Source organism: Novosphingobium sp. GW835-FHT14H07 (assembly GCF_058793515.1).
In genome coordinates, this window is record NZ_JBXAFX010000002.1 from 1 (window position 1) to 225,351 (window position 225,351).

216 protein-coding genes, 4 tRNA genes, 1 other RNA gene, 2 pseudogenes and 1 riboswitch (1 of these 224 only partly in view) are annotated in these 225,351 nt (G+C 63.3%); of the genes and pseudogenes, 143 read left to right on the plus strand and 80 right to left on the minus strand.

What is annotated here, in order from left to right; translation table 11 throughout:
* Positions 1 to 344 (plus strand): hypothetical protein (locus tag AC1Q5P_RS02015; RefSeq protein WP_492518003.1); only part of this gene is annotated, 344 nt, incomplete at its 5' end.
* Positions 345 to 1,153: 809 nt separating this feature from the next.
* On the plus strand, positions 1,154 to 2,632 hold the full coding sequence (locus AC1Q5P_RS02020; RefSeq protein ID WP_492518004.1) for a 5'-methylthioadenosine/S-adenosylhomocysteine nucleosidase family protein: 1,479 nt from the start codon (positions 1,154 to 1,156) through the stop codon (positions 2,630 to 2,632).
* Between the two features lie 234 nt (positions 2,633 to 2,866).
* On the opposite strand, the gene AC1Q5P_RS02025 is transcribed toward AC1Q5P_RS02020, so the two are convergent.
* The 5 genes and pseudogenes from AC1Q5P_RS02025 to AC1Q5P_RS02045 form a co-directional block, all read right to left on the minus strand.
* Complete coding sequence (locus tag AC1Q5P_RS02025) at positions 2,867 to 4,219, minus strand: CehA/McbA family metallohydrolase domain-containing protein (protein WP_492518005.1); 1,353 nt, start codon at positions 4,217 to 4,219, stop codon at positions 2,867 to 2,869.
* A 180-nt stretch (positions 4,220 to 4,399) separates the two neighbouring features.
* Positions 4,400 to 7,432 carry a TonB-dependent receptor gene (locus tag AC1Q5P_RS02030; protein ID WP_492518006.1) on the minus strand — a complete coding sequence of 1,011 codons (3,033 nt, stop codon included), beginning with the start codon at positions 7,430 to 7,432 and terminating at the stop codon, positions 4,400 to 4,402.
* A 90-nt stretch (positions 7,433 to 7,522) separates the two neighbouring features.
* Positions 7,523 to 8,233 (minus strand): FecR family protein, encoded by a 711-nt coding sequence (locus tag AC1Q5P_RS02035; protein ID WP_492518146.1) that lies wholly within the window; start codon positions 8,231 to 8,233, stop codon positions 7,523 to 7,525.
* Positions 8,234 to 8,326: 93 nt separating this feature from the next.
* Positions 8,327 to 8,539, minus strand: a pseudogene (locus tag AC1Q5P_RS02040) (FecR/PupR family sigma factor regulator); the annotation flags it as partial.
* A complete protein-coding gene (locus AC1Q5P_RS02045) occupies positions 8,448 to 8,975 on the minus strand; it encodes an RNA polymerase sigma factor (RefSeq protein ID WP_492518007.1) in 528 nt (175 codons plus the stop codon). The gene AC1Q5P_RS02045 and the pseudogene AC1Q5P_RS02040, both read right to left, overlap by 92 nt.
* 95 nt (positions 8,976 to 9,070) lie before the next feature.
* Between AC1Q5P_RS02045 and AC1Q5P_RS02050 the strand changes: the two are divergent.
* The 3 genes and pseudogenes from AC1Q5P_RS02050 to AC1Q5P_RS02060 all read left to right on the plus strand — a co-directional run.
* A pseudogene (locus tag AC1Q5P_RS02050) lies at positions 9,071 to 9,175 on the plus strand (integrase); the annotation flags it as partial.
* A gap of 420 nt (positions 9,176 to 9,595) precedes the next feature.
* A complete protein-coding gene (locus tag AC1Q5P_RS02055; protein ID WP_492518008.1) occupies positions 9,596 to 13,210 on the plus strand; it encodes an SIR2 family protein in 3,615 nt (1,204 codons plus the stop codon).
* Complete coding sequence (locus AC1Q5P_RS02060) at positions 13,203 to 14,150, plus strand: hypothetical protein (RefSeq protein WP_492518009.1); 948 nt, start codon at positions 13,203 to 13,205, stop codon at positions 14,148 to 14,150. The genes AC1Q5P_RS02055 and AC1Q5P_RS02060 overlap by 8 nt, the downstream gene beginning before the upstream one ends.
* 83 nt (positions 14,151 to 14,233) lie before the next feature.
* On the opposite strand, the gene AC1Q5P_RS02065 is transcribed toward AC1Q5P_RS02060, so the two are convergent.
* The 3 genes from AC1Q5P_RS02065 to AC1Q5P_RS02075 all read right to left on the minus strand — a co-directional run bounded on the left by AC1Q5P_RS02065 (position 14,234) and on the right by AC1Q5P_RS02075 (position 18,187).
* Positions 14,234 to 15,790 carry a hypothetical protein gene (locus tag AC1Q5P_RS02065; protein ID WP_492518010.1) on the minus strand — a complete coding sequence of 519 codons (1,557 nt, stop codon included), beginning with the start codon at positions 15,788 to 15,790 and terminating at the stop codon, positions 14,234 to 14,236.
* A gap of 422 nt (positions 15,791 to 16,212) precedes the next feature.
* On the minus strand, positions 16,213 to 17,022 hold the full coding sequence (locus tag AC1Q5P_RS02070) for a hypothetical protein (protein WP_492518011.1): 810 nt from the start codon (positions 17,020 to 17,022) through the stop codon (positions 16,213 to 16,215).
* A gap of 259 nt (positions 17,023 to 17,281) precedes the next feature.
* Entirely contained in the window at positions 17,282 to 18,187 is a 906-nt protein-coding gene (locus AC1Q5P_RS02075; protein WP_492518012.1) for a hypothetical protein, read from the minus strand.
* Positions 18,188 to 18,325: 138 nt separating this feature from the next.
* On the opposite strand from AC1Q5P_RS02075, the gene AC1Q5P_RS02080 reads away from it, so the two are divergent.
* Together AC1Q5P_RS02080 and AC1Q5P_RS02085 are read left to right on the plus strand one after the other, a co-directional pair.
* Positions 18,326 to 18,820, plus strand: a complete 495-nt coding sequence (locus AC1Q5P_RS02080; protein WP_492518013.1) for a YtxH domain-containing protein — start codon at positions 18,326 to 18,328, stop codon at positions 18,818 to 18,820.
* 84 nt (positions 18,821 to 18,904) lie between these two features.
* Entirely contained in the window at positions 18,905 to 19,384 is a 480-nt protein-coding gene (locus AC1Q5P_RS02085) for a Ros/MucR family transcriptional regulator (protein ID WP_492518014.1), read from the plus strand.
* A gap of 38 nt (positions 19,385 to 19,422) precedes the next feature.
* Here AC1Q5P_RS02085 and AC1Q5P_RS02090 read toward each other — a convergent pair whose 3' ends face one another.
* From AC1Q5P_RS02090 to AC1Q5P_RS02100, 3 genes are all read right to left on the minus strand, one after another.
* Entirely contained in the window at positions 19,423 to 20,856 is a 1,434-nt protein-coding gene (locus AC1Q5P_RS02090; protein ID WP_492518015.1) for a hypothetical protein, read from the minus strand.
* 397 nt (positions 20,857 to 21,253) lie between these two features.
* A complete protein-coding gene (locus tag AC1Q5P_RS02095) occupies positions 21,254 to 22,069 on the minus strand; it encodes a hypothetical protein (protein ID WP_492518016.1) in 816 nt (271 codons plus the stop codon).
* Positions 22,070 to 22,104: 35 nt separating this feature from the next.
* A complete protein-coding gene (locus tag AC1Q5P_RS02100; protein ID WP_492518017.1) occupies positions 22,105 to 22,458 on the minus strand; it encodes a hypothetical protein in 354 nt (117 codons plus the stop codon).
* Positions 22,459 to 22,690: 232 nt separating this feature from the next.
* Between AC1Q5P_RS02100 and AC1Q5P_RS02105 the strand changes: the two genes are divergently transcribed.
* Entirely contained in the window at positions 22,691 to 24,076 is a 1,386-nt protein-coding gene (locus AC1Q5P_RS02105; RefSeq protein WP_492518018.1) for a hypothetical protein, read from the plus strand.
* Positions 24,077 to 24,590: 514 nt separating this feature from the next.
* Here AC1Q5P_RS02105 and AC1Q5P_RS02110 read toward each other — a convergent pair.
* From AC1Q5P_RS02110 to AC1Q5P_RS02135, 6 genes are all read right to left on the minus strand, one after another.
* On the minus strand, positions 24,591 to 25,538 hold the full coding sequence (locus AC1Q5P_RS02110; RefSeq protein ID WP_492518147.1) for a HEPN domain-containing protein: 948 nt from the start codon (positions 25,536 to 25,538) through the stop codon (positions 24,591 to 24,593).
* A 401-nt stretch (positions 25,539 to 25,939) separates the two neighbouring features.
* Positions 25,940 to 26,719 carry a hypothetical protein gene (locus AC1Q5P_RS02115; protein WP_492518019.1) on the minus strand — a complete coding sequence of 260 codons (780 nt, stop codon included), beginning with the start codon at positions 26,717 to 26,719 and terminating at the stop codon, positions 25,940 to 25,942.
* Positions 26,720 to 27,030: 311 nt separating this feature from the next.
* Entirely contained in the window at positions 27,031 to 28,590 is a 1,560-nt protein-coding gene (locus AC1Q5P_RS02120; RefSeq protein ID WP_492518020.1) for a carboxylesterase/lipase family protein, read from the minus strand.
* A complete protein-coding gene (locus AC1Q5P_RS02125) occupies positions 28,587 to 29,585 on the minus strand; it encodes an alpha/beta fold hydrolase (protein ID WP_492518021.1) in 999 nt (332 codons plus the stop codon). The genes AC1Q5P_RS02120 and AC1Q5P_RS02125 overlap by 4 nt, the downstream gene beginning before the upstream one ends.
* A gap of 34 nt (positions 29,586 to 29,619) precedes the next feature.
* Positions 29,620 to 30,123 carry a DUF3237 domain-containing protein gene (locus AC1Q5P_RS02130; RefSeq protein ID WP_492518022.1) on the minus strand — a complete coding sequence of 168 codons (504 nt, stop codon included), beginning with the start codon at positions 30,121 to 30,123 and terminating at the stop codon, positions 29,620 to 29,622.
* Entirely contained in the window at positions 30,120 to 31,985 is a 1,866-nt protein-coding gene (locus AC1Q5P_RS02135; protein ID WP_492518023.1) for a bifunctional sugar phosphate isomerase/epimerase/4-hydroxyphenylpyruvate dioxygenase family protein, read from the minus strand. Before AC1Q5P_RS02135 ends, AC1Q5P_RS02130 begins: the two co-directional genes overlap by 4 nt.
* 99 nt (positions 31,986 to 32,084) lie before the next feature.
* Here AC1Q5P_RS02135 and AC1Q5P_RS02140 point away from each other — a divergent pair, with 99 nt between their 5' ends.
* From AC1Q5P_RS02140 to AC1Q5P_RS02155, 4 genes are all read left to right on the plus strand, one after another.
* The gene (locus AC1Q5P_RS02140; protein WP_230487681.1) at positions 32,085 to 32,915 is read left to right on the plus strand and encodes a TetR/AcrR family transcriptional regulator; all 831 of its coding nucleotides are present in this window, start codon (positions 32,085 to 32,087) and stop codon (positions 32,913 to 32,915) included.
* 73 nt (positions 32,916 to 32,988) lie between these two features.
* Positions 32,989 to 34,206: an MFS transporter gene (locus AC1Q5P_RS02145; RefSeq protein ID WP_492518024.1), complete on the plus strand. Its 1,218-nt coding sequence runs from the start codon at positions 32,989 to 32,991 to the stop codon at positions 34,204 to 34,206.
* A 140-nt stretch (positions 34,207 to 34,346) separates the two neighbouring features.
* Complete coding sequence (locus AC1Q5P_RS02150) at positions 34,347 to 37,262, plus strand: TonB-dependent receptor domain-containing protein (protein ID WP_492518025.1); 2,916 nt, start codon at positions 34,347 to 34,349, stop codon at positions 37,260 to 37,262.
* Between the two features lie 54 nt (positions 37,263 to 37,316).
* Positions 37,317 to 38,144 (plus strand): shikimate dehydrogenase, encoded by an 828-nt coding sequence (locus AC1Q5P_RS02155; protein WP_492518026.1) that lies wholly within the window; start codon positions 37,317 to 37,319, stop codon positions 38,142 to 38,144.
* Positions 38,145 to 38,176: 32 nt separating this feature from the next.
* On the opposite strand, the gene AC1Q5P_RS02160 is transcribed toward AC1Q5P_RS02155, so the two are convergent.
* The 4 genes from AC1Q5P_RS02160 to AC1Q5P_RS02175 are packed head-to-tail and all read right to left on the minus strand — an operon-like array spanning position 38,177 to position 42,102.
* Positions 38,177 to 40,009 carry an asparagine synthase-related protein gene (locus AC1Q5P_RS02160; RefSeq protein ID WP_492518027.1) on the minus strand — a complete coding sequence of 611 codons (1,833 nt, stop codon included), beginning with the start codon at positions 40,007 to 40,009 and terminating at the stop codon, positions 38,177 to 38,179.
* 58 nt (positions 40,010 to 40,067) lie between these two features.
* Positions 40,068 to 40,334, minus strand: a complete 267-nt coding sequence (locus tag AC1Q5P_RS02165) for a PqqD family peptide modification chaperone (RefSeq protein WP_492518028.1) — start codon at positions 40,332 to 40,334, stop codon at positions 40,068 to 40,070.
* Positions 40,335 to 40,381: 47 nt separating this feature from the next.
* On the minus strand, positions 40,382 to 41,212 hold the full coding sequence (locus AC1Q5P_RS02170; RefSeq protein ID WP_492518029.1) for a sulfotransferase domain-containing protein: 831 nt from the start codon (positions 41,210 to 41,212) through the stop codon (positions 40,382 to 40,384).
* Between the two features lie 5 nt (positions 41,213 to 41,217).
* Positions 41,218 to 42,102, minus strand: coding sequence for a hypothetical protein (locus tag AC1Q5P_RS02175; RefSeq protein ID WP_492518030.1), 885 nt, complete (start codon positions 42,100 to 42,102; stop codon positions 41,218 to 41,220).
* A gap of 192 nt (positions 42,103 to 42,294) precedes the next feature.
* Here AC1Q5P_RS02175 and AC1Q5P_RS02180 point away from each other — a divergent pair, with 192 nt between their 5' ends.
* Both AC1Q5P_RS02180 and AC1Q5P_RS02185 read left to right on the plus strand, forming a co-directional pair.
* A complete protein-coding gene (locus AC1Q5P_RS02180) occupies positions 42,295 to 42,459 on the plus strand; it encodes a hypothetical protein (protein ID WP_492518031.1) in 165 nt (54 codons plus the stop codon).
* Between the two features lie 393 nt (positions 42,460 to 42,852).
* A complete protein-coding gene (locus AC1Q5P_RS02185; RefSeq protein WP_492518032.1) occupies positions 42,853 to 44,205 on the plus strand; it encodes a lasso peptide biosynthesis B2 protein in 1,353 nt (450 codons plus the stop codon).
* 45 nt (positions 44,206 to 44,250) lie between these two features.
* Here the strand turns inward: AC1Q5P_RS02185 and rnhA are convergent, their stop codons facing one another.
* The 3 genes from rnhA to ispH are packed head-to-tail and all read right to left on the minus strand — an operon-like array spanning position 44,251 to position 46,631.
* On the minus strand, positions 44,251 to 44,682 hold the full coding sequence (rnhA, locus tag AC1Q5P_RS02190) for a ribonuclease HI (protein ID WP_039334207.1): 432 nt from the start codon (positions 44,680 to 44,682) through the stop codon (positions 44,251 to 44,253).
* Positions 44,679 to 45,650 (minus strand): homoserine kinase, encoded by a 972-nt coding sequence (gene thrB / locus AC1Q5P_RS02195; protein WP_492518033.1) that lies wholly within the window; start codon positions 45,648 to 45,650, stop codon positions 44,679 to 44,681. Before thrB ends, rnhA begins: the two co-directional genes overlap by 4 nt.
* Positions 45,651 to 45,662: 12 nt before the next feature.
* The gene (gene ispH, locus AC1Q5P_RS02200; RefSeq protein WP_039334202.1) at positions 45,663 to 46,631 is read right to left on the minus strand and encodes a 4-hydroxy-3-methylbut-2-enyl diphosphate reductase; all 969 of its coding nucleotides are present in this window, start codon (positions 46,629 to 46,631) and stop codon (positions 45,663 to 45,665) included.
* A 135-nt stretch (positions 46,632 to 46,766) separates the two neighbouring features.
* On the opposite strand from ispH, the gene AC1Q5P_RS02205 reads away from it, so the two are divergent.
* The 3 genes from AC1Q5P_RS02205 to AC1Q5P_RS02215 all read left to right on the plus strand — a co-directional run bounded on the left by AC1Q5P_RS02205 (position 46,767) and on the right by AC1Q5P_RS02215 (position 50,111).
* Positions 46,767 to 47,429, plus strand: coding sequence for a hypothetical protein (locus tag AC1Q5P_RS02205; RefSeq protein WP_039334200.1), 663 nt, complete (start codon positions 46,767 to 46,769; stop codon positions 47,427 to 47,429).
* 131 nt (positions 47,430 to 47,560) lie between these two features.
* Positions 47,561 to 49,309, plus strand: coding sequence for an arginine--tRNA ligase (argS, locus tag AC1Q5P_RS02210; RefSeq protein WP_492518034.1), 1,749 nt, complete (start codon positions 47,561 to 47,563; stop codon positions 49,307 to 49,309).
* A 37-nt stretch (positions 49,310 to 49,346) separates the two neighbouring features.
* Positions 49,347 to 50,111, plus strand: coding sequence for an SPOR domain-containing protein (locus AC1Q5P_RS02215; protein WP_062347805.1), 765 nt, complete (start codon positions 49,347 to 49,349; stop codon positions 50,109 to 50,111).
* A 13-nt stretch (positions 50,112 to 50,124) separates the two neighbouring features.
* On the opposite strand, the gene AC1Q5P_RS02220 is transcribed toward AC1Q5P_RS02215, so the two are convergent.
* Entirely contained in the window at positions 50,125 to 51,171 is a 1,047-nt protein-coding gene (locus tag AC1Q5P_RS02220) for a Rieske 2Fe-2S domain-containing protein (RefSeq protein WP_492518035.1), read from the minus strand.
* 108 nt (positions 51,172 to 51,279) lie between these two features.
* Between AC1Q5P_RS02220 and AC1Q5P_RS02225 the strand changes: the two genes are divergently transcribed.
* The 7 genes from AC1Q5P_RS02225 to tatC all read left to right on the plus strand — a co-directional run bounded on the left by AC1Q5P_RS02225 (position 51,280) and on the right by tatC (position 55,998).
* The gene (locus tag AC1Q5P_RS02225; RefSeq protein WP_492518036.1) at positions 51,280 to 51,930 is read left to right on the plus strand and encodes a TetR/AcrR family transcriptional regulator; all 651 of its coding nucleotides are present in this window, start codon (positions 51,280 to 51,282) and stop codon (positions 51,928 to 51,930) included.
* Positions 51,931 to 52,017: 87 nt separating this feature from the next.
* Positions 52,018 to 53,034 carry a beta-N-acetylhexosaminidase gene (nagZ, locus tag AC1Q5P_RS02230; protein ID WP_492518037.1) on the plus strand — a complete coding sequence of 339 codons (1,017 nt, stop codon included), beginning with the start codon at positions 52,018 to 52,020 and terminating at the stop codon, positions 53,032 to 53,034.
* Entirely contained in the window at positions 53,034 to 53,831 is a 798-nt protein-coding gene (locus AC1Q5P_RS02235) for a segregation and condensation protein A (RefSeq protein WP_492518038.1), read from the plus strand. Before nagZ ends, AC1Q5P_RS02235 begins: the two co-directional genes overlap by 1 nt.
* Positions 53,828 to 54,439: an SMC-Scp complex subunit ScpB gene (gene scpB / locus AC1Q5P_RS02240; protein WP_062347763.1), complete on the plus strand. Its 612-nt coding sequence runs from the start codon at positions 53,828 to 53,830 to the stop codon at positions 54,437 to 54,439. Before AC1Q5P_RS02235 ends, scpB begins: the two co-directional genes overlap by 4 nt.
* 66 nt (positions 54,440 to 54,505) lie before the next feature.
* The gene (locus AC1Q5P_RS02245; RefSeq protein ID WP_039334189.1) at positions 54,506 to 54,745 is read left to right on the plus strand and encodes a twin-arginine translocase TatA/TatE family subunit; all 240 of its coding nucleotides are present in this window, start codon (positions 54,506 to 54,508) and stop codon (positions 54,743 to 54,745) included.
* 27 nt (positions 54,746 to 54,772) lie between these two features.
* The gene (gene tatB, locus AC1Q5P_RS02250; RefSeq protein WP_039334187.1) at positions 54,773 to 55,183 is read left to right on the plus strand and encodes a Sec-independent protein translocase protein TatB; all 411 of its coding nucleotides are present in this window, start codon (positions 54,773 to 54,775) and stop codon (positions 55,181 to 55,183) included.
* A complete protein-coding gene (tatC, locus tag AC1Q5P_RS02255; protein ID WP_039334185.1) occupies positions 55,180 to 55,998 on the plus strand; it encodes a twin-arginine translocase subunit TatC in 819 nt (272 codons plus the stop codon). The genes tatB and tatC overlap by 4 nt, the downstream gene beginning before the upstream one ends.
* A 151-nt stretch (positions 55,999 to 56,149) precedes the next feature.
* Here tatC and AC1Q5P_RS02260 read toward each other — a convergent pair whose 3' ends face one another.
* Both AC1Q5P_RS02260 and AC1Q5P_RS02265 read right to left on the minus strand, forming a co-directional pair.
* Positions 56,150 to 57,838 carry an amidohydrolase gene (locus tag AC1Q5P_RS02260; RefSeq protein ID WP_492518039.1) on the minus strand — a complete coding sequence of 563 codons (1,689 nt, stop codon included), beginning with the start codon at positions 57,836 to 57,838 and terminating at the stop codon, positions 56,150 to 56,152.
* The gene (locus AC1Q5P_RS02265) at positions 57,835 to 58,767 is read right to left on the minus strand and encodes an NAD(P)-dependent oxidoreductase (protein ID WP_052242354.1); all 933 of its coding nucleotides are present in this window, start codon (positions 58,765 to 58,767) and stop codon (positions 57,835 to 57,837) included. The genes AC1Q5P_RS02260 and AC1Q5P_RS02265 overlap by 4 nt, the downstream gene beginning before the upstream one ends.
* 170 nt (positions 58,768 to 58,937) lie before the next feature.
* Here AC1Q5P_RS02265 and AC1Q5P_RS02270 point away from each other — a divergent pair, with 170 nt between their 5' ends.
* The 5 genes from AC1Q5P_RS02270 to AC1Q5P_RS02290 all read left to right on the plus strand — a co-directional run bounded on the left by AC1Q5P_RS02270 (position 58,938) and on the right by AC1Q5P_RS02290 (position 68,026).
* Entirely contained in the window at positions 58,938 to 59,249 is a 312-nt protein-coding gene (locus AC1Q5P_RS02270) for a VanZ family protein (protein WP_492518040.1), read from the plus strand.
* A gap of 37 nt (positions 59,250 to 59,286) precedes the next feature.
* The gene (locus AC1Q5P_RS02275) at positions 59,287 to 60,537 is read left to right on the plus strand and encodes a threonine ammonia-lyase (protein ID WP_039334181.1); all 1,251 of its coding nucleotides are present in this window, start codon (positions 59,287 to 59,289) and stop codon (positions 60,535 to 60,537) included.
* A 217-nt stretch (positions 60,538 to 60,754) separates the two neighbouring features.
* Positions 60,755 to 61,621, plus strand: coding sequence for an arginyltransferase (locus AC1Q5P_RS02280; RefSeq protein ID WP_039334179.1), 867 nt, complete (start codon positions 60,755 to 60,757; stop codon positions 61,619 to 61,621).
* Positions 61,590 to 63,821 (plus strand): autotransporter assembly complex protein TamA, encoded by a 2,232-nt coding sequence (locus tag AC1Q5P_RS02285; RefSeq protein WP_492518041.1) that lies wholly within the window; start codon positions 61,590 to 61,592, stop codon positions 63,819 to 63,821. The genes AC1Q5P_RS02280 and AC1Q5P_RS02285 overlap by 32 nt, the downstream gene beginning before the upstream one ends.
* Complete coding sequence (locus AC1Q5P_RS02290) at positions 63,821 to 68,026, plus strand: translocation/assembly module TamB domain-containing protein (protein ID WP_492518042.1); 4,206 nt, start codon at positions 63,821 to 63,823, stop codon at positions 68,024 to 68,026. Before AC1Q5P_RS02285 ends, AC1Q5P_RS02290 begins: the two co-directional genes overlap by 1 nt.
* A 66-nt stretch (positions 68,027 to 68,092) precedes the next feature.
* Here AC1Q5P_RS02290 and AC1Q5P_RS02295 read toward each other — a convergent pair whose 3' ends face one another.
* Both AC1Q5P_RS02295 and AC1Q5P_RS02300 read right to left on the minus strand, forming a co-directional pair.
* Complete coding sequence (locus AC1Q5P_RS02295; protein WP_427466927.1) at positions 68,093 to 69,517, minus strand: aldehyde dehydrogenase family protein; 1,425 nt, start codon at positions 69,515 to 69,517, stop codon at positions 68,093 to 68,095.
* Between the two features lie 122 nt (positions 69,518 to 69,639).
* A complete protein-coding gene (locus AC1Q5P_RS02300; protein WP_118073370.1) occupies positions 69,640 to 69,786 on the minus strand; it encodes a lmo0937 family membrane protein in 147 nt (48 codons plus the stop codon).
* A gap of 235 nt (positions 69,787 to 70,021) precedes the next feature.
* On the opposite strand from AC1Q5P_RS02300, the gene AC1Q5P_RS02305 reads away from it, so the two are divergent.
* Complete coding sequence (locus AC1Q5P_RS02305; protein ID WP_492518043.1) at positions 70,022 to 72,232, plus strand: bifunctional diguanylate cyclase/phosphodiesterase; 2,211 nt, start codon at positions 70,022 to 70,024, stop codon at positions 72,230 to 72,232.
* On the opposite strand, the gene AC1Q5P_RS02310 is transcribed toward AC1Q5P_RS02305, so the two are convergent.
* The 6 genes from AC1Q5P_RS02310 to AC1Q5P_RS02335 all read right to left on the minus strand — a co-directional run bounded on the left by AC1Q5P_RS02310 (position 72,233) and on the right by AC1Q5P_RS02335 (position 77,588).
* Complete coding sequence (locus AC1Q5P_RS02310; RefSeq protein WP_052242332.1) at positions 72,233 to 72,925, minus strand: tetratricopeptide repeat protein; 693 nt, start codon at positions 72,923 to 72,925, stop codon at positions 72,233 to 72,235.
* Positions 72,926 to 73,026: 101 nt separating this feature from the next.
* Positions 73,027 to 73,512, minus strand: coding sequence for a CHAP domain-containing protein (locus AC1Q5P_RS02315; RefSeq protein ID WP_039334400.1), 486 nt, complete (start codon positions 73,510 to 73,512; stop codon positions 73,027 to 73,029).
* 214 nt (positions 73,513 to 73,726) lie between these two features.
* A complete protein-coding gene (gene glnA / locus AC1Q5P_RS02320) occupies positions 73,727 to 75,136 on the minus strand; it encodes a type I glutamate--ammonia ligase (protein ID WP_039334175.1) in 1,410 nt (469 codons plus the stop codon).
* 155 nt (positions 75,137 to 75,291) lie between these two features.
* Positions 75,292 to 75,630 (minus strand): P-II family nitrogen regulator, encoded by a 339-nt coding sequence (locus tag AC1Q5P_RS02325; protein WP_039334174.1) that lies wholly within the window; start codon positions 75,628 to 75,630, stop codon positions 75,292 to 75,294.
* A gap of 272 nt (positions 75,631 to 75,902) precedes the next feature.
* A complete protein-coding gene (gene map / locus AC1Q5P_RS02330) occupies positions 75,903 to 76,733 on the minus strand; it encodes a type I methionyl aminopeptidase (protein ID WP_492518044.1) in 831 nt (276 codons plus the stop codon).
* Between the two features lie 54 nt (positions 76,734 to 76,787).
* Positions 76,788 to 77,588, minus strand: a complete 801-nt coding sequence (locus tag AC1Q5P_RS02335; RefSeq protein ID WP_492518045.1) for a DUF4163 domain-containing protein — start codon at positions 77,586 to 77,588, stop codon at positions 76,788 to 76,790.
* 53 nt (positions 77,589 to 77,641) lie between these two features.
* Between AC1Q5P_RS02335 and AC1Q5P_RS02340 the strand changes: the two genes are divergently transcribed.
* From AC1Q5P_RS02340 to argC, 3 genes are all read left to right on the plus strand, one after another.
* Complete coding sequence (locus AC1Q5P_RS02340) at positions 77,642 to 79,024, plus strand: leucyl aminopeptidase family protein (RefSeq protein ID WP_039334399.1); 1,383 nt, start codon at positions 77,642 to 77,644, stop codon at positions 79,022 to 79,024.
* Between the two features lie 84 nt (positions 79,025 to 79,108).
* The gene (locus AC1Q5P_RS02345) at positions 79,109 to 79,462 is read left to right on the plus strand and encodes an SH3 domain-containing protein (RefSeq protein WP_230487677.1); all 354 of its coding nucleotides are present in this window, start codon (positions 79,109 to 79,111) and stop codon (positions 79,460 to 79,462) included.
* Complete coding sequence (argC, locus tag AC1Q5P_RS02350; RefSeq protein ID WP_039334170.1) at positions 79,459 to 80,388, plus strand: N-acetyl-gamma-glutamyl-phosphate reductase; 930 nt, start codon at positions 79,459 to 79,461, stop codon at positions 80,386 to 80,388. The genes AC1Q5P_RS02345 and argC overlap by 4 nt, the downstream gene beginning before the upstream one ends.
* Positions 80,389 to 80,517: 129 nt before the next feature.
* On the opposite strand, the gene AC1Q5P_RS02355 is transcribed toward argC, so the two are convergent.
* Together AC1Q5P_RS02355 and AC1Q5P_RS02360 are read right to left on the minus strand one after the other, a co-directional pair.
* Complete coding sequence (locus AC1Q5P_RS02355; protein ID WP_492518046.1) at positions 80,518 to 83,556, minus strand: TonB-dependent receptor domain-containing protein; 3,039 nt, start codon at positions 83,554 to 83,556, stop codon at positions 80,518 to 80,520.
* Positions 83,557 to 84,094: 538 nt separating this feature from the next.
* Entirely contained in the window at positions 84,095 to 84,412 is a 318-nt protein-coding gene (locus AC1Q5P_RS02360) for a 2Fe-2S iron-sulfur cluster-binding protein (protein ID WP_039334168.1), read from the minus strand.
* A 137-nt stretch (positions 84,413 to 84,549) separates the two neighbouring features.
* Here AC1Q5P_RS02360 and AC1Q5P_RS02365 point away from each other — a divergent pair, with 137 nt between their 5' ends.
* The gene (locus AC1Q5P_RS02365) at positions 84,550 to 85,167 is read left to right on the plus strand and encodes a DNA-3-methyladenine glycosylase family protein (RefSeq protein ID WP_492518047.1); all 618 of its coding nucleotides are present in this window, start codon (positions 84,550 to 84,552) and stop codon (positions 85,165 to 85,167) included.
* Positions 85,168 to 85,202: 35 nt separating this feature from the next.
* A complete protein-coding gene (locus AC1Q5P_RS02370; RefSeq protein ID WP_492518048.1) occupies positions 85,203 to 86,006 on the plus strand; it encodes an SDR family oxidoreductase in 804 nt (267 codons plus the stop codon).
* 31 nt (positions 86,007 to 86,037) lie between these two features.
* Here the strand turns inward: AC1Q5P_RS02370 and AC1Q5P_RS02375 are convergent, their stop codons facing one another.
* Together AC1Q5P_RS02375 and AC1Q5P_RS02380 are read right to left on the minus strand one after the other, a co-directional pair.
* Positions 86,038 to 86,499, minus strand: coding sequence for a YbbC/YhhH family protein (locus AC1Q5P_RS02375; RefSeq protein WP_492518049.1), 462 nt, complete (start codon positions 86,497 to 86,499; stop codon positions 86,038 to 86,040).
* Complete coding sequence (locus AC1Q5P_RS02380) at positions 86,391 to 86,681, minus strand: 4a-hydroxytetrahydrobiopterin dehydratase (RefSeq protein ID WP_039334162.1); 291 nt, start codon at positions 86,679 to 86,681, stop codon at positions 86,391 to 86,393. The genes AC1Q5P_RS02375 and AC1Q5P_RS02380 overlap by 109 nt, the downstream gene beginning before the upstream one ends.
* Positions 86,682 to 86,767: 86 nt before the next feature.
* Here AC1Q5P_RS02380 and ccmA point away from each other — a divergent pair, with 86 nt between their 5' ends.
* The 32 genes from ccmA (at position 86,768) to AC1Q5P_RS02540 (ending at position 119,891) form a co-directional block, all read left to right on the plus strand.
* Positions 86,768 to 87,343, plus strand: coding sequence for a heme ABC exporter ATP-binding protein CcmA (gene ccmA / locus AC1Q5P_RS02385; RefSeq protein WP_062347733.1), 576 nt, complete (start codon positions 86,768 to 86,770; stop codon positions 87,341 to 87,343).
* Positions 87,340 to 88,002 (plus strand): heme exporter protein CcmB, encoded by a 663-nt coding sequence (gene ccmB, locus AC1Q5P_RS02390; protein WP_039334158.1) that lies wholly within the window; start codon positions 87,340 to 87,342, stop codon positions 88,000 to 88,002. Before ccmA ends, ccmB begins: the two co-directional genes overlap by 4 nt.
* A gap of 76 nt (positions 88,003 to 88,078) precedes the next feature.
* Positions 88,079 to 89,077: a cysteine synthase A gene (locus AC1Q5P_RS02395; RefSeq protein WP_492518050.1), complete on the plus strand. Its 999-nt coding sequence runs from the start codon at positions 88,079 to 88,081 to the stop codon at positions 89,075 to 89,077.
* A 14-nt stretch (positions 89,078 to 89,091) separates the two neighbouring features.
* Positions 89,092 to 89,508, plus strand: a complete 417-nt coding sequence (locus AC1Q5P_RS02400; RefSeq protein WP_062347729.1) for a hypothetical protein — start codon at positions 89,092 to 89,094, stop codon at positions 89,506 to 89,508.
* Entirely contained in the window at positions 89,509 to 90,225 is a 717-nt protein-coding gene (locus AC1Q5P_RS02405) for a Gldg family protein (RefSeq protein ID WP_492518051.1), read from the plus strand.
* 311 nt (positions 90,226 to 90,536) lie between these two features.
* A complete protein-coding gene (locus tag AC1Q5P_RS02410; RefSeq protein ID WP_039334154.1) occupies positions 90,537 to 91,034 on the plus strand; it encodes a division/cell wall cluster transcriptional repressor MraZ in 498 nt (165 codons plus the stop codon).
* On the plus strand, positions 91,031 to 92,017 hold the full coding sequence (rsmH, locus tag AC1Q5P_RS02415) for a 16S rRNA (cytosine(1402)-N(4))-methyltransferase RsmH (RefSeq protein ID WP_492476685.1): 987 nt from the start codon (positions 91,031 to 91,033) through the stop codon (positions 92,015 to 92,017). The genes AC1Q5P_RS02410 and rsmH overlap by 4 nt, the downstream gene beginning before the upstream one ends.
* On the plus strand, positions 92,014 to 92,847 hold the full coding sequence (locus AC1Q5P_RS02420; RefSeq protein ID WP_492518052.1) for a hypothetical protein: 834 nt from the start codon (positions 92,014 to 92,016) through the stop codon (positions 92,845 to 92,847). The genes rsmH and AC1Q5P_RS02420 overlap by 4 nt, the downstream gene beginning before the upstream one ends.
* Positions 92,844 to 94,589: a peptidoglycan D,D-transpeptidase FtsI family protein gene (locus AC1Q5P_RS02425; protein WP_039334151.1), complete on the plus strand. Its 1,746-nt coding sequence runs from the start codon at positions 92,844 to 92,846 to the stop codon at positions 94,587 to 94,589. Before AC1Q5P_RS02420 ends, AC1Q5P_RS02425 begins: the two co-directional genes overlap by 4 nt.
* On the plus strand, positions 94,586 to 96,034 hold the full coding sequence (locus AC1Q5P_RS02430) for a UDP-N-acetylmuramoyl-L-alanyl-D-glutamate--2,6-diaminopimelate ligase (RefSeq protein ID WP_492518053.1): 1,449 nt from the start codon (positions 94,586 to 94,588) through the stop codon (positions 96,032 to 96,034). Before AC1Q5P_RS02425 ends, AC1Q5P_RS02430 begins: the two co-directional genes overlap by 4 nt.
* Positions 96,031 to 97,500, plus strand: a complete 1,470-nt coding sequence (locus tag AC1Q5P_RS02435; RefSeq protein WP_039334148.1) for a UDP-N-acetylmuramoyl-tripeptide--D-alanyl-D-alanine ligase — start codon at positions 96,031 to 96,033, stop codon at positions 97,498 to 97,500. The genes AC1Q5P_RS02430 and AC1Q5P_RS02435 overlap by 4 nt, the downstream gene beginning before the upstream one ends.
* Entirely contained in the window at positions 97,501 to 98,565 is a 1,065-nt protein-coding gene (gene mraY / locus AC1Q5P_RS02440; RefSeq protein ID WP_039334147.1) for a phospho-N-acetylmuramoyl-pentapeptide-transferase, read from the plus strand. It begins immediately after the preceding gene.
* Positions 98,562 to 99,893 carry a UDP-N-acetylmuramoyl-L-alanine--D-glutamate ligase gene (gene murD, locus AC1Q5P_RS02445; protein WP_492518054.1) on the plus strand — a complete coding sequence of 444 codons (1,332 nt, stop codon included), beginning with the start codon at positions 98,562 to 98,564 and terminating at the stop codon, positions 99,891 to 99,893. The genes mraY and murD overlap by 4 nt, the downstream gene beginning before the upstream one ends.
* A 38-nt stretch (positions 99,894 to 99,931) precedes the next feature.
* Complete coding sequence (locus AC1Q5P_RS02450; RefSeq protein WP_492518148.1) at positions 99,932 to 101,125, plus strand: FtsW/RodA/SpoVE family cell cycle protein; 1,194 nt, start codon at positions 99,932 to 99,934, stop codon at positions 101,123 to 101,125.
* Positions 101,122 to 102,288: an undecaprenyldiphospho-muramoylpentapeptide beta-N-acetylglucosaminyltransferase gene (gene murG, locus AC1Q5P_RS02455; protein WP_492476682.1), complete on the plus strand. Its 1,167-nt coding sequence runs from the start codon at positions 101,122 to 101,124 to the stop codon at positions 102,286 to 102,288. The genes AC1Q5P_RS02450 and murG overlap by 4 nt, the downstream gene beginning before the upstream one ends.
* On the plus strand, positions 102,285 to 103,697 hold the full coding sequence (murC, locus tag AC1Q5P_RS02460; protein WP_492518055.1) for a UDP-N-acetylmuramate--L-alanine ligase: 1,413 nt from the start codon (positions 102,285 to 102,287) through the stop codon (positions 103,695 to 103,697). The genes murG and murC overlap by 4 nt, the downstream gene beginning before the upstream one ends.
* Positions 103,694 to 104,587, plus strand: coding sequence for a UDP-N-acetylmuramate dehydrogenase (gene murB, locus AC1Q5P_RS02465; RefSeq protein ID WP_492518056.1), 894 nt, complete (start codon positions 103,694 to 103,696; stop codon positions 104,585 to 104,587). Before murC ends, murB begins: the two co-directional genes overlap by 4 nt.
* Positions 104,584 to 105,537 carry a D-alanine--D-alanine ligase gene (locus AC1Q5P_RS02470; RefSeq protein WP_492518057.1) on the plus strand — a complete coding sequence of 318 codons (954 nt, stop codon included), beginning with the start codon at positions 104,584 to 104,586 and terminating at the stop codon, positions 105,535 to 105,537. The genes murB and AC1Q5P_RS02470 overlap by 4 nt, the downstream gene beginning before the upstream one ends.
* A gap of 3 nt (positions 105,538 to 105,540) precedes the next feature.
* Entirely contained in the window at positions 105,541 to 106,506 is a 966-nt protein-coding gene (locus tag AC1Q5P_RS02475; protein ID WP_492518058.1) for a cell division protein FtsQ/DivIB, read from the plus strand.
* 9 nt (positions 106,507 to 106,515) lie between these two features.
* A complete protein-coding gene (gene ftsA, locus AC1Q5P_RS02480; protein WP_062347718.1) occupies positions 106,516 to 107,799 on the plus strand; it encodes a cell division protein FtsA in 1,284 nt (427 codons plus the stop codon).
* A gap of 195 nt (positions 107,800 to 107,994) precedes the next feature.
* On the plus strand, positions 107,995 to 109,476 hold the full coding sequence (gene ftsZ / locus AC1Q5P_RS02485; RefSeq protein WP_492518059.1) for a cell division protein FtsZ: 1,482 nt from the start codon (positions 107,995 to 107,997) through the stop codon (positions 109,474 to 109,476).
* Positions 109,477 to 109,542: 66 nt separating this feature from the next.
* Positions 109,543 to 111,804 carry an SPOR domain-containing protein gene (locus AC1Q5P_RS02490; protein ID WP_492518060.1) on the plus strand — a complete coding sequence of 754 codons (2,262 nt, stop codon included), beginning with the start codon at positions 109,543 to 109,545 and terminating at the stop codon, positions 111,802 to 111,804.
* Positions 111,805 to 112,016: 212 nt separating this feature from the next.
* Positions 112,017 to 112,520, plus strand: coding sequence for a type III secretion system chaperone family protein (locus tag AC1Q5P_RS02495; RefSeq protein ID WP_039334116.1), 504 nt, complete (start codon positions 112,017 to 112,019; stop codon positions 112,518 to 112,520).
* A gap of 170 nt (positions 112,521 to 112,690) precedes the next feature.
* Positions 112,691 to 113,497, plus strand: a complete 807-nt coding sequence (gene proC, locus AC1Q5P_RS02500) for a pyrroline-5-carboxylate reductase (protein ID WP_492518061.1) — start codon at positions 112,691 to 112,693, stop codon at positions 113,495 to 113,497.
* Between the two features lie 123 nt (positions 113,498 to 113,620).
* Positions 113,621 to 114,364: a Bax inhibitor-1/YccA family protein gene (locus AC1Q5P_RS02505; RefSeq protein WP_039334114.1), complete on the plus strand. Its 744-nt coding sequence runs from the start codon at positions 113,621 to 113,623 to the stop codon at positions 114,362 to 114,364.
* A gap of 213 nt (positions 114,365 to 114,577) precedes the next feature.
* Positions 114,578 to 115,312, plus strand: a complete 735-nt coding sequence (locus AC1Q5P_RS02510) for a hypothetical protein (RefSeq protein WP_062780387.1) — start codon at positions 114,578 to 114,580, stop codon at positions 115,310 to 115,312.
* A 99-nt stretch (positions 115,313 to 115,411) separates the two neighbouring features.
* A tRNA-Ala gene (locus tag AC1Q5P_RS02515) sits at positions 115,412 to 115,487 on the plus strand.
* A gap of 136 nt (positions 115,488 to 115,623) precedes the next feature.
* A complete protein-coding gene (gene obgE, locus AC1Q5P_RS02520; RefSeq protein ID WP_039337324.1) occupies positions 115,624 to 116,682 on the plus strand; it encodes a GTPase ObgE in 1,059 nt (352 codons plus the stop codon).
* A gap of 70 nt (positions 116,683 to 116,752) precedes the next feature.
* Complete coding sequence (proB, locus tag AC1Q5P_RS02525) at positions 116,753 to 117,886, plus strand: glutamate 5-kinase (protein WP_039337326.1); 1,134 nt, start codon at positions 116,753 to 116,755, stop codon at positions 117,884 to 117,886.
* Positions 117,886 to 118,806 (plus strand): NAD-dependent epimerase/dehydratase family protein, encoded by a 921-nt coding sequence (locus tag AC1Q5P_RS02530; RefSeq protein ID WP_039337328.1) that lies wholly within the window; start codon positions 117,886 to 117,888, stop codon positions 118,804 to 118,806. Before proB ends, AC1Q5P_RS02530 begins: the two co-directional genes overlap by 1 nt.
* Before the next feature lie 199 nt (positions 118,807 to 119,005).
* Entirely contained in the window at positions 119,006 to 119,452 is a 447-nt protein-coding gene (locus AC1Q5P_RS02535; RefSeq protein WP_492518149.1) for a DUF805 domain-containing protein, read from the plus strand.
* Between the two features lie 22 nt (positions 119,453 to 119,474).
* Positions 119,475 to 119,891 carry a DUF805 domain-containing protein gene (locus AC1Q5P_RS02540; protein ID WP_492518062.1) on the plus strand — a complete coding sequence of 139 codons (417 nt, stop codon included), beginning with the start codon at positions 119,475 to 119,477 and terminating at the stop codon, positions 119,889 to 119,891.
* Here the strand turns inward: AC1Q5P_RS02540 and AC1Q5P_RS02545 are convergent.
* Together AC1Q5P_RS02545 and AC1Q5P_RS02550 are read right to left on the minus strand one after the other, a co-directional pair.
* On the minus strand, positions 119,888 to 122,425 hold the full coding sequence (locus AC1Q5P_RS02545; RefSeq protein ID WP_492518063.1) for an ABC transporter permease: 2,538 nt from the start codon (positions 122,423 to 122,425) through the stop codon (positions 119,888 to 119,890). The two genes, AC1Q5P_RS02540 and AC1Q5P_RS02545, sit on opposite strands and share 4 nt — an antisense overlap.
* The gene (locus tag AC1Q5P_RS02550; protein ID WP_039337334.1) at positions 122,422 to 123,129 is read right to left on the minus strand and encodes an ABC transporter ATP-binding protein; all 708 of its coding nucleotides are present in this window, start codon (positions 123,127 to 123,129) and stop codon (positions 122,422 to 122,424) included. The genes AC1Q5P_RS02545 and AC1Q5P_RS02550 overlap by 4 nt, the downstream gene beginning before the upstream one ends.
* A gap of 68 nt (positions 123,130 to 123,197) precedes the next feature.
* On the opposite strand from AC1Q5P_RS02550, the gene AC1Q5P_RS02555 reads away from it, so the two are divergent.
* Entirely contained in the window at positions 123,198 to 123,893 is a 696-nt protein-coding gene (locus tag AC1Q5P_RS02555; protein ID WP_492518064.1) for an arylesterase, read from the plus strand.
* A gap of 3 nt (positions 123,894 to 123,896) precedes the next feature.
* On the opposite strand, the gene recF is transcribed toward AC1Q5P_RS02555, so the two are convergent.
* Together recF and pspF are read right to left on the minus strand one after the other, a co-directional pair.
* Positions 123,897 to 124,970: a DNA replication/repair protein RecF gene (gene recF / locus AC1Q5P_RS02560; RefSeq protein WP_492518065.1), complete on the minus strand. Its 1,074-nt coding sequence runs from the start codon at positions 124,968 to 124,970 to the stop codon at positions 123,897 to 123,899.
* Positions 124,971 to 125,038: 68 nt separating this feature from the next.
* A complete protein-coding gene (gene pspF, locus AC1Q5P_RS02565) occupies positions 125,039 to 126,067 on the minus strand; it encodes a phage shock protein operon transcriptional activator (RefSeq protein ID WP_492518066.1) in 1,029 nt (342 codons plus the stop codon).
* A gap of 181 nt (positions 126,068 to 126,248) precedes the next feature.
* Here pspF and AC1Q5P_RS02570 point away from each other — a divergent pair, with 181 nt between their 5' ends.
* The 15 genes from AC1Q5P_RS02570 (at position 126,249) to AC1Q5P_RS02640 (ending at position 131,512) form a co-directional block, all read left to right on the plus strand.
* A complete protein-coding gene (locus AC1Q5P_RS02570) occupies positions 126,249 to 126,416 on the plus strand; it encodes a hypothetical protein (protein ID WP_492518067.1) in 168 nt (55 codons plus the stop codon).
* Positions 126,416 to 127,237: a phage shock protein PspA gene (gene pspA, locus AC1Q5P_RS02575; protein ID WP_370584311.1), complete on the plus strand. Its 822-nt coding sequence runs from the start codon at positions 126,416 to 126,418 to the stop codon at positions 127,235 to 127,237. The genes AC1Q5P_RS02570 and pspA overlap by 1 nt, the downstream gene beginning before the upstream one ends.
* A gap of 3 nt (positions 127,238 to 127,240) precedes the next feature.
* Complete coding sequence (pspB, locus tag AC1Q5P_RS02580) at positions 127,241 to 127,537, plus strand: envelope stress response membrane protein PspB (RefSeq protein ID WP_039337340.1); 297 nt, start codon at positions 127,241 to 127,243, stop codon at positions 127,535 to 127,537.
* Entirely contained in the window at positions 127,534 to 127,908 is a 375-nt protein-coding gene (gene pspC, locus AC1Q5P_RS02585; RefSeq protein WP_039337341.1) for an envelope stress response membrane protein PspC, read from the plus strand. The genes pspB and pspC overlap by 4 nt, the downstream gene beginning before the upstream one ends.
* A 30-nt stretch (positions 127,909 to 127,938) precedes the next feature.
* Positions 127,939 to 128,223, plus strand: a complete 285-nt coding sequence (locus AC1Q5P_RS02590; RefSeq protein WP_039337342.1) for a hypothetical protein — start codon at positions 127,939 to 127,941, stop codon at positions 128,221 to 128,223.
* The gene (locus AC1Q5P_RS02595) at positions 128,220 to 128,522 is read left to right on the plus strand and encodes a hypothetical protein (RefSeq protein ID WP_039337344.1); all 303 of its coding nucleotides are present in this window, start codon (positions 128,220 to 128,222) and stop codon (positions 128,520 to 128,522) included. Before AC1Q5P_RS02590 ends, AC1Q5P_RS02595 begins: the two co-directional genes overlap by 4 nt.
* Positions 128,519 to 128,791, plus strand: coding sequence for a hypothetical protein (locus AC1Q5P_RS02600; RefSeq protein WP_039337347.1), 273 nt, complete (start codon positions 128,519 to 128,521; stop codon positions 128,789 to 128,791). Before AC1Q5P_RS02595 ends, AC1Q5P_RS02600 begins: the two co-directional genes overlap by 4 nt.
* 11 nt (positions 128,792 to 128,802) lie before the next feature.
* Complete coding sequence (locus AC1Q5P_RS02605; protein ID WP_039337349.1) at positions 128,803 to 129,048, plus strand: hypothetical protein; 246 nt, start codon at positions 128,803 to 128,805, stop codon at positions 129,046 to 129,048.
* A gap of 33 nt (positions 129,049 to 129,081) precedes the next feature.
* Positions 129,082 to 129,294 carry a hypothetical protein gene (locus AC1Q5P_RS02610; protein WP_039337351.1) on the plus strand — a complete coding sequence of 71 codons (213 nt, stop codon included), beginning with the start codon at positions 129,082 to 129,084 and terminating at the stop codon, positions 129,292 to 129,294.
* Entirely contained in the window at positions 129,291 to 129,467 is a 177-nt protein-coding gene (locus AC1Q5P_RS02615) for a hypothetical protein (RefSeq protein WP_196276787.1), read from the plus strand. The genes AC1Q5P_RS02610 and AC1Q5P_RS02615 overlap by 4 nt, the downstream gene beginning before the upstream one ends.
* Before the next feature lie 39 nt (positions 129,468 to 129,506).
* Positions 129,507 to 129,632, plus strand: coding sequence for a hypothetical protein (locus AC1Q5P_RS02620; protein WP_255527728.1), 126 nt, complete (start codon positions 129,507 to 129,509; stop codon positions 129,630 to 129,632).
* Positions 129,633 to 129,641: 9 nt separating this feature from the next.
* A complete protein-coding gene (locus AC1Q5P_RS02625; protein ID WP_039337353.1) occupies positions 129,642 to 130,055 on the plus strand; it encodes a SufE family protein in 414 nt (137 codons plus the stop codon).
* Positions 130,056 to 130,071: 16 nt separating this feature from the next.
* A complete protein-coding gene (locus tag AC1Q5P_RS02630; protein WP_492518068.1) occupies positions 130,072 to 130,422 on the plus strand; it encodes a YbaN family protein in 351 nt (116 codons plus the stop codon).
* 74 nt (positions 130,423 to 130,496) lie between these two features.
* Positions 130,497 to 131,069: a hypothetical protein gene (locus AC1Q5P_RS02635; protein WP_492518069.1), complete on the plus strand. Its 573-nt coding sequence runs from the start codon at positions 130,497 to 130,499 to the stop codon at positions 131,067 to 131,069.
* A gap of 53 nt (positions 131,070 to 131,122) precedes the next feature.
* On the plus strand, positions 131,123 to 131,512 hold the full coding sequence (locus AC1Q5P_RS02640; RefSeq protein ID WP_039337357.1) for a hypothetical protein: 390 nt from the start codon (positions 131,123 to 131,125) through the stop codon (positions 131,510 to 131,512).
* Positions 131,513 to 131,516: 4 nt separating this feature from the next.
* Here the strand turns inward: AC1Q5P_RS02640 and AC1Q5P_RS02645 are convergent, their stop codons facing one another.
* Entirely contained in the window at positions 131,517 to 132,032 is a 516-nt protein-coding gene (locus AC1Q5P_RS02645) for a sterol desaturase family protein (RefSeq protein ID WP_492518070.1), read from the minus strand.
* Between the two features lie 136 nt (positions 132,033 to 132,168).
* Here AC1Q5P_RS02645 and AC1Q5P_RS02650 point away from each other — a divergent pair, with 136 nt between their 5' ends.
* The 8 genes from AC1Q5P_RS02650 (at position 132,169) to AC1Q5P_RS02685 (ending at position 138,426) form a co-directional block, all read left to right on the plus strand.
* Complete coding sequence (locus AC1Q5P_RS02650; protein WP_039337361.1) at positions 132,169 to 132,549, plus strand: hypothetical protein; 381 nt, start codon at positions 132,169 to 132,171, stop codon at positions 132,547 to 132,549.
* A gap of 109 nt (positions 132,550 to 132,658) precedes the next feature.
* Complete coding sequence (gene leuC, locus AC1Q5P_RS02655) at positions 132,659 to 134,098, plus strand: 3-isopropylmalate dehydratase large subunit (RefSeq protein WP_492518071.1); 1,440 nt, start codon at positions 132,659 to 132,661, stop codon at positions 134,096 to 134,098.
* A gap of 8 nt (positions 134,099 to 134,106) precedes the next feature.
* Positions 134,107 to 134,637, plus strand: coding sequence for a hypothetical protein (locus AC1Q5P_RS02660; RefSeq protein WP_062780389.1), 531 nt, complete (start codon positions 134,107 to 134,109; stop codon positions 134,635 to 134,637).
* Between the two features lie 200 nt (positions 134,638 to 134,837).
* Positions 134,838 to 135,920, plus strand: a complete 1,083-nt coding sequence (locus AC1Q5P_RS02665; RefSeq protein WP_492518072.1) for a zinc ribbon domain-containing protein — start codon at positions 134,838 to 134,840, stop codon at positions 135,918 to 135,920.
* Entirely contained in the window at positions 135,917 to 136,414 is a 498-nt protein-coding gene (locus AC1Q5P_RS02670) for a DNA-deoxyinosine glycosylase (RefSeq protein ID WP_492518073.1), read from the plus strand. The genes AC1Q5P_RS02665 and AC1Q5P_RS02670 overlap by 4 nt, the downstream gene beginning before the upstream one ends.
* A 60-nt stretch (positions 136,415 to 136,474) precedes the next feature.
* Positions 136,475 to 136,636 (plus strand): LPXTG cell wall anchor domain-containing protein, encoded by a 162-nt coding sequence (locus AC1Q5P_RS02675; protein ID WP_156135865.1) that lies wholly within the window; start codon positions 136,475 to 136,477, stop codon positions 136,634 to 136,636.
* A 90-nt stretch (positions 136,637 to 136,726) separates the two neighbouring features.
* Complete coding sequence (leuD, locus tag AC1Q5P_RS02680; RefSeq protein ID WP_039337370.1) at positions 136,727 to 137,335, plus strand: 3-isopropylmalate dehydratase small subunit; 609 nt, start codon at positions 136,727 to 136,729, stop codon at positions 137,333 to 137,335.
* An 89-nt stretch (positions 137,336 to 137,424) separates the two neighbouring features.
* Positions 137,425 to 138,426 carry an NADPH:quinone oxidoreductase family protein gene (locus tag AC1Q5P_RS02685; protein ID WP_193826950.1) on the plus strand — a complete coding sequence of 334 codons (1,002 nt, stop codon included), beginning with the start codon at positions 137,425 to 137,427 and terminating at the stop codon, positions 138,424 to 138,426.
* Between the two features lie 49 nt (positions 138,427 to 138,475).
* Here AC1Q5P_RS02685 and AC1Q5P_RS02690 read toward each other — a convergent pair whose 3' ends face one another.
* From AC1Q5P_RS02690 to AC1Q5P_RS02740, 11 genes are all read right to left on the minus strand, one after another.
* The gene (locus tag AC1Q5P_RS02690; RefSeq protein ID WP_492518074.1) at positions 138,476 to 139,135 is read right to left on the minus strand and encodes a trimeric intracellular cation channel family protein; all 660 of its coding nucleotides are present in this window, start codon (positions 139,133 to 139,135) and stop codon (positions 138,476 to 138,478) included.
* Positions 139,136 to 139,139: 4 nt separating this feature from the next.
* Positions 139,140 to 139,337, minus strand: a complete 198-nt coding sequence (locus AC1Q5P_RS02695) for a hypothetical protein (RefSeq protein WP_039337375.1) — start codon at positions 139,335 to 139,337, stop codon at positions 139,140 to 139,142.
* A 65-nt stretch (positions 139,338 to 139,402) separates the two neighbouring features.
* Positions 139,403 to 140,098 (minus strand): spermidine synthase, encoded by a 696-nt coding sequence (locus AC1Q5P_RS02700; protein ID WP_427466835.1) that lies wholly within the window; start codon positions 140,096 to 140,098, stop codon positions 139,403 to 139,405.
* Positions 140,099 to 140,152: 54 nt separating this feature from the next.
* On the minus strand, positions 140,153 to 140,488 hold the full coding sequence (locus AC1Q5P_RS02705) for a DUF6481 family protein (RefSeq protein WP_039337378.1): 336 nt from the start codon (positions 140,486 to 140,488) through the stop codon (positions 140,153 to 140,155).
* Between the two features lie 144 nt (positions 140,489 to 140,632).
* Positions 140,633 to 142,033, minus strand: coding sequence for a dihydrolipoyl dehydrogenase (lpdA, locus tag AC1Q5P_RS02710; RefSeq protein WP_062343959.1), 1,401 nt, complete (start codon positions 142,031 to 142,033; stop codon positions 140,633 to 140,635).
* A gap of 80 nt (positions 142,034 to 142,113) precedes the next feature.
* Positions 142,114 to 143,358, minus strand: coding sequence for a 2-oxoglutarate dehydrogenase complex dihydrolipoyllysine-residue succinyltransferase (gene odhB / locus AC1Q5P_RS02715; RefSeq protein ID WP_492518075.1), 1,245 nt, complete (start codon positions 143,356 to 143,358; stop codon positions 142,114 to 142,116).
* Positions 143,359 to 143,386: 28 nt separating this feature from the next.
* Positions 143,387 to 146,239, minus strand: coding sequence for a 2-oxoglutarate dehydrogenase E1 component (locus AC1Q5P_RS02720; protein ID WP_039337382.1), 2,853 nt, complete (start codon positions 146,237 to 146,239; stop codon positions 143,387 to 143,389).
* Between the two features lie 218 nt (positions 146,240 to 146,457).
* Complete coding sequence (gene sucD / locus AC1Q5P_RS02725) at positions 146,458 to 147,342, minus strand: succinate--CoA ligase subunit alpha (protein WP_062343955.1); 885 nt, start codon at positions 147,340 to 147,342, stop codon at positions 146,458 to 146,460.
* A gap of 117 nt (positions 147,343 to 147,459) precedes the next feature.
* A complete protein-coding gene (mdh, locus tag AC1Q5P_RS02730; RefSeq protein ID WP_039337385.1) occupies positions 147,460 to 148,422 on the minus strand; it encodes a malate dehydrogenase in 963 nt (320 codons plus the stop codon).
* A gap of 326 nt (positions 148,423 to 148,748) precedes the next feature.
* A complete protein-coding gene (locus tag AC1Q5P_RS02735; protein ID WP_039337386.1) occupies positions 148,749 to 149,048 on the minus strand; it encodes a hypothetical protein in 300 nt (99 codons plus the stop codon).
* A gap of 258 nt (positions 149,049 to 149,306) precedes the next feature.
* Positions 149,307 to 150,479 (minus strand): cell wall hydrolase, encoded by a 1,173-nt coding sequence (locus tag AC1Q5P_RS02740; protein ID WP_039337388.1) that lies wholly within the window; start codon positions 150,477 to 150,479, stop codon positions 149,307 to 149,309.
* A gap of 179 nt (positions 150,480 to 150,658) precedes the next feature.
* A riboswitch (cobalamin riboswitch) is annotated at positions 150,659 to 150,859 on the plus strand.
* A gap of 69 nt (positions 150,860 to 150,928) precedes the next feature.
* On the opposite strand from AC1Q5P_RS02740, the gene AC1Q5P_RS02745 reads away from it, so the two are divergent.
* From AC1Q5P_RS02745 to AC1Q5P_RS02760, 4 genes are all read left to right on the plus strand, one after another.
* Positions 150,929 to 152,857 (plus strand): TonB-dependent receptor plug domain-containing protein, encoded by a 1,929-nt coding sequence (locus AC1Q5P_RS02745; protein WP_492518076.1) that lies wholly within the window; start codon positions 150,929 to 150,931, stop codon positions 152,855 to 152,857.
* A gap of 128 nt (positions 152,858 to 152,985) precedes the next feature.
* The gene (locus tag AC1Q5P_RS02750; protein ID WP_492518077.1) at positions 152,986 to 153,846 is read left to right on the plus strand and encodes an ABC transporter substrate-binding protein; all 861 of its coding nucleotides are present in this window, start codon (positions 152,986 to 152,988) and stop codon (positions 153,844 to 153,846) included.
* Complete coding sequence (locus AC1Q5P_RS02755) at positions 153,843 to 154,805, plus strand: FecCD family ABC transporter permease (RefSeq protein WP_039337390.1); 963 nt, start codon at positions 153,843 to 153,845, stop codon at positions 154,803 to 154,805. Before AC1Q5P_RS02750 ends, AC1Q5P_RS02755 begins: the two co-directional genes overlap by 4 nt.
* A complete protein-coding gene (locus tag AC1Q5P_RS02760) occupies positions 154,805 to 155,536 on the plus strand; it encodes an ABC transporter ATP-binding protein (RefSeq protein ID WP_492518150.1) in 732 nt (243 codons plus the stop codon). Before AC1Q5P_RS02755 ends, AC1Q5P_RS02760 begins: the two co-directional genes overlap by 1 nt.
* 6 nt (positions 155,537 to 155,542) lie before the next feature.
* Here the strand turns inward: AC1Q5P_RS02760 and AC1Q5P_RS02765 are convergent, their stop codons facing one another.
* Entirely contained in the window at positions 155,543 to 155,758 is a 216-nt protein-coding gene (locus AC1Q5P_RS02765) for a hypothetical protein (RefSeq protein ID WP_039337394.1), read from the minus strand.
* Between the two features lie 263 nt (positions 155,759 to 156,021).
* Here AC1Q5P_RS02765 and AC1Q5P_RS02770 point away from each other — a divergent pair, with 263 nt between their 5' ends.
* Together AC1Q5P_RS02770 and AC1Q5P_RS02775 are read left to right on the plus strand one after the other, a co-directional pair.
* A complete protein-coding gene (locus AC1Q5P_RS02770) occupies positions 156,022 to 156,918 on the plus strand; it encodes a HupA family protein (RefSeq protein ID WP_492518078.1) in 897 nt (298 codons plus the stop codon).
* Positions 156,919 to 157,211: 293 nt separating this feature from the next.
* Positions 157,212 to 159,812, plus strand: a complete 2,601-nt coding sequence (locus AC1Q5P_RS02775; RefSeq protein WP_492518079.1) for a transferrin-binding protein-like solute binding protein — start codon at positions 157,212 to 157,214, stop codon at positions 159,810 to 159,812.
* Between the two features lie 13 nt (positions 159,813 to 159,825).
* Here AC1Q5P_RS02775 and AC1Q5P_RS02780 read toward each other — a convergent pair whose 3' ends face one another.
* Positions 159,826 to 160,197 (minus strand): hypothetical protein, encoded by a 372-nt coding sequence (locus tag AC1Q5P_RS02780; RefSeq protein WP_492518080.1) that lies wholly within the window; start codon positions 160,195 to 160,197, stop codon positions 159,826 to 159,828.
* A 240-nt stretch (positions 160,198 to 160,437) separates the two neighbouring features.
* Between AC1Q5P_RS02780 and uvrA the strand changes: the two genes are divergently transcribed.
* Positions 160,438 to 163,356 carry an excinuclease ABC subunit UvrA gene (gene uvrA, locus AC1Q5P_RS02785; RefSeq protein WP_492518081.1) on the plus strand — a complete coding sequence of 973 codons (2,919 nt, stop codon included), beginning with the start codon at positions 160,438 to 160,440 and terminating at the stop codon, positions 163,354 to 163,356.
* Between the two features lie 425 nt (positions 163,357 to 163,781).
* On the opposite strand, the gene AC1Q5P_RS02790 is transcribed toward uvrA, so the two are convergent.
* Positions 163,782 to 164,894 carry a DUF262 domain-containing protein gene (locus AC1Q5P_RS02790; RefSeq protein ID WP_492518082.1) on the minus strand — a complete coding sequence of 371 codons (1,113 nt, stop codon included), beginning with the start codon at positions 164,892 to 164,894 and terminating at the stop codon, positions 163,782 to 163,784.
* On the minus strand, positions 164,891 to 165,688 hold the full coding sequence (locus AC1Q5P_RS02795) for an FRG domain-containing protein (RefSeq protein WP_492518083.1): 798 nt from the start codon (positions 165,686 to 165,688) through the stop codon (positions 164,891 to 164,893). Before AC1Q5P_RS02795 ends, AC1Q5P_RS02790 begins: the two co-directional genes overlap by 4 nt.
* 639 nt (positions 165,689 to 166,327) lie before the next feature.
* Between AC1Q5P_RS02795 and AC1Q5P_RS02800 the strand changes: the two genes are divergently transcribed.
* Positions 166,328 to 167,233, plus strand: coding sequence for a hypothetical protein (locus AC1Q5P_RS02800; protein ID WP_492518084.1), 906 nt, complete (start codon positions 166,328 to 166,330; stop codon positions 167,231 to 167,233).
* On the opposite strand, the gene AC1Q5P_RS02805 is transcribed toward AC1Q5P_RS02800, so the two are convergent.
* The 6 genes from AC1Q5P_RS02805 to AC1Q5P_RS02830 all read right to left on the minus strand — a co-directional run bounded on the left by AC1Q5P_RS02805 (position 167,127) and on the right by AC1Q5P_RS02830 (position 173,735).
* On the minus strand, positions 167,127 to 169,010 hold the full coding sequence (locus AC1Q5P_RS02805; RefSeq protein ID WP_062343734.1) for an ABC-F family ATP-binding cassette domain-containing protein: 1,884 nt from the start codon (positions 169,008 to 169,010) through the stop codon (positions 167,127 to 167,129). The two genes, AC1Q5P_RS02800 and AC1Q5P_RS02805, sit on opposite strands and share 107 nt — an antisense overlap.
* Before the next feature lie 116 nt (positions 169,011 to 169,126).
* The gene (locus tag AC1Q5P_RS02810) at positions 169,127 to 169,951 is read right to left on the minus strand and encodes a hypothetical protein (RefSeq protein ID WP_492518085.1); all 825 of its coding nucleotides are present in this window, start codon (positions 169,949 to 169,951) and stop codon (positions 169,127 to 169,129) included.
* Positions 169,948 to 170,673 (minus strand): SIMPL domain-containing protein, encoded by a 726-nt coding sequence (locus AC1Q5P_RS02815; RefSeq protein WP_156135868.1) that lies wholly within the window; start codon positions 170,671 to 170,673, stop codon positions 169,948 to 169,950. The genes AC1Q5P_RS02810 and AC1Q5P_RS02815 overlap by 4 nt, the downstream gene beginning before the upstream one ends.
* A 193-nt stretch (positions 170,674 to 170,866) precedes the next feature.
* Positions 170,867 to 170,943: transfer RNA gene (locus tag AC1Q5P_RS02820), tRNA-Ile, on the minus strand.
* Between the two features lie 48 nt (positions 170,944 to 170,991).
* Complete coding sequence (locus AC1Q5P_RS02825) at positions 170,992 to 172,002, minus strand: polysaccharide deacetylase family protein (RefSeq protein ID WP_492518086.1); 1,011 nt, start codon at positions 172,000 to 172,002, stop codon at positions 170,992 to 170,994.
* Positions 171,999 to 173,735, minus strand: a complete 1,737-nt coding sequence (locus AC1Q5P_RS02830) for a histidine kinase dimerization/phospho-acceptor domain-containing protein (RefSeq protein ID WP_492518087.1) — start codon at positions 173,733 to 173,735, stop codon at positions 171,999 to 172,001. Before AC1Q5P_RS02830 ends, AC1Q5P_RS02825 begins: the two co-directional genes overlap by 4 nt.
* A 258-nt stretch (positions 173,736 to 173,993) precedes the next feature.
* Here AC1Q5P_RS02830 and AC1Q5P_RS02835 point away from each other — a divergent pair, with 258 nt between their 5' ends.
* A complete protein-coding gene (locus AC1Q5P_RS02835; RefSeq protein ID WP_039337420.1) occupies positions 173,994 to 174,470 on the plus strand; it encodes an Lrp/AsnC family transcriptional regulator in 477 nt (158 codons plus the stop codon).
* Between the two features lie 25 nt (positions 174,471 to 174,495).
* On the opposite strand, the gene AC1Q5P_RS02840 is transcribed toward AC1Q5P_RS02835, so the two are convergent.
* Entirely contained in the window at positions 174,496 to 174,786 is a 291-nt protein-coding gene (locus tag AC1Q5P_RS02840) for a chorismate mutase (protein ID WP_039337422.1), read from the minus strand.
* A gap of 100 nt (positions 174,787 to 174,886) precedes the next feature.
* On the opposite strand from AC1Q5P_RS02840, the gene AC1Q5P_RS02845 reads away from it, so the two are divergent.
* Together AC1Q5P_RS02845 and AC1Q5P_RS02850 are read left to right on the plus strand one after the other, a co-directional pair.
* The gene (locus AC1Q5P_RS02845; protein ID WP_492518088.1) at positions 174,887 to 175,900 is read left to right on the plus strand and encodes a polyprenyl synthetase family protein; all 1,014 of its coding nucleotides are present in this window, start codon (positions 174,887 to 174,889) and stop codon (positions 175,898 to 175,900) included.
* A gap of 31 nt (positions 175,901 to 175,931) precedes the next feature.
* Positions 175,932 to 176,948 (plus strand): aldo/keto reductase, encoded by a 1,017-nt coding sequence (locus tag AC1Q5P_RS02850; RefSeq protein ID WP_492518089.1) that lies wholly within the window; start codon positions 175,932 to 175,934, stop codon positions 176,946 to 176,948.
* A 2-nt stretch (positions 176,949 to 176,950) separates the two neighbouring features.
* On the opposite strand, the gene AC1Q5P_RS02855 is transcribed toward AC1Q5P_RS02850, so the two are convergent.
* The gene (locus AC1Q5P_RS02855; RefSeq protein WP_156135869.1) at positions 176,951 to 177,097 is read right to left on the minus strand and encodes a hypothetical protein; all 147 of its coding nucleotides are present in this window, start codon (positions 177,095 to 177,097) and stop codon (positions 176,951 to 176,953) included.
* A gap of 108 nt (positions 177,098 to 177,205) precedes the next feature.
* On the opposite strand from AC1Q5P_RS02855, the gene hrpB reads away from it, so the two are divergent.
* The 3 genes from hrpB to ffs all read left to right on the plus strand — a co-directional run bounded on the left by hrpB (position 177,206) and on the right by ffs (position 180,115).
* Positions 177,206 to 179,656 (plus strand): ATP-dependent helicase HrpB, encoded by a 2,451-nt coding sequence (gene hrpB, locus AC1Q5P_RS02860; RefSeq protein WP_492518090.1) that lies wholly within the window; start codon positions 177,206 to 177,208, stop codon positions 179,654 to 179,656.
* A gap of 33 nt (positions 179,657 to 179,689) precedes the next feature.
* Positions 179,690 to 179,968: an ETC complex I subunit gene (locus AC1Q5P_RS02865; protein ID WP_193826931.1), complete on the plus strand. Its 279-nt coding sequence runs from the start codon at positions 179,690 to 179,692 to the stop codon at positions 179,966 to 179,968.
* Positions 179,969 to 180,020: 52 nt separating this feature from the next.
* Positions 180,021 to 180,115: signal recognition particle sRNA small type (ffs, locus tag AC1Q5P_RS02870), an RNA gene on the plus strand.
* Here the strand turns inward: ffs and AC1Q5P_RS02875 are convergent.
* Positions 180,113 to 180,601, minus strand: a complete 489-nt coding sequence (locus AC1Q5P_RS02875; protein ID WP_492518091.1) for a DUF4188 domain-containing protein — start codon at positions 180,599 to 180,601, stop codon at positions 180,113 to 180,115. The two genes, ffs and AC1Q5P_RS02875, sit on opposite strands and share 3 nt — an antisense overlap.
* 98 nt (positions 180,602 to 180,699) lie before the next feature.
* Between AC1Q5P_RS02875 and AC1Q5P_RS02880 the strand changes: the two genes are divergently transcribed.
* The 3 genes from AC1Q5P_RS02880 to AC1Q5P_RS02890 all read left to right on the plus strand — a co-directional run bounded on the left by AC1Q5P_RS02880 (position 180,700) and on the right by AC1Q5P_RS02890 (position 184,025).
* A complete protein-coding gene (locus tag AC1Q5P_RS02880) occupies positions 180,700 to 182,541 on the plus strand; it encodes a DNA polymerase III subunit gamma/tau (protein WP_492518092.1) in 1,842 nt (613 codons plus the stop codon).
* Positions 182,538 to 182,873, plus strand: coding sequence for a YbaB/EbfC family nucleoid-associated protein (locus tag AC1Q5P_RS02885; protein ID WP_193826929.1), 336 nt, complete (start codon positions 182,538 to 182,540; stop codon positions 182,871 to 182,873). Before AC1Q5P_RS02880 ends, AC1Q5P_RS02885 begins: the two co-directional genes overlap by 4 nt.
* Before the next feature lie 129 nt (positions 182,874 to 183,002).
* Positions 183,003 to 184,025 (plus strand): MlaA family lipoprotein, encoded by a 1,023-nt coding sequence (locus tag AC1Q5P_RS02890; RefSeq protein WP_492518151.1) that lies wholly within the window; start codon positions 183,003 to 183,005, stop codon positions 184,023 to 184,025.
* Between the two features lie 85 nt (positions 184,026 to 184,110).
* Here the strand turns inward: AC1Q5P_RS02890 and AC1Q5P_RS02895 are convergent, their stop codons facing one another.
* Positions 184,111 to 185,145 carry a hypothetical protein gene (locus AC1Q5P_RS02895; RefSeq protein WP_492518093.1) on the minus strand — a complete coding sequence of 345 codons (1,035 nt, stop codon included), beginning with the start codon at positions 185,143 to 185,145 and terminating at the stop codon, positions 184,111 to 184,113.
* Between the two features lie 211 nt (positions 185,146 to 185,356).
* Here AC1Q5P_RS02895 and lon point away from each other — a divergent pair, with 211 nt between their 5' ends.
* Together lon and AC1Q5P_RS02905 are read left to right on the plus strand one after the other, a co-directional pair.
* The gene (gene lon, locus AC1Q5P_RS02900) at positions 185,357 to 187,762 is read left to right on the plus strand and encodes an endopeptidase La (protein ID WP_492476637.1); all 2,406 of its coding nucleotides are present in this window, start codon (positions 185,357 to 185,359) and stop codon (positions 187,760 to 187,762) included.
* A gap of 211 nt (positions 187,763 to 187,973) precedes the next feature.
* On the plus strand, positions 187,974 to 188,246 hold the full coding sequence (locus tag AC1Q5P_RS02905; protein WP_039337436.1) for an HU family DNA-binding protein: 273 nt from the start codon (positions 187,974 to 187,976) through the stop codon (positions 188,244 to 188,246).
* 73 nt (positions 188,247 to 188,319) lie between these two features.
* On the opposite strand, the gene AC1Q5P_RS02910 is transcribed toward AC1Q5P_RS02905, so the two are convergent.
* A complete protein-coding gene (locus AC1Q5P_RS02910) occupies positions 188,320 to 189,180 on the minus strand; it encodes a hypothetical protein (protein ID WP_492518094.1) in 861 nt (286 codons plus the stop codon).
* Positions 189,181 to 189,198: 18 nt separating this feature from the next.
* Positions 189,199 to 190,014 carry a 23S rRNA (guanosine(2251)-2'-O)-methyltransferase RlmB gene (rlmB, locus tag AC1Q5P_RS02915; protein WP_039337438.1) on the minus strand — a complete coding sequence of 272 codons (816 nt, stop codon included), beginning with the start codon at positions 190,012 to 190,014 and terminating at the stop codon, positions 189,199 to 189,201.
* 175 nt (positions 190,015 to 190,189) lie between these two features.
* Between rlmB and AC1Q5P_RS02920 the strand changes: the two genes are divergently transcribed.
* The 4 genes from AC1Q5P_RS02920 (at position 190,190) to AC1Q5P_RS02935 (ending at position 192,859) form a co-directional block, all read left to right on the plus strand.
* Positions 190,190 to 190,275: transfer RNA gene (locus AC1Q5P_RS02920), tRNA-Tyr, on the plus strand.
* A 92-nt stretch (positions 190,276 to 190,367) separates the two neighbouring features.
* Positions 190,368 to 191,231 carry an alpha/beta fold hydrolase gene (locus tag AC1Q5P_RS02925; RefSeq protein ID WP_492518095.1) on the plus strand — a complete coding sequence of 288 codons (864 nt, stop codon included), beginning with the start codon at positions 190,368 to 190,370 and terminating at the stop codon, positions 191,229 to 191,231.
* Between the two features lie 39 nt (positions 191,232 to 191,270).
* Positions 191,271 to 192,020: a phosphatidylserine decarboxylase gene (locus AC1Q5P_RS02930; RefSeq protein WP_039337508.1), complete on the plus strand. Its 750-nt coding sequence runs from the start codon at positions 191,271 to 191,273 to the stop codon at positions 192,018 to 192,020.
* Complete coding sequence (locus AC1Q5P_RS02935) at positions 192,017 to 192,859, plus strand: CDP-alcohol phosphatidyltransferase family protein (RefSeq protein WP_492518096.1); 843 nt, start codon at positions 192,017 to 192,019, stop codon at positions 192,857 to 192,859. The genes AC1Q5P_RS02930 and AC1Q5P_RS02935 overlap by 4 nt, the downstream gene beginning before the upstream one ends.
* On the opposite strand, the gene AC1Q5P_RS02940 is transcribed toward AC1Q5P_RS02935, so the two are convergent.
* Positions 192,807 to 193,085, minus strand: coding sequence for a hypothetical protein (locus AC1Q5P_RS02940; protein WP_492518097.1), 279 nt, complete (start codon positions 193,083 to 193,085; stop codon positions 192,807 to 192,809). The genes AC1Q5P_RS02935 and AC1Q5P_RS02940 overlap by 53 nt on opposite strands.
* 467 nt (positions 193,086 to 193,552) lie before the next feature.
* Here AC1Q5P_RS02940 and rpsB point away from each other — a divergent pair, with 467 nt between their 5' ends.
* The 13 genes from rpsB to AC1Q5P_RS03005 all read left to right on the plus strand — a co-directional run bounded on the left by rpsB (position 193,553) and on the right by AC1Q5P_RS03005 (position 205,420).
* Positions 193,553 to 194,311 carry a 30S ribosomal protein S2 gene (rpsB, locus tag AC1Q5P_RS02945; RefSeq protein ID WP_039337510.1) on the plus strand — a complete coding sequence of 253 codons (759 nt, stop codon included), beginning with the start codon at positions 193,553 to 193,555 and terminating at the stop codon, positions 194,309 to 194,311.
* A gap of 124 nt (positions 194,312 to 194,435) precedes the next feature.
* A complete protein-coding gene (gene tsf / locus AC1Q5P_RS02950; RefSeq protein WP_039337443.1) occupies positions 194,436 to 195,362 on the plus strand; it encodes a translation elongation factor Ts in 927 nt (308 codons plus the stop codon).
* A 142-nt stretch (positions 195,363 to 195,504) separates the two neighbouring features.
* Positions 195,505 to 196,227, plus strand: a complete 723-nt coding sequence (gene pyrH / locus AC1Q5P_RS02955; RefSeq protein WP_039337444.1) for a UMP kinase — start codon at positions 195,505 to 195,507, stop codon at positions 196,225 to 196,227.
* A 3-nt stretch (positions 196,228 to 196,230) separates the two neighbouring features.
* Positions 196,231 to 196,788 carry a ribosome recycling factor gene (gene frr, locus AC1Q5P_RS02960; protein WP_492518098.1) on the plus strand — a complete coding sequence of 186 codons (558 nt, stop codon included), beginning with the start codon at positions 196,231 to 196,233 and terminating at the stop codon, positions 196,786 to 196,788.
* Between the two features lie 62 nt (positions 196,789 to 196,850).
* A complete protein-coding gene (uppS, locus tag AC1Q5P_RS02965) occupies positions 196,851 to 197,495 on the plus strand; it encodes a polyprenyl diphosphate synthase (protein ID WP_492518152.1) in 645 nt (214 codons plus the stop codon).
* Complete coding sequence (locus tag AC1Q5P_RS02970; RefSeq protein ID WP_492518099.1) at positions 197,485 to 198,231, plus strand: phosphatidate cytidylyltransferase; 747 nt, start codon at positions 197,485 to 197,487, stop codon at positions 198,229 to 198,231. Before uppS ends, AC1Q5P_RS02970 begins: the two co-directional genes overlap by 11 nt.
* A 6-nt stretch (positions 198,232 to 198,237) precedes the next feature.
* Entirely contained in the window at positions 198,238 to 199,395 is a 1,158-nt protein-coding gene (locus tag AC1Q5P_RS02975; protein WP_039337454.1) for a 1-deoxy-D-xylulose-5-phosphate reductoisomerase, read from the plus strand.
* Complete coding sequence (gene rseP, locus AC1Q5P_RS02980; protein ID WP_082013475.1) at positions 199,395 to 200,516, plus strand: RIP metalloprotease RseP; 1,122 nt, start codon at positions 199,395 to 199,397, stop codon at positions 200,514 to 200,516. Before AC1Q5P_RS02975 ends, rseP begins: the two co-directional genes overlap by 1 nt.
* A 211-nt stretch (positions 200,517 to 200,727) precedes the next feature.
* Positions 200,728 to 203,361 carry an outer membrane protein assembly factor BamA gene (gene bamA / locus AC1Q5P_RS02985; protein WP_052242655.1) on the plus strand — a complete coding sequence of 878 codons (2,634 nt, stop codon included), beginning with the start codon at positions 200,728 to 200,730 and terminating at the stop codon, positions 203,359 to 203,361.
* The gene (locus AC1Q5P_RS02990; RefSeq protein ID WP_039337455.1) at positions 203,361 to 204,044 is read left to right on the plus strand and encodes an OmpH family outer membrane protein; all 684 of its coding nucleotides are present in this window, start codon (positions 203,361 to 203,363) and stop codon (positions 204,042 to 204,044) included. The genes bamA and AC1Q5P_RS02990 overlap by 1 nt, the downstream gene beginning before the upstream one ends.
* A gap of 24 nt (positions 204,045 to 204,068) precedes the next feature.
* Positions 204,069 to 204,542: a 3-hydroxyacyl-ACP dehydratase FabZ gene (fabZ, locus tag AC1Q5P_RS02995; protein ID WP_492518100.1), complete on the plus strand. Its 474-nt coding sequence runs from the start codon at positions 204,069 to 204,071 to the stop codon at positions 204,540 to 204,542.
* A gap of 99 nt (positions 204,543 to 204,641) precedes the next feature.
* Positions 204,642 to 204,866 carry a 50S ribosomal protein L31 gene (rpmE, locus tag AC1Q5P_RS03000; RefSeq protein ID WP_039337458.1) on the plus strand — a complete coding sequence of 75 codons (225 nt, stop codon included), beginning with the start codon at positions 204,642 to 204,644 and terminating at the stop codon, positions 204,864 to 204,866.
* A 113-nt stretch (positions 204,867 to 204,979) separates the two neighbouring features.
* Complete coding sequence (locus AC1Q5P_RS03005) at positions 204,980 to 205,420, plus strand: MarR family winged helix-turn-helix transcriptional regulator (protein WP_062343414.1); 441 nt, start codon at positions 204,980 to 204,982, stop codon at positions 205,418 to 205,420.
* Between the two features lie 3 nt (positions 205,421 to 205,423).
* Here AC1Q5P_RS03005 and AC1Q5P_RS03010 read toward each other — a convergent pair whose 3' ends face one another.
* A complete protein-coding gene (locus AC1Q5P_RS03010) occupies positions 205,424 to 206,056 on the minus strand; it encodes a prolyl hydroxylase family protein (protein ID WP_039337460.1) in 633 nt (210 codons plus the stop codon).
* An 85-nt stretch (positions 206,057 to 206,141) separates the two neighbouring features.
* Between AC1Q5P_RS03010 and AC1Q5P_RS03015 the strand changes: the two genes are divergently transcribed.
* From AC1Q5P_RS03015 to AC1Q5P_RS03085, 15 genes are all read left to right on the plus strand, one after another.
* Positions 206,142 to 206,612, plus strand: a complete 471-nt coding sequence (locus AC1Q5P_RS03015; RefSeq protein ID WP_193826916.1) for a GspH/FimT family pseudopilin — start codon at positions 206,142 to 206,144, stop codon at positions 206,610 to 206,612.
* The gene (gspI, locus tag AC1Q5P_RS03020) at positions 206,602 to 206,976 is read left to right on the plus strand and encodes a type II secretion system minor pseudopilin GspI (RefSeq protein WP_193826915.1); all 375 of its coding nucleotides are present in this window, start codon (positions 206,602 to 206,604) and stop codon (positions 206,974 to 206,976) included. The genes AC1Q5P_RS03015 and gspI overlap by 11 nt, the downstream gene beginning before the upstream one ends.
* On the plus strand, positions 206,973 to 207,569 hold the full coding sequence (gspJ, locus tag AC1Q5P_RS03025) for a type II secretion system minor pseudopilin GspJ (RefSeq protein ID WP_492518101.1): 597 nt from the start codon (positions 206,973 to 206,975) through the stop codon (positions 207,567 to 207,569). Before gspI ends, gspJ begins: the two co-directional genes overlap by 4 nt.
* Positions 207,566 to 208,549: a type II secretion system minor pseudopilin GspK gene (gene gspK, locus AC1Q5P_RS03030; protein WP_492518102.1), complete on the plus strand. Its 984-nt coding sequence runs from the start codon at positions 207,566 to 207,568 to the stop codon at positions 208,547 to 208,549. The genes gspJ and gspK overlap by 4 nt, the downstream gene beginning before the upstream one ends.
* 90 nt (positions 208,550 to 208,639) lie before the next feature.
* Positions 208,640 to 208,716 (plus strand) — tRNA-His (locus AC1Q5P_RS03035).
* Positions 208,717 to 208,869: 153 nt separating this feature from the next.
* On the plus strand, positions 208,870 to 209,598 hold the full coding sequence (gene ccmC, locus AC1Q5P_RS03040; protein WP_039337467.1) for a heme ABC transporter permease CcmC: 729 nt from the start codon (positions 208,870 to 208,872) through the stop codon (positions 209,596 to 209,598).
* Positions 209,599 to 209,605: 7 nt separating this feature from the next.
* The gene (locus tag AC1Q5P_RS03045; RefSeq protein ID WP_169745750.1) at positions 209,606 to 209,746 is read left to right on the plus strand and encodes a hypothetical protein; all 141 of its coding nucleotides are present in this window, start codon (positions 209,606 to 209,608) and stop codon (positions 209,744 to 209,746) included.
* Positions 209,743 to 210,222, plus strand: a complete 480-nt coding sequence (ccmE, locus tag AC1Q5P_RS03050; RefSeq protein ID WP_231735420.1) for a cytochrome c maturation protein CcmE — start codon at positions 209,743 to 209,745, stop codon at positions 210,220 to 210,222. The genes AC1Q5P_RS03045 and ccmE overlap by 4 nt, the downstream gene beginning before the upstream one ends.
* Positions 210,219 to 212,174 (plus strand): heme lyase CcmF/NrfE family subunit, encoded by a 1,956-nt coding sequence (locus AC1Q5P_RS03055; RefSeq protein WP_492518103.1) that lies wholly within the window; start codon positions 210,219 to 210,221, stop codon positions 212,172 to 212,174. The genes ccmE and AC1Q5P_RS03055 overlap by 4 nt, the downstream gene beginning before the upstream one ends.
* Positions 212,171 to 212,719: a DsbE family thiol:disulfide interchange protein gene (locus tag AC1Q5P_RS03060; protein ID WP_039337470.1), complete on the plus strand. Its 549-nt coding sequence runs from the start codon at positions 212,171 to 212,173 to the stop codon at positions 212,717 to 212,719. Before AC1Q5P_RS03055 ends, AC1Q5P_RS03060 begins: the two co-directional genes overlap by 4 nt.
* A 14-nt stretch (positions 212,720 to 212,733) precedes the next feature.
* A complete protein-coding gene (locus tag AC1Q5P_RS03065) occupies positions 212,734 to 213,141 on the plus strand; it encodes a cytochrome c-type biogenesis protein (protein WP_052242663.1) in 408 nt (135 codons plus the stop codon).
* Positions 213,138 to 213,836, plus strand: coding sequence for a tetratricopeptide repeat protein (locus AC1Q5P_RS03070; RefSeq protein ID WP_039337471.1), 699 nt, complete (start codon positions 213,138 to 213,140; stop codon positions 213,834 to 213,836). The genes AC1Q5P_RS03065 and AC1Q5P_RS03070 overlap by 4 nt, the downstream gene beginning before the upstream one ends.
* A gap of 166 nt (positions 213,837 to 214,002) precedes the next feature.
* A complete protein-coding gene (locus tag AC1Q5P_RS03075) occupies positions 214,003 to 215,937 on the plus strand; it encodes a potassium transporter Kup (RefSeq protein ID WP_039337473.1) in 1,935 nt (644 codons plus the stop codon).
* Between the two features lie 96 nt (positions 215,938 to 216,033).
* Positions 216,034 to 217,008 (plus strand): sensor histidine kinase, encoded by a 975-nt coding sequence (locus AC1Q5P_RS03080; RefSeq protein ID WP_492518104.1) that lies wholly within the window; start codon positions 216,034 to 216,036, stop codon positions 217,006 to 217,008.
* On the plus strand, positions 217,001 to 217,351 hold the full coding sequence (locus AC1Q5P_RS03085) for a response regulator (protein WP_427466531.1): 351 nt from the start codon (positions 217,001 to 217,003) through the stop codon (positions 217,349 to 217,351). Before AC1Q5P_RS03080 ends, AC1Q5P_RS03085 begins: the two co-directional genes overlap by 8 nt.
* A gap of 51 nt (positions 217,352 to 217,402) precedes the next feature.
* Here AC1Q5P_RS03085 and AC1Q5P_RS03090 read toward each other — a convergent pair whose 3' ends face one another.
* From AC1Q5P_RS03090 to AC1Q5P_RS03120, 7 genes are all read right to left on the minus strand, one after another.
* Complete coding sequence (locus AC1Q5P_RS03090; RefSeq protein WP_062343423.1) at positions 217,403 to 217,708, minus strand: hypothetical protein; 306 nt, start codon at positions 217,706 to 217,708, stop codon at positions 217,403 to 217,405.
* A gap of 146 nt (positions 217,709 to 217,854) precedes the next feature.
* Positions 217,855 to 218,427 carry a urate hydroxylase PuuD gene (locus AC1Q5P_RS03095; RefSeq protein WP_039337478.1) on the minus strand — a complete coding sequence of 191 codons (573 nt, stop codon included), beginning with the start codon at positions 218,425 to 218,427 and terminating at the stop codon, positions 217,855 to 217,857.
* A gap of 143 nt (positions 218,428 to 218,570) precedes the next feature.
* Positions 218,571 to 219,230 (minus strand): inner membrane-spanning protein YciB, encoded by a 660-nt coding sequence (locus tag AC1Q5P_RS03100; protein WP_492518105.1) that lies wholly within the window; start codon positions 219,228 to 219,230, stop codon positions 218,571 to 218,573.
* The gene (gene ftsY / locus AC1Q5P_RS03105) at positions 219,227 to 220,165 is read right to left on the minus strand and encodes a signal recognition particle-docking protein FtsY (protein ID WP_039337482.1); all 939 of its coding nucleotides are present in this window, start codon (positions 220,163 to 220,165) and stop codon (positions 219,227 to 219,229) included. The genes AC1Q5P_RS03100 and ftsY overlap by 4 nt, the downstream gene beginning before the upstream one ends.
* Positions 220,162 to 221,382 carry a MiaB/RimO family radical SAM methylthiotransferase gene (locus AC1Q5P_RS03110; RefSeq protein ID WP_062343425.1) on the minus strand — a complete coding sequence of 407 codons (1,221 nt, stop codon included), beginning with the start codon at positions 221,380 to 221,382 and terminating at the stop codon, positions 220,162 to 220,164. The genes ftsY and AC1Q5P_RS03110 overlap by 4 nt, the downstream gene beginning before the upstream one ends.
* Complete coding sequence (gene dapF, locus AC1Q5P_RS03115; RefSeq protein ID WP_492518106.1) at positions 221,379 to 222,188, minus strand: diaminopimelate epimerase; 810 nt, start codon at positions 222,186 to 222,188, stop codon at positions 221,379 to 221,381. Before dapF ends, AC1Q5P_RS03110 begins: the two co-directional genes overlap by 4 nt.
* A gap of 51 nt (positions 222,189 to 222,239) precedes the next feature.
* Positions 222,240 to 223,904, minus strand: coding sequence for a putative bifunctional diguanylate cyclase/phosphodiesterase (locus tag AC1Q5P_RS03120; protein WP_492518107.1), 1,665 nt, complete (start codon positions 223,902 to 223,904; stop codon positions 222,240 to 222,242).
* 334 nt (positions 223,905 to 224,238) lie between these two features.
* On the opposite strand from AC1Q5P_RS03120, the gene ffh reads away from it, so the two are divergent.
* Positions 224,239 to 225,351, plus strand: partial view of a signal recognition particle protein gene (gene ffh / locus AC1Q5P_RS03125; RefSeq protein ID WP_062780479.1) — the 5' portion only. The gene runs 375 nt beyond the window's last position; the window shows 1,113 of its 1,488 coding nt (coding positions 1-1,113); it begins with the start codon at positions 224,239 to 224,241; its stop codon lies off the right edge, out of view.

Consider the following 225,351-nt stretch of genomic DNA (forward strand, 5'->3'; position numbering starts at 1 on the left):
TACGCCCTCCGCCGATCCCGACACACCGTATTCTCATCTTGATTGTCGCGCTTTCTCACCCTGATCGTCGCGCGACAGGTCAGGAAGACGGCAAGGCACCCGACCTCCACATTCTGGATATCTCCTGTGGCAGCAACGGCAGGGGACATCGCTGCTCGTTTACGCTGTTGCGTGATGGCGGCGTGCGAATGGCCTTCAACGAAGCAGCCCCCGACCGGCTCATTTGCACTGCCCAGTTCGTTCGTCGGGAAGAATCTGGCGGGTGGATGGTGAAGCATCGACCGCCGCGCGGCTCCAGGCACAGCCGGACGGACATGCAATGCAAAGCTGTGTCTGCAAGCTGATCCTTGGGCATGCATGGGCGCAGATTGCGGACTTTACCCCCAAGCGGAACTCTGGAGCCGCTCTTCATCGCTCCACCGTCGACGCCGCTCCGGCCCCGAAAACACAGTGATCTGACCCATCCACCGCTCCTAAGCGCACTCACAAGCGCACGCTTAAGACCGCTCACACGCCCACCCGGCAAGGCGCGGCACGCCGGATGGATACAATCTCGTTTGCGGCGAGGATGGCAAAGCGTGGATAGACGCGCAGCTTGTCGTCTGAGGTGATAATGCTGGTCGCGGTACAGAACGCTTGCGATGCTGCTTTTTGTTGCGAGATATGTCCTGCGGGTCTTGGCATAGATCACCACATCGCTGTCGCGCCTTCCGCCTTGAATCCGGTCGTTCGCGCTCAATTTTGACGTGATCGATTCTTGCCGTTCGTTCAGCACGCTGTAGCAATGGCGGAAAGACTTGGGTTGGGACAAAGCCGACGTCCCCACGAGGCAACTTGAGCGTCCGCCGTTGCCAGAACTCGACATTCGAGTGCGGAATTTCACTGCGGCTCCGAACGCAATAGTTCGGCCGATGGCGCTTCGACGGCTCATGGGTGCTCAGACGAGGAACGCTGACATTTTTTGAGGTGGCCGTGACGAGCGAAGACCCGGTCGCGGATGATTAGCACGTATCCCCGATCATCTGGGTTCGGACATTCGTTTAAGCGGCCAAGGCGTCGGCGGATTGCGACGAAGTTTAGGTGGGTAGGGGTTGCCGTAGCGGCGGCTTTGTACGATCAGCACTGGATACACTTTTCCCAAAGATGAGACAGCATGCCCGATCGTGCCACTCTACGTTTCGACGCCCTCGTTTTTACAGCACTCGGTTTGGAAACGGCCGCAGTCATTGGACAATTAACGGAGAAGGCGCAGATCCAGCTTGGCAACTGCTGGAGCACAACGGGCATCTTCAACGGACTTAGGGTTGGAGTAATCGAGGTCGGGGCCGGCAACTCGACGGCAGCGGCTGCTGCAGCAATGGCGCTATCGAATTGCGCTCCGCCGATCGCGGCATTCGTCGGTGTCGCCGGAGGCGTGAAAGACGTCAGCCTAGGTGACGTCGTGGTCGCGACGAAAGTCTACGGCTACGAGTCTGGAAAAGAGAAAGCGAACACTTTCGCCCCGCGAGGCAGCGGCCAATCCGTCGATTGGGAACTGGAACAGCGAGCTCGTGTCATTCGTCAGGCGACTGCGTGGCAGGAAAGGATCAATCTCGAAGGTTGGGGTGAAAAGAAGCCGTCGATCTTCGTCGAGCCGATTGCAGCAGGAGAAAAGGTTGTCGCTAGCAATCGCGGTGCAACTGCTAAGTTCATCAAGGCGCAATACAGCGATACGGTTGCCGTCGAGATGGAGGGCCGAGGATTTCTGGATGGCGTCCGAGTCTCGGGCGCGAGCCGTGGTATTATCGTCAGGGGCATCTCCGATCTGCTTTCTGGCAAAGCCCGAGCTGATGCCGAAAGTTGGCAGCCTCGCGCCGCCGCTGCTGCTGCTGCCGTCCTGTTCGAGATACTCTCGCTCGTGAATGAAAAGGTCGAGCCCGAGTCCGCAAATTTCGGGAGCGATACAGATGGGGCAGACTACAGGCTTCTTAATGGGCGAACTGAGTTGTTGCGAACAATACAGGCCGCGGTCCGTGATGGTGCGCCTCGCTCCTACTCGAATTTCGTCACCAGCTTGGAAGAGGCGCGAGCGGCGTTGGCTAAGGCTGACGAGGCAACGCTTAAAGCAGCCTTAGCTGCTGAAGCTATCAAGTCGAAGAGACAAAGATCCCGCTCGGACAAATCGCCAAATCCGTTGATTTTGAAATCTGAAAATCTCGGACTGGCTTTGTGGAGTTCCGGTGATGAATACCTTGGAAGCATGTCCGATGGTGAAAATTGGGGCATAGGTGTATACAAAATCTATACAATATCTGAGAAGTCTTCCCCTGACCATATTGCGTTTTATCGCGGCGAAGTTCAAGGGAAACGTAGTCTTGGTTCCATTGGAATCTATGAATTTGCAAAGGGATCTCTGTTCGCAGGGACTTGGTCGGCGAGCCATCCGCGAAGAGGGTATATGAACTTTATCGGACGCGACGAGCCATTTGACTTCTACTTCGGGGAATTTCGAGAATACACCACTAAGTCGGGTAATCTCTGGAAGCCGGGTGGCCTCGGTGTCGGCATATCGCTAGAAACTCAAACAATCACTTGCGGCGCATTCGAGCAGGGCGTTGGCGACAGCAGTGCATTAACGATCCCGTATATGTAAGGTACACCCCAAGTAGCCGACCACTCTCGAAGGTCCGTTTCCGGCAGATGCGGACCGTTACTCGCGCTGCGCGGAAAGGCTCACTTTGGTCGGCTGCTGCCGGAAGCGGCACGCCGCATCGTGGTACTGTGCGCGGATCGAAACGGCTAAGGCGAGTGACGGCCTTTGCCCCGAAATGTGTCATTCGCGTTTCGTCTGCCTGACAGTTAAGCGGGTGGAACGTTGCGAGTAGCTTCAATGAGGGCTTTGTTTCCGGCTCTCAATGTAGATAGGGTTGGAATAGAACCATAAATCGGCCCATGGATCTTCTCCGGGAATGTCCGACGATGGCTCGTCTTGCCGGGTGCTCGCTCCGCGAAGCCGGATATATTTCGCATTCTTTGGTAGGGTGATGCGAACCTGCGCCGCCAGCGAACGGTAGGCAGCCTTTAGCTGCTTCCTATCCAGACGGGCAATTACCGCTGCATTACCAGTGGTTTGAGCGCCCTTGTCAACGTCGCTGGCAGAAACTGCCGTTCCACAGATGACATCGATGTGATCCAGTTCGGGAGTCAAGCCACTGGAATTGGCCGCTTTTGCTGTGCGGACACGAATGGAGACGACCACGCTGCCACCATTTGCGGTTCGCAGCGTATCTCCCATAGACGCGGTGCCTTTGGGATAATCCATTGTAGCAGCTAGGAAATCAAGGCCTTCGATCAGGTTTCCGGTTGCCACAAAGACGCGGCCACGGCGCAAACCATCGAGAATTGCTGCAGCGTTCGGTGCCGCATGAACCCAAGTCTTCGTGTACTCTCCGGGCCAGAAGTCAGCACCGCGCTCGCTCCAGTGACCATGCGAATCCGAAGAAGCGGTGATCGACCAGCGCAAGCCTGTGCCAAGCATACGGTCCCATGCACCGCCCCGCACTGCCACCATCTGATCGAAGCCCCCGAGCGTGGGGTAGCCGCCATAGAGCCCGCGCGAACCATGTGCCATGTCCTTGCCATTCTCGGGCCTTGCCGCCTGATGACCGGGCGCGCCTTCCATGCCGATTGCCACCGAGGGGGCCAGATCGTGCCATGCCATAAATTCGGACGGCGTGTGCAAACCCCATTGCTCACGCCCTGTTGCCGTGCGCGAAGGATGGTTCGCCAGCAGCACCGGCGGCACTGGCAAGGCTTGCATGAACTTGAGTGCGTCTGCCATGCGGGCCTTTGTGTTGCGCGCAGGATCTGCGGGAAAGGCTTCACGCTTGCCAAAGCGGGCTTCGATATCGCGCAGGTTGGCACGCTCGTTGGCATCCATTGGCATGATGAGGCTGGCATGCTCCCCACCCGGCACGTCAAACTCTGCACCATAAAGGAGGATAAGGCCTGGCACCGCACGCCGGGCCGCCACCACATCGGGCCAGGCGCGCTCGTAGTTGAGCGAGGAATGGCCAGGGCCTCCATGGTCTGTAGAAACCATCCAGTCGAGACCAAAGCGGCGAGCCATCTGCGCGTTCTGCAAGATGGTATGCGCCGAATCCCCTCCGATCACCGGCTCCGGGCGGCGGTGCGGTTGTGCGGGATCGGCGCGATAGGCTGCGCTGTAGATGCTGTGCACGTGATGATCGCCAGCCAGCCAGCGTGGACTACCAGAGGATGCCGCACACGCACTGCAGATGGTTGCGAGCAGTGCAAGGAGCAAGCTGGAAACCAGTCTGTGCATGGGAAGGTTTAACCTGTTCAATTGGCAGCAGGGGTTCGGCACGCCTGCGCGTTGCCGGACCCATGTTCCGCAAGGTCAGAATTTCGCGCGGATGCCAAAGTTGATCGAACGCCCGAACGTGTGGATTTCGGTGAACTCCTGTTTGCTCCCGGCATAGGAAACCTGCCGCTGGTTCAGGACGTTTACCGCCTGCACGAACGTTTCGATGTTCGGCCTGACCTGAAAGCTTGCACCGACATCAACAATGCCAAAGCCCTTCTGGAAATTGCTCACGACGTCTTCAGGTGTCGGCAGTGAAGTGACGAGCGCGCCTGCGTCGGTCACGTAATCGCTGCGATAGGTGTAGCTGACATTGAGTTCGAAGGGGCCGGATTCAAAGAACGGCGTGATCGAATAGCTCACATCCGAAACACCCTGCATCGCTGCTGCCTGTTGCCCCGATCCGGGTCTGTCGAGTTCAAGCTTGCTCGTTGCAAATGTGGCGGTGGCCGTAAGGCCGAGGCCGAAGGACAGCTTGTTGGTATAGCCGAACTCGATCCCGGTAATCGTGGCTTTGCCAACATTCACGGGTGTTGACACCAGAACGTCGACAGGAAGCGTCGAGCCGTCGTTCACGGCGAAGGCCAGTGTCCGTGTCTCGAAATCGGATGCGATGTAGTCCTTGATGTCCTTGTGGAACGCTGCGGCGGTAAAGCCACCGAACTTGTCGAAGTACCATTCGAACGACAGGTCGAAGTTCCATGACGTGTAGGGCCGCAGGTTCGGATTGCCCGCAGCGCCTGTCAGAATCAGCGTGGGATCGGCAAGGGCTGCTGCACCTTCGTTGAAGATGCGCGTCACTGTCACGCTATTGGTATTGATCGAATTGCGCAGTTCGGAAAGCGAAGGCCGGGTCATCGTGCGCGCTGCGGCAAGGCGGAACTGCACATTATCGGCAATCTTGAACGTGGCGTTGGCGCTTGGCAGCCATTCGGCATAGGTCGCCCGCGTGGTGACAGGCGTGACGGTCGTCGTGACCGCCCCGCTGCTGTTGCGGACAGCGGCCAGCGTGGTGCCATCGACCTCGGTCTGCGTCCGGATGTAGCGCAGGCCGAGATTGCCCGTCACCGGGAAGTCACCAACCATGCCTTCAAAATCCATGCGGCCATACCCAGCCAGAATCTCCTCACCGATGCGGTAAGAGTTCTGCAGATCGGCCGCCGTTGGCACCAAATCCCTGGCATTCGGGTTCACACCGTCGAATTCGGTTCCAAGCGTGTAGTTCGCATTGAACAGTGCCCAGTCCACGTTCCGCCACGGCTGCCCCTGGCCGATCGATTGATCGAAGGCATTTGCCGGAACAGGGAACTGCAGGAAAGCGTCGGTACGTGTCGCTCCTGGCCGGAGCACGGCGTTGTTGCGGTCGCGGCGCTGATAATCCCGGTAACGGTCGGAATACTGGCCGCCGAAGCGCACTTTGGTAAAGCGAAAGCCGTCGCCCCCAACATCAAGATCACGCCCGATGTTAAGCACGAAGGTCTTGTCGGCGTCCTTGGAATTGATTGGGCGAACGGCGAAGCTTTCAAACAGCATCCGCTCGCCAGTGGTTAGATCAAGATCGGTGAACAGCGCGTTGATCTTGCCATCGGCCACAACATCGTTGCTGAAATCGAAGGTGAGATTCCCGCCCTGGCCATTGGCGGTGCGATACTGCACCCGCTGGATCGGCGTATCGAGATCGCTCAACGCTTGTGCATAGCTGAACCGGGGCTCGATCTCCCAACCGCCCAGATCAAGCCGCATCGTGGCATTGAATTGCAGGTTCTCATGAACCTGATCCATGTTTTCCGCATAGTTGCGGATACGTGCGCCGCGGATCGTGCCCGCCACCAGACGGCCGTCTTCCACGACGGCGGTTGCCGGATCGAGCCGGGAAATCAGGCTGGGGATGTAATAGGTCAGACGGCGTTCGACCGTTTCGTTGTTGAACTTCGAATAGAGGCCATCAATATCGATCTCGAACGTCGATGAGGGCCGCCAGTGCACGCCGACAACGCCACTGATGCGCTCGCGGTTTTCCAGTTCGAGATAGGGCTGCACGTCACCAGGGATGCGCACGGTGCCAATCCCGGCAATCGTGGCATCCTGCCATCCGGTGCGAAGCCGGTCGAACTGAACTTCGCGCTTGGAGTATGAAGCCCCGGCGATCACGCCGAAAGTCTTGTCCTCATTGCGCCACCCAACTGTCAGCGCGCCGTTGGGATTAAGCGTATCGGTGCGTTCTTCATAGCCGCCAAACGCCGTCGCTGCGACGAATGACTCGCGTTCAAGCGGGTTGATCAGCCGGATGTCGACCGATGATCCAATCCCGCCTTCAACCAGATCGGCAGTGGGCGATTTGGTGACAACGATGGTGTCGATCAGGGCGGCGGGCAGCACCTGCAGGCGGAATTGACGGCCAGATTGGCCCGAATTGCGGATGTTTTCGTTATACGCCAGCGGCATGCCATCGAAGGTCACTGCCTGAAAGTTCGGCCCCAGGCCGCGCACGCTGATGAACTGTCCTTCGCCGGCTTCGCGCACGATCGTCACGCCCGGAACGCGTTGCAGAGCCTCTGCAATGTTGAAGGCCGGCAACTTGCCGATATCGGCGGCAACAACCGCATCTGCGATGGAATCCGACGACCGTTTCACGTCGAGCGAGCGATCCACACCTTGCGAGAACTTGGCCGTGACGATGATTTCATCGCCTGCTCCAGCATCAGCGGCGGGGAGGGTTTGCGCGTCGGCGGCCGCCGCCATGCGAGGGCTGATGATCAGTGCTCCGCGTGCGTCACGCACCACCTGCAGCGGCTTGCCTGCAATCAGGCGGCGTGCTGCCGTTTCGGCATCGAACTGGCCGGACAGGGCCGGTGCGGAAAAGGCAGCAACGGCTGCACGCGTAAACAGTATGTCGGTTCCGCTTTGCCGTGCCAGTTGCTCCAGCGCGCGGTCCATCGGTTGTGCCGCCAAGGAAAGCTGCATGCGGCGTGCCTGCGCCTGCGCCTGTGCAGGAAATGCAATCGCCATTGTCGACAATGCCAGGCCGAGCGCTGCCGACTGGCAGAGCCGCCACTTGAAGTTCGTCATTATTCAGATCCCCATCTTCAACGCCAGACCGGCGTTCAGGGGCATGACGAGACGGAGAGAATTTACCTCACCCGCTTCTGAAAATAAATTTCAGATTGCCGGAACGATCCGCACGGGGTCGCCCGTGCGCGTATCCACCCGCACCGGCAGCAACAGGCTGAGCGATTGAGCAAAACCTTCAGGATCACCGGCACGGTAAATGCCGCTGATTCGCATTGCAGCGATCCGGAGATCGTCCACGATCAACGGCCGTTCCGAGTAGCGGTTCATCTCGGCAACAGCATTGCCCAGTGGCTCGTCACGAAAGGCAAGTCTTCCGCTCTGCCATGCTGTCAGGTCTTCAAGCTCGGGACGATCAACCCGATCCTGCGCGCCTTCGGCCAAGGCGATGCGACTTCCGGGGGAGAGCGAAATCGCCCTCCCGGAGCCTGTCGCTATCCGAGCAGCCCCGCTGATTGCGGTTACCTGCGCGGCTTCTCCGATCCTGCGCACATCGATGCGTGCATCATTGGCGATGGCCTGACGAAAACCAAGATCGATCACGAAGGGCCGCGGATCGGAAGCAATCTCAAGATCCAGTTGGCCAGACATCAGAGCAAGCAGACGGATTTCACCCTTTTCCCGATACCTGATGCTGGTATCGGTATCCATCAACGCGCGTGTGCCATCGCTGAGCCTGACGCGGCGCTGTTCGCCCACGTCTGTGCGATAGACCCCGGCATGGGCGGTTTGCCAGCCCATGGTTACACCCGAAGCGGCAAGCACGGCCGCTCCTCCTGCCAGAACGGCACGTCGCGACATCGTTTTGCCTGATCGCACTTCAGGCTCAAGTTCGGCAAAAGCCCCGCGTTCGCCCTTAAGACCGCCAACCGCCGTCCAAATGGCCGATGCACGCTCGAACGATTCGCGGTGGGCAGGCTCTGAGCCGATCCACGCGCGAAAACGGTCCTCGTCTGCCGGAGTCCGATCATCTGCGTGCAATCGCGCAAGCCAGTCCGCAGTCTGCCGGTCCAAATCATCCGGCCTGCGGCGGAAGTTCACGTGCGTCTCTCTCCATCCAGTCGAGCAAATGCACCATGGCCTTGGCGATATGCTTTTCGACGGCACTCTGGCTGATACCAAGCTCGTGCGCGATTTCCCGATACTTACGCCCATCGAGCCGGTGCATCAAGAAAATCTCCCGCGTGCGCGGGCTCAACTGCGCCAGTCCCTGTCGCAAGCCATCGAGTTGCTGCCGTGCAATGAGCGCTTCATCCTGCAAGGGACGGCTGTCAGCAACACACTCAGCTGCGAGTTGATCGCCGATAAAGCCATTGATACGCCGCTCCCTGCGCCAGGCGTCAATTCCATGGTTGGTTGCTGTCCGAACCAGCAAGGCTTCTGGATTGCGAACATCAATGGAGCGGTGCTTTAGCCCCACCCAGGCATCGTGCAGCAGGTCCTCGGCATCATCACGCCTCGTCAACCTTGCAATCCGGTCGCGCAGCCGTGCCCAGCCCGTTCGGTCGGCAACAGCCTGATCAAGGAGGTAGGCGCCATCCATGGTGACGCCCTTAGGTACGTCTTATGACGCTTCAACGACGCGTTGAGTAATTTGTATTTGCTGGTCATGCTGAGATGGATGGTCACAGCCCTCACGCTGTCCATAAACTGCTGGGCCATAGCAAGATAGTGAGCACAGTCCGTTATCTAAGCAGCGATGTGGAAGATGCTCTTGCCTTGGCCGAAAACACCGAGATTTGAACAAATGCCACCTTGCAGCGCGGGGAGTCACTCTTGATGGTCTTTGGGAAAAAGCTGTCATTCATAACAGCGGTCGGGAAAGACAGCTTTTGGGTCGAGAGTAGACGCTCACGCCTTACGCGGATGCAATCGTCGATCCACCGAGGCGAGGTCGTCTGCGGTGAGGCAGCTTTGGACTTAAATGCGTGCAACCGGAAAGACCGGCGCGGTCAGCTCTGAGCATCGTGGATTAAGAATGGCAAACACTCGCGACGTAAATCGCTACCAGTGTTCTCCGCCACTAGACAGCGGGACGCTGTTCCCGGATGTTGGCTCTATGTTCAACGATCCCTCATCAGCGGCTTTTAAAGGGCGGCCGGTGGTCGCAGTAACAGCGCCACTCCGACTGCATCATCGTGCGCAAATGCCGGGCTGTTAGAGATGAGCCTTCGCTTTTCCGAGGCTGGACCGGAATTTCCCGAGCAGCTGGTCGAAGCTCTTTTGACCGGTGATGTCGTCTTCTTGTGCGGCGCGGGCGTAAGCGCGCCGCAATTGCCTGGTTTCGGCGCGCTCGTGACACGCTGCTTCGCGAGTCTCAACGTCGAAATGAGCGCGTCGGAGCGATTATCGTTCAAAGAGAACCGGTTCGAGGAAGCGCTAGGGTCGCTCAGCCGCCGGATCGTCAATCCAGCCGAAATGACTCGCGCGGTCGTGGCGGAGTTGCAGCCGCCCGCTGATGCCGATCTCTCGCATCATCGCACCATCCTGCGCCTGTCGCGCGATCTCGAAAATCGCCCGGCAATCGTGACCACCAATTTTGACACGCTGATCGAGCGCGCTCTGATGGAGACCGAGGATGCCGATCAGGTCCGTACCTTCAGCTTTGCCGGGCAGGATCTGCCGCCGCCAGGCAGCGCTGGGTTCGGCGGGATTATCCATATTCACGGTCGGATTGCTGACCCGGATGTCGGCCTAGATGAAACACCGCTAGTCGTGACGAGCGCAGACTATGGCGATGCTTATATGCGATCGGGCTGGGCGTCGCGGTTCCTGTTTGACCTCTGCCGCACCAAAACCGTCGTGCTGGTCGGCTACAGTGCCGGCGACGCGCCGGTACGATATTTTCTAAACGTCCTCGAAGCGGATCGGCAGCGCTTTCCCGATCTGCGCCCAGTCTATGCGATTGACGCGGTGGTGACGCGCGACCTGGCGGATGTCCGCTGGGCGGCGCTTGCGGTCGAGCCGATCGCCTATGAATACCAACTCAATGCGGCCGGCAATCCAACCAGCCATGCCGCCCTGTGGCCGGACTTGGAAAGACTGGCGGCCCTCGTCGAGCGACCGCGGGCGAAGCGGCGCGAGTGGGCGCAGGCGATCCTCGCCAAGCCCTTCGCCGACGCCGATGCCGCGGAACTCGATCACGCCGCTTGGCTGTTCAGCGGCCGTCGAGACCTATGGTCGCTCGCGATCCCGATCATTATCGACGGAGACTGGTTCGACTTCTTCGCCGACCGAAAATTATGGACCGAGCGCGACGCGTCCTGGATCATCGCCGCTTGGCTTGTCAGGGATCTTGCCTCGCCCGACCGGTTCCGGCGGGCGGTCGACTGGCTCGAGAAGCTCGGCAAGCCGTTCGCTGACGAACTGGCGCGACGGATCCGGCAAGTGAAGGATGCACCGGTTCTGTGGCTCCGCCTCTGGCGCCTTCTCGCGATCAGCCGACCCGATCGCGGCGACCACTGGGAAGACCGCGCCTATACGCTGATGGAGGTGCTCAAAGGCCCCGTTGTGCTGCACGCCGACATGGAACGGGCGGTGAGCTTGTTGACCCCCGCGCTCGAACTCCGGTCCGGCAGATCTTTCTTCGATGACGAACCCGCCGTCGATCCGCCGCGGCGTCTCTCCGATCTCGCCTGGCCGCGACTGACGCTTTCGGACCGCGGCGGCGCTTCGGATCTCGTTGCCGCATTGCTGGCGCTGCCGCAGCCGCTAGTACTGCTTGAGATCGCCAGCGCTAGGCTCCGCGCGACGGTCGGGCTTTCGCTCGATATCGGCACGATCGAGGGCGATTATGACGGCAATGACAGCGCTGTGCCATCGGTCGAACCGCACGGCCAGAACGAGCATCATGATGGGCCGGTTTTCTTGGTCGAGCTGCTCGCGCGGCTGCTCAAGCCGGCGGCCGCCAAAGATCGCGATGCGGTCCGCGCGCAGGCCTCAGCCTGGAAGGCCATGCCTGGCATCTTGGGGGCACGGCTTTGGCTGCACAGCTTGCGTCAGGCGGAGCTGTTCGACGCCGACGAAGCGTTCGCCGGGCTGGTGGGCCTCTCGCGTGACATCTTCTGGACGGTGCGCCGCGAGCTCGCGCTCGTGCTGCGCGACCGTGCCGGGGATGCGAATGCCGATCTGGTTGCCGCCGTCGAAAAGCGCATCCTGACTGAGGGGCCGGCCTATTATGACGGCTATGTGGTCGAGGCCGGTCAGGCGGACTGGAGGAGCCATGCTCTCGACGCGGCCATTTGGCTGCGACTCAACATGCTCGAGCAGGCAGGAAGACTGTCGGCCGAGGGTGCGGTGGAGCTTGCGGCCGTAAAGGCGCGGCGCGTCTATCTGGCACGCGGCGTCGAGGATCAGGACTTTTTCGGATCCTATTCGACGGGCGTCCATATGGTGGTAGGCGACGCGCAGCCAATCATTGATGCCGCTGAAGGCGAGCGGTTGCAGGTCGCACGCGAAGTGCTCGGCAGCCATGATATCGAGAAACAGCAAGGATGGAGCGTTTTTTGTCGCACCAACCCGAGGGGCGCGTTCGACACGCTCAAGGACGCGCCGCTCGATGACGCCAACGCGCCACTCTGGAGAGACCTCATGGGCGCGCTGTCTTTTCCGGAAGGCGAGAAGGATCCTGACCGCCGGCCTCTCGTCGTCGCGATCTTTGCCACGCTCGAGCTGGCCGAAGCACCATTTCTGGCGCTGGTTGTCGATCGCCTTGCCGATCTTTACTGGTCCTCGCCGCGCCAGACCGAACCCGCGATCGCCGCGTGGTGGCAAAGGTTGTTCGCGGCAGCCGTGGCGCGTGACACCGAGCCCCTTGACCCCACGCGTGATCTTTATGCCGACCTGATCAACACCCCGGGCGGGCGCCTAACCCAGGCCACGCTCATTGACATCGAGGCCCGGCGCAAGGCGGGTGAATCAATCGATCCGGAACTGCTGGTAGCGCTCGATGCGGCTGTTGCGGCACCGGGCCGTCAGGGCACCATGGCACGGGGCGCACTCGTGTTCGCGGCCGGATTTGTGCTGACGATCGAGGGGCAGACCGTAGCGCCGTTGCTTGAAGCCGCGCTGGCGGGTGACGGCGACGAGGCCATCGCGCTGCGCCGGGTTCTCGTCACCGATTCACGCCTGTCATCGGTCGCCTCGAGGACTTTTAGCGCGGCAGTCCTGCGCGGTGTCAGCGAGCTCACCGGTCGTGGCCACGATCTAACCAACGCCGCCGCCAAGATCATCGCGCCAGCGTTGTCGATCCTGCGCGGCGAACAGATCGAGGCGGACTGGGGCATGGGCGTCGCCGACGCCGCCAAAGCGCTCCGCACTGGACCATTGGCTTTGCGCACCGGTGTGGCCGAACTGGTGAAGCAGTGGATCCATCAGATCGATGAGGATCGCGCGGTCGCCTGGCGGACGGGCATAGGTCCGCTGCTGCTCGCAGTCTGGCCGCGAGAGCGCAGCTTTCGCGAACGAGAGTTCAGCCGACACTTTGCCGATCTGGCCGTGGAGAGCGGCGACGCCTTTCCCGAAGCGCTTGAGCAGCTCCTACCGCATATGTCGCTCCTAGAAGGGCATGGTGGCACCCACGTGATCGAGCGGTCCGGGGCACCCGAGAAATTTCCCCGTGAGACGCTCATCTTGCTGTGGAAGCTGTTTGGCCCCGGCACGACCAGCGACCTGTATGGCGTGCCGAAGATCCTCGATCGGCTGATTGCAGCGCTCCCAGCGATCGAACTGGACCGACGACTGCAATGGCTCGACCAGAAAGCCACGCGCTATGAGTGATCCGGAACCGACCCGGATCACCTTCGAGACCGTCGACCCGACTCTATCGCTCGATGAACAGAAGCGGCTAGTCGCTGATTCCGGCCGCCGACGGCATCTGAGCTGGGGGATGGATTTCGACAGCCGAGCGCTGTCACTCGACCCCGACATTCCCGATCATTGGGAAGATCAGGTGAAGGAGCTCCACCGGCGAAACCTACAATCGGCGCGCGCCGGCATGGTCGCGGAATTCGGTGAGCGCGGCATCGATGCCAAGATCGACAATTTCGTAGCGATGGGCGTCAAGCCGTTCTCGGTACTCGCGCATCACAACGCATTGTTTCATCAGGTGCGGCAGGCCTTTGTGATCGGCGCTTACTATCCGGCGTTGGTTGGCGCATGCGCGCTTGGCGAGCGCATCCTCAATCACTTAATGCTGGACATGCGCGGCCATTTCACCGCGACGCCGGAATACAAGAAGGTGTATAGAAAGGATTCCTTCGACGATTGGCGCTTGCCGATCGACACCCTAGAAGCGTGGGGCATCCTGTTACCTGATGCCGTCGTCGAGTACCGCGCCCTAATGGGTTTGCGCCACCGATCGATCCATTTCAACCCGGAGACAACGAACGCTCTGCGTGATGACGCACTTGCGGCGATCATCCATATGCGCACAATCATCGAGCAGCAGTTCGCGAGCCATGCCGTCCGCCCCTGGTTCATAGCCAATACGCTTGGCCATGCCTTTATCCGCAAGGACTATGAGGACCACCCCTATATCCGCGCGTACTTCCTCCCAAATTGTCCGTTCGTAGGGCCGCTGTTCGGCATGGCCCCCGGAAAGGGCGGATGGGAATTTTTCGACCTGCCCGATTACGGCGATGGTGACTGGACGGACGATGAATTTGCAGCGGCCTACAATGACCGTGATCCCACCCTGGTCGCCGGACCAACGGGGTAGTCCACAGGGGGAGACTTGATGAGGGCGCGGCCAAATGCAGAGCGAGGATGCGGGTTTCCGGCAAGCGATAACAGGTCGTCCCCTTAAGGCTCATCGTCACCTAGATCTTGTAGCCGGCCATACCATGGAAGCAGGTCGCCCAGCGCATCCTGGAACGGATAATCTTTGGGCTCGGTCTTCGCCGACTCCGCGTCTTGATGGAGGCTGGAAAAGATCCAGCCGACCCGGTCCCCCGACGCGATCTCGACCGTTTCCAGCAGCGACTCCGCAGTCGCGGTTCGCAGCACGTCCTCGAGCTCAGAGATAGTGCAGAATGCGACGGGGAGTCGATCCTCGCGAGAAATCGAATGGGCACTGGCATCCGCAAGAACATGGGCGCGCTCAAGGATCTGGGGAATGATGGTCGCCCGCCCCGCGAACCATTCATCAAGGGTAAGGATCAAAAGCTTGACGTCATCGGAAAGGCGCCTCGGCGCTATGCCGAGCCGGCTGTGTGCGTAGAATCGCCAAAGCTGCATCACGCCCTTGGCAATCTCCTCGTAGCCGCGATCTTCGCCAGGTGCTTCACCGAAGCGGGCGGCTACGCTCATCCGAGATGCTTTGCACTCAATCGCCAGTGAAACTGCGCCGTCCCGATCATGCATGAGAATGTCGGGGGTAGCGATAGGTCCCAAGGGCGTGCGATAGCTAGACTCCGGGTGAAACAGGACCGCTGGCAACATCTGCTTCAGCAGATCAAGCGCGTAGCTCTCAAACTTTCGGCCAACTTCATCGCGAACGGCCCCGCCCCCGCCGACCACATCGTAAAACAGTCCGTTGGTCACCCGGTCCATGATCAGGTCTGGCAAGGGGGCAATCATCGTTCGCGCGCGATGGCCGACAAGGAGACAGGGATGTCGCCGGAGGATGCTAGGCTTGTAGGCGGTTGCGATTTCCATCGCGCGAAGGTCCGCCGCTTGGGCCCGGGCGACGGCGATAGGGCAGGAGATACGCTCGAGCGTCTGCTGCAGGGTGTGTCGGGTGATTCCCCACTCGTGGATCAGGTCCATGTCCGTGGCCGGACGAATGCCGGGCTCGGGATAAAAGACCGAAAGCAGTGAGAACCCAACAAGTGTCATATCGGAGGGGGTGAGATTGGCGGCTTGCTGCAAATACGCGGCGCACTCGCCCTGACCATAGATAAAGGCGCTCCGATAGAGAGGGGGTAGCCCGACATAACCGCGCTGCCAAGAAAACTGCCGAGCACCGATCCTGCCGAGTTCGACCAAGATGCTTACGTCCTCGCGACGCGCCAGATACTCCGCGCCCTCCATCGAGCGCAGCAGATTAACCAGATCGCCAATCGCGTTCCAGTTTCGGCAATCGAAGGTTTGAAAAACGCTCTTGGGGGTCGTGAGGAGCTCGTTCGCTAGCGTCTCGAGTTCCCACGGATAAATTGCATGTGGGCCGAGAATGCCTTCCGTCGCAGCGTTAGGGGGGTAGCCGTTGAGGAAGCGCTCGGCCTCGGCAGCTCGACCCGTTTGCAGCGCGTTAAGCGTCCAAAGCATGCGCAAAAATGCTATATCATTGGCTGCCGATAGTTGCTTCGACAAGCTGGTCCGCAAACCCGGAAGTTGATCAATTCTCGCCGCGGTCGCCACCATAACGGTCCCTTAGCAGAATAATGCGGCAATCGGGCGAGTTAGGTGGCGGGTTACGGAATTAGCGGTCGTTCATTACCTCGCTTGGAATGGCGGAAAGTGGTCGGCTCCCGCCCCTTCGATCGGCAGCGACAGCGCGGCAATAGCCGCCGCATTGGCTGCCGTTCAGTGTCGTTTCTGGCGCCCCGAGAGCTGTCATTCGTTCAGACGCTTTGGGGGAACAGTTCGAAACCACCGAGCAGCTCGCAGATCAAGCGTTTCATCCCGCTGCCGAAATGGTTTAGTCAGCCGCTAAGAGAGCGGCGCGGGGAAAGAGGTGCGCTTTATCCGTCCCGGACTGACCACAGAACACATAGCTGCCATCGCGATTAGCCATCGGCGCGCCCCTTTCAACGCAACCACCCTGTCGGCCGGACGCAGAGTCACCCCCGCCACCGGACCTTGCCGGAGACGCCGCCGCTCAGTTGCAATGGTTCCGGCGCGACCTCACCCGGTGAGAAGCTGACCTCGGCGCCTACGGCCTCGGCACCATAATGGACCCAGCGGTCGTAGAGATAGTGAACGCTGTTCATGATCGCAGTGTCGGCGGTGCTTCGGACGATCGCGTGCCCCTTGAGGGGATGCTGCTTGGGTTTGATCATGTCCATCGACAAGCACAGTACAGCATCGAGTGTGCTGAACTGCCCCATCTTCCATTTGGCTTTGGTGTGGCGCTCGACGATCCGAAACAGGAGATCGATCGGGAGATTATAATCACCGGTATTGAGCAAGACCGCGATGCCAATCATGCGTTTGCTTCTCGGAGCAATGAGCGGCTGCGTCGCCTTGATTTGCCGTGCGGCCTTGTCGAGGGCTTTAGGGATGCGCGGCCGAAATTTCCGATAGAAGCGTGTCCAGTCGGATGAACTGAGCGAGGATGGATCAATCCACAGCCTTCCCGGCGCAGTGAAGTTCGGGGTGAGAATCCGGCCTCGTCGAAGCAGATCGCTGAAATAGTCATCGACCGAGTTCGCCGCGTCATATTTGCTGACCTGCTTGAGCTCGATAACCAGCTGGGCCTCGGTGGCTTCCAGGACATAATCGGCGTTTTCCGCCTTTGGCGGGATCGCCGCGACGTCGGTGACGCGATTTCCGCCGGCGAAAAGTACGAAGTCATCGAATGTGTCTTCATAATCCTGAACGCGCCGCATCACGGTGTCCGTTGTCAGAAGGCGGCTGAGCGCGTTGGTCATGACACCAAGCTAATGTTGAAGCAGCCTTTCCGCAATTGAGGGGCCGATAACCTGCGTGCCAATGACAACGGGATCCGCGAAGTTTTGCGTCCCCGGACCCACAGGTACTGGGTCACGCAGCTAGCGGAGATTGTAACGGAACTTCAATGTTTTGCCCGGCTCCGCCTCAATTTCGGACACTCCGGAATTCGCGGAGCATGATTGCCCGCGCAATTCCGGCGCTACGAAGTTAGCGCCCATCAACCAAGGGGATAAAGCGCTAAAGTCGCAAACCCTGCCTTTGCCGCGTGTTGATGGCTGACGTAATATAAGATGTGTCGGTCACGCCGATTATCGCGGCGAGGAAGCGGCAGGCTAGCGCCTTCATCTCCAATGTCAGATTGCCATTTGATCCGACACCGTGAATGGCGAAGCCGAGAGGTTCATTCATGAACAGCGCCTCATGCAACAGGGGATTGCGCAAGTCGGCCACCTCGGCAGAGCCGGTGGCGAGGTGGTCGGCCCAATCCGGGGTACTCATGCCGAGCTGCTGACACATCCAGCCGATCTTCTCGAAATGGCGGACGCTCTTTTTAGGCTTGGCCTGCGTTTCGCGAATTTTACAGGCGGCCTCAATCGCGGTGTAGAGGTAGATGAACCGCTCGAACTGGAGCGATTGCGGATTCTGGGCGAGAAACAGCGCATGGATCGCCGCAACCCACCGCTTTGCGTTGGCAGGTGTTGCGCGGTTGCCTGTCCAGAAGGCCTCTGCAACCGCGACGGCATTCTCAATCTTTCCGAGCAACACGAAATCGACGAGCTTCCCAGCCTTGATCGGCGTCGCATCCAGAAACCCGGCTTCCGTCGTCGTCAGCCTTATTCCCAGAAAGAACGAAAGCGCCCAGACGTGGAAGGCCAGATGGTCCAACCCGTCCGCCGAATTGTGGTCGATGCGATGCGTCATCGGCAAGCCGAACACCCGCGCCGAAAAAGGGCGCTCGCTGACTTTACCCCAATTGCTTACAAGTTGTGCGCCGGAATAAATCCAGTCGCTATCGACAGTTTCCGAGGCTTCAACATCTAAAACAGTCTGCGCCAGGTCGGGCAACGCGGCGACAGTCACCGGACCCGCCGTGAAATCCAACAGGCGCGGATAGTAACCAAACTCTGCGGACAACACGGTCATCAATCCCTCATGCGAATATAATCATCAGCACTATAGGTGAACATATTAACCCGGCTCGAACAAAATTCTGATAGATTTCAGAGAGCGGTTCCGCATGCCGAATTGGTGGCTGACGGAAAAGAAAGTGAAGGGGCAAGGATGGCATTCGAAATCGCAACTGCTGCCATCGGACTTGTGGGAGCCGTGATTGGTGGGGGTATATCAAGCCTGACTGCCATCTTGATTGCCCGAACGGAACGGGAGAAGTTTCGGCGCGAGCGATCATGGGATTTGCGGCGCGAGGCCTATACCGCGATCATCGGGGCGCTGGATCACGCCCGCGCCATCACCGAAACCATTGATGAGGGCTACGATGAAGATCCTCATGCCTGGGATGCAAGTGAGCATAACCGGAAAGCGCAACAGCAGATGATCGAGCATTTCCACGTCGCGCGGACCGCCGTGCACGCTAACAGGCTCATGCTGTCAAAATCGTTTGCCGCAAAATATGAGGAAATGAACCAAAGGCTGTGGGAGGCCGATAATCAAAATCTCATTCCGCCTGAAAGCGCGGAAATCGCCGCGAGAGTGATGCGTTCAATCGTCCCGGAACTGCAAGACTTGGCCATCCGGGAACTCGGCGTCACACCTTGAAGGTCGTTTTCGACATTCCATTAGGGTGGCACCGGGGCACGTGGCACGTTAAAGCAGCAGAAGAATGACAAGCAGGAGCCGACCTTGACCATCGAAACCGAAACTCTGATCACTTTGACCGCTGATATCGTCTCGGCCCATGTCGGCCATAACAGCGTTTCGACCGGCGATGTCGGCATCATGATCGGAAAGGTTTATGCCGCATTGCTGGGACTGGGCGCGCCCGCCCAGCCGGTCGAAGAAAAGCCCAAAGGGGCCGTTACAATCAGATCGTCAATTAAGCCCGATCACATCGTCAGCATGATCGACGGCAGGCCTTACAAGATGCTCAAACGCCATCTCACGCTGCAAGGCTACACGCCAGAGAGCTATCGCGAAGCATTCGGCCTGCCGAAGGATTATCCGATGGTCGCCGCCGACTATGCAGCGAAACGCCGCGACCTTGCCAAGAAGATTGGCTTGGGCCGTAAGCCCACGAAAGCTGCCGCTGTGCCAATCGCAGAACCAGCAAAGTCAGCAAGAAAGCCAAGAGCGAGAAAGGCAGTTGCTCCCCAAGGCAATTGAATGCGTCTGCCCAAGTTGCCGGGCTGAAAGTCCCCCGTTTACGTTTTGCTGCCCTGATCGCGGCGCATCGTCCACATCATATGCGTCTTGTCGCCGGCTTCCTTCAGTACCGCTTCCACATCGACTGGGGCCATTTGCTGAGTCCTCGAAGCAAACGGATGAAAATCCGGAGTGGTGCTCAATATCTGGCCGTCGGGCAATAAGTGATGATGTCCCGCGCCCGGAAACCATTCTTCGGGTAGGGGATAGAGTGCGTTGGGATTGTGAAATATGTTCGCACCCTCAATCCATTGCTCGTCGTATCCGGAGGAATTGACAATCGCTTTGAACAATTTTGGTTCTCTTGCATCGGGATCGTGATCGACTGCAGTACCTTCGCGGATCAATAGAACTCTTCCGCTGCCAAACCCACCGAGAACCCCCATCCGATTAAATTTGGATATCGTCCCACTGTTGTTGAAGAAGACGGCACTGACATTTTCAGCGCCCGGCTGATCAAAGAAGCCTGATGGAATGACTTTTTCTCCCCAGCGATGCTCGGTCACCTTTCGGGGAGTAATTATCAGCGTCCCGTTTTCGTCGTAGTGCCCGTCGTGTTCAATTCCGAAGAGGTAGAGTTCAAGTGCTGATCTACTATGCACCATAGACCCTGGGGATGAGAAATCGGCTATTCCGAGCAAAAAGGGCGCTCCTTCGACGCCAGGCTTTTCCCAATACTTCTTTTGCAATTTACTAAAGAGGGCGCTGCCGAATTTTATCGGCATGTACTCCTTTAAATAAGCGTGCAGTTGATCTTCGCTATCGATAGGCGGTGGTGGAATGATGGCGCCATTCTGGCGTGTAGGCCCGACTGTGACAGCTTCGAGGGTAAAACGGCCTGCCAAGCCTTGCGCACAAAAATCCGGGACAGCAATCGTTCGGTCGAGCTCATAGCCGAGTTCAATCAGCGTAGCAAAAAGATAGAGTTCCCAGATACGTTGGTCAAACCCCGCAGTTTGAAATTGCTCGACGAAGTTTCCGTCTGCATCTTCATACCATCGCATCATCGGCTCGATAATCTCACGCGCCGGCGAGAATATTTCATCGGTGCGAAGTTTGACGAAGCTTGGATTTAACGATGCTTCATCTCGGACCGGCTGAAAGAAATCGACGGGCGGACCTCTTTCATCCCCTTGAAAATGCTCCTCAGGAGCCGCCGCTGCCCCACTTTGCATCGCCTCGCTCAGCGCAGTCTCCGCATCTGCCACAGTCGGGAAAAAAGCAGTTTGCCCGGCAGCGCGATATCGGAAGCGCTGATCTGGAGCGAACACGACGCCAAGGAAATCTCCATCAAACCGATCTTTAAGAAGCATGCCGACGATTTTGCCGCCCTCGATCTCGAAATAGGCAATCTCTTCCCCGAATAGCCTTGCCATCGGTAGTCTGGCATAACCCGCAATGGCATTGAATCGGATTTCCGAAATCTGGTTCATCGGCGGGCTGTTCCTTCTCGTAACCATATCAACATGAGTCCGAATAATTAGGAAGACGGGGATCTGCCATTTTTGTTCGAACTTAATCCTGATAGGTATATTGATCTGAAAGTGTGGTGATAACGTTACGCGCAAGATGTGCGTGGTAGTACCACGATATCTTGGCAGGGAGACGCTGCGCTCTCCCGTGCACTCTCTGGCCAGTGGTGCTTCACCGGCATCGAGCCGGATCAGCCCCATCGAAACGTCTGGCCGTTTCAGCACCAGTCAGGGAGCGTGCCTGCCTCCCCAACACCCCAAGCCAAGGAGACTTCGCTCTCCCTTGACCCATCGACCATGGGCGTGCCTGCCTCTTGGAACCAAGCTGCCTCCAGCGCGGCGAGAGTAGCATCCATGGTCAGCTTGCGGGTCGGCGTTTGCGGCGAGTGGACAATAACGCCGCAAGCTGAAGCATGAACGCACGCGTTGCCGCAAAAATCTCTGTCGCTTCAGGCAAGCGATAAACACGACGCGGGTGCATCACCTCATTGCGCCAAGCAATGCGAACGACCTGCAAATGGGCGCTGGCGAGAGCAATGAGATTGCGCCGATTTCGTTCGGCAGGCGTTTTCCCTGGCAGCGTCTGGAGCTGCTTATCCACTTGCTGCATGATATTTGCCCAGTTCGATGAGGCAGGGTCGAGGCCGATTTTCATGTTTTTGCCCAGCGCCTGCACACCGATTTCTGTGGCCCGCATCATATGAAAGGCCGACGCGGTAGCCATGCCAACCGCCAGACAGGAGCCACCCTCGGCCATTTCATGCGCTGCGGCGGGCAGGCGTTCCTTCACAATCGGATCGAATGCAGCCCCGCTATTCTCATCAAGAAGTTTCGCCATGTCACCAGATGTGTGGATCAGGTGGATGTCTTCGGTATCAGCGACAATGCGCTCGTAAAGGTGATTAAGCGAGGTGCTGAGCAACCTCGCCATGATGCCTCGGTCTATCTGTGCAGCCAACCTCTCAGCTTCTTGTTTCGCGCCTTCAAGCCCGACTTCGCCGCAAAGGGTCACGGCCAAGCCAACCAAATTCAAGCTCGCCGATTTGAAAAATTCTCCGTACTCGCGCTCAACGACATCTTCCGGAAGGCGCGACAGCGCGTTGTCCATGCTAAAGCTCTGAACCTTTAAACCTGTGACGACGATCAGCCATTGATGCAGGCGGCTGACGATCATCGAAGCGGTGCACTGGAGACTGACATTGGAATGGGTTAGTACCAGTCTATCCCGAGAGCTCTAGCATAATCGTTGGGGCGAGCTTCCGTCAAAGCCGCTTGAAATGTTTCAATCGCTGTAATTGCCTCAGCTTGCGCCAGCTTCGCACGATCTGAGAAACGCAAAGCGATATGTCCGGTCGCATCGGCTGCGTGACCGAATTCAAGGACCGCCGCGATAGCTGCTTCAAACGCGGATGCGGATGCAGGCTCGGGTTCGATATAAGACCAAGCGCTTTTCAGGTGAACGTCGGCGTTTTTAACCATCTGCCGGGCATTGATGGCGTCGGCGCGCACTACGCCCGCTTTGGCTGCGTGGATGAAATCCGCTACGTCACCAGAAATCGCCATTCATCGCTTCCTTTGTGGCCGAGTGCTGGCCTGCATAACGCGAGTTCACAAAGGCATGCAACAATCGGCAAAAAGATTGCTATTTGCGCTAAACGATTGACGAAATACCGCGAATCTAGCCATCAGTTCTTGAGCGGCAACTCGCTTGGCTCGCCGGCTGCCGTAGTCTGGAGCCTTTCTGAGTGATGGTGCCTAAGCATAACCTACTCGAATTTGTACGGAAACGACCTCTGTGGCTGGAAGAATCGAACTGCACCGCCGATATATGTGCCGCGAAGAAGCGACTGAACGGAAGGTGCAAGGAACTTTCGAGATTACCGACCGCGACATGACGCTGTCCTTGCTTTCCTTCGACGAATTTTTCTTCATTGATGATCGCCCCTCCGTGCCCGTCCGGCTGGAAAACAATCACTATGTCACCATGTTCCGCAACATATATGGCGGACCGGGCCAGTCTTGGAGCAATGGCGAGCGAGCGCTTCATGCCTACACGCAAGACATTTCCGCCAACATTGTAGTTTCAGGCCCAGAGCCATGGCCTGATGACCGCCCGATCCGCAATGTTCATTTCCATGTGCCGCTTGCCGCCGGACTGCTTCGGCACCGAGAAAAATACGACGCTATGACCCGCGCCGATATTTGGGACATGCCGGAAAATCGACTTTTCGAATTCGAACTCGCCGATATGCGGGTGAGCATTGGCTACGTAGTGTCAGGAGCGCTGGGGGACCGCACTAAGACTAAAGTTTCTCCAAGCATCGAGATCGATTTCTTTGAAGGCCGAGACCTTGATAAATATTTATCCTCGGTCAACGCAATCGTGCAATTTCTGTCTGCGGCACTCTGCCTTCGACTTCGACCCCACGCGCCTAAAATTCATGCGCTTATTAATGAGGAGTTCGGGGCCGCAGTTGATGCGCAACAGTCAGCCTACACTTTTGAAGTCCACTATATCTGGTCGCGTGACGAAGATTCTGAGGATGAAAAGGCCGAATCGCATGCGTCATTCGTTTTGGCTCACGATGACGACCAGCGCGACAATCTGCAGGCTTGCCTGAAAGCATGGTTGGAGAGAGACAAGGCTTGGTGCAAGCCAGCCGAATTGATGATGGCATCTTTCAAGCTCAAAAATGAGATCTCGGCTGAGCGAATGCTTGCCGCATTCAAATGGCTAGAGGAAATCCCGATAGCGGTAGCGTTACGCCCCGTCGATCCAGTGCATGTGGACATGATAGCAAATGGCGCTGCCGAGATTGCAGGGGAGCTTGGATACCATGATTGGCTTGGTAGAATACGCGGTTGTCTACGCGTACTTCGGTTTGAAAGTCATCGGGGCCGCTTCGCCAGACTTGTAACCACTCTTCGCGAGCGATTTGGCAATAACATCGCGGATGATAAGATGGTCGATGAATTGGTTCGCGCCACTGCGTTTCGCGGTCGGATCGCGCACGGCCATTTTGAACCGCACGACGAGGAAGAATTTACCGCATTTGTGAAAGCACTCGCTGCACTGGAATGCTTCAGTTACCTGCTCATGCTCCGCGATCTTCCGTTGTCCGAGCAAGGCATCCAGCGTATTCGTGGAAACCGTATACTCGTCCAGTATCGCTATTCCTAAAAAATGAAGCTCTGTGGGGTCGGCCTGCTCCGGATAATCTTCTATTAGACGGTATTTGGGAACGTGATCTCTTGATCATGATAGGACGATTTATAGAATAAGGTGCTTGGCCGCACCCTTCGGGCCGGGCTCTCGTTAAGCGAGTCAGCCGTCTCGGCCATTCGGCATCGATCACTCGCGGGAAAGACTTGGGGCTTTGCCCCGAGCGCGCTTCGGAGAGCCTTCCGCCCAGCTTCCTACACTTCGTTTCCGTACAGCCGGTTCCCCGTGAAGACTCCCGCTCCGCTTGCACCCCCATTCTCGCCAAGGGGCAGAGGTTCAGATGCGTAGATTTGATAGGCGTAACCGCCCAGACACTCGACTGCCTGGCGAGTGACTTCCCCATTGATGTTCGAGCTCATTTCGAAGAGCTACTACATCACCATTGATGAGCACAAAGAGTGCGAAATTCGAAAAGGCAGGTATTCGCTGGTTGGCCCGAAAACCGGACTGTCGGCACTGTCCGCAATCCCGGTCATTTCTTCGTAGCGGCTACCCTCCGGACTTCTACCTGGTCTTCGAGAGCGGCAATGCGTTCGGCGCATACCGCGTGAACCACACGACCCAGTTCCTCAACTTGCTCACCGAGCCATTTTAATTCATCTAATTTTATCATGTAATGCTTCGAGTACCTCGCTTTAACGTATGCTTCCTTCAACTTTTCAAACATTGCCTTCTGCCTTTTTTGTTCAGATGGCCAAACATAAATAAGGCGTCTATCTAATTTTTCTGCTTGATTTCTAAGGAACGCAAGATTGTGGACGTGTGGTGTGTAAAAACTGACAACAAGAAGTACTGTGTGGTATAAACGTTCTGCAGATTGGTGGAGTTGGAACGCTGCATTATTGTTGCGGCCTAGCTCGAAGTTAAATCGAAAGTTATCGAAAAATTCTCCACCAGTGGGATACCACTCCTCGAAATAATCCTTCGCCATCGTCAGTGCCTGCTCCGGCGTCTTGGGCTTGGGCGTATGTAGTTCGGTATCATCTGCCTCGTAAAGCGCGATGCCGTCCTTGGCGACGTCCATGAAAAAGTAGCGCCCATGCGCCAGTCCATCGTTCACCTCGCCGAGCGTATGAACGATGAAGTTCACCGGGGTCTTGAGCGTTCCGGTGATCCCATACTCACGCATCAGGCGTTCATCGAGCCGAGACCAGTACTTGACCCGGTCGGTCAGGTCCTTGTGGTTCACGATAATCAGCAGGTCGAAATCCGACTTATATCCCTTGGCGGTATGGGGTTCATCAATCCAGCCTCCGCGCGCGTAGCTGCCGTAGAGAATGACCTTGAGAATCCGTCCCGCCTTTTTCCGGCTGGCGCTGGCACAGGCGGTAACGTCTTCGAATTCCTCGAAAACCAGCTGCACTACGCGCTCAAGCTCGCGCTGCTTGGCCGGAGGAAGATGATCGAGATCGCGCCGCATCAGACGAACACCCTGTCTTGCGTCCTGCACGAACGCAAGATTATATCTGGCTGCCGGGATCGTCCCGGACCTCGATGCGCACTTGTCGGGGCCGACCTTGGTCAGTGCCATAAGCTTGATCGCGATCGGAACAGGATGCAGCGTGTAAACTGGGCGGCCCGTGGTAGCGACTTATTCACAGTCTTTTTTAATGTGACCTTTTTTCCGGGGGCCTAATTGGGGGCCTGTCTCGCAAATCGTTCCTATAAAACTGTTTATTTTCATACACTTGATGTCATAGTGTGAGTACCGTAAGCGCACCACCTTCTTTAGGGTGTTTTCCCAAGGAAAATCATCGGCTTCCTACCAACGGGCGTTAGCACCATGTGCTGCGGTCGAGGCTGCTATGGGAAGGGCCGCCACTATTCATCTCGGGCCTCGGGACCTCCTGCGATTCCCAACCGTTCGCTTTGGAAGGATCCGAGCCACAGTTCACGCCCCACCAAGGCGGCTGCCGACAGGCCGTTAAATTGCTGGCGCGGGGTGCCATAGGCGAAAGTTGCGATGCGTCCCGTGCCCGTGTCGAGTTCGCCGACGATCCAGCCTCGCTTGCAGAGCATCGGGTCCGCTTCTCCCTTCACGACCTTGCGAAGGCCGCCGCAAGCCGGTTCGTCGAGCCGCATGCCGGCCAGCAGAAGGTGTCCGCCAGTCCAGTGGATATTATCCGGCATGAAGTCCGGCGCGCTGATCCGAGCTAGCGGGCGACGCGTGTCCTTTCGGTCGAAGACGACGACGGCGTGCCAGCCAAACGCCACCACATAGAAGCGGCGCTGGTCGGGATCGGCTTCGATGCCGTTGTTGCCGGGAAGTTCAGTGCCGGGCAAGAGCCGAAATTGGTGGTCTGCGGGACCGCGTTGCCAGACGGCACCTGTCTTCCGGCCCAGCATGAAATCGCCGATCGTGGTGCCCGGGCGGGTGAGCACCGTGACCAGCATGGTCCCATCCGCGAATTGCGCGACGCTGTTGCCGACTTGTCCTGCGGGCATGACGACGCAGCCGCGCCACAGGAGGTTCGGCTCCTTGCCTTGTTCGAGCGTTACATCGAACGCCTCGATCGATTCCCGCCCGCCATGGTTGACGACGAGCAGTCGGAAATGGCCGGCGGCGAGGGGGCGCAGCGACAGCCCGCGGGTGTTGAACAAGGCAGGGTCTGGCGGGCCTGGGCAATCAGGGAAGGCTTCCGCGTCGGGGGCAAGCTGGCTTTCCTCGCCAGTATACCATTGTCGGTAGGATCGTGTACGGGCGTCGACCAGTTTCAGGCCGGCGCCTTTCGCAAATCCGCTTACGACCAACCATGACGTGCCGGGCACGGCCAGCAAATCTTCCGGCTTCTGCAGGCCGCAGAGATAGGTAAGCTCTGCATCGGGACTGCATTCGGCGGGCTGACCACGTCCCGGCGCAGACGCGAGCAGTGCCACAAGTCCCGCGCAGAAAAACCTGTAGAATGGGCGCGTCAATCTCGTGGCCGTGAAGATGCGGGCCGGGTTGGGGCTTTGCCATCCCGCAGCAGGGCAAAGTCGCTAAGATGCGGCCAGGTTACCACCGACAATTTTTCCCCAAGCCAGACGAGTTGCGGCTTTTCCGGCCTGAACGCGGGCCATGAGCCGACCGTGGTGCTGGCAGGAACGCCGGTGCGGGCGAACGAGAGCAGCGCTCCTGCCATCTCGTTCTCGAGCGACTCATCGGTTGGCTCCCAGATGCGGGTCTGGCGGAACAGGTTGAGCGAATCTCGCGTGCGCAGCCAGTAGGGCACGTCGCCGGTGTGGTAGGCCCCGACCGTGGCCGGATCGTGATCGCTGAACCTGATACCCGGCGCATAGGGCTGGCGTCGGGTGAACAGATAGGCATAGGTGGGTGCTCTTCCATACTTGCGCTGCGCCAGTGCCCAGTCACCCATCTGCAGGCCCACCGAGCCATCGCGCGCGATGTCGGTAGCGGCGCGCGGGCCGCTTGAAGCATATGCCTTCAGGATCGCGTCGGCGCTCGCGGGATAGCGTTCGCGGACGGCGGCAGCGAGGCCGAGGCTGTTGTCCGCAGGTGCGAAGGGGCGAAAGCTCTCGTCGCGGGTGTAGCCGATCAGTATCGGAACGTCGGACTGTTGGCGCGCAGCGAAAACCTCTTCGTTGGAGCCGGTGACGACCTTGCCGTCGCGGACGATAGGACTTCTGGGCGTTGTTGCGGAAATGAAGCGGTCACCGGGGAGGCCGCGCATTTCGGTTAGCGAGGCTGCACCAAGTTCCTTTTGCAGGGCAAGGCCCTGCTCTTCCGCCGTGGCCAGCGAGATGGGGCCGAGCATGCCACCGAACGCGCTGCCGCTCATGGCAACGGCCTTTGCAAACAGGCCCTTGGCGAGCGGAGACGCCTGCAGCAGCGAGACTGACATTGCCCCTGCCGATTGGCCGACAATGGTGACATTGGCAGGATCTCCACCGAACCTGGCGATATTGCGCTGAACCCATTGGAGCGCGGCGATCTGGTCCATCAAGCCATAGTTGCCCGAAGTGCCCGCTTCGCCGGTAAGGTCTGGGTGGGCAAGAAAGCCCAGCGCACCGACGCGATAGGCGAGGTTGACCCGGACCACTCCATCGCGCGCCAGTGGTGCGCCCGAATAGTTTGCCATCGAGGCCGAGCCGATGTTGAAACCGCCGCCGTAGATCCACACCACGACGGGGGCCTTGGCGGCATTCTTCGGGGCCCAGATGTTGAGGTAGAGGCAGTCCTCGCTGGTCGCCTCGTTGCCGAAGTAATGGTTCTGGAGCGAACCGCGCAGGGGCTGGAGGCATTCGGGGGCGAAGCGGTCGGCGTGGCGAAGGCCCGACCAGGGCTCCACCGGCTGTGGTGACTTCCAGCGCAGTTCACGCAGGGGCGGCGCGGCAAAGGGCACGCCGAGCCATGCTTCGATTCCGGAGGGGAGGGTGACGCCTTCGATCTGACCGCCGTCGACTTCGATTGGCTCGGCCAGCGCCGACTGTGCGGCGGCGAGGGAAAGTGCCGCGATCAGCTTGCGGATCACTTGCGCGGCACCCCCAGCTTGTCGTGGAAGAAATCGAAGGTCGCGTTCATCGCCTTGAGCGAGGTGCGGCGGGTATCGTCGGGCGTCGCTCCCATGAAGCTGTGGTCGATGCCGGGGTAGTAGGTGGCGCTCACAGGAACGCCTGCGGCCTTCAGCGCGGCTTCGAGCTGTTGCGACTGGCCAACGGGCACGACCTTGTCGTCTACGCCGTGGAGCAGTAGCACCGGTGCGTCCTTGACATCGACATAGCTGATCGGGCTGGCGGCGCGGATCGCTTCGGTCGTGCAGGTGCTGTCCTTGCAGCCGAGCAGGCGCTGCTCGGCAGAATCCTTCTGCGTTATGCGCGGCATCGTGGCGAAATCGTGGATGCCATACCAAGCGGCGGTGGCTTGCACGCAGCCATCATTGGTCGAGGCGGGATCGAGCGTGGCGTCGATCTTGCCGTCGGTGCAGGCAAGGCCCGTAAGTGCAGCGAGGTGGCCCCCCGCCGAACCGCCGAACACGCCGACGCGCGACGGATCGATGTGATATTGCGCTGCGTTCTGGCGCAGGAAGCGCAGGGCGGCAAAGATGTCCTTGGCCTGTGCCGGGAAGGTCGCTTCGCCCGACAGGCGATATTCGACGCTGGCGACGGTGAAGCCCTCGGCGGCAAAGGCGGCGAGCATTTTCGGGAAGTTGTCGAAGGCACCTGACTGGCGGGTATGGCCTCCCATCCATCCGCCGCCGTGAATATAGAGCACAAGCGGATGCGGGCCTTTGCCGGCGGGCACATAGATGTCGACGATCTGCGGGCGGTAGCCGGGGTTGACCTGATAGGTCACGTCGCGCCACGCCTTGACCCCGCCGGGAAAGGCGACCGCCACCTGCGGGAACTTGTCGGCCATCGACGGTTCGGGATTGACCGGGACGGAGCGCTCGGCGGGTGTCTTGGCGCTGGTGGGCGCAGCGACCAGGGCAGCGCAGGCGAACGCTGCCAGTGGGGTGAAACGGGCCATCTTGTCCTCTCCTTTGTCTGTCATCGTTGCGCGTTCAGCTGACGCGGTAGAAGCGGATGCGCACCGCGCGCTTGCCACCGGGCAGGCTCACCGGATCGAGCGTGCCGATGAAGCAGCCTTGCGAGAGCCAGTCGTACTTGCCCTGCGGCGCTTCGAAGACGGGGTGGGTACGGACGACTGCCTTGGGGTCCTTGGCGCGGCAACTGACGCCGGTGTTGACGACGTTGATCACGGCACCGTCATCGGTGCGCAGCATGTAATCAGCCTTGATCTGCAGGCAGCCATCGGCGCGCCGCAATTGCCAGTCCCAGCCACCGCCCATTATCGTGCCGCGAATGCCGGGGCCTTCGAAGGTGCCGCCTGTAATGGGCACGATGTTGCGGGTGCCAAGCGAGGTCTGGCCGACAGTCACATCGGCATCGAGCGTGACCGTTTCCTCGAAGGCGAATTCGAGCGCGGGTTCAGCGGCGTGCGCGCTTGTGGCAGTTGCCAGCGCGGCGGTGGCTATCGTGGCGATCAGGCGCATGAGCTTCCTCAATCGAGATATTCGGGTTTGTGTCTGGCTTGCGCGGCAAGGCGGATCGGGGCATTGGCTGCACCGTATCCGGCGTATCCGCGTCGCTCGACCACTTCGAAGAAGACGCGTCGGGCGAAGGCGCGACTGTAGAACTGGAAGTATTCCGCCTCGCCGTCGCAGTCGTAGAGGATGCCGAGCCGAGCCATCCGCTCGATCAGTCCGGGATCCAGTCCCCAGCGCGCTTCGAGATCGTCATAGTAGTTGCGCGGAATTTCGAGGACCGGCAGGCCATCGGCGCGGGCAGCTTCGGCTACGGCGAAGACATCGGACGTGGCAAACGCGATATGCTGCACCCCCGCACCGAAATAGTTCTGCACGAATCGCGAAGTAAGCGACTGGCTGGCGAGCGAGCCGTTGAGCGTGAAACGTACCGAACGATCGGCGTTTTCAACCGCCTGACTCTGCACGAGGCCCATCGGGTCGGCGATCTCGAGCTGGGGCGTCTTTTCAACATCTAGCAGGGCGACGTAGAACAGAAGCCAGCTGAGGAATTCCTCGTACTGCATGGTCTGCGCAATGTGGTCGACGCCGTTCAGCAGTGGCGCGGCTACGGGTTCGAGCGCGTGAGGGAACTCATGAGCCCACATCGCCTCGCGGCTGGCTGCATCGACGAGGTAGATCAGGCTGCCTCCGACGCCGCGCACGCTCGGGATCGGCCATTCGTCGGGGCCGACTGCCTGCTCGAACCGCGGGACGCGCAGAAAGTCGGCGCGAGAAAGCGCTGCGGGAACGTCCGGCACGGTAAGTCCGAGTGCGCAGACGGCGGCGCCGTGGACCATGTCAAAGCTGTGGGCGAGGCCTTCGGGCTCGCAATTCACGACGATGCTCGCCGCGCCTTGCGTCCAGCGGGTAACGTCCTTGCTGCGATGGCGCGCGGTGGGTCGGAAGCCGAGCGGGCGGAGCATCGCGCCAAGTGCCTCGGCTTCTTCGTGGCTGGCGGCAAATTCGATGAACTCGACGCCCGTGGTGGTGGCCCGCGGCGGCAACGTGGGGGCAGCGGCAGAGGGCTTCGCAATTCCGCCCTCCAGAAGGCGCAGTGAGCGATAGCCATCGAGCGCCACGCCGCTGGCCGAACCTGCGCGGAAGCGGTCGTTGAAGATCTCGAGGCTCCAATACCCGTCGTAGCCGATCTTGCGGATCGCCTGCGCCCAATCATCGAGTGGAAAGTCGCCTTGGCCCGGCATCGAGCGGAAGTGGCGGCTCCACTGCAGAAGGTCCATGTCGAGCACCGGGGCGTCGGCTACTTGCACAATGAACAGCTTGTCGGCGCGGATATCGCCGATGCTGGAGGAGGGGATGCGGCGCGAGAGCGAGTGGAAGCTGTCGAGCACGAGACCGATGGCCGGGTGATCCACGTCGCGCACGATGCTCCAGGCATCGCGGTGATCGTTGACGTGGCGGCCCCAGGCAAGCGCTTCGTAGCCGATGCGCAGGCCGCGTGCGGCGGCGCGTTCCCCGGCTTCGTGAAGATCGGCGATGGTGTGGGCGCGATCGGCTGAAGCGATGGTTGAGCAGCTTGAGCAGAGCAGGAGCAGATCGGTGCCAAGTTCCTGCATGACGTCGAACTTGCGCTCGAGCCGGTCGAACGCGCGGGTGCGCTGCGGTTCGGGCAATCCGTCGAGATCGCGGAACGGCTGGAACATCGTGCAGGCAAGGCCGAGATCAGCCATCATGCTTGAGATGTCGCGTGCCGAGAGGTGCGTCGAAAGAAGGTCGTTCTCGAAGATCTCGGCCCCGTCGTATCCGGCAGCAGCGATGGCCTGCAGCTTGGCATCGAGCGTACCACTGATCGAAACGGTGGCGATGGACGTCTTGATGGGCACTGCAGGCTCTCCGTCGCCTCGGCTCTTGCGAGGTTGACATCTATAAATGTTAGGGACTAGTTCGTTACATAAATGGAGTGCGGGCGCAAGGGGAGGAATGTGAAGGGAATTTCTGATGCGGTGGCCGGAACGGCGCTTATGGGCGGGGAAAACCTGCGCGCGCGCTGTGTCACGGGCAGACCGCAGCCGAAAATCCCGCTAGCATCGCTGCCAACGGGGCAGGCGCTCGATGGCGAGCGAGAGGACCTCGTGCCAGTCGCGGAGACCACCATCTTGCCCGAGAGCGAAATAGCGAAGAAGCCGGAACGCCGGAGTCGCGCGGAAAGCCGCGAGCAGGCGATCAACCAGATCATCGACATCGCCACCAACGAATTTGTCGAGAAGGGCCTGGCCGGGGCGAGGATCGACGAGATCGCGGGCAAGGCGACCAAGCGCAAGATCTACTATTACTTCGAAGGCAAGGACGAGCTTTATCGTGCCGTCCTGCAACGCGCTTATGCTCGCGTCCGCGAGAGCGAGGCCGAAGTCGACATCGAGAGCGGCAGCGCTACCGACGCGCTGCGCCGTCTGATCGAGCATGACGTGCGCTATCACGCGCGCCATCCTGAACTGGTGCGACTGGTGATGAACGAGAACATCCACCGCGCCGAACATCTCAAGCAGATCGAGGGCCTGCCCCAAGGCAACCGCCGGGTCATCGGCATCCTCGAAAGCATCATCGCCCGGGGACAGGCGGAAGGTACTTTCCGCGATGGCATCGACCCGGTGGACCTGCATCTCAATCTGACCGCATTGAGTTTCTACAACGTCTCCAACCAGTTCACCTTCGCGCACAACTTCGGGGTGGACATGACCAGCCCCGAGGCGATCGAGCGACGGGCAGGGCAGGTGGCGGACATCATTCTGGCCTGGGTGACGAAGAAGGACTGACCGGCCGGGCAGCTATTGCTGCTCGTCCATGGATCGGCCGGACGTCTGCCCTTGCGCCAAAAGGAGAGGACGAATGGCACTTCCCGCACCCGATTCCATGGCCGACGGCCCCACGGAGTGGTCGCGCAAGGCCTTGGGCATCGTTGCTCTGTGCTTCGCGATCAACATGGCCGACGGCGTGGACGTGACGATCCTGTCGTTTATTGCTCCGCGACTGCAGGCGGAATGGGGCATTGGCGCAGCAACGATGGGCAACCTGTTCAGCGCTGGCCTTCTCGGCATGGCCATCGGCGGCATGTTCATTGCCCCGCTGGCTGATCGGCTTGGGCGGCGCGCGGTTATCCTTGCGGCGCTGTGCCTGATGTCGGTCGGCATGTTCGCCAGCAGTATCGCTCCGAACGTGCCATTCCTGTTCGCGATGCGGGTAATCGTGGGCTCGGGCATCGGAACGGTGCTCGCGGCGATGGCGGCGCTTGCCGCGGAGAGCGCGCCTCCCGCACAGCGCAATCTGGCGGTGGGCGTGGTACAGGCAGGGTATCCCTTTGCGGCGGTGTTCACCGGGCTGATCGTGGCGCATGCGCTTCCGATCCATGGCTGGCAGGCCATGCTGCTGGGCGCTGCGGTGCTGACGGTGGCGCTGTTGCCGGCAGCGTGGCTGGTCCTGCCTCATGTGAAACCTGAGGCGAGCCAGGGGCGCGCCTCGGCGGGCAAGGTAGGCCAGTTGTTTGCTCCGGCCCTGCGCGCACGGACCATCGCCCTGTGGTGTGCCGTGTTCTTCGGACTGATGGTGCTCTACTTCATCGTCAGCTGGATCCCGAAGCTGTCGATCGCGGCGGGCCTTTCGGAGACCAACGGTATTTACGCTGGCGCGCTCTACAACCTTGGTGCCTTCGTCGGCACGATGGCGATGAGCGTCCTTGCCTTGCGCGTGCCGCTGGGAAAGCTGGTTCCCGTGATGCTGACCGGCGCGGGCGTGGCGATGGTGGCTTTCGGATCGATCGCAATGCCGGTGTGGCTGACGCTGGTCGTCGCCTTCGTGATCGGCGTGACCCTGCAGGGGGGATACAATGGCGTCTGGCCGATCGCGGCGGGCGCCTATCCCGGCGAGGTGCGCGCCACCGGCGTGGGTTGGGCCATTGGCGTGGGCCGGGGCGGGGCGGTGATCGGCCCGATGCTGGGCGGCTACCTGATGGCGGCAAACGCACCGTTACCGGCGCTTTTCGGAGCCTACTGCGCGCCCTTGCTCATCTGTGCGGCAGCAGCGTTTCTGGTGGAACGCCACAAAGTGTAACTAACCAGTCACAAGTTATTTGACAGGGACTAGTTCGTCACATAAATGAACCCTCGGTGAAGGGCGGCGAATTCAGCTGCCCCTGGAGGAGGATGACCATGAATTTGAGGGGCACTCGCCTTGCGTTTTCCGCGTCCCTGTTGACCGTAGCTGCCGCGCTCTCTGCGCCCGCGCTCGCTCAGGATGCGGCCCAGAATGGTGCAGAGGACCAAGCTGCTGAAGCGCCGGGCGACACCAAGGAAATCATCGTTACCGGCTCGCTGATCGCGCGACCGAACAACACCGCCGTCAGCCCGATCGTCTCGGTGGGCGAGACCGCGCTCAAGGAGACCGGACAGGTCAATCTGCAGGACGCGTTGAACCAGTTTCCGAGCTTCACGACCGCGGGCAACGCCAACACCGGCGGGCAGGGCACGGGTGGCCGCGCATCGGTCAACCTCCATGGCCTTGGCACCAACCGCAATCTCGTGCTGCTTGATGGCAAGCGCCTGCCGCTGTCGGATATCAATGGCAACGTGGACATCAACATCCTGCCTGAATCGATCATGGGTGGTGTCGACATCATCACGGGCGGCGCGTCGGCTATCTACGGTTCCGATGCCATCTCGGGTGTCGTCAACTTCAAGACCCAGCGCGCTTTCGACGGCGTGCGCATCGACGTGCAGAACTCGATCAGCGACCGCGGCGATGCCTACAAGTTCAACGGCTCGCTCGCTTTCGGATCGAGCTTTGCCGAGGATCGTGGTCACGTCATGGCGGCGTTCAGCTATGCTCATCAGGACCAGGTGAACGGCTCGACCCGCGACTTCTTCTTCGACAAGACGCCCTCGTCGTTCATCGGCAACGGCACCTTCGTGCCGAGCGCGACCAATGCTCCTGACGCGGCAGTCGTGTCGGCCGTATTTTCGGGATACGGCATCAGCAATCTGCCCGCCAATTTCCAGCTGCTGAACCTCGGTTTCAACAATGATGGCACGTTGTTCACGCAGACCGGTGCGCGCAACTACAAGGGTCCCAACGGCTCAAACGGCTACCTGATCGTCGGCAACAACGTGCGCATGCCGGTCGGCCAGCAGATCGATTTCGCCAATGGCCTCAAGCGCAAGACTGCCTTCGTCAAGGCCGACTACGACCTTGCGCCGGGCCTCACCGCCTATGGCCAGTTCATGTACGTCGACCTTTCGGTCAAGACTGCGTCAGGCGGCAGCCTCACCCAGTTCGGTTCACTGACCACGATCCCGGTCACCAATCCGTTCATCCCGCAGGACCTTCGCACGATCCTCGCTTCGCGCCCCAACCCCAATGCGCCGTTCACCTGGAATGGCCGCTACGTTGGCGTGCCTTACAAGAACTGGGACGAGAACTACGTCGTCCAGCAGTACATGGCCGGCCTGAAGGGGGACATCACCTCGGGCTGGTCGTTCGATCTCTATGCATCCTACGACCAGTCGGTCCATGACCAGCAGCTCAACGACGCCGTGGTCAAGAGCCGCGTCCAGACCTTGCTGAACGCGGCTGACGGTGGCCGTTCGCTTTGCACCGGCGGCTTCAACATCTTCGGTGATGCCAACGCCCGCTCGCTGTCGCAGGCCTGCGTGGACTACATCACCAAGACCGCATTCTCGAAGGAGAAGCTGTCCCAGACGCAGGCCCAGTTGCAGGTCAACGGCAAGCTGTTCGATCTTGGCGCTGGCCCTGCCCAGATCGCCTTCGTCGCAGGCTATCGCAGGAACAGCTACAACTACATTCCAGACAGCGATCTTCGCGCCCAGAACATCGAATCCGTGATTGCCTCGCAGCCCGCCTCGGGTCGCATCTCCGTGAAGGAATTTGCTGCGCAGGTTGACGTACCGCTGATCGCCGACAAGCCGTTCATCGAGGAATTCGGCATCGGCGGCGCGATCCGCTACTCCGACTATTCGGTCACCGGCGGGGTCACCAGCTACGAAGTCGACGCCCGCTGGAAGCCGGTGGAGCCGCTGCTGTTCCGTGGCAGCTACCAGCGCGCGGTGCGTGCGCCGAACATCGGCGAACTGTTCTCGCCGCAGCAGGGCAACCAGCTGGTGATCGGCACGCCGCCAGGCGCACTGGGCGATCCTTGCGATATCCGCTCGACCGCGCGCACGGGTGCCAACGGTGCCAAGGTTGCAGAACTCTGCGTTGCACAGGGCATTCCGCAGGCTGCAATCTCCAGCTACACCTTCCCGACCACGGCCACCGGCCAGCTCGTCTCGGGCAACACCAACCTGACGCCCGAACGCGCCGATACCTACAATTTCGGCTTCGTGCTCAATTCGCCCTTCCAGAGCGGGCTTCTGTCGGACTTCACGCTTTCGGTCGACTACTACAATATCGCGGTCAAGAACGTGATCTCGACCGTGCCCGGCCTGACCGTGCTGTCGAAGTGCTTCAACCTCGATGGCTCGAACCCCAGCTACGACAAGACCAACCTCTATTGCGGCCTGCTCTCGCGCGATAACTCGGGGCAGCTGGTCAACGTCGCCACGCCGTTCCTCAACCTTGGATCGGTCAAGACCGATGGCGTCGAGGCGCAGGTGAACTGGACAGTGCCGTCACCGATCCTGCGTGGAGACAGCGGTCGTCTGTTCGTGAACGCGGCCGTGGGCTGGCTGCACAAGTACAAGCTGCAGCTGATCCCTGGCGCGGCAGAGCTCGACTACACGGGCATCAGCAACGGTGCGGCAGGCGTCAGCAGCCTTCCGCCGCGCGCCACGCCGAAATGGAAGTCGGTCACCAGCTTCGGCTACCGTTCGGACGCCACCACGCTCGGCCTTCGCTGGCGTTACCAGAGCGCGATGAAGGACACGACCTCGGTCCTTACTCCTGCCACCGCCCAGGTTGGCGTGGGTGCCTATGCGCTGTGGGACATGTTCGGCACTGTTCGCGTCAACAAGTCGATCGAGTTTCGCGCCGGCGTGAACAACCTGTTCGATCGCGGCCTGCCCTTCGTGGCGAGCTCGCAGAATGGCACGGACGTTGCGCTCTACGATCCGATCGGTCGCTCGTTCTATCTTGGCGCACGCCTAAACTTCTGATCCACCCTATGTCCCGGCATCCCCGTGGTGCCGGGACGCTTTTCGAAGGCACAAATGATCCTTTCCGGCCTTCTTGGACGTTCGATCCTCGCCTCGCGCTCGCCCGAGTTGCACGAGAAGGAAGCGCAGGCGCAGGGTATCGCCTTGCGTTACGACCTTTATGATTTTTCCGCGCGAGGCTGGGCCGACAGTGATCTTCCACTGGTCCTGAAGCGCCTGCTGGACCAAGGCTACAGCGGCTTCAACGTGACCTATCCGTTCAAGCAGGCCGTGGTATCGCTGCTTGATGAACTCGACGAGACCGCGCTTTCCGTGGGCGCAGTCAACACCGTATCCATCCGCGATGGCAAGCTGTGCGGCTTCAATACCGACATGGCCGGCTTCCGGGACTCCATTGCCGAAGGATTGCCGGGCGTCGCCTTGAACAATGTGGTCCAGCTCGGTGCAGGAGGGGCGGGGGCTGCCGTCGCCAATGCCCTGCTCTCGCTGGGGGTCGGCACGCTGCAACTGGTCGATGTGGACGAGAACCGCGCAAGGCTCCTGGCAGACGATCTTGCTGCGCGTTTCACCAATGCCCGGATCATCGCCCTTACTCCCGATGCGGTCGAGATGGCGGTTGCTGACGGTATCGTCAACGCCACGCCGATCGGCATGAACGGCAAACCCGGTATGCCGATTGCCGAAGATGCCGTCGAAGCGCGGCACTGGGTCGCCGATATCATCTACTTCCCGCCCGAAACGGAACTGCTTTGCCTTGCCAGGCAGCGGGGGTGTCGCACGATCAATGGTATCGGCATGGTCATCGGACAGGCGGCCCGCGCATTCGAAATCATCACTGGCCGCGTTGCAGACAGAAGCAGAATGGCGTCCAGCCTTGTGTAGTACGAAAGCTGCAGGACACGAGCTCGGCCAGGCTAGACCGATGGACTGCTCATCTCGGGCCGGAAACCAAGTCGGTGGGCAGCAATGAGGCACTCCACGGCCATCAATGGCAACCAGGGCGGTGTGTCCCTGTCCAGCGCTGCACGACCCAGCTGTGAAATATCATCCAGCCTTGCTGCATCGGGTAAAAGCCGGAGCCCGGCGCCGATCGCGTCCAGATCGAAGATCGTCGACTGTCCATCGACAGAGGCGCGCAGCAGATCAAGCGACAGCAGCAGTTTCTCTTTCAGCTCTGCGTAGCCCATGAAGCGCTCGTCGAATAATCCGACCTTGACCTGCGCCAAGCGGACTTCGTCGGGCAGGATGCCTTCCATGGCGGTGCGGAAGGGTTGGCGACTGTACCCGTCGTGCACGAAGTGATGCAGCGGCAAAGACAACATGAAGTCCACGACCGTTCGATCAAGCATCGGAAAGGTTACCGCCAGTCCATGGCGGGCAGCCATTATCGAGAAGTAGGTGCAACGCGATGGGATATGATGATCCGCAAAGGCCGTGACTCGCTCCCTTGGCGTATTCGCCTGGAGAATCGGCTGCATGCTTCTGTCGAGGATTTCGCTCCTGAATGCGGGTTTCACGAAGCGGAGAATGCCTGAAGCTGCATCCATCGGTGAACGGGATGGTCCGCGACGCGTCATCGGAAGCTTGGCAAGCAGGGGTTTCAGAAGGCGAGCGCGGATCGTGGCTTTCAGCGATTTGCCATCGGTCCTGGCGCGCGACCGGAGTTCCCGGGCGAGAGTTCGCATATCCCCCTTCAGGAACAGGGCAGCGTAAAGGTTGGCGCCGTTGTAGGTCGCTCCTTCGTCGCCACCGACGCCGCTGAGGACCCGATCTGCGCCGGCTTTGGCCGCCAGCGCCATCATCTGATCGTCATGCCCGCCGATCACACCGCCCGGCCAGTCCGTATCCTCCGGCTGGCCGGGCATATGCAGGCAATCGTGGACCACGTGGTGTTCAACGTCCGGATATTGCTTCAGGAGAGCTTCGATCAAGGGGCGCTCATCGAGCTGCGCTGGGCCGATCGGCTTGAGTGTTGTCATGCTTAGCGCGATGACGCCGGCGCCGCGCCCGCGCGCGGCCTTCGCTGCCAGCGCCGTTATCGCCGAACTGTCGAGCCCTCCGCTGAGGTGGCAGGCGACGGGCTTGTCCGTTGGCATACGCCGCCGAACGGCTTCGTCGAGCAGCGTTTTCAGCTTTCGGGCGGCAGCGTCCCGGGTTCCTGTCCATTTGCCGACGGCGCTTTCGTCCGGGCGGTATGCCCGATGAATCTGCGGAGCTTGGTCCTCGACACTGAACCGCAGGCTATGACCGGCAGGGAGATAGGCGATTTCGGCAAAGCCACTGTCGCTGCCCCGAAAGAATGACTGGCGCAGTCTGATTGCATGGGCAGGCTGGTCCGGAATCGCGGATGCCACACCGGCTTTGTGAAGACCTTTCGGCAGGCTGGCGAACGCGAACCAGCGTCCCGCGCGCAGAGTCCAGGCCAAGGGCCTTGCCCCGATGAAATCGCGGGCCAGCCAGAGGACGTTTTGCTTCTGCTCCCACATCGCCACGGCGAAGTCGCCATTGATGCGATCGGGAAAGTCCGCGCCATGCGTGGCAAGGCTGGTCAGAAAGATCTGCTCCGGACAATCCGAGAAGACATCCAGTCGCACATCTGCCGCTACGATCCACGCGTCCTTCTCGACCGGACGCGCGCCTTCATGTGAGAAATCCAGGATGGCCATGCTCAGGCGACCATGTGTCTGGCGGCTGACGGCGGGGGACAGCCCCTCGGGAATCATCGCCTCAATCATGCCGTCGAGCATTTGCTCTGGCGGGCAGGCATCATCCAGGCGCACAATACCGCAGATCAGTTTCACGCCGTTACACCACTTCCAGCATCCCGCGCTCCCTCAGTTCGCGGAGAAATGCTATCACCTGATCCCGGCAATCGGCAGCCGGCACATCATACTCGGCCTCAAGCGTTGCAACGATATCGTCTTCGTCGATAGGCTGTGCGAGGAGTTCCCAGATCCGCGAGGCCACCTCGTTCAATTCGTGGTAGCACCCAGCCTGCACATTGAGCAGCAAGGTGGAGTTCTCCTGAGCCGAGCCCAACATGCCCCGCGCGCGCTGAACCAATTTTCCCATCTGTAACTCCCTTGGAATGTACGGCCGATCAGACGTGCGGCCTGCGATCAGACATGGTGCACCTGGGAATAGCCCCACTGTTCCATCACCGGCCCAAATGCGTCTTCGATCCTGCGGATCTGACCAGGGGTCAGCGCCTGGCGCCATTCCCCGGCCTTGCCCGACCGGAAAAAGCGCTCTTGCTGCGGCAGGCTTTCGCGAAAGCCGTGCGTTGCCTCCTGGCGCTGCAGTTCTCCAAGAGACGAATGGTCGATCGCTCGATCCACTTCCGCAGAACTGGCGGTGCCATTCAACCACCCGATGATTCTGGTAAATTCGGCTTTGGTGTCCTGCCGCAGATCCTCATATCGCACGACCTGAACCGGAATTTCCTCTTGCGTGGTCCAGCCCGTCACATGCGAAGCCCAGTCCCCCAAGGCGTAGCGCAACTGCATCGGTCCGTCGGAGTGGGCCGTCGCATCGAGCATCTGTGCAATGGCTGCATCGATCGAAATGCCGGCGTGATGCGAAAGAGAGATCGCGACATCGCGGGGATCGCGGACAAGGTACAGGCCGCGGCTTCCTGGCAGTCCGGTTACTTCGGTATCAAACCTGTCATGGGTCTTGCAGATGAAAGGTTTCTCAAGACGCCTTGCGACGAACGCGCCTTGCATCGCGCGAAGTTTCGCCAGCTCTGCCGAATAGAGGCTGTCCGGTTCCACCAGAAGCTCGTCGCAGAACCGCCAGCGGCTTATCAGCAGTTCTTCCTCGGACAGCCGGTTGATGTTGCAAGGTTGTTCGCTGCCAGTCAGCAAGTTGGCAAACAGGACGCGCATCCAGGTGTTGCCGGACTTGGGATAGGATGCGAGCCAGATCAGTCCGGCCGGTAGGGTCGCCACGATCGCTACGCCACGCTCGGACTTTGCCAGTGCTTCATCAATGCTGCAGTCGTCTCGTCCAGACGCTCCAGGTCGCGAGGCCTGCTCAGGTGATAGACTCCGATCCCGGCTGCAAGCGCGCCGATGCGGCCCGCCAGCCCGCTCTGGTTGGCATAGGAAAGCGCGATCTGACGCCGGTATGATTGCCGCAGGAGAGCTTGAGCCGCATTCAGGGGTGTCATCCGGGTTATGGCAGGAGCCTGTCCCGGATCGGAAGCTGTCAACATGTAGATTGCCCCGATCGGCACGGCTCCGCCTTGGTCCGCCGTCGTCGGCGGAGCAACGTGAAACTTCTCGACGAGGTGTCTTACGCGAGGGCCTGTCGAGCCCCCCAGTGCCAGGCGTTCAATGCTGTCAGCGTACAGGCGGAGCGCCCGTCCATCGCGCTCCACCATCGCCGGCCCTTGGTCTGGCTGGATGATGGCACACATGTCATCGGACAGAAAATCGCATCCGGCGCGGCATAAAGCCGCAGAAAGAGTGGATTTGCCGGCGCCGCTCGGCCCGCAGAAGAGGTAGGCGCGACCTTCGTGAACCACCGACGAGGCATGAAGCAACAACCCACCGCGCTGGTACAGAATGGCCGAGAGTCCCGTCCCGGTCGCGAATATCAGTATGTCCTCGACTGGCATGTCCGGCGCTGGGCAAATGCTGATGCGGTTACCGTCCGTAGCCATGAAGCGGCCGGTATCCGGCAGGTTCAGCAGGAAGCTGTTCCGGTTGATTTCCCAGTTGGCGCCGCTGTGCAGGATGTCTTCAAGGTGCTCGGGGACATCCTCGACATGCATTGTCACATCCGCCTCGGCTACCTCGACGGCCCCCGTATCCGCCCGCATCGGCAAAGCGATCATGGATCGGACATTCAGTCCTGACATTCGATAGGTATACGGTGGGGGACCAAGAGGCTCGATCATGCTGAACTATCGCCGACAAGCAGACATATGCAAGTCGCAATGCAGATTAAAAATCCAAAACAATCATTGATCTAATCACATAATTTCTGCACTGCTATGCGTTGCGTGAAAGAGTTTGGAGGTCTCCTTATGCCTAACCAAAAGTTAACGATCGAAGCTGGTGAAGAAGTTCAGGCCCCCGCTCGCAAGGCTTGGCAGTCACCGCGCATCGAAGATGCAGACATCAGCGCACTGACCGCGGGCGGCGGCACTTCGGGCATCGAAGGTACGCCGTTCCTCAAGACAGGTTCCTGAAGTCGAGCCATCACTGATGGGGCGTGTGCGCTGGGTATCCTCAGCACCCGGAAAGCCGCGTCCCTACAGAGTCCTCAAGGGATGAGTGTCTGGCGAAGCCTCCCTTTTGACGGGCTTGGCTGGGGACGTTGCGCCGATCGTGACGTCGGTCGATGTCGCCAGTGGGCGTCGGCCAAGTGGTACGGCAGGTTTCCGGTTGTTCTGCGTCCCGTTCTGTTCTGCGCAAATCGCATTGCCTGGCCCATTGCGACTTTGGTTCGGGCAGCACGCTTTGCGCGTTTGCGAAGGCTGGAACTTCGCGCATTCCTTTCGCTTTACCGGGATTGCCTTCTGACAGGCGCCGACCCTGTCGACGCTTTTGTTTGGCGGCGGCTGTATCGTCGCGCTCCCCTCATGTCGGCACGCTCCGCAGCATTGCTGGTGCGAGAACTTGGCTGTCCCGACGGACAGGCGCTTCTTTCAGACAAGCAGGCGCTGGCCGAGCGCCTGAAAGCGGCCGGCGTGTGTGTGCCGGGTACGCACACGGTACGCAATCCGCTGTGCATCGAAGAACTGGCGCGCGTCATCGGGCCGACCGGGCTGGTCCTCAAACCCCGTTATGGTTCTGGCGGTCGCAACGTATCGGCGATCACCCGAAGCGGCGATCGTTGGCAGATCGATGGCCTCGATGTCGATGCTGGCAGGCTGAGTGACCACCTGACGCAATTGAGCGCAGGGCACGAGTTGATCGTGCAGGACCGGCTGGTGTCCGCTGATGGCCTCGCCGATCTGTCATGGCGCGGCCGCGCGCCAGTCCTGCGTCTGGCAACGTCGCGCATTCCCGCTGGCCCGCCACAGTTGGACTCTGCCTTGCTGATACTGCCTCGCCCCGGGTTCAAGCCTCGGAACTTCCTGAACGGCCAGATTTACGCTCCGATCGATCCGGACACCGGCATTGCCAAAGGCGGAGTCGTGCTCGAAAGCCCCGACACGATGCTGGATTTCCGGGAGGTGGATGGACCTCGCATCTCGGGCAGGAGGGTCCCGTTCTTTGCCGAAGCGGTTCGGGACGCGCTTCTCGCGATGTCGACTGTTCCTGCCGTTCCCGCGATTCATTGGGATATCGTCCTGACACCGATGGGACCAGTATTTCTGGAAGGCAATGGCAACGGGAACTGGATCATCGCAAATCTGGCCGGTCGATATGGGGCGCAGGTCAGGCCGCTCGCTGCAACGCTCGATCGATGGCTGGAAACGGCGGCGCCAGTACGCCGCCGATCTGCTCTCGCAATACTGCGGGATAAATGGGAAAGGACAGGCAAGCCTGTCCGCGCATCAGGCCTGGTGCTCGAAGCCGTTCTTTGTCTTGCCCTTGCCCGCCTGATCTTGATGGTCATGCCGTTTCGCAAGGTGGCGGAACACCTCGGCGACCTTGTGGCACCGGACGACCCTCGCGCCATCGCGGCAGTTTCTGTGGCACCCTCGGCGAATGCAGACACCGCAGCCCGGATCGGGCGAACGCTTGAAACCGTTGCCCGATGGGTGCCGTTCCGGGCGGTCTGCCTTCAGCAGGCACTGGCGGGCCACGCCATGCTCCGTCGCCGGCATATTCCGTCGGTCCTGCATCTGGGCTCAGGCCGGGACACGGACCGGAAGTTCATGGCTCATGCCTGGCTCGAGGCGGCGGGCCTCCCCGTGACGGGCTACCCTCCAGCGCCTCAGATCCGTGAAGTCGGATGCTTCATTCCGGCAACGGCCTGTCGATAGCAAGTCTGCGTATGCTGTCAGTCGCCTTGGCGGCGACAGCCGCCGTCAGGCCGCCACTGCCGCGTCGCTTGCCAGCTTGTCGACCCGCTCGTTCTCGGGGTGGCCGTCGTGCCCCTTTACCCAGACCCATTCCACCTTGTGCGGACGCACTGCTTCCACCAGCGCGCGCCACAGGTCTTCGTTCTTGACCGGCTTGTTGTCGGCCGTCTTCCAGCCCTTCTTCTGCCAGCCGAACACCCACTTGGTGATGCCGTCGAGCACGTATTTGCTGTCGGTATGGAGTGTCACCCGGCACGGCTGTTTCAAGGCCTGCAGCGCCATGATCGCGCCCATCAGCTCCATGCGGTTGTTGGTCGTCTCCTTTTCAGAGCCGGCCATTTCCTTCTCGTGCTCGCCCATGCGCAGCAGCGCGCCCCAGCCACCCTTGCCGGGATTGCCCTTGCACGCGCCGTCGGTGAAGATCTCGACGTGCTTCACGCGAATACCCCCGGGTTCGCCGCATAGAACTGCAAGCGCCGGGCGAATGCCATCGGGTCCTTGCGCACCACCAGCGCGTCGGCGGGTGTATTGAGCCAGTCGTAGGCGCGGCTCGAAGTGAAGCGCATTGCCGCCGCTTGCGCCAGCAGGGGCAGGGCAGCCCGCTCCTTCGCCGACAGTGGCCGTACCGCCTCGTACCCATCGAGCAGTGCTGCCGAGAGCTCGGTGCTGAAGTTCCGGCCCGTCGCGTCGAAGCACCACGCCGCATGCGTCACCGCGACGTCGTAGGCCATCAGGTCGTTGCAGGCGAAATAGAAGTCGATCAGCCCGGTAACCTTGTCGCCCAGCATCAGCACGTTGTCGGGAAACAGGTCGGCGTGGATGACCGCACACGGCAGGTCCTGCGGCCAGCCTGCAGCGATCTTCGGCATGTGCTCGGCAACCAGCCCGGCCAGTTCGGGATCGATCGCGGCCAGCCCTTCGGGTCCGCAGGCATCAAACAGCCGCTGCCATTCGGCGAGGCCCATCCCGTTCGCACGCGTGCCGACAAAGTCCGCCGACGCCTGATGCATCTGCGCCAGCGCAGCACCTACCGCTCGGGCCTGTCCCACCGTCGGTTCGCTCACCGAAACGCCGGGGAGGAATTCAATCAGCGCCAGCGCCTTTTCGCCCCGCCTGCGGAACAGCGCCCCCTCGCGATCGTGGATGGTGCGCGGCACCGGGCAGCCCTTTGCAGCCAGGTGATCGAGCAGCGAGAGGAAGTAGGGCAGGTCCTCCAGCTCGATGCGGAACTCGTACATCGTCAGGATGAAGCGCGCACCGCTGCCATCCCGGCCCGTCGTTTCCAGCAACCAGTTGGAGTTCGAGACGCCCTCGGCGATGCCCTTGGCCGAGACCAGTGCGCCCACGTCGAATTCGTTGACAAGCGCGGCCATCTCTTCCGCGCCGATCTGGGTATAGACCGCCATGTTGCTTGCGCCTTAGTCGAGCAGCTGGCGCGGCAGCTTGAACACCATCTTTTCCTCGGCGGTGGTCACCGTCTCTTCCGAGATGGGGCGCAGCTCTCCGATCTTCGCCACCACTTCCCGCACCAGCACTTCGGGCGCGGAGGCCCCCGCGGTGAGCCCCAGCGTGTTCACGCCTTCGAGCCATTCGGGATCGATCTCGTTCGCGCGCTGGATCAGGCGCGAACGCGTGCCCATGCGCTCGGCCACCTCGACCAGACGCAGCGAATTTGAGCTGTTCGGAGCACCGATCACCAGCAGCAGGTCGCATTCCCCGGCAATGGCCTTGACCGCTTCCTGCCGGTTCGAAGTGGCATAGCAGATATCTTCGGCCTTTGGCCCGGCGATCTGCGGGAACTTCGCACGCAGCGCCGCCACGATTTCGGCAGTATCGTCCACCGAAAGGGTCGTCTGCGTCAGGAACGCAAGCGGCGCGTCGGCCGGGAATGACAGCTTGGCGACGTCATCCACGGTCTCGACCAGCGAGATCGAACCTTCGGGGACCTGGCCCATCGTGCCGATCACTTCGGGATGACCCTTGTGGCCGACGAACAGGATGTGGCGCCCGGCCTCGACCTGGCGCTCGGCTTGGCGGTGGACCTTGGACACGAGTGGGCAAGTGGCATCGAGCCAGTCGAGCCCGCGCGCGGTCGCATCCTGCGGCACGACCTTGGGCACGCCATGCGCCGAGAACACCACCGGCGCGCCATCCGGGACCTGATCCAGTTCCTCCACGAAGATCGCGCCCTTGGCCTTCAGGCCGTCCACGACGAAGCGGTTATGCACGATCTCGTGCCGGACATAGACCGGCGCGCCATAGCGCTGCAGCGCGCGTTCGACGATCTCTATCGCCCGGTCGACCCCGGCGCAGAAGCCGCGCGGAGCAGCAATGAGAAGGCGTAATGGAGCCGTTTCGGCAGCGACGTCTGGCAAGCTGGCGTTCATCCTGCGGCCCTTAGCAGCAAGCGCGGCGTACCGCCATTGCCGAAAGCGGCTGCGGTGGGTAGAGGTGGCCGAAATGTTGGCCGGAGTTCGGTTTCCGGTCGATCAGACGCTGCAAGTATCGAGGATCGAGTGCCCATGAACGCAAGTGCCCGCCGTATCGCAATTCTGGGCGCCCCGCTCGTGGCAGCCCTCGCGCTTTCGGCCTGCGGCGGCAAGAAGGGCGAGCTTGTCGTTGATGACGCGGTGGGCGTCACGGCGCTGCGCGATCCTTGTCCGCGCGTGGGCATCCCTGATTACACCGGCGACGTCACCGTTTTCAGCGATCCGTCTCGCACCGATTCGGCGGCGATCGATATCGAGGCGACGATTACCAACCTGCGCGCCCAGTGCACCGACGGTTCGAAGCTCCACTCTGTCGCCAGCTTTGACGTGCTGGCCCGTCGGTCGAGCAAGGTCGGCGCACGCCGCGTCGAACTGCCCTATTTCTCCACTGTCGTGCGCGGCGGCAACATCGTCGTGGCAAAGCGCGTGGGCAAGGTCGTGATCGATTTCGCCGACGGGCAGGATCGCGCTACGGGTCGGGCGCAGGCCGGAGCCGATGTGGACAAGGCCGAGGCATCGCTTCCGGAAGACATCGTCAAGCGCATCTCGCGCAAGCGGCGCGCGGGCGACGAAGACGCAGCAGTCGATCCGCTTTCGCAGCCCGATGTCAAGGCAGCTCTCTCCAAGGCCAACTTCGAACTGCTCGTCGGCTTCCAGCTGACCGACGCGCAGCTCCAGTACAACGTCCGCAAGTAAGTCTCCAACTCTCGGGGGCAGAGGGGCAACTCACCTGCAACTCTCGCAGGCAGAGCGGCAACTCGCCAGAGTGAAGGGCAGGCAGATCGATGCCCTTTCGCTTTGTCCGTGATTGGGCTAACCGCCCGCCCATGACTGACGCCCGGATCAACCTCCACGCCGACTTCGCCTCGGTAATCGACACCGCGCTGACTGCGCTCGAAGCCGCAGGAACCCTCCCTGCCGGTCTGAACCGAGGCGCGGTGACGTGCGAGCCGCCGCGCGATCCTTCGCATGGGGATCTGGCGACCAACGCGGCGATGGTGCTGGCCAAGCCCGCGGGCACCAATCCGCGCGCGCTGGCGACTGCGCTGGTGGCCGAACTTGAAAAGGAGCCGCGCGTCGTTTCGGCCGAGATTGCCGGGCCCGGCTTCATCAACCTGCGGCTGACCGACGATGCCTGGCGCGGTGAACTCGCGCTGATCGCGTCGGCAGGCGCGAATTATGGTCGGTCGGCCATGGGCGGCGGCAAGATCGTCAACGTCGAGTACGTCTCGGCCAATCCGACCGGGCCGATGCACATGGGCCACTGCCGTGGCGCGGTGGTCGGCGATGCGCTGGCGGACCTGCTCGTGTTCAGCGGGCACAAGGTCATCAAGGAATACTACGTCAACGATGCAGGGGCACAAGTCGATGTCCTCGCCCGCTCGGTGCACATGCGCTACCGCGAGGCGCTGGGCGAAAGCATCGAAATCCCCGAAGGCCTCTACCCCGGCGACTATCTTGTTCCCGTGGGCAAGGCGCTCGCGGACGAGTTCGGCGACAAGTACGTCGGTGCGCCCGAAGCTGACTGGCTGATCCTCTTCCGCACCCGCGCCGTTGCCGCGATGATGGACATGATCCGCGCCGATCTTGCCACGCTCGGCATTCACCATGACCTTTTCTCATCCGAAGCGGAGCTTCAGGCTTCGGGCAAGGTGGACGCGGCCGAACAGTGGCTGCGCGCCCACGATCTTGTCTATGATGGCCTGCTCGAAGCGCCCAAGGGCAAGACGCCGGAAGACTGGGAGCCGGTTGAGCTGCCGCTGTTCCGTTCGACAAAGTTCGGCGACGATCAGGATCGTCCGATCAAGAAGTCGAACGGCGCCTGGACCTACTTCGGCGCAGACCTCGCCTACCACTTCCAGAAGGCGCAGTCGGCTGATGCCCTCGTGGATATCTGGGGCGCTGACCATGCTGGCACCGTCAAGCGGATCAAGGCCGCGGTTGCCGCGCTGACCAGCGCGGAGGGTGGTGAGCCCAAGCCGTTCGAGGTCAAGCTGGTGCAGATGGTGCAGTTGATGAAGGGCGGCCAGCCCTTCAAGATGTCCAAGCGTTCCGGCAACTTCGTCACGCTGGCCGATGTCGTCGAGATGGTCGGCAAGGACGTGGTGCGTTTCACCATGCTCACCCGCAAGCCCGACGCGCAGATGGACTTCGATTTCGACAAGGTGGTCGAAGCCAGCAAGGACAACCCGGTGTTCTACGTGCAGTACGCCCACGCGCGCATCTGCAGGAACATTCGCAAGGGCGCCGACGAAGGCTTTGCCCCGTCAGGGGAAAATCTCTCGCTGCTGGGCGAGGAGGAGCTGGCACTGGTCAGACAAGCCGCGCAATTCCCACGCACGGTCGAAGCCGCTGCCGTGGCGCGTGAGCCGCACCGCATCGCCTTCTTCCTCCACGATCTCGCCTCGGCGTTCCACTCCTACTACAATCTCGGCAACGACCGGCCCGAGAAGCGCTTCATTGTGGCACAAGACTCCGCAATGACTGCAGCCCGCCTTTTCCTCGCCCAACAAATCGGGCAGGTAATTCGTAACGGTCTTGCGCTATTGGGCGTTGAGGCAGCGCAAGAACTTTGACGTCAATCGGGGCAGGGCACTCATGAACGGGTCTGGCATGAACGGGGAAAACGGGCAGAATTCGTGGGACGAAGAGCCGGGCAAGCCGTTCGACGTCTCTGCCGAGATGGCGGAACCCGCGGGGGACCGGCTTGCGCTCGGCGACGAGGAACGCCTGCCCTGGCTCGAAAGCGCTGACGATATCGATGGTGAGGACGAAGACAGCGGCAATGGCCGTCTGATCGGCTTTGCCGTGATGGGCCTTGTCGTGCTTGCGGCGCTGGTTGGCGGGATCTGGTACGCCAGCAACCGCACGGCAGGGCCTCCCGGGGCCGACGGGAGCCTGATCGAGGCAAGCCGTGAACCCTACAAGGTCGCGCCAAAGGATCCCGGCGGCAAGACTTTCGAAGGCACCGGGGATTCCAGCTTCAAGGTCAGCGAAGGGGAAAAGCCTGTCGCCAACCTTGCCGGTTCCGCCTCGCCAACCCCGGCGCCAGCCCCTGCAGCTGCCCTGTCGCCAACACCTTCGGCCAAGCCGAGCGCCGGCGCGACCTCTGCGCCGAAGCCGAACCAGGCCGCTGCGACCGGCGGTGTCGGCGTGCAGGTCGGCGCCTTCTCGTCCAATGCAGCGGCGGAAGCGGGCTGGCAGAAGCTCATTGCCAACCATGAAGCCTTGAAGGGTCTCTCGCACCGCGTGATCGAGGGCAAGGCCGATATCGGCACTGTCTACCGCCTTCAGGCGGTGGCGGGTGATCTGGCTTCGGCCAACGCGCTCTGTTCACGGTTGCAGGCCAATGGCCTGAAGTGCCAGGTGAAGCGCTGAACCAGCGGTGACGTCAGGAAGGGCAAAGCTCCTTCCTGATTTGCGCTTCCAGTCTGCGCCGTACTTTCAACGCGCCGTTATCGACCCGCGCGCTGATCTCGGTCGGCAGCGTTGCTCCTGATTGCAGCACCGTCTCGATCGCTTCGATCGCGGCAATATCCTCTGGCTGTATGCGTGCGCCCATGGCGATCTGCATTGCGCCCAGGGCCGGATTGTCTGTCGCAAAGTCGCGTGCGGTGTTGACGAAATACCGAACCTGCGTTGGCGAGACGGGCGTGATGAGGTGGATGTAGTTCTGCGTCCCCAAGGTTCGACCGGTCAGCGCATCGGACATCGCTCCCCCGGTACGGATCAGGGCAGGCGAGAGATACTGCGCATCGAAGTGCTGGTGCACGGGACCTTCCTGGTCCGGAAACTGTCTTCGGATCAAAGGGTTGTCCGGCAGGTTCTCGCCCCTGCGAACAACGGTTATGGCGGCGTCGCTTTCTTCGACGCTGACCGGGATCGAGGCCACTTTCTCACCGCCGGGGATCGTGGAGGCGTGGATGAAGGTCACATGGCTCAAATCAAGCAGGTTCTCGATCAGCAGGGTATATCGGGCAGCAATGGTGACCGGTGCGTGCTGCTCGACCGCCCAGTCCGCCCGGCCCAGGCCGATCGCGCCAAGATCGGGAAGCAGGCGCTGATCCGCAGCCTCTGCATTGCCCGTCCACACCCAGACAAGCCCGCCAGTCTCGATCACGGGATAGCGACGCAATGCCGATTTCTGGGGCACGCCTGACTGGCTGGGCACGCGCTGGCATGTCCCGTCGGCTCCGAAGGTGAACCCGTGATAGCCACACTGTACCGAATCGCCGACCAGACGCCCCAATTCCAGCGGAAAGGCGCGGTGCGGGCAGACCGCTCCGAGCGCTACGGCATCGCCCGCCTCAGTCCGGTACAGGAGAACCCGCTCACCCAGCATCTCGCGCATGAGCAGCGATCGCCCGATTTCGCTGCCGTAGGCGGCAACCCACCACTGGTTGCGGGGATAGGGCTGCTCGACCTTGAGCGGATACATGGCTGTTCTCCCGAAATAACACCGCCGGATGTTTGTCAGTTGATAAGGATATTTGTCAAGTGACAAACTTGGCTTGCCAAATCCGCGGCGGCAGGCCATTCGATGCGGATGGTCCGACAAGCTCGCGCTCCCGTGTTGAAACCGTCCCGCTATGACGGTGACGAGAACAGGCGTGTCGTGCTCGAAGCGGCGTTGCGGGTTTTCTCGGAAGTCGGCTTTGCAGCTGCCAGCACGCGGGCGATTGCGGCTGCGGCAGGGATCGAACAGGGCCACCTGGCCTATTATTTCCCGACCAAGCTTTCGCTATGGCAAAAGGTGGTCGAGGCGTTCGCGCGCACTGGAGAAGTTCATCTTCAGCACCAGCTGGCGGGCGATGCCCTTGGTGATCCGGTTGCGACGGCATGGCGCATCCTGCCCGGCTTCCTACGCACCTTCGCCGATGAGCCACGCCTGACGCGGCTGATGCTGCAGGAGTTCTCGGTGAACTCAGAGCGACAGAAATGGCTGGTGGGGGCGTTTGGAACACCGGTGTGGGAGCTGCTTGCCCCCTTGTTCACAGCGCTTTCGCTGAAAGGGTATCTTGGTGGGAGCAGGCCGGAAATCGCCTATTTCAGCCTGATCGGTGCGGCCCTTGTCACATTTGGCAATGGCGATCTGATACGGACCATGTCCGGCGCGGATCCTGCTGACACGCACTGGATCGAAGCGGCCATCGCGCACATGATTGCGCCGGTGGTCATGGTTGCGCCAGTGGCCTGAGGCATCACGTCGCAAACGGCGCAATTATCCCCCATTGCCGCGGCTGGAACTCTTGCCAAAGGCTTCGAAACTCGCAAGTTCGCTGCCATGTTGCCTGCAATTTTCGGGCTTTCCGGCCTGACCCTGACTGAAGACGAACGCGCCTTTTTCCGCGACGCGGATCCGGCGGGGTATATCCTGTTCGGGCGCAATGTCGAAAGTCGCGCGCAGGTGCGCGCGTTGACCGACGAGTTGCGGGCACTGCATGGGCGGGACCGCACCTTCATCTGCATCGATCAGGAAGGCGGGCGCGTCGCGCGGATGAAACCCCCGGTCTGGGCGGCCTACCCGCCGGGCGAACGCTTTGACCGGCTTTACGACGTGGCGCCCGCCAGCGCGATCGAGGCGGCACGGGCCAACGCCCATGCGCTGGGGCTCGATCTGGCAGAAGTGGGCATCAGCGTGGACTGCCTTCCGCTGCTCGACGTGCGCCAGCCCGGGGCGCATGACGTTATCGGCGACCGTGCGTTGGGGGCCGAGCCGATGCGCGTTGCCGCGCTTGGCCGGGCCACGCTCGACGGACTGGCGCGGGCAGGCGTTGCAGGCGTGGTCAAGCATATGCCCGGCCATGGCCGGTCGATGGTCGACAGCCACAAGGAAACTCCGGTTGTTACGGCGAGTGCCGAGGAGCTGGAACTGGACCTCGCGCCGTTCCGCGCGCTGAAGGATGCGCCGATCGCGATGACCGGACATTTGCGCTTCACCGCATGGGATGCCGAAAACCCGACAACGCTGTCGCCTTACGTGATTGAAACCGTGATCCGCCAGGCCGTCGGCTTTGACGGCCTGCTGCTGACCGATGATCTCGATATGCAGGCACTTGGTGGGACTGTCCCCGAACGGGCCGTGCGCGCGCAGGCGGCGGGGTGCGACCTTGCGCTCAATTGCTGGGCGAAGATGGACGACATGATCGGCATTGCTGAAGGTCTCAAGCCGATGAGTGCGACGACGGCGGAGCGGCTGGAGCGCGCCCTGCGGGGCACGGCGGCGTTCGATGGACCTGCCGACATTTCGGCCCAGGTCGAACTCCTCGCCACGCGCGACCGGCTGCTGGAACTTGTGTGATGGCAGGCGATGTCGCCCCCGCGCTGTTTGACGGAGATGAGGCGTGGGACGGCATTGCCACTACACCAACCGGCGACGCGGCGCTCTATCTAGAGCTTGATGGCTGGGAGGGACCGCTTGACCTGCTGCTGGAACTGGCGCGGCGGCAGAAGGTTGACCTGCGCACCATCTCGATCCTTGAGCTGGTCGCCCAGTATCTCGACTACATCGATCGTGCCAAGGCGCTGAAGCTGGAGCTTGCCGCCGATTATCTGGTGATGGCGGCGTGGCTGGCCTATCTCAAGTCATTGCTGCTGCTGCCGCGCGATCCCGAAGTGCAGCCGAGTCCGGAAGAACTGGCGCTCAAGCTGCAATTGCGGCTGCAGCGTCTGGGCGCGATGCGCGAGGCAGGCGCGAGGCTTATGGGGCGGGACCGCATCGGCCGCGACGTGTTCCTGCGCGGGCGCCCTGAAGGCCTTCGCGTTGACCGCAAGGCGCTGTGGAAGTCCGATCTGTTCTCGTTGATCCAGGCCTATGGGGCGATCAAGCTGCGCAGCCAACCGGTCGTCCACATGGTACGCGAGCGTGCCGTCGTGACGCTGGATGCAGCTCTGGCACGGGTCTCGCAAATGCTGGGCATCGCGGTGGAATGGACCGATCTGCGGGCGTTCCTCCCGCTGGATGCCGATCCCGCGTTGCGCAAGTCTGCATTGGCTTCAAGCTTCCTGGCCGCGCTTGAGCTGGCCAAGCAGGGTCGTGCCGAACTTGCGCAGGACGAGGCATTCGGGCCGGTCATGCTAAGGGCTTCGCGGGCATGACGGAGCGGGCGGGCGATCTCGAGCGTGCGGTGGAGGCTACGCTGTTTGCCGCAGAGCAGCCGCTGACCGCGCTGGAAATCTCGGCGCATCTGGGCGGAGCAGCGGTGGACGATACGCTGGTGTCGCTCACGCAGGCCTATGCGGAAAGAGGGATCAATCTCGTCGAACGAGGCGGACGCTGGCACTTCCAGACGGCGGCCGATCTTGCCCATCTGTTGCGGCGCGAGAAGGAAGAGCCACGCCGCCTGTCGCGCGCGGCGACCGAGGCCTTGGCGATCGTTGCCTACCATGAACCCGTCAGCCGCGCCGAGATCGAGGCGATTCGCGGCGTACAGACGGCCAAGGGCACGCTGGACGTGCTGCTGGAAGCTGGCTGGATTCGCATTGCCGGGCGTCGCGAAGTGCCTGGCAGGCCGACGATCTATGCGACGACCCCAGAATTTCTCACGCATTTCGGCCTGGCTTCGCGGCGCGACCTGCCGGGAATCGAGGAATTGCGCGCTGCGGGGCTGCTCGACCCGGTCGAAGAGGCGTTTGCCGTCTTGACGGGGGGCGAGGATGGGGACACGGGGGCGATTGATCCGTCAGGCGGGGAAGACGCCGACTGACGCGACGGAAAAACTGGCATGTGGGGCGCGCGGTCCCTATCTAGGGAACGCAAAGGAGTTAGTGACATGGGTGGTCTTTCCCTTCCGCACCTGATCGTGCTTGCGCTGGTCGTGCTGATCCTGTTCGGCCGTGGTCGCATTTCCGAAATGATGGGCGATTTCGGCAAGGGCATCAAAAGCTTCAAGCAGGGCATGAACGACGAGGACAACAAGCCGGTCACGCCGCCGCCTGCGCAGATCCAGCAGCAGCAGGTGCCGCCTCCGGCGCCGGCGCCTGCGCCGACCTCGACCGATCAGGCTCAGTAAGCTGCTGTAAGACAAGGCGACAGGGCCGTGTTCGACATCGGCGCGTCCGAACTTCTGGTGCTGGTCATCGTGGCGATCGTCGTGATCGGCCCGAAGGACCTGCCTATGGCACTGCGCACCGCAGGGCGGTGGGTGGCGAAGATGCGTCGCGTTTCCAACCACTTCAAGTCGGGCATCGAAACCATGATCCGCGAGGCGGAAATGGAGGAGATGGAGCGCAAGTGGAAGGAACAGAACGAGCGGATCATGCGCGAGACTGCGGCTCAGGAAGCCGCCGCCGAAGCGCAAGGCCAGACCGTGGCTGCCGCAGAGGACCAGAACGATCCGTTCCCGAACCCTCTGCCTTCGGATGCGCCACCCTCTGCCGCAGATCCGGTGATGATCGGGCCGATGCCGCCTGAGGAAAAGACCGCCAGACCGGAAGCTCCGCTGCCATGATCTCGGACATCGACGAGACGCAGGCCCCGCTGCTCGACCACCTGCTGGAGTTGCGCACGCGCCTGCTGCGCTGTGTCTATGCGCTGGCGATTGCCTTTGCGGTCAGCTTCTACTTTGCCGACCAGATCTTTGCGCTGCTGGCGCAGCCGCTGGTCCATGCCTTTCCGCCGGGGCAGGGCAAGCTGATCTATACCAAGCTTTACGAAGCCTTCTTCGTGGAACTGAAGGTTTCGATGTTCGCGGCGTTCTTCGTCAGCTTTCCGGTGATCGCCAACCAGCTCTGGGCGTTCGTCGCGCCGGGGCTCTATGCGCGTGAGAAGCGGGCGTTCCTGCCTTTCCTGTTCGCGACACCGGTGCTGTTCACCGCAGGTGCGAGCCTTGCCTACTTCGTGGTGATGCCGACAGCGTTCAAATGGTTCCTCGGGTTCGAGGGCAACAAGGGCGGCCTGCAGTTGGAGGCACTGCCGGGAACGGGCGATTACCTCAGTCTGGTCATGCAGTTCATCCTCGCCTTCGGGATCAGTTTCCTGCTGCCTGTGCTGCTGATGTTGCTGAATCGCGCGGGGATCGTCAGCCGCGACCAGCTGGTCAAGGCGCGGCGCTATGCGATCGTGGTGATCTTTGCCGTGGCGACGGTGGCGACGCCGCCTGACGTCGTTTCTCAGCTGATGCTGGCGATTCCGCTGCTGATCCTGTTCGAGGGAACGCTGCTGCTCATGCGCTTCACCGAAAAAGCCGATGCAAAGCGCAAGGCTGAGGAAGAAGCTGAAGCCGCTGCACTTGCGGCTGGCGAGACGCCACCCCTTCTTCCGTAAAAGGAAACGGGGGCACACAGGCCCCCGTTTCGGTACTTATAACTCAGAGCCTCGCAAAGCTCGCGAAACCTCAGGTGAGAGGGCGGGTTCCGCGACGCAGCCGTTGGGCAGCATCCGGAAAGAGCGCCCCCAAGCCTTCCGCGTCGCGACCCTAACGCTTTGAAGGCGTTTCGGTTTCCGGCCCTTTTTCAGCCGACCAGACCTTGCCCCCGCCAATCCACGTTTCCAGGACTTTCGTCTCCCTGAGCTGTGCAGGATTTGCGGTGAGTGGATCGGTGTCGATCAGCACGAAGTCTGCCCTAAGACCGGGCGCAAGGCGGCCGAACCGGCTTTCGGCAAATCCGGCATAGGCAGCATCGACAGTATAGGCCGCCAGTGCTTCGGCGGGCGTCACGCGCTCCTGCGGCTGCCAGCCACCCACGGGCTGATCGTCAGGTCCCTGACGACTGACAGCAGCGGCAATCCCCGACCAAGGGTCGGCCACTTCGACCGGCGCGTCAGACCCGAAGGCAAGACGCACGCCAGCGGACTTGAGCGATTTCCAGGGATAGGCGCCGGCAAGGCGGTCCGGACCGAGCCTCGCTTCGGCCATCACGCGGTCAGAAGTCTGGTGAATCGGCTGCATCGAGGCGATGGCACCGCTCGCCGCGAAACGGGCGATGTCGTTCGGATCGACGATCTGGGCATGTTCGATGCGCCAGCGGCGATCGCCCTTGTAGGTCTCGGAAAGGTCGGCGATTGCGCCGATGACGGTGGCATTGGCCTGATCGCCGATAGCGTGGATCGCGACCTGGAAGTTGTCCATCGCCGCGCGGCTCATCAGGTTGCCGAGCTGGGTCTGGTTAAGTTGCGGGAGCCCGCGCGTGGCAGGCGCATCGGCATAGGGCGCTTTCAGCCAGGCACCGCGCGATCCCAGGGCGCCATCGACATAGAGCTTTACGCCGTTGAGCCGGAGCCGGTCTTGATAAAGCCAAGGCGAGGGGCCGGGGCCGCCGATGAGAACCATCTGCTCGGTGCCGCGGGCATAGGCCATGATGCGGACATAGAGCTTGTTGGCATCGCCGGCGCGGCGATAGGCCTGCCAGTCCTCGATTGCAGTGCCCATGTCGGCCACGGCGGTGACACCCCGCTTGAACAGGATCTGCTGGGCATTGGCGAGCGCGAGATCGCGGTCTTCGGGGCGAGGCGCCGGGACCTTTGCCTCGATCAGTTCCATCGCGGCATCGACGAGCACACCGCGCGGGGAGCCATCGGGGGCACGATCGATGCTCCCGCCCGCCGGGTCCCTGGTTGCAGCCGTGACACCTGCAGCCTTGAGCGCCGCGCTGTTGGCCCAGCCAGCGTGACCATCCACGCGCTGGAGCCAGACAGGCCTGCCGCCAGTAACCGCGTCAAGTTCGGCAGCGGTGGGGAAACGACCAAGCTGCCACCTTTCCTGATTCCAGCCGCGCCCGATGATCCACGGACGGTCCGGGTGCTCGGCGCTGAACTTGGCGATGCGGTTCAGCGCATCGGCAAGCGAGGTGGTGCCGGATAGATCGAGGCTCAAGGCGGCGAAGCCGATGTCCATCACGTGAACGTGCGCATCGATCATGCCTGGGAGCATGACGCGGCCCTTGCCATCGATGTGGTACTGGTAATCCTTGCGCGGTTTAGGCTTCCTTTCGCCGGTATGGATCACGCGCTTGACGACGCCTGCGCTGTCGAACAGCAGGCCGGTGAATTGCTCCACCTGGCCATTGGCGCCGATTGTCGTGCCGCGCACATTGTCGACCAGGGTATCGGCATAGGCGGCTGGAGCGGTGGCGAGAAGCAGTGCAGCGAGGGTGAAGCGCTTCATGCCTTCTTCGCCCGGCGCGGCAGGCGACGGATAAGCGCCGAGGTATCTTCACGCCCATGGCCCATGGCCTGCACGTCGACATAGAACTGATCGACCAAGGCTGTTACCGGCACGCTGGCGCCAAGGTTTCGTGCCTCGTCCATGGCCAGGCCGAGATCCTTGCGCATCCAGTCGACCGCGAAGCCGAAGTCGAATTCGTCCTTGGCCATGGTGTGGAAACGGTTGTCCATCTGCCAGGACTGCGCAGCTCCTCCCGAGATCGCCTCGAAGACCTTGTCGAGATCGAGATGGGCGATCTGGGCAAAGCGGATCGCTTCAGACAGCCCGGCCAGCGTGCCGGCAATGCACATCTGGTTGGCCATCTTCGCGGTTTGCCCGGCACCGGACTTGCCGACATGGACGACGCGTTTGGCATAGGCAGCAAGGATCGGGCGCGCGGCATCGACAGCCTTGGCGCTGCCGCCGCACATGATGGCAAGGGTGCCAGCTTCCGCGCCTGATTGGCCGCCGGTCACGGGGGCGTCGACGCAGAGCAGCTCCTTGTCGCGGCCCTCGACCGCGATCTGCCGGGCGATGCGGGCCGATACCGTGGTGTGATCGATGTAAAGCGCGCCGCGCTTCAGCGTCGAGAACACGCCGTTAGGGCTGAGCACGACATCGGCAAGATCGTCGTCGTTGCCGACGCAAGTGATGACGGCATCGGCTCCGTCAGCGGCTTCGGCAGGGCTGGTGGCGATGCGGACGGAAATACCGGGATTGGCCGCCGCCCAGGCTTCGGCACGCGCCGTGGTGCGGTTGTAGATCGTGAGAGTGTGTCCCGCCTTGCCGAGATGCCGCGCCATCGCGCCGCCCATTACGCCAAGGCCAAGGAAGGAAACGTTTGCGGGGGCAGCTGCTGGCCCGGTCGATGCTGGTGTCTGGTCGCTCATGATGCGCATTCATATCCGGTTTGCTGCCGAGTGCCAGTAGCTCCGTGCCAGTAGCCGCTTGCCTGCAGAACAGGGGCAAAGCATAGCGGTTGGCGATGCAGCGCTTGATCGACCTTACCTCCCGCGTCGCACGGTTTGCGTTCTGGCCGGCTTTCGCATTTGCGCTCATCATGGCTGTCTTGCCCAAGCCTCCGAGCCTGCCGATCGACAGTCTGGGCGACAAGTTTGCGCACATGCTGGCGTTCTTCACGCTCTCGCTGCTTGCTGGCGTCGGCTGGCCGAGGGCATCGTTGCTGCGTGCTGCGTTGTGGCTTTCAGTTGTCGGGGCTGGCATCGAAGTGGTGCAACTGATCCCGTTCCTCCACCGCGACTCGGACTGGCGTGACTGGGTGGCGGATAGCGCGGCCATACTTGTGGCGATGGTTCCGGTGACCGGTTTTCGCTGGTTCGCTGCCTCCCGCGCCGAATCCGGTAAAGCTTGAGGTTTTCTTGGGGGCCGCTTTCCGTTAGGGCGCGGCCATGGAAAACGTAGCGCTCAAGCCCGCCATGCAGGGAGATTCCCTGCTGACCCTCGCCGATGTTCGTGCCGCGGCGGAGCGTATTTCGGGTCAGGTTGTGCGGACGCCCACGCTTTACAGCAAGACGCTCAGCAACATCACCGGGGCCGACATCTGGCTCAAGTTCGAGAACCTGCAGTTCACTGCCGCCTACAAGGAGCGCGGCGCGCTCAATGCGCTGCTGCAGCTGACCGAGGAGCAGCGGTCGCGCGGGGTGATCGCGGCGTCGGCCGGGAACCATGCCCAAGGCCTGAGCTATCATGGCACGCGGCTGGGAATGCCCGTTACCATCGTGATGCCGCGCACGACGCCGACAGTGAAGGTGATGCAGACCGAATCCGTGGGGGGCAAGGTCGTTCTCGAGGGCGAAACCTTCGATGAAGCCTATGCACATGCGCGCAAGCTCGAAGGCGAACTGGGCCTGACCTTCGTCCACCCGTTCGATGATCCGCGCGTGGCAGCCGGGCAGGGCACTGTCGCGCTCGAAATGCTGGAAGACGCGCCGGAGATCGAGACGCTGGTGGTTCCGATCGGCGGCGGTGGCTTGCTGTCGGGCATGGGCACCGCTGCGCGCGGCATAAAGCCGGGCATCGGGCTTGTCGGCGTTCAGGCGCAACTGTTCCCGTCGATGTATGCCAAGCTCAAGCATCTCGATCTGCCTTGCGGTGGCGATACGCTGGCTGAAGGCATTGCCGTGAAGGAGCCGGGCGAGTTTACCTCGAAGGTTCTCGCCAACATCGTCGATGATGTCGTGCTGGTCAGCGAAGCCGCTCTGGAGAGTGCGGTTGCGGTGCTGCTGCAGATCGAGAAGACCGTTGTCGAAGGTGCCGGCGCAGCCGGGCTGGCCGCCGTGATGACACACAAGAAGCGGTTTGCCGGGCGCAAGGTCGGCATCGTGCTGTGCGGCGGCAATATCGATACGCGCCTGCTGGCCAATGTGCTCCTGCGCGATCTGGCCCGCTCGGGCCGGCTTGGCCGCCTGCGCATCACGTTGCAGGATCGCCCAGGCGCACTGTTCAAGGTGGTCGAGGAGTTCAACCGGCACCAGGTCAACATCCTCGAAGTCTGGCACCAGCGCATCTTCACCTCGCTTCCCGCCAAGGGGCTGACGGCTGAGATCGAGTGCGAGGCGCGGGACCGTGAGCAGATCGACAGGCTGGTCGCAGGGCTGCGTGCCAAGGGCTACGATCTGGAGCAGGTTGAGCTGGGCTGATACAGCCAAGCCGCCTCGCTCGGCGTTAACCTTCGGGGCGAGGACTGTCCTGCGAAGGGACTCGTGCCGTCGGCCATGGCCAAATCGCCATTCCGGTCAGGAAATGGCGCGAATTTGTGCATGAAAGGTAGTTAACGGGCTTTTAGGATTTGCCTGGCTGAGGCATGTTTGTTGCTGACACGCCGGATAGTCCGGCCTCAGGAGCACAAGCCCCGCCGTGACCGCGCCCGTTCGCTTCCCGCGCTTTTTCGTCACCAGCCCCGCGCCGTGTCCGTACCTGCCGGGGCGGAGCGAGCGAAAGGTGTTCACCGAGCTCAAAGGCCCCAACGCGGACGAGCTGAACGATGCGCTGGGCCGCATCGGATTCCGCCGCAGCCAGACTGTTGCCTACCGCCCCAGCTGCGTCGAATGCACTGCCTGCATCTCGGTGCGGGTGGTCGCCAATGCGTTTCAGGCCTCATCAACGCAGAAGCGGATCTGGAAGCGCAACCGCGATCTTGTCGTAAGTGTGTGCAAACCTTGGTCAACTCCGGAACAGTTCGAGCTGTTGCAGCGTTATCTCGCCGTGCGTCACCCGGGCGGGGGGATGGCCGCCATGGACGAGATGGATTTCGCGGACATGGTGGAACACACCCCGGTCAAGAGTTACGTCATCGAATACAGGGAGCCGACCACCGACGGTTCGCAGGGCAGACTGGTAGGGGCCTGTCTGACCGACGAGCAGGGCGATGGTCTCTCGATGATCTACAGTTTCTACGATCCACAACACGAGACGCGGTCCGGGCTTGGCACTTTCATCATCCTCGACCATATCCAGCGAGCAGGCCAGGTCGGCTTGCCGTATGTCTATCTCGGCTACTGGGTCGAAGGATCGGAGCGCATGCAATACAAGGTGCGCTTCCGCCCGATGGAGAAACTGGGCCGCGATGGCTGGGAACGGTTCGAACCTGCTGAACAGGCCAGCGCCATCGAGCGCGCCGTCACTGCACGGCAGGGCGCTGATGCCGATCTGCCGCGAAGCGGCATCGAAGGGAGCCTCAAGGACGGGGTTCATGGGGCGCAGGAGCGCTACGCCCACACCTGACCTCCCGCTCGCGCGCATTCTGGCGGCGGTCTTGCTACTTGCTCTGCCGACGCAGGCCTTGGCACAGTCGCGTGATGCGGATCAGGAGCTTGAGGCCCTGATCCCCGACTCGGCCCTCGATAATGCGGATACATGGGCGCTTGATACCGAGGCTGCTCGCACCGGCGCGCCGGCTGCGACCGTGATCGAGCAGATTGAGGCCGATACTGCCATGCCGGATATTCCCGGCATGACCATTCCGTGGCCGGACGGGAGCGAGATTCCCGATATCCAGCCGCTCACGCCCGATCCCGATATCGACGTGGCCGAACAGTCCACCGATGCGGCGGTCGATGCCCTGCCCGGGCAGGAAGAGGGTGACGTGGCGGCCAGCGTCCGGCTGGCTGATGCCGACGTTTCGCGCGTGGGCAAGCAGGTGGAGGTCGCGTTTCCCAGCGGCAAGGACGCCATTGCCGATGCGGGCGACATCGTCGACCGGTTCGCCGGACTTTCGAGCCTCAAATCCTTCGACGACGATGAAGACAACCTTGCCCAGATCGTCCGGCGCGCCAGAACCGATCGCGAGACGCTGGCCGAGGTCATGCGCGTTTACGGCTATTACGATGCGCAGATCTACCAGACCCTCGGGGGACTCGAGGATCGCGCCGAGGGCGAAGCCACAGGGCCGATCGATGTCGAGAAGGTGGTCGTGCGCTTCGACGTGCAACCCGGCCCACAATACAAGGTTGGCCAGATCGCGCTTGGCGATCTCTCCGCGACCGGGCCGGACTATGAGGCTTTGCGCGGGGCCTTCAAGATACAGCCCGGGGACGCGATCAATGGCGACAGGATCGTGGCCGAGCGCCTCTCGTTGCAAACGGCATTGGGCGAGACAGGCTACGCCTTCGCCAAGCTTGGCGATCCCGACCTGCTGATCGACCATGAACGGCGCGAGGGCGACCTGACGGTGCCGGTAACGCCGGGCGGGGTCTATCAGTTCGGCAAGATCAACTCTTCGCGCGACCGCTTCCTGAGTGCGCGGCATCTGCAGCGGATCGCGCGATTCGATCCGGGCGATCGCTTCAAGCGTTCGGAAGTGGACGATCTGCGTCAGGCAATCCTGGCGACCGGACTTGTTTCCTCGCTGACCGTCGAGGCACGCGAGGTGGCAAAGCCTGACGGGCAAGCGCCAGGCACGGTCGATGTCGACGTAACGCTCACCCCTGCACCCCTGAGGACCATAGCCGGGCTGATCGGTTACTCCAGCGGTGAAGGCTTCCGTGTCGAGGCCAGCTGGGAGCACCGCAACTTCTTCCCGCCCGAAGGCATGGTGCGCGTGCGCGGAGTTGCCGGCACGCAGGAGCAGCTTGCCGGCCTCACCTTCCGCCGCAACAATTTCCTGACGCGCGATCTCGTGCTCAATGCCGATCTCTATGCGCGCAATCAGACGAGCAGCGCCTTCGAGGCGCGCACCGTTTCGTTCACTGCCGGGATCGAGCGGCAGCAGACGCTGCTGTTCCAGAAGCCGTGGGTGTTCTCGGCAGGGGTCGAGATATTGGCCACGGGCGAGCGCGATGCGGCGGCGATCCTCGCCCGCCAGGCGCGCAAGACCTATTTCATCGGCGCACTGCCGATGCGCGCAGCCTATGACGGCAGCGATGACCTGCTCGATCCCACACGGGGTTTCCGCGTGGGTCTGCGCGTCTCACCGGAGATCTCGGTGCAGAACGGCGTGAAGTCGAGTTATGGCAAGGCTCAGCTCGATGCGAGCTATTACCAGCCGGTAGGCGAGAAGCTGGTCGTGGCGGGCCGCGTACGGTTCGGCACGATTCTGGGCACAGACATCACCAACATCGCGCCGTCGCGCCGGTTCTATGCCGGCGGTGGTGGATCGGTGCGTGGGTATGGCTATCAGCTGATCGGCCCGCGCGACACCGCAGGCGAGCCGAGCGGCGGCCGCGCCCTGAGCGAATTCTCGCTCGAGGCGCGTGTGAAGACCGGGCTGCTGGGAGGCGCAGTGAGCCTGGTGCCGTTCGTCGATGCCGGTGCGGTGGACACCACGACGACCCCGCGCCTGCGCGATATCAAGGTCGGCGCGGGCATCGGCCTGCGTTATGAAACCAACTTCGGACCCATCCGCATCGATCTGGGAACGCCGCTGAACCCGTCCAAGGGCGACAGTCGCATCGGCGTCTATGTCGCGCTGGGTCAGGCTTTCTGATGGCGGACGATGTGCCTCAGCCAGAGCAGCCTGCAGCCGAGCCTGCAAGGCCGGTGCGGTCGCGCAGGTCGCGCTTCGTGCGTGGCGCGGCGCGACGGGTGGCGATCCTGTTCGTGGCGGGCATCGCGCTTGTGCTGGCTGCCCTGGTGGTCCTTGACTCCTCGCTCGGTCACCGTCTGCTGGCAGATCGCATTGCCGCGATCACGCCGGGGTCGGGCCTGCGGATCGAGATCGGCCGGATCGATGGGTCCATCTACGGAGCCGCGAAGCTGCGCGACATCAGGGTGAGCGATCCGGAAGGGGTTTTCCTGACAGTGCCCGAGGCGGAGCTGGATTGGCGGCCGCTTGCCTGGCTCAGGACGGGGCTCGACGTGCGGTTGCTTGCCCTTCATCGTGGCGTACTGCGCCGGGCGCCCCGCCTGCGACCAAGCGAAGACCCTGATGCGCCGATTCTCCCGAATTTCGACATTCGCGTCGACAGACTGGTCATCGACAACCTGACGGTATCTCCGGCCATGGCAGGGCAGAAGCGCCGGGTGGACGTTGTTGCCAAGGCGGATATTCGCGGGGGCCACGCCATCGTGGACGTCAACGGCCGGGTCGCAGGCGATCGCGTCGTTTTCAGGCTGGACAGCGAACCCGATCGCAACAAGTTCGATCTCCAACTCGCCTATGATGCGCCACGCGATGGCATGATGTCCAAGATGTTGGGCGCCGATGGCGACATTCGCGTGCGTGTTGGCGGCAAGGGCGGCTGGACGCGCTGGGACGGCGTAGCGTATGCGACCATCGGTGAAGAACGATTGGCCGCATTTCAGCTGGCAAATCGCGCTGGTGCCTACAGCCTTGGCGGCCAAGTGTGGCCGGGCAAGATGCTGAAGGGCACGGCAGGGCAGGCAGTCGGGCAAACGCTATCGCTGCTTTACGACGGGAATTTTGTTGACAGGGCGTTCGACGGCACGCTCCGTGCGGCGGGCGATGCTTTCAAGGTAAGGGCCGAGGGCAAGCTTGATCTTGCGAACAACGAAGCCGAGGATCTCAAGGTGCGGGCACTGGTGCTCAGGCCCGAACGGCTGATGACTGCGCCGCAGCTTTCCGGTGTCGCGATCGATGCTACTTTCAACGGCGCGTTCTCCGATCTCTCCATCGAACATCAGGTGGCGGTGCAACGGCTCAAGCTGGGCACTCTTAATGCGCAGGGCCTGCGCTCGTCCGGCACGGCTGCATGGGACGGCAAGCGGTTTGTCCTGCCGCTGAATGTCAGCGCGCAAAGGGTCGTCACTGGCAATGCAATGATCGATCCACGCTTTCCCGGTGCGCGCGTAGATGGAGACCTGGTTTTCGCCGGTAATCGTCTCACTTCAGACAACCTCGCGCTGACGATGAAAGGCCTGGCCGCGCGCCTTGCCCTGAGCGGCGACATGGCGCGCGGAGGTTATGCTCTGGCGGGGCCGGTGGTGGCACGAGGATTTGCGATCGAGAACCTCGGTGCGGTCGACGGTACGGCCAAGATCCTGTTCAAGATCGGCAATGGCGTGCCGTGGACCCTGCAGGCAAACCTTGCCGGGCGCATGACGCGGATCGACAACGCCACCTTGCAGTCGCTGACGGGCGGTGGCGTGCGGTTTACTGGCGGACTTGCTCTTGGTGAGCGCATTCCCGTCACATTCCGCAAGGCACGGATAAGCTCGGCCAAGCTGCAGATGGCGCTGGATGGCAAGGTGTTGCCCGGTGGTGCCGCATCGCTGCGCGGTAGTGGCCGTCATGCCGACTATGGCGCCTTCACGGTGCAGGCGGCGATGACCAACGAAGGTCCGAATGCAGTGCTGGTATTCGCCAGCCCGCTTCCCGCAGCAGGACTGAAGGACGTTCGCGTGGCGCTCTCGCCCATTGCCGACGGCTTCCGCATCGAGACGGCGGGCGATTCCACGCTGGGGCCGTTTACGGGGACACTGGGCCTGTTCATGCCTCCGGGGCAGGGCACCCGCATCGATATCCAGCAGTTCCGCGTCTGGCAGACGGACGTGACGGGCGGTGTGACGCTCGGCAAAGATGGCGTTGCGGGTCAGATCGCGCTGGCAGGGGGTGGCTTGAACGGCATGGTATTGCTTAGCCCGCGTGAGGGCGGTCAGGGCTTCGATGCCAATGTCATCGCCCGCAACGCCCGGTTCGGCGGGGCGCGGCCGCTGTCCATCGGCAATGCCAAGATTGACGCAACCGGCCTGATCAAGGATGGGCACTCGACCATCGAAGGCACGCTGCTCGCCGAAGGCATTGGCATGGGCAAGGTCTTTATCGGCAAACTTGCCGCTTCTGCCTATCTGCAGGACGGCAGCGGATCGGTGACCGCTTCGGTCTCGGGCCGGAGAGGTACGCAATTCGCGCTGCAAGGGACCGCGGCCTTCTCGCCCGACCAGATCGTGACCTACGTCTCGGGGGAGTACGCCGGACGGCAAGTCAGAATGCCCCGCCGCGCGATCCTGACGCGCGAGGGGGAGGGCTGGCGGCTGTCGCCCACCCAGATCGGCTTCGGGCGCGGCATCCTGATTGCCGAAGGCCATGTTCTGGGCGGGCCTACACAGCTGCGTCTTCTGTTTTCGCGCATGCCGCTTTCGGTGGCGGACATTGTCGTGGCTGACCTTGGCCTCGGCGGCGTTGCCTCAGGCATCGTCGAGTACAACAACGACGGGCAGGGTGCGCCTTCGGGCAATGCTGCGCTGATGGTGCGGGGGCTGTCGCGGTCGGGGCTGGTCCTCACATCGCGTCCCATCGATGTGGCACTTGTCGCAAAGCTTGATCCCGACGCCCTGCAGATGCGAACCGTGCTGCGCGAGGGCAACGACATTCGCGGTCGGCTCCAGGCCGTGGTAAACGGCCTGCCGCGCGGCGGAGGCTTCATGGACCGGCTCGAAAGCGGACGGCTTGCCGGGCAACTGCGCTATTCCGGTCCCGCAGAATCGCTCTGGCGCCTATCAGGCGTGGAGATATTCGATCTTACCGGGCCATTGGGCGTGCGGGCCGATATCTCGGGTTCCATCACCGCTCCGGTACTGCAGGGCGCGGTCGCCTCGAAAGGGTTGCGTGTGCAGAGCACGCTTACCGGCACCGATCTGCGGCAGGTGGAACTGGCAGGAACCTTCACCGATTCCCGCCTGCAACTGGCCCGATTCTCCGGCGTGACCACGAATGGTGGCAGGGTCAGTGGGAGCGGCTCGATCGGGCTTGCGGAATTGTCCGAACATGGCCCGACCATCGATCTCAAGCTCTCTGCTCGCAATGCACAGCTGATCTCGCGCGATGACATGGCCGCGACCGTGACCGGCCCCTTGCGCATTGTGAGCAATGGCGTGGGCGGAACCATCGCCGGCCGGGTGAGGATCGAAAGTGCGCGCTGGGCACTGGGCCGGGCCAGCGCGGTGCAGGAACTGCCGGTCATTGCCACGCGCGAGATCAATGCCCCTGCCGATGCTGCGCCCGCCAGGGCCGCCGCAGCGCCGTGGCGCTTTCTGATCGACGCATCGGGCGCCAACCGCATCGATGTGCGGGGTCTGGGCCTTGAAAGCGAGTGGGGCGCCGATATTCGCCTGCGCGGTACGACCGCCGCTCCGCAGATCATCGGCACCGCCGACCTGGTGCGAGGCGGCTACGAATTTGCCGGCAAGCGCTTTGAACTGACGCGCGGACGCATACGCTTTACCGGCGAAGTCCCGGTCGACCCGCAACTGGACATTGTCGCCGAGGGCGATGCCAACAACATCAACGCCAAGATTTCGATCACCGGCACCGGTAACAAGCCGATCATCGCATTCTCCTCAACGCCCTCGCTGCCTGAGGAAGAACTGCTCAGCCGTATCCTCTTCGGCAGCTCGATTTCGCAGATCTCCGCGCCCGAAGCGGTCCAGCTGGCTTCGGCCCTGGCCAGCCTGCGCGGCGGCGGCGGGCTCGATCCGATCAACAAGCTGCGTGCTGCGATCGGTCTCGATCGCTTGCGCATCGTCGGGGCGGACCCGACAGTGGGATCGGGGACCAGCATTGCCGTGGGCAAATATATCGGGCGCCGCTTCTTCGTCGAACTCGTGACTGATGGCGCGGGCTACAATGCGACCTCCGTCGAGTTCCGCATAACCCGCTGGCTTGCGCTGCTCGGTACGGTTTCGACGATTGGCGATGAAAGCCTCAACCTCAAGGTCAGCAAGGACTACTGATTGCGCAAAAGCGAAAGGGGCCACTCTTGCGAGCGGCCCCTCCGGCTTTCTGCTTTTCGTCGTGGATCAGGCGGGCAGGCCGCTGATCGCCTTCATTTCCATGAAGTCCTTGAGGCCATAGAGCCCGCCTTCACGGCCATTGCCCGATTGCTTGTAGCCGCCAAACGGCGCACCCGGCGTCGGGCCCCAGTTGTTGATTGCCACCATGCCGGCCCGCAGGGCAGGGGCCACTTCCGCAGCCTTGGCCGGATCACCGGTGATGCAGGCAGAAAGGCCATAGGCGGTGTCGTTGGCAATCTCGATAGCCTGTTCGAGATCGTCGTAGGTCATGATCGTGGCAACGGGACCGAAGATCTCTTCCTGCGCGATGCGCATGTCCGGTGTCACGCCTGAAAACACCGTCGGCTTGATGTAGTAGCCGCGATTGACGTTGGACGGCAGGTCGGGACCACCGGTCTCCAGCTTGGCGCCCTCGTCGATGGCGGATTGAATCAGTCCGCGGATCTTGTCGAACTGTGCCTTGTTCACCACCGGGCCGAGATGCTGGCCTTCCTGCAGAGGATCGCCAACGGGCGTCGCGGCATACATTGCCGAAACGAACGCTGCAGCTTCGGCCTCGCGCTCCTTGGGCACAAGGATGCGGGTCGGCGAAATGCAGGATTGGCCCGAGTTGACCAGCGGACCGGAAGCCGTCGACGGCAAGTGCTTGGCAAAGTCCGCATCGGGCAGGACAAGGTTTGGTGACTTGCCGCCCAATTCCTGATGGACGCGCTTCACTGTGTCAGCAGCGGCCTTGGCGACAAGAATGCCCGCGCGGGTCGAACCCGTGAAGCTGACCATGTCGATACCGGGGTGCGAACTGATCGCCGTGCCAACGCCCGGTCCATTACCCTGAACGAGGTTGAAGACGCCAGGCGGAACGCCTGCCGCATCAAGGATCTCGGCAAAAATCGCCGCATTGGTCGGGCACTCTTCGGAAGGCTTGAGGATCATCGTGTTGCCAGCAGCCAGTGCAGGTGCGACCTTCAGTGCGATCTGGTTGAGAGGCCAGTTCCAGGGCGTGATCATCCCGACAACGCCGATCGGCTCGTAAGCGACCTTGTAGGCGCCGTTGTCTTCCATGAAGTTGAAGTTCTTGAGCGCGGCCATCGTGCCCAGGAATCCGCCGATACCGGCACCGACCTGAGCCGTGCCGGCGAAGCTCACCGGGGCGCCCATTTCCTCGGCCATGGCGACCGCAAGTTCCGGCGCACGTTTCTTGAACTCGGCGACGATGCGATCCATCAGGGCGAGGCGCTCTTCACGAGTGGTCTTGCTGAAGGTCTTGAACGCACGCTGGGCAGCGGCCACAGCCTTGTCGACATCGGCCTGCGTGCCAAGCGTAATGGCGCAGACGGGTTCTTCGGTTGCCGGGTTGATCACTTCGTGGCGCGTACCACCTTCGCTATCGACCCATTTGCCATCGATGTAGTGCTGCAGCCTCTCGCGCATTGCCGTCTCTCCCGAAGTGAGTGCGCCGAACCGACCGTCCGGCCCTTTGCCTTCGGAAAAGTAGGTGCGTGCGTTGCATTCCGCAACCGGTCAGGCCTGCCGGATCATGTCATATTGCCGCGTCAAATCCGGCGCCCGCGAAAGAGGTGGACCAGTCCGATCAGGATGGCGATGACCAGAACGACATGGATGAAGGCTGCGGTAACCTTGAAGGCAAACACGCCCAGCGCCCAAAGGACAAAGAGAATCAAGGCAAGAGTGAGAAGCATGTGACGATCTCCGCTGCGTTCCTCCCGCCCGCGCACGTCTGATTTCTCAATCCGCCAATTCCTTCGGGGTTCCGGATATCTGTTCAGATTGCATCTACGAATACGAACATCCGGATTGATAACGATTTCTTCGGAAGCGGCCTCTAGACAAGGCCGGATGGGGACGGGACCTACCCTCAGTCGCGCCGCGTCGCGGCACCACCGCACCGGGGCACGCGGCGCCGTATGGATCGTCGTGGGCACGTTTCTTGCGCTTGTGGCGCTGACAACCGCACTGGTTGCGGCTTTCGTCAATTCGACCAGCATTGCCGATGTTTTCACCCGCCAGGAGGAGCAGCGGCTGGTCCATCGCTTTCTCGAGCGGAGCGAGCGACAGATCATGGAAGCCGATCGGCTTCAGATCACGTGGGACGATGCCGTCGTGAAGCTCAACGCGCCCGACGCAGAGGGATGGGCGCGCAACTATCTGGCCGGCTACTTCTGGGGCAGCCACCGCATCGACCGCATCTACCATGTCAGGTTCGATGGCACGCTGGTGCGCTGCTGGAAGGGCGGCAAGATCATACAAGAGTGCCGCTACAACCAGATCGGGGGAAAGGTTGCAGACCTGATCCGGCAATCCCTGAAGGACGATCCGGGATCGGAGAAAGTCGGCGAATGGCGGAAATTGGGTGATGTACGCTGGCCGTACAGTGCGAAGGGTCTGCCTGTTGGCCGTGCTGCAGCTTCGATGGACAATTTCGACGGTAAGCCGGCGCTGATAGCGGCGGCGTCGATAGTGCCGGACGTGACTGCTTCGTTGCTCAAGGGACCGCCCGATTACATCGTCCTCGTACGCTACGTCGACGCGCGCATGATTGCCGATTTGCAGTCTGCGCTGTTGCTCAACGATGTCCGGTTCGATCAGGCGCCTGATGCAGACGAGAAGCGCAACTCGCTCGCGGTCACGAACCTGAGCGGAGAGCGCATCGGATGGTTCTCGTGGATTGCAAAGCCACCGGGCCCGGCGATCCTGCGCCAGACGGCACCGCTGCTGGCAGTCTATATCCTCTTCTTCATGGGTGTCGTGGCCGGTGGAGCGATCATCGTCCGCCGGATGCGGCGGACGACCAGCGAACTCATTGCCAGTGAAGCGCAGGCTCAACACAATGCCTTGCACGATGCGATGTCGGGATTGCCGAACCGCGCCCATTTCATGCAGAGGCTGCGACAGGAATTGTCTGCCTGCATCGAGCGGCCTGAGCTCGGCGACGTCTTCATCGCCTATCTGGATATCGACCGTTTCAAGGTGGTGAATGATACGCTGGGTCACCATGTCGGCGATGAACTGGTCCGGCAGGTCGCCCTGCGCCTGCGTCGTTCGCTTCCACCCGGCGATTTCCTTTCGCGCTTCGGGGGGGACGAATTCGTGCTGTTGCGGCGCTCCACAGGCGGGCGCGCTGCGGCCGACATGCTCGGGCGGCAACTGATGGCGCTGGCCCTCGAGCCTTTCGTGATTTCGGGCAACAATCTCGAAGTCAGCCTGTCTTGCGGGATAAGCTGGGGGCCGGAGCAGAGCGAAGACCCGGGCGAGCTGCTGCGTCGCGCCGACATCGCGCTATATCGGGCGAAACAGCGGGGCCGGGCGCGCTATCGCCGGTTTACTCGCGACATGGATGCTTCGGTCAAGCTGCGGCGCGACATGGAGATGGAGCTGCGCCGCGCGATCAATCGCGATGAGCTGGCCCTGGCCTATCAGCCGATCGTCAATGCCGCGGACGGTGCCGTGGAGGGCTTCGAGGCGCTATTGCGCTGGACACATCCCGAGCGCGGGCCGATCCGTCCCGGCCTGTTCGTGCCGATTGCAGAGCAGGCGGGACTGATGATGCCGCTGGGGCAATGGGTCCTGCGCCGTGTCTTCGAGGATTGCCGCGACTGGCCGGATTGCGACATCTCGGTAAACCTCTCGCCGCTGCAGATCATGGCGAGCGACTTCCTGCCGGAAATCGACCGACTGGTGCGCGAAACCGGCGCCGATCCGCGCCGGTTCGTGCTCGAGGTGACCGAGGGGGTGATGCTGGATCGCAGCGAGCACGTGGTCGACGTGCTCAAGGGTTTGAAATATCGCGGTTTCCGCATTGCTCTCGACGATTTCGGGATCGGCTACTCATCGCTGAGCTATCTTCGCTCGTTCCAGTTTGACCGGATCAAGATCGACCGCTCGTTCGTGCAGAACATCGAAGCCGATCTTGATGCCCATTCGATTCTGCGTGCAATCGTTTCGCTCGGGCACACCTTGCGCATGAAAGTCGTCGCCGAGGGCGTTGAAACCCCGATGCAGCGCGCGCTGGTGCAGGCTGCCGGATGCCAGATGATCCAGGGCCACCTGTTCTGGCAGGCCATGCCTTTGCACGAAGCGCGTGCCCTGCTGGAGCCAGCAGCAATGGAAAAGCGCCGAACTGCCTGATCAGGTGTTGGGCTCGCCGCGTATCTGTTTGATGTACTTGAGCTCGTTGGCGGCTGCAGGGCTGTCAGGCTGATAGGTCAGGGATTCGTTGAAAAGGGTCTCTGCCTCGTCGAGCTGGCCCATCTCGATCTTGTTGAAGCCCATGCCGCGCAGCGCTCGTGCCTTGTATAATGCGCGCTGGCCGTCCGGTGCTGTCTCAGCCGACCTCAACGCTTCTTCGAACAAGCCGAAGGAACGCTTCCAGTCCTTCTGGGCCTTGAACCATTCCGCCAGCTCGTTGGTGTAGTGCGCATTGAGCGGCGCACGGTCATGCGCCAGCTGCAGCCACGGCAGCGCTTCGCGTCCACGGCCGAGATCGATCAGCGCATAGCCCTTGTAGAAATATCCGTCGCACCATGCGGGGCCGACGATCGTGAGCTCCATCGTGACTTCGGCATCGTTCTTCTTCGCCAGTGCTTCGGCCTGTTCCTGCGATTCGGCGCATGCGTGGGCGCGCTTTGCCTGGCGGACATTGAACGCAGCGATCAGCTCATCAGCCTTGTCGATGGCCGAGGCAGGTTTGCCTGCAACGATGTCATTGAAGATGGCCGAGGAAAGCTGCTCGACCTGTGCGTCGGTCATCGAATCGGCCGCTGCGGCGGGCGTCGCGATCAGGCAAACTGCCGAGGCGATGATGGTACGGCGGAACGGCATGGGCAGCTCTCCCTTTCTGGGAAGAGTGCAGTGCCGCCGCTGAACTTGCAAATGCAATTCCCGCCTCGACGGCGGCAATCTCTTTTCGGGTTCAGGGGAGGTCAGCCCTTGGCCGAGGTGGCTTTCGTCGCGTCTGCCGTCATGGTGCGGGGATAGATGAAACCGTGGGCCGGGCTGGCGCGCAGGCCGACCGACTTTGTCGGAGCGTACCACACGCGCACTTCGCTCCAGTCGCCAGCGGCCGAAACGTCAACCGCCATTACGCCCTTTTCGACCATGCCCGGGCCGGACCAGTTCGCGTGGTCGATCAGGATGTGGCGGTCATCGACGACCTTGCGGACAACGGCAACGTGTCCGTAGGGCATTGCACGCGTGCCGCTGAAGGCGAGGACGGCGCCGGCTTTTGGCTGCTGGCCACGGTCATAGGTGCCCGCAGCATTGCTCCACCAGTCACGGGCATTGCCGCTGATCTGAACGTCGGAAATCTGGCGGGCGTAGGTCACGCACTGGAGGCGGGCCTGGGCAGCGGTCGGCAGAGCGACGACTGCGAAGAATGCCAGGAATGCTGCGACCGCGTTCTTTATCATGGGCAGCATCACTAAGGATTTCGGCGGATTCGAGGAGTCCTGCGCCCTTCCGTTCATCCTGCCGCAATCGCAGCTCGTCTCGCTTCGTCGCAAAGAGTTCGTGCGCTGTGGATAAAATCACAAACTCGTGCGTTTCCCGCTGAAGGCGGTGCTTCAAACCAAAAGGGCGCCCGGTTTCCCGGACGCCCCTTCGTATCTTCGCCGATCGTGTGGATCAGAGCGAGTAGTACATGTCGAACTCGACGGCCGACGGCGTGGTTTCCCAGCGCATCACTTCCGGCCACTTCAGTTCGATGTAGGCTTCGATCTGGTCCTTGGTGAACACGCCACCCTGGAGCAGGAAGTCGTGGTCGGCTTCGAGGCTTTCCAGCGCTTCACGCAGGCTGCCGCACACGGTCGGAACCTGGGCGAGCTCTGCCGGCGGCAGGTCGTACAGGTTCTTGTCCATGGCTTCGCCCGGGTGGATCTTGTTCTTGATCCCGTCGAGGCCGGCCATGAGCAGTGCCGAGTAGCACAGGTAAGGGTTGGCCATCGCGTCGGGGAAGCGGAACTCGACGCGCTTCGCCTTGGCACCGGCGCCATAGGGGATGCGGCACGAGGCCGAACGGTTGCGGGCCGAGTAGGCCAGCAGAACGGGGGCTTCATAGCCCGGCACCAGACGCTTGTAGCTGTTGGTGGTCGGGTTGGTGAAGGCGTTGAGCGCCTTGGCGTGCTTGATGACGCCGCCGATGAAGTACAGGCACATTTCCGACAGGCCAGCATAGCCGTTGCCGGCGAAGAGCGGCTTGCCAGCTTCCCAGATCGAGATGTGGGTGTGCATGCCCGAGCCGTTGTCGGTCTTGATCGGCTTCGGCATGAACGTCGCGGTCTTGCCATAGGCATGGGCGACCTGCTGCACGACGTACTTGTAGACCTGCATGCGGTCGGCGGTCTGGACCAAGGTGCCGAAGGTCAGGCCGAGTTCGTGCTGGGCCGAGGCCACTTCGTGGTGATGCTTGTCGCAGGGCAGGCCCATCTCGATCATGGTGCGGACCATTTCGCCACGGATGTCGACGCAGCTGTCGACCGGAGCGACCGGGAAGTAGCCACCCTTGGCGCGCGGACGGTGGGCGAGGTTGCCGCCTTCGTAGTCCTTGTTCGAGTTGGTTGGCAGCTCGATGTCATCGATGCGGAAGCCGTTGCCGTCGTAGCCGTCGTAGAACTTCACGTCGTCGAACAGGAAGAACTCGGCTTCCGGACCGACGTAGACAGTGTCGCCGAAACCGGCCGACTTGACGAAGGCTTCTGCGCGCTTGGCGGTCGAACGCGGGTCACGGCCATAGAGTTCGCCGGTCGAAGGTTCGACGATGTCGCAGTTGATGATCAGCATCGGCGAGGCCGAGAACGGATCGACATAGACCGAGTCGAGGTCGGGCTTAAGGATCATGTCCGACTCGTTGATGGCCTTCCAGCCTTCGATCGACGAACCGTCGAACATCAGGCCGTCTTCCAGTTCGTCTTCGCCGAGAACGGTCGAGACCATGGTCAGGTGCTGCCACTTGCCCTTCGGGTCAGTGAAGCGCAGGTCGACCCATTCGATTTCCTCGTCCTTGATGCGGGCGAGGATGTCCTTTGCAGTTGCCATCGCTGGTCCTTCTTCTTCATTGCCTCCGGTGGAGAGCTCCGGAGGGTATCTGGGGTGGTTGTCGTCTGGAGGCTTGCCCGTCCACAGGCCCACCCCCGCTATGCTGCCCGGCGGGTCAGGCCCGCCGCGGCATCAAACTTGTCTTGTCGTTCTGATCAGATAGCGTCGTCGTTGCGCTCACCGGTACGGATGCGCAGGGCGCTCTCGATCGGGATCACGAAGATCTTGCCATCGCCGATGCGGCCGGTCTGTGCTGCGGCAGCGATCGCTTCGACCACGCGGTCGACCAGCGCATCGCCAACCACGACCTCGAGCTTCACCTTGGGCAGGAAATCGACGACGTATTCGGCACCGCGATAGAGCTCGGTGTGGCCCTTCTGGCGGCCGAAGCCCTTCGCTTCGGTCACGGTGATGCCCGATACGCCAATCTCGTGCAGCGCTTCCTTCACTTCATCGAGCTTGAAGGGCTTGATGATCGCTTCGACCTTTTTCACGTCGTTCAGACCCCTGCAACGCGGGCCGGACCGCCAAGGTCGGCGTTCCGGCAATTTATCCCGTGTGTGGCAACGACGTTACAAGAATCGTGCCACGCGCTGAGGGCAAGCACTAGGCTATCGCGCTGCAACGCGAAAGCCGTAAAATCAGGGGCTCGGCAAGATTTGAATCGAATGCGCAAGGCTTCCATGCGCAAGATTGCGCAGCATTGTTCAAATCATGCACATTTTTTACGCAGGCGCTGCCTTATTTTTGGGCAGGCTCCATATCGTCAAGCTGCGTAAGGCGGCTTGTGCAAGCCTTTCGGACTTGCGGTAAAGATCTCGCAGCCGTTCTCGGTAATGCCGATAGAATGCTCGAACTGGGCCGAGAGCGAGCGGTCTCGCGTCACGGCCGTCCAGCCATCGTCGAGGATCTTCACGCCCGGCTTGCCCAGGTTGATCATCGGCTCGATCGTGAAGAACATGCCGGGCTTCAGCTCCGGCCCGGTCCCGGCGCGCGCGGCGTGGACAACTTCCGGAGCGTCGTGGAAGAGCCGGCCCAGGCCATGACCGCAGAATTCCCGCACCACGCCGTAACGCTGTTTCTCGGCATGGGCCTGGATCGCCGCGCCAATGTCGCCAAGCCGCGCACCGGGCTTTGCCTGCTCGATGCCGATCATCAGGCACTCGTAGGTGACGTCGACCAGGCGCTTTGCCTTCAATGGCACGTCGCCGACGAGGTACATCCGGCTCGTGTCGCCGTGCCAGCCATCCAGCAGGGGCGTGACGTCGATATTGACGATGTCACCGTCCTTCAGCGTCTTGTCCGAAGGGATGCCGTGGCAGACCACGTGGTTGATCGAGATGCAGCACGAATGGGTATAGCCCCGATAGCCAAGCGTCGCCGGCACGGCGCCGCCATCGAGTGTCATCTTCCGCACCACATCATCAAGGTAGTCGGTCCGCACGCCGGGCACCACCAGGGGGGCCAGCGCATCGAGGATCTCGGCCGCAAGCCGGCCGGCCTTGCGCATGCCATCGAAGCCCGCGGGGCCGTGGAGCTTGATCGTGCCGTCGCGCAGCAAAACGTCGTGGTCTTCAACAGTCAGATATTCGGTCATGCTGTCCATGTAGCGACAAAACCGGCAAATTGCGAGAACCGGACTAAGGGCATTTCATCTTGCGACGAACGCCGGCTTGAACTCGGGCCTGACCGCATCGAGCACCTTCTGCGTCACCGGGAGGGTCACTTCATAGTCCCCCTCGGCATAGGGACCTGCAGCATAAGGCGCGACGAGAATGCCGATCCGGTCGAACGCCTTGCCGTTCGAGGAGCCGAGGATCACGGTCTGCTCGGTGGGATCGATGCAGTCGCTGAACTCCGGGATATCTCCCCTGCCTGAACCAGAGCGCTTCCTGGCGCGCTGGCGATCGAGCTCCTCGCAGAACCGCGCCCGGATCGCCCCGCGCAGCGCCTCCTTCGATGTGAACAGGTCCACCGGCGCACGGCGCTTGGCGGCGATCCTGTCCCACAGCACCGTGTCGTAAACGTAGTTCGGGTGTGCCCCGCCGCTGTAGAATCCGACCAGCGTCGAAAGGCTGATCCAGGCCGGCAAGTCGGTGACTACCTTCCATTCGACGGTATGCGTATAGGGATTGTACGGAAAGCCGCTCTCCTTTGCCGCCTTGCGTCCTTCGGTCGCCTGCGCCTTGAGGTCGCGGCGCGCTTCTTCCAGTTCATTGTCGAGCAGTGCCTTCAGTTCCGGCACCGCCCCCGCGGCCGCCGGATAGGAATAGTCGAATTCATAAAGCTCGTTCTTCTCGTGCACCTCGCGCGCGGTGACCGGCGTCTGTACAGGCGGCTCCGGCGGCATCGGCGCGGCGACGGGAGCATTGGTGCTCGGCGCCGGGGCAGGGGGCTTCTCGCCCGAACAGGCGGCCAGTAGCACCAGCGGGGTCAAAAACAGCACACGCATCAGGCAATTTCCTCTCGCAACGTGCCGCGCTCTGCGGCATGTCCTTGTGCAGCATGACCGACAGACAAGCACTGATCCAGCCCGATCGCGGCCAGCCGGCAACGGCGCTCCACCTCGTCGACAAGGCAACGCTGCCCGACTTTCTCAAAGGGCTTAACGCCGGACAGCGCGCTGCCCTTTCCGCGCAGAAGTTCGAAGGCGGCGGATACGAGCACGCGATTGTCCCCGATGGCGACGCATGGTTCGCCGTGGCGGGCGTCGCCAATATCGATGACCTGTCCTCGTGGTGCATGGCCAAGCTCGCCGACGTACTCCCCGGCGGTACCTATCGCCGCGCAGGAGGGGAGCCCGGCAAGGCGCTCCACGGCTGGATCACCGGCCAGTACCGCTTCGACCGCTACCGCAAGGACGCGAAGGACGCCGAACCGCGAATCCTGCTGACCAAGGACGTTGCGCTGATCGAGCCCGCGATTGCCGAGGCAACGGCCGTCCTCATGGTCCGTGACCTCGTCAATACGCCCGCCGAGGACATGGGGCCGCTGCAGCTTGAAGCCGAGGCCCGCGCGCTGGCCAAGCGCCACCATGCCGAAGTCCACGTTGTCTCGGGCGATGCGCTCGAGCACGACTACCCGATGGTCCACGCCGTCGGCCGTGCCGCGGCGCGCAGCCATGCTCCGCGCCTGATCGAAATGACGTGGGGCGATGCCAGGCACCCGCGCGTCGCCATCGTCGGCAAGGGGGTTTGCTTCGATTCGGGCGGGCTCGACATCAAGCCTTCCTCCGGCATGGCGCTGATGAAGAAGGACATGGGCGGGGCGGCTCACGCGCTGGCCCTGGCCGGTCTGATCATGACGATGGGCTTGAAGGTCCGGCTGCACGTGCTTGTTCCTGCAGTCGAAAACGCGATCTCCGGCAACGCGTTCCGTCCCGGCGATATCCTCCGGTCACGCGCCGGGCTTTCGGTCGAGATCACAAATACCGACGCCGAGGGGCGGCTCGTGCTCGGCGACGCGCTGACTCGCGCTACTGAAATGAAGCCCGAACTCGTCATCGACTTCGCGACCTTGACCGGCGCAGCCCGTGTCGCGCTGGGGCCGGACCTCCCGGCGATGTTCGCGCGGCAATGTCCAACTGCCACCCAACTCCTCGAGGCAGGGCGGCAACTCGACGACCCTTGCTGGCAACTCCCCCTGCATGAAGGCTACCGCGAGTACCTCAAATCCGACGTTGCCGACCTGCAGAATTCGCCGGCCAATGGATTTGCGGGCGCGAGTGTCGCCGCACTGTTCCTTGACCGATTTGTCGGCGAGGGGATCGACTGGGTGCATTTCGATACCTTCGCCTGGCGCCCTGTTGGAAAGCCCGGCCGACCCAAAGGCGGCGATGCCCTGGGGTTGCGTGCGGCGTGGGGGCTGCTCAAGGCGCGCTACGGCTGAGGGGGCGGGCAAGTGCACCATAGCTTGCCTGATGACGCGAGCGCCGCTAATCGCCCGGCTTTCCTGCTGCGGGGAACCCCTGAATTGACCGTCGAAGCCATGCCTCTTTCCACCGAACTGCCCACCGGCCAGCTCCAGCTTTCCCGCGCTGCTGACCGTTCGGACAAGCCGCACCTGCCGGTGCGCGGCGATCTTGCGCATATCGGGCTCGCCGGAAAATACTTCGTGCCGCACTACGCGGTGCCGATGGCGCATGGCGTGAAGGCCGAAACGGCGCTGCGTGCTGCGGGCAAGCAGGATGGGGCGGAATTGCGCGCCCTGGTGGCCGGCGAAGTGTTCGATGTTCTCGACATGGCAGGAGGCTGGGCCTGGGGGCAGGCGAAATCCGATCTGCTCGTCGGCTATGTCGAGATGAGCCAGTTGGAGGCCTGCGCATGACCACATCGGTCTTCATCGACGGTGCTGCGGGCACCACCGGCCTCGAAATCGCCGAGCGGCTTGCCGGGCGCAGCGAATTCGCCATGATCGCACTCGATGATGCCCGCCGCAAGGACGATGCCGCGCGCGCCGAAGCGATCAATGACGCCGACGTGGTGATCCTGTGCCTGCCAGATGACGCTGCGCGCGATGCCGTGGCGATGATCCGCAATGACCGGACAAAGGTGATCGACGCTTCGACCGCACATCGCGTGGCGGACGGCTGGACTTACGGATTCCCTGAAATCGTCGGCCGCGAGACCGTCGCTGAATCGAAGCGGGTGTCAAATCCGGGATGCTATCCGACGGGGTTCATCGGCCTGCTCGCCCCGCTTGTTCACAACGGCCTGCTGCCCGCCGCCTGGCCATACAGCTGCAATGCGGTCACCGGTTATTCGGGTGGCGGCAAGGCGCTGATCGGCCGCTTCGAGGCTGAGGCCGACATCGCCTGGCGAGGGTACGGCCTGACTTTCGGGCACAAGCACATTCCCGAAATGCAGCGCTACACCGGCACGGCAATCGCCCCGTTGTTCAGCCCGGCGGTGGTCAATGCCCATCGCGGGATGGTCGTCGAGATTCCGCTGCCGCTGGGCGTCATGCCCGGCAACGTGCCAGCCGAGTTGCTGCGCGCTGCTCTCACGCAGTTCTATGACGGCTCGCGAGTGGTGACTGTGGCGCAGGATCTTCCTGCCGACGGCGAGATGCTGCTGCGCGCTGCGATGGAACCATGGGACGGTCTTGCCCTTCACGTCATGGGCAGCGCCGACGGCGAGCAGGCCCGCTTGGTTGCCGTACTGGACAACTTGGGCAAGGGCGCCAGTGGCGCGGCAGTGCAATCGCTGAACCTGATGGCCGGCCTCGACGAAACCGCAGGCCTGCGCCTCTAATTCCATTAGCGCCGACTTCCAAAAACGCCTCCGCGAAAGCGGGGGCGTTCTTGCGCGTGCCCTTCGGGAGCAAAAAAAGGGCAGCATCTTGCGATGCTGCCCCCAAGTCGGACACGTGGCACCAGACCTTTAGAAATCAGCCTGGAAACCAACCTTGAAGTAACGTCCCAGAATGCCCTGGCCGCCCTGGATCGGATTGTAGAGGTGCGCGCCGTAGGTCACGACATCCACTGGCGGCATGTTGTCGAACAGGTTCAGCGCGGTGAGCGACAGCGTGAAGCGGTCGTTGACCTTGAAGCGCGTCTGCAGGTCGAATGTGATGTAGCGCGGAATGTCGCAGCCGGTTGGACTGTAGCCCGGGTTCTGGCCGCAGTCCTTGTAGAGATCGCCCTGATCCATCGCCGAGAGGTTGTAGCCACCAAAGTAGTTGACTGTGGTGTTGATTTCCAGGTTGTCATCGAACTGCAGGCCATTCAGCCAGTAGCCGTGCCACTTCGGCGTGCCCGAACCTGCGGTCAGGTTGAAGTTGCCAAGCGTACCGTCATAGCGCTCCAAGCCACCGCCGCTGTTGGTCAGGTCCGATTCCAGCTTGATGATGTAGCTGGCCTCGAGATGGCTGGTGAAGCGGATATTGTCGGTCAGGTTGATCCGGCCGTCGATCTGGAAATCGAGGCCTGAGACGGTCTGCGTGTTCGCGTTGATCAGCTGCGACTGGATGAAGGCGAGGCGTGGCGTCGCATTCGGGAAGTCGGGGCTGACTGCATCGGCGATCACGGTGTAGCCCGCCGGGATCGGCTGGCCGGTGTAGTAAGCCTCGAGCGCGGGCGCGTTCGAAGGCTGCGTGATCACGCCGGTCTTCTTGATGTTGTAGTAGTCGACCGAAAGCGTGAAGTTGCGGACAGGTTCGAACACGAACCCAGCGGTGAAGCTGCGCGACCGCTCCGGCTTCAGGTCCGGCGAGGCCAGCGTGGTCTGGCCGTAGGAAGCGGAGCGAAGGTAGGTCGGGCAGTCGCTGAACGTGGCAACCGTGCAGCCATACTGGCTGAGATAGGCATCGTTGAAGATGCCTGCGCTGTTGGTCACGAAGCCCGTGGTCGGAAGGGCGTTGGCCTCACCGAACGAAGGGATGCGGAAGCCCTTCGACCACGTGCCGCGGATCAGCAGTTCGTCGACCGGCTTGAACTTGACGCCGGCCTTGGGGCTGAATGCGTTCTGACCGCTCGAGTACTTGTCGTAACGACCGGCGAGGTTGATTTCGACCTTGTCGAGAACCGGCGCGTTGATTTCGGCAAAGCCCGAATAGACCCAGCGGCTGCCCTTGGTGCCGAAAGCGTTCAGGGTGAAGTAGCGCTGCGTTGGGCCGAAGTAGTCAGGGTTACCCGAAGGCGCGTCGACCGCTTCGTAACGGGCGCCTGCGCCCACTGCGACCTGCAACTTGCCGCCTGGAAGTTCGAACAGATCCGCACCGAGCGTGCCCTGGAACTGGACCTGATCGGAGGTGGCGTTCAGGATCTGGGTTGGACGCAGGAAGTCATTCTGCTCCTGCGTGTTCTGCGTCGGGTCAACGAAGTTGTACGTGCCACGCGCGATGGCCGTCAGCAGGTTGGCTATGTAGACATAGCCCTTCTGCGTACGACGCAGGTCGTCGTGCATCGCCGTCGCGCCGAAGTCGAAGTTGATGTTATCGGTAAGGTCGCCCTTGATGCCGATCGCACCGCGATAGGCCCGGTTGCGGGTTTCATTGTAGGTGGGCTGGTCGAACAGACGGCCTTGGATGCGGGCAAGCTGTCCGGCACCGGCGAACGGGTTGTTCGGGTTGAGCGTGCCGTTGGTGGCGTTGCAGCCCGTGTTGAGGCCGCTAGCGTCGCCCACACCGTTGGCGCAGACATAGACCGGCAGGGTCAGCGCGAACGAACCGGGCGCGCGGCTGGCTGCATTGTTCGACGTTGAGAAGCCTGGGAACAGGATACCAGCGTTAGCATTGCGCGAGATCGCTTCGGGCAGGCCTGTGTAGGCCGATTTGCTCTGCAGGAAGTTGAATTCGGCATAGCCTTCGATGCTGTCGCTGAGGGCCGCCGTGACGCGGGCAGAGACGCCCCAGCGCTCGATTTCCGGCTGGATCACGCCGTACTTCCGGGTGAGGTCTACGGTGCAGGTCTGCAGGGGGGCTGACGCGCTGGCGGCAAGCTGCGCAGCCGTCAGTGTGTAAGCACTGTCGCAGCCGACGTTGTTGAGCAACTGGAAGCGGCCGAGTGCAGTGGTGTTGGTGGGATCGTAAGGACGCACGACAAGCGGGCCGCCGGCACCGGTAAAGCTGGTGGCGGTGGGTGAATTGATGCGGTCGTCGCTGCCGCACTCGCCATCGGGCGAACACACGCCGCGCAGGTCATCCGTGTTGAACGGATAGGGACGGTCGCGGTTCATGAGCTTGTTGCTCTTGTAGTAGAACCCGGAGACGTAGGCATTGTAGCCGTTCTCGTCGATGTCGCCCACGCCGGCGGTCAGCGACAGGCGATACTGCGAGGCATCGCCGCGATCGGAAAGGCCGGCTTCGCCACGGGCGCGCACGCCCTTGAATTCGCGCTTGGTGATGATGTTGACCACGCCTGCGATGGCGTCGGCACCATAAGCCGCCGAGGCGCCGTCACGCAGGATCTGCACGCGGTCGACAATGTCGTCCGGAATGGTGTTGAGATCGACGAAGTTGCGCGAACCGTCATCGGCCAGCGGGTAATAGGCCGCCCGCATGCCGTCGAACAGCACGAGCGTCGAGTTGGTCGAAAGGCCGCGCAGCGAGATCGCCGAGGCACCGGCCGCGAACGCGCCGTTGGCGGTGAACGAGTTGGTCAGCGCCGGACCGTTGTTGGCCGCCAGCGATTGCAGGCCTTCCTGCACGGTCGAGATGCCGCGCTGGTCAAGGTTCTCCTGCGTCACCGTGGTGACCGGCGAGACGGTCTCGGTGTCGGTGCGGCGCAGGATCGAACCGGTGACGACGATCGCCTGGGTGTCGCCGCAGCTGGGATCATCCGGTGTGGTGCTGCAGTCGACGCTCTGCGGTGCAGCCGTCGTTGCCGCATCCTGCGCAAAGGCTGCGGTGGAGACCAGCGCCATGCCGATCGCCAGAGGGGTCGCGCCCGAACGGAGCGCGGAGAGATACTTGATGTTCACGTGGCAGTCCTCTTGTCCTGAACGTCTGCCGCCGTGGGGAACGGCGACAGGCCCGCGCGCCCAGTCCATATGCCGCCGCATTTGCGGTCAGCCGGGGTATGGATGCGAGAGAGGCGCCTGTCTGACGAGGCCAAGCTGCGCTTTCAAACCAGAAACACGTAGTTTCACATTAAACGATAGTTAGTGTGATGTTCATGTAACAACGCAATGAAAAACATAGAGAAATTTCGCATTGAAACATTTTGTCACAAAATGGAATTGTATGCCAATAACTTTCGATATGGAGTAATTTAATTTCCTCTGTAACTACCCAAATCGCATGGATGATGCGTTGCCGCATGCCACAAAGGCCGCCAGGCAGGCGCAGAAGCGCCGCGATACGCCTGAGGCGCGAAACCGTTCCCCAAAAAATCGACGAAGCGATCCACTTTCTGCAAAAGGGTGGTCCAACATTGCCGTTCACCGGTGCGGCTGACATGAAAAAGGCCCGCGCTCCTGCTGGAGGCGGGCCCTTCAAGCGGCGCAGAGGCCGGATAGATCAGTCTTCCGGCGCGATCGTGACGCGAAGACCGTCGAGGTCGCCGGTGATCTGCACCTGGCAGGAAAGGCGCGAGGTTTCGTTGCGGTGGTCCGAGCTGTCGAGCAGGTCGTTCTCGTCCTCGCTCATCGGCGCAACCTTGTCGGCGAATGCAGGGTCGATGTAGACGTGGCAGGTGGCGCAGGAGCAGCAGCCGCCGCACAGGGCGAGCAGCTCGTCGAAGCCATTGTCGCGGATCGCTTCCATCACCGAAAGGCCGGCATCGGCCTCTACCGTCTTCTCTTCACCCGCACGATTGACAACCACGATCTTCGGCATCGTTCGTTCTCCAAATGCGGCGACGGGCACCAACGCAAGACCCGCGCCCCCTGTTCGCCTTTGGACGGGGCTGCTATCGCGCCATTTCGGCTTTGGCAACTGTCGATCCGGCCAAAACGCTGTTGCGGAGAACTAGGGTGGGACTGACGGCAGAGGCGCTACGCGAAGGACTCGATTACATCGCCGCCCGCAGCCCCGCCATGGCGAGTGCCATTGGCCGCGTCGGATATCCCGAGCCACGCATTCGTTCGACCGGCTATGGCACCTTGCTGCGCACCATCGTCGGCCAGCAGGTCAGCGTGGCGGCCGCTGCCTCAGTCTGGAACAAGCTGGAAGTGCTGCTCGGCGAGGACATCCCCCCGCATGACCTGCTCGCCGCCGACTTCGACGCCTTGCGCGCCTGTGGGCTATCGCGCCAGAAACAGGGCTATGCGCGGTCCTTGTGCGAACTGGTGATAGCGGGCGAACTCGATCTTGATGCGCTGCCAGCGGACGACGAAGAAGCGATTGCGGAACTGGTCAAGATCAAGGGCATCGGTCGCTGGTCGGCCGAGATCTACCTGCTGTTCGCCGAAGGGCGGCCCGACATCTGGCCTGCGGGCGATCTGGCGGTGCAGGTGGGCCTTGGCAAGCTGCTCGGCCTGGCGGAACGGCCGAGCGAGAAGGAGACGCGCGCTCTGGCCGAGGACTGGCGGCCGCATCGCGGGGCAGCGGCGATCTTCACCTGGCATTGCTATAACAATCCGGCGCTGTAATGTCTTGCTGACAACAATGTGAGCAGGGGGTGCCAATGGCGCGCAAGACGATCTTCATCACCGGCGGCGCTTCGGGCATCGGCCGCGCCGTGGCGCAGCGCTTTGCACAAGGCGGGTGGTTTGTCGGCATTGCGGATATCAACGAGGCAGGCATGGCCGAAACCGCAGCGCAGCTTCCCGCCGGGCTTAGTTCTTGCCACCGTCTCGACGTGCGTGAACGCGCGGCATGGGACATGGCGCTATCGAATTGTGCAAAGGCGGCTGGCGGGCAGATCGAGGTGGTGTTCAACAATGCCGGCATCCCTATCGGCGGTGGCATTGTCGATCTGACGGCCGAGGAGATCGAGCGCACGCTCGACATAAACCTCAAGGGCGTGATTTTCGGGGCGCAGGCGGCGTTTCCGTGGCTCAGGGCGAGCGCGCCGGGTTCGTGCCTGCTCAACACCGCCAGCGCGGCTGGGATCTATGGCTCACCCGGCGCATCGGTCTATTCCGCCACGAAGTTCGGCGTCAGGGCGCTGACAGAATCGCTCGACGGGGAATGGGCCGAGTACGGCATCAAGGTGCGCAGCCTGATGCCGGGCTTCATCGAAACGCCTCTGCTGGATCACGCCCCCAACCGCGCCAGCAACGAGGACATTCGCACCCGCGTTCGTGGCGCGGGCCTGGAAATCACGCCGGTGAGCGAAGTCGCCGAGGCGGCGTGGGCGGCGGTGCATGGAGACAAGGTGCACACTTTGGTCGGCAAGACCGCGCGGCGGCTCGCGTTCGCCTCGCGCTGGATGCCGGGTACTTTGCGCAAGCAGATGCGGTCTGGCGGGAGGCCTTTGGGGAAGTAGCGGCGTTACGTCCCTTCTGATAATGCATTGCTCACTTGTCGTGAAAAATGCGCAAAACTTTGCCGTTCCGGCGGCAAATCGAGATGTGTGCGACGCCGCCATCCAAGCCTCTTGGTAGCGAGCCTGTCACTATCCAGACACCGTCGCGCAGTGTAGCCTTAAAGGGTCGCTGCCCTTCAATCTGTTTGGTGCCGTAAACGGGCTTCAGGTAAATCATGGCCACTGACTTTGCCGTCTCTGCCGATCCCACAACACCCGTCTTGGGCTGAAATGAGGCGACATTCTCAGCGCAAGTGGGAGGTTCGGCACGGGCAACTTGTACCGATAGCAAGATGAGTAGCGCGGCCGAGCCATGCCGTAACCAATTGCTCGGTGAGGTGAGCTTCACAGAAAGCCTTCCATCGCCCGCGCCATCGCCGCATCCCGTGCCGAGAGGCCATCGGCATCGTGCGTCGTCAACGTCACCTCGACGCGGTTGTAGACGTTGAACCATTCGGGGTGGTGGTCAGCCTTTTCGGCGTAGAGGGCGACGCGGTTCATGAAGGCCCAGGCCTCGGAGAAATCGGCAAAGCGGAAGGTGCGCACTATGGCTAGGCCGTCTTCACGCAATTGCCATTCCGGGAGCTCGGCCAGCAGGGAAACGCGTTCGGAATCGGTCAGGCGGGCGACGGTCATGCTTGGTCCTTTGGCATCCTTGGCAGTTGCCGCCGTTTCCCCTATCGCCCGATTTCATGCAAGCCCCTCCCATGCAGTCCCACGCCATGCAAGAGTGCGGTCTCGTCGCCACGGATATTGCCTGCCGGCGCGGGGACCGGGTTCTGTTCCGGGGGCTGTCGTTCGATCTTGCGCCGCGTGAAGTCGTCCATCTTGCCGGCCCCAACGGCATCGGCAAGTCGAGCCTCATCCGCATCCTTGCCGGATTGCTGCGGCCGTTCATGGGGTCGGTTGAGCGTCATGGTGCGCTTGCGCTTTCGGACGAGCGGCTGGCGCTGGACGGCCACGAACCGCTCGAGAAGGCGCTGGCGTTCTGGCAGCGGATCGACCGTGCCCCCCAAGGCAACGCCGACTTCGGGCTGGCCGACCTGCTTGACGTTCCGGTGCGCTATCTTTCGACGGGGCAGCGCAAGCGGGCGGCCCTTGCCCGCGTGGCGGCAAGCGGCGCGCCGATCTGGCTGCTCGACGAGCCGCTCAACGGGCTCGACACCCACTGGTCGTGCATCGCGCAGGCGGCGATCAAGGCGCATTGCAATGCCGGTGGGGCGGTGATCATTGCATCGCACCAGCCGCTTTCGCTCGACGCGGTAAAGGTGATCGAATTGCTGGATTTCCAACCGTGATCGCCAAGCTTCTTCCGATCTTCCTGCGCGATCTGGTGCTGCTGACGCGAGGGAGCCAAGGGCGCGGTGGAGCGGTTCTGCCGCTGCTGTTCTTCCTTGCTGTGGCGATGCTGTTTCCCTTTGCCGTCGGCCCCGATGCCCGGTTGCTGGCACGGACCGGTGCGGGCGTGATCTGGGTTGCGGCGCTGCTTGCGGCGATCCTCCCGCTGGACCGCCTGGTCGAGCCGGACGTTGAAGCCGGCATGTTCGACCAGTGGGCCTTGCGCGGCATTGCCGAGGAGGCGCTGCTCCTGGTGCGCATACTGGCGCACTGGCTGAGCTTTGGCGTGCCGCTGATGCTGGCAGCACCGATCTCGGCAGGGCTGCTCGGCCTTGATGGCCAACAGTTGTGGACGGTGGAAGTCGGGCTGCTGCTTGGCACGCCCGGTCTGGCGGCGATCGGCGTTACCATCGCGGCGCTGACGGCAGGGTTGCGGGCAGGTTCGGCGCTGGGCGGATTGCTCGCGATCCCTCTGGCTGTGCCGCTCCTGATCTTCGGCGCGGGATCGCTGCAACCAGGGGGCGAGGGGGGCTTGCTGCTGCTGGGCGCGTGCAGCCTTGTGGCGCTGGCCGTTGCGCCGTTTGCGGGCGGTGCCGCTATCCGGGCCGGGCGCGAATAACGCCGCGAGCAGGGCTTGCACGCCGCAAAGCGCAAATTCGTTGGCAATCGCGCAAAGTCTCCCTAACTCGGGGACCATGACTGCACCTTCGATTACACCCGATACCATTTCGCTCATCGGCAACACGCCGCTCGTCCTGCTGAAGGGGCCGAGCGAGGCGGCAGGCGCCGAGATCTACGGCAAGTGCGAGTTCGCCAATCCCGGTGCTTCGGTGAAGGACCGCGCCGCGCTGTGGATCGTGCGCGATGCCGAGGAGCGGGGCGTGCTGCAGCCCGGCGGGACGATCGTCGAAGGCACGGCGGGCAACACCGGCATCGGCCTTGCGCTGGTGGCTAACGCCCGCGGGTACAAGTCGGTCATCGTCATGCCCGAAACGCAATCGCGCGAGAAGATGGACACGCTGCGCGCGCTGCGGGCAGAACTTGTGCTGGTGCCGGCGGCGCCGTTCTCAAACCCCGGCCATTTCGTCCACACCTCGCGCCGGATTGCCGAGGAAACCGAAGGGGCGGTCTGGGCCAACCAGTTCGACAATATCGCCAATCGCCGCGCTCACATCGAAAGCACCGCGCCCGAGATCTGGGAGCAGATGGAGCACCGCATCGACGGCTTCACCTGTGCTGCGGGCACGGGCGGGACGATCGCGGGCGTGGGCCTGGGGCTCAAGGCTTTCGACGAGAACATAACGATCGCCCTGACCGATCCGCACGGCGCGGCGCTCTACAACTATTACGCCAATGGTGAGCTGAAGGCCGAGGGCTCCTCGGTGGCCGAGGGCATTGGCCAGGGGCGCATCACCGCGAACCTCGAAGGCGCACCGATCGACACGCAGTTCCGCATTTCGGACGAGGAAGGGCTTTACTGGGTCGAGCGCCTGCTGGCCGATGAGGGGCTGTGCCTTGGCCTGTCGAGCGGGATCAACGTGGCGGGTGCCGTGGCGCTGGCCAGGCAGCTTGGCAAGGGCAGCCGCGTGGTGACGATCCTGTGCGATACTGGCTTCCGCTACCTTTCGTCGCTCTACAATCCCGAATGGCTCAAGGCCAAGGGGCTCCCGGTGTTCCCTTGGCTGGAGCAATAGGCTAGGCTGCGGTCATGGCACTGTTCGGTTTCCCCGCAGGCAAGCAGGCATCCGCCCCGACCGAGGCGGAAATTGCCGCTGCCAGCGCACTGGCCCATGTGCCGCCGACCACGCGCGAATTGCGGGCGCAGGCGGTTCATCGGCTGCAGGTCGGGCTGTTCGGGCTGGCCGGGATGCTGCTGCTGGTCAGCCTTGCCAACGTGATCATGGATCGGGCCAAGTTCATCGACGCCAGCGCGGTCAATACCGCTGCGCCGAAGGTCGAGGCGAGCGAGACATCGGCGAAGGACCCGTTGGCCGACATGGGGGTGGCTCCGCAACTGCCTGTCACGGCCAAGGAAAAGCCGACCGTCACGATCTCGCCCGCTCCGCCCGCGCCGACTCCGGCCCCTTCGGTCCCGGCCCCTTCGGTTAACGCGCCGAAGAACTGAGTGCATCGCCGGATCGCTCTTGCCGTGCTGGCAGCGGTTGTCGCGCTGGCGGGCTGGTGGGCGTTCTCCGCCGAGCCTGCCCCTGACAGGACCGTGGGCCTGTTTACCAGCCTGCCGATCGTGTGGAACGAGGCGGACGATATCAAGGGCATGATCGACCCGCCAGCCGCGCCGCACTGGGCGCGCGCCGTGCTGGAGTCCAAGGGCAAGGTGATCGCGCTCGATACGCTGCTTCAGCTCGAACAAGTCGACTTGCTGGTCGTGGCGCAGCCGCGCCCGTTGGTGCCGGAGGAGAATCTTGCGCTTGATGCCTGGCTGCGGGCAGGCGGTCACCTGCTGATGTTCGTTGATCCCATGCTGACGCAGGAGAGCGCATTTGCGCTGGGTGACCGACGCCGCCCGCAGGACGTGGCGCTGGTTTCGCCGATCCTGGCGCGTTGGGGGTTGGAACTGCAATTCGACGACAGGCAACCCGGTGGTCTGCGGGAAAGTGCGGGCGAGGGGCTGCCGATCAATCTGGCAGGCACTTTCAAGGCAATCCCGGGCGGGCACGAAGCGAACTGCGCGATTGCAAGGGACGGTCTGATTGCGCGTTGCACGATCGGCCAGGGCCAAGCAACGCTGGTTGCCGACGCCGCGCTTCTGGAGCCGGAAGCTGATGGGGATCGGCGGGCGGTCCAGCTTCAACGCCTGCTCGAAGGGGCAATGGCGGAGTGATCCCTTTTTGTTCGCGGGAAACTACGGGCAAGGTGCCAGGCACGGCCGAGGACTTCGGCAAAATGCCCGCATCTGGGCGATTACTTTTGCAGCTGGTGATGGTTACTCAAGCGGTAAGATGTAGAGAAAATGCTACGGAATCATAGCTAGTCCGCATTTTCCCGCATTTTCCCCTTTTCGCCCGCCCCGTCCCGCGTTAGTAGTGTGGGTTATCGGGACGAACTCCAATCGCATCCGCGGGGGATGAGTCGGCAACGCGCGATGGCGCGGGGTCGAGCGATGGAGCTTTGTCCGCGAGCGGGGTGTCCAGCGTGGCGGGAGGGCCGGTAAATCTGGTGGGACAGGGCTTTTCGCCGCGTGGCGAAAAGGGCCGCTTCGTCCTGCCTGCCGACTTCCGCTCCGACATCTACGCAGCTTCCGCCAACCAGCGCGTTCTCTGCCTCGACAAGCACCCCCGCCTGCCTTGTCTGACCGGATTTGGCCTTTCCCGCCTGGATGAACTGGCTGCAGAGATCGATCGCGAGGAAGAGAAGAAGCTCCGGCTGGGCCTCGATTTCGACCGCGATATGGCCGAAGCGCAGGCCTACGGCTTTACCCGCGTCAGCTTCGATGAAAGCGGCCGTTTCGTCCTGCCCGAGTACCTGTCCGAACTCGGCCAGGTGGAGGATGGCCTCTATTTCCATGGTGGCGGCCGCCAGATCACGATCTGGAACCCGCAAATCCTGTTCGAGCAGGGCGATGGCTGGGCCAGCGCCAAGGCTGGCTGCCGAGCGAAGATGGCCGAAGCTGCAAAGGGGAAGCGCAAGTGACCGCCGCAGCGCCAAAAGCCCCGCACATTCCCGTGCTGCTCGAAGAGGTCGTGGCGGCCCTTGATGCAAAGCCGGGCGATCTGATCGTCGACGCGACTTTCGGCGCGGGCGGCTACACCCGGTGCCTGCTGGAATCCGGCGCGACGGTTCACGCCTTCGACCGCGATCCCGATGCGATTGCGGCGGGAAGGCTCTGGGGAGAAACCTGTGGAAAAGATCCGCGCCTCGTTCTGCATCCCCGTCGCTTTTCCGAACTTGCGGAAGGACTTGCAGAGGCCGGAATTGCGGGAGTTCAGGGCGTCGTGTTCGACATCGGCGTGAGCTCGATGCAGCTCGATCAGCCGGGGCGCGGATTTGCGTTCTCGTCGGACGGACCGTTAGACATGCGGATGTCACAGGACGGTCCAAGTGCGGCGGATTTCCTGAATGAAGCGGACGAGGGGGAAATAGCAGACGTTCTCTATCGCTACGGCGAGGAACGCCAATCGCGCCGGATTGCCCGCGCCATCGTGGGCGCCCGTCCTCTCACCACCACCGGCCAGTTTGCCGCGGTCGTACGCAAGGCGCTTGGCTACCGCCCGGACATCAAGGGCCCCAAGGCGCAGAAGGACCCGGCGACCCGCAGTTTCCAGGCCGTGCGCATCCACGTGAATGGCGAACTGGACGAACTGATCGAGGGCCTCGCTGCGGCGGAGAAGGTGCTGGTCCCCGGTGGCCGCATCGCGGTGGTGAGCTTCCACAGCCTCGAGGACCGCATCGTCAAGCAGTTCCTGCGCGAAGCTGCCGGTGCCGTGCCGGCCGGCTCGCGCCACCTGCCGCAAATGGCCGCGAAGGTCGAACCGGTCTTTGAAAAGCCCTCGGCTGCCATTCGTCCGACGCCCGAGGAAGAGGAGCGCAACCCGCGCGCCCGTTCCGCCACGCTGCGCTGGGCCGTGCGCACTTCCGCGCCAGCACGCAATCGTGCCGGGAGGGCTGCGGCATGATCTCGACGACAAGCCGTCTTCGCTCGGTTGGCTGGGTGGTCTTGCTGGGCTTGTGTCTGGCGCTGGTCGTGGCGCTGGCATTCCGGGTCAATGCCTTGCGGAGCCAGATCCATCATGCCGAAGCGCGCATCGTCGCATTGAAGCAGGAGAAGATGTATCTCGAGACGGAATTCGAGACGCGCTCCAATCAGCAGCAGTTGAAGGCCTGGAACGACGTCGAGTTCGGCTATGCCGCCCCCAACGCCAGCCAGTACCTCGAAGGCGAACGCCAGCTTGCCGCACTGAGCGTGCCGGCCACGCCGGATGCGCCCGCACCGATCCGCGTCGCCAGCGTGGATGACAGCGTGATCGCTTCGGCCGCGTTCCCGGCGATGGTTTCGCCGCTTTCGGGCAAGGCCTTGGCCAGCAATGATAGCAAGGCCGTTGCCGACGATGCCGACGAGGACCGTCCGGCGCGCACTGTCGATCATGCTGAAGCGGTCGAGACGCTGAAAGACCGCCTTGGCAAGGTCGTTGACGCCCGCCCGCGCGGGCCGGTGCGGAAGGAAACGGCTTCGGACAAGGAGCGCCCGGTCAAGAAGGACAAGTCCGAGTCCGCGACGTCGGCCAAGCCCAAGGTGGCGCAGAAGGCTGCTGCCAAGGACGCTGCTGCCAAGGGCGTTGTTGCCAAGGAGAGGGCAAAGACTGCGAAATCTGGCGCGCGACCGGCCAGCAAGCCTGCTGCCAAGGCCAAAGCTGTCGCAACTGCGGATAAGTCAGGCGCAAGCAAGGCCATGTCCAGTTCGGCCCCTCGCGCTGCCAAGGGCAAGGAGGCTAAGGCAGCCCGGTGAACGCACTCACCGCCTCAGCCGCCATCGCTTCCGGCCGCGTCCTGCTGGCCAACGTCCGCCAGCGCTCGCTGGTCGAGGCCAAGGTCCGTGCGCTGGTGGTGGCGGGCTTCATCCTGTTCTTTGGCTTCGCGGCGCTCGCAAGGATCGCCCAACTCGGCTTTTTCGAAGGCTCCCCTGAGCGTCGTTCACTGGCCGAAGCGCTGCTCCCCCCGCGAGGCGAGATCACCGATCGCAATGGCGTTCCGCTGGCGCGGGCGTTCCCGGCCTATGCGCTGTGGTACAATCCCAAGGCATTCGGCGAAAACGGCACTCCGCTCGTCAAGTCGCCCGAAGAGGTGGCCAAGGCGCTTGTCGCCATCTTCCCCGACGCCGACTACAACGACCTGCTCCGGCGGCTGAAGTCTGACAAGCCGAGCTATCTGCGCCAGCGTGTGATGCCGGAGGATGCCAACCGCATCTTTGCCTTGGGCGAGCCTGCGCTGGAATTCCCGCGCGAGAACCAACGCTATTACCCGCAAGGATCGCTTGGCGCACACGTGCTCGGCTATGTCGACAGTGAAGGCCATGGCCATGTCGGCATGGAGCAGGTGCTTGAGAAGCAGCTGCTCGATCCTGCCCGGCGTGGCAAGCCGGTGGCGCTTTCCATCGATATGCGGGCACAGGGCGCACTTGAGGACGAACTTGGTCGCGGCATGCTGGAGACCGAGGCCAAGGGCGCGGCAGGCATTGTGCTTGACGTCGACACCGGGGAAATCGTGGCCTTGGCATCGCTGCCTTCGTTCAATCCGAACCGTTCTGACCAAGCGCTCAACAACCTCGTGTTCAACAAGGTGACCAATCAGGTCTACGAACTTGGGTCCACCTTCAAGCCGTTGAGCATCGCTGCGGCAATTGACGCAGGTGTGGTGACCGACCTTTCAGTGCGCTACCCGTCGGACAAGCCGCTGGCGATCGGGGGCTTTCATATCCGCGACAGCCACAGCTTCGGCGCTTCGCTGAACGTGCCCGAGGCGCTGATCCATTCCTCGAACATCGTCACCGCGCAGGTAGCCGACAAGCTTGGCGGGCCGGGTTTGAAGAAGACCATGGCTGCTCTCGGCATGAACGAGCGGCCTTATATCGAACTGCCGGCGCGCGGCTTCCCGCTCTGGCCGCGCGGCACCAACAAGAACGGCGACTGGGCGCGCATCACCACGATGACGGTCAGCTATGGCCATGGCATCGCGGTGACGCCGCTGCACCTGGCAGCAGCCTATGCTGCAATGGTCAACGGCGGCATCTGGCGACCGGCAACGCTGTTCAAGCGTGAGCCGACGCAGATCCCTGAAGGCCGCCGCGTCTACAAGGCTTCGACCAGCGCCCGCATGCGCCAGCTTCTGCGCATGATCGTCGTGGACGGCACCGGCAAGAGCGCCAATGCCTCGGGCTATCGCGTCGGAGGAAAGACCGGCTCGGCGGAAAAGCCCGGCGGGAAGGGCGGCTATAACCGCACTTCGCTTGTCGCGACATTCGCTGCGGCCTTCCCGATGGACAAGCCGCGCTATGTGGTGATTGCCATGCTCGACGAGCCGAAGGGAACGGCGGCGACATCGTACCAGCGCACTGCCGCATGGAACGCCGCGCCAATCGTCGGCCGCGTCGTTCCGCGCATCGGGCCGTTCCTCGGCGTCGTTCCCGACGATACACGCGATATCGACATTTCGGACTTGTCGCCGCTGGTCGGCAACGGAGATGGTGAATGAAGCTCGGCGCGATCCTCGAAGCAGCGGGTTTCGCAGGTGAGAACGGTGATGCGAACGTCACCGGCTTTGCTATCGACCATCGCAAGGTCGCGCCGGGCACGATCTTCGGCGCGTTCCCCGGCACCCGCTTCAATGGCGAGGACTTCATTGCGGACGCCGTGAAGGCAGGCGCCGTCGCCGTGGTCGCGCGTCCGGGGGCGAAAGTCGAAGGGGCGGTGCACGTTGCCGATGTAGAGCCGCGCCGCGCGTTTGCCGCGCTTGCTGCGCGCTTCTTCCAGCCCGTGCCCGAGACGGTGGTTGCCGTCACCGGGACCAACGGGAAGACGTCCACGGTCGAAATGACGCGGCAGATCTGGCGCATGGCCGGCCATTCTGCTGCATCGATTGGCACGCTCGGCGTGACAACGGCGGACGAAAGCGTCTCCACCGGACTGACCACGCCGGACATCGTGACGTTCCTGTCGAACATGACCGGCCTTGCCCGCGAGGGCGTGACGCATGTTGCCTACGAAGCGTCCAGCCACGGCCTCTCGCAGTACCGCAACGAGGGCCTGCGTGTCGGTGCAGGCGCCTTCACGAACCTCAGCCGCGACCACCTCGATTACCACGCGACGATGGACGATTATTTCGCGGCCAAGATGCGCCTGTTCGACCATGTCGTGGAAGAGAGCGGCACGGCGGTCGTCTGGATGGACGACGAATGGTCGGGACGGGCAGTGGAGCACGTCCGCGCAAGGGGTCTGCGGCTGCTCTCGGTGGGCGAGCAGGGGACCGACATCCGCCTGCTCGCCCGTACCCCTACGCAACTGGGGCAAACGCTCGAAATCGCGTTCGAAGGCCAGGCGCGCAAGATCAACCTGCCGCTGATCGGGGCCTATCAGGCCGCGAACGCACTGGTCTCGGCAGGGCTGGCAATTGCTTCAGGGACCGATGCGGCGAAGGTATTCGACGCGCTTGGACGGTTGCAGCCCGTGCGCGGGCGGCTGGAGCGCGCGGCGATCAATCGAGCCGGGGCGCCGGTCTATGTCGACTATGCCCATACGCCGGACGCCATCGAGGCCGCGATAGCCGCATTGCGGCCGCATACCTCGGGCCGCCTGATCACGGTGTTCGGTGCCGGTGGCGATCGTGACGGCGGCAAGCGTCCGGAGATGGGCCGTGCAGCCTGTGCCGGCTCGGATCTGGTGATTGTCACCGACGACAATCCGCGCGGCGAAGATCCGGCGGAAATCCGCAGCGCCGTCATGGCCGGATGCAATGGCAAGGCCCGCGAGATCGGGGATCGTCGCGCCGCCATTGCTGCGGCCATTGCCGAGGCAGGCCGTGAAGACATTGTCCTTGTTGCAGGGAAGGGGCACGAACAGGGACAGATCGTGGGCAGGGGCGATACTGTCCGCATCCTGCCGTTTGACGATGTTCAGGTCGCCAGGGAGTGCACCACATGACCGCCCACCCCGCTTTGATCGCATGGCCAGAGGACCCGTCCGACGCGGCGGGTCTTGCGCTTTGGACGAGCGAGGAAATCGCTGCGGCGACAGGTGGCCGGGCCAGTGCGAAATTCGCGGTTTCCGGTGTCGAGATCGACAGCCGCGAGGTGGTGGAAGGCGACCTGTTCTTTGCCTTGAAGGGCGAAGCTTCGGACGGTCACCGCTACCTCGAGGGCGCATACGGGCGCGGCGCGGCAGGCACGGTCGTCGAACATGCGACGTTCGGCTCGCACGTGCTGGTCGGTAATACGATGGCCGCGCTCGAGGACCTTGGCCGAGCGGCGCGTGCACGCGTCGATGCCGGCATCATCGGCGTCACGGGTTCCGCAGGCAAGACCGGCGTAAAGGAAGCGCTCTATGCGGCACTCGACCGTGCCAGCAGGGGCCGCGCCCACCGCTCTGTAAAGAGCTACAACAATCACGTCGGTGTTCCGCTGAGCCTTGCGCGGATGCCCGCGCGGACCAGCTTCGGCGTCTTCGAGATGGGCATGAACCACGCAGGGGAACTGGCCGCACTTACCCGGCTGGTCCGTCCCCACGTCGCCATCGTCACCACCATAGCGCCTGCCCACATCGGGCACTTTTCGGGTGAAGAAGCGATTGCCGATGCCAAGGCGGAGATTTTCGAAGGTCTCGAACACGGCGGCGTCGCCATCATCCCTCGCGACAACCGCCACTACGAACGTCTCCATGCCAAGGCGACAAGGCATGCGGGACGGGTGGTCAGCTTCGGACAACATCCCGATGCAGGCGCGCGCCTTGTCGATGCCGTGGCGGCGCCGGGCGGTGGAACCCTGGTGACGGCGGACCTTTCTGGACGCAAGGTCTGCTACACGATCTCGCAACCGGGCGACCACTGGGTCGCCAATTCGCTGGCCATAATGGCTGCTGTCGAAGCGATCGGTGGCGACTTGGGCGCTGCCGGACTGGCGTTGGCCGAGATGGAAGGCCTCGCCGGGCGCGGTGCCCGCCACGAGATTGCCGCTACTGGTGGCGATGGCTCTGGCAAGGCCCTGTTGATCGACGAAAGCTACAACGCCAATCCTGCCTCCATGGCCGTCACCCTGCGCCAACTGGGCGCGACGCCCGCCACCCGCCGCGTTGCCATTCTCGGCGCGATGAAGGAGCTGGGCGAGGCCGAGGCACGCTATCACGCAGAGCTGGCAGGCCCCGTTTCTGAGGGCAAGGTCGACAGGCTGGTGCTGGTAGGCGCCGAAATGGCGGCGTTGGCTGACGCGCTGGGGAAAAGCGGGGCGTTGTCGCTTGCCGGTAAAATCGATGTGGCGCATGTGCAGACGGCTTCGGAAGCGGCGGAATGTCTGGCTGCCGACGGTGTGCGCGGGGGTGATGCGATCCTCGTGAAGGGGTCGAATTCGGTGGGACTGGGCGCGATCGTGCGTTCGCTCACCACCAGGGAACGGTGAATGCTCTACCAGCTGGCCGAGTGGCTGCATTTTGAGGGATTCAGCAACCTCATCCGCTACCAGACGTTCCGCGCGGGCGCGACGTTGCTGACCGCGCTGATGATCGGCCTGATCATCGGTCCGCGCTTCATCAACATGCTGCGCGTGCGCCAGGGGAAGGGGCAGCCGATCCGCGAGGACGGCCCGCAGTCACACCTCGCCAAGCGTGGTACGCCGACCATGGGCGGTCTGATGATCGTCACATCGCTCACGCTGTCGTTGCTGCTGTGGATGGATGTGACCAGCCGCCTCGTCTGGTCCTGCGTGGTCGTGACGCTCGGTTTCGGCCTGATCGGCTTTCTCGACGACTACGACAAGGTGACCAAGTATGCGCACAAGGGCGTTCCTGCCAAGGTGCGCCTCGCCGGTGAGTTCGTCGTGGCCGGGATCGCCGCGTGGCTGGCGGTTGGTGAAACGCACCTTTACGTTCCGCTGTTCAGCAATCTCTATGTGCCGCTCGGGCCGTTTTACTATCTGTTTGCGATTTTCGTGATCGTTGGCGCGGGCAATGCCGTGAACCTTACTGACGGTCTGGACGGCCTTGCCACCATGCCTGTGATCATCGCGGCCGGCACTTTCGCAATTATCGCCTATCTTGCCGGCCGTGTGGACTACTCCACCTACCTCGGCATTCCGCACGTGAAGGGCGCCGGCGAACTTGCCATCTTCTGCGCCGCTATGATGGGGGCGGGTCTTGCCTTCCTGTGGTTCAATGCGCCCCCGGCGGCTGTGTTCATGGGTGACACCGGCAGCCTTGCGCTTGGTGGCGCGCTGGGCGTGATCGCGGTCGCGGCGCATCACGAGATCGTGCTGGCCATTGTCGGCGGACTGTTCGTCATGGAAGCCGTCTCGGTCATCGTGCAGGTGGCGGTCTACAAGCGTACCGGCAAGCGCGTGTTTCGCATGGCACCCATCCACCACCACTTCGAGCAGCTCGGCTGGAAGGAATCGACTGTCGTGATCCGCTTCTGGATCGTGTCGATCGTGCTTGCGCTGATCGGCCTTGCCACGCTGAAGGTGCGATGATCGTCTCGCCCGCCTTCACGGCCAAGCGCTTCGCCGTGCTCGGCCTTGCCCGTTCGGGGCAGGCGAGCGTCGAGGCGCTGCTGGCAGGCGGGGCGGAGGTCACCGTGTGGGACAGCCGTGAGGAACCGCGCGCTGCCTACGAAGGGCGCTGCACCATTGCCGATCCACTGTCGATCGACCTGACCGGATTTGCGGGCGTGGTGGTCAGTCCCGGCGTGCCGCTTAACCGCCATCCGATTGCTGCCCATGCCGCTTCATTCGGCGTGCCAGTGATCGGCGACATCGAGCTTTTCGCGCAAGCCCGCGCCGACCTGCCGCCGCATCGCGTTGTCGGCATCACCGGCACCAACGGCAAGTCGACCACCACGATGCTGGTCCATCACATCTGCCAGGCGGCAGGTCTGCAGGCCCGGCTTGGTGGCAATATCGGCCTGCCGGTCCTTGGGCAGGAGCCGCTGCCCGAAGGCGGCGTCTATGTGCTCGAGCTTTCCAGCTACCAGATCGACCTGACGCAGAGCCTCGATTGCGATGTCGCCGCGCTGATCAACCTCAGCCCTGATCACCTCGACCGCTACGATGGCTTCGAGGGCTATGCGGCGTCCAAGGCGCGGCTGTTCCGGATGCAGTCGGCGCGCCATCACGCGGTGTTCGGTTGCGGGGACGAGCACACCCTGAAGATCGCGCGCGAGACTTCGGCCACGCACGACGTGGGCTTCGTCCATGTGGTCCAGCCCGATACGCTGGAAGGACAGGCGGCATGGCCTTCGCTGCAGGGGCCGCACAACCTGCAGAATGCTGCGATTGCGGTTGAGATCGCCCGCCAGCTCGGCATCGGCGAAGACGTATGGCGTCCGGCGCTGGCCAGCTTTGTCGGCCTGCCGCACCGCATGGAGCGCGTGGCCGAGGCCAACGGCGTCCTTTTCGTAAACGACAGCAAGGCCACCAATCCCGCCTCGACCGCGCCTGCGCTTGGCGCCTACCCGCGTATCCACTGGATACTTGGTGGCCTGCCCAAGAGCGACAATCTCGACGAGTGCGCGCCCTACTTCGACCATGTCGTCGCAGCCTATACGATCGGCGAGGCCGGTCCGATGTTTGCGCAACTTCTTGAACCGCTCATGCCCGTCACCCGCAGCGAGATGATGTGCGATGCGGTTCGCCAGGCGATGGAAGCTGCGCAACCCGGAGACGTGGTAATGCTCTCTCCAGCGTGTGCCAGCTTCGATCAGTTCCGCGATTTCGAGGCGCGGGGCGACAGCTTCCGCCAGATCGTCGAAGCGCTGATCGAGGATCGCGAGGCACCCTGTCCGCCAGGAACCGGGTCATGAGCACGACGCCAACTCCGACACGCCTTGTGACCACCACCATGCCCGATGGCGGCGTGCGCGTGGTCGGCCACGGTGCGCGCTTTCGCCGCAGCCGTCGCAGCGAACTGCTGATCTGGTGGCGCGAGATCGATCGGGTGCTGTTGACGCTGATCCTCTCGCTGGTGACGATCGGCTGTATCGCCGTCGCTGCTGCTTCCCCTGCTTCGGCGCATCGCCTTTCCACGAACCAGAAGTCGCTCGGTGATCTTTACTTCTTCTGGATTCACCTGCGTTGGGTCGCGGTGGGGCTGGTCGCGATGTTCTTTGCGTCTGTCCTGCCCAAGGAGGCGGCTCGACGCGGGGCCATCCTGCTCGCGGCGGCGATGATTTTTGCGCTGGTGCTGGTGCCGCTTGTCGGCAGCGAGGTTAAGGGTGCGAAACGCTGGCTGTGGATCGGCTTCAGCCTGCAGCCTTCGGAATTTCTCAAGCCCGGTTTCGCCATTGCCCTCGCCTGGATCCTGTCGTGGCGGGTGCGCGATCCGAACATTCCCGTCATACCCATCACCGTGGCGATCATGGGGCTGGTCGGCATCCTGCTAATGGCCCAGCCGGACTTCGGTTCCACCATGCTGTTCGGCGGCGTGTGGTTCGTGCTGGCGCTGCTTTCGGGCCTGTCGGTCAACAAAATCCTTTACGCCATGGGCGGGCTGATCCTGGTGGTCATTGCCGCGTACTTCTTCTACCCGAACGCAACGCACCGCATCGACAACTTCATTTCGGGTGGCAGCGAGTTTGACCAGGTCGACCTTGCCATGCGCACGCTGATGAACGGCGGGTGGAGCGGGATCGGCCTGTGGCTCGGCAGTCGCAAGAATGCGCTGCCCGAAGCGCACACCGATTACATCTTTTCGGTGGTCGGAGAGGAATTCGGGCTGATCGCCTGCGCGGTGATCGTCACGATCTATTGCGCGATCGCGCTGCGCGTGCTGATGCGCCTGCTCGATGAGGACGATCTGTTCACCATCCTTGCGGCAGCCGGGCTGACCGCACAGCTGGTCGGGCAGGCGTTCATCAACATTCTTGTGAACCTGCAACTTTTCCCTTCGAAAGGCATGACCTTGCCGCTGATCAGCTACGGCGGATCGTCCACCATCGCGCTGCTCATGGGCGTCGGGCTGCTGCTCGCGATCACGCGGCGCAACCCCTACCTTTCGCGCGAGAAGTTCGACGTTACGGAACTGGTGCGCAAATGAGTGGCGCTTCTCGGCATTACGTGCTCGCTGCGGGCGGCACGGGCGGACACCTTATTCCGGCCTTCGCGTTGGCGGTCGAGCTGGAACGCCGCGGCCACCACGTGGCTCTGGTTACGGACGAGCGCGGCGCGAAGATCCCCGGCAAGCCTGATTTCATGCCGGCGCACGTTCTTCCGGCCGGGCGTCTGGCAAAAAGTCCGGTGGCGCTGCTCAAGGGCCTGAGCGCGATCTGGCAGGGCAGGGCGATGGCTCTGCGCCTGTTCGAAAGCTTCGAGCCGTCGTGCGTGATCGGCTTTGGCGGTTACCCCGCACTGCCAGCGCTGCTGGCGGCTCATTCGGCGAAGATCCCCACGGTGATCCACGAACAGAACGCGGTGCTGGGCCGGGTCAACCGCTTCCTTGCCAAGCGTGTGGACGCCATTGCGACGGCTTACGGAGAAGTGGATCGGCTTGATCCCAAGCTTTGGGGCAAGGTCCACCGCGTCGGCAATCCGGTGCGTCCAGAGGTGCTGGCACTGCGCGGCGAACCGTTCCCCGAGTTCACCGAGGACAGCCTGTTTCGCGTGCTGGTGACCGGTGGCAGCCAGGGCGCTTCGGTTCTTTCGGAGGTCGTGCCCGATGGCCTTGCCATGCTGCCGCCCGCACTGCGCCATCGCTTGCAGGTAACGCAGCAGTGCCGTCCCGAAGACCTTGAAGCCGTCCGCGCACGCTACGCATCGCATGAGATCCCGGCTGAACTTGGCACCTATTTTGAGGATATGCAGTCGCGCCTTGCGGGAACGCACTTGTTCATCGGCCGCGCCGGCGCTTCGACGATTGCCGAGCTGACAGCGGTGGGCCGCCCGGCGATCCTCGTGCCGCTGCCCATCGCTACCGATGACCATCAGGCCGCCAATACGCGCGAGATGGTTTCAGCGGGCGGCGCCCGTGCCATCCGGCAGACCGGCTTCACTCCCAAGGAACTGGCGAAACAGATTCAGGCCATGGCCCAGCACCCGCATACCCTTGCCAATGCCGCGCATGCCGCGTGGAACTGTGGCCTGCCCAACGCCGTCAGCGATCTCGCCGATCTGGTCGAGAGTTTCGGCGGCGAGCCGATCATGGACGTGATCCGCGTCGATACGCGCAGTGCTGCGCCTGCGGGGCAGGAGCAACTGGCATGAAGGGCGTCGGCACCGAGATCGGGACGATCCACTTCGTCGGCATCGGCGGCATCGGCATGTCGGGCATTGCCGAAGTCATGCACAACATGGGCTATTCGGTGCAGGGTTCCGACATGGCCGAAAGCTATGTCGTCGATGGCCTGCGCTCGCGCGGAATCAAGGTGATGATCGGGCAGAAGTCCGAGAACGTTGATGGCGTGGCTGTGGTTGTGACTTCAACCGCCGTGAAGCGCGACAATCCCGAAGTCGTCGCTGCGCTGGAAAACCGCATCCCGGTTGTACGCCGCGCCGAAATGCTGGCCGAACTGATGCGGCTGAAGAGCACGGTCGCGGTTGCTGGCACGCACGGCAAGACGACGACGACCTCGATGGTCGCCTGCCTGCTCGATGCCGGGGGCATAGACCCCACGGTGATCAACGGCGGCATCATCAATTCCTATGGCTCCAACGCGCGTCTGGGCGACAGCGAGTGGATGGTGGTCGAGGCGGACGAGAGCGACGGCTCGTTCCTGCGGCTCGATGGCACGCTGGCGGTCGTCACCAACATCGACCCGGAACACCTCGATCACTACGGCAGCTTCGACAAGGTGAAGTCGGCCTTCGTCGAGTTCATCGAGAACGTGCCGTTCTACGGCGCAGCCATGCTGTGCATTGATCACCCTGAAGTGCAGGCGATCATCCCCAAGGTACGGGACCGCCGCGTCGTGACCTACGGCTTCTCTGCGCAAGCCGACGTGCGCGGCGAAGCCGTCACGCCGATCCCTGGCGGCAATCGCTTTACTGCCGTGCTGCGCCAGCGCGATGGCTCGTTCCGCCGCATCGAGGGCATCGAACTGCCGATGCCGGGCCGCCACAACGTCCAGAACGCACTTGCTGCGGTCGCGGTCGCAGTGGAAATGGGCGTTTCCGACGAACTCATCCGCACCGGCTTCGGCAAGTTCGGCGGGGTCAAGCGCCGCTTCACCAAGGTTGGCGAAGTCGATGGCGTTACCGTGATCGACGATTACGGCCACCATCCGGTGGAAATCCGCGCCGTTCTCGCTGCCGCGCGCGAAGGGGTGCAGGGCCGGGTCATCGCCGTGGTTCAGCCGCACCGCTTCACTCGCCTTCGCGACCACATGGATGACTTCCAGGGCGCCTTCAACGATGCCGACGTCGTCTATGCCGCGCCGGTCTATCCCGCTGGCGAACAGCCGATCGAGGGCGTGGACAGCGCCGCGATGGTCGAAGGCATCAAGGCGCGCGGCCACCGCTCGGCGCATCTGACAGCCGGGGCCGACGCGCTGGCAAAGGAACTCGCCGCAACGGCGCAGCCCGGTGACATGGTCGTCTGCCTCGGCGCGGGCGACATCACCAAGTGGGCAGCGGGTCTTGCCGACGCGATTGCGCGTGAAAGGGGGCAGGGGTGACCACTCTTGCGCTGCCTTCGGTTCGCGGCAAGCTGACACCGAATGCCCCACTTGCCCCGTTGGTCTGGTTCAAGTCCGGCGGCACGGCCGATTGGCTGTTCGAGCCCAAGGATATTACCGACCTGAAGGAGTTTCTCGCGGGCCTGGCACCGGACGTGCCCGTCATGGCGCTGGGCTTGGGCTCCAACCTGATCGTTCGCGATGGAGGCGTTCCGGGCGTCGTCATTCGTCTGGGCAAGGCTTTCGCCAAGGTCCAGAAGGTCGACGACTTCACGCTCAACTGCGGCGGCGGAGCCAGCGGCATCCTCGTATCGTCCACCGCGCGTGACAACGGCATCGCGGGCCTCGAATTCCTGCGCTCGATCCCCGGCACTGTCGGCGGCTTCGTGCGCATGAACGGCGGCGCCTATGGCCGCGAGGTCAAGGACGTGCTGATCGATTGCGATGTGGTGATCCGTTCGGGCGAGGTGGCGACGCTGCCGGTCTCCCAACTCGGCTATACCTATCGCCACTCCGACTTGACCGATGGCTCCATTGTCGTCGCCGCGCGTTTCCGCGGGCATCCGGGCGAGCCCGCAGCGATCCAAGCTGAAATGGACCGTATCAGCGCGGCGCGCGAAGCTTCGCAGCCGCTGCGCTCCAAGACTGGTGGCTCCACCTTCAAGAACCCTGATGGCGCGAAGGCGTGGGAACTGGTCGACAAGGCCGGTTGCCGTGGGCTCACGATGGGCGGCGCACAGGTTAGCGAAAAGCACACCAACTTCCTGATCAACACCGGCGAGGCCACCAGTGCCGAGATCGAAGCGCTGGGCGAGGAAGTGCGCAAGCGCGTGAAGAATATGTCGGGCGTGGAGCTCGAATGGGAAATCAAGAGGATTGGCAGACCGTGACGCTTTCAAAACTCCACGTCGCGGTGCTGATGGGCGGCTGGTCGAGCGAGCGCCCCGTCAGCCTCATGTCGGGCGAAGGCGTGGCCAAGGCGCTTGAGTCGAAGGGCCACAAGGTCACGCGGATCGACATGGATCGCGAGGTTGCCCTGCGCTTGGCTGAAGCCAAGCCCGATGTCGTGTTCAACGCGCTTCACGGCACGCCCGGCGAGGATGGCTCGATCCAGGGTCTGATGGATATCATGGGGCTGACCTATACCCATTCCGGCCTCGCCACCTCGGTCATCGCGATCGACAAGGAACTCACCAAGCAGGCGCTGGTGCCGCATGGCATCCCCATGCCGGGCGGACGAATCGTGCACACGGAGGAGCTCTACAAGGCCGACCCCCTGCCGCGTCCTTATGTGCTCAAGCCAGTGAACGAAGGCTCGTCGGTTGGCGTCGCGATCGTCACGGCAGACGGCAATTACGGCAATCCGATCAGCGCCGACGCGCGCGGGCCATGGCAGGAGTTCGACGAGCTTCTTGCGGAACCCTTCATTCGTGGCCGCGAATTGACCACGGCGGTGATCGGCGACCGTGCGCTGCTCGTCACCGAACTGCGCCCCAAGTCCGGTTTCTACGATTTCGATGCCAAGTACACCGACGGCATGACTGATCACATCTGCCCGGCCGAGATCCCGGACGAAATCACCGAGGCATGCAAGCAGATCGCCCTGCGCGCGCACCAGTTGCTCGGCTGCAAGGGCACCAGCCGCTCCGACTTCCGCTGGGACGACGAGCAGGGGGTGGAAGGCCTGTTCCTGCTGGAGGTCAACACTCAGCCCGGCATGACTCCGCTCAGCCTCGTACCCGAGCAGGCCAGGGCACTGGGCATGGACTATCCCGATCTGGTCGAGGCGATCATCGCCGAGGCCCTGAAGGACTCCGGCAAGGCAATGGGGAAGGCCTGAACCATGGCGCAGACGATCAAGCGTGGCGGAAAGGGCGTGCGGCGGGCAGCGGCCGCACGGACGACGCAGCGCAAGGTCCAGGCTGCGCGCCAGCAGACCGGTTCGGTGCTCGACACCGTGATGCACTGGCTGCCGTTCAGCGAGGAGACGCTGCACCGCATCCTCATGACGCTGATTCTGGCGGCTGCAGCCGCAATCGTGTGGACCGTGGCGGTCATGGCTGGAATCCCGACGCTTGCGTCCGAACAGGCGGCGCTGATCGCGTCCGATGCCGGGTTCAAGGTCAGCCATCTCGAGGTTCGCGGCGTCAACCGCATGAACGAGCAGCGTATTTACGAGCGTGTGCTGGGTCAGAATGACCGCGCGATGACCACGCTCGATCTCGCGGCTTTGCGCGACGAACTCAACCAGTTGCCGTGGGTCAAGGATGCCCGCGTTTCGCGCAAGCTGCCCGACACGTTGGTGATCGACATCGTCGAGCGCAATCCGCATGCCGTGCTGCGCAAGCCCGACCGCATGGTGCTCATTGACGATTCCGGCGTGGAGCTCGAGACCGTGAAGTTCGACAAGGCCAAGGGTATGCTCGTGCTGTCGGGCCTAGGCGTCGGCCAGCGTGTTCAGGACCTCACGCGGCTGCTGGATGCCGCGCCTGCCTTGAAGCCGCAGGTTTCGGAAGCGGAATGGGTTGGCAATCGCCGCTGGAACCTCACGTTCAAGACGGGGCAGGTTCTTGCCCTGCCTGAAGGCGACGAGAAGTCTGCCGGAGCGCTGCTGAGTTTCGCCCGGATGGACGGGGTGAACCGGCTGCTCGGAGGCAAGGTCGCCGCGTTCGACATGCGCGCGCCCGACCGCATCTACATGCGCGTGCCGGGGCACGCCGACGAAGTTGCGGCGGAAAAGCGCGCTGCCGATCAGGCCAAGGCCGAAGCCAAGCGCATCGCGGCTGCGGCCAAGCGCGACGAGGGCTGATCCACCGCAATGGCAACGCCCCGCATCACCAAGGTCTTTGCTGCCGTAAACATCGGCTCGTTCCGCGTTTCCGCGATGATCGCGGGGCTTTCGGAAACGGGCGAGATGGTCGTTCTTGGTTCCGGGCACCGCGCCGCCCAAGGGATCAAGCGCGGCTATGTCACCGACATGCAGGCGGCGACCCATTCGGTGCGCGACGCGATCGAGCGTGCCGAGAAGATGGCCAATGTCGATATCCAGAAGGTCTGGATCGGCTGTGCCGGTGCAGGCCTTGCCAGCACCACTGCGCGGGTCGAGGTCGAGGTCGGCGGACGGCGGATCGAACAAGACGACATCGAGCATCTGCTGGTGGCCGGACGTGGCGTGATCCAGCCAGACGGACGCACCGTGCTTCACGCCCAGCCTGCGCACTACACGCTCGATGGCGCCCACGGCGTGCCCAACCCCAAGGGCCTTCATGCCGAACGGCTTGCCGTCGACATCCACGTGATGCTTGCCGATGGCGCGCCGGTTCGCAATCTTCGCGAGGCAGTGCAGAACGCCCATCTTGAGGTCGAGGCTGTCGTCGGATCGCCGGTCGCAGCCGGGCACGCCTGCCTGACGCCGGAAGAGCGGGAACTGGGCGTGGCGCTGGTCGAGTTCGGGGCGGAGGTCACGACGGTATCGGTCTATGCGGCGGGCATGCTGCTCGGCATGCAGGTGATCCAGTACGGCTCGGGCGATATCACCGACGCGATCGCCTCGGCCTTCGGCATTCGTCGCTATCAGGCCGAACGGCTCAAGTGCATGTCCGGCTCGGCAATTGCCAGCCCTGCTGACCATCGCGAGATGATCCCGGTTAACGCGCCGGGAGATCCGGAAGGTGGTCCGGTTGCTCGTCATGCAGACGACAAGAACCGCATTCCGCGGGCAGAGCTGATCTCGGTCATTACCCAGCAACTGGGCTTCTTCACCGAGGAGGTGGGCAAGTCCCTGAAGTCAATGGGCTTTGTTGGCCAGACCGGGCAGCAGGTCGTGCTGACCGGAGGTGGCGCGCAGCTTCCCGGGCTTGCCGACTATGCGCAATCGGCGCTCGGTCGGCCGGTACGCATTGGTTCGCCGCCGACGATGCTCGGCCTTCCGCCGGGCCATGCCACGCCAAGTTCCTCCACCCTTGTAGGGCTCGTCCTGTTCGCTGCGGCCGATCCGGTGGACATTCGCGCCATCGGTCCAGCCAACGATCCGGTTGGCGGAGCATATGGCGGCAAGAAGCTGCTGATTCGCCTCATGCGGGCGGTAAGGGATTACTTCTGAACGGGCTTTCGGCCCAGTTCAGCGCTCTCGGGGCGCGAAGTTGGCCCGTCATGGTGTTGCAACCTGTGGAAAAGGTTGCTGCGCCTTTGATTCGCCGCGCAGCCTTGTGCAACAGGTTAATGCGAAGCTTTCCAATCTCGTTTGGTGCGCGTTCCGGCCAGCAGCGAGACATATGACCCGATTGGGAGACCGACTATGAGCATCAACATCGGACCGCCGGCAATTGACGAACTTCGTCCCCGGATCACGGTGATCGGGGTTGGTGGTGCAGGCGGCAATGCCATCGCCAACATGATTAACGCGCAGATCGAGGGCGTCGAGTTCATCGTCGTCAATACCGACGCGCAGGCGCTCAACAATTCGATCGCGGAAAACCGCATCCAGCTCGGGCCGGACATCACGCAGGGCCTTGGTGCAGGCGCTCGTCCCGAAGTGGGTCGCGCTGCAGCGGAAGAGACGATCGAGGAACTCGAGCGCGCGCTTGAAGGCGTGCACATGGTGTTCATCGCGGCCGGCATGGGCGGCGGCACCGGCACTGGCGCGGCTCCTGTTATCGCTGAAGCTGCGCGTCGCAAGGGCGTGCTGACGGTGGGCGTGGTGACCAAGCCGTTCCTGTTCGAAGGCACGCGCCGCATGCGCTCGGCCGAAAGCGGCATCGAGGAGCTGCAGAAGCACGTCGATACGCTGATCGTCATCCCCAACCAGAACCTGTTCCTGGTGGCCAAGGCCGAAACGACCTTCAAGGAAGCGTTCCAGCTGGCTGACGAAGTGCTGCAGCAGGGCGTCCGCTCGATCACCGACCTCATGGTCATGCCGGGCCTGATCAACCTCGACTTTGCCGACGTGCGGTCGGTCATGGGCGAGATGGGCAAGGCGATGATGGGTACGGGCGAGGGCGAAGGTCCGAACCGTGCGCTCGAAGCTGCCGAACGCGCCATCGCCAATCCGCTGCTCGATGGCGTGTCGATGCAGGGCGCCAAGGGCGTGATCATCTCGATCATCGGCGGCGACGACATGAAGCTGCTCGAGGTTGACGAAGCCGCCAACCACATTCGCGAATTGGTCGATCCGAACGCGAACATCATCTGGGGTTCGGCCTTCAATCCCGATCTCGATGGCAAGATCCGGGTTTCGGTTGTCGCAACCGGCATCGAACAAAGCCAGGAGCAGGCCGAAATCGCGTCGCGTCCGGTCTCGATTCCGAGCAGTGCGCGCGGTCCTGCCGTGCCAACGGCTGCGCCGGCTGCACCGGTCTACACGCCACCGCCACCCGCCGCCCCGGAGCCTGCTCAACCGGCATGGACGCCGGCGGCCGAGCAGGTCCAGCCCGAAATGCCAGCGGCGCCTGAGCCGGAACCGCTGGATCTTACACTGGATCTTTCTGCCGCGCAGGAAGAACCCGCTTCGGAAGAGTTGCTTCTGGGTGGCCTGGAGGCTCCTGCCGAACCGCCAGTGGCCGCGCCGGCACCCGCGCCCGCGCCCGATCCTGCGCCCCAGATGCCCCGCCTTGGCCGCGGGCCGGAGCAAGAGCCTGCAAAGCCTGCCGGTGGCAGCACCCTGTTCGAGCGCATGGCCAATCTTTCGCGCGGTAACCGCGCGCCCACCGGCGACGACGATGGCGATGAAGGCGGCTCGCTCAACATTCCGCGCTTCCTCGGTCGCCAGAACAACCAGTAACCAGTTGCGAAGCGGCGGCCCTTGTTGCCGCCGCTTCATCTTGAAGACGGTAAAGAGCGCGGCAGGATGACGAATCGGCTCCCCATCGCGCAGTTCTCGGGCTCATCGCGTCTAAGGCTTGCTCTGGCGCTCCTGCTTTGCGCTGCGTCGCCGCGGGCGTTAGCCCAAGCGGACGACGATCCTGATGGCCCCGCGACGGTATCGCGCCCGGTGGTGCAGTCTACTGCCCCCAGTCCCAGCCGCGAACTCAATGCCGCTTTGGCTCGGCTCGGCGCCGATCCGAGGAATGTCACCGCCCTATTCGATGCGGCAAGCGCCGCGTTGAAGCTGGGTGACAGCGATGCCGCGATCGGGTTCCTTGCCCGGGCTGACGAGGTCCAGCCGGGCAATGCCCGAACCAAGGCCCTGCTTGGCAAGGCCCAGCTTGTCGCGGAAAATCCCGTTGAGGCCATCCGCGCCTTTGACGAGGCAGAGCGAACCGGCGGCGATACCTTTGCCATGGCTGCGGATCGGGCGCTCGCCTACGATCTCGTCGGGGACAATGGACGCGCACAGCGTTGGTATCAGGTTGCGCTGAGCCGGGGCGGGGATGACGAGATCACGCGCCGCTATGCAATGAGTCTTGCCATATCGGGCGATCGGCGCGGGGCCGAGGCCCTGCTGGCCCCGCTGATTGAAAAGCAGGATCGCGCAGCTTGGCGCACCCGCACCTTCGCGATGGCGGTGACGGGTGGTCCGGACGAGGCAGTGGCCATTGCCTACGCCTCGATGCCGCAGGATCTGGCATCGGGCATCGCGCCATACTTGCGCTATATGCCGCGCCTAACTCCGGCGCAGCAGGCGGCTGCGGCAAACTTCGGGCGCTTTCCCCGCGCAGCAGACATCGGGCGCGATGATCCTCGCGTGGTGCAATATGCTGCGCTCAACCCGCGTGCCCCGCGCACGGCTGAAGCGGGCCTTATTCCGGCAGGTGCGCCTCTTGGCCCTTCCGTCGCGGCCAGCGAAAAGCCCAGTCGCGAAAAACGCCGCCGCCCCGGCAAGAGCGACAGTGCCACATCTGCCACGGTCGTTGTCCGTCCTGCAGTGCGCACCTCGCCGCCGGCTGAACTGCCGCCGGTCCAGACTTATGCGAGCGCCGCGCCAGCAGTGCGGCCCGATCCTCCGTCAAGCACGACTCCGGTCGTTCCCCGACCGACGGTGCTTTCGGCGCTCGATGTACCACCCGGATCGGTGCGCCCCGCAGTTCCACCCATTCGCCCGGCGCCATCGGCATCCGCCCAGTCGCCGGTTGCGAGGCCGCTGACAACTCCGGCACCGACGACGACGATCGCGCCATCGGCAAACCCGATTGCAAGGCCCGGCTTCCAACAGGACCCGACCGCTGCGCCAGCTAATAATCCTGCGCGAGCAACGGCCTCGCCCCCTGCTCAGGCAAGCAGCGTAGCAATTGCATCCGCTGCGCCGGTGAGAGCGGGTCCCACGGCCACTACCCAACCAGCTTCGCCCGTTGGTGCTGCCAATAGCCGGCCAGCACCATCGCTCACGTCGGCGGGCGGGTTTGATCTGGCCAAGGTCGGACCGGCTTCTGTCCCCCCGCCTGCGACTGCTGCTTCTCCGACAACGGCATCCGCAACAGCGCCAGGCGCTGAGCCTGCCCCGGTTGGTGCTCAGGTTGCAATGCCCGCTGCGGTCGCGCCCGTGTCATCATCACCCGAGGTGCAGACGGCAGCGGCCAACACGCCGCCTCCTGCGCGCGACCTCGCAACCTTGTTCAAATCCTTCGCTCCTCCTCCAGAGGAGCGCGCCACTTCGGTCCCTGCAGTCGACATAACGCGGATTGCTCCGGCATCCGCCGCCAAGGCCGTCAAGCCCGACCCACGCGGCGAAAGGCCCGATGGACCAACGGACGTTTCGCGCGTGCCGACCAAGGAGCCACAGAAGCCCTCGGCCAAGGACGCGGTGAAACTGGGCAAGGACGGCAAGCCGGTCAAGGATCCCAAGGCTGCAGCGAAAGAGGCGCAAGAGGCCAAGGCCAAGAAGGCCGGCCCCAGCCATCCAAGCCGGATCTGGGTGCAAGTGCTGACAGGGGCGAACAAGGACGTCATGGACACCGAGTGGCGCCGTCTCTTGAAGGAAGCACCTGCGCTCCTGCGCTCGCGCAAGCCTTATCTGTCGCCCTGGCGCAGCAATTTCCGTCTGCTGACCGGCCCCTTCGCTAGCGAGGCTGAGGCGCAGGATTTCGTCACGAAGCTCAAGAAGGACGGGGTTTCGAGTTACCAGTGGACCAGCCCGGCGGGTCAACCGGTCGATACTCTCTCTCTCAAATAGGGTGGGAGGCGGAACCTCGTGCGGAGTTTGCTGTTCACTCCTTGTCCACAGCTTTCCCACAAGGTTGTCGAGTTTTGCCCAACCGCCTGTTAACCCGCGATTGTCGGGCGGGGGTGTGAACCGCCATTGACGTTTCGAGCAGCAGTCAGGGCAGATCGCCCTGCCGGGCCAACCAGCCGAGGAGGCCCGATCAAGTGTTCAGGGGACGTACCATGCGGACCGGCCATGACGACAACGAGCGCGAGGAGGCAGCGCCTGTCGACATGATCGCCTCGCTTTTCGAAGCGCGCGGCTGGCCATGCGAATTTGTCTCGGACGACGAGGTTACCGGCGAAATTCAAGGCTCCTGGGCCAATTATCAGTTACGGGCCATCTGGCGCGTCGAGGATCACGTCCTCCAGATTCTCTGCCTGCCCGATATCCGCATTCCCGACGACAAGAAGGGGGCCGTCTATGAATTGATGGCCCTGATCAACGAGCAAGTGTGGATCGGTCACTTCGACATCTGGTCCAATGGTTCTGTCCTGCTGTACCGCCATGGCCTGATGCTCGGTGACGAGGGTCTGCTCAGCATCAGTCAGGCCCAGGCGGCGATCGAAGCAGCGGTGGACGAGTGCGACCGGTTCTATCCGGCGTTCCAGTTCATCCTGTGGGGCGACAAGAGCCCGGCCGACGCGCTTGCCAGCGCCATGGTGGATGCGGCGGGCGAGGCCTGAACCTGCTCGACGCTGATGCGTCCCCGCGCAGGCGGGGCCTCGGTGGTCTCTCGGAGCCTCAGCGTAAAACGACTGAGGCCCCCACCTTTGCGGGGGAGCAGGCTTAGGCCATTGCGATAAGCCCACCGTCCCGGCATTGACCGCGCAAACGCGACTCAAGGAAATCCCCCATGACCAAAACCTTCCTCCAGTTCGGCTGCGGCAACATGGGTGGAGCCATGCTCAAAGGCTGGCTTGCAGGCGGCTACGCGCCCGAGATTTTCACGATTGTCGATCCCTACCTGGAGGTCGCGCCGGAAGGCACGCGCCTGCTGGGCTCCGCGCCTGAGGGTGAAGGCGCATTTGATGTGGTGCTGCTTGGCTTCAAGCCGCAGCAGTTGCCCGATGCGGTCGCCTCGGTCCGGCCCTACGTCGGCACGAACACGCTCCTGCTCTCGATTCTGGCAGGCGTCGATCTCGCCACCTTGCGCGCCAGTTTTCCTGCTGCCCGCGCAATCGTCCGCGTCATGCCGAACCTTGCAGCCGCTCTCGGCAAGTCGCCAATTGCGCTGGTCGGTGATGCGGACGATGCTGCGCGTGCCGAGACCGATGCCCTGATGGCCCCTCTGGGACAGGCCGAATGGCTGTCTGGCGAGGATCAGATGGATCTCGTCACCGCACTTGCGGGCTCAGGCCCTGCGTTCGTCTACCGTTTCATCGATGCGCTCGCCCAAGGCGCGGCTGCACTGGGCCTGGCGCGGCAGCAGGCGGACCGGCTGGCGCTGTCGATGGTCGAGGGCGCGGCGATGCTTGCGGCCAGGTCCGAGCATTCGCCCGCTGAACTCGCCCGCCGGGTCGCCAGCCCGGGAGGAGTCACCCAGGTCGGCATCGACGTGCTCGATGCCGATGATCGCCTGGTCCGCCTCATCGAGGATACATTGCGCGGCGCGCGTGATCGCAGTGCCGAGATGACCGAGATGGCGCGGAAGGCGCGCTGAACGCGGCAACAATTCGTTACAGTCGGCGACCTGTCGGTTGGTCCGGTTTCCCTTGAAAGCACAGGCGAAAGCGCCGATATTCCGCGTACGTGGCCATTGGGGCCACAGAACGGAGCTTTGAAAATGGCAAACTGGAACGACCCTCGGCCCACCGGAACGGGCTTCGGCGCGTCTCCGAGCCTTTCCGGCGTTTCCGCTCGCGGCGAAGTGTTCGACGCGGGTCTGCGCCGTCACATGCTGTCGATCTACAATTACATGGCCTCGGGCGTGATGCTCTCTGGCATCGTGGCGCTGCTGTCGGCAACCACCGGCTTCACGCTGACGCTGCTCGGCACCCCGCTGATCTGGCTGGTGATGCTTTCGCCGCTCGCCTTCGTCATGTTCATGAGCTTTGGGGCGAACAAGTTCTCGACCACGGCTCTTCAGGGCATGTTCTGGGGCTTTGCGGTTGCCATGGGCCTTTCGCTGTCGACGATCTTCCTCGTCTACACGGGCGCTTCGATCGCGACGACGTTCTTCGCCACGGCCGGCGCTTTCGCGGGTCTGAGCCTTTACGGCTACACCACCAAGAAGGACCTGTCGGGCATGGGCAGCTTCCTGATCATGGGTGTCTTCGGCATCCTGATCGCGTCGCTGCTTAACATCTTCCTGAAGTCGTCGGGTCTGGGCTGGGCTATCAGCTTCCTCGGCGTGCTGATCTTCGCGGGCCTGACCGCCTATGATACCCAGCGCCTCAAGGAGCAGTATGCCTACGTCGCCGGAACCGAATTCGCCGGCAAGGCCGTCGTTCTCGGCGCGCTGAGCCTCTACCTCGACTTCATCAATATGTTCCAGTTCCTGCTGCAGTTCATGGGCGAGCGCCGCTGATCTGAAAAGCACCCGAACCGAACCAGATTGACCCGGCGGACCGCAACGGTTCGCCGGGTTTTTATTGTCTGGGGGATTCTCATTTGCCCGCGCGGGCGCTACGCTTACCTTCATCTTGCATACAGGATGGTTCGTGCAGCATTTTGACACGCTGCAGCAAGGGACCGTCTGCCTGTCACGGTCCTTTTCGGGATCGGAATTGGGGGAATGCCAATGTTTCGTTTCCGGCGTATCGTCGCGCCAAGTCTTGTTACTGCAGGGTTGGCCATCGGCCTTGCTTCGTGCGCGCCCAAGCCGCCGCCGCCTCCGCCACCCCCGCCACCCCCGCCACCCAAGGTCGTGGTCATTCCGCCAAAGCCCAAGGCACCCAATGGCGCTTCGGACAACATCGCGGTTCCGCCAGCCGATGCAAATGGACTGCGCCAATCGCTGAACCGCAACATCTCGTCGGCCCAGATGGTGTGGAACCTTCGCTCGGCCTACAATGTAGCCGCGCTGAACTGCAACGCCCCGGTCCATGCCGACATCCTGCCCCGCTACAAGGCTTTCCTGACCACGCACAACAAGGTGCTGAACGCGATTAACAAGCGCCTCGATGTCGAATTCAAGGCCAAGTACGGTGCCAAGTTCATCGCTCCGCGTGAGGCTTACATCACGCAGGTGTATAACCACTATGCCCTGCCACCGACGCTTTCGGACTTCTGCGATGCCGTGATGGCGGTCAGCCGCGATGGTGCGGCCGTCAAGTCGGCCGATCTTGAGGCCTTCGCCGTGCGCAGCCTGCCCAATATCGAAGTCGTGTTCGACGACTTCTATCGTCGTTATGAGGTCTATCGCACGGATCTTGCCATCTGGCAGGCCCAGTACGGCAGCCTTGTCAATCCGCCGCAGCAGGCGGTGAAGATCACCGCGGCGCCTGTTCCGGACGGTACTGCCGCCGGGCACTGAGCCGGACTGGACAGGCAAAAAATTTCTTTTCAGTGGGGAGGCGCTGCGCTAATGGCAGCGCTCCCTGCGGTGAGCACACCGTGGGGCGATACCGGGAACGGGGCCGTAGCTCAGATGGGAGAGCGCGTCGTTCGCAATGACGAGGTCAGGGGTTCGATCCCCCTCGGCTCCACCAGGTATCACCGAACCGCCTGATATGGCAGGCGCCTCGCGGTTCGGCGTTACAAGCTCTCCATGAACGGGTAAAAGGCTCGCTTCCGGGGCGGCGTGTTGCATTTGCTCCGGGCCTGTCATTGGAAACAGTTACCCGCATGCATTTTCTCGATCAGGCCAAGATCTTCATCCGTTCAGGGCAGGGCGGCCCAGGCGCGGTCAGCTTCCGGCGCGAGAAGTATGTCGAATACGGCGGTCCCGACGGCGGCAACGGCGGCAAGGGCGGCGACATCATCTTCGAAGCCGTCACCGGCCTCAACACCCTGATCGACTTCCGCTATACCCAGCACTTCAAGGCGCAGCGAGGCGGCGGCGGCGCGGGCCAGAACCGTACTGGTGCGGGCGGCAACGACCTCGTCATCAAGGTGCCGGTCGGCACGCAGGTTCTCGACGACGATCGCGAGACCGTCCTGCTCGACATGACCGAAGTGGGTGTCCAGAAGGTTCTTCTGCGCGGCGGCGATGGCGGCCGGGGCAATGCCTCGTACAAGTCGTCCACCAATCGTGCGCCCCGCCAGCACGGTCCCGGTTGGCCGGGCGAGGAAATGTACGTCTGGCTCCGCCTGAAGCTTCTCGCAGACGCTGGCCTTGTCGGCCTGCCCAATGCGGGCAAGTCGACCTTCATCAACCAGATCACCAATACCAAGGCCAAGGTTGGCGATTACGCCTTCACCACGCTGCGTCCGCAACTGGGCGTCGTGCGCCATCGCAACCGCGAGTTCGTGTTGGCGGACATTCCCGGCCTGATCGAAGGCGCGGCCGATGGTGCAGGGATTGGCGACCGCTTCCTCGGTCATATCGAACGTTGCCGCGTGCTGATCCACCTCATCGACATCCACAGTGAAACCGATCCTGTCGAAGCCATGCAGATCGTCGAAGGGGAACTCGAAGCCTACGGTGCCGGGCTCGATGAAAAGCCCCGCCTGATCGCACTCAACAAGATCGATCTTGTCGATGCCGAACTGGTCAAGGCCTTCACCAAGGAACTGCGCGAGGCAGGCGCAAGCAAGGTCTATCCGATCTCCGGCGCGACCGGGAAGGGCATGGACGCCTTGCTCGATGCAGTCCTCGAACACCTGCCGCTCGCCACGGCAACCGAGCGGCCGACGGGCGAGGTGGAGGAAGAGGCTGACCAGAAGCCGTGGTCGCCGATCTGATCGCCCAAGCGCTCCGCCAGCGGGACTGACAGCCCTTCACGATCCGTCACAATTGCCCTAAGCGGCCCTCATGAAGATCAGCCAGCTTGCCCACCTGACCGACGCCTCTGCCTGTCCGCGCCTGGTGGTCAAGGTCGGTTCGGCGCTGCTCGTGGGCAAGGACGGTGCGCCGCGGCGTGAATGGCTGTCCGCGCTGGTTGCCGAAATAGCGGCGGCCCGCGCTGCCGGTCAGGAAGTCATCGTCGTCTCCTCCGGCGCAATTGCCCTGGGCGCCCGCAGGCTCGGCCTTGCCAAGGGTGGGCGCGGAAGTCTTTCCGATGCGCAGGCTGCGGCCTCGGTCGGCCAGATCGCGCTTGCAGGCCTGTGGGCCGAATTGCTTGCCGCACACGGGCTTGCTGCGGCACAAATCCTGCTGACGCTTGAGGATCTCGAAGACCGTCGCCGCTACCTTAACGTCACCGCTACGCTCGGGACGCTTCTGGCCGCAGGCGCGGTGCCGGTGATCAACGAGAACGATTCTGTCGCCACGCAGGAAATCCGCTTCGGCGATAACGACCGCCTTGCCGCGCGCGTCGGGCAAGCAGCCGGGGCTTCGGGTGTCCTGCTGCTGTCCGATATCGACGGGCTGTATGACCGCGATCCCCGCCAACCCGGAGCCGTGCGCATTCCAGTGGTGAAGGGCGTGACGCCCGAAATTCATGCCATGGCGACAGGCGGTTCCTCCTCCGGCCTCGGATCGGGTGGCATGACGTCCAAGCTGCAGGCGGCAGAGATTGCCGAACTCGCAGGCATGGCACTCGCCATCATCGACGGTCAGCCCGTTTCGCCGATCCACGCTGCCCTGAGCGCCGATCGCGGTACGCTTTTCCTGCCGCGCGGCCGCAAGCAGGCGCGGAAGGCATGGCTGGGCGGACGCATGCGCATGCGCGGGAGCGTCCATGTCGATGCCGGTGCCGCTGCCGCTCTCGCACGCGGCTCCAGCCTGCTTGCTGCCGGCATTCTGCAAGTCGAAGGCGATTTTCAGCGTGGCGATGCCATTGCCGTGATCGCACCCGATGGCCAAACGCTGGCGCGGGGGCTGTCGGAATATGACGCAGCCGAATGCCTCCGCCTCAAGGGCCATCACAGCCGCGAGCATGAGCAGATTCTTGGCTACGCTCCCCGCTCGGCACTGATCCATCGCGACCAGATGGTGCTGCTGTAATGGCGGCGGAACTGCTGGCGATTACCGGAGCCACCGGCTTCGTCGGCCAAGCCGTGCTCGACTACGCCGCCCGCGCCGGGATCGAGGTCCGCGCGCTCGCCCGCCGCCCGCAGGATGCCCGCGTCGGCGTCGAGTGGGTTCAGGGTGATCTGGGCGACAAGCGCGCGCTGCAGCGTCTCGTCGGACGTGCGAGCGTGGTCCTGCATATTGCCGGGGTGGTCAGCGCGCCGGATGAGCAGGGCTTCGAGGACGGCAACGTCTGGGGCACGCTGAATGTGGTCAATGCGGCGCTGGAAGCCGGCGTCCCGCGCTTCGTCCACGTCTCATCGCTCTCTGCGCGCGAGCCGGACCTGTCGATCTACGGCCGGTCCAAGTTGCGGGGCGAAAAGATCGTCAAGGCCAGCAGTCTCGACTGGACGGTGGTACGGCCGCCCGCCGTCTACGGCCCGCGCGATACCGAGATGTTCGAGCTGTTCAAGCTCGCCCGCCGGGGCATCGTGCCGCTTCCGCCGCAAGGGCATCTCTCGATCATCCACGTCAACGACCTTGCGCGCCTGCTGCTCGCGCTGATTCCGGGCGGCGAGGACGTCACGCACCTGACCTTCGAGCCCGATGACGGCACCCCGGGAGGCTGGACCCACAACGATCTCGCCAAGGCCATCGGCATGGCGGTAGGCAGGCGCGCCACCGCGGTAAACCTCCCCGCCAGCATCCTGCGCCTTGGCGCCAAGCTTGACGCCACGTTCCGTGGAAAGGGCGCCAAGCTCACGCTCGATCGCGTCGGCTACATGTGTCACCCCGATTGGCGCGCCGGCGAGGGCAACCAGCCGCCTCCCGGACTCTGGCTGCCACAGGTCGAAACGGCAATGGGCTTGCATGCCACCGCCGCGTGGTATCGCGAGGCCGGCTGGCTCAAATGAATGTCGGGGCCCGTGCGCACTGTTTGACAAGTTTGGTCTGACCCTCGTTTCCGAACCGGGATCTGCGCCAAAGACCACCCCGGCATCTTTCCTGCGCGTGGCCAATTGACGAGACGGATATCGCACTGCGCTTGCAGTCTCCGCGAAATAATGGTCACTTGTCATCTCGCGTTGGTCACGCGGAAAGACTTGGGGGAAAATCATGGAATGGATGCTGATGCCGTATCGCCGTTACGCGGAATTTTCCGGTCGGTCCCGGCGAAAGGAATACTGGATGTTCACCCTGTTCACGGTGATCGTCTATGCCTTGATTGGGGCTTTCATGTTTGCCGGCGGCCTTGGTACAGCGCTTTCCGGCGTCGAGGACCCTCAGTTCGGAGTTTCGTTCTGGATCGGCGCCGTCCTGATGGTGGTGTTCTTTCTCGGTACTCTTGTGCCGGGCATCGCAGTGATCGTGCGCCGCTTGCATGATCGCGACATGTCTGGCTGGTGGTATCTCGGTTTCATCGTGCTGGGCATGATCCCGTTCGTGGGTTGGATTGCCAGCATCGCGTTTCTCGTCATCCTGTGCCTGCCGGGCACCGCAGGCTTGAACCGCTTTGGCGATGATCCGAAGAACCCGGCTGGTTACGACGTGTTCGGCTGACCCAACGCAAGGGGCTTTCGCGATGAACTGGATGATCCTGCCCTATCGCCGCTATGCCGAATTCTCGGGGCGCTCTCGGCGCAGGGAGTACTGGAGCTTCGCGCTGTTCTATGTGTTGGTGATGATCGTGCTGAACGCGGTTTTCGGCACCAATGAGGTGACGCGAGGCGAGGGGGCGTTTGTCTATGGTTCCCGGCTCGTGGGGGCCGGGGGATGGATCGGCGGGTTGTTCTGGCTCGCCTCCATCGTTCCGGGCCTTGCCGTGTCGGTGCGGCGCCTTCACGATCAGGACCGCACGGGTTGGCTCCTGCTGCTTTGGCTCATTCCGTTCCTGGGCTGGTTCGCGCTGGTCGTCCTGATGTGCCTCGAGGGCACGCGTGGCCCCAACCGCTTCGGACCTGATCCCAAGAACCCGACGCCAGCGGACGTATTCTCCTAAAGCTCGCGCAGCACTTGTGCCGGTCGGGTTCGCAGCAGCCCGACCGAGCCGGTGATCGCCAGCACCATCACCAGCGCCACGCCAGCGCCCAGCACGCCAAGGATACGCGGCCAGTCGGGCAGCCAGTCGAACTCGAACAGCAGCACGATCACGCCCCAGGCCACCCCTGTGCCCAGCACCAGCGCCACGCCCGCCAGAAGCGCGCTGAGCAGCCCGTATTCGGCCACGAGAAGCACCAGCAATTGCCTGCGGCTTGCTCCCAGCACGCGCAGGATGACGTTGTCGTAGGTCTTGCGTTCGCGCGCGGCGGCAATTGCGCCTGCCAGCACGGCCATCCCGGCAAGGATCGCCACGCTCGCCGCAGCAAGGATGGCCGCTCCCATCTGCGACAGGATCTCGCGCGCCTGACCCAGCACCGGCCCGATTTCGATCACCGAGCTTGAAGGCAGGGCCTTGACCAACCCGCCAAGGATCGCTCGGCGCACGTCCGGTGTCTTCGCGCCTTCCGGCAGGCTGATCGTGGCAGCCAGATTGTGCGGAGCATCGGCAATGGCGTTGGGGCTGAACACCAGCACATAGTTGAAGCCCATATTCTCCCAGTCGATCCGGCGGAACGAGGCGATCTTCGCACTGCGCTCAACGCCAAGGATCGAGACCGCGATACGGTCGCCCAGCTTTAGCCCGAGCGCCTCGCGCAGGTCGTCGTCAACCGACACCAATGGCTCGCCAGAATAGGCCTTGGGCCACCATTCACCTGCGGTGAGCACATTGCCTTCGGGCACTTCGTCGGCATAGGTCAGCCCGCGGTCGCCGCGCAGGGGCCAGGCATTCTCCGGAATTTCCTTGAGATCGGCGACCCGAGTCATCGCATCCGCTGGTCCATAGGCAACGATCGACCCGCGCAGGGCAGGGACCTTGCGGACTGCCGCATCAGGCGCGGCGCGCTGCACGATCCGGTCGAACTCCGCAGTCCTTCCCTGGGGCAAGTCGAGCACGAAGTAGTCGGGCGCCCGGTTCGGCACCCGCAGTGCGATGTTGCCGTCCAGACTGGTCTGTACGCCTGCCAGCAGAACGAAGGCGGCAAGCCCGAAGCCCAGTGCGACAACCAGCGCCGAAGTCTGCGCTCCCGGCCGATGCAGATTGGCCAGCGCCATCCGCGCAATCGCACCCCTGGGCCGGGGCAGCTTTGCCGCCAGCCGTTGCAGCCCCCAACCGAGGGCGGACAGCAGGAGGAACAGCGCCGCCGCGCCGGCCAGAAATCCGGCGGCGAGCAGCTTCTGCGGTGCGGTCAGCACCGCCAGCGCCACGATCCCGCCAAGCCCGAGCGCGACCGGCAGCGCCGCGCCCTTCCAGCCGCCCGCCAACGGACTGACCCGCGCCCGCATCAGCGCCATCGCCGGAAAGGCCTTGGCCCGGGCCAAGGGCGGCGCGGCGAAAGTCAGCGCAATCAAGGCGCCATAGGCCGCTGCGATCGCCAGAGCGCCCCAATCAAGTACGAAGCCGGCCTCGATCGGCAGAAGGCCTTCCAGCGCCTTGCCGATCAACGGCGTGATGCTCACCCCGATCACCAGTCCGCCAAGAATCGCCAGAGACGCAGCGGCGGCCAGCTGCAGCAGATAGATCCGCGCAATGTCCCGGCTCGAAGCGCCGAGGATCTTGAGCGTCGCTATGCTCCCGCGCCGCGCTTCGAGGTAGGAGTTCACCCCATTGCCGATGCCGATCCCGGCAATCGCCAGCGCCGCCAGCGCCACCAGCACCAGAAACTGCCCCATGCGCGAGACGAAGCGGTCCAACCCCGGCGAGGCCTTGTCGCGAGTCCGCACCTCATAGCCGGCCAGCGGAAACTGCGCCTTTATCCTCTCGCCGAGCGCCACAGCGTCGGCGCCCGCCGGCAGCCGCACGCGCAGCTTGGTCCGCACCATCGATCCCGGCTGCACCAGCTTCGAAGCATCGAGCGCTGCCTTGCTGACAATCACCGTCGGCCCCAGCGAAAAGCCCTCTGCCAGCCGATCCGGCTCGGACCCGATGACCCCGCCGACACGAAGCTCGACCTCGCCCACGCGCAGCTTGTCACCGATCTTTACGCCGAGCCGGTCCGCCACGCCCGGCGCAATCCATGCCGCCATGCCTTCCGGCGCGCCCGCCACCTTGCCGCCTTCCAGCGTGAACCGCCCATAGAGCGGCCACTTGGCATCGACCGCCTTCAATTCGACAGGCGTCGTGCGCGTATCGTCATCCGGCACCCGCGCCATTGCCTGCAATCGCGCGCCTTCGGAAATGTCGCCCATCGCGGCGATGGCGGCCCGCTCCTCCGCCGAGGGCTGGCGCGCCGCCAAGGTGAATTCGAGATCTGCGCCCAGCATCTCCCGCCCGCGGGTCGCCAGTTCGCGCTCGATCGCGCCCGTCAGGGTGCCTATCGCCGAGAGCGCCGCCGTGCCCAGCACCAGGCACACCAGCAACAGCCGCAAGCCCTTGAATCGCCAATCCAGCCCGCGTCGCGCCAACGCCCATGCGGCGCCCCACGAAAGGTTCACGAAGCCTTGTCCGAAGCGATCTGCCCATCGGCCAGCCGCACGATCCGCCTGCACCGTGCCGCCAGGGCTTCGTCATGGGTGACCATGATGAAGGTCGCACCGGCCTGCGCCGCGCGCGCGAACAGCAGGTCGGCCACCGCCTCGCCGGTCGCATGATCGAGATTGCCGGTCGGCTCGTCGGCAAACAGGATGGCAGGGCTCGGCGCGAGTGCCCGCGCAATCGCCACGCGCTGCTGCTCTCCGCCCGAAAGCTGCGCCGGATAGTGGTGCAGGCGATGGCCCAGCCCGACAGCCACCAATTCGGCTTCGGCCCGCGCCATGGCATCGACCTGACCCGCCAGCTCCAGCGGCGTCGCCACGTTTTCCAGCGCGGTCATTGTCGGCAGAAGGTGGAAGGCCTGAAGCACGATGCCAATCCGCCCGCGCCGCGCGGCGGCCAGGCCGTCCTCGTCCAGTACAGTGAAATCAGCACCGGCCACATTGAGCGACCCGCCGCTTGCCCGCTCCAGCCCGGACAGGATCGCAAGCAGCGATGACTTGCCTGAACCCGATGGCCCCAGCAGCGCCAAGGTCTCGCCTGCTGCCACGGTCAGGTCGATGCCACGGAGGATTTGCACCTGCGCTTCCCCGGTGCCGAGAGAGAGGGTGAGGGCGGATGCGGCGATTACCGGCGCCGATGAACTTGAAAGGGGGGTGCTTGTCACAGGCCTCACGTGGCATAGATTGGTTGCAGCGTGCAACCGGCACTTGGGGGCGCGCTAATGGAGTTTCAATGCGCCGCTTCGCTCATGCCGCCACCCTTGTTCTCGCCGCCTGCTCGCCAGAGAAGGCCCCCGAACCAGCTGCCACCCCTACCGCATCGGCATCCGCACAGGCGCCGGCACCTGTCCCGGCCGATGCCCCTGTCATACTGGCATTCGGCGACAGCCTTTACGCCGGCTACCAGCTCAACCCGGGTGAGGGCTATCCGCCGCGGCTAGAAGCGGCGCTCAATGCAGGGGGCGTGCCCGCCAAGGTCGTCAATGCGGGCGTCTCGGGCGATGCGACTGCAGCGGCCCTCCAGCGCCTGCAGTTCACGCTCGATAACCAGCCGGTCAAACCCACCCTCGCGCTCGTCGGCCTCGGCGGCAACGACATGCTGCGCGGGCTGCCCCCGGCCGAGACTCGCGCCAACCTTGATGCGATCCTGACCGAGTTCGACAAGCGCGATATTCCGGTGGTGCTGACGGGAATGCTCGCCGCTCCCAATCTGGGCGCGGACTACCAGAAGCAATTCAACCCGATCTGGCCTGATCTCGCGAAGAAGCACAAGGCAGGCCTGGTCCCGTTCTTCCTTGCGCCCGTCCTCGGCAACAAGGATCTGATGCTGGAAGACAATGTCCACCCGAACGCCCGAGGCGTCGACAAGATCGTCGCAGAGACAAGGGATCAGGTGGCAAAGGCGCTGAAAGCGGCCACGGTTAAGTAGCGATCAGAGCGGCTCGACCAATCCGTCGCGCACCGCCCACACGGCGCTGGACCCGGAAACTTCAGCAAACGGCGCCATCTCGGTGCCCGTCATCCACACTTGCGCCCCGCTTGATTCCAGCCGCTCGAACAGCGCCGTGCGCCGCACCGGATCGAGGTGCGCGGCAATCTCGTCGAGCAGCAGCAGGCGCGGGCGCTCGCCCGCCGTCAGTTCCGCATGGGCGAGGACAATGGCGATAAGCATCGCCTTCTGCTCACCCGTCGAACAATCGGCGGCGGGCGCGTTCTTCGCCGCCAGCGTCACGGCCAGGTCATCGCGATGCGGCCCGATCAGTGATCGCCCTGCCGCGCGATCCCGACGCCGCCCTTCGCGCAGCATGCTACGCAGCGCGTCCGCCTCGATTGGCACAGCGCTGGCATAGACCAGTGAAGGCCGCGCGAACGGCTGCTCCGGCACAGTCTCCAGCACGCGCCCGAGGGCTGCCACGAGTGCGGCCCGCGCCGCTGCCATGGCCGCACCGCTCTCGGCCATCTGCGCCTCGATCCCGTCAAGCCACAGCGGATCGGGTTCCGTCGGGTCGCTCAGCAGCCGGTTGCGCTCGCGCAGCGCCGTTTCATAGCGGGTCGCATTGCGCGCATGGCCCGGCTCGCCTGCCAGCACCAGCCGATCGAGAAACCGTCGGCGTGATCCGGCACTTTCGGCGAAAAGCCGGTCCATCGCCGGCGTCAGCCAGGTGATCGAAAGCCATTCCCCCAGCCGCGCCGCCGGCCCTTCCGCACCATTGATCCGCACCAGCCGGCGATTGGGAGCCTCGTGCGCGGTCGACGTGCCGATCTGCACGGCCCCGTCCTCGATCTCCGCGGCGACTGCGAACCCGCCAGACCCATCACGTCCCGCCATCTCGGCCGGCTGCGCACGTCTGAGACCGCGCCCCGGCGCCAGCAGGCTGATGGCTTCGAGCACGTTGGTCTTGCCCGCGCCGTTCTCTCCCACCAGCACGTTGAACGCGCGCATCCCCTCCAGCCGTGTCGCGGCATGGTTGCGAAAGTCGCGCAGGGTCAGGCGGGTGAGGGACATTGCTTTGAGGCGTTAGTGGGTTTGCGCGACAAGCGAAACCTCCAGTCTTGTCGCTCAGGCCCTCTCGCTCAAGTCTTGTCACTCAGGCCATGCTTCTTCATGCAATGGCGCAACTGGTCGTAGGTCAGGCCCAGCGCCTTGGCTGTCTGGCGCTGATTGTAGCGGTTGCGGCCGAGATGGTGCTCCACGATCGCGCGCTCGTGCGCATCTACCGCCGCACGCAAGTCCGCCACGCTATCGAAATCTGCCGACGGCATGGCGCTCCGCACCGGCATTGCCCCCTCGCTCTCCGCCACTTCCGGCCGCATTGATGCCACCGGCTTCCACGGGCTCTCGAACGGATCGAACTGCACATGCCCGATGGGCTGGCTCCAGTCGTCCCAGCGATAGACGGCGCGCTCCACCACGTTGCGCAATTCGCGCACGTTGCCGGGCCAGAGGTACTCCTCCATGGCCTTCTGGACTGGACCTGCAAAGCCGGGCCAGGAATCCCAGTGCAGTTCCGCCGCCATGCGTCGCCCGAAGTAGTCGGCGAGAACTGCAATATCCCCTTCGCGCACACGCAATGGGGGGAGGGTGATCACCTCAAAGCTCAGCCGGTCAAGCAGGTCGGCGCGGAAGCGGCCCTGGTCCGCCAGCTTCGGCAGGTCCTCGTTCGTTGCCGCGACAATGCGCACGTCCACGCGGACCGGCTTGCTCGACCCGATCCGCGTCACTTCGCCATATTCGACCGCGCGCAGCAGCCGCTCCTGCGCCCCCATCGACAGCGTGCCGAGTTCGTCAAGGAACAGCGTGCCCCTGTCGGCTTCTTCGAACCGCCCGGTCCGCGCCCGCGTCGCGCCGGTAAAGGCGCCTGCCTCGTGTCCGAACAGTTCGGCCTCGATCAGGGTTTCGGGAAGCGCCGCGCAGTTCATCGTCACCAGCGGTTCCTGCCAGCGCGTCGACAGGCGGTGGAGGCGTTCGGCGATCAGTTCCTTGCCGGTCCCGCGCTCGCCGATGACCAGCACCGGGCGGCGCATTGGCGCCGCGCGGCTGGCGCGTTCGACCGCGTCGAGGAACGCGCCCGATTGGCCGATGAACTGAACCTCCCTGTCCATGCCACAGGTTTAGCGCATTTTCCCAAGTCTCGGCAAGAATTCCCAACATTAAAGAAGGGTGACGCACCAAGAGTGGCGGAATTCCGGGCAAATCGCAGTTTGGCACACCCCTTGCTCTAACATGAACATCCGGCACCGAGCCGGCCCGAACTGACAAGTAACCTGCCGAAAGGTCACGAAAATGTACACCGCCCGCTTTTTCTCCACCTCGCTCGGCCGCGCCAGCCTCGCCAGCCTCGCCAGCATTGGTGCGATGGTCGTGATGTGCTGTTTTGCCCTGACGCAGCAGGTGAACGCGGTTCCGACCGTCGTGGCTTCCACCGCCGCCATCACTGGTGAGCTGGCATGATGACCGACGAACTCACCCCGATCCGCTCCGCACGCGACGAAGGTGGTCGCACCACCCGCCTCGATGCGGAACTGGATCGCCTGCGCAATTTCAGCAATGGTGGCGGCAATGGCCAATCCCGCCCCCTCTTCACTCCCGGAGCAAACCTGATGGGTATCTTTTCGCGGACGCGCGACATCATTGCAGCCAATTTCAACGACTTGCTTGATAAGGCTGACGATCCTGCCAAGATGATCCGGATGATCATCATGGAGATGGAGGAGACGCTGGTCGAAGTCCGCGCCTCGGCTGCCCGGACCATCGCCGATCAGAAGGAGATGGGCCGTCACGTGTCCAAGCTGGAACGCCTTCAGGCCGATTGGTCTGAAAAGGCCCAGCTCGCGCTGTCGAAGGACCGCGAGGACCTCGCCCGTGCCGCTCTGGTCGAGAAGAAGAAGGCCGCAGACATGGCTGACCAGCTCAAGACCGAGATCACCGTGCTCGACGATGCGATGCGCGCCTACGAGCAGGACATCGAAAAGCTGCAGACCCGCCTGCGCGAAGCCCGCAGCCGCCAGACCGCGATCGCAGCGCGCCTTGAAAGTGCCGAGAATCGCGTCCGCCTGCGGTCCTTGCTCGCCAGCGAGCGCGTCGATGAAGCCATGGCACGGTTCGACCAGCTGGAACGCCGCGTCGATTACGCCGAAGGCCGCGCCGATGCACTGAGCCTTGCCGACAACTCCAAGCCCAGCCTCGCGGACGAGATCGCCGCGCTCGCTGGGCAGGACAAGATCGACGAGGAGCTTGAAGCGATGAAGCGCCAGCTTGGAAAGGAAGGCTGAGCCATGGAAGACGTCGTTGCAATTGCTGCCATTTTCCTTGGTCTGCCGTGGATCATTTTCCACTACATCACCAAATGGAAAACTGCCGCCACGCTGACCAATGGCGATGAGGCGCTGCTGGAAGAGCTCTACCAACTCGCCCGCCGCCTCGATGAACGCATGGATACTGTCGAGCGCCTCGTCGCTGCCGACAATCCCGAATTCAGACCTGCACGCATCGTGCACGACCGCGAAACCGACAATCAGAAACTGCGCGAACTGGATCGCCTTTTCGCCGAACAGGGAAGGACCTCGAAGTGAACAGCCCCCGCACCCGCTTTTATCGCGACAAGGTCAATGGCAAGTTCATGGGCGTCTGCGCCGGAGTTGCCGATTACACCGGGGTCGACGTGCTCTGGGTCCGCCTCGGCTTCCTGATCCTGGCATGTTCGATGGGCTGGCCCTTCCTGGTCTACTTTGCCTTGGGCTTCCTTGCCAACAAGAAGCCGGCAAACCTCTACGGCGATCGTCAGGAGCAGCAGTTCTGGCAACGTGTCCGCCAGTCGCCCGCCCGCACCGCCCGCGAAGTCCGCGCCGAATTCCGCGACATCGACCGCCGCCTGGCCGACGTCGAGAGCTTCTACGTCAATTCGAACCCGCGCCTCTCGGCCGAAATCGAGAAGCTGCGCTGAGAACACAACCGTCCTGAGGGGGACTGAACCATGGGACCTGACACACTGGGGCCGCTGATCCCAATCGCGGCTCTGATGATCCCGATCGTCGCGATCTGGACCAAGCACCGCACCAAGATTGCGGAGATGCAGATCAATGCGACGGCCGAACTGAGCGCCGAAAAGGCGGCCCAATACGCCCAGCACACCCGCGAACTCGAAGAACGCGTCCGCGTTCTGGAACGCATCGTCACCGACAAGGGCTTCGACACCGCCGCGCAGATCGAGGCGCTCCGCCGCGACAGCGCCGCACTGGAAGACCGGAGGGCGCAATGAACTGGGGTGGTCCCGAATTCGTCCTGGCGATCATCGCCATCTCCACTGGCGGCTGGGTGATCAACAACTGGATCCGCGCACGCCACGGCTATGCCCTTGAGGACGAATGGGGCGGCAAGACCGATCGCGCCGATCAGGAAGCCTACGCCAAGCTGCGCGAGGAGAACGCCTTCCTGCGCGACCAACTGGACAAGACGCACCAGCGCCTTGCCAACGTCGAAGCCATCGTCACCGACAGCGGCTTCGACGTCTCCCGCCAGATCGAGGCACTGCGCCCTGCTCAGGAGAAAGCGCAATGAACGAAGACGTCATCATGGTGCTGGTGTTCATGGTCATCGTCGTGCCGATCGTGCTCGGCGTCGGGGCCGACATCTACAAGCGTCGCCTCGCTTTCCGGGAACGCGAACTAGAACTGCTCTCGAAGCAGACGGCCGAGAAAGCCGCACAGTACGCTGCCCAGGCCGAACGCCTTGAACAGCGCGTCCGCGTGCTCGAACGCATCGCCACCGAAAACAATTCCGACCTCGCGCTGCAGATCGAGAACCTGCGCGAAGTCAAGGTCAACTGAGGACGCAACAAGTGGGCCCCGGATCAACCATCGTCGCGATCATCGCGATCATCGCCTTCGTCATCATCCGCACCAACCGGGATCGCTATCGTGCCGGCAGCATGCAGCAACCGCCGTTCGATCCCGCTTACACCGCCAGCCTCGAACGCGAAGTCTCGGACTTGCGCAAGCGGCTCGAAGTCCTCGAACGCATCGCTACCGACGAGGGTGAAACCCGCCGCCTGTCGCGCGAGATCGAATCCCTGCGCGACCGTTGATTTGCGAAAGGTAATTATAAGGGAGTTGCTGACATGACCCCGGATCTCGTCCTTTCCCTCTCCGGCCTCACAGGGCTTGCCATGGTCGCCCTGGCCGCCCTTCGCGGCTGGGACGGCTGGCTCGCCCTCAAGCGCATGGAACTCGAACGCGCCGATACGGGCGACGCAGGAAGCCTCATCGAACTTGCCGACATGCGCGAGCGCCTGCGCAAGCTCGAAGCCATTGCCTCGGGCGTCGACCTGTGAGCCGTCACACGGAAGGTGCAGCCAAGGCCGGCATCGGCCTCGGCTCGGCGATTGCCATCACCATTTCGTGGAGTCTGCACAAGTCCATCGTCTGGGCGCTGGTCCACGGCGTGCTCTCGTGGATCTACGTCATCTGGTACGCGCTCACGCGTCCGGGCGGCCTTTCGGGCTGACATCGCAGACCCTCGTCACCCCGGCGAAGGCCGGGCCCCATGACTTCTCAAGTGGGACCGATCGGAGCGTCATGGATCCCGGCCTTCGCCGGGATGACGAGGGTTCGTGGCTGGATCGCCCGCCTGCCCAATCAGGCCATGGACGCTCCCCGCCGCGCCCGCTAATGCGTGCCCATGCGCAGCCTTGAAGACATTCTCGAAGAGTACGAATTCCTCGATGGCGACGAGCGCTATCGGCTCCTGATCGAGCTGGGGCGCGAGCTTGAGGACATGCCCGATGCCCTCAAGACCGACGCCACGCTGGTGCGCGGCTGCTCGGCCAGCGTCTGGGTCTACCCCACGCAGGGTGAGGGCGGGAAGCTCCACTTTCTTGCCGATAGCAACGCCGCAATCACCAAGGGCATCGTCGCGCTTGTTCTCGCTGCTGTGCAGGACAAGCCCGCGGCAGACGTCGCCGCGACGGATATTGCCGAGGAACTCGCGCCCTTCGATCTGAAAAGGCAGCTCTCGTCCAACCGCACCCAGGGCGTACCCAACATGATCGCGCTGGTTCGCGAGCACGCCGCGCGCATCGCCGCCACGGCCTGACGGCAGGGCAGGGAACTTGCGCCGCCACCTCTATCTCGCTGGCGGCGTGATCAGCGTGGCCTTGGGCGCGGTCGGGGCATTCCTTCCGATCCTGCCAACAGTCCCCTTCCTGCTCCTTGCCACCTTCTGCTTTGCCCGCTCGAATCCCGCGTGGGAGCAGCGCCTGCTAAACCACCCGCGATATGGCCCGCCCTTGCGTCAATGGCGGGAGCGCCGCGCGATCTCGCGCAAGGCCAAGACGGGCGCGCTGATCGCGATGGGCGCAGGGGTGGTGCTGACCGGGGTGACCGCAGGGTGGCCTTGGGTCCTGATCCCGGCTGCGGTCATGGGTGTGACCGGCACCTGGATCTGGACACGCGCGGAATAGTCCCTGCCACCTGTTCCACTTTTGTTCCAAATCCGATAGAGTTGTGGTGGACTCGAACGGATTGGATGTGAACGATGATTTCCCTGACTGTCGGCCCGGCTGGAACTGACATCGGTTGGCTTGACTGGACCGCCTCGGTGCTCGCTGCCTTGGCATGGCCAGTCTCGGCGCTGGTCATCGCCCTGATTTTCCGCCGCCCCCTGCTGGCGCTGCTAGCCCGTCTCGACGAACTGAGCTGGGGCGACAAGTCTGCCCGTTTCGCACAGCGGCTGGACCGCCTCGAATCCGAAGCCAGCCCCGCGCCGCCCGAGCCTGACGGCCCCGAGATCGCCCTGACCGGCGATCACGCCCGCTTCCTCAAGCTGCTCGATCTCTCGCCCGGAGCGGCCGTGCTCGATTCCTGGGCGGGGGTAGAGGACGCGCTGCAATCGCTCGCCATCGAGCATGCCCTTGCCACCCCCGATGTGTCAGAGGCGGGCCGAACCCTGCAGAAGCGCGGCGTCCTTCCCGCGCGCACCGTTGGCATGATCGAGGACATGCGCGCGCTTCGCAACGCCGCCGCGCACGATCAGGCCATCTCCGTCTCCGACGCCCTGCGCTTCCGCAACCTGGCCAAGGGTGTGCTGAACGAGATCAGGCTGGCCTAATTTATAACCACAAGGCTTTGCGAGATATCGTGATTGAAGTATTCGACTGTACCATGGAGTTTTTCTTCGAAATCTTTTTGCAGTTTTTTGGCGAGATTATCGTGCAGGTGCTTGCCGAGCTACTTGCAGAGTTCGGCATCCGGTCATTGGCCGATCCCGTGCGCGAACCCCGCACGCCTGTTTACTCGATGGTCGGCTACACACTCTGGGGATTGATTGCTGGCGCAATCAGCCTGTTTCTGTTTCCGGCGTCGGCAATCCGGAATCCCGCTTTCCGCACAATCAATCTAGTGGTCACACCGCTAGTGATCGCTGCCATCATGGCGATGCTCGGCAGGGCTCGAAACAAGCGTGGCCAGTTGCTCGTCCGGCTTGACCGCTTTGGCTATGCTTACCTGTTTGCGTTCTCAATGGCGCTGGTACGATTTATTTGGGCTAGCTAGCGCCTCAATCCACCGCTTCCCTCAGCACCGCAATCCCCTGCTCGCGCTGCGCCCGCAGTTCCTTTTTCAGCACCTGTGGATCGCGCGCGAAGATGAAGCCGAAGCTTACTCCGCCTTCCTTGCCCATGGTTGCGTGGTGCAGCTTGTGGGCCTGCACCAGCCGCTTGGCATAGCCTTTCTTCGGAACCCATCGGAACCAGCGCTGGTGAACCAGCCCATCATGCACCAGCGTGTAGATCGCGCCATAGGCCATCACGCCAAGGCCGATGAACGTCGCCGGCCACCAGGCCTCGGTGCCCATCACCAGCGGGCTGCCGATCATGAAGAAGCTGATCGAGATGGCGGCACCGACCACCGCATAAAGATCGTTCTTCTCGAAAAACCCATTGTGCGGTTCATGGTGATCGCGATGCCAGCCCCAGCCGAACCCGTGCATCACGTACTTGTGGCTGGACCACGCCACGAATTCCATGACCAGCACGGTGGCAACGATGATCAGAATGGCAACAAGCGTCTGCATGGCGCTCCCATACACTCGCTTCGGCGCGCCCGCGACACATTCTTACACTTTGCCCGAAAGTCGCGACGGCTCGTTTTTCTGGTGTTCAGGCGCTGGCGGGCAGTTTGTCCTCACAGACCAATGAGGAGCTTTTCCCATGCGCAAGACCGTTCTCGCCGTAGTCCTTTCCAGCCTCGTCGCGGGCGTTGCCACTCCGGCTCTGGCTCATGGCGGTGACCGCTATCCCGGCAACAACCGCGCCGAAGCGGCCTACCTGACCCCTGCGCGCAATGCCGAAATCCGTCGAGAGATATACCAGCTCGACAACCGCATCTACCGCGCTCAGGTCAACCGGACGATTTCCCCGCGCGAAGCAGAAGGCTTGCGCCGCGATGCCCGCAATCTCAAGGTTGCCTATAACAATTCCGCCAATCGTGGCCTCTCGATCCGCGAATACCGCGAACTCGATCGCCGCGTGGCGACGATCAACCAGCGCCTGCGTGCCGAAAAATGGGACCGTGATGGTCGCCGGGGCTGATCGAGTGGCGGATAATGCCCAGAAGGCGTAACAAAATTACGCCGACGCGCCTCTTGGCCCGCCCTTTCCTGCTTGAATTGCGGGAAGGGCGGGCCTAACCGCTTGCACCATGTCGAACACCGCAGCACCCCGCACGCTCTACCAGAAGATCTGGGACGCCCACGTTGTCGAACAGCGCGACGATGGCACCGCGCTCATCTACATCGACCGCCACCTCGTCCACGAAGTGACGAGCCCGCAGGCGTTCGAGGCCCTGCGCGCGGCAGGCCGCAAGGTGCGCCGCCCCGATCTTACGCTCGCCGTGCCTGACCATAACCTGCCCACCACCGCGCGCCGCACCGCCGATGGCCAGCGCGTGCCCATTGCCGATCCGAAAAGCGCGCAGCAGCTCGAAGCGCTCGAGCGCAACGCACCCGCTTTCGGCATCCGCTACATCGGCGATGCTGATGCGGAACAGGGCATCGTCCACGTCGTCGGGCCGGAGCAGGGCTTCTCGCTCCCCGGCGCCACCATTGTCTGCGGTGACAGCCATACCGCCTGCCACGGCGGCCTCGGCGCGCTGGCCTTCGGCATCGGCACCAGCGAGGTCGAGCATGTGCTCGCCACGCAAACCCTGTTGCTCAAGCAGTCGAAGTCGATGGAAGTCCGCGTCGAAGGCACGCTGATGCCCGGCGTTACTGCCAAGGATGTTGTCCTGCACATCACCGGCGTGCTGGGTGCGGCTGGCGGCACCGGTTCGGTCATCGAATACACGGGCCAGGTCATCCGCGACCTTTCCATCGAAGGCCGCCTGACCATCTCCAACATGGCGATCGAGCACGGCGCCCGTGCCGGCCTGTGCGCGCCCGATGAAAAGACCTTCGCCTACCTCAAGGGCCGGCCTTATGCGCCGAAGGGTGAGGATTGGGACAAGGCCGTCGCCTGGTGGAAGAGCCTCGCGACCGACCCCGGCGCCACTTACGACAAGGTCGTGGTGATCGACGCCAAGGACATTGCCCCTTCGGTTACCTGGGGCACCAGCCCGGAAGACGTCCTGCCGATCAGCGGCCTCGTCCCGGCGCCGGAAAGCTTCGCCGATCCATCCAAGCAGGAAGCCGCCAAGGCCAGCCTCGCCTACATGGGACTGACCCCGGGCCAGCGCATGGAAGACGTCGAGGTGCAGAACATCTTCATCGGCTCATGCACCAACAGCCGCATCGAGGACATGCGTGCCGCCGCCGCGATCCTGAAAGGTCGCAAGAAGGCCGACAACGTCAAGTGGGCGATCGTCGTCCCCGGTTCCGGCCTCGTCAAGAAGCAGGCCGAGGACGAAGGGCTTGATCGCATCTTCACCGAAGCCGGCTTCGAATGGCGTGAACCGGGCTGTTCGGCCTGTCTCGGCATGAACCCGGACAAGGTGCCAGCAGGCGAACGCTGCGCCTCGACCTCGAACCGCAACTTCGTCGGCCGCCAGGGCCCTGGCTCCCGCACGCACCTTGTCAGCCCCGCGATGGCCGCTGCCGCTGCCGTCACCGGCCGGTTGACCGACGTGCGCAAGCTGATCGGCTGACGCAGCCCGTGGCAGGCCTTCCGACAGCCGCGCTCCAGCTCGCCGGGTTCCTCATGGCCCACGCGTTCTGGACGGCGTCGGACCTGCCGCCCGGCGGCCATTACCAGCCGCAATCGCTGTGCATGCGCGCCGATGGCAGCCGCCAGCTTCAGACCTTCGACGGCGCCAGCCCCAAGGATCAGGACGCTGCCGCCCGGGCCTTCATCGGTGGCGGTGCAGCCCAGTGGCCCGATTGCGCCATTGCCCGGCAGGTCAAGGTCGACACGCCCACGGGCGAAGTCGATGCCCTGGTGATAGACGTCGTCCAGTACGGCGGCAGCGTGATGACCGTCGTGCAGGCCTTCCGTCCCGGCCCGCAGGACTTCCGCTTGCTGGGTGACGAACTCATGCTCGGCGATAACGGCCCGCTCCCGCCGCTCCCCGCTGCCCAGGCCGCCGCCGCCATGCGCGAAGGCGCTCTCGACCACACCGGCCTCGGCGACAAGTGGCAGCAATGGGAAGCAGGGCGCGACCCGGTGAGCCCGCTGGTCCAGAAGTAACCACGCCATCGCCCCAATCATGAGCCCGTCACCCTGAACTTGTTTCAGGGTCCATCTCTCCCCACGAACGGACCGTGGTTGCCGAAAGATGGATGCTGAAACAAGTTCAGCATGACATCGTGTTGTAACGCAATCCTGCGCCCAATTTACATCGCCCCGCTCGAAGCTTAGCCTCCCTCCAAACCAAGGAGGGGTGATCCATGGACATGATCAAGGGCGTGCGCGTGCCCGAACGCGTCTATCGCGGCGTGCTTTGGGCCGTTTCCATCGTCTTCGCCGGCTTCATCATCGGCTTTGGCAACCTCGTCATCGGCGACCTGCCGATGGTCGAAAGCCAGGTCTACACCGCGCCCGCTGATGACACCCCGGCCATTCGCGAAGTGCGCGACGAGATCCGCAGGATTGGCGACAGCAAGACCGCCATCGACGACAAGCTCGAGATACAGCGCCTCCAGCTCGAACAGGCGCAGCGTGCCTCGGGCACCGCGAACGAGACGTTCAAGGCCTGGATCGCCGCCCGTACCGCCACGACCAATCCGGCGCAGGACCCTGAAGTCCTCGCCCGCACCCGCGAACTTGAGCAGCTCAAGGCCAACGAACGCAGCATCCAGCAGGCAATCGCCAATCTCGAGAATGAGCGCGCCCCGCTTGACCAGCGCGAAAGCACGCTGCGGCTGCGCGAAAACCAGCTGATCTCCGACGCCATTCCGGCGCAGGAGCGCGCGATGTTCTGGCAGGAACTGCGGGTCTTCGGCCTGCGGCTGCTCATCACCCTGCCGATGCTGGCGGTCGCCGCGTGGATGGTGGTGAAAAAGCGCAAGAGCGATCACTGGCCACTGATGCGCGGCTTCGTCCTCGCTGCAGTCTTCGTGTTCTTCGTGGAACTCGTGCCCTACCTGCCCAGCTACGGCGGCTACATCCGTTACGCCGTGGGCATCGTCCTGACCTTCGCGGCGGGTCACTTCCTGATCAAGAACATGCGCGCCTATCTTGCACACCGGCAGGAAGTCGAGGCGCAAGCCGAGAAGGAGCGCCGCGCCCGCGTCAGCCATGACGAGGCCTTCAAGAAGATGGCCGCGAAGGTCTGCCCCGGCTGTGATCGCCCGATTTCGACCACCGGCGATGCCGAAGCCAACTTCTGCGTTCACTGTGGCATGACCCTGTTCGACCACTGCCACAGCTGCAACACCCGCAAGATGGCCTTCTTCCGCTTCTGCATGACGTGCGGCACGCCTGCGAAGGATGAGGTGGCCAGGAACGACCTCACTCCAGCGCCCGCGTGACCGACCGCAAGTCGTCCTTCGCGCCCGTTGCCGATCCACACACGCGGGTGCTTATCCTTGGAAGTCTCCCGGGTGAAGCCAGCCTCGCCGCCGCGCGCTACTATGCCAACCCGCGCAACCAGTTCTGGCGGTTGGTCGGAGCGGTGATCGACGTCGATCTTGTCGCGCAGGACTATGAAAGCCGCCTCGAAACCCTGCTCGCACATCGCATCGGCCTGTGGGATTCGATCGGGTCGGCCACGCGTTCGGGCAGCCCCGATACCGCCATTCGCGATGTCGCGCCCAATGCGCTGGCCGCTCTAGCCGCCTCGCTCCCGCATCTGCGATGCATCGCCTTCAACGGTGCCAAGTCCGCCAGCGTCGGCACGCCGCAACTGGTCGGGGCCGGGGCATTCGCGCTCCTGCGCCTGCCTTCCAGCAGCCCGGCCCATGCCTCGCTCACCTTCGAGGCAAAGCTTGGCGAGTGGACGAAGCTGCGGAAATTCCTCGCATGAGCCTTGCAATCGCAGAACGCCCGGCCAATCTTGGCGTCACGTTTCAAGGAGTTCTCAAGCGTGACCAAGAAGACGGACTGGACCGGCAAGGCAGCCATGGCGGGCGCGGCGATCGGCTCGGCAGCACTGGCCGCCGCCTTGCTCTATGCGTCGCGCCGCAAGGAACGGGCCGAAAAGACCGAACCCAAGGCCCCGCCCGCCGACGCACCCGAGACCGACTGATTTCGGAATGTCCGTCACGCAATAATCTTGCGCCAAAGCTCCCCCAAAACGGGCATTGCATCACCTATCGCGCAAGCTATAGCGACGGTCATGGAACCGGTGAAGCAGATCGAAGGACGGGCCATCCCGTTCGGCCGCAAGAACGTCGATACCGACGTGATCATCCCTGCCAAGTGGCTCAAGACGATCACCCGTCAGGGTCTCGGCAAGGGTGCGTTCGAGGCCTTGCGCGCAGATCCTGACAACATCTTCGACAGCGCGGAATTTTCCGGCTCGCCGATCCTGATCGCTGGCGACAACTTCGGCTGCGGCTCCAGCCGTGAACACGCCGCCTGGGCCTTGGGTGACATGGGCATCAAGGCCGTGATCGCACCTTCGTTCTCCGACATCTTTTCGGGCAACGCCTTCAAGAACGGCATTCTCACCGTCGTCCTGCCGCAGGAAGCGATCGACCGTCTGATGGAAGTCGCGCAGACCGATCCCGTCTCGATCGATCTCGAAACCCAGACCGTGACGACCCCTTTCCAGGACCGCTTTACCTTCGAGATCGACCCGTTCCGCAAGCACTGCCTGCTTAATGGCCTGGACGAAGTTGGCCTGACGATGGCGCGTGGGGACGCTATCTCCACGCACGAGGCGAAGATGCGCGACAGCCTGCCCTTCCTGGCACGCGGCACCGATGCCGTAGCGGCAGCTTAATCGTACGCTTAACAGGGCTTCCCAAGCCGCGCAAAACTTGCTTCCCTGATGCGGAGCGGATCGAATCCGCAACTATTGGGAGAAGTTGAATGAAGGCTCTGCGCACCCACGCCGCGGGCGGCCCTGAAACGCTGGTCATGGACGAATTGCCCGATCCCGTGCCGGGCAAGGGCGAAGTGCTGGTGCGGGTCCACGCCTGCTCGATCAATTTCCCCGACACGCTGATGATCCGCGATCTCTACCAGTTCAGGCCCGAGCGTCCCTATGCGCCCGGCAGCGAACTGGCCGGTGAGATCGAGGCACTGGGCGAGGGCGTCACTGGCTGGAACGTCGGCGATCGCGTCATCGCGATGATCGGTAACGGTGGCCTTGCCGAAAAGGTCGTTGCTCCGGTCGCGCGACTGTTCCCGCTGCCCGATGGCGTCGACTACGCCACCGGGGCATCTCTGCTGATGACTTACGGCACCACGATCCATGGCCTCAAGGATCGCGGACACATCAAGGCTGGCGATACGGTTCTCGTGCTCGGCGCTGCGGGCGGTGTCGGACTTTCGGCAGTCGAACTCGCCAAGGCCTTCGGCGCCCGCGTGATCGCCGCCGTTTCCAGCGAGGAGAAGGCACAGGTCGCGCGCGATGCAGGCGCAGACGACGTCGTGATCTATGGCCGTCCGCCCTTCGACAAGGCCCAATCCAAGGCACTGGCCGAGCAATTCAAGGCAGCCTGCGGCCCCGACGGCGCGGATATCGTCTACGATATCGTCGGCGGCGACTATTCCGAACCGGCCCTGCGCGCGATTGCCTGGGAAGGCCGTTTCCTCGTCGTTGGTTTCCCCGCCGGCATCGCCAGGCTCCCGCTGAACCTGACGCTGCTGAAGTCCTGCGACGTCTGTGGCGTTTTCTGGGGGGCGTGGACGGCCCGCGAACCCGCCGCCTTCAAGGCGGAGGTCGAGGAACTCTTCGCGCTGCTCAAGGCGGGCAAGATCAACCCCCGCGTCTCGCAGCGCTACACGCTCGATCAGGGGCGCGAAGCCATCGCCCTCCTCGAAAACCGCCAGGCCATGGGCAAGGTCGTCGTCGAAATGATCGGCTGACATTTGTTTCTCCCCTCCCGCATGCGGGAGGGGTTGGGGCTGGGCCTGCTCAGCCCTCGCGCTCGCCCGAGGAATAGACCGGCAAGCCCAGCTTCCACCAGATCGCCGCCCCCCTCAATGCGAACCCGGCCAGCGCGGCCAGCGGCCAGACCATCCCTCTGTCCAGCCCGAGTACTGCCCCCCCTGCGCAAATGCCTGCAGACAGGGCCGCGGCCGTCACATAAAGCTCGGGCCGCATCAGGATGGAGGGTCTGCCTGCCAGCACGTCGCGGATGATCCCGCCGACGCAGCCGGTAATCACCCCCATCAGCACCGCTGGCACGGGCGCGACGCCAAACGCCAGCGCCTTCGCCGTCCCCAGCACCGCATAGGCGCCGAGCCCTGCCGCGTCGGCCCATTCCAGAACCGGCCAATTTCCGACTGGTTGCACCCACCAGCGATGCGGCGTGAACCACGCCACCAGTGCCACGCCAAGGCACACCGGCGCCACCCACGGATCGCGCACCCAGAAGACAGGCGCGCCGATCAGCAGATCGCGCACAGACCCGCCGCCCACGCCCGTCACCAGCGCGAAGAACGCCATCGTCACGAACGTCTGTCGCAACTGCGCCGCCAGCAGCGCTCCCGTCAGCGCGAACACGGCGATGCCAACGAGATCCAGCAGCCCAATGAGGGCAGAAAGGTCTGCCGTGGGCAGAGCGGTGGGCACGGGCTCAGTTGCCCAGCAGCGCTTCCAGCTTGCCCTTCAGCGCCTGGATGCGTTCGGCTGCTTCGGTGAAGGTCTTGACGTCCTCGCGGTTGTTGTTGCCGCGCGCTTCCTTCGCCGCTTCGACATAGCCCTCAAGATCGGCTTCGAGCGCATCGATCAGGATTTCGGTCTCGTCTTCGGTCAGGGTCAGCTTGATGGCCATCGTGGCACTCCTTCGATTCAAACCCTGCGGTTACCGTCAGCAGCCGCAGGGCACAAACAAAAGGTTCAGGCTTTCGTCGCGAAGAAGATCACGTGGTGCAGCGGCTTGCGCCCTTCGCGCGGTTCTTCGCCCGCATCGACGCTGGCCACGTCGACGGTAAAGCCCGCTTGCTCCAGCAGCTCGACGAAAGCCGGGTCCTGAAATGCTGACCACACTGCCAGAATTCCGCCCGGCCGCAAGGCCCGCGCAGCTGCCTGCAGCCCGTCGGGCGAATAGAGCCAGCCGTTGAGCGCCCGGGTCAGCCCTTCGGGGCCATTGTCGACATCGAGCAGGATCGTGTCATAGGCGTTGCGCGCTGCATCGATCAGCATGGCAACGTCGTCATGGACCAGTTGCACGCGGCTATCGTCAAGGCACCCGGCGGTCAGCACCGCCATCGGCCCGCGCGCCCACTTCACGATCTCGGGCACGATCTCGGCCACGGTGACGTGTGCCGTCTCGTCCAGCACTTCCAGCGCCGCCCGCAGCGTGAAGCCCAGGCCATACCCGCCGATCAGCATCTGCAGGTTTGAACGTCCTGCCAGCCGTGCGCAGGTCATTTCCGCCAGTTGCACTTCCGAAGCGCAAACGTCAGTGCTCATCAGCTCGTTACGGTCTAGCAGGATGACGAAGTCCTCGCCGTTCCGCACCAGCCGCAGCCGCGCGCCATCCGGCACGCGACACGTGTCGATCAATTCGTCACCGTCTTCGAGCTCCCACATCGGGGGAGGGGCTACAGGCGAGGTTCCTTGAACCGGGAGGGTGGCGTCCAACGCCTACTTCTTCCGCGCCTTGCGGGCGGCATAGCGGGCATCGCGGGCCGCCTTCTGCGCGGCTTCCAGCTCTTCCTTGCTCGGTGGAGGCGGCACGTTGGCCTTCTCGGCCGCGATCCGCGCCTTTTCCGCCTTCTCTTCCTCGCGCTTCAGGCGGGCCGCCTCGCGCTTTTCGGCCTCGGCCTTCTCCTTGGCCTCGGCGCGGGCAAGCTTCTCGGCCAGCACCGCCGGGTCTACCGGAGCCTTCGCCTTGGCCTTCAGCGCCTCGATAGCCTTGGCGCGTGCCTCGGCCGAAGCGTTACGGCGGTCGCCGAGACCGGGTTCCTTGTATCCTGCCATGATATTCGTCTGCTTTCTCAATTCTTGCTTGGCCGCTAGCAGCGCAGGCCAAGGATGTCACGCTGCAACGCCGCAGTCGTTCCCGGCAAACGAAAAGGGCCGCCCCGAAGGACGGCCCCGTTCATCAATATTACCCGAGCGCGATCACATGTGGATCGGCTTGCCCGTCACGGCCATCGCCGCTTCCTTCAGCGCTTCCGAATGGGTCGGGTGCGCGTGGCAGGTATAGGCGATGTCCTCGCTGGTCGCACCAAACTCCATCGCCTGCGCGGCCTGCGCGATCATCGTGCCGGCGACCGAGGCAATGCACCATACGCCCAGAACGCGGTCCGTCTTGGCGTCCGAGATGACCTTCACGAAGCCGTCCGGCTCGTGGTTGGTCTTGGCACGGCTGTTTGCGAGCATCGGGAACTTGCCGACCTTTATCTCGCCTTTTTCCTTCGCAGCCTCTTCCGTAAGCCCAACGCCCGCGAACTCCGGCATGGTGTAGACCACGCCCGGGATCACGTCGTGGTTCACGATGCCCGTGAGCCCGGCGATGTTCTCGGCCACGGCAATGCCTTCGTCCTCGGCCTTGTGCGCCAGCATCGGACCGGGGATCACGTCGCCCACCGCCCATACGCCCGGAACCTTGGTGGCAAAGTCGTGGTCGGTCTCGATCTGGCCGCGCGCGTTCAGCTCAAGCCCGATCTTGTCGAGGCCGAGGCCATCGACATTGGGACGGCGCCCGATTGCCACCAGCACGCAGTCGGCCTCGATGGTTGCCGCCTCGCCACCCTTTGCAGGCTCGACAGTCAGCGTGGCCCTTCCACCATCCACTGCAACGCCGGTGACCTTCGTGCCGAGCTTGATGTCCATGCCCTGCTTCTTGAAGATCTTGGCCGCTTCCTTGCGCACGTCGCCGTCCATGCCGGGCAGCAGCTGGTCGAGGAATTCGACGACCGTGACCTTCGCGCCAAGGCGGCGCCACACCGAACCCAGCTCGAGCCCGATCACGCCGCCACCGATGACCACCATGTGGTTCGGTACGCGGTTCAGCGCCAGTGCACCGGTGCTGTCGACAATCACGCCCGCGTCGTTGTCAACGGTCACGCCCGGCAGTGGCGTCACGCTCGAACCGGTGGCGATCACGATGTTCTTCGCGGTCACCTTCTGGCCCGCCACGGTCACGCTGTGCGCGTCCTCGAACGTGGCGTAGCCCTTGAGCCAGGTCACCTTGTTTTTCTTGAACAGAAACTCGATGCCGCCCGTGAGGCCCTTGACCGAATCCGCCTTCTGCGCCTGCATCGCATCCAGATCCAGCTCGACAGCGCCGGTCTTGATCCCATAGCTGGCGAACGTGCCGTTCTTCGCCTCGTCGAATTTCTCCGACCCGTGCAGCAGCGCCTTCGACGGAATGCAGCCGACGTTGAGGCAGGTGCCGCCCAGCGTCTCGCGCCCTTCGGCGCAAGCGGTCTTCAGCCCCAGCTGCGCCGCGCGGATCGCCGCGACGTAACCGCCGGGGCCACCACCGATGACAAGGACGTCGTAATCGTATTCAGCCATTTTCGGCCTCCGTTGCGCGGTCATGCTTCGACAAGCTCAGCATGATCGGCGTCAGAATCAAGTCAGTCGCGAAACATCAATCACAGATCGATCAGCAGCCGCGTCGGATCCTCGATCGCTTCCTTGATCGTCTTGAGCGCCGTCACCGCCTCGCGACCGTCGATGATGCGGTGATCATAGGACAGGGCGATGTACATCATCGGGCGCACCACGATCTCGCCGTTGCGGACGACCGGGCGGTCCTCGATGCGGTGCAGGCCGAGCACGGCCGACTGCGGCGGGTTGATGATCGGGGTCGACATCAGACCGCCGAACACGCCGCCGTTCGAGATGGTGAAGGTGCCGCCCGCCATGTCGGCCATGGTCAGCGTGCCGTCGCGCGCCGCCTTGCCGTAGTTGGCGATCGACTTCTCGATGTCCGCAAAGCTCATCTTGTCGACATCGCGCACTACCGGCACGACCAGCCCGTTCGGAGCCGAAACCGCGACCGAGATGTCGACATAGTCGAAGTAGACGATTTCATCGCCCTGGATCTGTGCGTTGACCGAAGGGATGTCCTTCAGCGCCAGCACCGAGGCCTTGGCGAAGAACGACATGAGGCCGAGCTTCACGCCGTGCTTCTTCTCGAACACGTCCTTGTACTTGGCGCGCGCTTCCATCACCGCGCTCATGTCCACGTCGTTGAACGTGGTCAGCAGGGCGGCGGTTTCCTGCGCGCTCTTCAGGCGCTTGGCGATGGTCTGGCGAAGGCGGGTCATCTTGACGCGTTCTTCGTTGCGACCACCGGAAACTGCAGCCGCTGGTGCTGCCGCAGGAGCCGAAACGGCCGGTGCGGGCGAGGCCTGCTTGGCCGCAGCCGCTGCCATCACGTCTTCCTTGGTCAGGCGCCCGTCCTTGCCGGTGCCCTTCACGGTCGAGGGGTCGATGCCGTATTCCAGCACCGCGCGGCGCACTGCCGGCGAAAGTGCAGCAGCATCGCCCGATGGCGCAGCAGCAGCGATCGGGGCAGCAGGCGCTTCCGAGGCCGAAGCGGGCGGAACCGGCGCTTCGGTGCGCGGGGCAGGGGCCTGTGCGCCCGCAGCCGCCACGCTGTCCTCGATCAGCGCCAGCAGCGCGCCGACGTTCACCGTATCGCCCTCGTTGGCCACCAGCGCGCCAAGCACGCCTGCCGCCGGAGCCGGAACCTCGACCGCGACCTTGTCGGTCTCGAGGCTGACGATCGGCTCGTCCAGCGCCACGGCTTCACCCGGCTTCTTCAGCCACTGGCCAACGGTTGCTTCGCTGACGCTTTCACCCAGCGTCGGAACCTTCACTTCAATCGACATAATTCACGTTCCTCGGGGAGAAGGAAAATCAGTGCTTCTTTTGGCGGCGGATCTCGCCACGAACCGAAAGGCCCAGCGCATCGGCCACCAGCGCGCCCTGCTCGCTGGCGTGACGGCTGGCGAGACCCGTGGCGGGCGATGCCGCTGCGGCACGGCCTGCATAACGGGCACGGGCAACCTTGCTCTTGGCAGCCTTGAGCGCGTCCTCGATCATGGGCTCGACGAAGAACCACGAACCGTTGTTGCGCGGCTCTTCCTGGCACCACACCACTTCCTCGAGGTTGGTCATGCGCGAAAGGCGCAAGGCCAGCGGCTCGCCGGGGAAGGGATAGAGCTGTTCGAGGCGGATGATCTGCGTGTCGGTGATTCCGGCGGAGTCGCGCGCTTCGATCAGGTCATAGGCGACCTTGCCCGAACACAGGATGACCTTGCGGGTGTCCTTGTCGGCTGCCGGGTTGATGTCCGACAGGATGCGCATGAAGTGCCCGTCGCCGATGAAGTCCGAAGCGACCGACTTTGCCAGCGGATGGCGCAGCAGGCTCTTGGGCGTCATGATGATCAGCGGCTTGCGGAACGGACGGTGCATCTGCCGGCGCAGCACGTGGAAATAGTTGGCCGGCGTGGTGATGTTGCACACCTGGATGTTGTCTTCGGCGCAAAGCTGCAGATAACGCTCCATGCGCGCCGACGAGTGCTCCGGACCCTGGCCTTCGTACCCGTGCGGCAGCAGCATCACGAGGCCGTTGGCGCGCAGCCACTTGGCTTCGGATGCGGCGATGTACTGGTCAATCACGATCTGCGCACCGTTGGCAAAGTCGCCGAACTGCGCTTCCCACAGCACGAGGCTCTTGGGGTCGGCGCTGGCATAGCCATACTCGAAGCCGAGCACGCCATATTCCGAAAGCGTCGAATCCAGCACTTCGAACGAGCCGTGCGGCAGCGTCTTCAGCGGAACGTACTTGCGCTCGTCCTTCTGGTCCACCCACACCGCGTGGCGCTGGCTGAAAGTCCCGCGGCCGCAGTCCTGCCCCGAAAGGCGCACGCCATAGCCCTCGGAAACGAGGCTGCCGAATGCCAGTGCCTCACCAGTCGCCCAGTCGAAGCCTTGGCCCGAGCTGAACATCTCGCGCTTTGCATCAATCACGCGTGAGAGCGTCTTGTGGACCGTGAGGTCCTCAGGAACGGTCGTCAGCGTGCGGCCGAGGCTGTCAAACAGCTTCTGGTCGATGCCGGTTGCCACGTTGCGGCGCGCGGTCACAGGATCGGCCGGCTTGTTCAGGCCCGACCAGCGTCCGCCGAACCAGTCGGCTTCGTTGGCCTTGTAGCCCTTGGCCGCCTCGAACTCGGTCTCGAGCGTCGCCACGAAGTGGCTTTCGATCTCGCCCTTGTAGTTGGCGTCGATCACGCCTTCGGCGACCAGGCGCTTGGCATAGATGTCGCTCACGCCCGGATGCTGGCGGATCTTCGCGTACATCAGCGGCTGCGTGAACGAAGGCTCGTCACCCTCGTTGTGGCCGAAGCGGCGATAGCACCACATGTCGACGACGATGTCGCGGCCGAACTTCTGGCGGTAGTCGATTGCCAGCTTGCAGGCGAAGGTCACCGCTTCCGGATCGTCGCCGTTCACGTGCAGGATCGGAGCCTGCACGCCCTTGGCCACGTCCGACGGGTACGGGGACCCGCGCGAGAACTGTGGGCTCGTGGTGAAGCCGATCTGGTTGTTGATTATGAAGTGGATGCAGCCGCCTGTATTGTAGCCGCGCACGCCCGAAAGGCCGAAGCACTCCCACACGATGCCCTGACCTGCAAAGGCTGCGTCACCATGGATCAGGACGGGCAGCACCTGCTTGTGGCGGGCATTGGGCCCCACATCGTCGCCGATGTCGTCGCGGAACACCTGCTGCGCACGCACCTTGCCGAGCACGATCGGATCGACCGTTTCAAGGTGCGAGGGGTTCGGCACAAGGCTCATGTGAACCTTGGTCCCGTCAAACTCGCGGTCGGTCGAGGTGCCAAGGTGGTACTTCACGTCGCCCGAACCGCCGACGTCCTCCGGGTTGGCCGAACCGCCCGAGAACTCGTGGAAGATCACGCGATAGGGCTTGGCCATCACGTTGGCGAGCACGTTGAGGCGGCCGCGGTGGGCCATCCCGTAGACGATTTCCTTGACGCCCAGCTGGCCGCCGTACTTGATCACTGCTTCGAGCGCCGGGATCATCGATTCCCCGCCGTCCAGGCCGAAACGCTTCGTGCCGACGTACTTCTTGCCCAGGAACTTCTCGTACTGCTCGCCACGTACGACGGCAGCGAGGATCGCCTTCTTGCCTGCAGGCGTGAAGTCGATCGACTTGTCGCCGCCCTCGATGCGGTCCTGGATGAACTTGCGTTCTTCCACGTCGGCGATGTGCATGTATTCGAAGCCGACATGTCCGCAGTAATTTGCACGCAGGATCGCGACGAGTTCCTCAAGCGTCGCCCACTCGAGGCCCAGCACGCCACCGAGATAGATCTTGCGCTTGGCATCGGCGGCCGTGAAGCCGTGATACTCGGGCGAGATGTCGGCCGGGAGCTTCTGACGAGCAAGGCCGAGGGGATCGAGGTCTGCCGCCAGATGACCGCGCACGCGATAGGTGCGGATCAGCGTCATCGCGCGGATCGAATCCATCGCCGCCTGCTGCAGCGCCGCTTCGTCCAGCGCTACGCCGCCCTTCTTGGCCGACTTCTCGATGACGAGTTTCAGCGCCATCGGGTCCATCGCCTGGGTCAGGTCGTCGCCCGCCGCGGCATCGGTGATCGGCCAGCGCTTGTTGGCCCACGAAGGGCCGGGCTGCGGACCTTCCTGTGCCGGATCCACGTCGAAATCGTGCAGTTCAGAACCCATCATCAACTCCTGGTCCCCCCGGGGAGGTTGGGGGCTTCGGACTTCTTCCGCTCCACTGACCGTGGAACCGACCCTTCCGGCGCTCGCCTCGAAAGACTTGCGCAAAAATCCATAACTGAGGCAGGCCGCTTCCGTTGCGGTGTCTACCCTGAAATCTTCAAGCATCCGCCCGGTGGCACCTTACGCAAGGTAACCTATCCGGGCGGTAGCTTTTGGCCTCAGCCCTTCAGCACCTCGGCCAGCGTCTCGCCCAGCAGCGAGGGCGAGGCGGAGACCTTGATGCCGGCGGCTTCCATGGCCGCGATCTTGCTTTCAGCATCGCCCTTGCCGCCCGAGACGATGGCGCCGGCATGGCCCATGCGGCGGCCCGGAGGCGCGGTGCGGCCCGCGATGAAGCCGGCCATCGGCTTCTTGCGGCCACGCTTGGCCTCGTCGATCAGGAACTGTGCGGCCTGCTCCTCGGCATCGCCGCCGATCTCGCCGATCATGATGATCGACTTGGTGGCTTCGTCGGCCAGGAACAGTTCGAGCACGTCGATGAAGTTAGTGCCGTTGACCGGGTCGCCGCCGATGCCGACAGCGGTGGTCTGGCCAAGGCCGATGGCCGAGGTCTGGAACACCGCCTCATAGGTCAGCGTGCCCGAGCGCGAGACCACGCCGACCGAGCCTTCCTTGAAGATCGAACCGGGCATGATGCCGATCTTGCACTGGTTGGGCGTCAGCACGCCGGGGCAGTTCGGACCGATCAGGCGGCTCTTCGAACCCGACAGCGCGCGCTTGACCTTGACCATGTCGAGCACGGGCACGCCCTCGGTGATCGCCACGATCAGCTCCATCTCGGCGTCGATCGCCTCGAGGATGGCGTCGGCGCAGCCCGAAGGCGGCACGTAGACGCATGATGCGGTCGCACCGGTGACGGCCTTGGCCTCGGCCACGGTATCGAACTGCGGCAGGCCGATGTGGGTGGTGCCGCCCTTGCCGGGGGTCACGCCGCCAACCATCTGCGTGCCGTAGTCAAGCGCAGCCTGCGTGTGGAAGCTGCCGGTCTTGCCGGTCATCCCCTGCGTGATGACCTTGGTGTTCTTGTCGACGAGAATGGACATCAATCACTTCCGGATATTGCGTCCCCGCGAAGGCGGGGACCTCGGTGTTGTTACGCAACACCTGCGTAAACCGACTGAGGCCCCCGCCTGCGCGGGGGCGCACGTCATCCTACCAAATTAAGCCAGCGAGCTATCGATGCCCTTGCAGGCTTCCAGCAGTTCCTTGACCGCGTCGACCGAGACCTGGAGGTTCGACTTGGCTTCGTCGTCCAGCTCGATCTCGATCACCTGCTCAACGCCGTTCGCGCCGATCAGCACGGGCACGCCAACGTAGAGGCCGTCAACGCCGTACTGGCCATCGACGTAGGCAGCGCAGGGCAGGATGCGCTTCTGGTCATTGAGGTAGGCTTCGGCCATGGCGATGCCCGAAGCGGCCGGGGCGTAGAACGCCGAGCCGGTCTTGAGCAGGCCGACGATCTCGCCGCCGCCCGAACGGGTGCGCTGCACGATCGCGTCGATCTTCTCCTGGGTGGACAGGCCCATCTTGACGAGGTCGGGCACCGGAATGCCGTTGACCGTCGAGTACTGGGTGACGGGCACCATGGTGTCGCCGTGGCCACCAAGCACGAACGTGTTCACGTCGCGGATCGAGACGCCGAATTCCCAGGCGAGGAACGTGCTGAAGCGCGCCGAGTCGAGCACGCCGGCCATGCCGACGACCTTGTTGTGCGGCAGGCCGGAAAATTCGCGCAGCGCCCAGACCATCGCGTCGAGCGGGTTGGTGATGCAGATGACGAAAGCGTCGGGCGCGTTGTCACGGATGCCTTCGCCAACAGCCTTCATCACCTTGAGGTTGATGCCGAGCAGGTCGTCGCGGCTCATGCCCGGCTTGCGGGCAACGCCTGCGGTCACGATGATCACGTCGGCACCGGCAATGTCGGCATAGTCGTTGGTGCCGGTGATCTTGGCGTCGAAGCCTTCGACCGGGCCGCACTGCGAAAGGTCGAGCGCCTTGCCCTGCGGCACGCCTTCGACCACGTCGAACAGGACGATGTCACCCAGTTCCTTCTGGGCGGCGAGGTGGGCCAGCGTGCCCCCGATATTGCCTGCGCCGATAAGCGCGATCTTCTTGCGTGCCATGCTCTACGGTCCTTTCCCGTTCGCGGGGACAAGCATACAAATGCCAGCAGAGCTTTCGCCCAGGTCCCTCCCGTGCCCCGCGAGACAGGAAGGTTCTGGCAGAATGAATCGGGCCCTAGGCCCGCGCGCACACGAATGCAACCGCGAAAACCCGCTATATCCGGGGTTTTTGTGATATCAGTTCGCAATAGCAAAAGGTCTGTTTCCGAGGTGTTGCGCAACCTCGCAATGCAACGTCGGCGGGCAATCTATCTGACCAGCAAAAAGCCCCGGCGTCTCCGCCGGGGCTCCATTTTGTTTTTCCTCTCCGCAAACTCTTGCGCGGATCAGCTGCGCTTGCGCTTCAGGAAGTCGCGCGCCATCCGCCGGTCGAGCGTCGCGCAGACCTCGACCCAGAATTCCACGCGGCTCGGCTCGCCGCTGCGTTCGGCAATGACCGCAGCGTCTCGTGCGCGCGCCGCCGCCGAGAAGCCATGCGCCGCAAACAGCCGCAGCGCGGCGTCCAGCGCCTCATCCTGACAGATCGAGCCTGCCCCGTTGTCGTTTACCGCCCGCAGGTGCCGCGCCTGGATCCGTCGCGAAAGACAGGGGGAAATGATGCCGTAACGGGGGGCAAATCGCAGCATGGTGCCTCAACTCTCTGACGGCGCCGGGGACAATCGGTGCCGTTCTCCACGACCCCGCCCTAGACCCACCTGCGCTAAGAGTGTGTGTGACGACACGGTAAAGGAACGAATAACCATCCGTCCTGAAACGGTTTTGCGACGAGCGGAATGGAACAGGTCTGCGGAATCCCGAACCCGCTCGTCCTGAGCCTGTCGAAGGACGCAGGCGCAGCATCAGATGTCTCCACAAGCTCAGCATGAGCGGACTTCACCGTCTGCTCAAGCCCCCGGCTGCGCGATCCACTTGTTGGCGTTCTCGTACCCCGGCAGCACCGACCCGCTTCCCGAAACCGGCGCGCTGGTCGCGCCCGCCTTCACCCCCGGCAGCACTTGCGGGCGGACGAGGTTCTGCTGCGCCGCAGCTTGCGGAACCGCCGCCACCGGAGCAAGTGTCGCGGCAGCACCCGGCGCCACGATCCGTCCTTCCTCGAACGCCTTCTCCAGCGCCAGCGGATCGGCGATGTCGACGGGCGAGGGCGTCCATGTGCGCGGATGCGGCGCGGCAATCGGCTCGCCGCCGAGATAGCGCGCGGTGAACGCCGCCGGACGCCCCGCTGCCCCTGCCCAGCGATAGAAGCGATGCGCCCCGATCGTGCCGATGAACGAAAGGCTCGGCGCCCAGTAGGGATGCACCGCCGTCGTATGATAGTGTGTCGCCAGCCCCACCGGCGCATAGACATAGCCGGCCAAGGCATCGGCCGCCACGCGTCGCGCCCGGTCCCAGAACGCCTTCATCGGCTTCCTTGCCAGCGAGCCATCGCACGCGAACGAGAACTGGCAGCCCGGCCGCTCCGACCCTTGGTAGACTACGCCGCACACCGTGTTCGGCCATGCCGGATGCGCCACGCGGTTGAGCACCACTTGCGCCACCGCGCGTTGCCCGCCGTCAGGCTCGCTCGCCGCCTCATAATAGATTGCTGCGGTCAGGCACTGCAGAGCCCGCCAGCGGTCCTCGCTCGACCCGGCCGCCGACACCGGACGGGCCGAGTGGATCTCGGCATCCGAATGGCTCTGGTCCCATTTCGCCTGCGCTTCTGTCGGCGCGATCAGTCCGCTGTCGCTGGTGTCGAGCCAGTAGAACGCCGAGCCCGGAAAGCTGTCACCCCCGCGCTCGAACGGTTGCAGTCCCGCCATCTGCGCGCGCGCGACAGCCGCTTGAACGCCGCCCGGTTCGCCCCACCCGGTCGGCCCGAGCAGCAGACCCAGCACGCCGAACATCGCCACGCCGCCCAGCCGCTGCCGCATCAGCGAAGGCGCGCGCAAGGCGTTGCGGATCGAGCGCATATCCCGGCGCCGGATCCGCGCCGCAAAATCGCGCGGACGCTGCTCGCCATAAGCCGTCGCTGCCACGCCGGGCAGTTCGATCGGGCGATAGGCAAGCTCGAGAGGCATGGGGCTGGGCTGAATCCTGAAAATCCTCAATTGCGCTAACCTTTTGCGCCCCCTCGCGCACGGCCGCATTTCCCGCTGTCCCGATGCGGCACAAGCTCCTGCGATCCGGTTAACCTCCACCGCCGACTTGCCCCGAAGTACGTAGTTCCTCTTGCAGCGCAGCAAAGTTCCCGCTAGTTCCCCGCGCCGACGCCAACGGTGCCCGGTAACACGGGCTAAGAGGGAAGCCGGTTCCAATCCGGCGCTGCCCCCGCAACTGTAACCGGAGAGCGCGCTGTCCAGTGATGCCACTGGTGCCGGATTCGATCCCCGGTACTGGGAAGGCGGGCAGCGGGCGATGACCCGGGAGCCAGGAAACCTGCCGATGGTAGTCGTTCCGCGGCCGGGCGGGGTGTACCGGGCGCACGCGACGAGGCGCGCCAGATTCATGGCCCAGCGCACCTCTCGCCATGGACGGCATCAACCGTTCGTGGCCGGAGTTGCGTCCTGTGAAGAAGTACCTGCTTTCCGTTTCTGCCCTTACCCTTGCGACGCCTGCGCTTGCCCAAGGTACGGACGACGTCGTCGTGGCTGACTACAAGATCGACCCGGCAACCATCACCGTCATTGCCACCGGCAGCGAAACCCCGCTCAGCAAGACCGGCCAGCCCGTCACCGTCATCACCGCCGACGAAATCCAGTCGATCCAGGGCCCCGACATCACCCGCGTCCTCGAACGCGTCCCCGGCCTGACAATTACCCGCAACGGCGGCCCCGGCAGCTTCACCGGCGTGCGTCTGCGCGGCTCGGATGCCGAGCAGGTCCTCGTCCTCGTCGATGGCGTTCGCCTCGAAGACGTCTCGGCCCCCTCGGGCGGCTTTGACTTCGGTACGCTGACCCCCGGCGGCGTCGAGCGGATCGACGTGCTGCGCGGCTCCAACTCCATCGTCTGGGGCAGCGCGGCCATCGGCGGCGTGATCGCGGTCCAGTCGCGCGATCTCAACGGCATTGAAGCCAGTGCCGAACTGGGCGCGAACGACAGCTATCTCGCCGATGCTGCAGCAGGCATCGCGTCAGACTTCGGTGCGCTCACCCTCAACGGCGGCTACAGCCGCAGCGATGGCGTCTCGGCCGCAGCGGTCGGCACCGAGCCCGATGGCTTCCGCCAGTGGCGCGTCGGCGGGCGCGGGCGCATCAACCTCTCGCAAGACCTCGCAATCGTCGCCACCGCCCGCTATGCCGACACCCGCACCGACATAGACGGCTTCGCCCCGCCAACCTACAGCTTCGGCGATACCCCTGAGTATCAGGACACGCGACAGGCCTCGGGCCGCATCGGACTGCGCTTCACCGGCAGCAATCTCACGCTCAACACCGGCTTCGCGATCTCGGATACCAAGCGCGACTACTACGACCCGACCTTCGGCACTGATCCGTCCTACGGCTACAAGGGCCGCTCGGAGCGCGTTGACCTGACGGGCCGCGTCAACCTGCCTGCCGATTTCACGCTCGATTTCGGCGGTGACAGCGAATGGACGCGCTTCTCGAGCACTTTCGATGCACAGGCCAAGGCCAACCTCACCTCGGGCCACGCCCTGCTTGGCTGGAGCAGCGATCGCGCCAGCCTCGCCGCCGGTGTCCGCATTGACGATCACAGCCGGTTCGGCACGGCCTGGACCTTCGGTGCCAACGGCGCGTTCGAATTGGTCGATAACCTCCGCCTGCGCGCCAGCTATGGCGAGGGCTTCAAGGCCCCGACGCTCTACCAGCTGCTTTCAAACTATGGCAACGCCGCGCTCAACCCCGAACGCAGCAAGAGCTACGACGCCGGCCTCGAATGGGGCGCGCCCTACGGCAAGCTTCACGCTGCGGTCACGGTCTTCCGCCGCGATAGCCGCAACCTGATCACCTTCGTATCTTGCGCCAGCCTCAACGCCTGTGCCACGCGTCCTTTCGGCCTCTACGACAACGTCGGCCTTGCCCGCGCACAGGGCGTCGAAGCCGAACTCGGCGCGCGTCCTACCGACACGCTCCACCTGCAGGCCGCATACACCTACCTCGAAACCGAGAACCGCACGCGCGGCACCGCCAACTTCGGAAAGGACCTCGCGCGCCGTCCTGCCCACGCGCTGACCCTCTCGAGCGACTGGACATCTCCCCTCGCAGGCCTCACCCTCGGTGCCGACTTGCGCCTCGTCGGAGACAGCTTTGACAACGCGTCGAACACCCGCCGCCTCGATGGCTACGCGTTGACCACCGTGCGCGCCAGCTTCCCCCTGACCGAGAAGGTGGAACTCTACGGCCGTGTCGAGAACCTGTTCGACGTGAATTACCAGACCGTCGCCGACTACGGCACCTGGGGCCGCTCTGCCTATATCGGCATCCGCGCGAAGTACTGATGGCGAGGCGTTTCGTCTCGCTGGCGAAACGCCTTCTGCTCCCCTCCCGCATGCGGGAGGGGGTGGGGGAGGGCATGTTCTCCCGAACCCCCCTCGCCAGAACGGCCCTCCTCCTCACTGCCGCCGCCTTGAACAGCTGCATCCCCCAAGGCAAGGCCACTCCCGAATCCCGCGCAACCGCGCACCCGACCATCGTCAGTCTCAATCCCTGCACCGACGCGATCCTCGCCGAAGTGGCAGATCCGGCGCAGATCCTCGCCATTTCGCACTACAGCAAGGACCCCCGTTCCGCCTCGATGGACGCGCGCCTCGCAAGCGTCCTCCCGGCCACGCGCGGCACGGTCGAGGAAGTGCTGGCACTCAAGCCTGATCTCGTGCTCGGCAGCACGTTCATCGATCCCGCCACGGCCAGCGCCTACCAGCGCCTTGGCCTGCGCCTCGAAACCCTCGGCATGGCCAGCACCATCGAGGCCAGCCAGGAGCAGATCCGCCAGATCGCCACGCTCTCCGGCCATCCGGAGCGCGGCGAGGCGCTGATCGCCCGGATCGACGCCGCACTTGCCGCCGCAGCACCGCCAGCCGGAGTGCGCCCTGTCGAGACCGTCGTATGGCAGTCGGGCGGCATGGTCCCCGGTGATGGAACGCTGATCGCCGATCTTTTGCGTCGCACTGGCTACACCAATTTCGCCGCTGCCCGCGGGCTCGGCCAGGCCGACCTGCTCCCGCTCGAAAAGATGCTGGCCGACCCGCCCGAACTGATCCTCGTCGCCGGGCAGAGCGCCGAGACCGGAAAAGGCGACGACCGCGTCCTGTCACATCCCGCGCTGAAGGCGCTCAAGTCCACCCGCCGCGAGCGCCTCGATCCGAAACTCCTCTACTGCGGCGGCCCCACCCTGATCGCCGCCGCGCAAAGGCTGGCGCAAGTCCGCAATTCCTCCCCGGCAGGGGGAGGGGGACCATCGAAGGTGGTGAAGGGGCACTCGCGGTGACCCGCCCCGTCATTTCCCTTTGCGCCGCCCTGGCACTGGCCCTCCCGCTCTCGCTCCTCGCCGGGCAAGTGTGGATCGACCCCTTCGGCGCCCCCGTCCCCAACGCCACCGCGATCCTCATGGAATTGCGCCTGCCCCGCGCGCTTCTTGCCCTGACGCTCGGCGGGGGCCTGGGCGCTGCCGGCGCGGCCATGCAAGGCTACCTGCGCAACCCGCTGGCTGACCCCGGCCTCTTCGGCATCGCCCCGGCTGCAGCGCTCGGCGCGGTCCTCTCGTTCTACACCGGCTACGAAACGCAAGCGCTCACGCTCCCGCTCTTCGCCCTCGTCGGAGCCGCCGGAGCCATGGCCCTGCTTGCCCTGATCGCCGGGCGAAGTGGCGGCATTGCACTGTTCACGCTGGCGGGCATGATGATCGCCAGCCTTGCCGGGGCCATGACCAGCCTCGCCATCAGCCTTTCGCCCAATCCCTTCGCCCTGTCCGAGATCGTCACCTGGCTGATGGGGGCGCTGGCCGATCGCGGCTGGCACGAGGTGCGCCTGGCCGCCCCGCTGACCATCCTCGGCCTCGCTGCCCTGTGGCGCGCCGGCCCCGCGCTCGATGCCCTTGCCTTGGGCGAGGCCGCCGCCCGCTCTCTGGGAGTCGAACCTGCGCGCCTTCTTGGCATCATGATCGTCGCCATCGGCCTGATCGTCGGCAGCGGGGTCGCGGTGGCGGGCATGATCGGTTTTGTCGGCCTGATGGTCCCGCACTTCGTCCGCCCGTTCACCGACCAGCGCCCCTCGGCCACGCTCCTCCCCTCCGCCCTGGCCGGAGCGCTGCTGCTGCTTGTCGCCGATTGCCTGTGCCGCGTTCTTCCGCTGCAAGGCGGCGAGCTGCGCCTCGGCATAGCGCTCAGCCTTGCCGGCGCGCCGTTCTTCCTGCGCCTGCTCCTCAAGCTGCGGAGGGAACTGGCATGATGCTAGAAGCGCTTGGGCTGACCATCCCCCACCGCCTGCAGGGCGTCACCGCGCAACTGCGCGCTGGCGGTGTCACTGCCATTGTCGGTCCCAACGGTGCAGGCAAGTCCACGCTGCTTGCCGCGCTTGCCGGCCTGATCGAGCCCGCAACCGGCACCGTCACCCTGGCCAGCCAGCCGCTGGCGCAGATGCTGCCGCAGGAGCGCGCGCGCCGCATCGGCTATCTTCCGCAATCGGGCGAGGTCGCGTGGAACCTCTCGGTCCGCACGCTCGTCGGACTTGGCCGCCTGCCGCACCGCGCAAGTCCCGCCGAGGATGGCGAAGCCGTCGCCCAGGCCATCGCGACGATGCAGCTCGAACCTCTGGCCGAGCGCTCGCTGTCCACCCTGTCAGGGGGCGAGCGCGCCCGCGCCCTGCTTGCCCGGGTGCTCGCCACGAAGCCGCACTGGATTCTGGCCGACGAACCGCTCGCCGCGCTCGATCTTGCCCACCAGCAGGCCTTGATCCAGCGCCTGCGTGGGCTCGCGGAAGAGGGCAGGGGAGTCGTGCTCGTCGTCCACGATCTCGCCCTGGCGATGAACCATGCCCATCACGTGGTCGTGCTCGACAGGGGCCGCATCGCTGCACAGGGCAAGCCACGCGATGCTCTCTCGCAGGAGGTCATCGCCCGCGTCTGGAATCTCGATGCACGCTGGCTGGGTGAGCCCGGCCACATGGCGCTGGCGATGTAGAAGGCGCTAGGCCGCGGTCGGGGCGATCTGGTCGTTCTCGTGACGATGCTCGGTCATCGCGGCGGCAAAGTCGGCTGCGAAATAGGCGGCAAAGCTCTCGCGCACCCGCATCGAGATCGCCGGACGATCCTCGCGCGCGCCAGCGCTGCGGCAGAACAGGCTCTGCGCCGGCGGGTTGCCGGATGCTGCCGGAATTGCTGGCAATGTACGGTCGGCGCTCATGCTTGGTGGCCCTGAAACCCTATCTTTGGTTAGCAGGCCCTAGCAAAGTTTCGTCACGCGCGATTGTATGGTTTCGACAAACTTACGTAGTTTGCCGACGAAATTTCCCCTCAGAGTAGCCATCATGCACCTTTGCGCACGCAAGGATTGTGATGAAAATCACATGCTTGCCCCGTCTTTACGTTCGCGCCCTTACGGGTTTGCCTCTAGTTCTAGTCATCGGGTTGCCCGGTGCGGAGATTCGGGCAGCAACAGAGGGCAACATGATCACGACGCTGCGCAACGCCACCGCCACCCTTTCGCTTGCAACCTTGCTGGCCTCATGCGGCGGTGGCGATGGTGGCGGCGGCATGGCATCCACGCCTCCGCCGGTCACATACAAGACGCTTGCCGAACTGTCCGGCGATCAGACCTTCCAGTCGGGCGGAATTACCGGCGTGCCCGTCGGCCCGGAACTCAGGAACCAAAGCACCCTTGCTTTCGGCCAGGGCGTGGAGATCAGGTATTCGGCCGCGACCGATTCCTACAACCTCAACAACGGCAGTGGCCTAGTTGTCGAATTTGCGCCCGCGCAGGTCGTCAATCGTAACGATACGACCGTCACCTGGCAGAAGCCTGCCGGCAACGGCGCTGTCGATTTTCTTTCAATCTCCAATCCCAGCGTCAACGGTGTGAAGCTCAGCTACGCGCTGTTCGGCAACTGGACGCATTATCAGCCGGGAGCGGACCGATCTTACAGCCTTGTCGGCGGCGTGCCCACCCAGGCCACCGATGTGCCGCGTAGCGGCAGCGCCACTTATGCGACCCAAGTCGTCGGGCTCGCCGCCAGAAGCGGGCAGGGCTACTACCTGATTGGTGAATCGACCGGCACATTCTCGGCCAATTTCGGCAGCAATTCGGTCAGCACCAGCCTGACGCTCGCGGGCAAGGCACCCAACAGCACCGTGGTCACCTCGTTTGGCAATTTCAACGGCACCGGCACGATCAGCAGTTCCGGCCCGGGCTTCACCGGCACGCTTTCGGGAAGCAACGCTTCGGGCGCCTTCAGTGGTGCATTCTTCGGCCCGCGCGGGATCGAGGCTGGCTACACCTTCTTCCTCAATGGCACCACTGACACCACGCTCAGCATTCAGGGCGCTTTGTTCGGCAAGAAGAACTGAGCCCGTTCCTGCTTTCAACAAGGTGGGGGGCATCCGCAGGTTGGTGGAGCGGCCCGAATGGGACAGCGCCTTGCAGAAAAGGGCGAAAACCAACCTCTTTGCCCCCTCCGGAAAGCGGGAGGGGTTGGGGTGAGCCTTCCTCGCACGCGGTCCCACGACTAGAAGTCTCCAAAACGTGATTAAAATCACACAATTGATCCAAATAGATGTTCGCGATTAACATCGGTTCTGGCTAATTCTTCCTCCGAATTGGTGTCTGAATACAGGGATTCGGGCCAGCAACGGGGGCAACCGTGAACCGCAAGATTTTCGCCACAACAGCCACGACAACGCTCGCCCTCCTGCTGGCCTCATGTGGCGGTGGTAGTGGCGGCGGTGTGAGCAGCACGCCAACGCCTGTTCCCACTCCGACGCCGACGCCGACGCCCACGCCCACGCCCACGCCCGCGCCCACTCCGACGCCTACGCCTACGCCTACGCCAACCCCCACACCGACGCCTACGCCGAGCGCGAATTCGGACCTGATCGGAACGCTCGCGACCGAGAGTTTCGCCAACCTCTCCATGCGCGCAACCGCCACGGCCAATGGAGAGAGTACGCGCGGCAGCGTCGCCAGCCAGACAGCTACAATCCGTTACGATGCGGCCAAGAAGTCCTATACCTTAACGACGGGTGGTGGTTCGATCACCTTCGGGCCGGGCGATCTTGATAGCGCCAGTTCGAACGCCGTCGCCACCGTCTACACGAGGAAGTCAGGTTCGACGACCGACGTTCTGACGCTTACCAAGGCGGGCACATCCGGCCTTGCTACCTACAAGTATGTCGGAAGCGCCTTCTGGGAACACACGCAGCTATCGAGTTCATCGGGAACAGGCAGCGTGGATGCGTTTGTTTATGGCATCCCCACTTCGGCCAGTGCTGTACCGCGTAGCGGCACTGGCGCCTACGAGATTGCCTTGATCGGAGTGGAATCCATTCCGGCGGGCAGTGCTGCGATGGCAGGCAGCGGCGGTGCGGTGGTCGAATTCGATACCGGCAAGATTCGCATTTCCGGCATGATGAAAGGCGTCTATTTCTCAGGCTCCGACATCCAGTTCGATGCAACTGCTGCACTGGCGGCAACGTCCAACAACTTCGCCGGAACCATCAAATGGTCGGACGCGGCGAACTTCTCGGGCGCGCTCAACGGCGAATTCTTTGGCCCTGCTGCTGAGGAATTGGGCGCCGTTTTCAATGCTACTGCACCGGACGGTCGGGTCGCCGTAGGCACGATCACCGGACGAAAGGGTGCTGTCGGCAACACGCAGTTCACAGAGGGAAGGCTGGCCAACACGCAGAGTTTCAGCACAAGCGCGCGCAGACTGGACTTCAAGTCTCAGGATAAATCGTTCAATTCAAATACGCTAGGCGATTTCACCAACCAATCACTAAGGCGTGAACCGCTGCAACTCACTTTTGATGCCGTGACTAAGAAGTATACGGTTACGACACCTGACACGTCCTATACTCCTTACGAACATGATGGCGGAAGCACTTATCAGGACGATGCTACCGGGCTGCTCCTTCCGACTACACAAACTTACTCCGCCGTAGGCTTCTTCAGACAGCGCACTGGAGGAACATCGCTCGATCCGCAGCTTTCGTATCAGATCGATTACTTCATTTACGGCATGCCGACAGCGAGCAGCGCGGTGCCGCGGAGCGGGTCAGCTGACTACAAGGTCCATATCGACGGACTGGCAATCGACAACGATTTTACTGACGCATTGAACGTTGTCGGTAATGGCGTGCTTTCCGCCGATTTCGCTACTGGCCGTCTCGATCTGGCCACATCAGTTGGCTTGGGCGAAATCGACTACATCTCTGGCCACAACCCTCAAAGCACCACCGGGGTTTTTAGGGCCTCGGGCACAATCTCCAGCACGGCAAACACCTTCTCGGGCAATCTGACGCTCGACGGGATCGGCAACTACTCCGGCACATTTGATGGCAGCTTCTTTGGTCCAACGGCTCAGGAAGTCGCAGCAACCTGGTCGGCCGCCGATGGCGCCGACAAGGCCATTGGGACGATCATCGGTGCGAAGGATGCCAGTCTGACTGCGGCCCGAACGCCGCTGGGCGATTACACCACGCAAACGACATTCAGTGCGATCACGCTGCGCGATCATGGCGTATCCGATCCGGCGACCGTCACCTATAATCCCGCAACGGGCGCCTATCTTTTGCGTTTCACGCCCGAATACTCGAACATCACGTACGCCACCAAGTTTGAGCAGACAGACATCGACCCGGCGAAAAGTGACGCCAGCCGTACATGGTACGATCGTGGCGTCACCGCGAAGGGCTACGTCTTCAAGCCGGGCGACCAGAACCCCGTTCTGAAGCTGACTTACGCGACCTTTGCCGATTTGCAGGTGCGTGCGACGTCCTCCAATCCTCCAGACGCAATAAATGCCCAGTACTTCGTCATTTACGGCAATCGGACGCCTTATGCCCTACTACCGCGCTTCGGCTCTGCTACGTACGATGGGATTATCCGTGGACGAGGGCGCGCCAACGCGATCTCGTATGAAGGTACGTTCTCGGGCACAGCCACCGCGACGGCAAATTTCGCAGACATGAAGCTAGGCGCGACGGTTAACATCGTCGCCGACGATAGCACTGCATCGCCCGTGGGTACGTTCTCCTACACCGCGAACATCATCACGACGGACGGAACGACCTCGCTATTTCGTGGCTTTGCCACCACGCAAAATGGTGCTTCCCGTGGTCAGATCGAAGGCGGGTTCTTTGGTCCGAACGCGAACGAGATCGGTGCGGCGTGGTTTGTACAGCGGAATGGTCTTACCACCGGGCTCGACATCGGCGGCATACTGATCGGCAAGAAGAACTGACGGCTTCCGCCGCTCAACGCCCGCAGTATTCGTAGCGCCCGGCTTGGCACGCCGCCACCGCGCGGCGCCATTCGGCCATGCGCTGCTCGTAATCGTCCTGGGCCTGGGCATAGCCGCGGTCGGCATCGCGGCCTCCACGGCCACTGCGGGCGTTGTGCTGGCGCCACGCCGCCCAGTCTTTCGCATAGCGGGCATCGCGCTCGCGCACGCGGGCTAGTTCCTGCTGGTTGAGCTTGCGGATGATCGCCCGGTCGCGTTCGCGCGCGGCCTGCGTGCGCATCTGCGGGTCATGGGGATCGTCGGCCAGCGCCACGCCCGGCAGAGCCACAACCCCAAGCGCCAGCGCGCTGCACATCATCCGCACGTTCATTCCCGAGACCCTCATGTTATCGCTGCTTCATCCCGCGGCCGCGGCACCCGCGCAATCCACCTTGCGCCGAACCGTTGGCACCCGGTCGCAGCCACCGTCCCTTTCGTCGCGACCGGGGATGGGGAAGCGAAACCGTGCCCCCGAAAGCCCATATTGCACTGCAATGGTCCGCTCCCCACATGGCGCTTGCAACCGGGCCGGCACTCGCGTCCGAATCCCTTGCGAAACCCGAACAAATATGGAACACCGCCGCGCATGTCTCTCACTACCATTTCCGTCCGCGGCGCCCGTGAACACAATCTCAAGGGGATCGACGTCGATCTCCCCCGCGATAGCCTGATCGTCATCACCGGCCTCTCGGGCTCGGGCAAGTCGAGCCTCGCGTTCGACACGATCTATGCCGAGGGCCAGCGCCGCTACGTGGAATCGCTCAGCGCCTATGCGCGCCAGTTCCTCGAGATGATGCAGAAGCCCGATGTCGAGCATATCGACGGCCTCTCCCCTGCCATCTCCATCGAGCAGAAGACCACCAGCCGTAACCCGCGCTCGACCGTCGCCACCGTCACCGAGGTCTACGACTACATGCGCCTGCTCTGGGCGCGCATCGGCGTGCCCTACAGCCCCGCCACCGGCGAGCCGATCAGCGCGCAGACCGTCAGCCAGATGGTCGACCGCGTCATGGCCCTGCCCGAAGGCACCCGCGCCTACCTGCTCGCCCCGGTCGTGCGCGGCCGCAAGGGCGAATACCGCCGCGAGCTCGCCGAATGGCAGAAGGCCGGCTACACCCGCGTCCGCATCAACGGCGAGATTATGCCGATCGAGGACGCGCCTGCGCTCGACAAGAAGCTCAAGCACGACATCGAGGTGGTGGTTGACCGTATTGCCGTCCGCGACGGCATCCAGACCCGCCTGGCCGACAGCTTCGAACAGGCCCTCAAGCTGGCCGACGGCCTTGCCTACGTCGATCTCGCCGATGGCGTCGTCCCCGGCCGCGAGGAAGAATCGGACGCCAATGGCAAGAAGGGCGCCCAGAAGACGGGAATGAAGAAGACCGGCCTTGCCGCCAACCGCATCGTCTTCTCCGAAAAGTTCGCCTGCCCCGTCAGCGGCTTCACCATCGAGTCCATCGAACCGCGCCTGTTCTCGTTCAACGCCCCCCAGGGCGCATGCCCCGCCTGCGACGGCCTCGGCGAAAAGCTGCTGTTCGATCCGCAACTCGTCGTCCCGAACGAGAACCTTTCCTTGAAGCAGGGCGCCGTCGTCCCCTGGGCCAAGAGCAACCCGCCGTCGCCCTATTACATGCAGGTTCTCGCCAGCCTCGCCGCGCATTTCGGCTTCAGCCTCGATACGCCGTGGGACGCGCTCAGCCCCGAGGTCAAGATCGTCATCCTCTATGGCACCGCCGGCAAGGCGGTGCCGCTGACCTTCATCGACGGCAAGAAGAGCTACACCGTCAACAAGGCCTTCGAAGGCGTGATCGGCAACCTCAACCGCCGCATGCTGCAAACCGAAAGCGCCTGGATGCGCGAGGAACTGGGCAAGTTCCAGACCGCGCAACCGTGCGAGACCTGCGAAGGCAAGCGCCTCAAGCCCGAGGCGCTGTCGGTCAAGGTCGCCGGGCGCGATATCTCCTCGGTCACCCGCCTTTCCGTCGCCGCCGCGGTCGAATGGTACGCCAATCTCGATAGCCAGCTCACCAGCCAGCAGAGCCAGATCGCCAGGGCCATCCTCAAGGAAATCAACGAGCGCCTCGGCTTCCTCAACAACGTCGGCCTCGATTACCTCAACCTTGATCGCACCTCGGGAACCCTCTCGGGCGGCGAGAGCCAGCGCATCCGCCTCGCCAGCCAGATCGGCTCCGGCCTCTCGGGCGTGCTCTACGTGCTCGACGAACCCTCCATCGGCCTCCACCAGCGCGACAACGACCGCCTCCTCGAAACCCTCAAGCGCCTGCGCGATCTCGGCAACACCGTGATCGTGGTCGAGCATGACGAGGACGCCATCCGCACCGCCGATCACGTCGTCGATCTCGGCCCCGGCGCGGGCGTCCACGGCGGCGAGATCGTCGCGCAGGGCACGCTCGACGATATCCTCAACAACCCCAACAGCCTCACCGGCCAGTACCTCACCGGCGCGCGGAAGATCGAAGTCCCCAAGACGCGCCGCAAGGGCAACGGCCTGTTCATCGGCGTGGAGGGCGCACGCGCCAACAACCTCCAGAACGTCAGCGCCAAGATCCCCTTGGGCACCTTCACCTGCGTCACCGGCGTATCCGGCTCGGGCAAGTCGAGCTTCACCATCGACACGCTCCACGCCGTCGCCGCCCGCACGCTCAATGGCGCGCGCGTGATCGCCGGCGCGCACGATCGCGTCACCGGGCTCGAACACTGCGACAAGGTGATCGAGATCGACCAGTCGCCCATCGGCCGCACCCCGCGCTCCAACCCCGCCACCTACACCGGCGCCTTCACCCTGATCCGTGACTGGTTCGCCGGCCTCCCCGAAAGCGCCGCGCGCGGCTACAAGGCCGGCCGCTTCAGCTTCAACGTCAAGGGTGGCCGCTGCGAGAAGTGCCAGGGCGATGGCCTGATCAAGATCGAGATGCACTTCCTCCCCGACGTCTACGTCACGTGCGAGGAGTGCGACGGCAAGCGCTACAACCGCGAAACGCTCGAGGTGAAGTTCAAGGGCCTCTCCATCGCTGACGTGCTCGACATGACGATCGAGGACGCCGAGGAGTTCTTCAAGGCCGTGCCCCCGATCCGGGACCGGATGCACATGCTCAATGAGGTGGGCCTGGGCTACGTCAAGGTCGGCCAGCAGGCGACGACGCTATCGGGCGGCGAAGCCCAGCGCGTCAAGCTCGCCAAGGAACTCGCCCGCCGCAGCACGGGGCAGACGCTCTACATCTTGGACGAGCCCACCACCGGCCTCCATTTCGAAGACGTGCGCAAGCTCCTCGAAGTCCTCCACCGCCTCGTCGAACAGGGCAACTCGGTCGTCGTGATCGAACACAACCTCGACGTGATCAAGACCGCCGACTGGATCATCGACCTCGGCCCCGAAGGCGGCGTCCGCGGCGGCGAGATCGTCGCCGAAGGCACGCCCGAACAGGTGGCGAAGAACCCCCGCAGCTTCACCGGCCAATACATGGCCCCCCTCCTGAAGCGCTGACCCCAAAAGCCCTCTCCCCTTGAGGGGAGAGGGTTGGGAGAGGGGGGCCGCAAAGCGTCTGACGGAGGGGCAATGATTCCCCCCACCCGCTCATCCTGAGCCTGTCGAATGAGGGAGGGGGACCATCCGCAGGATGGTGGAGGGGCACCATCGCAACACCACCACGTCGAAACACAAACCCCGTCACCCTGAACGCGGCTCAGGGTCCATCCTTGCCCACAAGCGGAGGCATAATCGGCAAAATGGATCCTGAACCAAGTTCAGGATGACGCAGCAAGCGGTAAACATGCAACCGCCAAAGCCCCGTTCATCCTGAGTCGGTCGATGGATGCTTGCACAACGCCGCTACTTGCGGACGCTGGGCCTCGGCGTTGTCAAAGTCGACGGCCAATTGAGAATTGATGCAGGTGTCACCGTAATCCTAATCACAGATCGTAGACGCGATCAACGGCTGGGGAATTAGACATATTGTATTTTTCGTCCAAATACTTACGGAATTCCTCTTGCAAGATGAGGATTCTTTGTTGGTGGCTTGTACCATCGTTAGTGCTCCTATTAAGGGTATCAAAGCGAGAATAAATCGCGTTTACCCCTCTACCCTCCCCATATTTTCTTTCAATATCACGATTCTCCTTGCGGAAATTCTCAAACCTAAGCAGAAATTGCCGTATATCATCATGATAAACTGGATTTATCATCTTCGTGAGCCAGTAATATACCGGAAATACCCCTGATGATGAAAGTAAGGGGTCGTTAGGAATAAAAATGTCTAACATTTCTTCAAAAACGTCGATTACTCTTCGCGCGGCAAGTTCAAGTCTTGTTTTATCTATATCTTTATCTGAGGCAAATTCATCAAGGTCGACTTTCTTTGTGCTAACAAGCCCGTTCCTGTATTCGAAAAGGAGAACTTTGGCTGCTGCGTTGTGATCTCCCGCTCGCTTGGTGCTAAAGCGAATTGATTCTTTAAACACACTGTGCTCTGCTAGCTTACGGATTACGTCAGTCACTGGGCCTACGATCGCGTTTCGCACTTCTGCGCCGGTGAGCGATTTGCTTCGATTCAGCCTAACGAAAAGGTCATTCACCAGTCCTTCATCGTTTGTGAAGACGCTCATAATAGTCAAATTGGCATTTTCAAATTCTTCAGAAACAGCAGGATACTTACGCTGGAGATCGCGGAGGCTTAGTCCGCTCAACTCTAGAGAGGGATCTTCGCGCCACTTGAAGCTTTTTCCAAGAACGACTTTGTTATCGAAAAAATCAAATATTGCTTCTAAGCGCTGCTTCCCGTCGATAATGGCGTACGGAAGCTTCTTTTCGTTTAGTTCAGATTCACCAAACTGAAAGTCGGCAAGATATAGCTTAGGTATGTCGAAGCCATTAATTATAGAGTCTATCAAGAAGGCTTTGTCGCTGTCGCTCCAAAGTCGACCTTTGCGCTGATATGGCGGATTAAAGTCAATCTTTTCCCGCCGCGAATTCCACCACTTTAGTGTACGCGCTTGATGTTGTTCAATTTTCAAGAATGTTTTCATGAGAATGCAAACCTTCGACGAATTTCTTTAGCTAATCCAAAAAGATCAGGAAAAACTACTGACTCGGTAAAGCCTTTTTGGAAAAGAGAGCGCAGTATTCCGTCGATATGCTCTTTCTTTAACAGAATCTTTTCTAAGGTATCAGGCGGAAATGCATCATCCATATATACCTGTTCCATAGGGAGGAGTCCCTTGCCAAACAAAGCAAAAACGCCTCTCTGCGCTACGATCCTGGGTGAATTATGATTTCCAAAGATCATCACGGGCTTGGTCGCCCGCTGATCTAAGTTCACATTTGGAGCGTAAGCCTTGATTTCCTCGCAGGCTTCATCGAGAATGCCGCCATTGAACGATATATGTGCTAGCGCTGCGCGGTTCCACGATATGGGATCGCATAGCCAAATTGCAGCGTCCTTTATGGGCTTGTTTTTTCCGTTTCGCATCACTTCAGATATAGCAAAGTAGAGTGCGACAAACGGACTTTCAGACCAATCAAGAAGGCGTGTTGGTATTCCGTAATGCTGCATAAAGAATAGAGATCGCCAAGGATTGGACAGGTCCTTATCTGCGAATGGTGGTGATCGTTGTGAAAAAGTTGCGCCGATATCTCTTTCTATGTCTATGATGCTTTTTTCATCTTTGGCTCGTGCCGACCGTGCGATTGAGGGTGACAATGTGTAATTGCAGTTGCTGATGCCACGATACCAAACGACGTCACGCTTCGACTGATAGCCTTCTATTATATCTAGAATTCCTGACAGAGATTCTGGCTCATGGGTTGCGAATTTTAGCAAGTCGGTGCCCCTAGTTTTAGCCCCCAACAAGGCATGGCAAAGTTACCGTGCCAATAGGAAAACCCATAATTGAACACGTGGATTTTTCCAAGGTTTGATGTCGATTTTAGTGTTCTTGTAGCGTAGGCAGGCATCAAACGACAAAACCATTTTCCTACACCCCCCATCCTCGCCTAGAAGTTCCTGTTTCGTTCCAAACGGGGGCCGCCCATGCCGCACGCCGCCGATCCGCATCAGCCTTCCTCCTTCGGGCGCGGGTGGATTCCCGCGAGCCGGGACATCGGACTGCCTGATGATGCTCTGCCTGCGGTCGGCGCGAAGGGGCAGCGGCGTGCGGCTTCAACTCCCCTCCCGCAGGCGGGAGGGGTTAGGGGTGGGCATTCGCCGTCAGCCGAACAAGGGCGCGGTGGGCATTCGCGGGCAGGCGAGGGGGCTTTCGCGTTTAGGGAAGAAGAAGGAAGGGCCCACCCCCGGCCCCTCCCGCTTGCGGGAGGGGAGGAAGAGGGCAGCGTCCTCCCGCTCGCGTCGGCGGAAACCGCACTCCTCCACCCCAACCAGTTCACCCCCACGCGCATGGCGCTGTTTCTCGAGCATCTCAGCCGCCACGGGCAGGTGCGCGCGGCGGCGCAGGTGGCGGGGGTGTCTTCGCAGACGACCTATGTCCGCCGTCGCCGCGATCCGGCCTTTGCCGCCGCGTGGGACGCTGCGCTGCTCCATGCGCGCGAGGCGGCCGAGCAGGTGCTTGCCACCCGCGCGCTCCACGGCACCACCGAGACGATCTGGTTCCGGGGCGAGGCGGTGGGCGAGCGGCGGCGCTTCGACGCGCGCCTGCTGCTGGCGCACCTCGCCCGGCTCGACGCCCGCGCAAGCCAGGCACCGAGGGAAATCCACCACCTCGCCGAGGACTTCGACCGCATGCTCCTGGCCCTGGCCGAGGGCGCGGACGTCGCCGCCGCCACCGGCTTTGCCGACCCGGCGCAGGACCGCTTCTTGAAGGCGTGCGAGAAGCAGGCCGAACAGGACTTCAAGCGCGCCTTCCCCTATCCCGCCGACGACGAGCCCGACGAGGCCTGGGACGACTGGCAGGAAGCCCATGACGCCCACATGGAAAGCGCCCGCCAGCTCGCCCGCGAAAGCTGGTCCGCCGCCCAGAACCGCCGCGAAGCCACGCTCCACGCCCTGTTCGGGGAAGAGGAGGAGGAAGATCAGACCGAAATCAGGGAAGCCTGCTCCCCCGCGCAGGCGGGGGCCTCGGTGTCGTTACGGAACGAACGCGAGAAACCCGAAGCGGTCCGTAAACCGACCGAGGTCCCCGCCTGCGCGGGGACGCCGGAGGAGGAGCGCGGAGAGCAAAGCGCCCCTGAACCGTGTAAACCGCGTAAACCCCTCGGGCTGCTGCGGTGCGGCACTTCGCCCTCGGCGCTGCTGTCGGCGGGCCTCAGTTGGCCCCCTCTAGCGCCTCGCCAGCTTCCAGCCACGCCAGTTCCGCTTCCTCCAGCGCCTGCGCAACCTTGCTTCGCCGCTGTGACAGGTCACTCATGGTGAGCTTGGCGAATTCCGGCGCGGCGCTGCCCGGCTCGAACATCGCGCGGTCGATCTGCGCCAGCTCGGCCTGCAGTTTGGCCACGCGCTTTTCCGCTTCGGTCTGTGCCTTCTGCAGCGCCTTGTACGTCTCGCGCGCCGCGGCCCGCGCCTTGCGGTCCTGCTGCGCGCCGCCCTTGGCTGGCGTGTCGCTGCTGCCGCTCTCGGTCTTGGGCTGGTTGCGGCCGAGGATGAAGTCGATGTAGTCCTCGATGCTGCCGTCGAACGGCTTGGCGGTGCCGCCGTCGACGAGGACCAGGCGGTCGGCCACCAGTTCGGCCATGTGCCGGTCGTGGCTGATCAGGATCACCGCGCCCTTGTAGGCATTCAATGCCTGCACCAGCGCCTCGCGCGCATCGATGTCGAGGTGGTTGGTCGGCTCGTCGAGCACCAGCATGTGCGGCGCGTCGCGGGTGACGAGGGCGAGGGCAAGGCGCGCGCGCTCACCGCCCGACAGCGTGCCTACCTGCGCGGTGGCGCGGTTGCCGGAGAAGCCGAAGCGCCCCAGCTGCGCGCGGACGGCGGCGGGGCTCTTGCCCTCCATCGCCCGCGTCATCAGTTCGAGCGGGGTGCCGCCATCGGCGATCTCCTCGACCTGGTACTGGGTGAAGTAGCCGACCTGCATCTTCCCCGTCGCCGTCATTGCCCCGTCCATCGGCGCGAGTTGCGCGGCGAGCAGGCGGGCGAGCGTGGTCTTGCCGTTGCCGTTGCGGCCGAGCAGCGCGATGCGGTCATCCGGATCGATGCGCAGGTTCAGCCGCTGCAGCACCGGCTTGCCGGGCGCGTAGCCCACGCTGGCAAGATCGAGCGTGATCAGCGGCGGGCGCAGTTCCTCGGGGTCGGGGAAGTCGAAGCTGAGCGAGGGATCTTCGACCACTGCCGCGATCGGCTGCATCTTGGCCAGCATCTTGGCGCGCGACTGCGCCTGCTTGGCGGTCGAGGCGCGGGCGGAGTTGCGGGCGATGTAGTCGCGGAGCCGATCCGCCTGTGCTTCCTGCGCGGCGCGTGCGGCGGCCTGCTGGGCAAGCCGTTCGTTGCGCTGGCGCTCGAAGCTGTCGTACCCGCCGGGATAGAGCGTGAGCTTGCCGGCGTGGAGGTGGACGATGTGGTCGGCCACGTTGTTGAGCAGATCACGCTCGTGGCTGATCAGCAGCAGCGTGCCGGGATAGGCCTTGAGGAAGTTCTCCAGCCACAGCGTCGCTTCAAGGTCGAGGTGGTTCGAGGGCTCGTCGAGCAGCAGCACGTCGGGCGCGGAGAAGAGCAGCGAGGCGAGCGCGACGCGCATCCGCCAGCCGCCGGAGAAGCTGTCGAGCGGGCTGCCTTGCATCGCCTCGTCGAAGCCGAGACCGATCAGGATGCGCGCGGCGCGGGCGTCGGCGCTGTAGGCATCGATGGCGAGCAGGCGATCGTGGACATCGCCGAGGCGATCGGGATCGGTGCAGGTCTCGGCCTCGGCGAGCAGCTGGGTGCGCTCGACATCGGCGGCGAGCACGGTTTCGAACGGCGTGGCGCTGCCTGCGGGGGCTTCCTGTGCGAGGTAGCCAAGGCGAGTGCGGCGAGGCATTTCGATCGCGCCTTCGTCAGGCTCGATCTCGCCGATGATTGCCTTGACCAGCGTGGACTTGCCCGCCCCGTTGCGCCCGACCAGACCGACGCGCGCGCGCGGCGGCACGGCGACTGAGGCACGGGAAATGATGTCGCGTCCGCCGAGGCGCACGGTGATGCCGTTGATGGTAAGCATGGGGAGAGACAGGCGTCCGGTTGGAAAAGTCAGGGAAAATCGGGCGCGCGAGTCCCTGTCACACTCCCCCGGTGTAGGCAAGCGGAGTTGAAACCCATCAGGCTGTCGTCAGCCGATCAGCGTCGTACCGTGTAGGCATAGGGTATGTAGAGGTAAACCTCCGTATTGCTGACCTGCGCCCAGGCGATGGCGCGATCGAGCCCGGTCACTTCGACGCCGTAACCCGGGCCGTAAGGGCTGGCTGCCTGAAGCGCGCTTCTGGCGATGCGGGCATTGATTTCCTCGCGGTACTGCTCGGGGTTGACGATGGTCAGCGCCATCGTGCCGAGCTGGCGAATTTCGGAGCGGCCCGTGGCGGGGACGGACTGGACGAAGGCCGAAACCTTGCGCTGCGCCTCGTCGATCGTGCCGGTGAGCTTGGCCTTGATCATCAGCCGTGCGGTGGCGGTACTTCCGTCGTCCTCGAAACCGGGCTGGACCTTGCCGTTACCTTCGTCCTCATCGTCGTCTTGACTGTCGTCATCATCCTCGTCATCCGAGGTGGTGGAGGGGCTGGCGAGAGCGGGGAACAGGGCGCGCCAGTTCTCGCGCGTGACTTCCTTAACCTCGAGTTCGCCGGTGACGAGGCTGAGGCCTTCGCGGCTGGCGCGGTCGAGCGCGGCGAGCAGCATGGCCTGCACTTCGCTGCGGCGCATGTCCTCGCTGCGGGAGTCCGAGCCGATCTCGATCCGGCGCACGACGCCGTCGGCGGCGCGGCGCAGGCCGATGGCAGGGCGGCGATCGAGATAGGGCAGGCTGGTCATCACCGAGGGAAGCCGCTCGCTACGCCGAGTGGCGGTAACGATGACTTCGCCCATGCCCTCATCCTCTTGTGCCGACACCTGCAGGGGCGCAGGGAGCATCGCGAGCGCGACAAGGCGTGACAACGTGCGCTCGATCATGGTGCGGTCCTCCCGTCGGACTGCCTTGGCGTTATTGCGTAGCGGTATGGAATATACAGGAAGACATCGCTGGGGCTTGCCTGGGTCCAGATCACCTGCCCATCCACGCCTGTTACGCTGAACGTGAAGTCCGACCCGAAGATCCCGGCGGTGGTGCGCGCATCCTGGGCGACGAGGGCAAGGATCCTTTCGCGATACTGGTCGGGATTGTCGACGCTGAGCGAAGTTACCGAAGTCGTCTCGATCGTCGCGCGGCCATTGCCTTTGAGCGAGGCGATGAACACCTTCAGCTTGTCCTGCGTGGCGCGGGACGAACCCTCGAACTTGCCCCTGACCATCAGTTCGACCCTGCTGGTATCCACCCGGCCGGCGGGCAATTGCGGAAGGCTGCGGTAGTTCGCCTTGGTCACGGGTTCGAGCTGCACGGTCCCGGTCACAAGCTGGAAGCCCGACGCGACGGCGCGATCAATGGCGGCGAGGAGAGCTGCGTCGATCTCGCTGCGGCGGGTAGCGGCGTCGCGGGTATCGGAGACAATTGTGAGGTTCATGACCATGCCATCTGCCTGGCGCCGCAAACCGACGACCGGGCGGTCCTTCTGCCAGAAGCGGGCATCGTTGCGGCTGGCGCTGACCAGCACCTCGCCGAGGCCCGCCGACTGCGCAGTTGCCGAACTCGCGCCAAGCCCCACGAGCAATGGGACAATCCCCAAAAGCATTCGCATCAGTGCTGCCCCCTCCAACCAGTTGCCGGGATGGATGCTACGGTGGAGGCGGCGGGCAGCCAAGGCAATTCATCCGCGCGCCTGAGCTGGCAGGGGCCGCCGCCGGTTCACGTGAGGATTCCGTGACAACACCGAGGCCCCCGCCTGCGCGGGGGGAGCAGGGTCATTTGTCCGACTCTATCGGTGGGAATGATGGTGGGCCCGGCAGGACTTGAACCCGCGACCTAGCCGTTATGAGCGGCCAGCTCTAACCAACTGAGCTACAGGCCCATCGCTGATCCCGCTAGCGGCGCAGTCGCGGCTTGGCAAGATCACTCGTCAGACTTGCGCGGCGGCGATGATCTCGCTGACGCAGGTCGAACGGACGCGGTGGCGGGCGAGATGGGCGAAGACGCCGCGCCACCAGTCATAGAACTGGTCGAGGTCATCCTCGCTGCGGACGTAGGGCGTGTAGCCCGGCCGAAGCGAGGGGCTGTGGAAGGAGAAAACGAGCAGGGGCAGGCGGCTTTCCAACGCCATGTCGATGCCGGTCAGCGCTTCGAGCAGCGTGACACCTTCGGGAGTCAACGGGATCCGATCGAGCAGGCCGAGCCGGGCGAGCGCCCCGCGAAGGCGTGGCACGCGCCACAGGGCGGGGTAGACTGCCGGTCCGTGGCGGCGAAGGTGCCCGGCGAAAACCGTGGTGAGCGGCATTTCCATCAGTCCGTTGCGGCGGTCGATCCACCAAGGGCGCAAGGGGTGGTCGCGGAAGTTGGGGCCGCCGGTGGAGCTGTAATCGAAGCGCGAGCGGACCGAGGTGTCGATCGCGATGGCGCAATCTGACAAGATGGCTGCGGTATTCGGGCCGACACCGTACCGCCCTGCGCGGTAGATCAGCGGGCCGACCCCGAAGGCCTGCTCGATCGTGTCGCGCAGCTTGCGGAACTTGGCACGTTCCAGATCGGCCGGAAGGTTGCCGGCGAAGCTGTTGTGGACATTGACGAGTTCATCGTAGGGCGGGTTGACCCAGGGGTGCAACTGCACGCCGATTTCGGCGCGGCCGGCGAGGACGGCGGCTCCGAGGACTTCGGCAGCGCGCGGGTCGCTCGCCACCGGGTAATCGACAAGGTAGACCGGGACAACACCGAGGCCCTCGCAGAACTGCTGGAATTTGGCGAGGCGGGGGATGTGGTCGAGGCCGTGGCTGGTGCGATCCAGCGGCTTGGACCAGTCAAATTCCTCTTCGGTGTCGACCGTCAGGATGAACCGGGTGCCAAATTCGGGCGCGAACGTGACGAAGTCTTCCGGCGATGGCAGGCGAAGGATCTGAGGAGAGGCCGAGGCTGTCATGCGCGGGCCTGCATCGGCGCGGCATCGCTGCGCGGTTCGTCCGCCAGCGGAATAGTGGCAACGAACTGCGAATGCTCCCGCAGCAGGGATCCGCCGCCGGATTCAAACTCTGCGCGGGCAAGGCGCAAGGCAAAGCCGTTGCCAAGCATTGCCGAAGCCGCCAGCACGCCACTGCCCGTCGGCGCTTCGGGCGCAAAGAGGGCCGCATCGTCAAGCCGGTCGAGCGCGGCGGGGAGCGTGACTGACAATCTGGCGCAGCGTTCGCGCTGTTCAAGCGCGATGGCGATGCGCTCGCCGGGCGCGACGCTGGTGGCGATGACCGAGAGCAGCCGCCACACGCTGCGTTCGATTTCATCGGCAGCGAATGCCACTGCAAGCGGGCCTTGTGACATGCTGACGGACAGCCGGACGTTGCGGGCTGCAAGAACGGGGGAGATCTGTTCGACAAGACCGGCGACCAGCGCAGCCGCATCGGCAAGGCCGGTGTCGATTGCAAGCGCGCGCGATTCCAGCTTCACCAGCCGCTCGATCTCTTCGAAGCCGGCGAGCATCTGTGCCGCATCTGCCGCAATGCTGGCAGCCATGGCGCGGTACTGGTGCGGCGTGGTGCCGAAGACCTGGGACTGGATCATCTCGGCAAAGCCCTGGATCGCGTTGATCGGCGTGCGCAGTTCGTGCAGCAGCTGCCGCAGACGGTCTGCCTCGGCCGAGACGGAGGGCGTTTCCGGAGCCAGTTCCGCAGCTGGCATTTGGACATGGCGGCGCAGGCGCAAAAGGTAGCCGGCGAAGCGACCACCATCGCGCGTGAAGATTGGCGTGCCATCGGCCTGCCAGTGGCCAGCCACGAGATCGGCGCCCTCGATCGACAAGAAACCGGCCTCGATCGGCTGGCGCTGTCGGAATGCGCGAGCGGTGGTTTCATCGCACCGCATCGGTGCGGCGGCATCGGCACAGAACATTTGGCTGCCGAGCAGGACCCCCGGCGGGTCGATGCCTGCGTGAACGACAAGCCCAAGCGCATCCGTGCGCAGATCAATCGTCGCGACCGGCTTGCGCGGTGCGGCGTTCTCCTCGCCGAAGGGCAGGAGCGGGGCAAGACCATCGCCGCGAGCGGCCTGAGGCGCAGTGGCCTCGCGTTCCTCGCGCTTGCGCCGGAAGGCCTCGATGCGGCGGACGATCGCGCCGATGCCGTCGTCGGCCGGGATGGGCTCGGGCACAGGCTCGGGCTCGGGCTCGGGCTCGGGCAGGGGGGCCGCCTGTCTGTCAGCTCGGCCCTGTTCGATTGCGACCGCAGGTTCGGGCTGGGGCAGCAGGAAATCGTTGATGCCAAGGCGTGATAGCAGCTGGCGGACCGGCTCTCCCAGATCGGCGCGATGGCGCACGAAGCCGCGCGCCTGTACCGGGAGGCGCGGGATAACGGCGAGCCAGTCCTCGTCGGTCAGCCGGGCGGCCGATACTGCAGCCGCCGCGGTACGGGGACCGCCTTGGGCAAAATGGTAAACCAGCACGGCAGAGCGGTGCGGGGCCGAGCGAAGAACTGCGGCGCATTCCTCGTCGGTCAACATGGCGCAAAGCGAATCCATGCGCTGGAGCGCGCCAGCGTGCTGCCGATTCCACGCGGCGAGCGGGACGGGGCCGAGCAGGTCAACCAACTGGCGCAGCTGCGTTCTGGCTGCCGTCTTGCCGGCCGCGTGGGTGCGCAGCACGGTCTCAAGGCGGTCGTCAACGATCATCAGAGCTCCGCGTGTGGCCTTTCGTGCACCGTAGCGTGAAGCTCCGGACAGGTTGCTAATCCGCTGAACTAGCCCGGAGAAGGCTAACAAATCGTGCCGGTTGCGGGAAGGTGACTATCCACTGCGTTGCAATGTGGGACGGTTGCACTATGAAACAATAAAATTATCTTGGACGGCGGATTTTGTGCGGAAAGTTGCGACTCACGCTTCTTTCCGAATTCCCCGACCGGGGCTTTGCGAAACGGACGAACACGAAGAATGGCAACCCTTGATGGTATCGACCGGCGCCTGCTTGCCGAACTGCAGGCCGAGGGCCGCGTGACCAACGTGGAATTGGCGCAGCGCGTCGGACTTACCGCACCCCCATGCCTGCGCCGGGTGCGCGCTCTGGAAGATGCCGGAGTGATCCGCGGTTACCACGCTGATCTCGACGCCTCGAAGCTCGGCTTTGCGATCACCGTGTTCGCTCTTGTCAGCCTCAAGAGCCAGGCCGAGGAATCGCTGCGTCAGTTCGAGGACCATATGCGCACCCTGCCCGAGGTGCGTGAATGCCACATGCTCAACGGCGAGATCGACTTCATCCTCAAGATCGTCAGCCGCGATCTGCAGAGCTTCCAGGAATTCCTTACCAGCAAGCTGACGCCTGCGCCCAACGTGGCAAGCGTCAAGACCTCGCTGACGATCCGCACTGCCAAGCAGGTGCCCGGCGTGCCGCTGGAAGATCAGGTCGGCTAAGCCCCGACCATCCCCTCAAGGGCTTTCAATCGGCAGATCCGGCCGCTTTCTCGTGGTGGCGGATCACTTCCTGGATGATGAAGCGCAGGAACTTTTCGGAAAATTCCGGATCGAGCTTCGCGTCTTCGGCAAGCTTGCGCAGGCGTGCGATCTGGCGCTCCTCGCGGCCGGGGTCGGAGGCGGGAAGCTTGTTCGCGGCCTTGTAGGCGCCGACGGCCTGGGTGATGCGGAAGCGTTCGGCAAGGATGTGGATCATCGCCGCATCGATGTTGTCGATGGACTGGCGATAACCTGCCAGAACCGGATCTTCGCTCATTCCCTTACCCCGTCTTTTGGTCTGCGCGTTCGTGTCTGGGCCGCTACATTGCAAGTTGCGTCTTGCCAAGCGCTGCCCTTGCCGCCAAGCGGTCAATCCGATGACTGCGACCATCCATACCCTGCCGCGCAAGGCCGAACCTTCGCTGGCGCCGATGATGGCCCTCGTTGCCGAGGGCATGAACAGCGTCAACGCCGTGATCCTCGATCGGATGCAATCGCGCATTCCGCTGATCCCGACGCTGGCCGGGCACCTGATCGCGGGGGGCGGCAAGCGCATGCGCCCGATGCTGACCCTGGCGAGCGCCTCGCTGCTGGGCTACGGCGGATCGCGCCATTACAAGCTGGCGGCGGCGGTGGAATTCATCCACACCGCAACGCTGCTGCATGACGACGTGGTCGATGGCTCGGACATGCGGCGCGGCAAGAAGACCGCCAACATTGTCTACGGCAACCCGGCGACGGTGCTGGTGGGCGACTTCCTGTTCAGTCGCAGCTTCGAACTCATGGTCGAGGATGGCAGCCTCAAGGTGCTGCGCATCCTCTCGAACGCCTCGGCGGTGATCTCGGAGGGCGAGGTCGACCAGCTGGTCGCGCAGCGTCAGATCGAGACGACCGAGGAAATGTACCTCGACATCATCGCGGCAAAGACGGCGGCGCTGTTCTCTGCGGCATGCCGGATCGCGGCGGTGGTGGCCGAGCGTGACGAGGCGGACGAGCTGGCGCTCGATTCCTATGGTCGGAACCTTGGCGTCGCGTTCCAGCTGGCTGACGATGCGATCGACTATGATTCCGAAGTTGCCGAAATGGGCAAGGACCAGGGCGACGACTTCCGCGAAGGCAAGATGACCCTGCCGGTGATCCTTGCCTATGCGCGGGGCGACGCCGAAGAGCGCAAGTTCTGGCAGGAGGCGATTGCGGGCGACCGGTCTTCGGACGAAGACCTTGCCCACGCGATCGAGCTGATCCGCCGGCACGATGCGGTGAACGCCACGCGCGAACGGGCGCGGATGTATGCGCAGCGGGCAATCGACGCCATTGCCGGCTTCCCGGCCAGTGCTGCCAAGGTCGCCATGACCGAGGCGGCGCTGTTCGCCGTCGCGCGGAGATTCTGATCCAGTTTCATACGTATAGCGGGAGAGCCTGATGCAGCATCGTCGCCTCGGCCGGTCGGCCATTGTCGTTTCCGATATCTGCATGGGGACGATGACCTTCGGCAGCCAGGTGGATGAAGCCGAAGCGCTGCGGGTGCTGGATCGCTGCTATGACGCAGGGATCAATTTCTACGATACGGCCGAAGGCTATCCCGTGCCGCCGGACGTCAAGTGGGTGGGGCGGACGGAAGAGATCGTCGGCAAATGGCTCAAGACCAAGCCGCGCGATGCGATCGTGCTGGCGACGAAGGTTTCGGGGCCGAGCCATGTCTGGTTCCGCTCACCCTGTCGCAACGGCATGACCGCACTGGACCGGCGCAATATCGAGACGGCAATCGAGGCCAGCCTTAAGAGGCTCGGCACTGACTACATCGATCTTTACCAGACCCACTGGCCTGATCACGACACGCCTTATGACGAGACCATGGAAGTGCTGCACGAGCTGGTGCAGGCGGGCAAGGTGCGGATTACCGGCTGTTCGAACGAGACCAGCTGGGGCCTGATGAAGTCCCTTGCGACTGCCGAGCGTCTCGGCACGGTGCGCTACCAGACGATTCAGAACAACTTCAGCCTGAACAACCGTCGCTTCGAGGACGAACTGGCACAGGTCTGCCGACAGGAAGGCGTGAGCCTGATCCCTTACTCGCCAATTGCGGGCGGCGTGCTTTCGGGCAAGTACAACGGTGGAGCACGGCCTGAGGGCGCGCGGTTCTCGCGCTACCTGGCAATGGAAGGGCGGCAGGCGCAGATGGGCAAGCGCTTCGTCAACGATCGCAGCATTGCCGCGACCGAGCGGTTCATGGCCATTGCGGCGGAGGCCGGGCTCGATCCCGTAACGATGGCGGTGGCATGGTCAAAGCAACACGACTTCGTGGCTTCGACCATTGTCGGCGTCGGTGCCGAAGGTCAGCTCGACCCGATTCTTGCCGCGGCCGACCTCGTGCTGAGCGACGAAGTGATGAAGGCGATCAACAAGGTGAGCCGCGAGATCCCCTATCCGATGGGCTGACCTTACTTGCGCCTGCCGAAGCGGCGCCAGAGCCAGTAGCAGCTGCCGCCGCAGACCGCTCCGATGCTAAGCATGATGGCGCCGATCATCACACCGCTGAACAGCAGGCCGGTGGTCAGCGCCACGACGAATTCCAGCGTGCTCTTCATCTCTCCCCGCCTAGCATGCTTGTGCAGTCTGGACCATGAACGTTCTGTAAGGGTCTGCGTTTCCCGGAACATTGCCTTGGGCGGGCAAAGGCCGTTAAGGCGCATGGCGTGAGCGACCTGCCGATCCATGCCGTCCTGCCCGACCTGCTTGCAGCCTTGCGCGAGGGGCCAAGCGCCGTCCTGATCGCGCCGCCGGGTGCGGGCAAGACGACAGCGGTCGCGCCGGCGCTGCTGGGCGAGAAGTGGTGTGGCGGGCAGGTCATCGTGCTGTCACCGCGGCGTGTTGCGGCACGTGCCGCAGCCGACCGAATGGCCGAGCTGCTGGGCGAGGAAGCGGGGCAGACCATTGGCTATGTCACGCGCCTCGATGCCAGGCGATCATCCCGAACGCGGGTGATCGTGATGACCGAGGCGATCTTTGTCTCGACCATCCTGAACGATCCCGAATTGCAGGGCGTTTCCGCCGTACTGTTCGACGAAGCGCATGAGCGGCATCTCGACAGTGACCTCGGGCTGGCGCTGGCGGTTGAAGCGCAAGGCGTGCTGCGGGAGGATCTGCGCATCGTGGTGATGTCGGCCACGATTGACGCTTCGCGCTTTGCCGCGCTGCTCGGTGACGCACCGGTTGTCCAGAGCGAGGGCAAGGCGCACCCGCTAACGGTCAAGTGGCTGGGCGCGCGGCCGGACCTGAAGATCGAGGCTGCGATGGCTTCGGCAATCCAGACGGCGTGGCGCGATGAGAGCGGCGACATTCTCGCTTTTCTGCCGGGCGTGGCGCAGATCGAGCGGACGGCGGATCTTCTGGCCGAGCGCTTGCCGCAGGCGCTGGTGCTGCCGCTGCATGGACAGGTTGAGCCGGCAGGGCAGCGTGCGGCCATCCGGCGCGATCCGCAAGGGCGCCGGCGCGTGGTTCTGGCGACCAGCATTGCCGAGACTTCGCTGACGCTGGATGGCGTTTCGGTGGTGGTCGATGCAGGCCTTTCGCGACGGGCGGAGTTCGACAAGGCGGCCGGGGTGACGCGGCTGGTGACGACGCGGGCGAGCCAGGCTTCGGCAGCCCAGCGTGCAGGGCGCGCGGCGCGACAGGGACCGGGCGTCGCCTATCGCCTGTGGGAAGAGGCGGCGCACGCGGGGCGGCCCGCTTTCGATCCACCAGAGGTGGTTACGAGTGATCTTGCGCCGCTGGCGTTGACGCTAGCGCAGTGGGGGGCGGGTGACCCGGCGGGGATGGCGTGGCTCGATGCGCCACCGACGGCAGCGATGGCGGCGGCACGGGGGGCCTTGCAGGCCTTAGGCGCACTGGACGGCGAAGGGCGGATCACGGCACACGGGCGGGCGATGGCGCGCCTGCCGATGGAGCCGGCGCTGGCGCACATGCTGTTGTTTGCAGCCGAGCGCGGGCAGGCGGACGAAGCGGCGCAACTGGCCTTGCTGTTGCAGGAACGCGGGCTGGGCGGTCGCGGTGAGGATCTGGCGCGGCGGCTTGATCGCTGGGCGGTTGAGCGCGGGAGCAGGGCCGAAGGATCGCGCAAGCTGGCGGCGCGGTGGGCGCAGATGGCAGGCAGGCTGGGTGCGCGTGGGAAGGCTGGCGAGGTGCCGCGGGGCGTGTTGCTTGCGGAGGCGTTTCCCGACCGGATCGCGCGGGCGCGGGGGGCTTCGGGCGAGGACTGGCTGGCTTCGGGTGGCCGCGGCTATCGGCTTGATCCGGCATCGCCGCTGGCAACGGCGAAGTGGCTGGTGATCGGAGACGCGCAGGGCGAGGCCAAGGGCGCGCGGATCACGGCGGCGGTGGCGCTGGAGGAGGAAGACGTTGTCCGACACCTCGCGCATCGGATCGAGGAGCGGCATTCCCTCACCTTGAACGCGATCGAGGGTCGCGTCGAAGCGCGGCTGGAGCGCAAGCTGGGGGCCATCGTGCTGGCGCGGGTGCCCGACCCGAAGCCGGACGCCGAGGCTGTTGTGGCGAAGCTGATCGAGGTGGTGCGCGATGGCGGGTTGGCGCTGCTCCCGCTGGGCGAGGCCGCCAAGGCTCTGATCGTGCGGGCGGGGTATGCGGGGCTTGAGGCGCTGTCCGAAGAGGCTCTGCTTGGCGCGCTTGAGGACTGGCTCGGGCCATTGCTGGCGGGGCGGCGCGATCTGCAGATCGGCGCGGGCAGGCTGCACGAGGCGCTACTGAACCGGCTCGACTGGAACGAGCGGCAGGCGCTCGACAAGCTGGCCCCAGCGGAGTTCCGCTCGCCCGCCGGGACCAGCCACGCGATCGACTATGGCCACGAGGGCGGGCCGTGCGTGGAACTGCGGGTGCAGGCACTGTTCGGGCTGGAGCGGCATCCGTGCGTGGGCCATCCGCCCAAGCCGCTGCTGCTGAGCCTCACCAGCCCCGGTGGCAAGCCGATCCAGACGACGGGAGATCTGCCCGGCTTCTGGCGCGGATCGTGGCGCGATGTGGTGAAGGACATGAAGGGGCGCTACCCCAAGCACCGCTGGCCGGACGAGCCCTGGGCCGAAGACCCCAGCCTCAAGACCAAGAACGCCTTTAACGCGCAAAAGCGGACTTGATTTGCGACCTGATTCGTGTGCAAGCGCGAAGCCATGTCAGCACGCATCTATCAGCGCCCGAAGAATGCCATGCAGTCCGGCAAGGCCCGGACCAGCGACTGGCTGCTCGAGTTCGAACCCGCCGAAGCACGCCGCCCCGACCCGCTGATGGGCTGGGCTGGTTCGGGCGACACGCAGAGCCAGGTGACGCTTGCGTTCAATTCGCAGGAAGATGCGCAGGCCTATGCCGATCGCTATGGCATCGATGCGCGCGTGATCCCGACGCCGCCGCGCAAGCTGAAGCTGCAGAGCTACGCTGATAATTTTAAGTAAGCAGAGTTCGGCGAGGGCTGGACAAGCCTCCGCTTCCTCTCCATACGCCGCGCCGGGAGTCGGTCGGACGCTTGCGTCCGCCAACCTGGTCAGGTCCGGAAGGAAGCAGCCACAACGGGTTGCGGCGGGTCGGCCGGCTCCTTTTTACCCCTCCGTTGCTGTTTTCATGCGCGAGCGGGCCTCGTTGCGCTTTCCGGTGGCGGGGATGAGTCCGGCGACCTTGCCGAGGCCGAAGGGTGGCATGTTGCCATAGATCGTTTCATGGGCCCCGGCTGATACGGCATAGGTCTCGTGAAAGATGCCGACGGTGCCGTCGCTGCCCACGGCCTTGTTGAACGCGGTCCAGGCTGGCCAGTGTTTCTGGTCCCGATCGCGGGCATAGGCTTCGAGACTGTCGAAATCACGCCAGTATTGCAGGAGCACGATGGTGCGCAGATCGCGCAGCATCGTTTCCGTTCCGAGAAAACCGCTTTGCGGGTTTCGCGCAAGTTCGGCGAGCATCGCCCCCATGGCGCGAGCGACTGGGAGCCACTTTCCCACCTTGTGGAAGTGATTGATGCGCATGCCGATGACGAAGACCACCAACGAACGATCGAAATCGGCGGTGAGGCGACCGGGAAGAACCTTGCTCATGAAGTTAAGGTTGCATTTTGCAACCTATGAGTCAATCCACCGATTCTCCCCCTCGGGGCATTCGACAATCGGGCTGGGAGTGCTTACCTAAGGCAGCAATGGCCGATTCCACCGACATGTTTGGCGATCCTCCGCAAGAGGAGGAGAACAAGCCCTCTGCTGCCGAGCTCGAGGCGGCGGGGCAAAGTTCGATGTTCGGTGATCCGGCGCCGGTCGCAGCGCCTGTAGCGCCTGCTCCGGCTCCTGCACAAGTGGTGCGGGAGACGGCGCCACCGCCACCGGTCGCGCCCGCAGCGGCATCTGCTGCGCAACCCTATCGCGTGCTGGCGCGCAAGTACCGGTCGCAGACCTTTGCCGAACTGATCGGGCAGGACGCGATGGTGCAGACGCTGGCCAACGCGATCAAGCGTGACCGGCTGGCCCATGCCTTCCTGATGACCGGCGTACGTGGTGTCGGCAAGACTTCCACCGCGCGCCTGATCGCCAAGGCGCTCAACTGCATTGGCCCGGACGGGCAGGGCGGGCCTACGATCGATCCGTGCGGGTCTTGCGAGCCATGCCGGGCGATTGCCGAAGGCCGGCACATCGACGTGATCGAGATGGACGCGGCGTCGAACACTGGCGTCGACGACGTGCGCGAGATCATCGAGGCGGTTCGCTATGCGGCGGTTTCGGCGCGCTACAAGATCTACATCGTCGACGAAGTCCACATGCTGTCGCGCAATGCTTTCAACGCCTTGCTCAAGACGCTTGAGGAACCGCCGGCGCATGTGAAGTTCCTCTTTGCGACGACCGAAGTGGACAAGCTGCCGGTCACGGTCTTGTCGCGCTGCCAGCGGTTCGATCTCAAGCGCATTCCGGCGCCGCTGCTCGCCAGCCACTTCGGCATGATCTGCGGCAAGGAAGGTGTCGAGGCCGAGGACGAGGCGCTGGCGATGATCGCCGCTGCCGCCGAAGGTTCGGTGCGCGATGGCCTTTCGATCCTTGATCAGGCGATCAGCCATGCCGATCTGGTTGGCAGCGAGGATGGCAAGACCCGGGTAACGGCCGAGCAGGTCCGGCAGATGCTGGGCCTTGCCGACAAGACCATGCAGCGCCGGCTGCTCGACGCCGTGCTTTCGGGCAAGGGCGGGACGGTGCTGGAGGAAGTGGCGCAGCAGTATGCGCTGGGGATCGAGCCGATCGCGATGATGCGGGCGCAGATGGATGTGGTCCATCGGGTGACGGTTACGCAGATCGGCGGCGTGGGGCCGGACATCCGCTCGACCGAGGAGCGGGAGGCTCTCGAGGGCTGGGCCAAGGCGCTTTCGGCGGGGCAGTTGCACCGGTTGTGGCAGCTGCTGCTCAAGGGTTACGAGGAAGTGAAGGTGGCGCCTGATCCGTTGGTGGCGGCGCAGATGGCGCTGTTGCGGGTGATGCACGCGGCGGACCTGCCCGATCCCAGCGGGCTGGTGAAGAAGCTGGAAGAGATTGCTTCCCGGCCCGTGGTCATGGCGCAGACCGCCGAACCGGGCGCTGTCGCGGCTCCCGTGGCGCAAGCGACCGCGGCGCCCGCGATGGACTGGGAAGCGCTGGTCGAGCAAGTCGAGCATGTCTCGCCATTGGTCGGATCGACGATGCGGCTGGGCGTGCGGGTGGTTGAACTCAAGGCCGGTTTGCTGCGCTATCAACTGGCGCCGGGATTGCCGAACGATCCGGCGGCGGATATCCGCCGCGCGTTGAACCACGTGACCGGCGAGGCATGGATCGTCGAGCGCGGGGAGGGCGATGCCCTGCCCAGCCTCGAGGAAGCCAAGGCCGAGAAGGTGGCGGCGGCGGACGCGGCGATGAAGGAAGATCCCTTGGTCAAGGCGGCGCTCGAAGCCTTTCCGGGCGCGGTGATCATTGATGAGGAAAGCTCGCGAGAGCACGAAAAGAGACCCTGGAGCAAACGCGCATGAAGTCGATGGAAGAGATGATCCAGGCCGCCCAGAAAGCGGCGCAGACCATCCAGAAGCAGATGGAGGACGCGCAGGCGACCTTGGACAACATCGAGGTCGAGGGCGCGGCTGGTGGCGGGCTGGTGAAGATCAAGGCTTCGGCCAAGGGCCGCGTGATCGGTGTCAACATCGACGAGAGCTTGTTGGTTCCGTCCGAGAAGGGCATCCTCGAGGATCTGGTTGCGGCAGCTTTCAACGACGCGCGCGGCAAGGCCGATGCTGCGGCTGCGGAAGAAATGCAGAAGGTGCAGATGGCGGCCGGCATTCCGCCGGGGTTCAAGCTGCCGTTCTGACCGGTGGCTTGACCGGTCAGGCCGGTGTGGGCTGGCGATGAATTGATGGTGTAGGACTTGCGGCGTGGCTGGGGGCGGGCCAAGGCTGTGCGGTAAACTGATGAACCGGACAGGAATTCCTGCTTGAGTGTGACCTTGCTTGCCAGCGCTGCCCTGCTTGCCATTCCCGTTGCGGACGGACCATTGGTGCCGGAGGTTGCGCTGGTGCAGGACTCGCAAGCCTCCGCTGCCGGTGCAGCAACGCCGCTTCCTGCCGAAACCCCGTCTGAGCCACAGCCTACAGCACCTATCGCCTTGCCGCAGGCACCCGCGCCATCACTTGACCAGATTGAGCAGGACGAGCAGGCGATCGTCGTATCGGGCGAGAAGACCCCGCGGCAGGACCCGATGCAGGCGGTCAATCAGGCGAGCTACGATGCAGTGCAGGCAGTCGACGATGCGGTCATCGCGCCCGTTGCCAACGTCTATGAAAAGGGCGTGCCGCGCCCGATCCGCATGGGCCTCAGGAACTTCCTGCGCAACCTGACCGAGCCGATTGTTGCGCTGAACTATCTGCTGCAACTGAAGCCGGGCAAGGCGGCCGAGACGGTCGGGCGGTTCGCGATCAATTCGACGATCGGCGTCGGCGGTGTGATCGACGTCGCCAAAAACAAGCCCTTCAACCTGCCGTATCGGCGCAATGGCTTTGCCTATACCTTTGGATATTACGGTATCGGGCCGGGACCCTACATGTTCCTGCCACTGGTTGGCCCGACGACGCTGCGCGACGTGATCGGGCTTGGGCTCGACCGTTTCCTGATGCCGTTTGCCGTTGGCGGACCGCTGCGCAATCCGGGCTATGTCTATGGCAGCTTCGTCATCCGCTCTCTCGACGAGCGCGTGGCCAATGACGAACTGTTCAAGCGCATCCGCGAAGAGTCGAACCCTTACGCCTCCTATCGCGAGCTTTATCTCAAGACCCGGCAAGCAGAGATCGACGCGCTGAAGGGCAAGGCGGATTTCCAGAAGGAAGGGTCGATCACCCTGCCAGCGATCACGCCGACACCGCCGCCTGCGATGCCTTCTGCGGCCAGCGAGCCCGTTCCTGCTACGCCGCCAGCGCCGATATTTGTCTCGGAGCCGGTGGTGCAGCCGCTGCCTTCCGCACGTTGAGATTGCGCCCCCGCGCAGGCGGGGGCCTCGGCCGGTTTATGCTGGTGGTCCGTAACAACACCGAGGTCCCCTCCTGCGTGGGGGCTCAGCTTTCCAGCAGCAGCGAATAATCGCGCAGGACTTCCCAGGCCTTGCCCGGCGAGATCATCAACTGGTCGGCGCTCTCCAGACCTGCGAGGCGGCGAATCATCTGGGCGACGGTGGCGGCGTTGCCGCTGCTCATGCCGTAAGTGGAGATGAGCACTTCGGGATTATGCGAAAGTGTGTTCTCGAAAAGCAAGTCGACATTCTGGGGCTGGAAGCCGAAGCCGAGGAACACGAGGCGTTTTGCGCTGGCGACCGACAGGCGGATGTCGCGCAATGCATTGCGATCGGCGCTGCGTTCGTTGAGCGACTTCAACTGGGCAGCGATCGCATGGATGTTCCATGGCTGCTCGACACCCCATTCGGCCTGGGGTGCCTCACCCTTCTGCCATGGCAGACGGCCAACGGAGCCATGCGGGTGCACGATGTCGAGCTTCTCTGCAATGACTTGCTGCGCCTCCTTGAGCTCGATCCCATAGGCCATGACCAGCGCGTAAGGCAGGAAGTGTTCGACTGACCGATCGTAGTTGAAGTTTATGATGGTCAGCTGTTCGAGCGTCTGTCCGATCTTGCTCCGGGGAACGCCAGAGGTGATCAGCTGGCCGAGCTGATAGATCCAGTATTCGGCAATCTTCCCTTGAAGCGGCAGCTCGCCTTCCACGCGCGGGATATCCTTCAGGTTGCTGCGCGATTCAGCCTGGCCCATGAAGAATGTGATCGCGAGCTTGCCGCAGGCGACAACGAGCGGGTCATGATCGTACTGTTCAAGCACGGTATCGATCGAGCGACCGAGGCGGCAGGCGTTGCGCAGGCGCTCGGCGGCAGCGGCAACATCCTCGACCTTCTTGTTCAGCTTTTCAGCAAGCTTGTAGATATTGCGCAGAAGCAACTGGCCGTCGCGTGTCGAGGTCTCCGAGTTGGTGCGCTTGAAATCATAGCCCTGGATGATGCGAGCCAGCAGTTCCGCGTTGGTCGGAAACTGCAATTCTGCACTCGCCCCTGCGCCGACGATCAGCGTTGTTCGTGTACGCAGCATGCGATGTGGCAGCCTCCCAGTCCTTCACGTCCAATGCGTATTTATACCTAACATTCGGTTTACGGCTCTCGCCGACAAGAGGGTCAAACTGGCCAGGAGATGTCGTGATCCACAGCCGATATGGCAAAAGCCATTGCGACAGGCGCGCGGTCTCCCCATATCCCGGGAAAGCGCCGGGCGGCGTGCCCGGCAGGACGGAAACGAAGTGCCCATGAATCTCTATCCCCTGCTTCCCCTTCGCGACATCGTCGTGTTTCCCGGCATGGTCGTGCCCCTCTTTGTCGGGCGCGAGAAATCGGTAGCGGCGCTGGAAGCGGCCATGGCCGGCAACAAGGATATCTTCCTGCTCGCCCAGCTCGATCCGGGCTGCGACGATCCGGATCGCGACGATCTTTATGATACCGGCGTGATTGCCAGCGTCCTGCAACTGCTGAAGTTGCCGGATGGCACGGTCCGCGTGCTCGTCGAAGGACGGGACCGCGCGGTGCTTGAGGGCCTGCGCGAGGAAACGACGACGCATGGCGCGATGCTCGTTGCGCAGGTCGAGCCGCAGGAAGCCGTGGTGGCCGAGAGCACCGAGATTTCTGCGATGATGCGGTCGGTCGTCGATCAGTTCGCCGAGTATGCGAAGCTTTCGAAGAAGCTGCCGCAGGACGCCGGCGGCCAGCTTGGCGATATCGAGGATGCTGGCAAGCTGGCGGATTCGGTTGCCGCGAACCTTGCTGCCAAGGTGGCTGACAAGCAGGCGGTGCTTTCCGAATCCGATCCGATGAAGCGGCTCGAGATGGTGCTTTCCTTCATGGAGGGCGAACTGGGCGTGCTGCAGGTGGAGCGCAAGATCCGTGGCCGCGTGAAGCGCCAAATGGAAAAGACGCAGCGCGAATACTACCTGAACGAGCAGTTGAAGGCGATCCAGTCCGAGCTGGGTGGCGGCGATGGCGAGGAAGCCAACGAGATCGCCGAGCTTCAGGAGAAGATCGACACTCTCAAGCTTTCCAAGGAAGCCAAGGCCAAGGCGACGGCTGAGCTGAAGAAGCTCAAGACCATGCAGCCGATGAGCGCCGAGGCGACTGTCATCCGCAATTACCTCGACGTGTTGCTGGGTCTGCCATGGGGCAAGCGCAGCAAGCTCAAGAAGGACATTCCCGCGGCGCAGGCGATCCTCGACGCCGATCACTACGCGCTGGACAAGGTCAAGGACCGCATCGTCGAATACCTTGCGGTGCAGGCGCGCACGAACAAGCTGAAGGGGCCGATCCTGTGCCTCGTCGGCCCTCCGGGCGTCGGCAAGACCTCGCTCGGCAAGTCGATCGCCAAGGCGACCGGCCGCCAGTTCGTGCGCCAGTCGCTTGGCGGCGTGCGCGACGAGGCCGAGATCCGCGGTCACCGCCGGACCTACATCGGCTCGCTGCCGGGCAAGATCGTGACCAACCTCAAGAAGGCAGGCACCGCGAACCCGCTGTTCCTCCTCGACGAGATCGACAAGCTCGGCCAGGACTTCCGCGGCGATCCGGCTTCAGCGCTGCTGGAAGTGCTGGATCCCGAACAGAATGCGAAGTTCCAGGACCATTACCTTGAGCTCGACTTCGATCTTTCGGACGTGATGTTCGTCTGCACGGCGAACAGCCTGAACCTGCCGCAGCCGCTGCTCGACCGCATGGAGATCATCCGTCTCGAGGGTTACACCGAGGACGAGAAGGTCGAGATCGCCGAGCGCCATCTGGTGCGCAAGCAGGTGGAGGCGCATGGTCTCAAGAAGGGCGAGTTCACGCTCGAGACCGAAGCACTGCGCGATCTGATCCGCTATTACACCCGCGAGGCCGGCGTGCGCACGCTGGAGCGCGAGGTAGCGCGTCTGGCGAGGAAGTCGCTGCGCCAGATCCTGGAAGGCAAGGCCAAGAGCGTGACGATCACGCCCGAGAACCTTTCCGACTTTGCCGGTGTTCGGAAGTTCCGCCACGGCGTCTCTGACGAGGAGAACCAGGTCGGTGCGGTTACCGGCCTTGCCTGGACCGAGGTTGGTGGCGAACTGCTGACGATCGAGAGCGTGACGGTGCCCGGCAAGGGCGCGGTCAAGACTACGGGCAAATTGGGCGAGGTGATGAGCGAGAGCGTCCAGATGGCGTTCAGCTTCGTCAAGGCGCGCAGTCCGGCCTACGGCATCCGGCCTTCGATCTTCAACCGCAAGGACCTGCACATCCACTTGCCCGAGGGTGCCGTGCCCAAGGATGGCCCGAGCGCTGGCATCGGCATGGTGACCGCCATGGTCTCGACGCTGACCGGCATTCCGGTGCGGGCGGACGTGGCGATGACGGGCGAAGTGACGCTGCGTGGCCGCGTGCTGGCCATTGGTGGCTTGAAGGAAAAGCTCCTCGCAGCACTGCGTGGCGGGATCAAGACGGTGCTGATCCCCGAGGAGAACCGCAAGGATCTTGCCGAGATCCCGGCCAACATCAAGGAAGGCCTGGAAATCGTTCCTGTAAGCCATGTCGACGAGGTGCTGGCACGTGCGCTGGCATCTGTGCCGCAGGCGATCGAGTGGACTGAAGCGGACGATCTCGCCTCTCAGCCGACCGCGCCGGCCGGAGCGGCCGGCGCTGCGCCGACTGCCCACTGACAGTTCTCAACTGCAAGTTCGGAAGGGGTGTGCGCACATTTGTTGCGCGCACCCCTTCCGTGTTCTGAAAAGTGCCTAAAAATAAGGTGATTCCGGGCTGGACTGAGCCGATTAGGCTTTGACAGGTGATTGTTTCTCGGCTTGTTTCCGTGCACCCGAAAGGCGACTCAATTCCATTCAACCCAAGACAAAAGACTTAGGGGGTTCCGCAATGAACAAGAACGATCTCATCGGCGCCGTCGCCGATGTCAGCGGCCTGTCGAAGGGCGATGCGACCAAGGCCGTCGAGGCCGTCTTCGAATCGATCTCCGGTGCGCTGGCCAAGGGCGACGAAGTGCGCCTGGTCGGTTTTGGCACCTTCTCGGTAGCCAAGCGCAAGGCGTCGACCGGTCGCAACCCGCGCACCGGAGAGCCGATGTCGATCAAAGCCTCGGCGCAACCCAAGTTCAAGGCTGGCAAGGGCCTCAAGGATGCGGTCAACTGATCGCAGCCTGACCGGGCCTACTGCCTGGTGAGTTTCGGAGCCGCGTCGGTCAGGCAGACCGGCGCGGCTTTTTTCATGGTGCGATGCGGATGAGCGCGGTGGGCGCTTCCTTGGTACGCTCGTTTACCTTCCACTGCAGCGTCTTGCCGGAAGGGGAGGCGACGGGCCCTTCGTCGGTATTGTTGGCGAGAATTTCGCCGTCTGTGCTGAGCATCAGCACGCCGTCGAGCACAGGCATGCCATCGCCGCCGGCCTTTCCGCTCTTTTCATCGGCAGCCATAGCAGCCATGCCCATGATCGGAGAGCTTGCCGCACCGGAGGCAAACGCAGGGGCATCGATGCGCACGCTGCCATCGGCGCGACGGATGAAGGTGACGAAGGGCATGACCATCGGCAGCTTTTCGATCATCGGGAAGCTGAAATCGTGGGTCAGCTTGCCGGTGATCGCGTATTCCACTTCGAACTTGCCGTCGCCCTTGTCGATGACTGACTTCCAGCCCTTCTGGCGGCGCAGGCGTTCGGCGAATTCCTGCGCTGCGCGCGGGTCTGAAGGATCGATGCCACCGAGCATGGCCTTGGCCATCTGCTCGTCGGATTTCTGCTTCTCAGCCGCGGCAGCCTTGCTGGCGGCGACCTCCTCTTCCCAGGCTTTCTTCTGCTCCGCGATCTCGCCGTCCGTGCAGGCCCGTTCCTCGCCCTTCTCATCGTCGAAACAGCTCGAAGGTTCGAAAGGGGCGGTCTCGTTCTTGCGGTTGCGCTCTTCGGCAGCGAGCTTCGACAGGGCGAGGACATGGATTTCACCCTTGTAGGTGAAGCTGAAGCTGCCGTCCCTGCGCAGGTCGATGGCGGAAGTGAACTTGCCGGGGAGGAGCAGGCAGCCTGCCAGCAGGAGTGTAGCGAGCGTTGCCGCCGCCAAAGCCCAAGAACGCTGCATCTGCCCCTCCTGTCGCGCTTACCCCTCGCGCGTGGCCACCGCGTAGAGCGCGATCGCCGCCGCGTTCGATACGTTAAGGCTTTCAATCGCGGACGCAATCGGCAGGCGCGCGATCGCATCGCAGTGCTGGGCAACATTGTGGCGCAGCCCTTCGCCCTCGGCACCGAGGACCAGTGCAACCGGACCTGCGGGGACGGCGGAGGGGAACACCGCCTTGCCATCACCGTCGAGCCCGATGCGCCAGTAGCCTTCCTCGCTCATCCGCTCGAGCGCGCGCGACAGGTTCACCACTCGGACCCATGGCACGATTTCCAGCGCGCCGGAGGCAGATTTGGCGAGCGTGCCCGATTCGGGCGGGGCATGGCGGTCCTGCGTGACGAGCGCGGCGACATTGAACGCAGCGCAGGAGCGGAGAATCGCGCCGACATTGTGCGGATCGGTTACCGAATCGAGCACGACAATCGTGCGGCCATCGGATTCGTCGAGAACATCGTCGAGAGCGACATCGTCGAGCGGGGCACAATCGAGCACGAGGCCCTGGTGGGGTGCATCCTTGGCGACGAGGCGCGCAAGGTCGGCGGCCTGAGCGTATTCCACGGGCAACGAGGCGGGCAGTTCGGCATCGTGATCGTCGAGCATGGCCTGGATCGCCTCGCGCGTGCCCCACAGCTTCTTGGCATCGCGGTTGGGATTGGTCAGCGCAGCCTCGATCGCGTGGCGGCCCCACAGGCGGATCGAGCCCGCGCTGCCCCGGCCCGACCCGCGTCCGCCCTTGTTGCGGCCGGCGCGGCCGCGCAGCGCACGGCCCTTCGGTTGATCGTCATTGCGGGGCATCAGGAGACCTTCTCTGCAAGCTTGTTGAAAAATTTCGTGTCGCGCATGCCAGCCTGCCCATTGACAGGCAAGTCCAGCTTCGCCAAAGGGGCCGCCACTCGGCCGGACGGTCTCCTCGGAGACTTCGAAAATCGGCTCTTCCTTCGGGAGGAACCGGCACCGGCAGCACTGGTGTGGACAGGTGGCCGAGTGGTTAAAGGCAGCAGACTGTAAATCTGCCCGCGCAAGCGTACGCTAGTTCGAATCTAGCCCTGTCCACCACCGCTGCTTCTCGATTACGAGGGATTTCTCGGCCTTAATCGGCCAATTAATTCCTGTTGCATGGCACGGGATGTTGCGCAACGCTGTGCAGCATGACGACGATCCGCATTCCCGCTTCTGGCGGTCTGGCCATCGTGGCCGACGAACTGGGCAACCCGGATGCGCCCACCGTGATCCTCGGACACGGCGGTGGGCAGACGCGGCACAGCTGGGACCGCGCGGGGCATGAACTGGCCGAGGCCGGATATCATGTCATCAACTACGATCTGCTGGGCCACGGTGAGAGCGACTGGGAGCCTGATGGCGATTATTCCTATGCCCGCCGTGCTGCTGACCTCACGGCCATCGCAGCGCGGGCGCGGGGACCATTCGCGTTCGTCGGTGCTTCCCTGGGGGGACTTTCGTCGATGGCGGCGGCAAGCCTTGGGACGATGCCGGCAGCGATGGTGCTGGTGGACGTGGTGGTGCGTCTGTCTGAATCCGGGGTGGACCGCATCGTCGAGTTCATGTCGGCCAATCCGCGTGGTTTCGGTTCGCTTGAGGAAGCTGCAGATGCGATCTCGGCCTATTATCCGGACAGGAAACGCCCGGCGCGGCTCGATGGCTTGCGCAAGAACCTGCGCGAGGGTTCCGATGGGCGGTTCTACTGGCACTGGGACCCGAAGTTCCTGATCGGAGGGCGGCCTCACGGCGCACTCGAAGACCTGATCGAGAACGCGGGTTGGACCGCGACTGTGCCGACATTGCTGGTCCGCGGCATGAAGTCGGACATCGTTACCGACGAAGGCGTGGCGCATCTCGCCGAACGGATTGCGCGGCTCGAGGTCGTCGACATTGGCGGCGCGGGACACATGGTTGCCGGCGATCGCAACGACCTTTTCAACGAGGCGGTCATCGGCTTTCTGGCGCGTGTGATGCCGCCTGTGACGGGCGAAGCGCTGCGCGAGCCGGGATGATTGCTTGTCCCGGCGCGAGGCAGCGCCTAGATGGGAAGCATGTCCGGAGAAATTCTCGATAACCGTGGTCGCGGTTCCGCCGGTTGGTCATGGCCATCCATCCATCCCGAAGGGCGCAAGTTTGGCCTGATCGCTGCTGCGTTGAGCGCGGGCGCCGCCTTCATGGCATGGGAGACCATCGCCTGGCCGCTCGCCTTTCTGACGCTGGGCGTGCTGGCCTTCTTCCGCGATCCCGTGCGCGTTACGCCGCGGGACGACAGGTTCGTCGTATCGCCCGCCGACGGTCTGATCACGCTGATCCAGAAGGTGCCGCCGCCGCGCGAACTGTGCGCCGACGATGGTTCTGGCGTCCGCGGCATGAACCCCGAGCCGGTCACCCGCGTGTCGATCTTCATGTCGGTATTCGACGTGCACATCAATCGCACCCCGATCGCCGGGACGATTCGCCGTGTCGTCTATATTCCCGGCAAGTTCGTGAACGCCGACCTCGACAAGGCGAGCGACGAGAACGAACGCCAGCACTTCCTCGTCGAACGTGGTGATGGCGTACAGATCGGCTTTACGCAGATCGCAGGGCTTGTAGCGCGCCGCATCGTGCCGTTCGTCAAGGGTGGAGACATCGTGGCGGTGGGGCAGCGCGTGGGACTTATCCGTTTCGGCAGCCGTGTTGACGTCTATCTGCCTGCCGGGACCGAGCCGAAGGTGCTCATGGGCCAGAAGTGCGTCGCCGGGGAGACGATCCTTGCCGAGATCGGTGAAGCTCCGATGATCGAAGGCATCGGCCAATGATCGACGAGGGCAGGGCGGCTCGCCTCCGTCGCGGGCGCCTGCCCGGGGGGCTAACGTTGCGGGCGATGGCCCCGAATGCGATTACCACTGCCGCGCTTTGCTCGGGCCTGACCGGGATACGGTTCGCGGTTACTGCAGCGTCCGGCACCGATCCGGTGCAGGTGGCCGAGGATTGGCGCAAGGCAGTTGCTGCCGTCATCATCGCAGGCCTGCTCGACGGCATCGATGGCCGCATCGCCCGCCTGCTGAAGGCGCAGTCGCGCTTTGGCGCGGAGCTCGACAGTCTGGCGGACAACGTCTCGTTCGGCGTAGCGCCCGCTCTCATCCTGTTCCTATGGTCTCTGCAGGAGGCGCCCCGCGTCGGCTGGTTTGCCGCACTTGCGGTAGCGATCGCTTGCGCGCTTCGGCTTGCCCGATTCAACGCGCGCATCGACATGGAGGAACAACCCCACAAGTCGGCAGGTTTCCTGACCGGTGTGCCGGCACCGGTTGGGGCGGGGCTGGCGTTTCTGCCGCTCTACCTCTGGATTGCCACGGACAACCCGGTGTTCCGCGAACCCTGGCTGGTCGGGCCTTGGCTCGTTCTGGTGGCGTTCCTGATGATTTCCAACATCGCTACGCTGAGCTGGTCGTCACTCCGACCCCGTCGCAGCGTACGGCTGGAACTGATTGCACTGTTCGGTCTGGTGATTGCGGCGCTGCTGAGCGAGCCTTGGCTGACCCTGTCGGGGATCTGCATCGCCTACCTGCTGCTGATCCCCGTAGGCGTGGTGCGCTACGCCAGAGTCAGGCGGCAGCGCGCCGCGAGCGTGCGGAGCGAACCGCATCCGCCTGCTTGAACGCGCGGCGCGGCGTGCGACGGAGCTGAGGCGCGGCGAAAGCCCGGGGCGCGTCGGCTTCGTGGCTGGTGACATGGACCAGAAATTCGCGGTCACGCTCCAGCGAGCGGTATTCTGCCAGAAGAGCAGTGATCTGCCCTTTTCGCCCCTGCATCGTCACGAAAGCCGCGCCCACGGCGAAGGTGGCTGCAGCTGCGAAGACGAGTGTGCAAACAAGAGCGAGCATTGGACCATTCCCTGCGTTCTGCCAGATCCACCTGGTTAAGAATCCATTTACGATTCACCTGTGGATAACCTGTGGATTGAGCTATCGTTCCTGACTGTCCGATGACTGATTCGGATATGGAGCTAATGTTCCTGTTTTGTTCCGATCCGTCAAGCTGGAACAGGCGTGCCAACAGCCAAATTGCTGCCAAACGACCCATATCCTTGATTTGAAGCGGATATTTATTGCAGCGTGATCGGATTAATCTCGATCAAGCACGGCGTTGGCCTAGGGACCAGCGGCGCGATTCAATGCTGGATTTTCCCGCATTCCTCATCTATCGGCGGCCCGTTCGCATGAATCCGTTCGGCATGGTGCTGACGGAATAGGGCGAACAATCCACACGGGATGCACTTTCACCGGTGCCGCCAGCGGGAGCTCCGCAGCGGTTCCAGCGTCCCGGAGGCACAACCGGAAAGGAATTACCCATGGCGGCACCAGTCGTCACGATGCATCAGCTTATCGAAGCCGGGGCCCACTTCGGCCACCAGACCCACCGCTGGAACCCGCGGATGAAGCCGTACATCTTCGGCGCCCGCAACGGCATCCACATCCTTGACCTGTCGCAGACCGTTCCCCTGTTTGCCCGTGCGCTCGAGTTTATCTCGGCGACGGTCCAGGCTGGCGGAAAGGTCCTGTTCGTTGGCACCAAGCGCCAGGCGCAGGAGCCAATCGCGCAGGCAGCGCGCGCTGCCGGTCAGCACTACGTCAACCACCGCTGGCTGGGCGGCATGCTCACCAACTGGAAGACCATCTCGGGGTCGATCAAGCGCTTCAAGGCTCTTGAAGAGCAGCTCGCTGGCGATACTGCCGGTCTGACCAAGAAGGAAGTCCTTCAGCTGACCCGCGAGCGTGACAAGCTTGAGCTGTCCCTGGGCGGCATCCGCGACATGGGCGGCATTCCGGACGTGATGTTCGTGATCGACGCCAACAAGGAAGAGCTGGCGATCAAGGAAGCGAACGTCCTCGGTATCCCGGTCGTCGCGATTCTCGATTCGAACGTCTCGCCCGATGGCATCGCATTCCCGGTTCCGGCAAACGACGACGCAAGCCGCGCCATCCGCCTTTACTGCGAAGCCGTTGCTGCTGCTGCCACCAAGGGTGGCCGTGACGCGGCGATCGCTTCGGGTGCCGACCTTGGCGCCATGGCGGAGCCGCTGGCAGAAGAAGCCACGGCTGAAGCCTGATCCGGATTTTCGTGTGGCGGCCTTGCCTTGCAATGGCGGGCCGTCACCGAACTGACCCGGGTACGATTTACGAGCCGCGGCAGTGCTGCGGCTTCCTGTGTTTTCAAGATAAAGGATCAACGCAATGGCTTACACCGCCGCTGACGTGAAGAACCTGCGCGAGCGCACCGGCGCCGGCATGATGGACTGCAAGAAGGCTCTCGACGAGGCCGGCGGCGATTTTGAAGCCGCCGTTGACGCACTGCGCGCCAAGGGTCTGGCCGCTGCTGCCAAGAAGTCGAGCCGCACCGCCGCCGAAGGGCTTGTCGGCGTTGCCGTTTCGGGCACGAAGGGCGTTGCCGTCGAAGTGAACTCGGAAACCGACTTCGTCGCCAAGAACGACCAGTTCCAGGACTTTGTCCGCAAGGCCACCGAAGTTGCGCTGAACACCGGCGCTTCGGACGTCGAGACGCTGAAGGCCGCAGCCTATCCGGACGGCGGTTCGGTTGCTGACAAGCTGACCAACAACGTCGCCACCATCGGCGAAAACCAGCAGCTGCGTCGCATCAAGCATGTCGAAGTCTCGAACGGCGTCGTCGTGCCCTACATGCACAATGCGGCCGCCACCAACCTTGGCAAGATCGGCGTGCTCGTCGCGCTCGAATCGGATGCTGCTGCCGACAAGCTCGAGGCGCTCGGCAAGCAGATCGCGATGCACATCGCCGCTGCCTTCCCGCAGGCTCTCACTGCCGACCAGCTCGACGCCGAACTGATCGCTCGCGAGCGCAAGATCGCCGCCGAGAAGGCTGCGGAGAGCGGCAAGCCCGCCGAAGTCCAGGCCAAGATGGTGGACGGTGCCGTCGCCAAGTACGCCAAGGAAAACGCACTGCTGTCGCAGATCTTCGTGATGGACAACAAGTCGACCATCCAGCAGGTCGTCGACGCCGCTGGCAAGGAAGCTGGCACGAAGATCGTGCTGAAGGACTATGTCCGCTTCCAGCTCGGCGAAGGCATCGAGAAGGAAGAGACCGACTTCGCTGCCGAAGTGGCTGCTGCCGCCGGCATCAAGTAAGTCTGCGTTGAACGATCCCCGCATGGACGGGCCGGATATCTGGCCCGTCGGTGCGGGGATCGTTATGCCTGCGCCCTTGGCAGGCCCCTTCACAGGGTTATAAGGGCGGCCACTTCCCTTTGGTTACGAGTGCATCCGATCCATGAGTGTCCCCAGCTACAAGCGCATTCTTCTGAAGCTCTCGGGCGAAGTGCTGATGGGGGAACAGCAGTTCGGGATCGACACGGACTACGTCGCCCGCGTGGCGCAGGAAGTGAAGGACGCGCGCGACAGCGGCCTCGAGATATGCCTGGTCATCGGTGGCGGCAACATCTTCCGCGGCATGGCCGGAGCTGCCAAGGGCATGGATCGGGCGCAGGCCGACTACATGGGCATGCTGGCTACGGTGATGAACGCGCTGGCGATGCAGTCGGCGCTGGAACAGCTTGGCGTCCCGACCCGCGTGCAATCAGCGATCGAGATGGACAAGGTGTGCGAGCCGGTGATCCGTCGTCGTGCCGAGCGTCACCTGGAAAAGGGCCGCATCGTGATTTTCGCAGCCGGCGTAGGCGCACCCTATTTCACCACTGACTCCGGCGCTGCGCTGCGCGCTGCCGAAATGAAGTGCGACGCCTTGCTCAAGGGGACCAGCGTGGACGGCGTCTATGATGCTGACCCGAAGAAGGATGCCACGGCAAAGCGTTATGAAACCGTGGATTATGACACGGTGCTGGCAGACAACCTGAAGGTCATGGACGCAAGCGCAGTGGCGCTGTGCCGTGACAACAACATTCCGATCGTCGTCTTTTCGATCCGCGAGCGCGGCAATCTTGCCCGCGTGCTTGCGGGCGAGGGGACGCAGACGATTGTCAAGCAAGGAGCCTGAGCCATGGCAAAGTACGACAAGGCCGATCTCGAACGCCGCATGAAGGGCGCTGTTGAATCGCTCAAGGGCGATCTTTCCGGCCTGCGCACCGGTCGCGCCAATACCGCGCTGCTCGATCCGATCCTGGTCGAGGTTTACGGCAGCCACATGCCGCTCAGCCAGGTGGCCAGCGTCTCCGCGCCGGAACCGCGCATGCTTTCGGTACAGGTGTGGGACAAGTCGAACGTGACTCCGGTCGAGAAGGCAATCCGCTCGGCAGGCCTGGGCCTTAATCCGATCAGTGATGGACAGACCCTGCGCCTCCCGATCCCGGACCTCACCGAGGAGCGCCGCAAGGAACTGGCCAAGCTTGCGAGCAAGTATGCCGAGAACGCCCGCATCGCGATCCGCAATGTGCGCCGCGATGGCATGGATGCTCTCAAGGCCGACGAGAACAAGAAGGAAATCTCGGAAGATGAGCGCAAGCGCGCCGAGACCGACCTGCAGAAGCTGACCGACGATATCATCAAGCAGGCCGATGAAGCGGCTGTGGCCAAGGAAAAGGAAATCCTCGGCAAGTGACGGCGGTCCCCGCCTCGACGGGCGGCAGCGCGTCCCATGGCGCGCGGCACGTCGCGATCATCATGGACGGCAATGGCCGGTGGGCGAAGAAGCGGATGATGCCGCGCGCCTTCGGCCACAAGCGCGGTGTAGACACGGTGCGGGACATTGCCCGCGCCGCGCGCGACATGGGGCTTGAGGCGCTGACGCTCTATGCTTTCTCGTCGGAGAACTGGAAGCGTCCGGCGGACGAAATTGCCGACCTGATGGGGCTGTTGCGGACATTCATCCGCAATGACTTGGCGGAACTCGTTGGCAACAACACGCGACTGAAGATCATCGGCGATTATCAGGCGCTTGCGCCCGATATCGTGGAATTGATCGAAGATGCGATGGCGCGGACAGCGGGCAATACTGGCACGATACTGGCAATCGCGCTGAATTACGGCTCGCAACAGGAAATCGCCCGGGCGGCCGCCAAGGCCGCAGCCAAGGGGCCGGTCACGCCCGAAGCTATCGAGGCGGAACTGGACACCGCGTGCCTGCCACCCCTTGACCTGCTGATCCGGACTTCGGGCGAGGTTCGCCTTTCGAACTTCCTGCTGTGGCAGGCGGCATATGCCGAGATGTGGTTCACGGACGTGCTCTGGCCGGACTTTACCGCGGCGCACCTGCGGGAGGCACTTGAGCAGTTCGGATCGCGCGAGAGGCGCTTCGGTGGACGCTGAACCCCAAGTCGCACCGAGCGCGGCAGAAGCTCCCAGAAAATCCGATCTCGGCGTGCGTGTTGCTTCCGCTGTGGTGATGCTCACGATCGCCGGTGCCGCCTTCTGGGCGGGCGGCCTGTGGCTGGACCTGTTCGTGGCCGTCGTGGCTTTCGGTGTATTCGTGGAGTACGTGCGACTGGTCGGCAAGATCGCTGACAATGCAGCGCGCCTCTCGTCGATGGTGATCTTCGGTGCGGTCTACGTCGGCTGGGGCGGGCTTGCCCTTGCCGTCATGCCCGAGCCGTTGATGCTGGCGGTGCTGGGCCTGGTGATCTGCACCGATACGGGCGCCTACTTCACCGGCCGTTCGCTCGGCGGGCCGAAGATCGCTCCCAGGATCAGCCCGTCCAAGACATGGGCCGGGCTGCTCGGGGGTATGGCGGCGGCAGGCATCTGGGCGTCGTTGGTGGTGCTTTCCGCAAGCTATCTCGTCTCTGCTATCGGGCCCACGGGGCCAAGCGTGGCGGCAGCGCTGGAAGTCGCCAACCTTGGCATGGCTGCCATCGCGGGCGCGGTGCTGGCCGTTTTTGCCCAGATCGGAGACTTCTACGAATCGTGGTTGAAGCGCCGGGCAGGGGTGAAGGATTCATCGCGACTGATTCCCGGACACGGTGGTCTGTTCGACAGGGTTGACGGACTGCTCCCGGTTGCCATCATCGTCGGCACGGCTTGGGCCGCAACGCAGGCAGGACTTTAGAGGCAGATGGCGCGCTCCATTTCCGTTCTGGGCGCAACCGGCTCGATCGGTGCCTCCACGCTTGACCTGATCAGACGCAATCGCAATGACTGGCGTGTCGTTGCCTTGACCGCCAATGGTGACGCCGAAGGTCTGGCCAGGCTGGCCCGCGAGTTCGGCGCTGAAGTTGCGGTGGTGGCCGATGAGGGCGCGCTGCCCGCCCTCCGCGAAGCTCTTGACGGGACCAGCATTCACGCAGCAGCGGGATCGGCAGCGCTGATCGAGGCGGCCTCGCGTGGGGCCGACATTACCGTGGCAGCGATTGTGGGATGTGCCGGGCTTGCCCCGACGATGGCGGCAATCGAGCGCGGCGGTGTGATCGCCTTGGCCAACAAGGAAGCGCTGGTTTCCGCAGGAGACGTGATGACTGCGGCCGTCGCGCGGCACGGCGCAACGCTGCTTCCGGTCGATTCCGAGCACAATGCCATCTTTCAGTGCCTGGCTGGCAATAGCCTTGAGCACGTCCAAGCGATCACGCTGACGGCGAGTGGCGGGCCTTTCCGCGATTGGACGCTCGAACAGTTGCAGCGCGCAACCCCGGCCGAAGCGGTCAAGCATCCCAACTGGTCCATGGGCGCCAAGATCAGCGTGGATTCCGCCACGATGATGAACAAGGGCCTTGAGTTCATCGAGGCGTTTCATCTGTTCCCCGTCGGGGTGGAACGCCTGCGCATCATCGTCCACCCGCAATCGATCGTGCATTCGATGGTCGAGTATCGCGACGGATCGACTCTCGCCCAGCTTGGCCCCTCGGACATGCGGGTGCCGATTGCTTCAGCGCTCGCCTGGCCCGAGCGGATGGACACACCCTGTGCTCCGCTCGATCTCGCCGCCATTGGACAACTGACCTTCCGCACGCCGGATGAGATCCGCTTTCCGGCTACGCGCCTTGCTCGTAATGCTGTGATCGAGGGCGGGGCGGCCCCTGCCACTATGAACGCGGCCAACGAGATCGCCGTGGCAGCGTTTCTGGATGGTCAGATTGCATTCACCCGGATCGTGCAATCGGTTGAGGATGTGCTTTCGCGCAGCGCCATGCCGGCGCCCACCTGCCTTGACGATGTCATCGCGATCGATGCCGAGGCGCGGGCAAGGGCGCGCGAACTGATGGAACCCGTACGCTGATGTCGCCGATGGAAAGCCCCGGAATTCTCGTCACTTTGCTCGGTTTCGTGCTGGTGCTGGGGCCTTTGGTGTTCATCCACGAACTGGGCCATTACCTTGTTGGCCGCTGGTTCGGGGTAAAGGCCGACGTCTTCTCCATAGGATTCGGCAAGGAAATTGCGGGCTGGACCGACAAGCGCGGCACGCGATGGAAGCTCTCTGCCCTGCCGCTGGGTGGCTATGTCCAGTTCGCCGGGGACATGAATGCGGCGAGCCAGCCCAGCCCCGAATGGCTTGCTCTCCCGGCCGAGGAACGCAATCGCACCTTCCAGGCGAAGCCGCTGTGGCAACGGGCGCTGATCGTGCTGGCGGGGCCGGTTACAAACCTTCTGTTCGCGGTGCTGATCCTGGCCGGGTTTACCCTCGCCTACGGCAAATCGGTCGTTCCTCCTGTGGTGGGCGAAGTTCAGGCGGGTTCCGTTGCTGAGCGTGCAGGGGTGAAGGTAGGCGACCGCGTGGTTTCCATCCGAGGTCGTGCGATCGAGTCTTTCCTCGATATCCGTCTCGAGGTTGGCCAGAATCCGGGGGAACCACTCGATCTGGTCGTGTTGCGGGAAGGTCGCCAGATTGACGTGCCAGTCAGCGCCGCTGTGAAGGTCGAAAGCGACCGGTTCGGCAATACGCAGAAGATCGGCTTTCTTGGCATCGGTCCCAAAAGTTACGAGATCGTCAGGGTCGGGCCAGTTGAGGCGGTAGTGGACGGCGTCAGGCAAACCGGCAACATCATCGCGATGATGGTCAACGGGATTGGCCAGATTGTCATGGGCAAACGCGAGGTCAAGGAACTCGGCGGACCGATCAAGATTGCCAAATATTCGGGTGAGCAGCTGGTTTCCGGTTGGCAATCGTTCGTCGGCTTCGTGGCACTTATCTCGATTAACTTGGGGTTCATTAACCTCCTGCCAATTCCGGTTCTCGACGGGGGCCACCTCGCTTTCTACGCGGCCGAGGCAATCCGCCGGAAGCCGGTTGGCCAGCGCGGGCAGGAGTGGGCATTCCGCACCGGCCTGGCGTTCGTCATGGCATTGATGCTGTTCGTCACGATCAACGACGTGGCGTCGCTCAAGCTGTTTGGAGGGTGAGGCGAGTTTGACTGCGTCCGGTGCGGGGACGCGTGGTATTCGGCGGTCAGGGGTGGCAGGCGGATTTCCACATAATGTCTTTCCACAGAAATGCGGGGCAATGTTTGCTTGATTGGCCTTGTGGCATCGGGCAGAGGGCTACATTGCTTGCCGTGGCCGGACTTCCTCGGGGGCGTCCTGCTGCCACTTTATTACGGGATGGCGCTTGGTGATGATTGGACGTAACGCGGGCCGGGCAGAGAATCGGAACGCCAGGACTTCCCCGCTGTGCGCAGGCCTTCTGGCCACCAGCGCCTTGGTGGCTGTTCCAGGAATTGCCTCGGCGCAGGCCGTGGCTCCTGTTTCGCAACCTGCAGCCCCGGCTCCTGTGGTGCAGGCGCCGGTACCTGCCGGAGACGTCATTCGCACTGTGACTGTGCAGGGCTCGCAGCGCCTTGAGCCGGACACGATCCTTTCGTACATCCGCCTGCGTCCGGGCCAGACATATACGCAGGCGCTGGGTGACCAGGCGCTGAAGGACCTTTACGCGACTGAACTCTTCGCCGACGTCTCGATCCGCAACAACGGCGGTGACGTTGTGGTTCAGGTCAAGGAAAACCCGGTCATCAACCGCATCATCCTTGAAGGCAACAAGCGCCTCAAGGAAGACAAGATCCTCCCCGAGATCAAGTTGGCGGCTCGCCAGATCTTCACGCGATCAAAGGTCCGGGCCGACGTTGCGCGCATCATCGAACTCTACAAGCGGCAGGGCCGCTTTGCCGCGACGGTCGAGCCGAAGATGGTCATGCTTGACCAGAACCGCGTCGACATCGTGTTCGAGATCAGCGAGGGGCCGAAGTCCAAGGTTCGTCAGATCAACATTATCGGCAACGAGAAGTTTTCGGACGGGAAGCTTCGCGGCGAGATGGTGACCAAGCAGGCGCGTTTCTTCCGCCTGTTCTCCTCGGGCACCAGCTACGACCCCGACCGTCTGGCCTTCGATCAGCAGAAGCTGCGCCAGTTCTATCTGACCGAAGGCTATGCCGACTTCCGCGTGGTTTCGGCCGTGGCCGAACTGACTCCGGACAAGCGTGACTTCATCATCACCTACGTGGTGGAGGAAGGCGATCGCTACAAGTTCGGCGACGTGAAGGTTGACAGCCAGTTGCGCGATTTCGACAGCGATGCGATGTCCAAGCGCCTGCCGATCAAGGCGGGTGACTGGTACAACGCCAAGATGGTCGAGGACCAGGTCGACGCGTTGACCGAAACCGCAGGCGCGTTCGGCTATGCCTTTGCCGACGTCCGCCCGGACTTTTCGCGCAACAAGGATGACCTGACGATGTCGGTCACCTTCCGCATCGCCGAAGCGCCTCGCGTCTATGTCGAAAGGGTCGACGTCAACGGCAATACGCTGACGCAGGACAAGGTCGTGCGCCGCGAGTTCCGTCTGGCCGAGGGCGATGCGTTCAACACGTTCCAGGTCAAGCGTTCGACCAACCGCATCAAGTCGCTGGGCTACTTCCAGGAAAAGTTCGAGATCGAGCAGAAGCCGGGCAGCGCGCCCGACCGCATCGTGCTTGAAGCTAACGTGGAAGAGCGGCCCACCGGCGAACTCCAGCTCTCGGCCGGCTTCTCAAGCCTCGAGAGCTTCATTTTCCAAGGGTCAATCCGCCAGAACAACTTCCGCGGGCGCGGCCAGACGATTGGTCTCTCGGTCGACTACTCTCGCTTTACGCGTTCGGTCCAGGTGAGCTTCACGGAACCGTACCTCTTCGACAAGAACATCTCGCTGGGCGTTGATGTCTATCGGCGCGACCTCAACAGCTTCAACCAGTTCAACTCCAACCGCAACACGACCTACAAACAGGCAACCACGGGCTTTTCGGCGCGTATCGGCGTGCCGCTGTCGGAGTACATGTCGCTGATAGGGCGCTACACGTTCAATCTCGATGACGTCACTCTGGACCAGAGCACGTTCTATGTGAACGGCCAGTGCAGCATTCTGCTGGCAGGGCGTTACCTGTGCGATGCCATCGGCAAGCGGACAAGCTCCATTCTTGGCGCTTCGCTGGTCTACGACACGCTGGATAACCGCCTGCGTCCGAGCCGGGGCACACAGTTCGTCGTCGGCGCCGACGTTGCCGGGCTGGGCGGTTCGGTCCGCTACGCACGCATTACTGCCAACGCAGCCAAGTTCTGGCCCGTGGGTGGGGGATTCATCTTCTCCGTCCGCGCCGAAGGTGGCGCGATCAAGGCGCTTTCGAGCCGTTCCAGCGATCCCACCATCGACGACGTGCGCCTGACGGACCGCTTCTTCCTGGGCGAACCCCAGATCCGCGGCTTCGACATTCGCGGTGTCGGACCCCGCGTCCTGCGCAAGTTCCTGACGATCGATACCAACAACGACAACATTCCCGACACGGCATCGACTGACCGCAACCAGTGGGTCGATGACGCTCTGGGCGGCAAGTATTATTACCTGACCCGCGCCGAGCTTGAGATTCCGCTGGGATCGGGCGCACGCGAACTCGGTCTGCGTCCGTCGATCTATGTCGACGCCGGCGCCGTCTGGGGCATTGCCAACCCGCTCACGCAGAACCCGAACAACGTCGTCTATTACACTGACGCGCTGACCGGGAAGATCACGAACAGCCCGACCGCATCGGATGGTACGGCAAACACTGCCACGCGCTATATCGAAGAGTACGTTGGCGATACGCTGTCGCCGCGCGTCTCCGTCGGCATCGGCGTGAACTGGAATTCGCCGTTCGGCCCGTTCCGCCTCGATTTCGCCAAGGTTCTCAAGAAGGCCAATGGCGACGACCCCAAGACTTTCACTTTCAACGTGGGAACCCAGTTCTGATGAAAATCCGTTACGCTTCCGCGCTTCTCGCGGGCCTCGCTGTTCTTTCCGTTTCGCCGACCGCTGCCGTGGCGCAGGCCACCTCGGGCACGGTCACGCCCGGTATCGCCATCGCCAATCCCTCGGCGGTGGTCGCCGCATCTGCTGCATATCAGACCGCCCAGCAGCAGCGTCCGACGACCTACAAGCCGCAGATCGACCAGGCCAATGCACGCAAGGGCCAGATCGAAGCGCAGCTCAAGCCTCTGATCGACAAGCTTCAGGCGGATTCGAAGGCGGCCAACCCCAACCGTGCGGCGCTTCAGGCCCAGTACGAGCAGATCCAGCAGATCGAACAGGCCGGCCAGGCAGAGATCCAGAAGATTCTCGAGCCGCTGAACCTTTCGCAGCAGTACGTGCTCGAGCAGATCGGCGACAAGCTTGACGCTGCCACCCAGGCCGCGATGGACAAGAAGAAGATCACGCTGGTGATCGATTCGCAGTCGGTCATCAAGGCTGGCCAGGTCTACAATCTCAACCAGGACATCCTGACCGAGCTCAACAAGGCCATTCCTTCGGCACAGCTGGTGCCGCCGGCTGGCTGGATGCCGCGCGCGCAGCGTGAGCAGCAGGCTCAGGCTCAGGCCGCACAGCAGCCGGCAACCGCCGCGCAGCCTGCGAAGAAGGCACCCGAAGGCCGCTGAGGTCTTCGGTTTGGGGGCCGGGTAATGTCCGAGGATCAGAACGCGCCGCAGGGCGTGATCACCGACTATGACGTGCGCAAGGTGATGGCGGCGCTTCCGCACCGCTATCCGCTCTTGCTGGTCGATCGTGTCGCTTCGCTCACCCTGAACGAGCGTATCCACGCGGTTAAGGCCGTGTCGATGAACGAGCAGTTCTTCCAGGGGCATTTCCCCGGACGCCCGATCATGCCCGGCGTCCTCCAGATCGAGGCGCTGGCCCAGGCGGCTGGCGTGCTCGCGGTGGAATCGCTTGGCCTCGCAGGTTCCGGCAAGCTGGTCTACTTCATGGCGATCGAGGAGGCCAAGTTCCGCAATCCCGTAGAGCCCGGCGTCCTGCTCGACCTGCATGTCGAGTTCACCCACAAGCGTTCGCGCGTGTGCAAGTTCGCTGGCAAGGCGATGGTCGGCGACAAGGTGACCTGCGAGGTCGGCTTTACCGCGATGATCGCAGACAGCTGAGGCTGCAGCCGCTGGACAACCTTGCGGCTTTCCGCTAGGCGCGCGCCCTTACAGATTCTAGCGGCCGGTCGGAACCGGCTGCGCACCGGAGCAAGACCCATGAAGACTGGCATTCACCCCGACTACCACATGATCAAGGTGCAGATGACCGACGGCACCGTTTTCGAGACTCGCTCCACCTGGGGCAAGGAAGGCGACACGCTCGCTCTCGAAATCGACCCGACCTCGCACCCGGCATGGACTGGTGGTACGCGCCAGCTGGACCAGGGTGGCCGCGTTGCCCAGTTCAACAAGCGCTTTGGTGGTCTTTCGCTCAAGCGCTGAGCGCTGGCGACAGGACATTGACGGGAAGGGCGGCTTCGGTCGCCCTTTTCTTTTGCGTGAACGGTTTGCCATGGCATATTGCTATCACCGATAGCCGTCCTAAAGATCAGGCCATGACGCTGACCAATTCCCTCGAGAGCCGCCTCGGCTATCAGCTCCGCCGCGCATCCGCCGTGATGATGGCAGACCTGGGGCGCGAGCTTTCCGATCTTGACCTGCGTCCGGCCGAAGTGACGACGCTGTTGGTCATCGCCGAAAATCCCGACTGTTCGCAGACCGAGGTCGGGCAAGTGCTGGCGATCAAGCGGGCCAACATGGTTCCGATCATATCCCGGCTGATGGAACGAGGCCTGGTCGAACGTCGGCGTCTGGATGGGCGCAGTCACGCACTGACGTTGACGGACGCTGGCCGCAGGATGGCAGACGATGCCGTGGCGCGGATCGACAAGCATGAAACCCGATTTACCGCCTTGCTTGGGGATGCGGACACGGGCGTTCTGTTTCGGTGCCTTCCGACCATCCGAAGCGCGCGGAGTGGTGAAGAGGAAAGCTGACCGTCAGACCCAGGGTCTTTCACGATACCATTTGGTTATCACGTACTTGAGGCCCTTGCGCACCTTCATGGCATGGTGAAGCGTGGCCGGGTTCACCGAACCATCGGGACGACGATTGTTCCAGCACACCAGCTTGCCTTTTTCGGGCTGGATGATCTTGTCGATCACCTTGAACCGCGTTGCACCGCCCGCCTCGACATCGTTGAGATAGACCATGAAGGTCCACGTGCGCTGACCTGCTACGTGGCAATATCGCTGGAAGTCTGCGCCATGAGGATCGAAGTAATCCGTGTGCGATTTGAATTCCTGCCCCGGTTCGTACCGCTGACCCTGAATGGGTTCGCCGAACTGTCGATCAATTCCCGAGATTGCCGAGATCTTTTCGTCCAGCGCAACGATCTCCGGCTCCTGCATCGGCAGATCGCAGGTTTCGCTCGTCCGGAAATAGTGGTCACCGTTGGCATCTGCGATTGTGGAAGGCCGGCGGTCACGATCGATCCTAGCGATGAGCGAAGCGCATTCCCGATCGCTCAGAAATCCGCGCAGCATGAACATCTCGAGTCTGGGCGTTGGCACGCGCATCATTCCCGGCAAGGTCAGCAAGCGGTCGGCAGAAGCTTCATTGGCGGGCGTCATCGCCGGTTCTCTACTCCAGCGACATGCCAGACTGCAACTTGAAGCCTCTGGTGTCTTGGTCGTAAAACCGTCACGTTCCTGCCGCATGCGAGCTACCGTGCCCTGTCAGAGTCCATCCTGCGCTGTCCGCAACGGCTTCTCGCTGGTCGAGATGATGGTGGTCCTGCTCGTGATGGGGCTGCTGGCGACCGCTGCAGTGCTGACGATCCCCGGCGATGGGCGCAAACTTCGCGACGAGGCCGAGCGCTTTGCAGCGCGAACGCTCGCGGCGCGGGACGAGGCCATTATCGGCGCGCGACCTGTATCGCTGGTAGTGAGCGAGAGGGGATACTACTTCGAAGGGCGCCGCGAAGGTCGTTGGCAGCCCTTGCCGGGCCGGGGCTTTGAACTTACGGGGTGGAATGCCGAGACCATTGTCGACGGCCAGCGGCAACGCATCGTTTTCGATTCGCTGGGGCTTGCCAGCAGCGAAGCCCTTATCCGCTTGCGGCGTGCTGAAGCGGCGCTTTCAATCCACCTGCGCCGCGACGGGAGCGTGATCGTCGATGGCGGCTGAGCGCAATGGCTTCACCTTGCTCGAACTGCTCGTTGCACTTGCCGTGTTTGCGATCGCGGCGCTTGCCCTGCTGCAGATGGAAGGCGCGAGTATCTCCCGCACCGCAGATCTGGACCAGCGCCTGCTCCGGGAAATCGTGGCGCAGAACATGGCGGCCGAGATACTGACCGATCCAGCGCCGCCGCCGGTCGGATCGGCTTCGGGCACCATAGAGAATGCGGGACGCCGCTTCCAGTGGACCCGCACCGTCGAGATGCAGCAAGATTACGGCGTGTTGCGCATTGCTCTGTCGGTCCGCGAGACGACTCCGGGCGCGCAGAGCCAGGCTTTCACTCTCGATTTCACCAGGCTGCCGGGAGCATGAGGCAGGAACCCTCGCCCAACGGCTTCACCTTGGTGGAGATGCTGGTGGCGCTTGCCCTGTTCGCGGTGATCGCGGTCGGCGCACTGGGGCTGCTGCGGTTCTCGGTGGACGCGGAGCTTGCGAGCCGGGCCAAGACGGAAAGCATTGCCAGCCAGCGGCGGTTCCTGTCAGTGTGGACAGCGGATATGGCTCAAGCAGTGCCGCGCCCTTCGCGTGACGCATCCGGCACGAGCCACCCGGCCTTCGAAGCCGATACCGATGGCGTGATGATCCGTTTTACCCGGAGCGGCTGGGACAATGTCGATGGCGCGCCGCGTCCGGGCTTGCAGAAGGTCGAGTACCGAATCACCGCAGGAGCACTGGTTCGCGCAGGCTATCCCTTTCCCGATGGCTCTGTTGCAGAAGCTGGTGCGGATGTTCTCTCCCTCAGCGCGCCGGCCACGGTGCGTTTCCGGGCGAAAGACGGCAATTGGCGCGATCGCTGGGACCCGCAACTGTCGACCGAACTGCCCGTGGCGATCGAGCTGCTAATCCCGCAAAAGGGCGTGCCGCCGTTGCGGGTGGTCTCCCTTGTCGGGGTGAACTATCAGTGAGGCCGCATGACCCTCGCGAGCGTGGCGCAGCGTTGCTCTCCGTCCTGCTGCTGGTCGCCATGATGGCAGTCATTGCGGCGTTGATGCTCGACCGTCTCAATCTGGCCACGCGCCTTGCCGCCAATGGCCAGGCCATGACGCAAGCGAGGCTCTATGCGGCAAGCGCCGAGACGCTGGCGATGGCGCGGATCAAGGCGCTGGTCGAAACCTCCCAGGAAAGAACGGTAGATCGCAGCGGTCTGCTCGGTCGAGACTTTCCGCTGCCCTTGCCGCGCGGCACCGTGATGGCGCGCGTTGATGATGCGGGGAACTGCTTCAATCTCAATTCGCTCGTCGAAGCCGATGTGCAAGGCGCCTTGCGCCTCAGGCTGGTCGGGCTGGGCCAGATGCGGGCATTGATGAAGGGTCTGGCCATTCCCGAAGCGGAAGCGGCCATCATAAGCGATTCGGTTGCCGATTGGATCGACAGTGACAATGCGCCGGCTCCAAATGGTGCCGAGGACGACAGCTATCAGGGCCGGGCTGTCCCGTACCGCACGGCCGGCCGGTTGATCAGCGACGTCAGCGAGATTCGCGCGGTGCGGGGGATGACGCCGCAATTCTATGAGCGTTTGCGCCCATGGCTCTGTGCCTTGCCCGGGGCGGACCTGTCGCCGATCAACGTCAACACGCTGCGCCCGGATCAGGCCCTCCTGCTGACGATGATTGCACCCCAGGCGATTCCCGCGCAGCGCGCCCGCGCCATGTTGGCGGCACGACCTGCGCTTGGCTGGAAAAGTCCCGATGAGGCCTTGCGTGGCGTGGGAGGGGAGGGCGCTGCCGTTCCTCTCAACCAGTTGCAGGTGCGCAGCCGCTGGTTCCTGCTTATGCAGACAGTGACGGTCGATTCGGTCAGCGTGGAGGAGCAGGCATTGATCGATGTCGGCGTGAACCCGCCGCGCGTCGCTTTCCGCAGCTGGGGGGACAGGTTCAGCCGCTGAATCGTCGCCACCCGCAAATTTCCGCTTCCATTTGTCCCGCCTTTCTGCAAAGGGGCCACCCCGCGCAGAGCAAACCTGCGCAGCAATGTGGCGACCGTAGCTCAGTTGGTTAGAGCGCCGGTTTGTGGTACCGGAGGTCGTGGGTTCGAACCCCATCGGTCGCCCCATTCTCTCCTGACATCAAAGGCATTTTCGCCATGTCGTATCGCCTTTTGGTACGGCTCGGCGCCATTGCGCTTGCCCCGTGGCGCGGCAAGTGGCAGAGCGATCATGGACCGGCGGCGGGGGTCGCCGGGAGAAGGATCAGATTCCCCGCGCCCATGCACGGATTTGCCAATCCCGCCCGTTTCCTGCGCCTTGCCCGCTGGATGATGCCGTTGCTTCTGGTGTCCGGCCTGCTCCTGTCGATGGGAGCGGTACTCTATGGCGCAATCGTCGTGCCGCCCGATCGGCTCATGGGCGATACGGTCCGCATCCTGTTCATTCATGTTCCGGCAGCCTGGCTCGGCATGGCTGGCTGGTCCACCATTGCCATCGCCAGTCTCGTCGAGCTCGTCTGGCGGCACCCGTTGGCAGCCATTGCAGGGCGGGCGGCCGCGGTTCCCGGCGCGACGTTCACGGCAATCTGCCTCGCCACCGGCTCGATCTGGGCGCGGCCCACTTGGGGCACGTGGTGGGTCTGGGATGGGCGCCTTACCAGTTTCCTCGTCCTGCTGTTCCTTTACTTCGGCTATATCGCACTGTCCGGCGCGGCGCAGCGCGACATGGCAGGCGGAGGTGGCGGCAGTCGCATCACGGCTATCTTCGGGCTGGTCGGTGCCATCAACATCCCGATCATCAATCGTTCAGTGGTGTGGTGGAACAGTCTGCATCAACCTCCATCTATCACGGCCGGCAAGTCTGCAATTGATGGCACCTTTCTGTGGCCCCTGCTGATTGCCGCACTCGGCTTCAGCCTCGTGTTCGGCGGCGTGGTCCTTGCGCGGATGCGCACTCTTCTGGCCGATATCCAGGCCGAGGCGCGGCTGCGCCGGAAAGCGATGGCGTAAACGTACGATGCGCGAAGGTCTTCAGCAGTGGGATTACGTGGCAGCAGCCCTGGCAATCGGCGTGATCGGCACGCTGGTGCTGGTAGGCTGGACGCTGGTGGCGATGATCCGGGCGGAACGCCGTCGTGACAAGGTGAGAGGCAAGTGAGCAGCATTTCCAGCGGCGGGCCAACCGGCGGCATCAAGCCGAAGCATCAGCGGCTCGTCCTGCTGGTGATCGCACTTGTTGCGCTGATCGGGGCAGGGCTGCTTGCGGCCTATGCCTTGTCAAACCAAGCCAGCTACTTCTACGTGCCGAGCGACCTGGTGAGAGACAAGCCGGAGCAGGGCCGCGCCATCCGCCTCGGCGGCATGGTCGAGCAGGGCTCGCTCAAGACGCAGGCTGATGGCGTGACGATCGATTTCATCGTCGGCGACGGCAAGGCCCGCGTGCCGGTCCGCTATACCGGCATTACCCCGGATCTCTTCGTCGAGGGATCGGGCGTCGTCGCCGAGGGCCGGATGGAGGGCGACACTTTCGTCGCCGACAATCTTCTTGCCAAGCATGACGAGAAGTACGTTCCCCGCCAGATGGGCGACATGACCGCCGCACAGGCCAAGCAAGTGGTGGCCGAAACCAAATGATCGCAGAACTCGGTCTTGCCGTATTGTGGATGGCGGCAGCGCTTGCCGTGTTGCAGCTGTTCGCCGGTTTCTCGGCGCTTCGGCCGGGCGGGAAGGTGCTGGCCGGCGTGGTTCGGCCGCTCGCGGTGATGCAGGGGGCACTGGTTGCGGTGTCCTTCCTCTGCCTGATCGACCTTTTTCTCGAGACCGATCTTTCGGTGAAGCTCGTCGCCGAGAATAGCCATTCGATGAAGCCATTCATCTTCAAGCTGGCTGGAACCTGGGGCAACCACGAAGGCTCGATGCTGCTGTGGGTGACGATCATGGCGGTTTCGGGCGGCATCGTTGCCCTGGTCGAGAAGCGCCTGCGCGAGGAAACGCTGCTGGCCACGCTTGCTGGGCAAGCCTTCGTCAGCCTTGGCTTCTATGCCTTCCTGCTCCTGTCGTCGAACCCGTTCGAACGACTGCCGGAACCGGCACCGGAAGGAGCAGGGCTGAACCCGCTTCTCCAGGATATCGGCCTCGCGTTCCACCCGCCGACGCTGTACGTCGGCTATGTCGGTCTTTCGGTCGCCTTCAGCTTCGCCATTGGCGCGCTGATCACGCGCGATGTTGGTCCCGCGTTTGCCCGGGCGATGCGTCCCTGGGTACTTGGTGCATGGATTTTCCTTACCATCGGCATCACTGCCGGTTCCTACTGGGCATACTACACGCTCGGCTGGGGCGGCTGGTGGTTCTGGGACCCGGTCGAGAACGCTTCGCTGATGCCCTGGTTGGCGGCGACGGCGCTGCTGCATTCGGCTTCGGTGCTGGCGAGCCGCAATGCCTTGCGGGCCTGGACCGTGATGCTCGGCGTGATTGCTTTCTCGATGTCGATGGTGGGCACGTTCCTTGTCCGCTCTGGCATTCTGACCTCGGTTCACGCCTTCGCAGTCGATCCTGAGCGCGGCTCGTTCATCCTTGCGCTGCTGGCGATTTACATCGGCGGTGCATTGGCTCTGTTCGGCGTTCGCGCCTCGACCGTCACCGAAGGTGAGCGGTTCAGCGTGTTCAGCCGCGAATCCAGCCTGGTGTTCAACAACGTGATGCTGTGCGGCATTCTCGGCATCGTGCTTCTGGGCACGCTTTACCCCCTGCTGACCGAGGCGTTCGGAGCCAAGGTCTCGGTCGGTCCGCCGTATTTCAATCCGGTCTCGGCCATTTTCGCGATCCCGATGATGATGGTCATGGCGGTCGGACCATTGCTGCGCTGGCGCAAGGACAAGCCGGGGCGGATAACCGCCAACGTCGCGGTGCCCGCATTGCTGGCGGCATTGGTGCTGCTGGCCGTTGCGGTCATGGCGCCGGGCATTCGTGTGCTGCCGATGCTGGGCATCGCCGTGGGCGCAGGGCTCGCAGTGGCGAGCTGGTTCCCGCTGCGTGGCCGCAATCTGCGCCGCACGCCGCTGGCGGTCTATGGCATGGTCTTCGGGCACTTCGGCATTGCCGTGGCGCTGCTTGGCGCGGCGGCAGAAAGTGCATTCTCGACCGAGCGCCTCGCCGCCATGAACGTTGGCGATACGCAGACCGTGGGGCCGATCTCGCTCAAGCTGCAAAGCGTCGAGCCGGTGGCGGGGCCGAACTGGACCGCGCTGGAGGCCACCGTCAGCGCATCGTACAAGGGCGGTACGCCGGTAACGCTTCACCCGCAGGCGCGCACTTTCACCTCGCCGCCGGGCGAGCGCACAGAATCCGCGCTGCACACGCGGTGGAACGGCCAGCTCTACGCAGTCTTGGGCAACGAGGGTGAGGACGGCCGCTGGCAGATGCGCTTCTGGTGGAAGCCCTTCGTGCCACTGCTATGGCTGGGTGGCCTGCTCGTGGCCTTTGGTGGCCTGCTCGCCTTGATTGGTCGCGCGGCGCACGACGTCCGTCGCCTGCGCGCTGAAGGGAAGATTGCCTGGCGCAAGTCGCAGCAGGAGCAGCTCAAGTGACCGAGCCCGCGCCAAAGCGCTCCAGACTCGCCATCTGGCTGCCACTGATCCTGTTCGGCGCGTTCTTCGCCCTCGTGATCTGGGGCCTTGTTCGCCCGGCTGACCGTGAAGTCGCAAGCACCTTCATCGGCAAGCCTCTGCCGAGTTTCGATCTCCCGGCAGCAACCGATGACAGGCCTGGGCTGAACACTGCAGAGATGAAGGGCAAGCCAAGGCTTCTCAACGTCTTTGCGAGCTGGTGCATTCCGTGCGCCGTGGAAGCCCCACAGTTGGAAGCGCTGCGCCAGCAGGGCATCGAAATTGACGGTGTTGCCTTGCGTGATCGCAAGCAGGACCTTGAGGATTTTCTTGCCAGAAACGGCAATCCCTTTGCCCGCATCGGCAAGGACGACCTCTCCGAAGTGCAGCTCGCCATTGGCTCATCCGGCGTGCCGGAGACGTTCGTCATCGATGCCAAAGGGGTGATCCGGTACCAGCACATTGGCGAGATTCGCCCCGAGGATGTGCCGCTGATCCTTGAAAAGCTGAAGGAGGCGCAATCGTGAAGCGCCTGTTCTTCATGATAGTGGCGTTGCTGGCGGCTCAGCCCCTGTTCGCTCAGGATCAGCTGCCACCTGCGCCTTATGCCTACAAGCAGCTTGAAGACCCGACGCTGGAGGCCAAAGCACAACGGCTGATGGAAACGCTGCGCTGCCTCAAGTGCCAGAGCCAGGCCATTTCGGATTCCGATGCGCCGATGGCCGGTGACATGCGGCATCAGGTCCGCACCCGCATCAAGGCGGGCGAGGATCCCGAGGCCATTCGCGCCTGGCTGGTTGAACGCTATGGCGATTACGTCAGCTACGCGCCGCAGAACAAACCGATCATGTGGCCGCTGTTTGCGGCACCGCTCGTCATTCTGCTCCTCGCTGCCGTTCTGCTGCGGGGGCGCTTCCGCAGGAGCATCAAGCCGGAGAACGGCCAATGACCTGGGTCCTGATCCTGCTGATTGCCGCGATCGTCTTCGTGCTGTTGGCTTTCGTGTTGAAGATGCCGCGTGCCGGCTGGGAACTGTCAGGCGCGGCGTTGCTCGTGGGGATCGCAGGCTATGCGCTGCAAGGCCACCCGGGCGCGCCCGGCGCGCCCAAGGCGCCGATCGAGAACAAGCGCGCCGCGGACGAGGCTCTGGTCAAGCAGCGCCAGCAGATGGGTGACCAGTTTGCCCAGGGGCAGAGCTGGATGATCCTGGCAGACGGACTTGCCCGGCAGGGGCAATACGGCGCGGCCGCGGAGGTTTTGCGCAAGGGGACGCAACAGTTCCCCCAGGACGCAGACTTGTGGGTATCGCTCGGCAATGCGCTGGTCGGTCACAGCGATGGCATAATCACTCCCGCAGCGCAGTTCGCGTTCCAGAAGGCCGCGGCGATTGCGCCGGATCATCCCGGCCCACCGTTCTTCATGGGGCTGGCACTTGCCCAGTCCGGTAGGCTTGCCGATGCTCGCGCGATGTGGGCCGAACTGCTCCGGCGTTCTCCTGCAGACGCGCCCTATCGCGCCGATCTCTCGGAGCGAATCCAGCGCATCGACTCGATGCTTGGCGCAACCTCGGGCGCGTCGACTGCCGGAGCGCCGGTTGCGGTGCCCTCGGCAGAGGCTGGCGGATCTGGTCAAGCTGCTGAATAAAAATCAGAATTTTCTGATGAGGAACGGCCCCGTATGCCGTTCGTTAGGCTCCCGCGCGCCCGTGTTCCAGCCCATTGCGGGGGCATTGGGGCAGTGCTAAAGCGCCGCGCCGCGCCGCCCTTTCGGCGGTCGCGATCAAGGCTATGAGGCCGGGGGCACTGTTGCCATGAGTAATGCTGTCAGCAATGCCGAACCAGCCAGTGGAAGCGCACCTGCGCATTCCGCAGGGCACGGTCATCCCGGCCATTCGCACGGCCCCCTGCTCAAACTTGCTGTCGGCGCCATCGGGGTCGTGTTCGGCGATATCGGTACCAGCCCGCTTTACGCGCTGCGCGATACGTTTGCCGGCCATCACAAGCTCCCGCTCGACCTGCTGCACATCTACGGCATCATCAGCCTGATGTTCTGGTCGATGATGATCATCGTGACGTTCAAGTACGTCTCGATCATCATGCGCGCCGACAACAAGGGCGAAGGCGGCAGCCTTGCACTGCTTGCGCTGATCAACCAGCACACGGATGGAAAGCGCTGGGGCAAGGGGATCATCCTTCTGGGGGTGTTCGCCACCGCGCTGTTCTATGGTGACTCCATGATCACCCCGGCGGTTTCGGTAATGGGCGCGATCGAAGGCGTCGCGGTTTACCGACCTGACATGCATCCGCTGATCGTGCCGCTGGTCGTCGGTATCCTGATTGGCCTGTTCTTTATCCAGAGCCGCGGGACCGAGAAGGTTGCCGCGTTCTTCGGGCCGATCATGCTGGTCTATTTCGGCACGATTGCGGTGCTCGGGAGCTTCAGCATCGCTGAATACCCTCAGGTCATCACCGCGCTCAGCCCCCACCACGCGGTCACCATGTTCATCTCCGACCCATGGCGAGGCTTCCTGGCCATGGGCGCCGCCGTGCTTGCAGTGACCGGTGCCGAGGCGCTTTACGCAGACATGGGCCACTTTGGCCGCAGCCCGATCCGGATGTCGTGGCTGGTCTTCGTCCTTCCGGCGCTGGTGCTCAACTATCTCGGCCAGGCATCGCTGCTGATCCGCAATCCCGCGGCGCTCGAAAGCCCGTTCTATTATCTTGCGCCAGAGTGGTTCCAGTGGCCGCTGCTGTTCATTGCCTCCTGCGCTGCCGTGATCGCCTCGCAAGCAGTGATCTCCGGCGCATTTTCGGTGACCCAGCAGGCGATCCAGCTTGGTTTCATCCCGCGCATGACGATCAAGCACACCTCCACTGCGGCCGGCCAGATCTACATCCCCGTGATCAATTGGGCGCTGATGATTGCGGTGATCCTGCTGGTGCTGGTGTTCCAACGCTCGTCGAACCTCACGGCCGCCTATGGCATCGCGGTCACCGGTGCGATGCTGATCGACAACTTCCTTCTTGCCGTTGTGCTGTTCAAGCTGTGGCATTGGAAGGCTCCTGCGGCCGTCGTCATGCTGGCCTTGTTCTTCGCGATCGACGGGGCATACCTTGGCGCGAACATGACCAAGATCCCCGACGGTGGCTGGGTTCCGCTGGTGATGGGCATTGCCATCTTCACCCTGTTGACGACATGGTCGCGTGGCCGTGCCCTGATGCGGGAGAACATGGCCGAAGGCACGATCCCGCTTGAGGTGTTCACAAAGTCTGCCCATTCGAGCGCGGCGCGCGTGTCCGGCACGGCGATCTTCATGGCGTCGACTGCCGCTGGCGTCCCTTCGGCCCTGCTGCACAACATCAAGCACAACAAGGTCCTGCACGAGCGCGTCGTGATCCTCACGGTATCGATCGAGGATGTGCCCTACGTTGACGAGGGCGATCGCTATTCGGTCAAGGACTTCGGCAACGGCTTTTACCGGCTGAACCTTCGATTTGGCTTCCTCGAAGAGACGGACGTGCCCGGCGCATTGAAGGGCGTGAGCATGTGTGGCGAGCCGTTCAACATGATGAAGACCAGCTTCTTCCTCTCGCGCCAGACGCTCATCCCCTCGGAAAAGCCCGGCATGGCTTTGTGGCGCGAGAAATTGTTTGCCTGGATGTTGCGTAATGCGGCAAGCGCCATGGAGTTCTTCCGGCTTCCCACCAACCGCGTTGTCGAACTGGGCAGTCAGTTGAAAATTTGAACGGTCCGCTTCGGTTCGTCCGGTTTTCAGTAGCGGATATTGGAATTCGGGAGAATTCCGTTACTTCTTGCCCAACGTGGCAACAGGGACGCCCACATGGCCGATAGCGCGCTTCTGCGCGAGATTCTCGATGCTCAGCTTGAAACCGTCTGCCGTTTTCGGGCGGACGGCACGATCCTGTTCGTCAATCGCGCCTACGCAGCAACCTTGGGGCGCGAGCCGCACGAACTGACGGGGCGGAACCTGTGGGATTTCGTCACGGGTGAAGATCAGGCGCATGTCCGCGCCATGTTGCTCAACCTGACCCCTGCGCAGCCTGAACTGACCATAGAGAACCGTTTCGAAGCTGCGGGCGGGACCCGGTGGATGCTGTGGCGCAATCACGCCCTCGAATTCGATGATGCGGGCGCATGGTCGGTTGCCCAATCGACCGGCATCGACATTACCGAGCGCAAGCAACTGGAAGAGCAACTCAAGCTGCTCGTCGACGAGCTGAATCATCGCGTGAAAAACACGCTCATGGTGGTTCAGGCGATGGCTCATCAGACGTTTCGTGGCGGAGGCGCAGCCGATGGTCGCATCAGCACATTCAGTGACAGGCTTGCCGCGCTATCCGGTGCCCATGACGCCCTGAGCCGGACAAACTGGGCCGGAGCGCGGCTGGCCGATATCGTGAACCATGGGCTGTTGATTTGTAGAGCCGATGACATGCGGCTCGATGTGTCGGGGCCGGAAGTGATCATGCCTGCGAATGCCACTGTTTCGCTGGTCATGGTCCTGCATGAACTGGCGACCAACGCCATGAAATACGGCGCGCTGTCGGGCCTTACCGGCCGAGTGACGGTGCGTTGGGCGCTCGATGAATCCGAAATGGTTGTAATAGATTGGGTCGAAAGCGGTGGCCCTGAGGTGAATATGCCGGAACGCAAGGGTTTCGGCTCGCGCCTGTTGGCCGAAGCGATACCTCGCCAGCTTGGTGGTCGCGTCGATCTGGACTATGACAGGGCCGGGTTACGATGCCGTATCGCAGTGCCGCATTTCCGGCCATTTCCTGGGACGCAAGATGATTGACGGGAAACGCATACTGGTCGTTGAAGACGAGTTCATTGTCGCGGCAATGCTTTGCGATACCCTGGAGGATCACGGCGCCATGCCTGTGGGTCCGGTCGGCAGGGTGAGCGAGGGGCTGGAGGTGATCGCCGCAGGCGGCATTGACGCTGCGGTACTTGATTGGAACCTTGCCGGGGAATCCGGTTCGTCACTGGCAGAAGCGCTGGCTGCGCGAGACGTTCCGTTCATCATCGCCACGGGTTATGGTTCGGTCGATGCGCCGTTCAACGATCGGCCAATTCTGAGCAAGCCGTACGTGTCGGCTCATCTCATTGAAAAGCTTTCCGGTCTTTTCACCGGCTGATTTGCAATACCGTTGAACCCCGGAGCGGCATTGCCGCCCCGGGAATTCAGATCAGTCCTTCTTGGCTTCCGCCACGGATTCGTTGTGAAGGCTGGCTTCGGCTTCGGCGGCTTCCTGCTTGGTAGCCGCAGCTGCCTTGTCGGCCATTTCGTCGGTCTTTGCGGCCGCATTGTCGACGGCAGCAGCGGCCTTGTCACCCAGCTCGTCAGTAGCGGCCGCCGCGTTGTCGGCAGCGTTGGCAACGTCATTACCGGCCGATTCCGCCGTCGTCTCGGCAGCTTCCTGCGTCTTTTCCGAGCAAGCGGAAAGCGTCAGGGCGGTCGCCGCGGCGGCAGCGAGGATCGTGAACTTGCGCATGTGGTGAATTACTCCCCTTGGTGTCGTACCCGCAGCGCGGGTTGAGGAGGCAACGCATGAACACGCATTAGTATCCCGTCGCAGAAAAAGGGCGCGGCATCCGAGAATGCCGCGCCCCCCGTCAGAGTGCGTCAAGGCTGAGATGGTCAGCCGAGGTTTGCGCTCACCATGCAGTACAGCATCGGCAGCGACAGCAGCAGATTGGTGCGGCTTGCGGCCAGCGCGCGCGGTGCGGCGGCAGCCTTTTCCTCAGCCGATGCCTCGACGATGCCGAGGATCTTCTTCTGGGCGGGCCAGATGATGAACCATACGTTGAACGCCATGATCAGCGCCAGCCACATGCCAAGGCCGATCATGTTGACGTTGCCTTCGCCCGAGAAGGTCATCGCCTGGTGGCCGTATCCGTTCACGAACGCGATGACGAGGCCGGTGATGACCGTAAGCAGCGCGGCATAGCGGAAGAAGAAGAACACCTTGGGTGCGATGTGACCCGTGATCGCGCCCTTCTGTTCGGCCGGGATCTTCGGCATGGTCGGCACCTGCACGAAGTTCAGGTAGTAGAGCAGGCCGATCCACAGGATGCCGAAGAAGGCGTGGAGCCAGCGGAACACCGAGTTGGCGTCGACCGGAGCGGATGCGCCGTAGCCCACCATCACCGCAATGGCAGCGACGAGACCGACTACGAGTACGAGATGAAGATTGCCAAAGAATTTGGCCATGTGATTTCCCCCTATGTGCAACCGTCATATGGCAGGAGCACGACCATGCCCCCACGGTTGCCGCGCATATTAGGCAGCGTGCCGCAAATGTCACACAAAATTAGGGTTGGGCTGCCAGCCTCTTCGGGAAGGCTAGGCGCGCCTCAGTCGTGCGGAGGGTTCTGTTCCACCTCGGTCTGTTCGTCCATTGCCAACCCGTGCTTCATCAGCATGGGTATCTGGGCGAACGTGAACAGGAACGACAGTGAGGTCACACCCCAGAGCTTTGCCTGCAGCCAGATTTCGAAGTTGCCGTTCGCCGTATTGAAGAAGTACCGCAGGACTTCATTCAGCCCGGCCAGGAACAGGAAAAAGAACGCCCAGTTCCGCGACAGCTTCAGCCAGCCTTCCTCGTTCAGACCATCGAATGCGGCTTCGAGCAGGTAGCGCAGCATGGCCTTGCCCTTGGCAAGGCCAGCGAACAGCACGCCAGCAAAGAGCAGATATATCGCCGTTGGCTTGACTTGGATCCAGAAGGGATCGCCCAGCAGGACAGTCAGCGTCCCGAACCCGAGGATCAGCACGGTCGACAGCCACAGCATCGGCGAAATCTTGCCGAGCCGCAGCTTCGAGACGATCAAAGCCACGACGGTTGCGGCCATGAAGGCTGCAGTGCCTTTGGTAACGGCCACCACCTCGGCCAGCCCGGCATCACCACTGTCGCGCTTGAAGTAGCGATAGGCGAGGAAGAACACGAGCAGCGGACCGTAATCGACCAGCAGGTTCAGCCAGGACGATTTGGGCTTCTTTCGGGCCTCGCTCACCGGAACACTCCTGCGATGACCTTGGCGACAAGGTCGGGATCGAACGGGCGCAGATCGTCGATCTTTTCGCCCACGCCGATCGCGTGGATCGGCAAGCCGTACTGCTCCGCCGCCGCCACCAGCACGCCGCCGCGCGCGGTGCCGTCAAGCTTGGTCATGATCAGGCCGGTCACCCCTGCCACTTCCTTGAAGATCTCGATCTGCTGCAGCGCATTCTGTCCATTGGTGGCATCCAGCACCAGCACCACGTCATGCGGGGCTTCCGGATTGAGGCGGCCGAGCACGCGGCGCACCTTTGCCAGTTCGTCCATCAGCTCGCGCTTGTTCTGGAGGCGGCCGGCGGTATCGACGATCAGGGTGTCGATGCCGGTGTCGGTGGCGGTCTTTACCGCATCGAACACGATGGCAGCCGGGTCGCCGCCCTCGGGGCCGGTGACGATGGGCACGCCGAGGCGATCGGCCCATACCTTGAGCTGGCCTATCGCCGCCGCGCGGAAGGTGTCGCCCGCTGCCAGCATCACGCCGTAGTCCTGCTCCTGGAACAGGTGGGCGAGCTTGGCGATGGTGGTTGTCTTGCCCGATCCGTTGACGCCGATCACCAGGATCACCTGCGGACGAGGAAACGCCACGATTTCCAGCGGCTTGGCAACCGGGCGGAGGATCGCGGCGATCTCTTCGGCCACTGCTTCCTTCAGTCCCCGTTCGTCCACGCCGTTCTCGAACCGGGCGCTTTTCAGGCGTTCGCGGATGCGGGCGGCGGCACGGGGGCCGAGGTCGGACAGGATCAGCGCGTCCTCGATATCATCGAGTTGCTCGTCGCTCAGGCGGCTGCTGCCGACGATCCCGCCGAGATTTTCGGCAAGCCGCTCGGACGTCTTGCGGAATCCGCCGAGGATGCGGTCGGACCAGCTGGGGCTGGCGGTTTCGGCACTCATTCGAGTATTCCTTCAAAAATCCTGGTCGGCGTTACCGTGACGAGGCTCCCGACGGGAGTGCCTTCCGGAACGCGGTAGGTCGCAAAGTGTCCCGCATGGCCGGTTCCGTCGCGCTCGGCAAGGACTTGCGCAGGCGTGCCGAGGAGCGACTGCAGCCAATCCCGGCGTTGCCTGGCCACTTCGGCCCGGACTTCGGCCGCGCGTTCCCTGACGAGCACGGGATCGACTTGCGGCATGCGCGCTGCCGGCGTGCCGGGACGAGGGGAGTAGGGGAAGACGTGGCCGTGGACGACCGAGCAGTCGCGCACGATCGAGACATTGTCGGCGTGCATTTCGGGCGTCTCGGTCGGAAAACCTGCGATCAGGTCGGCGCCGATTGCTATGCCTGGGCGTCGCGCCTTCAAGCGCTGCACCAGATCGATCGCGTCATGGCGCGAGTGCCGCCGCTTCATCCGCTTGAGCACCATGTCGTTGCCGGACTGCAAGGACAGGTGGACGTGCGGCATCACGCGCGCCTCCTGCGTGATCAGTTCGAACAATAGCGGATCGATCTCCACGCCGTCGAGAGAGGACAGCCGCAAACGGGGCAGGGCGGGAAAAGCGTGCAGGATCGCCGCGACAAGATCACCAAGCCGCGGGCTACCGGGCAGGTCCGCGCCCCATGAAGTGACATCGACACCCGTCAGAACCACCTCGTTGACGCCCTCGAGCCGCGCGATCGCTTCGATGACTGCTGCTGTCGCGAGCGAAACGCTGGTCCCCCGGCCTTGCGGGATGATGCAGAAGGTGCAGGCGTGATCGCATCCGTTCTGCACCGGCACAAAGGCGCGTGTGTGAGACGTGCCGCTTCCCCGCGAAGGCAGGGGCCGCAGCCGGTTTACGGAAGGTTCCGTCGCAACACCGAGGTCCCCGCCTTCGCGGGGACGCCATGTGGCGGGCTTCAGCTTGTCGGCATTCGGCACCACCGCATCGACCTCGGCCATTCCGGCGAAGGCGTCCTGCTCGATCGTGGCGGCGCAGCCGGTCACCACGAGCCGGGCATCGGGATTTTCTCGCCGCAGCCTGCGCACTGCGCGGCGAGACTGGCGCACGGCTTCGGCAGTCACGGCGCACGAGTTGACGACCACGGTCGGCGGTCCATCAGCGAGAAACCCGCTGATCGCCTCGCTTTCGGCAATGTTGAGGCGGCAGCCGAGAGAGACGACCTGTCCGCTCATGCGGGGAAATCAGCGTCCTCGAAGGAGCCTTCGAAGCTCAGCGCGGCAGGACCGGTCATTTCGATCGAGCCGCCTTCCGGCCAAGCGATGGTGAGGGGGCCGCCGGGCAGGTCGACGCGGACCTTGCGGCCGGTCAGCTTGCGACGCATGGCTGCCACGGCGGTCGCGCAGGCGCCGGTGCCGCAGGCGCGGGTCAGGCCTGCACCGCGCTCCCACACGCGCAGCCTGAGGTGATCGGGGCCGACCACGCTGGCAACATTGACGTTTACGCGCTCGGGAAAAACCGCATCTTTTTCAATGATGGGGCCCAGTCTTTCAAGCTCTACCGCGTCGGCATCGGGCACGAAGAATACCGCATGGGGGTTGCCGACATTGACGCCGACGGGATTTTCCAACTCTTCCCAGCCAAGCGGCAACTCCAGGGTATCCATGGCATAACTCAGGGGTATCTCCTGCCAGCCAAAGCGGGGCAGGCCCATGTCCACGGTCACGCCATCCTCGCCCGCCTCGGAGCGGATCAGGCCACCCAGGGTCTCGATCGAGTTCGTTCCCCCGAGCAGAAGTCCAACAGCCCGGCTGGCATTGCCGCAAGCCTCGACCTCGCCGCCGTCGTTGTTGAAGATGCGCATGCGCACGTCGGCGATCTGCGATGGTTCGAGCACGATGAGCTGGTCGCAGCCAACGCCGGTGCGGCGATCGGCCAGCGCGGCGGCGCGATGCGTGGTCATCGCCACCGGCGTCTTACGTGCGTCGATCACCACGAAATCGTTGCCGAGGCCATGCATCTTGCGGAAGGGAATGCGCATGGCGCGCGACTTAGGGATTGCGGCGCCTCGTGGCAATCATTTCGCCGAAAATCAGGCCGTGGCCGCTCGCGGCATTTCGGGCAGTTCGTTGACCGAGATCGCGGGGGCGCTGGGCAACAGGTTGTGGCTGGCCAGCAGGGCCCGTACGGCGTCTGCGTCTTCAGGCTGACCGTAGAGATAGCCCTGGCCCTTGAAGGAGCCGTATTTGCGCAGTTCGTCGAGCACTTCCGGGCTTTCGATGCCTTCGGCAGTGATCGGCAGGTCCATGCCCTTCCCGAGCGACGAGATCGCTTCGATGATGGTACCGCTGTCCTTGCTCTTGCCGAGCGTCGAGACGAAGAAGCGGTCGATCTTGATCCGGTCGAAGGGCAGGGTGCGCAGCTGCGCCAATGACGAATAACCGGTGCCGAAATCGTCGAGGCTGATGCGGATGCCTTGATTCTTCAGGCTGGTGATCAGGGTGCGCACGACGCCGACGTTTTCATGCAGGCATGTCTCGGTAATCTCGATGTCGAGCCGGTGCGGCGGGAAGTTGGCTTCGACCAGCAGTTTGAGCAGCTTCTGGGCAAACCACGGATCGCGCAGCTGCAGCGGCGAGATGTTGACCGAGAGAGTGAGGCGAGGATCCCATTCGCGCGCATCGCGCAGCGCCTGACGGATCAGGCTTTCCGACAGCTCCGAGATCAGGCCGATTTCTTCTGCGATCGGAATGAAAAGTTCGGGCGAGAGCAGGCCATGCCTGGGGCTCTTCCAGCGGGCAAGCATTTCGAAGCCGGTCAGCTCGCCGGTGTCGAGATCGACCTGCTTTTCGTAATAGGGCACGAATTCGCCGCGAGGAATACCTTCGCGGATGCCGCGTTCGAGTTCGCTGCGGAAGCGCAGTTCGCTCTCCATGTTCTGTTCGAACCAATAGTAGCGGTTCCGTCCGCCCTTCTTTGCCTGGTACATGGCCAGGTCGGCGCGGTGGATCAGCAGTTCCGCCAGGGTGCCGGCGTCGTTCGGGTCGGCCGGTCCCGTGTTGGCAAGGCCAATGGAGGCTGTCACTTCAAGTGCGAGTCCGTCGATTTCCACCGGGCGCGCGATCGAAGCGTTCAGGCGGATCATCAGGCGGTCGATGGCTTCGACATGATCCGGATCGTAAATGGTGGCAAAGGCGAATTCGTCGCCGCCAAGGCGCGCCATGATCGATTTCTCGGGCAACAGCGCGCGAATCCGTTCGGCGGTCTGCAGCAGCACGGCATCGCCAGCCTGGTGGCCGTGCGCATCGTTCGACTTCTTGAAGTTGTCGAGATCCATCATCATCGCCACCACCTCATGACCGGTGGCCCGGGCGGTGTGGATCATGTCCTGCAGGGCAGGGCCGATACTCCGGCGGTTGAGGCAGCCGGTGAGGGGGTCGGTATGGGCCAGTCTGTGGGCCACTTCCTCGGCAACTCGGCGCTGGCCGACTTCGCGGGTGAGATCGACATAGCGCCGCCAACCGAACAGGAGGAGGGCGATATTGAGCACAAGCGCGGTGCCGAGCATCGGTTCCTGCGGCCTTGCGCCCGTTGCGAGTGAATGCAGGAAGTCGCGCAGCACGGATGAGCCGTTCGCCACGAAGAGCAGCACGGCTGCAATGATGACGCCGAGACCCACGATATCGTGATCCCGCCGGTCCTTGGGCGCGATGCTTGTGGCATCCGGCTCGTTGAACTTTATCGGCGCTGTCGCCATGCCCCCGCTTTCACCTTTGCCGCATGCCCTGCGGTTCGATTCCGTCAGGGCCATGGCTAAGGGAACGTCCTGAAATTTTGGTTAAGGACTGTTTCTGACGCAGGGCAGACGTTGCGGGCGGACAGCAGGCCGGGTGGCCAATCGGCCCAAGTTGCTTGCCTTGCGGGCAAAGCGAGGCTAAGGGGCAGGCCTGCGAGCGTCCTTGCGTCTTGCGGATTCGACAACGGCCCCTGTTCAGGATGCCACACGCTGGTCGGCGAGGTTTCGCCCACCGGCGTTTTTCGCGTTACGCGAAAGTGGTTCCCGATCAAGGGCATGATGATGGGAATTGCGCGTGTTCGACAGTCTTTCAGACCGGCTTGGAGGCGTATTCGATCGCCTGCGTGGCCGCGGCGCGCTGCGTGAGGAAGACGTCCTTGCGGCGATGCGCGAAGTGCGTATCGCGCTGCTTGAGGCCGACGTTGCCCTTCCCGTCGTTCGCCGATTTATTGACTCCGTTTCGGAGCAAGCCGTTGGCCAGTCGGTCCTGAAGTCGGTCACGCCCGGCCAGCAAGTCGTCAAGATCGTCAACGATGCGCTGGTCGAGATGCTTGGCGGCGGCACGGCCGAGCTTGACCTGAACGCCGCGCCGCCCGTTGTGATCATGATGGTCGGCCTGCAGGGGTCGGGCAAGACCACCAGCACGGCCAAGATCGGCAAGTTGCTGAAGGAAAAGCAGGGCAAGAAGGTCCTGATGGCCTCGCTGGACGTCAATCGTCCGGCGGCGCAGGAACAGCTTCGCGTTCTGGGCGAACAGGCGGGCGTTGCCACGCTGCCGATCATCACCGGCCAGCAGCCGGTCGACATCGCCACCCGCGCCGTGAACGCGGCCAAGCTGCAGGCGGTCGACGTCCTTCTGCTCGACACCGCAGGCCGACTCCACGTCGATCAGGCGCTGATGGACGAGATGAAGGCGGTTGCCGCTGTCTCGGCCCCGAAGGAAACGCTGCTCGTCGTCGACTCGCTGACGGGCCAGGATGCGGTCAACGTTGCACAGTCGTTCTCGGGCGAAGTCGATCTTACCGGCGTGATCCTCACCCGCATGGACGGTGATGCGCGTGGCGGTGCGGCGCTGTCGATGCGGGCCGTTACCGGCAAGCCGATCAAGTTTGCCGCAACCGGCGAAAAGCTGGACGCGATCGAGCCGTTCCATCCGGAGCGCGTGGCTGGCCGTATCCTTGGCATGGGCGACATCGTGTCCATCGTCGAGAAGGCGGCGGCGACGATCCAGGCGGAAGACGCCGAGAAGCTCGCCCAGCGCATGGCCAAGGGTCAGTTCGACATGAACGACCTGCGCACCCAGTTGCGCCAGATGCAGAACATGGGCGGTCTTGGTGTGCTGGCGGGCATGATGCCGGGCATGAAGAAGGCCAAGGCGGCGATGGCGCAGTCCGGCATGGACGACAAG

Bases quoted from the DNA above. Each gene is read 5' to 3' on its own strand.
- AC1Q5P_RS02020 (WP_492518004.1), top strand. From the start codon at position 1,154: ATGCCCGATCGTGCCACTCTACGTTTCGACGCCCTCGTTTTTACAGCA.
- AC1Q5P_RS02030 (WP_492518006.1), bottom strand. From the start codon at position 7,432: ATGACGAACTTCAAGTGGCGGCTCTGCCAGTCGGCAGCGCTCGGCCTG.
- AC1Q5P_RS02035 (WP_492518146.1), bottom strand. From the start codon at position 8,233: ATGTCGCGACGTGCCGTTCTGGCAGGAGGAGCGGCCGTGCTTGCCGCT.
- AC1Q5P_RS02045 (WP_492518007.1), bottom strand. From the start codon at position 8,975: ATGGATGGCGCCTACCTCCTTGATCAGGCTGTTGCCGACCGAACGGGC.
- AC1Q5P_RS02055 (WP_492518008.1), top strand. From the start codon at position 9,596: ATGAGCCTTCGCTTTTCCGAGGCTGGACCGGAATTTCCCGAGCAGCTG.
- AC1Q5P_RS02060 (WP_492518009.1), top strand. From the start codon at position 13,203: ATGAGTGATCCGGAACCGACCCGGATCACCTTCGAGACCGTCGACCCG.
- AC1Q5P_RS02070 (WP_492518011.1), bottom strand. From the start codon at position 17,022: ATGACCAACGCGCTCAGCCGCCTTCTGACAACGGACACCGTGATGCGG.
- AC1Q5P_RS02075 (WP_492518012.1), bottom strand. From the start codon at position 18,187: ATGACCGTGTTGTCCGCAGAGTTTGGTTACTATCCGCGCCTGTTGGAT.
- AC1Q5P_RS02080 (WP_492518013.1), top strand. From the start codon at position 18,326: ATGGCATTCGAAATCGCAACTGCTGCCATCGGACTTGTGGGAGCCGTG.
- AC1Q5P_RS02090 (WP_492518015.1), bottom strand. From the start codon at position 20,856: ATGAACCAGATTTCGGAAATCCGATTCAATGCCATTGCGGGTTATGCC.
- AC1Q5P_RS02095 (WP_492518016.1), bottom strand. From the start codon at position 22,069: ATGATCGTCAGCCGCCTGCATCAATGGCTGATCGTCGTCACAGGTTTA.
- AC1Q5P_RS02100 (WP_492518017.1), bottom strand. From the start codon at position 22,458: ATGGCGATTTCTGGTGACGTAGCGGATTTCATCCACGCAGCCAAAGCG.
- AC1Q5P_RS02110 (WP_492518147.1), bottom strand. From the start codon at position 25,538: ATGCGGCGCGATCTCGATCATCTTCCTCCGGCCAAGCAGCGCGAGCTT.
- AC1Q5P_RS02125 (WP_492518021.1), bottom strand. From the start codon at position 29,585: ATGGCCCGTTTCACCCCACTGGCAGCGTTCGCCTGCGCTGCCCTGGTC.
- AC1Q5P_RS02145 (WP_492518024.1), top strand. From the start codon at position 32,989: ATGGCACTTCCCGCACCCGATTCCATGGCCGACGGCCCCACGGAGTGG.
- AC1Q5P_RS02155 (WP_492518026.1), top strand. From the start codon at position 37,317: ATGATCCTTTCCGGCCTTCTTGGACGTTCGATCCTCGCCTCGCGCTCG.
- AC1Q5P_RS02160 (WP_492518027.1), bottom strand. From the start codon at position 40,009: ATGCTCGACGGCATGATTGAGGCGATGATTCCCGAGGGGCTGTCCCCC.
- AC1Q5P_RS02165 (WP_492518028.1), bottom strand. From the start codon at position 40,334: ATGGGAAAATTGGTTCAGCGCGCGCGGGGCATGTTGGGCTCGGCTCAG.
- AC1Q5P_RS02175 (WP_492518030.1), bottom strand. From the start codon at position 42,102: ATGATCGCTTTGCCGATGCGGGCGGATACGGGGGCCGTCGAGGTAGCC.
- AC1Q5P_RS02180 (WP_492518031.1), top strand. From the start codon at position 42,295: ATGCCTAACCAAAAGTTAACGATCGAAGCTGGTGAAGAAGTTCAGGCC.
- AC1Q5P_RS02185 (WP_492518032.1), top strand. From the start codon at position 42,853: ATGTCGGCACGCTCCGCAGCATTGCTGGTGCGAGAACTTGGCTGTCCC.
- thrB (WP_492518033.1), bottom strand. From the start codon at position 45,650: ATGGCGGTCTATACCCAGATCGGCGCGGAAGAGATGGCCGCGCTTGTC.
- ispH (WP_039334202.1), bottom strand. From the start codon at position 46,631: ATGAACGCCAGCTTGCCAGACGTCGCTGCCGAAACGGCTCCATTACGC.
- AC1Q5P_RS02205 (WP_039334200.1), top strand. From the start codon at position 46,767: ATGAACGCAAGTGCCCGCCGTATCGCAATTCTGGGCGCCCCGCTCGTG.
- argS (WP_492518034.1), top strand. From the start codon at position 47,561: ATGACTGACGCCCGGATCAACCTCCACGCCGACTTCGCCTCGGTAATC.
- AC1Q5P_RS02215 (WP_062347805.1), top strand. From the start codon at position 49,347: ATGAACGGGGAAAACGGGCAGAATTCGTGGGACGAAGAGCCGGGCAAG.
- AC1Q5P_RS02220 (WP_492518035.1), bottom strand. From the start codon at position 51,171: ATGTATCCGCTCAAGGTCGAGCAGCCCTATCCCCGCAACCAGTGGTGG.
- AC1Q5P_RS02225 (WP_492518036.1), top strand. From the start codon at position 51,280: ATGGTCCGACAAGCTCGCGCTCCCGTGTTGAAACCGTCCCGCTATGAC.
- nagZ (WP_492518037.1), top strand. From the start codon at position 52,018: ATGTTGCCTGCAATTTTCGGGCTTTCCGGCCTGACCCTGACTGAAGAC.
- AC1Q5P_RS02235 (WP_492518038.1), top strand. From the start codon at position 53,034: ATGGCAGGCGATGTCGCCCCCGCGCTGTTTGACGGAGATGAGGCGTGG.
- scpB (WP_062347763.1), top strand. From the start codon at position 53,828: ATGACGGAGCGGGCGGGCGATCTCGAGCGTGCGGTGGAGGCTACGCTG.
- AC1Q5P_RS02245 (WP_039334189.1), top strand. From the start codon at position 54,506: ATGGGTGGTCTTTCCCTTCCGCACCTGATCGTGCTTGCGCTGGTCGTG.
- tatC (WP_039334185.1), top strand. From the start codon at position 55,180: ATGATCTCGGACATCGACGAGACGCAGGCCCCGCTGCTCGACCACCTG.
- AC1Q5P_RS02260 (WP_492518039.1), bottom strand. From the start codon at position 57,838: ATGAAGCGCTTCACCCTCGCTGCACTGCTTCTCGCCACCGCTCCAGCC.
- AC1Q5P_RS02265 (WP_052242354.1), bottom strand. From the start codon at position 58,767: ATGAGCGACCAGACACCAGCATCGACCGGGCCAGCAGCTGCCCCCGCA.
- AC1Q5P_RS02270 (WP_492518040.1), top strand. From the start codon at position 58,938: ATGGCTGTCTTGCCCAAGCCTCCGAGCCTGCCGATCGACAGTCTGGGC.
- AC1Q5P_RS02275 (WP_039334181.1), top strand. From the start codon at position 59,287: ATGGAAAACGTAGCGCTCAAGCCCGCCATGCAGGGAGATTCCCTGCTG.
- AC1Q5P_RS02285 (WP_492518041.1), top strand. From the start codon at position 61,590: ATGGGGCGCAGGAGCGCTACGCCCACACCTGACCTCCCGCTCGCGCGC.
- AC1Q5P_RS02290 (WP_492518042.1), top strand. From the start codon at position 63,821: ATGGCGGACGATGTGCCTCAGCCAGAGCAGCCTGCAGCCGAGCCTGCA.
- AC1Q5P_RS02295 (WP_427466927.1), bottom strand. From the start codon at position 69,517: ATGCGCGAGAGGCTGCAGCACTACATCGATGGCAAATGGGTCGATAGC.
- AC1Q5P_RS02300 (WP_118073370.1), bottom strand. From the start codon at position 69,786: ATGCTTCTCACTCTTGCCTTGATTCTCTTTGTCCTTTGGGCGCTGGGC.
- AC1Q5P_RS02310 (WP_052242332.1), bottom strand. From the start codon at position 72,925: ATGCCGTTCCGCCGTACCATCATCGCCTCGGCAGTTTGCCTGATCGCG.
- AC1Q5P_RS02315 (WP_039334400.1), bottom strand. From the start codon at position 73,512: ATGATAAAGAACGCGGTCGCAGCATTCCTGGCATTCTTCGCAGTCGTC.
- glnA (WP_039334175.1), bottom strand. From the start codon at position 75,136: ATGGCAACTGCAAAGGACATCCTCGCCCGCATCAAGGACGAGGAAATC.
- map (WP_492518044.1), bottom strand. From the start codon at position 76,733: ATGACCGAATATCTGACTGTTGAAGACCACGACGTTTTGCTGCGCGAC.
- AC1Q5P_RS02335 (WP_492518045.1), bottom strand. From the start codon at position 77,588: ATGCGTGTGCTGTTTTTGACCCCGCTGGTGCTACTGGCCGCCTGTTCG.
- AC1Q5P_RS02340 (WP_039334399.1), top strand. From the start codon at position 77,642: ATGACCGACAGACAAGCACTGATCCAGCCCGATCGCGGCCAGCCGGCA.
- argC (WP_039334170.1), top strand. From the start codon at position 79,459: ATGACCACATCGGTCTTCATCGACGGTGCTGCGGGCACCACCGGCCTC.
- AC1Q5P_RS02360 (WP_039334168.1), bottom strand. From the start codon at position 84,412: ATGCCGAAGATCGTGGTTGTCAATCGTGCGGGTGAAGAGAAGACGGTA.
- AC1Q5P_RS02370 (WP_492518048.1), top strand. From the start codon at position 85,203: ATGGCGCGCAAGACGATCTTCATCACCGGCGGCGCTTCGGGCATCGGC.
- AC1Q5P_RS02375 (WP_492518049.1), bottom strand. From the start codon at position 86,499: ATGGTTCAACGTCTACAACCGCGTCGAGGTGACGTTGACGACGCACGA.
- AC1Q5P_RS02380 (WP_039334162.1), bottom strand. From the start codon at position 86,681: ATGACCGTCGCCCGCCTGACCGATTCCGAACGCGTTTCCCTGCTGGCC.
- ccmA (WP_062347733.1), top strand. From the start codon at position 86,768: ATGCAAGAGTGCGGTCTCGTCGCCACGGATATTGCCTGCCGGCGCGGG.
- AC1Q5P_RS02395 (WP_492518050.1), top strand. From the start codon at position 88,079: ATGACTGCACCTTCGATTACACCCGATACCATTTCGCTCATCGGCAAC.
- AC1Q5P_RS02400 (WP_062347729.1), top strand. From the start codon at position 89,092: ATGGCACTGTTCGGTTTCCCCGCAGGCAAGCAGGCATCCGCCCCGACC.
- AC1Q5P_RS02420 (WP_492518052.1), top strand. From the start codon at position 92,014: ATGATCTCGACGACAAGCCGTCTTCGCTCGGTTGGCTGGGTGGTCTTG.
- AC1Q5P_RS02430 (WP_492518053.1), top strand. From the start codon at position 94,586: ATGAAGCTCGGCGCGATCCTCGAAGCAGCGGGTTTCGCAGGTGAGAAC.
- AC1Q5P_RS02435 (WP_039334148.1), top strand. From the start codon at position 96,031: ATGACCGCCCACCCCGCTTTGATCGCATGGCCAGAGGACCCGTCCGAC.
- mraY (WP_039334147.1), top strand. From the start codon at position 97,501: ATGCTCTACCAGCTGGCCGAGTGGCTGCATTTTGAGGGATTCAGCAAC.
- murD (WP_492518054.1), top strand. From the start codon at position 98,562: ATGATCGTCTCGCCCGCCTTCACGGCCAAGCGCTTCGCCGTGCTCGGC.
- AC1Q5P_RS02450 (WP_492518148.1), top strand. From the start codon at position 99,932: ATGCCCGATGGCGGCGTGCGCGTGGTCGGCCACGGTGCGCGCTTTCGC.
- murG (WP_492476682.1), top strand. From the start codon at position 101,122: ATGAGTGGCGCTTCTCGGCATTACGTGCTCGCTGCGGGCGGCACGGGC.
- murC (WP_492518055.1), top strand. From the start codon at position 102,285: ATGAAGGGCGTCGGCACCGAGATCGGGACGATCCACTTCGTCGGCATC.
- AC1Q5P_RS02475 (WP_492518058.1), top strand. From the start codon at position 105,541: ATGGCGCAGACGATCAAGCGTGGCGGAAAGGGCGTGCGGCGGGCAGCG.
- ftsA (WP_062347718.1), top strand. From the start codon at position 106,516: ATGGCAACGCCCCGCATCACCAAGGTCTTTGCTGCCGTAAACATCGGC.
- ftsZ (WP_492518059.1), top strand. From the start codon at position 107,995: ATGAGCATCAACATCGGACCGCCGGCAATTGACGAACTTCGTCCCCGG.
- AC1Q5P_RS02490 (WP_492518060.1), top strand. From the start codon at position 109,543: ATGACGAATCGGCTCCCCATCGCGCAGTTCTCGGGCTCATCGCGTCTA.
- AC1Q5P_RS02495 (WP_039334116.1), top strand. From the start codon at position 112,017: ATGCGGACCGGCCATGACGACAACGAGCGCGAGGAGGCAGCGCCTGTC.
- proC (WP_492518061.1), top strand. From the start codon at position 112,691: ATGACCAAAACCTTCCTCCAGTTCGGCTGCGGCAACATGGGTGGAGCC.
- AC1Q5P_RS02505 (WP_039334114.1), top strand. From the start codon at position 113,621: ATGGCAAACTGGAACGACCCTCGGCCCACCGGAACGGGCTTCGGCGCG.
- AC1Q5P_RS02510 (WP_062780387.1), top strand. From the start codon at position 114,578: ATGTTTCGTTTCCGGCGTATCGTCGCGCCAAGTCTTGTTACTGCAGGG.
- obgE (WP_039337324.1), top strand. From the start codon at position 115,624: ATGCATTTTCTCGATCAGGCCAAGATCTTCATCCGTTCAGGGCAGGGC.
- proB (WP_039337326.1), top strand. From the start codon at position 116,753: ATGAAGATCAGCCAGCTTGCCCACCTGACCGACGCCTCTGCCTGTCCG.
- AC1Q5P_RS02530 (WP_039337328.1), top strand. From the start codon at position 117,886: ATGGCGGCGGAACTGCTGGCGATTACCGGAGCCACCGGCTTCGTCGGC.
- AC1Q5P_RS02540 (WP_492518062.1), top strand. From the start codon at position 119,475: ATGAACTGGATGATCCTGCCCTATCGCCGCTATGCCGAATTCTCGGGG.
- AC1Q5P_RS02555 (WP_492518064.1), top strand. From the start codon at position 123,198: ATGCGCCGCTTCGCTCATGCCGCCACCCTTGTTCTCGCCGCCTGCTCG.
- recF (WP_492518065.1), bottom strand. From the start codon at position 124,970: ATGTCCCTCACCCGCCTGACCCTGCGCGACTTTCGCAACCATGCCGCG.
- pspF (WP_492518066.1), bottom strand. From the start codon at position 126,067: ATGGACAGGGAGGTTCAGTTCATCGGCCAATCGGGCGCGTTCCTCGAC.
- AC1Q5P_RS02570 (WP_492518067.1), top strand. From the start codon at position 126,249: ATGTACACCGCCCGCTTTTTCTCCACCTCGCTCGGCCGCGCCAGCCTC.
- pspA (WP_370584311.1), top strand. From the start codon at position 126,416: ATGACCGACGAACTCACCCCGATCCGCTCCGCACGCGACGAAGGTGGT.
- pspB (WP_039337340.1), top strand. From the start codon at position 127,241: ATGGAAGACGTCGTTGCAATTGCTGCCATTTTCCTTGGTCTGCCGTGG.
- AC1Q5P_RS02590 (WP_039337342.1), top strand. From the start codon at position 127,939: ATGGGACCTGACACACTGGGGCCGCTGATCCCAATCGCGGCTCTGATG.
- AC1Q5P_RS02595 (WP_039337344.1), top strand. From the start codon at position 128,220: ATGAACTGGGGTGGTCCCGAATTCGTCCTGGCGATCATCGCCATCTCC.
- AC1Q5P_RS02600 (WP_039337347.1), top strand. From the start codon at position 128,519: ATGAACGAAGACGTCATCATGGTGCTGGTGTTCATGGTCATCGTCGTG.
- AC1Q5P_RS02610 (WP_039337351.1), top strand. From the start codon at position 129,082: ATGACCCCGGATCTCGTCCTTTCCCTCTCCGGCCTCACAGGGCTTGCC.
- AC1Q5P_RS02620 (WP_255527728.1), top strand. From the start codon at position 129,507: ATGACTTCTCAAGTGGGACCGATCGGAGCGTCATGGATCCCGGCCTTC.
- AC1Q5P_RS02625 (WP_039337353.1), top strand. From the start codon at position 129,642: ATGCGCAGCCTTGAAGACATTCTCGAAGAGTACGAATTCCTCGATGGC.
- AC1Q5P_RS02635 (WP_492518069.1), top strand. From the start codon at position 130,497: ATGATTTCCCTGACTGTCGGCCCGGCTGGAACTGACATCGGTTGGCTT.
- AC1Q5P_RS02640 (WP_039337357.1), top strand. From the start codon at position 131,123: ATGGAGTTTTTCTTCGAAATCTTTTTGCAGTTTTTTGGCGAGATTATC.
- AC1Q5P_RS02645 (WP_492518070.1), bottom strand. From the start codon at position 132,032: ATGCAGACGCTTGTTGCCATTCTGATCATCGTTGCCACCGTGCTGGTC.
- AC1Q5P_RS02650 (WP_039337361.1), top strand. From the start codon at position 132,169: ATGCGCAAGACCGTTCTCGCCGTAGTCCTTTCCAGCCTCGTCGCGGGC.
- leuC (WP_492518071.1), top strand. From the start codon at position 132,659: ATGTCGAACACCGCAGCACCCCGCACGCTCTACCAGAAGATCTGGGAC.
- AC1Q5P_RS02665 (WP_492518072.1), top strand. From the start codon at position 134,838: ATGGACATGATCAAGGGCGTGCGCGTGCCCGAACGCGTCTATCGCGGC.
- leuD (WP_039337370.1), top strand. From the start codon at position 136,727: ATGGAACCGGTGAAGCAGATCGAAGGACGGGCCATCCCGTTCGGCCGC.
- AC1Q5P_RS02685 (WP_193826950.1), top strand. From the start codon at position 137,425: ATGAAGGCTCTGCGCACCCACGCCGCGGGCGGCCCTGAAACGCTGGTC.
- AC1Q5P_RS02695 (WP_039337375.1), bottom strand. From the start codon at position 139,337: ATGGCCATCAAGCTGACCCTGACCGAAGACGAGACCGAAATCCTGATC.
- AC1Q5P_RS02700 (WP_427466835.1), bottom strand. From the start codon at position 140,098: ATGTGGGAGCTCGAAGACGGTGACGAATTGATCGACACGTGTCGCGTG.
- AC1Q5P_RS02705 (WP_039337378.1), bottom strand. From the start codon at position 140,488: ATGGCAGGATACAAGGAACCCGGTCTCGGCGACCGCCGTAACGCTTCG.
- lpdA (WP_062343959.1), bottom strand. From the start codon at position 142,033: ATGGCTGAATACGATTACGACGTCCTTGTCATCGGTGGTGGCCCCGGC.
- odhB (WP_492518075.1), bottom strand. From the start codon at position 143,358: ATGTCGATTGAAGTGAAGGTTCCGACGCTGGGTGAAAGCGTCAGCGAA.
- AC1Q5P_RS02720 (WP_039337382.1), bottom strand. From the start codon at position 146,239: ATGGGTTCTGAACTGCACGATTTCGACGTGGATCCGGCACAGGAAGGT.
- sucD (WP_062343955.1), bottom strand. From the start codon at position 147,342: ATGTCCATTCTCGTCGACAAGAACACCAAGGTCATCACGCAGGGGATG.
- mdh (WP_039337385.1), bottom strand. From the start codon at position 148,422: ATGGCACGCAAGAAGATCGCGCTTATCGGCGCAGGCAATATCGGGGGC.
- AC1Q5P_RS02735 (WP_039337386.1), bottom strand. From the start codon at position 149,048: ATGCTGCGATTTGCCCCCCGTTACGGCATCATTTCCCCCTGTCTTTCG.
- AC1Q5P_RS02740 (WP_039337388.1), bottom strand. From the start codon at position 150,479: ATGCCTCTCGAGCTTGCCTATCGCCCGATCGAACTGCCCGGCGTGGCA.
- AC1Q5P_RS02745 (WP_492518076.1), top strand. From the start codon at position 150,929: ATGGACGGCATCAACCGTTCGTGGCCGGAGTTGCGTCCTGTGAAGAAG.
- AC1Q5P_RS02760 (WP_492518150.1), top strand. From the start codon at position 154,805: ATGCTAGAAGCGCTTGGGCTGACCATCCCCCACCGCCTGCAGGGCGTC.
- AC1Q5P_RS02765 (WP_039337394.1), bottom strand. From the start codon at position 155,758: ATGAGCGCCGACCGTACATTGCCAGCAATTCCGGCAGCATCCGGCAAC.
- AC1Q5P_RS02770 (WP_492518078.1), top strand. From the start codon at position 156,022: ATGATCACGACGCTGCGCAACGCCACCGCCACCCTTTCGCTTGCAACC.
- AC1Q5P_RS02780 (WP_492518080.1), bottom strand. From the start codon at position 160,197: ATGAGGGTCTCGGGAATGAACGTGCGGATGATGTGCAGCGCGCTGGCG.
- uvrA (WP_492518081.1), top strand. From the start codon at position 160,438: ATGTCTCTCACTACCATTTCCGTCCGCGGCGCCCGTGAACACAATCTC.
- AC1Q5P_RS02790 (WP_492518082.1), bottom strand. From the start codon at position 164,894: ATGAAAACATTCTTGAAAATTGAACAACATCAAGCGCGTACACTAAAG.
- AC1Q5P_RS02805 (WP_062343734.1), bottom strand. From the start codon at position 169,010: ATGCTTACCATCAACGGCATCACCGTGCGCCTCGGCGGACGCGACATC.
- AC1Q5P_RS02810 (WP_492518085.1), bottom strand. From the start codon at position 169,951: ATGATCGAGCGCACGTTGTCACGCCTTGTCGCGCTCGCGATGCTCCCT.
- AC1Q5P_RS02815 (WP_156135868.1), bottom strand. From the start codon at position 170,673: ATGCGAATGCTTTTGGGGATTGTCCCATTGCTCGTGGGGCTTGGCGCG.
- AC1Q5P_RS02825 (WP_492518086.1), bottom strand. From the start codon at position 172,002: ATGACAGCCTCGGCCTCTCCTCAGATCCTTCGCCTGCCATCGCCGGAA.
- AC1Q5P_RS02830 (WP_492518087.1), bottom strand. From the start codon at position 173,735: ATGATCGTTGACGACCGCCTTGAGACCGTGCTGCGCACCCACGCGGCC.
- AC1Q5P_RS02835 (WP_039337420.1), top strand. From the start codon at position 173,994: ATGGCAACCCTTGATGGTATCGACCGGCGCCTGCTTGCCGAACTGCAG.
- AC1Q5P_RS02840 (WP_039337422.1), bottom strand. From the start codon at position 174,786: ATGAGCGAAGATCCGGTTCTGGCAGGTTATCGCCAGTCCATCGACAAC.
- AC1Q5P_RS02845 (WP_492518088.1), top strand. From the start codon at position 174,887: ATGACTGCGACCATCCATACCCTGCCGCGCAAGGCCGAACCTTCGCTG.
- AC1Q5P_RS02850 (WP_492518089.1), top strand. From the start codon at position 175,932: ATGCAGCATCGTCGCCTCGGCCGGTCGGCCATTGTCGTTTCCGATATC.
- AC1Q5P_RS02855 (WP_156135869.1), bottom strand. From the start codon at position 177,097: ATGAAGAGCACGCTGGAATTCGTCGTGGCGCTGACCACCGGCCTGCTG.
- AC1Q5P_RS02865 (WP_193826931.1), top strand. From the start codon at position 179,690: ATGTCAGCACGCATCTATCAGCGCCCGAAGAATGCCATGCAGTCCGGC.
- AC1Q5P_RS02875 (WP_492518091.1), bottom strand. From the start codon at position 180,601: ATGAGCAAGGTTCTTCCCGGTCGCCTCACCGCCGATTTCGATCGTTCG.
- AC1Q5P_RS02880 (WP_492518092.1), top strand. From the start codon at position 180,700: ATGGCCGATTCCACCGACATGTTTGGCGATCCTCCGCAAGAGGAGGAG.
- AC1Q5P_RS02885 (WP_193826929.1), top strand. From the start codon at position 182,538: ATGAAGTCGATGGAAGAGATGATCCAGGCCGCCCAGAAAGCGGCGCAG.
- AC1Q5P_RS02895 (WP_492518093.1), bottom strand. From the start codon at position 185,145: ATGCTGCGTACACGAACAACGCTGATCGTCGGCGCAGGGGCGAGTGCA.
- lon (WP_492476637.1), top strand. From the start codon at position 185,357: ATGAATCTCTATCCCCTGCTTCCCCTTCGCGACATCGTCGTGTTTCCC.
- AC1Q5P_RS02905 (WP_039337436.1), top strand. From the start codon at position 187,974: ATGAACAAGAACGATCTCATCGGCGCCGTCGCCGATGTCAGCGGCCTG.
- AC1Q5P_RS02910 (WP_492518094.1), bottom strand. From the start codon at position 189,180: ATGCAGCGTTCTTGGGCTTTGGCGGCGGCAACGCTCGCTACACTCCTG.
- rlmB (WP_039337438.1), bottom strand. From the start codon at position 190,014: ATGCCCCGCAATGACGATCAACCGAAGGGCCGTGCGCTGCGCGGCCGC.
- AC1Q5P_RS02925 (WP_492518095.1), top strand. From the start codon at position 190,368: ATGACGACGATCCGCATTCCCGCTTCTGGCGGTCTGGCCATCGTGGCC.
- AC1Q5P_RS02930 (WP_039337508.1), top strand. From the start codon at position 191,271: ATGTCCGGAGAAATTCTCGATAACCGTGGTCGCGGTTCCGCCGGTTGG.
- AC1Q5P_RS02935 (WP_492518096.1), top strand. From the start codon at position 192,017: ATGATCGACGAGGGCAGGGCGGCTCGCCTCCGTCGCGGGCGCCTGCCC.
- AC1Q5P_RS02940 (WP_492518097.1), bottom strand. From the start codon at position 193,085: ATGCTCGCTCTTGTTTGCACACTCGTCTTCGCAGCTGCAGCCACCTTC.
- rpsB (WP_039337510.1), top strand. From the start codon at position 193,553: ATGGCGGCACCAGTCGTCACGATGCATCAGCTTATCGAAGCCGGGGCC.
- tsf (WP_039337443.1), top strand. From the start codon at position 194,436: ATGGCTTACACCGCCGCTGACGTGAAGAACCTGCGCGAGCGCACCGGC.
- pyrH (WP_039337444.1), top strand. From the start codon at position 195,505: ATGAGTGTCCCCAGCTACAAGCGCATTCTTCTGAAGCTCTCGGGCGAA.
- frr (WP_492518098.1), top strand. From the start codon at position 196,231: ATGGCAAAGTACGACAAGGCCGATCTCGAACGCCGCATGAAGGGCGCT.
- uppS (WP_492518152.1), top strand. From the start codon at position 196,851: ATGGACGGCAATGGCCGGTGGGCGAAGAAGCGGATGATGCCGCGCGCC.
- AC1Q5P_RS02975 (WP_039337454.1), top strand. From the start codon at position 198,238: ATGGCGCGCTCCATTTCCGTTCTGGGCGCAACCGGCTCGATCGGTGCC.
- rseP (WP_082013475.1), top strand. From the start codon at position 199,395: ATGTCGCCGATGGAAAGCCCCGGAATTCTCGTCACTTTGCTCGGTTTC.
- bamA (WP_052242655.1), top strand. From the start codon at position 200,728: ATGATTGGACGTAACGCGGGCCGGGCAGAGAATCGGAACGCCAGGACT.
- AC1Q5P_RS02990 (WP_039337455.1), top strand. From the start codon at position 203,361: ATGAAAATCCGTTACGCTTCCGCGCTTCTCGCGGGCCTCGCTGTTCTT.
- fabZ (WP_492518100.1), top strand. From the start codon at position 204,069: ATGTCCGAGGATCAGAACGCGCCGCAGGGCGTGATCACCGACTATGAC.
- rpmE (WP_039337458.1), top strand. From the start codon at position 204,642: ATGAAGACTGGCATTCACCCCGACTACCACATGATCAAGGTGCAGATG.
- AC1Q5P_RS03005 (WP_062343414.1), top strand. From the start codon at position 204,980: ATGACGCTGACCAATTCCCTCGAGAGCCGCCTCGGCTATCAGCTCCGC.
- AC1Q5P_RS03010 (WP_039337460.1), bottom strand. From the start codon at position 206,056: ATGACGCCCGCCAATGAAGCTTCTGCCGACCGCTTGCTGACCTTGCCG.
- AC1Q5P_RS03015 (WP_193826916.1), top strand. From the start codon at position 206,142: ATGCGAGCTACCGTGCCCTGTCAGAGTCCATCCTGCGCTGTCCGCAAC.
- gspI (WP_193826915.1), top strand. From the start codon at position 206,602: ATGGCGGCTGAGCGCAATGGCTTCACCTTGCTCGAACTGCTCGTTGCA.
- gspJ (WP_492518101.1), top strand. From the start codon at position 206,973: ATGAGGCAGGAACCCTCGCCCAACGGCTTCACCTTGGTGGAGATGCTG.
- ccmC (WP_039337467.1), top strand. From the start codon at position 208,870: ATGCACGGATTTGCCAATCCCGCCCGTTTCCTGCGCCTTGCCCGCTGG.
- AC1Q5P_RS03045 (WP_169745750.1), top strand. From the start codon at position 209,606: ATGCGCGAAGGTCTTCAGCAGTGGGATTACGTGGCAGCAGCCCTGGCA.
- AC1Q5P_RS03055 (WP_492518103.1), top strand. From the start codon at position 210,219: ATGATCGCAGAACTCGGTCTTGCCGTATTGTGGATGGCGGCAGCGCTT.
- AC1Q5P_RS03065 (WP_052242663.1), top strand. From the start codon at position 212,734: ATGATAGTGGCGTTGCTGGCGGCTCAGCCCCTGTTCGCTCAGGATCAG.
- AC1Q5P_RS03070 (WP_039337471.1), top strand. From the start codon at position 213,138: ATGACCTGGGTCCTGATCCTGCTGATTGCCGCGATCGTCTTCGTGCTG.
- AC1Q5P_RS03075 (WP_039337473.1), top strand. From the start codon at position 214,003: ATGAGTAATGCTGTCAGCAATGCCGAACCAGCCAGTGGAAGCGCACCT.
- AC1Q5P_RS03080 (WP_492518104.1), top strand. From the start codon at position 216,034: ATGGCCGATAGCGCGCTTCTGCGCGAGATTCTCGATGCTCAGCTTGAA.
- AC1Q5P_RS03085 (WP_427466531.1), top strand. From the start codon at position 217,001: ATGATTGACGGGAAACGCATACTGGTCGTTGAAGACGAGTTCATTGTC.
- AC1Q5P_RS03090 (WP_062343423.1), bottom strand. From the start codon at position 217,708: ATGCGCAAGTTCACGATCCTCGCTGCCGCCGCGGCGACCGCCCTGACG.
- AC1Q5P_RS03095 (WP_039337478.1), bottom strand. From the start codon at position 218,427: ATGGCCAAATTCTTTGGCAATCTTCATCTCGTACTCGTAGTCGGTCTC.
- ftsY (WP_039337482.1), bottom strand. From the start codon at position 220,165: ATGAGTGCCGAAACCGCCAGCCCCAGCTGGTCCGACCGCATCCTCGGC.
- AC1Q5P_RS03110 (WP_062343425.1), bottom strand. From the start codon at position 221,382: ATGAGCGGACAGGTCGTCTCTCTCGGCTGCCGCCTCAACATTGCCGAA.
- dapF (WP_492518106.1), bottom strand. From the start codon at position 222,188: ATGCGCATTCCCTTCCGCAAGATGCATGGCCTCGGCAACGATTTCGTG.
- AC1Q5P_RS03120 (WP_492518107.1), bottom strand. From the start codon at position 223,904: ATGGCGACAGCGCCGATAAAGTTCAACGAGCCGGATGCCACAAGCATC.